The 201,756-nt window shown below is 57.1% G+C and carries 193 protein-coding genes, 1 tRNA gene, 1 other RNA gene, 2 pseudogenes and 1 other annotated feature; of the genes and pseudogenes, 93 read left to right on the top strand and 104 right to left on the bottom strand.

What is annotated here, in order from left to right; all coding sequences use genetic code 11:
• Nucleotides 1–109 precede the first annotated feature (109 nt).
• The 5 genes from entH to entC are packed head-to-tail and all read right to left on the bottom strand — an operon-like array spanning nucleotide 110 to nucleotide 4,942.
• Nucleotides 110–523 (bottom strand): proofreading thioesterase EntH, encoded by a 414-nt coding sequence (gene entH / locus EV102420_RS11810; protein WP_042391935.1) that lies wholly within the window; start codon nucleotides 521–523, stop codon nucleotides 110–112.
• Between the two features lie 2 nt (nucleotides 524–525).
• Complete coding sequence (entA, locus tag EV102420_RS11805; RefSeq protein ID WP_106403926.1) at nucleotides 526–1,272, bottom strand: 2,3-dihydro-2,3-dihydroxybenzoate dehydrogenase EntA; 747 nt, start codon at nucleotides 1,270–1,272, stop codon at nucleotides 526–528.
• Between the two features lie 8 nt (nucleotides 1,273–1,280).
• The gene (locus EV102420_RS11800) at nucleotides 1,281–2,132 is read right to left on the bottom strand and encodes an isochorismatase (RefSeq protein ID WP_042391931.1); all 852 of its coding nucleotides are present in this window, start codon (nucleotides 2,130–2,132) and stop codon (nucleotides 1,281–1,283) included.
• Between the two features lie 14 nt (nucleotides 2,133–2,146).
• Complete coding sequence (gene entE / locus EV102420_RS11795; RefSeq protein ID WP_042391929.1) at nucleotides 2,147–3,757, bottom strand: (2,3-dihydroxybenzoyl)adenylate synthase EntE; 1,611 nt, start codon at nucleotides 3,755–3,757, stop codon at nucleotides 2,147–2,149.
• A 9-nt stretch (nucleotides 3,758–3,766) separates the two neighbouring features.
• Nucleotides 3,767–4,942, bottom strand: a complete 1,176-nt coding sequence (gene entC, locus EV102420_RS11790; RefSeq protein WP_042391926.1) for an isochorismate synthase EntC — start codon at nucleotides 4,940–4,942, stop codon at nucleotides 3,767–3,769.
• Between the two features lie 185 nt (nucleotides 4,943–5,127).
• On the opposite strand from entC, the gene fepB reads away from it, so the two are divergent.
• Nucleotides 5,128–6,087, top strand: a complete 960-nt coding sequence (fepB, locus tag EV102420_RS11785; protein ID WP_255211679.1) for a Fe2+-enterobactin ABC transporter substrate-binding protein — start codon at nucleotides 5,128–5,130, stop codon at nucleotides 6,085–6,087.
• Here the strand turns inward: fepB and entS are convergent.
• Nucleotides 6,084–7,322, bottom strand: coding sequence for an enterobactin transporter EntS (entS, locus tag EV102420_RS11780; RefSeq protein WP_042391922.1), 1,239 nt, complete (start codon nucleotides 7,320–7,322; stop codon nucleotides 6,084–6,086). The two genes, fepB and entS, sit on opposite strands and share 4 nt — an antisense overlap.
• 112 nt (nucleotides 7,323–7,434) lie before the next feature.
• Here entS and fepD point away from each other — a divergent pair, with 112 nt between their 5' ends.
• Genes fepD through fepC form a run of 3 tightly spaced genes read left to right on the top strand, consistent with a single transcriptional unit; the run spans nucleotide 7,435 to nucleotide 10,228 of the window.
• On the top strand, nucleotides 7,435–8,442 hold the full coding sequence (gene fepD / locus EV102420_RS11775; RefSeq protein WP_042391920.1) for a Fe(3+)-siderophore ABC transporter permease: 1,008 nt from the start codon (nucleotides 7,435–7,437) through the stop codon (nucleotides 8,440–8,442).
• 56 nt (nucleotides 8,443–8,498) lie between these two features.
• On the top strand, nucleotides 8,499–9,431 hold the full coding sequence (gene fepG, locus EV102420_RS11770) for an iron-enterobactin ABC transporter permease (protein WP_370678340.1): 933 nt from the start codon (nucleotides 8,499–8,501) through the stop codon (nucleotides 9,429–9,431).
• Nucleotides 9,428–10,228 carry an iron-enterobactin ABC transporter ATP-binding protein gene (gene fepC / locus EV102420_RS11765; protein ID WP_042391915.1) on the top strand — a complete coding sequence of 267 codons (801 nt, stop codon included), beginning with the start codon at nucleotides 9,428–9,430 and terminating at the stop codon, nucleotides 10,226–10,228. Before fepG ends, fepC begins: the two co-directional genes overlap by 4 nt.
• Nucleotides 10,229–10,354: 126 nt before the next feature.
• Here fepC and wzz(fepE) read toward each other — a convergent pair whose 3' ends face one another.
• The 4 genes from wzz(fepE) to fes all read right to left on the bottom strand — a co-directional run bounded on the left by wzz(fepE) (nucleotide 10,355) and on the right by fes (nucleotide 16,981).
• The gene (gene wzz(fepE), locus EV102420_RS11760; protein ID WP_042391912.1) at nucleotides 10,355–11,494 is read right to left on the bottom strand and encodes an LPS O-antigen length regulator Wzz(fepE); all 1,140 of its coding nucleotides are present in this window, start codon (nucleotides 11,492–11,494) and stop codon (nucleotides 10,355–10,357) included.
• A 137-nt stretch (nucleotides 11,495–11,631) separates the two neighbouring features.
• The gene (entF, locus tag EV102420_RS11755) at nucleotides 11,632–15,519 is read right to left on the bottom strand and encodes an enterobactin non-ribosomal peptide synthetase EntF (RefSeq protein WP_042391910.1); all 3,888 of its coding nucleotides are present in this window, start codon (nucleotides 15,517–15,519) and stop codon (nucleotides 11,632–11,634) included.
• A 10-nt stretch (nucleotides 15,520–15,529) separates the two neighbouring features.
• Nucleotides 15,530–15,733: an MbtH family protein gene (locus EV102420_RS11750; protein WP_042391909.1), complete on the bottom strand. Its 204-nt coding sequence runs from the start codon at nucleotides 15,731–15,733 to the stop codon at nucleotides 15,530–15,532.
• Nucleotides 15,734–15,760: 27 nt separating this feature from the next.
• Nucleotides 15,761–16,981 carry an enterochelin esterase gene (fes, locus tag EV102420_RS11745; RefSeq protein WP_077776531.1) on the bottom strand — a complete coding sequence of 407 codons (1,221 nt, stop codon included), beginning with the start codon at nucleotides 16,979–16,981 and terminating at the stop codon, nucleotides 15,761–15,763.
• Nucleotides 16,982–17,183: 202 nt separating this feature from the next.
• Here fes and EV102420_RS11740 point away from each other — a divergent pair, with 202 nt between their 5' ends.
• The 3 genes from EV102420_RS11740 (at nucleotide 17,184) to EV102420_RS11730 (ending at nucleotide 21,089) form a co-directional block, all read left to right on the top strand.
• Nucleotides 17,184–19,406 carry a TonB-dependent siderophore receptor gene (locus tag EV102420_RS11740; RefSeq protein ID WP_042391905.1) on the top strand — a complete coding sequence of 741 codons (2,223 nt, stop codon included), beginning with the start codon at nucleotides 17,184–17,186 and terminating at the stop codon, nucleotides 19,404–19,406.
• 347 nt (nucleotides 19,407–19,753) lie between these two features.
• Nucleotides 19,754–20,638 (top strand): winged helix-turn-helix domain-containing protein, encoded by an 885-nt coding sequence (locus EV102420_RS20905; RefSeq protein WP_072015246.1) that lies wholly within the window; start codon nucleotides 19,754–19,756, stop codon nucleotides 20,636–20,638.
• A complete protein-coding gene (locus tag EV102420_RS11730; RefSeq protein WP_042391902.1) occupies nucleotides 20,616–21,089 on the top strand; it encodes a hypothetical protein in 474 nt (157 codons plus the stop codon). Before EV102420_RS20905 ends, EV102420_RS11730 begins: the two co-directional genes overlap by 23 nt.
• Here the strand turns inward: EV102420_RS11730 and EV102420_RS11725 are convergent.
• The 12 genes from EV102420_RS11725 to flgB form a co-directional block, all read right to left on the bottom strand.
• Entirely contained in the window at nucleotides 21,086–22,075 is a 990-nt protein-coding gene (locus EV102420_RS11725; protein ID WP_042391901.1) for a hypothetical protein, read from the bottom strand. The two genes, EV102420_RS11730 and EV102420_RS11725, sit on opposite strands and share 4 nt — an antisense overlap.
• 20 nt (nucleotides 22,076–22,095) lie before the next feature.
• Nucleotides 22,096–23,025, bottom strand: a complete 930-nt coding sequence (gene flgL, locus EV102420_RS11720; protein WP_042391899.1) for a flagellar hook-associated protein FlgL — start codon at nucleotides 23,023–23,025, stop codon at nucleotides 22,096–22,098.
• A gap of 21 nt (nucleotides 23,026–23,046) precedes the next feature.
• Complete coding sequence (flgK, locus tag EV102420_RS11715) at nucleotides 23,047–24,420, bottom strand: flagellar hook-associated protein FlgK (protein WP_042391962.1); 1,374 nt, start codon at nucleotides 24,418–24,420, stop codon at nucleotides 23,047–23,049.
• 74 nt (nucleotides 24,421–24,494) lie between these two features.
• On the bottom strand, nucleotides 24,495–24,803 hold the full coding sequence (locus EV102420_RS11710; RefSeq protein ID WP_042391897.1) for a rod-binding protein: 309 nt from the start codon (nucleotides 24,801–24,803) through the stop codon (nucleotides 24,495–24,497).
• Nucleotides 24,803–25,912 (bottom strand): flagellar basal body P-ring protein FlgI, encoded by a 1,110-nt coding sequence (locus EV102420_RS11705; RefSeq protein WP_042391895.1) that lies wholly within the window; start codon nucleotides 25,910–25,912, stop codon nucleotides 24,803–24,805. The genes EV102420_RS11710 and EV102420_RS11705 overlap by 1 nt, the downstream gene beginning before the upstream one ends.
• Nucleotides 25,913–25,925: 13 nt before the next feature.
• Nucleotides 25,926–26,591: a flagellar basal body L-ring protein FlgH gene (gene flgH, locus EV102420_RS11700; protein ID WP_042391960.1), complete on the bottom strand. Its 666-nt coding sequence runs from the start codon at nucleotides 26,589–26,591 to the stop codon at nucleotides 25,926–25,928.
• An 11-nt stretch (nucleotides 26,592–26,602) separates the two neighbouring features.
• Complete coding sequence (gene flgG / locus EV102420_RS11695) at nucleotides 26,603–27,388, bottom strand: flagellar basal-body rod protein FlgG (RefSeq protein WP_042391894.1); 786 nt, start codon at nucleotides 27,386–27,388, stop codon at nucleotides 26,603–26,605.
• Nucleotides 27,389–27,412: 24 nt separating this feature from the next.
• Nucleotides 27,413–28,150, bottom strand: a complete 738-nt coding sequence (locus tag EV102420_RS11690) for a flagellar basal body rod protein FlgF (protein WP_042391892.1) — start codon at nucleotides 28,148–28,150, stop codon at nucleotides 27,413–27,415.
• A 17-nt stretch (nucleotides 28,151–28,167) separates the two neighbouring features.
• Complete coding sequence (gene flgE, locus EV102420_RS11685) at nucleotides 28,168–29,361, bottom strand: flagellar hook protein FlgE (RefSeq protein ID WP_042391890.1); 1,194 nt, start codon at nucleotides 29,359–29,361, stop codon at nucleotides 28,168–28,170.
• Between the two features lie 23 nt (nucleotides 29,362–29,384).
• On the bottom strand, nucleotides 29,385–30,104 hold the full coding sequence (locus EV102420_RS11680) for a flagellar hook capping FlgD N-terminal domain-containing protein (RefSeq protein WP_042391887.1): 720 nt from the start codon (nucleotides 30,102–30,104) through the stop codon (nucleotides 29,385–29,387).
• The gene (gene flgC, locus EV102420_RS11675; protein WP_042391885.1) at nucleotides 30,101–30,532 is read right to left on the bottom strand and encodes a flagellar basal body rod protein FlgC; all 432 of its coding nucleotides are present in this window, start codon (nucleotides 30,530–30,532) and stop codon (nucleotides 30,101–30,103) included. The genes EV102420_RS11680 and flgC overlap by 4 nt, the downstream gene beginning before the upstream one ends.
• 2 nt (nucleotides 30,533–30,534) lie before the next feature.
• Nucleotides 30,535–30,882, bottom strand: coding sequence for a flagellar basal body rod protein FlgB (gene flgB, locus EV102420_RS11670; RefSeq protein WP_042391882.1), 348 nt, complete (start codon nucleotides 30,880–30,882; stop codon nucleotides 30,535–30,537).
• 89 nt (nucleotides 30,883–30,971) lie between these two features.
• Here flgB and flgA point away from each other — a divergent pair, with 89 nt between their 5' ends.
• The 4 genes from flgA to EV102420_RS11650 all read left to right on the top strand — a co-directional run bounded on the left by flgA (nucleotide 30,972) and on the right by EV102420_RS11650 (nucleotide 35,119).
• The gene (gene flgA / locus EV102420_RS11665) at nucleotides 30,972–31,724 is read left to right on the top strand and encodes a flagellar basal body P-ring formation chaperone FlgA (protein ID WP_042391880.1); all 753 of its coding nucleotides are present in this window, start codon (nucleotides 30,972–30,974) and stop codon (nucleotides 31,722–31,724) included.
• Between the two features lie 81 nt (nucleotides 31,725–31,805).
• Complete coding sequence (locus EV102420_RS11660) at nucleotides 31,806–32,105, top strand: flagellar biosynthesis anti-sigma factor FlgM (protein ID WP_042391878.1); 300 nt, start codon at nucleotides 31,806–31,808, stop codon at nucleotides 32,103–32,105.
• Nucleotides 32,105–32,533 (top strand): flagellar protein FlgN, encoded by a 429-nt coding sequence (gene flgN / locus EV102420_RS11655; protein WP_042391875.1) that lies wholly within the window; start codon nucleotides 32,105–32,107, stop codon nucleotides 32,531–32,533. Before EV102420_RS11660 ends, flgN begins: the two co-directional genes overlap by 1 nt.
• Before the next feature lie 75 nt (nucleotides 32,534–32,608).
• Nucleotides 32,609–35,119: a glycosyltransferase gene (locus EV102420_RS11650; protein WP_042391873.1), complete on the top strand. Its 2,511-nt coding sequence runs from the start codon at nucleotides 32,609–32,611 to the stop codon at nucleotides 35,117–35,119.
• On the opposite strand, the gene EV102420_RS11645 is transcribed toward EV102420_RS11650, so the two are convergent.
• The 8 genes from EV102420_RS11645 to EV102420_RS11610 are packed head-to-tail and all read right to left on the bottom strand — an operon-like array spanning nucleotide 35,116 to nucleotide 42,045.
• Nucleotides 35,116–35,529 carry an FAD synthase family protein gene (locus EV102420_RS11645; RefSeq protein WP_042391871.1) on the bottom strand — a complete coding sequence of 138 codons (414 nt, stop codon included), beginning with the start codon at nucleotides 35,527–35,529 and terminating at the stop codon, nucleotides 35,116–35,118. The two genes, EV102420_RS11650 and EV102420_RS11645, sit on opposite strands and share 4 nt — an antisense overlap.
• Before the next feature lie 4 nt (nucleotides 35,530–35,533).
• Nucleotides 35,534–35,977 (bottom strand): flagellar export protein FliJ, encoded by a 444-nt coding sequence (gene fliJ / locus EV102420_RS11640; protein ID WP_042391870.1) that lies wholly within the window; start codon nucleotides 35,975–35,977, stop codon nucleotides 35,534–35,536.
• The gene (fliI, locus tag EV102420_RS11635; RefSeq protein ID WP_042391868.1) at nucleotides 35,974–37,317 is read right to left on the bottom strand and encodes a flagellar protein export ATPase FliI; all 1,344 of its coding nucleotides are present in this window, start codon (nucleotides 37,315–37,317) and stop codon (nucleotides 35,974–35,976) included. Before fliI ends, fliJ begins: the two co-directional genes overlap by 4 nt.
• The gene (fliH, locus tag EV102420_RS11630) at nucleotides 37,295–38,002 is read right to left on the bottom strand and encodes a flagellar assembly protein FliH (RefSeq protein WP_042391866.1); all 708 of its coding nucleotides are present in this window, start codon (nucleotides 38,000–38,002) and stop codon (nucleotides 37,295–37,297) included. The genes fliI and fliH overlap by 23 nt, the downstream gene beginning before the upstream one ends.
• A gap of 13 nt (nucleotides 38,003–38,015) precedes the next feature.
• Complete coding sequence (locus EV102420_RS11625) at nucleotides 38,016–39,035, bottom strand: flagellar motor switch protein FliG (RefSeq protein WP_042391864.1); 1,020 nt, start codon at nucleotides 39,033–39,035, stop codon at nucleotides 38,016–38,018.
• Entirely contained in the window at nucleotides 39,013–40,665 is a 1,653-nt protein-coding gene (fliF, locus tag EV102420_RS11620) for a flagellar basal-body MS-ring/collar protein FliF (RefSeq protein ID WP_042391860.1), read from the bottom strand. Before fliF ends, EV102420_RS11625 begins: the two co-directional genes overlap by 23 nt.
• A 2-nt stretch (nucleotides 40,666–40,667) precedes the next feature.
• Nucleotides 40,668–41,021, bottom strand: a complete 354-nt coding sequence (gene fliE, locus EV102420_RS11615) for a flagellar hook-basal body complex protein FliE (protein WP_042391858.1) — start codon at nucleotides 41,019–41,021, stop codon at nucleotides 40,668–40,670.
• Nucleotides 41,022–41,055: 34 nt separating this feature from the next.
• A complete protein-coding gene (locus EV102420_RS11610; protein ID WP_042391855.1) occupies nucleotides 41,056–42,045 on the bottom strand; it encodes a sigma-54 interaction domain-containing protein in 990 nt (329 codons plus the stop codon).
• A 391-nt stretch (nucleotides 42,046–42,436) separates the two neighbouring features.
• On the opposite strand from EV102420_RS11610, the gene EV102420_RS11605 reads away from it, so the two are divergent.
• Genes EV102420_RS11605 through flhA form a run of 7 tightly spaced genes read left to right on the top strand, consistent with a single transcriptional unit; the run spans nucleotide 42,437 to nucleotide 48,674 of the window.
• Complete coding sequence (locus EV102420_RS11605) at nucleotides 42,437–43,297, top strand: FliM/FliN family flagellar motor switch protein (protein WP_042391853.1); 861 nt, start codon at nucleotides 42,437–42,439, stop codon at nucleotides 43,295–43,297.
• Nucleotides 43,290–43,646, top strand: a complete 357-nt coding sequence (locus tag EV102420_RS11600; protein WP_042391851.1) for a FliM/FliN family flagellar motor switch protein — start codon at nucleotides 43,290–43,292, stop codon at nucleotides 43,644–43,646. The genes EV102420_RS11605 and EV102420_RS11600 overlap by 8 nt, the downstream gene beginning before the upstream one ends.
• Complete coding sequence (gene fliP, locus EV102420_RS11595) at nucleotides 43,643–44,395, top strand: flagellar type III secretion system pore protein FliP (RefSeq protein WP_042391848.1); 753 nt, start codon at nucleotides 43,643–43,645, stop codon at nucleotides 44,393–44,395. Before EV102420_RS11600 ends, fliP begins: the two co-directional genes overlap by 4 nt.
• A gap of 16 nt (nucleotides 44,396–44,411) precedes the next feature.
• Nucleotides 44,412–44,684 (top strand): flagellar biosynthetic protein FliQ, encoded by a 273-nt coding sequence (locus tag EV102420_RS11590; RefSeq protein ID WP_042391845.1) that lies wholly within the window; start codon nucleotides 44,412–44,414, stop codon nucleotides 44,682–44,684.
• Nucleotide 44,685: 1 nt separating this feature from the next.
• Nucleotides 44,686–45,465 carry a flagellar biosynthetic protein FliR gene (gene fliR / locus EV102420_RS11585; protein WP_042391843.1) on the top strand — a complete coding sequence of 260 codons (780 nt, stop codon included), beginning with the start codon at nucleotides 44,686–44,688 and terminating at the stop codon, nucleotides 45,463–45,465.
• Nucleotides 45,458–46,597, top strand: coding sequence for a flagellar biosynthesis protein FlhB (flhB, locus tag EV102420_RS11580; protein ID WP_042391841.1), 1,140 nt, complete (start codon nucleotides 45,458–45,460; stop codon nucleotides 46,595–46,597). Before fliR ends, flhB begins: the two co-directional genes overlap by 8 nt.
• The gene (flhA, locus tag EV102420_RS11575) at nucleotides 46,581–48,674 is read left to right on the top strand and encodes a flagellar biosynthesis protein FlhA (protein WP_042391839.1); all 2,094 of its coding nucleotides are present in this window, start codon (nucleotides 46,581–46,583) and stop codon (nucleotides 48,672–48,674) included. The genes flhB and flhA overlap by 17 nt, the downstream gene beginning before the upstream one ends.
• On the opposite strand, the gene EV102420_RS11570 is transcribed toward flhA, so the two are convergent.
• The 10 genes from EV102420_RS11570 to EV102420_RS11525 form a co-directional block, all read right to left on the bottom strand.
• Entirely contained in the window at nucleotides 48,671–49,306 is a 636-nt protein-coding gene (locus EV102420_RS11570) for a C40 family peptidase (protein WP_042391958.1), read from the bottom strand. The two genes, flhA and EV102420_RS11570, sit on opposite strands and share 4 nt — an antisense overlap.
• A 37-nt stretch (nucleotides 49,307–49,343) precedes the next feature.
• On the bottom strand, nucleotides 49,344–50,315 hold the full coding sequence (gene lafU / locus EV102420_RS11565) for a putative lateral flagellar export/assembly protein LafU (RefSeq protein ID WP_042391837.1): 972 nt from the start codon (nucleotides 50,313–50,315) through the stop codon (nucleotides 49,344–49,346).
• A complete protein-coding gene (gene motA / locus EV102420_RS11560; RefSeq protein WP_042391836.1) occupies nucleotides 50,315–51,181 on the bottom strand; it encodes a flagellar motor stator protein MotA in 867 nt (288 codons plus the stop codon). The genes lafU and motA overlap by 1 nt, the downstream gene beginning before the upstream one ends.
• A 16-nt stretch (nucleotides 51,182–51,197) precedes the next feature.
• A complete protein-coding gene (locus tag EV102420_RS11555) occupies nucleotides 51,198–51,917 on the bottom strand; it encodes a FliA/WhiG family RNA polymerase sigma factor (protein ID WP_042391834.1) in 720 nt (239 codons plus the stop codon).
• Nucleotides 51,917–52,390: a flagellar basal body-associated FliL family protein gene (locus EV102420_RS11550; protein WP_042391831.1), complete on the bottom strand. Its 474-nt coding sequence runs from the start codon at nucleotides 52,388–52,390 to the stop codon at nucleotides 51,917–51,919. Before EV102420_RS11550 ends, EV102420_RS11555 begins: the two co-directional genes overlap by 1 nt.
• Before the next feature lie 6 nt (nucleotides 52,391–52,396).
• Nucleotides 52,397–53,458 (bottom strand): flagellar hook-length control protein FliK, encoded by a 1,062-nt coding sequence (locus tag EV102420_RS11545; RefSeq protein ID WP_052512360.1) that lies wholly within the window; start codon nucleotides 53,456–53,458, stop codon nucleotides 52,397–52,399.
• Nucleotides 53,455–53,772 (bottom strand): hypothetical protein, encoded by a 318-nt coding sequence (locus tag EV102420_RS11540; RefSeq protein WP_042391830.1) that lies wholly within the window; start codon nucleotides 53,770–53,772, stop codon nucleotides 53,455–53,457. Before EV102420_RS11540 ends, EV102420_RS11545 begins: the two co-directional genes overlap by 4 nt.
• Before the next feature lie 3 nt (nucleotides 53,773–53,775).
• A complete protein-coding gene (fliS, locus tag EV102420_RS11535; protein WP_042391829.1) occupies nucleotides 53,776–54,168 on the bottom strand; it encodes a flagellar export chaperone FliS in 393 nt (130 codons plus the stop codon).
• Nucleotides 54,169–54,196: 28 nt separating this feature from the next.
• Nucleotides 54,197–55,513 (bottom strand): flagellar filament capping protein FliD, encoded by a 1,317-nt coding sequence (gene fliD / locus EV102420_RS11530; RefSeq protein ID WP_042391828.1) that lies wholly within the window; start codon nucleotides 55,511–55,513, stop codon nucleotides 54,197–54,199.
• A 196-nt stretch (nucleotides 55,514–55,709) separates the two neighbouring features.
• Nucleotides 55,710–56,621, bottom strand: a complete 912-nt coding sequence (locus tag EV102420_RS11525; RefSeq protein ID WP_042391827.1) for a lateral flagellin LafA — start codon at nucleotides 56,619–56,621, stop codon at nucleotides 55,710–55,712.
• A 244-nt stretch (nucleotides 56,622–56,865) separates the two neighbouring features.
• Here EV102420_RS11525 and EV102420_RS11520 point away from each other — a divergent pair, with 244 nt between their 5' ends.
• The 7 genes from EV102420_RS11520 to EV102420_RS11490 all read left to right on the top strand — a co-directional run bounded on the left by EV102420_RS11520 (nucleotide 56,866) and on the right by EV102420_RS11490 (nucleotide 63,398).
• Nucleotides 56,866–58,434 carry an ABC transporter substrate-binding protein gene (locus EV102420_RS11520; protein ID WP_042391826.1) on the top strand — a complete coding sequence of 523 codons (1,569 nt, stop codon included), beginning with the start codon at nucleotides 56,866–56,868 and terminating at the stop codon, nucleotides 58,432–58,434.
• A 50-nt stretch (nucleotides 58,435–58,484) separates the two neighbouring features.
• A complete protein-coding gene (locus tag EV102420_RS11515) occupies nucleotides 58,485–59,498 on the top strand; it encodes an ABC transporter permease (protein WP_165570661.1) in 1,014 nt (337 codons plus the stop codon).
• A complete protein-coding gene (locus EV102420_RS11510; protein WP_042391823.1) occupies nucleotides 59,499–60,332 on the top strand; it encodes an ABC transporter permease in 834 nt (277 codons plus the stop codon). It abuts the gene before it with no gap.
• On the top strand, nucleotides 60,325–61,152 hold the full coding sequence (locus tag EV102420_RS11505) for an ABC transporter ATP-binding protein (protein ID WP_042391818.1): 828 nt from the start codon (nucleotides 60,325–60,327) through the stop codon (nucleotides 61,150–61,152). Before EV102420_RS11510 ends, EV102420_RS11505 begins: the two co-directional genes overlap by 8 nt.
• On the top strand, nucleotides 61,149–61,868 hold the full coding sequence (locus EV102420_RS11500; RefSeq protein ID WP_042391816.1) for an ABC transporter ATP-binding protein: 720 nt from the start codon (nucleotides 61,149–61,151) through the stop codon (nucleotides 61,866–61,868). Before EV102420_RS11505 ends, EV102420_RS11500 begins: the two co-directional genes overlap by 4 nt.
• Before the next feature lie 85 nt (nucleotides 61,869–61,953).
• Complete coding sequence (locus tag EV102420_RS11495) at nucleotides 61,954–63,072, top strand: YbdK family carboxylate-amine ligase (RefSeq protein WP_042391815.1); 1,119 nt, start codon at nucleotides 61,954–61,956, stop codon at nucleotides 63,070–63,072.
• 68 nt (nucleotides 63,073–63,140) lie between these two features.
• The gene (locus tag EV102420_RS11490) at nucleotides 63,141–63,398 is read left to right on the top strand and encodes a DUF1158 domain-containing protein (RefSeq protein ID WP_042391814.1); all 258 of its coding nucleotides are present in this window, start codon (nucleotides 63,141–63,143) and stop codon (nucleotides 63,396–63,398) included.
• A 26-nt stretch (nucleotides 63,399–63,424) separates the two neighbouring features.
• Here EV102420_RS11490 and EV102420_RS11485 read toward each other — a convergent pair whose 3' ends face one another.
• A complete protein-coding gene (locus EV102420_RS11485; RefSeq protein WP_042391810.1) occupies nucleotides 63,425–63,769 on the bottom strand; it encodes a RamA family antibiotic efflux transcriptional regulator in 345 nt (114 codons plus the stop codon).
• Between the two features lie 175 nt (nucleotides 63,770–63,944).
• Here EV102420_RS11485 and EV102420_RS11480 point away from each other — a divergent pair, with 175 nt between their 5' ends.
• Both EV102420_RS11480 and nfsB read left to right on the top strand, forming a co-directional pair.
• Complete coding sequence (locus tag EV102420_RS11480; protein WP_042391809.1) at nucleotides 63,945–64,532, top strand: TetR/AcrR family transcriptional regulator; 588 nt, start codon at nucleotides 63,945–63,947, stop codon at nucleotides 64,530–64,532.
• An 88-nt stretch (nucleotides 64,533–64,620) separates the two neighbouring features.
• Nucleotides 64,621–65,274 carry an oxygen-insensitive NAD(P)H nitroreductase gene (nfsB, locus tag EV102420_RS11475; RefSeq protein WP_042391806.1) on the top strand — a complete coding sequence of 218 codons (654 nt, stop codon included), beginning with the start codon at nucleotides 64,621–64,623 and terminating at the stop codon, nucleotides 65,272–65,274.
• Nucleotides 65,275–65,385: 111 nt separating this feature from the next.
• Here the strand turns inward: nfsB and EV102420_RS11470 are convergent, their stop codons facing one another.
• On the bottom strand, nucleotides 65,386–66,240 hold the full coding sequence (locus EV102420_RS11470; protein ID WP_106403923.1) for a helix-turn-helix transcriptional regulator: 855 nt from the start codon (nucleotides 66,238–66,240) through the stop codon (nucleotides 65,386–65,388).
• A 127-nt stretch (nucleotides 66,241–66,367) separates the two neighbouring features.
• Between EV102420_RS11470 and EV102420_RS11465 the strand changes: the two genes are divergently transcribed.
• Nucleotides 66,368–67,795: an MFS transporter gene (locus EV102420_RS11465; RefSeq protein WP_042391802.1), complete on the top strand. Its 1,428-nt coding sequence runs from the start codon at nucleotides 66,368–66,370 to the stop codon at nucleotides 67,793–67,795.
• Between the two features lie 2 nt (nucleotides 67,796–67,797).
• On the opposite strand, the gene EV102420_RS11460 is transcribed toward EV102420_RS11465, so the two are convergent.
• From EV102420_RS11460 to EV102420_RS11425, 8 genes are all read right to left on the bottom strand, one after another.
• The gene (locus tag EV102420_RS11460; RefSeq protein WP_042391800.1) at nucleotides 67,798–68,778 is read right to left on the bottom strand and encodes a LacI family DNA-binding transcriptional regulator; all 981 of its coding nucleotides are present in this window, start codon (nucleotides 68,776–68,778) and stop codon (nucleotides 67,798–67,800) included.
• Nucleotides 68,779–68,867: 89 nt separating this feature from the next.
• On the bottom strand, nucleotides 68,868–70,019 hold the full coding sequence (locus EV102420_RS11455; RefSeq protein WP_042391798.1) for a Gfo/Idh/MocA family protein: 1,152 nt from the start codon (nucleotides 70,017–70,019) through the stop codon (nucleotides 68,868–68,870).
• Nucleotides 70,016–71,080, bottom strand: coding sequence for a sugar phosphate isomerase/epimerase family protein (locus EV102420_RS11450; protein WP_042391795.1), 1,065 nt, complete (start codon nucleotides 71,078–71,080; stop codon nucleotides 70,016–70,018). The genes EV102420_RS11455 and EV102420_RS11450 overlap by 4 nt, the downstream gene beginning before the upstream one ends.
• Nucleotides 71,081–71,094: 14 nt before the next feature.
• Nucleotides 71,095–72,336, bottom strand: coding sequence for an MFS transporter (locus EV102420_RS11445; RefSeq protein WP_042391793.1), 1,242 nt, complete (start codon nucleotides 72,334–72,336; stop codon nucleotides 71,095–71,097).
• Between the two features lie 166 nt (nucleotides 72,337–72,502).
• Nucleotides 72,503–73,897 carry a phenylalanine transporter gene (gene pheP / locus EV102420_RS11440; protein WP_042391791.1) on the bottom strand — a complete coding sequence of 465 codons (1,395 nt, stop codon included), beginning with the start codon at nucleotides 73,895–73,897 and terminating at the stop codon, nucleotides 72,503–72,505.
• Nucleotides 73,898–74,105: 208 nt separating this feature from the next.
• Nucleotides 74,106–76,313, bottom strand: a complete 2,208-nt coding sequence (locus EV102420_RS11435) for a TonB-dependent receptor (RefSeq protein ID WP_042391788.1) — start codon at nucleotides 76,311–76,313, stop codon at nucleotides 74,106–74,108.
• 57 nt (nucleotides 76,314–76,370) lie between these two features.
• Entirely contained in the window at nucleotides 76,371–77,462 is a 1,092-nt protein-coding gene (locus EV102420_RS11430; RefSeq protein ID WP_042391785.1) for a YncE family protein, read from the bottom strand.
• Nucleotides 77,463–77,652: 190 nt separating this feature from the next.
• On the bottom strand, nucleotides 77,653–78,720 hold the full coding sequence (locus tag EV102420_RS11425) for a DUF1176 domain-containing protein (protein ID WP_042391781.1): 1,068 nt from the start codon (nucleotides 78,718–78,720) through the stop codon (nucleotides 77,653–77,655).
• Between the two features lie 421 nt (nucleotides 78,721–79,141).
• Here EV102420_RS11425 and EV102420_RS11420 point away from each other — a divergent pair, with 421 nt between their 5' ends.
• From EV102420_RS11420 to EV102420_RS11405, 4 genes are read left to right on the top strand one after another with little or no spacing between them, the layout of a single operon-like run.
• Entirely contained in the window at nucleotides 79,142–80,350 is a 1,209-nt protein-coding gene (locus EV102420_RS11420) for a SpoIIE family protein phosphatase (RefSeq protein ID WP_042391779.1), read from the top strand.
• 8 nt (nucleotides 80,351–80,358) lie between these two features.
• A complete protein-coding gene (locus tag EV102420_RS11415) occupies nucleotides 80,359–80,940 on the top strand; it encodes a SiaB family protein kinase (protein WP_208674013.1) in 582 nt (193 codons plus the stop codon).
• Nucleotides 80,933–81,349 (top strand): DUF1987 domain-containing protein, encoded by a 417-nt coding sequence (locus EV102420_RS11410; protein ID WP_042391775.1) that lies wholly within the window; start codon nucleotides 80,933–80,935, stop codon nucleotides 81,347–81,349. The genes EV102420_RS11415 and EV102420_RS11410 overlap by 8 nt, the downstream gene beginning before the upstream one ends.
• A complete protein-coding gene (locus EV102420_RS11405) occupies nucleotides 81,343–82,122 on the top strand; it encodes a GGDEF domain-containing protein (protein ID WP_042391772.1) in 780 nt (259 codons plus the stop codon). Before EV102420_RS11410 ends, EV102420_RS11405 begins: the two co-directional genes overlap by 7 nt.
• A gap of 47 nt (nucleotides 82,123–82,169) precedes the next feature.
• Here the strand turns inward: EV102420_RS11405 and EV102420_RS11400 are convergent, their stop codons facing one another.
• A complete protein-coding gene (locus EV102420_RS11400) occupies nucleotides 82,170–82,607 on the bottom strand; it encodes a hypothetical protein (protein ID WP_042391770.1) in 438 nt (145 codons plus the stop codon).
• Between the two features lie 256 nt (nucleotides 82,608–82,863).
• A complete protein-coding gene (locus EV102420_RS11395; RefSeq protein WP_042391768.1) occupies nucleotides 82,864–83,379 on the bottom strand; it encodes a cupin domain-containing protein in 516 nt (171 codons plus the stop codon).
• Between the two features lie 170 nt (nucleotides 83,380–83,549).
• Here EV102420_RS11395 and EV102420_RS11390 point away from each other — a divergent pair, with 170 nt between their 5' ends.
• The 9 genes from EV102420_RS11390 to EV102420_RS11350 all read left to right on the top strand — a co-directional run bounded on the left by EV102420_RS11390 (nucleotide 83,550) and on the right by EV102420_RS11350 (nucleotide 93,577).
• Nucleotides 83,550–84,659, top strand: coding sequence for an AI-2E family transporter (locus EV102420_RS11390; protein WP_042391766.1), 1,110 nt, complete (start codon nucleotides 83,550–83,552; stop codon nucleotides 84,657–84,659).
• Between the two features lie 123 nt (nucleotides 84,660–84,782).
• A complete protein-coding gene (locus EV102420_RS22350) occupies nucleotides 84,783–85,013 on the top strand; it encodes a hypothetical protein (RefSeq protein ID WP_131406012.1) in 231 nt (76 codons plus the stop codon).
• A 261-nt stretch (nucleotides 85,014–85,274) separates the two neighbouring features.
• Entirely contained in the window at nucleotides 85,275–85,820 is a 546-nt protein-coding gene (yehD, locus tag EV102420_RS11380; RefSeq protein WP_042391762.1) for a fimbrial protein YehD, read from the top strand.
• Nucleotides 85,821–85,870: 50 nt separating this feature from the next.
• Nucleotides 85,871–86,548 (top strand): fimbria/pilus periplasmic chaperone, encoded by a 678-nt coding sequence (locus tag EV102420_RS11375; protein WP_042391760.1) that lies wholly within the window; start codon nucleotides 85,871–85,873, stop codon nucleotides 86,546–86,548.
• Between the two features lie 17 nt (nucleotides 86,549–86,565).
• Nucleotides 86,566–89,052: a fimbrial biogenesis outer membrane usher protein gene (locus tag EV102420_RS11370; RefSeq protein WP_042391758.1), complete on the top strand. Its 2,487-nt coding sequence runs from the start codon at nucleotides 86,566–86,568 to the stop codon at nucleotides 89,050–89,052.
• Between the two features lie 11 nt (nucleotides 89,053–89,063).
• Nucleotides 89,064–90,068: a fimbrial protein gene (locus tag EV102420_RS11365; RefSeq protein ID WP_042391756.1), complete on the top strand. Its 1,005-nt coding sequence runs from the start codon at nucleotides 89,064–89,066 to the stop codon at nucleotides 90,066–90,068.
• A 69-nt stretch (nucleotides 90,069–90,137) separates the two neighbouring features.
• Nucleotides 90,138–91,178, top strand: a complete 1,041-nt coding sequence (locus tag EV102420_RS11360; RefSeq protein WP_042391754.1) for an NAD(P)H-quinone oxidoreductase — start codon at nucleotides 90,138–90,140, stop codon at nucleotides 91,176–91,178.
• 31 nt (nucleotides 91,179–91,209) lie between these two features.
• On the top strand, nucleotides 91,210–92,118 hold the full coding sequence (locus EV102420_RS11355; protein ID WP_042391753.1) for a LysR family transcriptional regulator: 909 nt from the start codon (nucleotides 91,210–91,212) through the stop codon (nucleotides 92,116–92,118).
• 97 nt (nucleotides 92,119–92,215) lie between these two features.
• Nucleotides 92,216–93,577, top strand: a complete 1,362-nt coding sequence (locus EV102420_RS11350) for an HdeD family acid-resistance protein (protein ID WP_042391751.1) — start codon at nucleotides 92,216–92,218, stop codon at nucleotides 93,575–93,577.
• 7 nt (nucleotides 93,578–93,584) lie between these two features.
• Here EV102420_RS11350 and EV102420_RS11345 read toward each other — a convergent pair whose 3' ends face one another.
• Complete coding sequence (locus EV102420_RS11345) at nucleotides 93,585–94,559, bottom strand: UV damage endonuclease UvsE (protein WP_042391749.1); 975 nt, start codon at nucleotides 94,557–94,559, stop codon at nucleotides 93,585–93,587.
• A gap of 112 nt (nucleotides 94,560–94,671) precedes the next feature.
• On the opposite strand from EV102420_RS11345, the gene EV102420_RS11340 reads away from it, so the two are divergent.
• Nucleotides 94,672–95,010 (top strand): hypothetical protein, encoded by a 339-nt coding sequence (locus EV102420_RS11340; RefSeq protein WP_042391746.1) that lies wholly within the window; start codon nucleotides 94,672–94,674, stop codon nucleotides 95,008–95,010.
• Here the strand turns inward: EV102420_RS11340 and EV102420_RS11335 are convergent.
• The gene (locus EV102420_RS11335; protein WP_042391744.1) at nucleotides 95,007–95,420 is read right to left on the bottom strand and encodes a bleomycin resistance protein; all 414 of its coding nucleotides are present in this window, start codon (nucleotides 95,418–95,420) and stop codon (nucleotides 95,007–95,009) included. The two genes, EV102420_RS11340 and EV102420_RS11335, sit on opposite strands and share 4 nt — an antisense overlap.
• 154 nt (nucleotides 95,421–95,574) lie before the next feature.
• Nucleotides 95,575–95,651, bottom strand: a tRNA-Arg gene (locus EV102420_RS11330).
• A gap of 227 nt (nucleotides 95,652–95,878) precedes the next feature.
• On the opposite strand from EV102420_RS11330, the gene folD reads away from it, so the two are divergent.
• The 4 genes from folD (at nucleotide 95,879) to malI (ending at nucleotide 99,775) form a co-directional block, all read left to right on the top strand.
• Nucleotides 95,879–96,745, top strand: coding sequence for a bifunctional methylenetetrahydrofolate dehydrogenase/methenyltetrahydrofolate cyclohydrolase FolD (gene folD / locus EV102420_RS11325; RefSeq protein WP_042391742.1), 867 nt, complete (start codon nucleotides 95,879–95,881; stop codon nucleotides 96,743–96,745).
• 1 nt (nucleotide 96,746) lies between these two features.
• Entirely contained in the window at nucleotides 96,747–96,959 is a 213-nt protein-coding gene (gene ybcJ, locus EV102420_RS11320) for a ribosome-associated protein YbcJ (RefSeq protein ID WP_042391741.1), read from the top strand.
• 210 nt (nucleotides 96,960–97,169) lie between these two features.
• Nucleotides 97,170–98,669 carry a PTS transporter subunit EIIC gene (locus EV102420_RS11315; protein ID WP_042391739.1) on the top strand — a complete coding sequence of 500 codons (1,500 nt, stop codon included), beginning with the start codon at nucleotides 97,170–97,172 and terminating at the stop codon, nucleotides 98,667–98,669.
• Between the two features lie 89 nt (nucleotides 98,670–98,758).
• A complete protein-coding gene (gene malI, locus EV102420_RS11310; protein ID WP_042391737.1) occupies nucleotides 98,759–99,775 on the top strand; it encodes a Mal regulon transcriptional regulator MalI in 1,017 nt (338 codons plus the stop codon).
• A 53-nt stretch (nucleotides 99,776–99,828) separates the two neighbouring features.
• Here malI and cysS read toward each other — a convergent pair whose 3' ends face one another.
• Nucleotides 99,829–101,214, bottom strand: a complete 1,386-nt coding sequence (gene cysS / locus EV102420_RS11305; protein WP_042391735.1) for a cysteine--tRNA ligase — start codon at nucleotides 101,212–101,214, stop codon at nucleotides 99,829–99,831.
• Between the two features lie 173 nt (nucleotides 101,215–101,387).
• Here cysS and ppiB point away from each other — a divergent pair, with 173 nt between their 5' ends.
• From ppiB to mnmH, 7 genes are all read left to right on the top strand, one after another.
• Complete coding sequence (gene ppiB / locus EV102420_RS11300) at nucleotides 101,388–101,882, top strand: peptidylprolyl isomerase B (RefSeq protein WP_042391734.1); 495 nt, start codon at nucleotides 101,388–101,390, stop codon at nucleotides 101,880–101,882.
• Nucleotides 101,883–101,884: 2 nt separating this feature from the next.
• Nucleotides 101,885–102,622, top strand: a complete 738-nt coding sequence (lpxH, locus tag EV102420_RS11295) for a UDP-2,3-diacylglucosamine diphosphatase (protein ID WP_042391732.1) — start codon at nucleotides 101,885–101,887, stop codon at nucleotides 102,620–102,622.
• A gap of 76 nt (nucleotides 102,623–102,698) precedes the next feature.
• A complete protein-coding gene (locus tag EV102420_RS11290) occupies nucleotides 102,699–103,535 on the top strand; it encodes a hypothetical protein (protein ID WP_042391729.1) in 837 nt (278 codons plus the stop codon).
• On the top strand, nucleotides 103,532–104,473 hold the full coding sequence (locus EV102420_RS11285; protein WP_042391728.1) for a DUF1848 domain-containing protein: 942 nt from the start codon (nucleotides 103,532–103,534) through the stop codon (nucleotides 104,471–104,473). The genes EV102420_RS11290 and EV102420_RS11285 overlap by 4 nt, the downstream gene beginning before the upstream one ends.
• A gap of 117 nt (nucleotides 104,474–104,590) precedes the next feature.
• Nucleotides 104,591–105,100, top strand: a complete 510-nt coding sequence (gene purE / locus EV102420_RS11280; protein ID WP_042391726.1) for a 5-(carboxyamino)imidazole ribonucleotide mutase — start codon at nucleotides 104,591–104,593, stop codon at nucleotides 105,098–105,100.
• Nucleotides 105,097–106,164 carry a 5-(carboxyamino)imidazole ribonucleotide synthase gene (gene purK / locus EV102420_RS11275; RefSeq protein ID WP_042391725.1) on the top strand — a complete coding sequence of 356 codons (1,068 nt, stop codon included), beginning with the start codon at nucleotides 105,097–105,099 and terminating at the stop codon, nucleotides 106,162–106,164. The genes purE and purK overlap by 4 nt, the downstream gene beginning before the upstream one ends.
• Before the next feature lie 158 nt (nucleotides 106,165–106,322).
• Nucleotides 106,323–107,396 carry a tRNA 2-selenouridine(34) synthase MnmH gene (gene mnmH / locus EV102420_RS11270; RefSeq protein WP_042391723.1) on the top strand — a complete coding sequence of 358 codons (1,074 nt, stop codon included), beginning with the start codon at nucleotides 106,323–106,325 and terminating at the stop codon, nucleotides 107,394–107,396.
• Here mnmH and EV102420_RS11265 read toward each other — a convergent pair whose 3' ends face one another.
• The 6 genes from EV102420_RS11265 to ybbA all read right to left on the bottom strand — a co-directional run bounded on the left by EV102420_RS11265 (nucleotide 107,397) and on the right by ybbA (nucleotide 114,487).
• Nucleotides 107,397–108,056: a methionine ABC transporter permease gene (locus EV102420_RS11265; RefSeq protein WP_042391721.1), complete on the bottom strand. Its 660-nt coding sequence runs from the start codon at nucleotides 108,054–108,056 to the stop codon at nucleotides 107,397–107,399.
• Entirely contained in the window at nucleotides 108,049–109,065 is a 1,017-nt protein-coding gene (sfbB, locus tag EV102420_RS11260) for a virulence-associated ABC transporter ATP-binding protein SfbB (RefSeq protein ID WP_042391719.1), read from the bottom strand. Before sfbB ends, EV102420_RS11265 begins: the two co-directional genes overlap by 8 nt.
• Nucleotides 109,058–109,879, bottom strand: a complete 822-nt coding sequence (locus tag EV102420_RS11255; RefSeq protein WP_042391717.1) for a MetQ/NlpA family ABC transporter substrate-binding protein — start codon at nucleotides 109,877–109,879, stop codon at nucleotides 109,058–109,060. The genes sfbB and EV102420_RS11255 overlap by 8 nt, the downstream gene beginning before the upstream one ends.
• Before the next feature lie 186 nt (nucleotides 109,880–110,065).
• The gene (locus EV102420_RS11250) at nucleotides 110,066–111,208 is read right to left on the bottom strand and encodes a porin (protein WP_042391715.1); all 1,143 of its coding nucleotides are present in this window, start codon (nucleotides 111,206–111,208) and stop codon (nucleotides 110,066–110,068) included.
• A gap of 181 nt (nucleotides 111,209–111,389) precedes the next feature.
• Nucleotides 111,390–113,804: a putative ABC transporter permease subunit YbbP gene (gene ybbP / locus EV102420_RS11245; RefSeq protein ID WP_042391713.1), complete on the bottom strand. Its 2,415-nt coding sequence runs from the start codon at nucleotides 113,802–113,804 to the stop codon at nucleotides 111,390–111,392.
• The gene (gene ybbA, locus EV102420_RS11240) at nucleotides 113,801–114,487 is read right to left on the bottom strand and encodes a putative ABC transporter ATP-binding protein YbbA (RefSeq protein ID WP_042391711.1); all 687 of its coding nucleotides are present in this window, start codon (nucleotides 114,485–114,487) and stop codon (nucleotides 113,801–113,803) included. Before ybbA ends, ybbP begins: the two co-directional genes overlap by 4 nt.
• On the opposite strand from ybbA, the gene tesA reads away from it, so the two are divergent.
• From tesA to EV102420_RS11215, 5 genes are read left to right on the top strand one after another with little or no spacing between them, the layout of a single operon-like run.
• Nucleotides 114,458–115,081: a multifunctional acyl-CoA thioesterase I/protease I/lysophospholipase L1 gene (tesA, locus tag EV102420_RS11235; RefSeq protein ID WP_042391707.1), complete on the top strand. Its 624-nt coding sequence runs from the start codon at nucleotides 114,458–114,460 to the stop codon at nucleotides 115,079–115,081. The genes ybbA and tesA overlap by 30 nt on opposite strands.
• Before the next feature lie 41 nt (nucleotides 115,082–115,122).
• Nucleotides 115,123–115,893: an SDR family oxidoreductase gene (locus EV102420_RS11230; protein WP_042391706.1), complete on the top strand. Its 771-nt coding sequence runs from the start codon at nucleotides 115,123–115,125 to the stop codon at nucleotides 115,891–115,893.
• A gap of 59 nt (nucleotides 115,894–115,952) precedes the next feature.
• Nucleotides 115,953–116,807 carry a thioredoxin family protein gene (locus EV102420_RS11225; protein ID WP_042391703.1) on the top strand — a complete coding sequence of 285 codons (855 nt, stop codon included), beginning with the start codon at nucleotides 115,953–115,955 and terminating at the stop codon, nucleotides 116,805–116,807.
• A gap of 30 nt (nucleotides 116,808–116,837) precedes the next feature.
• Nucleotides 116,838–117,755 (top strand): SPFH domain-containing protein, encoded by a 918-nt coding sequence (locus tag EV102420_RS11220; RefSeq protein WP_042391702.1) that lies wholly within the window; start codon nucleotides 116,838–116,840, stop codon nucleotides 117,753–117,755.
• Complete coding sequence (locus EV102420_RS11215) at nucleotides 117,752–118,204, top strand: NfeD family protein (RefSeq protein ID WP_042391700.1); 453 nt, start codon at nucleotides 117,752–117,754, stop codon at nucleotides 118,202–118,204. The genes EV102420_RS11220 and EV102420_RS11215 overlap by 4 nt, the downstream gene beginning before the upstream one ends.
• Here the strand turns inward: EV102420_RS11215 and cueR are convergent.
• The 3 genes from cueR to EV102420_RS11200 form a co-directional block, all read right to left on the bottom strand.
• The gene (gene cueR / locus EV102420_RS11210; protein WP_042391698.1) at nucleotides 118,201–118,617 is read right to left on the bottom strand and encodes a Cu(I)-responsive transcriptional regulator; all 417 of its coding nucleotides are present in this window, start codon (nucleotides 118,615–118,617) and stop codon (nucleotides 118,201–118,203) included. The genes EV102420_RS11215 and cueR overlap by 4 nt on opposite strands.
• Nucleotides 118,618–118,728: 111 nt before the next feature.
• Complete coding sequence (locus tag EV102420_RS11205) at nucleotides 118,729–119,460, bottom strand: ankyrin repeat domain-containing protein (protein WP_042391696.1); 732 nt, start codon at nucleotides 119,458–119,460, stop codon at nucleotides 118,729–118,731.
• Complete coding sequence (locus EV102420_RS11200) at nucleotides 119,457–120,956, bottom strand: Tle-like phospholipase domain-containing protein (protein ID WP_042391694.1); 1,500 nt, start codon at nucleotides 120,954–120,956, stop codon at nucleotides 119,457–119,459. The genes EV102420_RS11205 and EV102420_RS11200 overlap by 4 nt, the downstream gene beginning before the upstream one ends.
• 400 nt (nucleotides 120,957–121,356) lie before the next feature.
• Here EV102420_RS11200 and EV102420_RS20900 point away from each other — a divergent pair, with 400 nt between their 5' ends.
• The 5 genes from EV102420_RS20900 (at nucleotide 121,357) to ybaK (ending at nucleotide 126,267) form a co-directional block, all read left to right on the top strand.
• On the top strand, nucleotides 121,357–121,755 hold the full coding sequence (locus EV102420_RS20900; RefSeq protein ID WP_165570660.1) for a lysozyme inhibitor LprI family protein: 399 nt from the start codon (nucleotides 121,357–121,359) through the stop codon (nucleotides 121,753–121,755).
• A 14-nt stretch (nucleotides 121,756–121,769) separates the two neighbouring features.
• A complete protein-coding gene (locus tag EV102420_RS11190; RefSeq protein WP_042391692.1) occupies nucleotides 121,770–122,210 on the top strand; it encodes a lysozyme inhibitor LprI family protein in 441 nt (146 codons plus the stop codon).
• A gap of 130 nt (nucleotides 122,211–122,340) precedes the next feature.
• The gene (gene copA, locus EV102420_RS11185) at nucleotides 122,341–124,842 is read left to right on the top strand and encodes a copper-exporting P-type ATPase CopA (protein WP_042391690.1); all 2,502 of its coding nucleotides are present in this window, start codon (nucleotides 122,341–122,343) and stop codon (nucleotides 124,840–124,842) included.
• Nucleotides 124,843–124,898: 56 nt separating this feature from the next.
• Nucleotides 124,899–125,708, top strand: coding sequence for a TraB/GumN family protein (locus EV102420_RS11180; protein WP_042391689.1), 810 nt, complete (start codon nucleotides 124,899–124,901; stop codon nucleotides 125,706–125,708).
• Between the two features lie 79 nt (nucleotides 125,709–125,787).
• Nucleotides 125,788–126,267: a Cys-tRNA(Pro)/Cys-tRNA(Cys) deacylase YbaK gene (gene ybaK, locus EV102420_RS11175; protein ID WP_042391687.1), complete on the top strand. Its 480-nt coding sequence runs from the start codon at nucleotides 125,788–125,790 to the stop codon at nucleotides 126,265–126,267.
• Nucleotides 126,268–126,404: 137 nt separating this feature from the next.
• Here ybaK and ushA read toward each other — a convergent pair whose 3' ends face one another.
• Nucleotides 126,405–128,066: a bifunctional UDP-sugar hydrolase/5'-nucleotidase UshA gene (gene ushA / locus EV102420_RS11170; protein ID WP_042391685.1), complete on the bottom strand. Its 1,662-nt coding sequence runs from the start codon at nucleotides 128,064–128,066 to the stop codon at nucleotides 126,405–126,407.
• 176 nt (nucleotides 128,067–128,242) lie between these two features.
• Here ushA and EV102420_RS11165 point away from each other — a divergent pair, with 176 nt between their 5' ends.
• From EV102420_RS11165 to mmuM, 4 genes and pseudogenes are all read left to right on the top strand, one after another.
• Entirely contained in the window at nucleotides 128,243–129,463 is a 1,221-nt protein-coding gene (locus EV102420_RS11165; protein WP_042391683.1) for an MFS transporter, read from the top strand.
• A 231-nt stretch (nucleotides 129,464–129,694) separates the two neighbouring features.
• Nucleotides 129,695–131,371, top strand: a complete 1,677-nt coding sequence (ybaL, locus tag EV102420_RS11160) for a YbaL family putative K(+) efflux transporter (RefSeq protein ID WP_042391681.1) — start codon at nucleotides 129,695–129,697, stop codon at nucleotides 131,369–131,371.
• A gap of 106 nt (nucleotides 131,372–131,477) precedes the next feature.
• Nucleotides 131,478–132,864: pseudogene (mmuP, locus tag EV102420_RS11155) on the top strand (S-methylmethionine permease).
• Nucleotides 132,851–133,783, top strand: coding sequence for a homocysteine S-methyltransferase (gene mmuM, locus EV102420_RS11150; protein ID WP_042391679.1), 933 nt, complete (start codon nucleotides 132,851–132,853; stop codon nucleotides 133,781–133,783). The pseudogene mmuP and the gene mmuM overlap by 14 nt, the downstream one beginning before the upstream one ends.
• Before the next feature lie 16 nt (nucleotides 133,784–133,799).
• Here mmuM and EV102420_RS11145 read toward each other — a convergent pair whose 3' ends face one another.
• Complete coding sequence (locus EV102420_RS11145; protein ID WP_042391677.1) at nucleotides 133,800–134,279, bottom strand: winged helix-turn-helix transcriptional regulator; 480 nt, start codon at nucleotides 134,277–134,279, stop codon at nucleotides 133,800–133,802.
• A gap of 130 nt (nucleotides 134,280–134,409) precedes the next feature.
• Between EV102420_RS11145 and EV102420_RS11140 the strand changes: the two genes are divergently transcribed.
• The gene (locus EV102420_RS11140) at nucleotides 134,410–135,621 is read left to right on the top strand and encodes an MFS transporter (RefSeq protein ID WP_077776527.1); all 1,212 of its coding nucleotides are present in this window, start codon (nucleotides 134,410–134,412) and stop codon (nucleotides 135,619–135,621) included.
• A 330-nt stretch (nucleotides 135,622–135,951) separates the two neighbouring features.
• Entirely contained in the window at nucleotides 135,952–136,233 is a 282-nt protein-coding gene (locus tag EV102420_RS11135) for a biofilm development regulator YmgB/AriR family protein (RefSeq protein WP_042391676.1), read from the top strand.
• Between the two features lie 86 nt (nucleotides 136,234–136,319).
• On the opposite strand, the gene EV102420_RS11130 is transcribed toward EV102420_RS11135, so the two are convergent.
• From EV102420_RS11130 to EV102420_RS11065, 14 genes and pseudogenes are all read right to left on the bottom strand, one after another.
• Nucleotides 136,320–137,351 carry a methionine synthase gene (locus EV102420_RS11130; protein WP_042391674.1) on the bottom strand — a complete coding sequence of 344 codons (1,032 nt, stop codon included), beginning with the start codon at nucleotides 137,349–137,351 and terminating at the stop codon, nucleotides 136,320–136,322.
• 27 nt (nucleotides 137,352–137,378) lie between these two features.
• Nucleotides 137,379–138,362, bottom strand: coding sequence for a DUF1852 domain-containing protein (locus EV102420_RS11125; RefSeq protein ID WP_042391671.1), 984 nt, complete (start codon nucleotides 138,360–138,362; stop codon nucleotides 137,379–137,381).
• A 130-nt stretch (nucleotides 138,363–138,492) separates the two neighbouring features.
• Nucleotides 138,493–138,822 (bottom strand): multidrug/spermidine efflux SMR transporter subunit MdtI, encoded by a 330-nt coding sequence (gene mdtI, locus EV102420_RS11120; RefSeq protein ID WP_042391668.1) that lies wholly within the window; start codon nucleotides 138,820–138,822, stop codon nucleotides 138,493–138,495.
• Nucleotides 138,809–139,159: a multidrug/spermidine efflux SMR transporter subunit MdtJ gene (mdtJ, locus tag EV102420_RS11115; RefSeq protein WP_042391666.1), complete on the bottom strand. Its 351-nt coding sequence runs from the start codon at nucleotides 139,157–139,159 to the stop codon at nucleotides 138,809–138,811. The genes mdtI and mdtJ overlap by 14 nt, the downstream gene beginning before the upstream one ends.
• Before the next feature lie 386 nt (nucleotides 139,160–139,545).
• Nucleotides 139,546–140,850: an inosine/guanosine kinase gene (locus EV102420_RS11110; RefSeq protein WP_042391664.1), complete on the bottom strand. Its 1,305-nt coding sequence runs from the start codon at nucleotides 140,848–140,850 to the stop codon at nucleotides 139,546–139,548.
• Nucleotides 140,851–140,914: 64 nt separating this feature from the next.
• The gene (hemH, locus tag EV102420_RS11105) at nucleotides 140,915–141,877 is read right to left on the bottom strand and encodes a ferrochelatase (protein ID WP_042391663.1); all 963 of its coding nucleotides are present in this window, start codon (nucleotides 141,875–141,877) and stop codon (nucleotides 140,915–140,917) included.
• Between the two features lie 177 nt (nucleotides 141,878–142,054).
• A complete protein-coding gene (adk, locus tag EV102420_RS11100) occupies nucleotides 142,055–142,699 on the bottom strand; it encodes an adenylate kinase (RefSeq protein WP_042391662.1) in 645 nt (214 codons plus the stop codon).
• A gap of 200 nt (nucleotides 142,700–142,899) precedes the next feature.
• Nucleotides 142,900–144,774 (bottom strand): molecular chaperone HtpG, encoded by a 1,875-nt coding sequence (htpG, locus tag EV102420_RS11095; protein WP_042391661.1) that lies wholly within the window; start codon nucleotides 144,772–144,774, stop codon nucleotides 142,900–142,902.
• 97 nt (nucleotides 144,775–144,871) lie between these two features.
• A complete protein-coding gene (gene recR, locus EV102420_RS11090) occupies nucleotides 144,872–145,480 on the bottom strand; it encodes a recombination mediator RecR (RefSeq protein ID WP_042391660.1) in 609 nt (202 codons plus the stop codon).
• An 81-nt stretch (nucleotides 145,481–145,561) separates the two neighbouring features.
• Nucleotides 145,562–145,723, bottom strand: a pseudogene (locus EV102420_RS22500) (transcriptional regulator); the annotation flags it as partial.
• Between the two features lie 203 nt (nucleotides 145,724–145,926).
• The gene (locus tag EV102420_RS11080) at nucleotides 145,927–146,259 is read right to left on the bottom strand and encodes a YbaB/EbfC family nucleoid-associated protein (protein ID WP_042391656.1); all 333 of its coding nucleotides are present in this window, start codon (nucleotides 146,257–146,259) and stop codon (nucleotides 145,927–145,929) included.
• A 53-nt stretch (nucleotides 146,260–146,312) separates the two neighbouring features.
• Nucleotides 146,313–148,241 (bottom strand): DNA polymerase III subunit gamma/tau, encoded by a 1,929-nt coding sequence (gene dnaX / locus EV102420_RS11075; RefSeq protein ID WP_042391655.1) that lies wholly within the window; start codon nucleotides 148,239–148,241, stop codon nucleotides 146,313–146,315.
• Nucleotides 146,916–146,980: a sequence feature (DnaX frameshifting element), on the bottom strand. Its footprint overlaps the gene before it by 65 nt.
• A gap of 94 nt (nucleotides 148,242–148,335) precedes the next feature.
• Nucleotides 148,336–148,887, bottom strand: coding sequence for an adenine phosphoribosyltransferase (gene apt / locus EV102420_RS11070; RefSeq protein ID WP_042391654.1), 552 nt, complete (start codon nucleotides 148,885–148,887; stop codon nucleotides 148,336–148,338).
• 150 nt (nucleotides 148,888–149,037) lie between these two features.
• Entirely contained in the window at nucleotides 149,038–149,427 is a 390-nt protein-coding gene (locus EV102420_RS11065) for a DUF454 family protein (protein WP_042391653.1), read from the bottom strand.
• A 66-nt stretch (nucleotides 149,428–149,493) separates the two neighbouring features.
• On the opposite strand from EV102420_RS11065, the gene priC reads away from it, so the two are divergent.
• Together priC and rsmS are read left to right on the top strand one after the other, a co-directional pair.
• Entirely contained in the window at nucleotides 149,494–150,021 is a 528-nt protein-coding gene (gene priC, locus EV102420_RS11060; RefSeq protein WP_042391652.1) for a primosomal replication protein N'', read from the top strand.
• Between the two features lie 18 nt (nucleotides 150,022–150,039).
• Nucleotides 150,040–150,198 carry a pleiotropic regulatory protein RsmS gene (rsmS, locus tag EV102420_RS21385; protein ID WP_072015242.1) on the top strand — a complete coding sequence of 53 codons (159 nt, stop codon included), beginning with the start codon at nucleotides 150,040–150,042 and terminating at the stop codon, nucleotides 150,196–150,198.
• A 6-nt stretch (nucleotides 150,199–150,204) separates the two neighbouring features.
• Here the strand turns inward: rsmS and mscK are convergent, their stop codons facing one another.
• Nucleotides 150,205–153,555: a mechanosensitive channel MscK gene (mscK, locus tag EV102420_RS11055; protein WP_042391651.1), complete on the bottom strand. Its 3,351-nt coding sequence runs from the start codon at nucleotides 153,553–153,555 to the stop codon at nucleotides 150,205–150,207.
• 133 nt (nucleotides 153,556–153,688) lie between these two features.
• Nucleotides 153,689–154,342: a multidrug efflux transporter transcriptional repressor AcrR gene (gene acrR / locus EV102420_RS11050; protein WP_042391649.1), complete on the bottom strand. Its 654-nt coding sequence runs from the start codon at nucleotides 154,340–154,342 to the stop codon at nucleotides 153,689–153,691.
• 142 nt (nucleotides 154,343–154,484) lie between these two features.
• Here acrR and acrA point away from each other — a divergent pair, with 142 nt between their 5' ends.
• From acrA to pdeB, 11 genes are all read left to right on the top strand, one after another.
• Entirely contained in the window at nucleotides 154,485–155,690 is a 1,206-nt protein-coding gene (gene acrA / locus EV102420_RS11045; RefSeq protein ID WP_042391647.1) for a multidrug efflux RND transporter periplasmic adaptor subunit AcrA, read from the top strand.
• Between the two features lie 22 nt (nucleotides 155,691–155,712).
• Nucleotides 155,713–158,862 (top strand): multidrug efflux RND transporter permease subunit AcrB, encoded by a 3,150-nt coding sequence (gene acrB / locus EV102420_RS11040; RefSeq protein WP_042391646.1) that lies wholly within the window; start codon nucleotides 155,713–155,715, stop codon nucleotides 158,860–158,862.
• A gap of 435 nt (nucleotides 158,863–159,297) precedes the next feature.
• Entirely contained in the window at nucleotides 159,298–159,672 is a 375-nt protein-coding gene (gene tomB / locus EV102420_RS11035; RefSeq protein ID WP_042391644.1) for an Hha toxicity modulator TomB, read from the top strand.
• A gap of 27 nt (nucleotides 159,673–159,699) precedes the next feature.
• Nucleotides 159,700–159,918, top strand: a complete 219-nt coding sequence (gene hha / locus EV102420_RS11030; RefSeq protein WP_042391642.1) for a hemolysin expression-modulating protein Hha — start codon at nucleotides 159,700–159,702, stop codon at nucleotides 159,916–159,918.
• 181 nt (nucleotides 159,919–160,099) lie between these two features.
• Nucleotides 160,100–160,666: a maltose O-acetyltransferase gene (gene maa / locus EV102420_RS11025; RefSeq protein ID WP_042391641.1), complete on the top strand. Its 567-nt coding sequence runs from the start codon at nucleotides 160,100–160,102 to the stop codon at nucleotides 160,664–160,666.
• Nucleotides 160,667–160,768: 102 nt separating this feature from the next.
• On the top strand, nucleotides 160,769–161,263 hold the full coding sequence (locus tag EV102420_RS11020) for a YlaC family protein (RefSeq protein ID WP_042391639.1): 495 nt from the start codon (nucleotides 160,769–160,771) through the stop codon (nucleotides 161,261–161,263).
• Nucleotides 161,264–161,912: 649 nt separating this feature from the next.
• A complete protein-coding gene (locus EV102420_RS11015; RefSeq protein WP_042391637.1) occupies nucleotides 161,913–162,941 on the top strand; it encodes an isopenicillin N synthase family dioxygenase in 1,029 nt (342 codons plus the stop codon).
• A 35-nt stretch (nucleotides 162,942–162,976) separates the two neighbouring features.
• A complete protein-coding gene (locus EV102420_RS11010; protein ID WP_042391635.1) occupies nucleotides 162,977–163,783 on the top strand; it encodes a MetQ/NlpA family ABC transporter substrate-binding protein in 807 nt (268 codons plus the stop codon).
• The gene (locus tag EV102420_RS11005; RefSeq protein ID WP_077776525.1) at nucleotides 163,780–164,568 is read left to right on the top strand and encodes a methionine ABC transporter ATP-binding protein; all 789 of its coding nucleotides are present in this window, start codon (nucleotides 163,780–163,782) and stop codon (nucleotides 164,566–164,568) included. The genes EV102420_RS11010 and EV102420_RS11005 overlap by 4 nt, the downstream gene beginning before the upstream one ends.
• Entirely contained in the window at nucleotides 164,565–165,224 is a 660-nt protein-coding gene (locus tag EV102420_RS11000; protein ID WP_165570663.1) for a methionine ABC transporter permease, read from the top strand. The genes EV102420_RS11005 and EV102420_RS11000 overlap by 4 nt, the downstream gene beginning before the upstream one ends.
• Before the next feature lie 141 nt (nucleotides 165,225–165,365).
• A complete protein-coding gene (gene pdeB / locus EV102420_RS10995) occupies nucleotides 165,366–166,946 on the top strand; it encodes a cyclic di-3',5'-guanosine monophosphate phosphodiesterase PdeB (RefSeq protein WP_042391951.1) in 1,581 nt (526 codons plus the stop codon).
• Here pdeB and EV102420_RS10990 read toward each other — a convergent pair.
• From EV102420_RS10990 to yczE, 3 genes are all read right to left on the bottom strand, one after another.
• Complete coding sequence (locus EV102420_RS10990; RefSeq protein ID WP_042391631.1) at nucleotides 166,927–170,001, bottom strand: beta-galactosidase; 3,075 nt, start codon at nucleotides 169,999–170,001, stop codon at nucleotides 166,927–166,929. The two genes, pdeB and EV102420_RS10990, sit on opposite strands and share 20 nt — an antisense overlap.
• A gap of 118 nt (nucleotides 170,002–170,119) precedes the next feature.
• Nucleotides 170,120–171,103: a LacI family DNA-binding transcriptional regulator gene (locus EV102420_RS10985; protein WP_042391949.1), complete on the bottom strand. Its 984-nt coding sequence runs from the start codon at nucleotides 171,101–171,103 to the stop codon at nucleotides 170,120–170,122.
• A gap of 73 nt (nucleotides 171,104–171,176) precedes the next feature.
• Nucleotides 171,177–171,791 carry a membrane protein YczE gene (yczE, locus tag EV102420_RS21875; protein ID WP_042391629.1) on the bottom strand — a complete coding sequence of 205 codons (615 nt, stop codon included), beginning with the start codon at nucleotides 171,789–171,791 and terminating at the stop codon, nucleotides 171,177–171,179.
• An 87-nt stretch (nucleotides 171,792–171,878) separates the two neighbouring features.
• On the opposite strand from yczE, the gene yczR reads away from it, so the two are divergent.
• Nucleotides 171,879–173,306 (top strand): MocR-like transcription factor YczR, encoded by a 1,428-nt coding sequence (gene yczR / locus EV102420_RS10975; RefSeq protein WP_042391628.1) that lies wholly within the window; start codon nucleotides 171,879–171,881, stop codon nucleotides 173,304–173,306.
• Nucleotides 173,307–173,340: 34 nt separating this feature from the next.
• Here the strand turns inward: yczR and EV102420_RS10970 are convergent, their stop codons facing one another.
• The 3 genes from EV102420_RS10970 to ffs all read right to left on the bottom strand — a co-directional run bounded on the left by EV102420_RS10970 (nucleotide 173,341) and on the right by ffs (nucleotide 174,175).
• Nucleotides 173,341–173,553 (bottom strand): hypothetical protein, encoded by a 213-nt coding sequence (locus tag EV102420_RS10970; protein WP_042391626.1) that lies wholly within the window; start codon nucleotides 173,551–173,553, stop codon nucleotides 173,341–173,343.
• Complete coding sequence (locus EV102420_RS10965; protein ID WP_042391624.1) at nucleotides 173,550–173,798, bottom strand: hypothetical protein; 249 nt, start codon at nucleotides 173,796–173,798, stop codon at nucleotides 173,550–173,552. Before EV102420_RS10965 ends, EV102420_RS10970 begins: the two co-directional genes overlap by 4 nt.
• A 280-nt stretch (nucleotides 173,799–174,078) precedes the next feature.
• An RNA gene (gene ffs, locus EV102420_RS21365) (signal recognition particle sRNA small type) lies at nucleotides 174,079–174,175 on the bottom strand.
• Nucleotides 174,176–174,340: 165 nt separating this feature from the next.
• Between ffs and EV102420_RS10960 the strand changes: the two genes are divergently transcribed.
• The gene (locus tag EV102420_RS10960; protein ID WP_042391623.1) at nucleotides 174,341–174,652 is read left to right on the top strand and encodes an MGMT family protein; all 312 of its coding nucleotides are present in this window, start codon (nucleotides 174,341–174,343) and stop codon (nucleotides 174,650–174,652) included.
• A gap of 242 nt (nucleotides 174,653–174,894) precedes the next feature.
• Here EV102420_RS10960 and EV102420_RS10955 read toward each other — a convergent pair whose 3' ends face one another.
• The gene (locus EV102420_RS10955; RefSeq protein ID WP_042391620.1) at nucleotides 174,895–175,464 is read right to left on the bottom strand and encodes a YbaY family lipoprotein; all 570 of its coding nucleotides are present in this window, start codon (nucleotides 175,462–175,464) and stop codon (nucleotides 174,895–174,897) included.
• 222 nt (nucleotides 175,465–175,686) lie between these two features.
• Between EV102420_RS10955 and tesB the strand changes: the two genes are divergently transcribed.
• Nucleotides 175,687–176,550 carry an acyl-CoA thioesterase II gene (gene tesB / locus EV102420_RS10950; RefSeq protein ID WP_042391618.1) on the top strand — a complete coding sequence of 288 codons (864 nt, stop codon included), beginning with the start codon at nucleotides 175,687–175,689 and terminating at the stop codon, nucleotides 176,548–176,550.
• A gap of 49 nt (nucleotides 176,551–176,599) precedes the next feature.
• Here the strand turns inward: tesB and amtB are convergent, their stop codons facing one another.
• The 5 genes from amtB to EV102420_RS10925 form a co-directional block, all read right to left on the bottom strand.
• Complete coding sequence (gene amtB, locus EV102420_RS10945) at nucleotides 176,600–177,886, bottom strand: ammonium transporter AmtB (protein ID WP_042391615.1); 1,287 nt, start codon at nucleotides 177,884–177,886, stop codon at nucleotides 176,600–176,602.
• A gap of 31 nt (nucleotides 177,887–177,917) precedes the next feature.
• Entirely contained in the window at nucleotides 177,918–178,256 is a 339-nt protein-coding gene (gene glnK, locus EV102420_RS10940) for a P-II family nitrogen regulator (RefSeq protein ID WP_002891893.1), read from the bottom strand.
• Nucleotides 178,257–178,510: 254 nt separating this feature from the next.
• Nucleotides 178,511–180,289, bottom strand: a complete 1,779-nt coding sequence (locus EV102420_RS10935) for a SmdB family multidrug efflux ABC transporter permease/ATP-binding protein (protein ID WP_042391612.1) — start codon at nucleotides 180,287–180,289, stop codon at nucleotides 178,511–178,513.
• Nucleotides 180,282–182,045, bottom strand: coding sequence for a SmdA family multidrug ABC transporter permease/ATP-binding protein (locus EV102420_RS10930; RefSeq protein WP_042391611.1), 1,764 nt, complete (start codon nucleotides 182,043–182,045; stop codon nucleotides 180,282–180,284). Before EV102420_RS10930 ends, EV102420_RS10935 begins: the two co-directional genes overlap by 8 nt.
• 53 nt (nucleotides 182,046–182,098) lie before the next feature.
• The gene (locus tag EV102420_RS10925) at nucleotides 182,099–182,557 is read right to left on the bottom strand and encodes an Lrp/AsnC family transcriptional regulator (RefSeq protein WP_042391610.1); all 459 of its coding nucleotides are present in this window, start codon (nucleotides 182,555–182,557) and stop codon (nucleotides 182,099–182,101) included.
• A gap of 118 nt (nucleotides 182,558–182,675) precedes the next feature.
• Here EV102420_RS10925 and EV102420_RS10920 point away from each other — a divergent pair, with 118 nt between their 5' ends.
• Both EV102420_RS10920 and queC read left to right on the top strand, forming a co-directional pair.
• Nucleotides 182,676–183,722, top strand: a complete 1,047-nt coding sequence (locus tag EV102420_RS10920) for a PLP-dependent cysteine synthase family protein (RefSeq protein WP_042391608.1) — start codon at nucleotides 182,676–182,678, stop codon at nucleotides 183,720–183,722.
• Nucleotides 183,723–183,799: 77 nt separating this feature from the next.
• On the top strand, nucleotides 183,800–184,495 hold the full coding sequence (gene queC, locus EV102420_RS10915; protein ID WP_042391607.1) for a 7-cyano-7-deazaguanine synthase QueC: 696 nt from the start codon (nucleotides 183,800–183,802) through the stop codon (nucleotides 184,493–184,495).
• An 80-nt stretch (nucleotides 184,496–184,575) separates the two neighbouring features.
• Here the strand turns inward: queC and EV102420_RS10910 are convergent, their stop codons facing one another.
• The 9 genes from EV102420_RS10910 to bolA form a co-directional block, all read right to left on the bottom strand.
• A complete protein-coding gene (locus EV102420_RS10910; protein ID WP_042391606.1) occupies nucleotides 184,576–184,974 on the bottom strand; it encodes a YbgC/FadM family acyl-CoA thioesterase in 399 nt (132 codons plus the stop codon).
• Nucleotides 184,975–185,072: 98 nt separating this feature from the next.
• Nucleotides 185,073–185,456, bottom strand: coding sequence for a helix-hairpin-helix domain-containing protein (locus EV102420_RS10905; protein ID WP_042391605.1), 384 nt, complete (start codon nucleotides 185,454–185,456; stop codon nucleotides 185,073–185,075).
• A 150-nt stretch (nucleotides 185,457–185,606) separates the two neighbouring features.
• Nucleotides 185,607–187,481, bottom strand: a complete 1,875-nt coding sequence (gene ppiD / locus EV102420_RS10900; RefSeq protein WP_042391604.1) for a peptidylprolyl isomerase — start codon at nucleotides 187,479–187,481, stop codon at nucleotides 185,607–185,609.
• A 203-nt stretch (nucleotides 187,482–187,684) separates the two neighbouring features.
• Nucleotides 187,685–187,957, bottom strand: coding sequence for a nucleoid-associated protein HU-beta (hupB, locus tag EV102420_RS10895; RefSeq protein WP_042391603.1), 273 nt, complete (start codon nucleotides 187,955–187,957; stop codon nucleotides 187,685–187,687).
• A gap of 210 nt (nucleotides 187,958–188,167) precedes the next feature.
• Nucleotides 188,168–190,522 (bottom strand): endopeptidase La, encoded by a 2,355-nt coding sequence (gene lon, locus EV102420_RS10890; protein WP_042391602.1) that lies wholly within the window; start codon nucleotides 190,520–190,522, stop codon nucleotides 188,168–188,170.
• 185 nt (nucleotides 190,523–190,707) lie between these two features.
• Nucleotides 190,708–191,982 carry an ATP-dependent protease ATP-binding subunit ClpX gene (clpX, locus tag EV102420_RS10885; RefSeq protein ID WP_042391601.1) on the bottom strand — a complete coding sequence of 425 codons (1,275 nt, stop codon included), beginning with the start codon at nucleotides 191,980–191,982 and terminating at the stop codon, nucleotides 190,708–190,710.
• Nucleotides 191,983–192,107: 125 nt separating this feature from the next.
• Nucleotides 192,108–192,731 (bottom strand): ATP-dependent Clp endopeptidase proteolytic subunit ClpP, encoded by a 624-nt coding sequence (gene clpP, locus EV102420_RS10880; protein WP_042391600.1) that lies wholly within the window; start codon nucleotides 192,729–192,731, stop codon nucleotides 192,108–192,110.
• A 285-nt stretch (nucleotides 192,732–193,016) separates the two neighbouring features.
• Nucleotides 193,017–194,315, bottom strand: a complete 1,299-nt coding sequence (tig, locus tag EV102420_RS10875) for a trigger factor (protein WP_042391599.1) — start codon at nucleotides 194,313–194,315, stop codon at nucleotides 193,017–193,019.
• A 364-nt stretch (nucleotides 194,316–194,679) separates the two neighbouring features.
• Nucleotides 194,680–194,997 (bottom strand): transcriptional regulator BolA, encoded by a 318-nt coding sequence (gene bolA / locus EV102420_RS10870; RefSeq protein WP_042391598.1) that lies wholly within the window; start codon nucleotides 194,995–194,997, stop codon nucleotides 194,680–194,682.
• Nucleotides 194,998–195,301: 304 nt separating this feature from the next.
• Between bolA and EV102420_RS10865 the strand changes: the two genes are divergently transcribed.
• The 6 genes from EV102420_RS10865 (at nucleotide 195,302) to EV102420_RS10840 (ending at nucleotide 201,755) form a co-directional block, all read left to right on the top strand.
• Nucleotides 195,302–195,880 carry a lipoprotein gene (locus EV102420_RS10865; protein WP_042391597.1) on the top strand — a complete coding sequence of 193 codons (579 nt, stop codon included), beginning with the start codon at nucleotides 195,302–195,304 and terminating at the stop codon, nucleotides 195,878–195,880.
• A 43-nt stretch (nucleotides 195,881–195,923) separates the two neighbouring features.
• Nucleotides 195,924–197,402: a muropeptide MFS transporter AmpG gene (gene ampG, locus EV102420_RS10860; RefSeq protein ID WP_042391596.1), complete on the top strand. Its 1,479-nt coding sequence runs from the start codon at nucleotides 195,924–195,926 to the stop codon at nucleotides 197,400–197,402.
• Nucleotides 197,403–197,860: 458 nt separating this feature from the next.
• Entirely contained in the window at nucleotides 197,861–198,808 is a 948-nt protein-coding gene (cyoA, locus tag EV102420_RS10855; protein WP_042391595.1) for a cytochrome o ubiquinol oxidase subunit II, read from the top strand.
• A 19-nt stretch (nucleotides 198,809–198,827) separates the two neighbouring features.
• On the top strand, nucleotides 198,828–200,819 hold the full coding sequence (gene cyoB, locus EV102420_RS10850) for a cytochrome o ubiquinol oxidase subunit I (RefSeq protein ID WP_042391594.1): 1,992 nt from the start codon (nucleotides 198,828–198,830) through the stop codon (nucleotides 200,817–200,819).
• On the top strand, nucleotides 200,809–201,426 hold the full coding sequence (locus EV102420_RS10845; RefSeq protein ID WP_042391593.1) for a cytochrome o ubiquinol oxidase subunit III: 618 nt from the start codon (nucleotides 200,809–200,811) through the stop codon (nucleotides 201,424–201,426). The genes cyoB and EV102420_RS10845 overlap by 11 nt, the downstream gene beginning before the upstream one ends.
• Complete coding sequence (locus tag EV102420_RS10840) at nucleotides 201,426–201,755, top strand: cytochrome o ubiquinol oxidase subunit IV (RefSeq protein WP_042391592.1); 330 nt, start codon at nucleotides 201,426–201,428, stop codon at nucleotides 201,753–201,755. The genes EV102420_RS10845 and EV102420_RS10840 overlap by 1 nt, the downstream gene beginning before the upstream one ends.
• The last annotated feature ends 1 nt before the right edge of the window (nucleotide 201,756 follow it).

Raw genomic sequence — 201,756 nt, 5'->3', positions numbered from 1 at the left:
AAACCTGCACCGTGCCTGACGTAGGCCGGGCAAACGCAGTGCCGCCCGGCAATGCAGCATCAGCACAGTCACGCCCGGTGGCGCTACGCTTACCGGGCCTACACGAGGATTAGCCCAATACAGCCGTGCTGAGACGACAGGTGCAGCAGCGTCGGCCCTGCTCGTCAAATACCGCAATCTCCCAACTCTGGCTCTGGCGGCTGAGGTGCAGCGGCTGGCAGACGCCGTGCACTTTCCCCTGCGACACCGGGCGGTGGTGGGTGGCGTTCAGCTCGGTGCCGACCACGCACTGCCCGTCGCGGGTCATCAGATAGCCCGCCATCGAGCCGAGGGTTTCGGCCAGCGCCGCCGAAGCTCCGCCGTGCAGCAGACCAAACGGCTGATGGGTGCGGGCGTCAACGGGCATCTCCGCTTCCAGCAGGTCGTCGTCCAGCCGGGTATAGACAATTCCCAGATGGGCAACCAGGGTATTACTGCTGGTAGCGTTGAGTTCCTCAAGGGTGAGATGACGTTTCCAGATCATATTCAGGCTCCCAGCGTCGAGCCGCCGTCCACCACAATGTCCTGCAATGTGATGTGGCTGGCGAGATCGGAGGCGAGAAACAGAATGGTATTGGCGATCTCCTGCGGGCGGGCAATTTTGCCCAGCGGGATCCCCAGCTTGAACTGCTCGCCAAAGCCGCGAATGCGCTGCTGCTCGGCGTCCGGGCTGGTCCACAGCGTGCGCTGCATATCGGTGTCGGTGGAGCCCGGTGAGACGATGTTGCACCGCACACCGCTGGCGGACAGCTCCAGCCCCACGGTCAGGGCCAGGCTCTTCAGCGCCGCCTTCGAAGCTCCGTAGGCGCTCATGCCGATGCGCGGCGTATGGGCGGCATCGGAGGCGACGGTGACAATCGCCCCGCCCCGCTGGGTACGGAACTGGGCCATGGTCTGCTGGAAGAGGTTAAACGCGCCGCCGACGTTGACCGCCAGCGTCTGCTGCCAGTCGTCAAGCGACAGCTGGTCAGTTGTCCCCATGCGGAGGATCCCAGCCGCGTTCACCAGCACGTCAAGACGCGGGGTGATAGCCAGCAGACGCTGACATACCGCTGCCACCTGGTCAGCGTTGGCAATATCCAGCTCCTCACAGGCGAAGGGATAGTCGGCCTGGCTGAAGTCACGATCGAAGCCCGTAACCTGTGCCCCCGCCTCGACAAAGGCCAGCGCCGTCGCGTAGCCGATGCCCTTCCCTGCGCCGGTGACCCACACCGTCTTGCCGCTAAAATCCAGTCCGGCCACTATTTCACCTCGCGGGAGAGCAGCGCCCACCAGGCGTCGATGGTGGGATTTTTCGCCAGCATGACAAAATCGATGTCACCGTAGACCTTGCGCCAGCGCGCGGCCAGCGCCATCATCCGTACCGAATCGAGGCCGTAGTCAATCAGGTTCTCATCATCCATCGGCTCATCGGACTCGTCGAGCAGGGGCAGCACCACGGCACGCAGCGCCGACTTGCTGACCGGCACCGGAAGCAGATCCTCGGTCATCACTACCCGTCCAGAACGCCCGGCCACGTAGTTGAGGGCCATCAGATGCTCGTCGCGGCTAAAGTCTGCCAGCGCGTCGGCCACCATAAAGGGCTTGATGTCGCGCATAAAGGCGTCGGTGGCGGTGGTCATGCAGCCGATGTGGGCATAGACGCCGGTTATCAGAAGCTGGTTGCGCCCGCTCTCTTTCAGCATCTGCTCCAGCGGCGAGCGGTGGAAGGCGCTGTAACGCCACTTCACCAGCACGGTGTCGTCCTCGTCCGGGGCCAGGGCGGCAACCACCTGCTGCTCCTCCGGCTTGCGGGTCAGTCCCGGCCCCCACATGTCGTTCAGCAGGGCGCGATCTTCATCGCTCTGCTCTTTCGGCTGGGCGGTGTAGTAGACAGGAATGTTGTGCTGCTTGCAGAATGCGCGCAGGGCGGCGATGTTCGCCACCACCTGGGCCATCATCGGGCAGTTTTCGCCCCAGAAGTTGATGAAATAGTCCTGCATATCATGAATTAACAGCGCGGCGCGCTCAGGCTCAAAGGCCCAGCTGACTTTGTTCTGCGGGATCTCGGTGGCCGCAGGCAGCGCGTAGCCGGTTAATTTTGGGATTGCCATACTTCTCTCCTTTGTTACGCCTGTGACCGTTCGGCCAGCCGCAGGCGCAGCTCTCTCTTATCGACCTTACCGACCGGCGTTAACGGCAGTGCGTCCACGCACTCCACGCGATCGGGCAGTTTAAATTCGGCGACGCCCTGCTCACGCAGGAAGCGGCGGATCTCCACGGCGCGCACCGGCTGGGATACCACCAGATACGCACAGCTCTTCTCGCCGAGCAGGCTGTCTTCCATGCTCACCAGCGCGGCATGAATAATGGCCGGGTGGCGCAGAAGCAGGTTCTCGACCTCTTCGGCGGCGATCTTCTCGCCCCCACGGTTGATCTGATCCTTCTCGCGCCCCTGGACGGTGATGTAGCCCGCGTCGTCGATAGCGATCAGATCCCCGGAGCAGTAAAAACCGTTCTCGTCGAAGGCGCTGGCGTTGTGCTGCGGGCTATTGAAGTAGCCGCGGAAGGTGTAAGGCCCGCGCGTCATCAGGCGGCCCACCTCGCCGCGCGGGAGCGGATTGCCGTCGGCGTCCGCCACCCACACTTCGTCATCCGGGCTCATCGGGCAGCCCTGGGTATTGTTGATGCGCTCAAGGCTGTCATCGAGGCGGGTATAGTTCACCAGTCCCTCCGCCATGCCGAATACCTGCTGTAGCTGACAGCCTATCTCTGCTGGAATACGCGCGGCGAGGGTAGCGGAGAGCCGCGCCCCGCCGACCTGCAGCAGCGTGAGCGAGGCCAGCTGGGCGTTGCTGCCCCACTCGTGGATCGCCTGTAGCCAGAGGCTAACGGCGGGCGGCACCAGCGCGGTCACGTTGATTTGGTGCTTCTCAATCAGCGGGAAGCAGAGGGTGGCGCTGGGATCGGCGGCCAGCACCACGCAGCCTTCGGCCAGGAAGACGCCGAGCGCGCCGGGGGAGCTCAGCGGGTAGTTGTGCGCCGCTGGCAGGGCGCAGAGGTAGCGCGTCCTGTTATCGAAATGGCAGATCTCATTGCTGCGACGAATGCTGTAGTAGTAATCGTTATGGGTGCGCGGGATCAGCTTCGGCGTGCCGGTGCTGCCGCCGGAGAGCTGGAAGAACGCCACCTCATCGGCAGGCGTCGGCGCGTTTACGACGCGCTCGCTCGGACGGGCGATGGCCGCCTCAAGGGCATGCTCGCCGGGCTCGTTGCGCAGCAGCACCACCCGCAGCGAGTTATGCTCCTCGATGAAGCCGTTAAGAAAGCCATCGTCGCTAAACAGAGAATGATCGCGGTCGGCCACCAGCAGAGCCGGTTTGATCTGTGCCGCGTAGGCATTTAGCTCGCTGCGCTGATGGCTAAACAGGGCATTCACCGGCGCAACGCCGATTTTCAACAGGGCAAAGAAGGTGATGTAGAACTCCGCCACGTTGCCGAGCTGCACCAGTGCGGTTTCCCCGGCTCGCAGCCCCTTTGCCTGCAATGCGGCGGCCAGGTTATCCACCGCCTGGTTAAGCTGGCGATAGCTCAGCTCGCGTTCGCCGTCGATCACCGCCAGCGCATCGCTCTGCGCGTGGCGGGTCAAGATATCGCTCAGGGGCAGATCCTGCCAGTAGCCTTTCTCGCGGTAGCGCCGGGCAAATTCATCGGGCCAGCGGGTAAAAGGAATTGTCATGATTGCTCCTTAATGCAAACCAAATACGTTGAGCATGGTGGTGAGTTTTACGCCGGTTTCGCGCCATTCGGCCTCCGGCGACGAGGCTGGGACGATCCCGGCCCCGGCAAACAGGCGGACCTGGTTATCGTGCAGACGCGCGCAGCGGATGGTAACCACCCACTCGCCGTTGCCTTCAGCGTCGCACCAGCCGACGATGCCGCCGAACAGGTCGCGGTTAAACGGCTCCAGCTCGGCAATGAGATCTTTTGCCGCCTGGTGCGGGAAGCCGCTCAGCGCCGGGGTTGGGTGCAGCAGACAGGCCAGCGACAGAGCATTCTCTTCCGCCTGCGCCACCCCTTCGATAGGCGTCGCCAGATGCCAGAGGGTGGGCGTATTCACCAGCTGCGGTGAGTCCGGCAGCGTCAGAACACGGCTGCGCGGGGCGAGAACGGTTTTCATCGCCTGGGTCACCAGCTCATGCTCGTGGCGATCTTTCTCAGAGGCCAGCAGCTTGTTGCCCGCCTCGCGATCCAGCATGTCATCGGGCTGGCGACGGGCGGAGCCGGCCAGCGGCAGGGAACTAAAGTTTGCCCCCTCTTTACGCAGCAGCAGCTCCGGGCTGGCACCCAGCAGCACGTCGCCGTCGGGCAGCGGCACGTGGAAGTTAAAGCTGGCAGGGTTCTGGGCGATCAGCCGCTCCAGCAGCGCCCCGCCGTCTACGCGTTTGTCGGTGGTGATATCGATCAGGCGGGAAAGCACAACCTTATCAACCCGCGGCGTGGCGGTGAGCGCGGCGGCACGGGTCACCATATTGGTAAAGACCGGGTGCTCCGGGATAGACTTGCGGGTGACCACGCTGAGGGCCTCTCTCCCCTGGAAGTAGCGTGCGGAGTGCTGCTTCTCGGTACGGGAGAAACGCTCCCAGGCTCGGGGGATAAACAGCGCGGAGGGCTGAGTGGTATCAAACGGAATGGCTCCCACCACGATTGGCTTAGCGATCCCCTGCTTTTTGGCCTCGCTGAATGCCTGAGCCAGCCGCTGCTGGAATGCGCCGTTGAGATCGTCCCCGCCGTTAGCCGGTTCGCTGATGCGCATAACGCAGCCCGATGTGCTGAAGCTGCGGTACGGCGACATAAAGAAAAATTGGTCTGATGCCAGCGTGTTCACGGTAAGCTGAGTCTCCTCCGCCATTGACGTATCCATATCCTTCTCCGAAAACGATAAAGGTAGTAAGAATTATTATCATTTATATTTGGGTCGGTAAGCTAAGAGTTATCCCGAGCGATGTCAACCTCAGCGAACGCAGTTTTGTGCGGCTAAAAACTTGCATCCGGCGGCGCAATGATGAAAATGAGAAGCATTAGCCGCACAATAACAGGATGCACGCCGTGAAACTCCCCCCGCTTTCGCTTAAGTCCCTGCTGACCCTGGGTCTTTTTGTTTTAGGATTTTCTGTAGCCCATGCCGCCGACTGGCCGCGCCAGATTGCCGACAGCCGGGGCGTTCATACCCTCGATCATAAACCTCTGCGCATTGTCTCAACCAGCGTCACGCTCACCGGCTCGCTGCTGGCGATTGACGCCCCGGTGGTGGCCAGCGGCGCAACCGCGCCGAACAACCGCGTTGCCGACGAGAACGGCTTCCTGCGCCAGTGGGGCGGGATCGCGAAGCAGCGCAAGCTTGCCCGGCTCTATATTGGTGAGCCGAATGCGGAGGCGGTCGCCGCCCAGATGCCGGATCTGATCCTCATCAGCGCTACTGGAGGCGACTCGGCGCTGGCACTTTACGATCAGCTCTCTGCCATTGCCCCGACGCTGATCATTAACTACGACGATAAGAGCTGGCAGACGCTGCTCACCCAGCTCGGAGAGATCACCGGCCAGGAGCCGCAGGCCAAAGCCCGAATTAGCGATTTTAATCAGCAGCTGGCGAAGGTGAAGCAGCAGATGACCCTGACGCCGCAGCCGGTCAGCGCCCTGGTGTATAACCCGGCGGCGCACAGCGCCAACCTGTGGACCGCTGACTCGGCCCAGGGGCAGCTACTCTCACAGCTGGGCTTTACCCTGGCGACGCTGCCTGAAGGACTGCATGCCAGCCAGAGCCAGGGCAAGCGGCACGATATCGTCCAGCTGGGCGGGGAAAACCTTGCCGCCGGACTGAATGGCGAAGCGCTGTTCCTCTTCGCCGGTAACGAGAAAGACGCCGAGGCCATCTACGCCAACCCGCTGTTGAGTCATCTCAGCGCGGTGCAGAACAAACGCGTCTATGCCCTTGGCACCGAGACGTTTCGCCTCGACTACTACAGCGCCACCCTGCTGCTCAAGCGCTTCGCCACGCTGTTTAGTTAAGCGTCAACGGGTGGGCTGTGGTGGAAACGCCGCAGCTCACCGAGAAGCAGGATCAGCACCGCGCCCGTCACCGCCAGCACCGCTCCGCCAACGCTGGCCGAGGCGGCGGGCGTCATCGCCACGCTCATCCCACCCAGCAACGCTGCGCCAATCGCATCCCCGGTAACGTTCTGCGCCGTCCACAGGCCGTTGATCCTGCCCAGCATCGCCTCCGGCGTCTGGGTTTGCAGCAGCGTGTACTGAAGCAGGGAGCTAATGGCGCTCAGCCATCCCGCCAGGGCAAGGAACAACACGCCCAGCGGCCAGACCGGCATCAGGCTAAACAGGGCGATGGCGATAAAGGCCCCGAGGGTTGAGAAGAGAATAATTGCGCCAGGACGCGGACGCTGAACCAGGTTGCCGCTGGTGAGCGCCCCCACGGCGGCTCCGAGCGGCAGGGCCGCGTAGAGAATACCGATCTCGGCGGCTGACATCTGCCAGTGCATTGCCAGCGCCGGGTAGAGCACGCGAACGGCGCTGGCCATCGTCAGCAGGCCGCCCAGCAGGGCGATACCGCCGATCAGCGGGCTGCGCAGCAGGAAGCGAAACGCCGCCAGCAGCGACTTCAGGGGATGCTCGCGCGGCTGGGGCGGCGGAGGCAGCTGCGGCAGGCGCAGCAGGGTCAGGGTGGTGATAAAGGTTCCCGCCGCCGCCAGGGCGTAGTTCCACACCACGCCCCCGGAGGCAAGCAGCAGGCCGCCGAGCATCGGTGAGATAACCGATCCCAGCCGCACGGTGAGCATGGTGATCGCCCCGGCCTGCATCAGATTCTCTCGCCCCACCAGCGCCGGGGTGGCGGCCAGCAGCGCCGTGACGCCCAGCGCGCCGAAAAAGCCGTCCCACAGGCCGAGGAGATAGATCGCCAGCAGCGAGGGTTCAGGCAGCGCGGCGTTGAGGCAGAGGCCAATAAAGCCGATACCGCAGGTGCCGCGCGCCAGCAGGATCAGGCGCTTGCGCTCGTAGCGGTCCGCCAGCACGCCGCCAACCATCAGGCCAACAAACATCGCCCCGCCGGTCAGGGTGACTGCCAGCCCCACCCGCCAGCTGGAGTGGGTCAGGGCCTGGATCTGCACCGGCACGGCGACGCCGAGCAGCCCCAGCGATACAATCGAGATAAAACGGGCAATAAAAACAGCGCGAAACGCGGGATGGGTTCTCAGCAGGCTGACATTGATCAGCCAGGATTGTCGGGTCATAACAAAGCCTTAATGCGAACTTTTGATACCAGTTTTTAAGCCGCACATGCTAACATACCGCAATAAGATCGATAACGATAATTACTATCATTATCATGTCAGGGACGTTGTTATGTCGCATTCCGTTAATCCGGCGCGCCCGTGGGCCGTGGGCGGATTATTGCTACTGCTGCTGGTGGCAGGCGTGCTCAGCCTGCTGATCGGGGCCAAACCGCTGCCCCTCTCCGTTGTAATGGATGCCCTCTCCGGCACCTGCCAAAGCGCCGACTGCACGATTGTGCTTGATGCCCGCCTGCCGCGTACCCTGGCCGGGCTACTGGTCGGCGGCGCGCTGGGCCTCGCCGGGGCGCTGATGCAGACTCTGACCCGTAATCCCCTCGCCGATCCCGGCCTGCTCGGCGTTAACGCCGGGGCAAGCTTTGCTATCGTGCTCGGCGCGGCGCTGCTGGGCCTCTCCTCCCCTACCGAACAGCTGGCGCTGGCCTTCTGCGGCGCGCTGGCGGCCTCGCTGGTGGTAGCTTTTACCGGCAGCGCGGGCGGCGGGCAGCTGAGCCCGGTGCGCCTGACCCTGGCAGGCGTAGCGCTGGCAGCGGTGCTGGAGGGTCTCTCCAGCGGGATCTCGCTGCTTAACCCGGACGTCTATGACCAGCTGCGCTTCTGGCAGGCTGGCTCCCTCGACGTGCGCACCTTACAGACGCTGCGTATCGTCTTGGTTCCGGTGCTGATAGCGGGGGCGATTGCTCTCCTGCTGAGCCGGGCGCTTAACAGCCTGAGCCTAGGCAGCGATACCGCTACCGCCCTCGGCAGCAGGGTCGCCCGCACCCAGCTGCTAGGCCTGCTGGCCATTACCGTTCTGTGCGCCAGCGCTACCGCCGTCTCCGGCCCCATCGCCTTTATTGGTTTAATGATGCCGCATATGGCGCGCTGGCTGGTGGGGGCCGACCACCGCTGGTCCCTGCCGGTGACGCTGCTGGCCACCCCTGCCCTGCTGCTGTTTGCCGATATTATTGGCAGAGTGCTCGTGCCGGGTGAGCTGAGGGTGTCGGTGGTGAGCGCCTTTATCGGCGCACCGGTATTGATCTTTCTGGTGCGTCGCCACCGTCGGGGAGGTGCAATGTGATCGCCCCCTCCCGCCGTCTTATTGTTAGTGTTCTCCTGCTGGCCTGCGTCAGCGTGATGGTCGCCCTGTGGAGCCTGTGCAGCGGCACGGTACCCCTCTCTCCCGGCCAGGTGCTGGCCGCCTTTACCGGCGATGCGCCGCGCGGCATTGCGCTGGTGGTAAACGAGTGGCGTCTGCCTAGGGTGCTGATGGCGCTCCTCATCGGCGGGGCGCTGGGCGTCAGCGGAGCGATTTTCCAGTCGCTGATGCGGAACCCGCTGGGCAGTCCCGACGTGATGGGCTTTAACACCGGGGCCTGGAGCGGCGTGCTGGTGGCGATGGTGCTCTATGGCCAGGATCTCACGGCTATTGCCTTTGCGGCGATGGCCGGGGGGATCCTCACCTCGCTGGTGGTGTGGGCCCTGGCCTGGCGCAACGGGATTGAGACCTTTCGCCTGATCATTATCGGCATCGGCGTTCGCGCGATGCTGATCGCCTTCAATACCTGGCTGCTGATTAAAGCCTCGCTGGAGACCGCCCTCACCGCCGGGCTGTGGAACGCAGGCTCACTTAACGGCCTGACCTGGGCGAAAACCTGGCCCTCCGCGCCGATCCTGCTGCTGATGTTGTTCTGCGCCGCGCTGCTGGTACGGCGGATGCGGCTGCTGGAGATGGGCGATGACAGCGCCTGCGCACTGGGTGTCAGCGTCGAGCGCTCCCGGCTGATGCTGATGCTGGTGGCCGTGGTGCTGACCGCGGCGGCGACCGCCCTCGCTGGCCCGATCTCCTTTGTGGCGCTGGTTGCGCCGCATATTGCCCGGCGCATCAGCGGCACGGCGCGCTGGGGCCTGACCCAGGCGGCGCTCTGCGGCGCCCTGCTGCTGCTGGCCGCCGATCTCTGCGCCCAGCAGCTGTTTATTCCCTACCAGCTTCCGGTCGGCGTGGTCACCGTAAGCCTGGGCGGGATCTACCTTATCGTCCTGTTAATCAAGGAGTCCCGCAAAAGATGACCGATTTAACAGCCCGTTTGCGCGGCGACAGCTTAACGCTCGGCTACGGTAAAAAAGTGGTGGCGGAGGATCTCTCCGTGGTGATCCCCGACGGGCACTTTACCGCTATCATTGGCCCCAACGGCTGCGGTAAATCGACCCTGCTGCGTACCCTGAGCCGCCTGATGTCCCCCACCCAGGGGCATGTTTACCTTGATGGCGAACAGATCCAGCGCTTTAACAGCAAAGAGGTGGCGCGACGCATTGGCCTGCTGGCGCAGAACGCCACTACGCCAGGCGATATTACGGTGCAGGAGCTGGTCTCCCGGGGCCGCTATCCGCACCAGCCGCTCTTTACCCGCTGGCGGCAGGAGGACGATCGCGCCGTGCAGCGGGCAATGCAGGCCACCGGCGTCGCGGATCTCGCCTTACAGAGCGTGGATACCCTCTCCGGCGGACAGCGCCAGCGAGCGTGGATAGCGATGGTGCTGGCGCAGGAGACGGCGATTATGCTGCTGGATGAGCCGACGACCTGGCTGGATATTAGCTATCAGATTGACGTGCTGGAGCTGCTTAGCGAGCTGAATCGCGAGCAGGGCTACACCCTGGCGGCGGTGCTGCACGACCTGAACCAGGCCTGCCGCTATGCCACCCATCTGATTGCCCTGCGGGACGGAAAGATTGTGGCCGAGGGGGCACCGAAAGAGATTGTGACGGCAGAACTGATTGAGGCCGTCTACGGGTTACGCTGTATGATTATTGAGGATCCGGTGGCACATACGCCGCTGGTGGTGCCACTGGGGCGCACGGGGATATAAAACGTGTGTAGGCCCGGTAAGCGAAGCGCCACCGGGCGTGACTATGCTGATGCGGCAATGCCGGGCGGCTCTGCGTTTGCCCGGCCTACGGCGGGCACGGTGCGGTTATAGGCCTCCGCCGGGCACTTATGCCGACTCTAATACCATTTCAGGCGGTACCGGCGGCAGGTTACGCGCCAGCATCGCATTGCGCAGCAGAACAATACCGCAGGCAATAATGCCGCCCACTAATCCCATCAACACGGTAATAATCGCTTTGCCCTGACCATCTTTCTTCATTGGCAGCGACGGGGAGAGTTGATATTTGAACGGTGAGAAAGCAATATCTTTTACATTAAGTTTTTGCAATTGCTCAACATGATATTCACGATTACGCAAATCGGCGTTAAGATCGGCAATATCCTTCAGCGATTTTTCAATCCTCAGCTTTTCCTGAATACCATCCGCTCCCAGCGTAATAGAGAAGTCCGGATCGTCATTCACCACCTGACCATTGCTATATACCGGCTTTTTAATGCCCGCAGCGTTGGCCACTTCCAGGGAGTAATTCAGACGCTGGATCTTAATATCACGCTGGTTAGTCAGGCGAACGCGATCGAGATTCAGCTTCTCCTGCTCAAAGCGCGTTTTTAACGCCAGCGTATTGCGGATATTATCCGTGGTCTCGTTCACTACCTTCGCGGCGACATAATCGATATAGCCATCAAGGACTTCTTTCGCATCCTCAGCCGTTGAGGCAGAGAAGCTGAGCGTCCAGGAGGTAAAGGGCGCTTCAACGGCACTCTTTGGCGAAGCGTTATCAACCAACTTTAGTTTTTCAGTCAGACGAACAATCGCGCGCTGGAACTCTATCGAATCAGTATCCAGATCGGGATAGTGTGACTTAACATAGGGTGAGTTGCGGAAATACTCTTCCTGCAGCGACTGGGAGCTAAAATTCTTAATAAACTGGCCAAAAACATCAACTGGCGTAACCGGCACCTCTATATCCAGTACCTGCAACTCCATCAGCGTTTGCTGAAGCGAGCGCCACTGGGTCTGTTCAGCAGGGGTAATAATGGCTTCACTGGTCCATTTCTGCGGCAGCACGAAAGAAACAAGAAGACCAAGCAGAGCAAACGCTGCGGCTATGGCGATAATCTGTTTTTTTGCTTCCCATAACACGTCAAGAAGCGTGAGAAGATCAATTTCGTGAGCACGATGAGGACCAACTGGATAGGGGCGTAGCTGCACCTCATTATCCTGTTTAATATCTAACGATGACATGTATAAACTCTACCCTGATTTGCTACGAAAGCAGTATTTACAACCGATGCGCCTATAATAGTACTTTATAAGACTAATCTGAACCAAGATTTGACTTTGGCTATTACGCCCACCATATCTGGTAGGCGTAACGGTTGTTAATTAAGCAACTCTGACAATATTGGGCCAATCGAGATAAACGTCGTTGGTGAAATAATATCTACGTGGGCGCAGTCCTGACGATAGATATCCAGCGCAGTCACCCAGGGTGACCAGACCTGATGCGGATCCATCCCGGCTGGCAGCGTGCGTTCGGCAACAAACAGCGTTGCTTTACCCTTAAACCGCTGGCTACGGGCGGTGGTCAACAGGCGAACCGCATCGCCATAGTTGCCCTCGATAGCGTTAAACAGCTCCCCTGACGCCTGCCCCTGCTGGGCAGCAAGGAATGCTTCCCGCTCGCGATTAATCTCCGCCAGCACCTCTGGATCGAGGCCGTTGGCCTCTTTCTCTGCCCAGTTCTGCGTCTCCGGCGGCCACGTATCCAGCAGCCCAAGGAAAGCGACCGCTTCGCCACGCTGTTGTAGCCGAGCAGCGATGCCCTGCGCCAGCGTGCCGCCGAGGGAGTAACCAAACAGGTAGTAGGGGCCGTGCGGCTGCTGGGCCAGCAGCGTTTGCAGATGGGCGTCGCACACCTCATCCAGCGTGGCGGCGGTCGCCATCGGCCCGGCTGGGCGCGGCGACTGAATACCGACGATCGACCAGCGTGGGCTGAGATAGCGCGCCAGCACGCTGAACTGCCAGGCAAAGCCGGAGGCCGGATGGAAGCAGAACAGCGTCGGCCCGTGGCTTTCCCGCAGGGGCAGGATTGTCTGGTAGCCCAGGTTTTGCAGTTGCCCATCCTCAACATCCGCCGCCAGCAGCGCAGCCAGCTTCGCCACGCTGGAGGCCACCATCACCTGCCCCGGCGTCACCTGGCGTTCAAACGCCTGGCTAAGCCGTGCCGCCAGCCGCATCGCCAGCAGTGAGTGGCCGCCAAGGGCAAAGAAGTCAGCGCTGACGTCCTCTACTTCACAGGCCAGCAGCTCAGCAAACAGCGCGGCGATAATCAGCTCAACTTCGGTTTCCGGTGCGCGTCCGCCTGATGCTGCGGCAGGCGTCGGCAGCGGCAGCGCCTTGCGATCCAGCTTGCCGTTGGCGCTGAGCGGTAGCGCATCAAGCTGCACCAGCGCGGTAGGCACCATGTGGGGCGGCAGCTGCGCCTTCAGCTGTTCAATCAGAACGGCACTCTCCAGCGGCTGGCCCGAGGCCGACACCAGGTAACCCACCAGCTGGCGCGCATCGCCGCCGACCGCAGCCGCCTGGTTTAGCACGCAGGCGTGAGTAACCGCCTGGGCCACGTCCGGCAGCGCCTGCATAACAGCGTCGATCTCTCCCAGCTCGATACGCTGGCCGCGAATTTTAAGCTGATCGTCGCTGCGCCCCAGGTACTCTACCGCACCGTTCGCCAGCCAGCGTGCCACGTCGCCGGTACGGTACATCCGCTCGCCCGGCGCAAAAGGATCGGCAATAAAGCGGCTGGCGGTCAGGTCGGGTCGCCCCAAATAGCCCTGCGCCAGCTGGATGCCAGTGAGGTAGAGATCCCCCGCCACGCCCGGCGGTACAGGCTGCATCATACCGTCCAGAATGCGCAAACCGGTGTTCCAGACCGGATAGCCAATCGGCACGCTGGGCCCGCTGACTCCGGCCAACGCCTCGCCATAAGCCGGATACCAGCTGACGTCGACCGCCGCTTCCGTCGGGCCGTAGAGATTATGCAGCGGCGCGCCGGTTAAGCTCTCCCACTCACGGCAGAGATCCGTTGGCAGCGCTTCCCCGCTGCAAAAGACGTTGCGCAGCGTACGGCAGCTCTCCTGCGCCCTCTCCGGCGTCAGAGAAGCGACGAAAGCGGACAGCATCGAGGGAACAAAGTGGGTAGTGGTGACGCCGTAGCGGGCAAAAAAGACCTGCAACGCCAGCGGATCGCGGTGCGCATCCGGCTCGGCCATCACCAGCTTCGCCCCGGCAATAAAGGGCCAGAAAAACTCCCACACCGAGACGTCAAAGCTGCACGGCGTCTTTTGCGCTACCACGTCCTGCGCGCTCAGCGGATAGCTTGCCTGCATCCACAGCAGACGGTTGACGATGGCCGTTTGCCCCACCATCACCCCTTTCGGGCGGCCCGTCGAGCCGGAGGTAAAGATGATATAGGCGGTATGCTCTGGTTTTGAGCACGCCAGCGCGGGTGCGTTTGTTACCGGCAGCGGTGCGCTGTAGCAGAGATGGGCAAGCTGCGGGATCGCGCTAAACCGCGCCAGCTGATCTTCGGCGGTGATGAGTAGCCGCGGCTGGGCATCCTCCAGCATCATATGCAGGCGGTCATCCGGGTAACCGGTGTCCAGCGGCAACCAGGCAGCACCGGCCTCAACAATAGCGTGCAGGGCCAGGGTCAAGAAGACCGAACGCGGCAGCGCTACGGCGACGCAGTCCCCAGGCCGCACGCCACGCTGGCGAAGCTCATGGGCCAGGGCGAGAACCTGCTCGCGCATCTCACGGTAGCTGAACTGCCAGCGGGCATCCGCCAGCGCCGGGGCGTCCGGCGTTTTTTCGCTCTGGGCTGCCACAAGGGCGCTAAGGGTAGTAGCTGGCAGGCTAACCCCGGTATCGTTGATACGGTCAATCTTCTCCTGCTCCGCTGGCAGGATCAGCGCCGCCTCGCCGCAACGCAGGGCCGGATTATCGGCGAACTGGCGCAGCAGCGCGTCCAGCCTGGCGGCATGGGTGCTTAACTCAGCCTCGTCGTAGCGCTGGCGATTGGCAAGGATCTCCACATCAAGACCGCCCTTTTCGTCTGGAATGAGCGCGATCTCCAGGTCGTTAACCGGCCCGGTTGCCAGGGTATGGGTTGTTCCCGCCGTTCCGTCAATGTCCAGCTGGTAATCAAACATCTTTACGTTGAATACCGGGCCAAACAGGGCGCGTTCGCCCGTTACCTGTCCGCTGTCGCGTACGATCTGCTCGGCGTCATAGCGCTGATGGCGGCGCATCTTTTTCAGGCGCGCAGCAAGCTTCTGCGCCAGCGCGGCAAGGCTCTCCGCCGGGTCGACGTTCACCGCCAGCGGCAGGACGTTGAGCACCGGGCCGGTAGCACAGAGCGCAGCGGAGCCCATCCGGCGCATAAAGATAAACCCGGCGGCATAATCCATGCGTCCGCACAGGCGGGCCAGCCAGAGGGAGACCAGCGCGAGAGCAAGATCCGCTGGCTGGCAGCTGCCGTTCTGTGCCGCAAGGCGGGAAAACGCCTGAGCGTCGAGGGTGAGCTTCAGGCGAACAATGTCAGCGGTTGCGGCGCGTCCCGGCAGCGGGCTGGCAGAGAGCGATACCGGCGGCGGCAGGCTCTGGCTTACCTCGCGCCAGTAAGCCGCGTCCCGGCTATAGGCCTCGCTGTCGCGGTAGCGCTGATACTCCTCGACCACCTCGGCGAAAGGGGTAAAAGGCGATGCGGGGGTGGGTTCGCCGCGTCGCCACGCGGTATAGATAGCGGCAATATGGCGGGTAATCGCCGGGAAGCTGAAGCCATCCACCAGCAGGTGGTGATAGCGCTGATACCAGTACCAGCAGCGTTCACCAAGGCGCAGCAGCGCATGATGAACCAGCGGTTGCCCGCCATCGACGCGCAGATTCTGGGCCAGATCGCCCTGCATCACGGCCAGCGCCGCCGCATGGGGATCGGCGCTGTCACGCAGATCGTGGACGGCAGGCGGCATCAGCGGCATAGACTCATCGATCCACTGGAATACCTCCCCGCCATCCTCGACAAAGCGGCTACGCAGGGTATCGGCGTGGCTCATGCCGGTGACAATGGCCTCTCCGAGCAAGGCCTCATTCAGTTCGCCGTCATCAATGACCACATAGTGGGCCACGCTCCAGGCGTTAGGTAATGTAGAGAGCGTTTCCGCCATCCAGATCCCGGTCTGGGCTGCGACCAGCGGCAGACGTTTCGACATAGGGTGCTCCTTAACGCGCATGGTATGCAGGGGTGATATTCTGCCACTGCTCTGACAGCCAGGCGTGACACACTGACGGCGGCTGCGGGTCGGCAACCACGTTCCAGCCCTGCGGCAGGGCGCACTGCTGCGGCCACAGGCTGTAGCACCGCTGCGCATTTTGCAGAATGTAAAACTGACCCTCTGGATCGTCGAAGGGATTACTGAACTCCATACCACACTCCTGTCGTGGAAAAATGCTTTACGGCGCAGCCTGAAGCAGCGGCTGCCAGAGCGTCATGAGCCCTGCGGTTAGCCCGCCGCGCCAGCACAGCGCGTCGTGTCCGCCGTCGGTGGGACGCCAGAAGAGCGCCGCTGTCGTCGGCTGTAAAAGAGAGTAGAGCGTCTGGTTAACGCGGAAAATGAGCGGTTCACGGGTTCCCGCTTCCAGCACGATGCGCAGATCCTGCGGCTGAAGTGTGCCGGCTTTTAGCTGCTCGATCACCACGCCATCCTGCTGCGCGCCGCGGTGCGGCCACCAGTAGGAGCCAGACTGGCTCAGCACGCAGCCGAAGCGCTCCGGCCAGTTTAGCCCGGCATAGAGCGCCGCCAGACCGCCAAAGCTCTGCCCGGCCACCACCGTGCGCGACGCCTCGTCGCTGAACGGGGCCAGAGCCTTAACCTGCGGGAGCAGCTCGTCCTGTAACGCCTGCCAGAACACCGGGTTGCAGGGCAGCTCGCGGCTGCGCTGGGTGGTATCGATCGCATCTACCAGCACGTACACCGCGGGCGGCAGCTTGCCTTCCCGGGTCAGGGCGGCAAGGGCGGGCCAGACGGGCATGCTCTCGGCCCAGAACTGACCGTCCAGCAGCACCGCCAGCGGACGCTCGGTGACGTTCTCCTCACCGGTGATGTAGATCCAGACCCGACGTTTGTTACCCAGCTGGCGGCTGCGCCAGGGGATGCAGATCGGGGACGTATAAGGGGTATCCTGCGGCGCGTGCCAGCCCGGCTGCTCTGGCGCATCGGGCATCTCAAGGGCCGACACCGGATGACCGCGCCCACCCCGCCACGACAGCGGATTGAGCGGATCGGCAACGGCATGCGCCAGCAGCCTGCGCCAGCCTTCGCGCAGGGCGATGCGATCCGGAACCTCGGTGCTGAACGCCGACTCGGCAAAATCCTGTGTATTTTCAGAGGGGATGAGGCAGTAGCTGCCGCGCCACTGCGCGTTTAGCGTGGTCTGCCAAAACCAGACGTCAGTACCGGGAATACGGCTTAGGGACTGCGGTCTGGCGTTTTGATGATGATCGGTAACGCCGGTGATGTAGATCCACACATGCTGGGTAGCAGAAGTGGCTTCCGACCCCGCCGGATCGCGCCACCAGAAGGTGACCTGACATCGGTCATTACCCTCGCGGAACCACTCAGGCCCCTGTTTTGACTCCCACCAGGCATCGCTGCCCGTCGCTCGCATCGTCACCCTAATTAACCCCGTACTTATTGCGGCATTTTTTCAAATGTAAGAAAATTTATTGATAATATTATTGATAACTATTTGCATTTGCAATAGCGTATTGGCGCGCTGTGGGAAGCGCGTCTTTCACATAATCATGCCATTAACCGCGTGCGTGCAGGGAACCAGGACGCGTCAGCGGTATTCTGGCGACAAAACGGATAACACAATGAATAACAAGATTACGTCCCTGGCCTTATTGGTCAATCTGGGCATTTACGGGGTAGTGCTACCGCTTCATGCAGAGGAGCCCCCTGCCGGGGATGACACTATCGTGGTCACCGCCGCCGAGCAGAATCTTCAGGCTCCCGGCGTCTCCACCATCACCGCCGATGAGATCCGCAAAAATCCGCCTGCCCGTGACGTCGCTGAAATTATTCGTACCATGCCAGGGGTTAACCTCACCGGTAACTCCACCAGCGGCCAGCGCGGCAACAGCCGTCAAATCGATATTCGCGGCATGGGCCCGGAAAACACGCTGATCCTGATCGACGGCAAGCCGGTCACCAGCCGCAACTCGGTGCGTCTGGGCTGGCGCGGCGAGCGTGATACCCGAGGCGATACCGGCTGGGTACCGCCGGAGATGATCGAGCGTATCGAAGTGATCCGTGGCCCGGCGGCGGCACGCTACGGCAACGGCGCGGCGGGCGGCGTGGTCAATATCATCACCAAGCAGTCGAAAAATGAGTGGCACGGGGCGTGGGATACCTACCTTAATGCGCCGGAGCACAAGTCCGAAGGGTCAACCAAGCGCACCAACTTTAACCTGACCGGCCCGCTGGGGGGTGATTTCAGCTTCCGCCTCTACGGCAACCTGGAAAAAACCCAGGCCGACGCCTGGGATATCAATAAAGGCCATGAATCCTTACGCACCGGCAGCTACGCTGGCACCATGCCCGCCGGGCGCGAAGGGGTGGAAAACAAAGATGTGAACGGTCAGCTGCGCTGGGATTTTGCCCCCATGAACTCGCTGGAGCTGGAGGCGGGCTACAGCCGTCAGGGCAACCTCTACGCGGGCGATACCCAGAACACCAACACCAACGCGCTGGTGAAAAAGAATTACGGTAAAGAGACCAACCGTCTCTATCGTCAAAATTACGCTCTGACCTGGAACGGCGGTTGGGATAACGGCGTCACCACTACCACCTACGCGCAGTACGAGCATACCCGCAACACGCGCAATAACGAAGGTCTGGCCGGCGGCACGGAGGGGATCTTCTCCGACGAGAACTTCTCCAATATCGATCTTGCCGACGTGCTGCTGCATAGCGAAGTCAACCTGCCGCTGGATCTGCTGGTCAACCAGACCCTGACCCTGGGCACCGAGTGGAATCAGCAGCGCATGAAGGATCTGGCATCCAACACCCAGTCGCTGACCGAAGGCGGTACCATTGCCGGGGTTAATCCTTCCAACCGCAGCCCCTACTCCCAGGCGGAGATCTTCTCGCTGTTTGCGGAAAACAATATGGAGCTGACCGACAGCACCATGCTGACGCCGGGCCTGCGTTTCGATCATCACACCATTGTGGGCGATAACTGGAGCCCGTCTCTGAACCTCTCCCAGGGGCTGGCGGACGACATTACGCTGAAAATGGGTATCGCCCGCGCCTATAAGGCCCCGAGCCTGTATCAAACCAACCCGAACTACATCCTCTACAGCCGTGGCCAGGGCTGCTACGCCAGCGCCGGTGCCTGTTACCTGATGGGCAATGACGATCTGAAAGCGGAAACCAGCATCAATAAAGAGGTAGGTCTGGAATTCAAACGCGACGGCTGGCTGGCTGGCGTGACCTGGTTCCGCAACGACTACCGGGATAAGATTGAAGCGGGCTACTCGCCGATTGGTAAAGCATCTAAAGCCACGACGGACGTGTATCAGTGGGAAAACGTGCCTAAAGCGGTAGTAGAAGGCCTGGAGGGGACGCTGAACGTGCCGGTGACCGACACGGTAAACTGGACCAACAACCTGACCTACATGCTGCAAAGCAAAAATAAAACCACCGGTGACCGTCTCTCTATCATTCCGGAGTACACGCTGAACTCAACGCTGAGCTGGCAGATCCGTCAGGACCTCTCCGTGCAGTCGACCTTCACCTGGTACGGCAAGCAGCAGCCGAAGATCTACAACTACAAAGGCAACCGCGCCACGGGCAGCGAAACTGATGAGGTTAGCCCATACAGCATCGTTGGCCTGAGCGGCACCTGGGATGCGACTAAAAACGTCAGCCTGACGGCGGGCGTGGATAACGTCTTCGACAAACGTCAATGGCGCGAGGGCAACGCCCAAACCACCGGCAACGATACGACGAAGTCTTACATGTACGGTGCAGGCGCAGCAACGTATAACGAGCCGGGTCGCACCTGGTTTATGAGCGTAAATACGCATTTCTAATCATTAGCAGTACAGCATAGCGCACCTCCTCTTAGCAGGAGGTGCACGCGCTTGCCTTTTCTATTATCCTGATCCCTAATCGAGAAATGATAATTTACAATTTAAGAAAATTCTTAGATTGATCCATTATTGCACCTTCGCTACATTGCCCTCTTTTATCCTATTTATACAGATCACGTTTTGACGCTTTAAAAAATAATTATTTATTAAACGCTGGTATTATTAGCATAATTTAAACAGGAAACACCCTTGTTAAATTTTGTTATAGAAATGATAAAAAAATAATTAACCGCAGCAAGGCTTAAGCAATGCTAATCTTTTTCTTTACCATCATTAAACTTTAAACTATGCAAATGCTCATAAATAAGTGGCGGCTTGACCCATCGCTGAATGCGCTGGTTCATACCGAAACAGGAGAAGTTCAGCGCCTGGGTGAATTCCATTACATTCTGCTGGAAACGTTGATTAACCACGCGGGGGAAGTATTATCACGCAATTTTCTTATCAATGCGGTTTGGAAAAATCGGGTAGTCGGTAATAACAGCCTGCCGACGGCGATCTACGCCTTACGGGCCGCGCTGGGCGATGATGGCCGCTTACAAGAGATCATCAAAACGGTGCCCAAAAAAGGCTATGTTTTTAATAAAGATTTTATTACTTACCCTAACGAGCCGTTGCTCACTGAAAGGCCCGATGAGAAGGATAACCAGGCACCGTCCCCAGGATTACCTCATGCGCCGCCCTTACGACGCCGACTGGCGACTCTCCGCTTAAAGAAAATTATCATTATCTCTGTTGCCCTTATCGCCTTGATATATTTATTAATAAAATATCATCCCCAGCTTGCACAGGGCAAAGAGGCCGCCCCGTCTTTATCTGATGAAAGCAAATTAACGTTAAAAAATGAAACCAGTAAGGACTACTCACGAATCAGCATCTATCACCTGCATGCGGGCAACGATCCGGGCCATACTGCACAGTTGGCAAAGTATATGCCAGACGCCCTGCGCGCGATTAACGATAAGTTACAGACGCAGAGAATGAACGCCGTTTTTTATTACAGTGAATCGGTTGCCAAACTGTCGATAAGTTTATTAATTCAGGATAACTGCCATAACCAATATCAATTGATGCTAGGAATAACGAATTGGCAGTCCGGCATGAATAATTTGAATTCCGTTGTTTATCAAACTGCTGAGAAAACCATTAATGAAATACCAGTATGTCAGTGAGCTTTTTTACCGTTTAATATTCACCATACCAATAATTAGCCTGTCGCTCTCCGCATCGGCTGCTATTGTGCAAACCGACATGGTTTTTTATGATTTAGCCACGGCAAGCCAGCGTAGCTATACCCTTCACATGCTCCCTGCGGCAGATGGCGCAAAAGTTACGTTGGCTCGTAAAGACACGGGCTACTCTCTATCAACGCTGGTTGCAAGCTGCTTTAATTCTCAGCCGCTCGCCAACCAGCAGGGGTATCTATCGCTAAAAGGGCAAGAGATCCATCATGCCGATCCGGCTCTCTTACCGATTATCAACTTTACCCGGGATAATCGGCTGCGCGTTTCAATGGCCCCTTTGGCGAACGCGCAATCGGTTCTGTTGGATAGGGACAGCCTTACCGTGCTCGTCGTGGATCCTACTATGATGACGCTGGGTTCGGCGGGCTGCCAGCGCTAGCTAAGCAGGTTTTGCACCGTCAGCGCTGGAAGCGTAGCCTGACCGTTTATGGCCTGAACCAGCGTCTCGTAGTGGTGGCAGGCCCATGCAAGAGTCTGCCCCAGCGCGGCTGAGGCAGACTCTGCACTTTGCGCTTCGGGAAAACGCGCCATCACATCCATACGCTGGCGCGCCTTTTCCTGCGCTGACGCCAGCTGCTGGCGCTGCTCCCCTACCTGGTGGAGTACGCTCTGCACCATGCTCTGAAGCCCGTCACGCTGCCCGCTTTCCAACGCGGTGCCTAACGCATCGCAGGGTGACGGGCTAGCATGAAATGCCGGCCGCATGACATGGTCCCCTTTTGCATCAGCAAGGGTAAACGAGCGCTGCAGCTGCGGCCAGTTCGCTTCATCTGTCGTAAATGTCCATCGTCCTTCACTGTAGCGCGGCATCACTCCCGTACGCTGTAGGGCATTTTTGATCTGCATGACGGGATTAAGTGCCTCAGCTGGATTATCCAGCGATACGGCTGCCAGACGCCGACCTTGCCCCACTTCAGCGCTGAACATGAGCGATACCGGCTCGCCGTTATTCGCAAGCAGCGCGGCCAGCTCTGGGGCATGAAACGTCACCTGCGCCTCTCCCTGCAGCACCGGCAGCAGCTGCCTGTCCACCCGACCCGCAGAGCGCTGCGCCCGGTTAGCCAGCAGATCGGCAAGCGTTGCGCTGCTTTCCCCACGTTGCCCACCAGCAGAGTTAGCATGCCGCTGATTCAGGAGTGATTTTTCTAGCTGCGAGAGATAGCTGTCGGCCTGCTGGAGGACGGTAAGCTGATCGTTAAGCTGAACGCTGTAGCGCTGGGGCCGGAGGGCAATCAGCGGCGAGGCGGGGTACTCTTCCCGCTCGGCGCGTTTGGGGGGCGACGCTACCCGAGCAGGGTCACTTATCTGCGTCGGTACGAGCGCATTGCTGGAGGATCGCGTCGTTGTCTGTAAACCAACCTGCATGGTCATTCCACTAAATCGTATTAAATTGCATTAAACAGCGAGAGATCGCTGACTTTGGCGTAGGTTTTCATCGTCGCTTCCATTGCCATCTGTAAACCGGTAAAGGTCACTGTTGCCGGGCCATAGTCCAGATCGCCAAGCTGGCCGATCAGCTCGCTATTGGTATCCGCCACGCTGGTCTGCGCATCGCTTAACATCGTCAGGGTATTCTGCCGCTCGCCAAGGCTGGCAATGGCGCTATTAAGCGATTTCGATGCCGCGTCGAGGGTGTCGATGGCATGAGTGATATCGCTCTGCACCTGCGGATCGGCCGGATCGAGCGTGGGATCCTGGAGTTCTGCTGCCAGATCGCCGAGGGTATTAAACACCGTCAGATCGGCACCAAACATATCGCTGGCAGTCACGTTGGTCTCCATCTCAACGCCGCTGGCAACGGTGGCCGTGCGGTGCTCGCTGTTGCCGTTATAGACATATTCATCCGGCTCGCCGTCACCGTCGGTATCATCGTAGCTCACGGGTGGGGTATCACTTTTCGTGCCGCCAAAGAGATAGTGCCCCTGCCCATCCTGATAGTTTAGGGAGGCCATCATCGACTGCGTCAGGGAAGCAATCTCCTGACCCAGGTTGGCCAGCGACTCTGGCGTGGTGGTGCCGTTCGCCGCCTGAAGCAGATCGTCACGAATGGCCAGCATGCTGTTGTTGATGCCGTCAAGGAGGCTCTCCTGCTGGCTGAGAGTGCCCGACACCGCATTGATATTGCTCTGGTACTGCGCAATAGCAGCCTGCTGGCTATTAAGCTGATTAATCCGGGTGGCGGCAATGGGATCGTCCGAGGGCAGGATCACCCGCTGACCGGTCGCCATCTGGGTAATCACGTGCTCCAGCCTGCCGGAAAGCTCGGTAAAGCTGCTCGTCATCGAAGTATAAGATTGTTGAGTACTTACGCGCATAGAAGATGATTTCCCGCTGGATTAAAACATCTCCAGCACGGAGTCGAAAATCTCCGCACCGGTTGAGATGACCTTTAAATTGGCCTGATAGATCTGGGTATAGGTGATCAGGTTGACCGCCTCCTCGTCCATGCTGACGCCGCTCACGCTGCTCCGCTGGTTCTGCGCTTCGCTGTAAACGTTACCCGCCGACTCGGCCTCGGTCTGGTTCTGGCGGCTGTAGATACCAATATTGCTAATGAGGCTGGTACAGGCGCTGCCGACGGTCACCGTGCCCAGGTTTGCAATCGTCAGCGGCTCGCTGGCGATATTAATCAGCGCCTGTAAATTGTCGCTGTTGCCGGACGCATCCGGATCGCTGGAAAAAGCCAGCTGGTCGGCGGTGATATCTGGGTTGACCGCCAGCGGGCCGTCCGGGCTATCCGCATCGTAGATAAAGAGCGGCGCACCCGGGTTGCCGTTGAGGTCATAGCCCGCCGCCAGCTGGTCGTTAACCGCCGTCGTAAACTGCTGAGCAATGCTGTTAATGGTGTCGGTGAGCGGATCGAGCACGTTGTGCTGATAGTCAAACAGCGCCCCCAGCGATCCGCCGGTCTCCATTGTCATGCCATAGGTTGTTCCGGCAAAGGTTAGCGTCAGGCTTTGGCTACCGTCGTCACCGCTCTCCAGCTGAATGGTAGAGCTCTCCTGACCGCTAACCAACGGCTGGCCGTTTTGCAGCGTGATGTTGTAGTTGCCTCTGTCGTCAATGTTGACCTGGATGTCCATCATGCCGCTGAGCTGCTCGACCATCTGGTCACGGGCGTCGTACAGCGCCGAGGCGTTATCACCGTTGGCCTCGGCCTCGGCGATTTGTTGGTTATAGCCTGCAATACCGGCGGTGAGGGTGTTGATCTGCGAAATAGCCGCCTGCTCCTGGCTGGCGATCTCGCTGCTCTGGGAATCAATGTAGCTGCTGGTATTATTGAAGCGCAGCGCCAGCGCGTTCGCTTCGCTCAGGACCTGCTCGCGCAGGGCGGGATCGTCCGGCATGGTAGAGGCCGCATTCAGCGCCGCGAAAAAGTTATCAAACCCGGCGCTCAGGCTGCTGTTGTCATCGCTGAGTACCGTCTCCAGCTGCGTCAGGTACTGCTGCTGGGTGGTGTAATAGCCATAGTCGCTGGCAGCAAACCACACCTGGTTGACCAGGTACTGATTCGATACCCGGCAGATGCTGTCAACCTGCACGCCGTTGCCTGCGCTGTTAAGCGACCCAGGGCTGGCCCCAATGGCGCTGGTCTGGGCGACCTGACGCGTATAGCCAGGCGTCATAGCATTGGCCGTATTCTGCGCGGTCACGTTGAGCTGCACCTGGGCCGCCGATGCGCCGCTGTAGCCAATAGTGATCATATCCATATCGTTAATACTCTCTGCCGAGTTGTCTGGAACCATAAAGCGGCACGGTGGGCCGCTTTCTTAAACTGACGCCGCTAATCATGCTGTGCCGACAACTGTTTCACGATCAGCTCCGCAATCCCCATGCCCTGCTGCCTCGCCAGGGTGTCACTGAGGGTGTCATCATATAAGCCCTGCATCATCCGTCCGGCATCGCTGTTAAGGGGGTTATCTTTGGAATCCAACAGCGCATCCACCTTACGCATCTCCTTAAGCATCTGGCGCATAAAGATGGCCTCAAACTGCTGGGCAGCCTGCCGGAGGTGGTTCTCACGCACGGCGGCGGGCACGCTGCTATCGTCAGCGCTCTGCTGAACGGACGTTAAGGCGTTAAGCACATCCATTAGATCACCTCCAGGTCGGCATCCAGCGCCCCGGCTTCGTGCAGCGCCTGCAGGATTGACATCACGTCATCTGGCGAAGCACCCAGGTTGTTCAATACGTTCACCAGCGTCTTCAGACTAGTGGACTCCGGCAGCGTCACCATCTGCGCGCGTGGGGTTTTGACGTCGATATTGCTTTGCGGCGTCACTGCCGTACGGCCCCCGGCCAGGGCATTAGGCTGGCTGACGCTGCTGCTTTCGGTAATCGAGACCGTCAGGCTGCCGTGGGATACCGCTGCGGCGTGCACCTTTACCCCCTCCCCCATCACCACCGTACCGGTGCGGGCGTTAAACACCACGCGGGCACGCACGCGCTCCGGCGTAATCTGCACATCCTGTAGCTGGGACATAAAGGCCACGCGTGCCCCGGGGCTGGTGGGAGCGGTTACCTCCACGCTGGTCGCGCTCTTTGCCGTCGCCAGCCCGCCGCCAAAGGTGCCGTTGATGGCGTTGGCGATGCTGTTGGCATCCTTGAAGCCGGGGCGCTTCAGGTTGAGCATCACCGTGTTGCCCATGTCAAAATCGCTGGGGATCTCCCGCTCCACCGAGGCTCCGTTAGGGATCAGCCCGGCGGTAGGGGTATTCACCGTCACGCTGGAGCCGCTGGCCCCGCTGGCGCTCATGCCGCCAACCACCACGCTGCCTTGCGCCAGGGCATAGATCTCCCCGTCCGCGCCGTGCAGCTGGGTCAGCAGCAGCGTGCCGCCGCGCAGGCTCTTTGCATCCCCGATTGAGGAGACCGTAACGTCGATGGTCTGCCCACGCGCATACATCGGCGGCAGCGTGGCGCTCACCGCCACGGCGGCAACGTTTTTCACCTTGGGATCGATCTTGCTCGGCAGCTGTACGCCAAACTGCCGCAGCATGTTAGTGATGGTCTGATTAGTGAATTTGACCTGATTTTTATCGCCGGTGCCGTCGAGGCCCACCACCAGGCTATAGCCAATCAGCTGGTTACCGCGCACCCCCTGAATATCCACCAGCGATGACAGCGGCTGTGCCCGCCCTGGCTGCGAACAGATCAGCAGCAAAAGCGTGACGATAAGGGCGCATCCTGAAAAAAAGCGCATAACAACTCCAGAGTTAAAGCGGGAACAGCGGATGGTTAAAGAGCCGGGTCAGCCAGCCCGCCGCATTGGCATCGCTGAGTGCGCCGCGACCGGCATAGGAGATACGAGCGTTGCCAATGCGCTGGGAGGAGACCGAATTGTCATTGCTGATGTCATCGGCACGCACCAGCCCGCTGAGGCGCAGATACTCATCTCCCTGATTAAGGGTGAGCCACTTCTCGCCGCGGATCTCCATTACACCGTTGGGCAGCACCTGATGAACAGAGACGGTGATTGACCCGTGCAGGCTGTTCTGCTGCTGGGAGCTGGCGTTGCCGTCAAAATCCCGTGAAGCCTCGGCGGAGCTGGCCAGCTTGTCTTTGGTTTTGCCAAACAGCGTGGGAACGCCCACGTCGAGGCTGCTCTCCTTGCCGAAGTTGGTTTTGGCCTGCTTGCTGGACTGGGTCGACTCTTCGAGGATCACCGTCAAAATGTCTCCCACCCGGTAAGCACGCCGATCGGCAGTTAATGACCAGCTGTAGCCGGTCTCAAACACGCCCCCGGCCCGCCCCTCCGGCGTTGGCTGGGCTTCCATCTTCGGCGGGGCATAGGCCTGATCGTCCTTTTTGACCAGCAGCGCCGGGGATTCACACCCCGCCAGCCAGGGCACCAGCGCCATTAACCACAGATATCGTTTCACGCGCGTTCTCATTACAGATTCTGATTGACGTACTGCAGCATCTCATCGGCGGCAGAGACCATTTTGGCGTTCATCTCGTAGGCGCGCTGCACGGTGATCATCGCCACCATCTCGTTGACGATGTCGACGTTGGAGCCTTCCAGCGCCCCGCCTTTCAGCGTGCCTAACGCATCCTCGCCCGGTGTCCCCTCCGTGGGCTGGCCGCTGGCCGCCGTTTCGAGATAGAGGTTATCCCCCTCGGCCAGCAGGCCCGCTGGATTGGTAAAGTTGACCAGCGTGATCTGCCCCAGCTCGGTGGGATCGCTGTCGCCCGGCATGGTGGCCATCACCGTCCCGTCCTCACCGACGGTAATATTGGTGGCGTTAGCGGGAACGTCGATCTCAGGCTGCAGCGGCAGCCCCTGAGCGTTGGTCAACACGCCGTCGGCGTTCACCTGCAAATTGCCGTCGCGAGTGTAGGCGATGTCGCCGTTGGCCTTCTGCACCTGAAAGAACCCCTGCCCCATGATGGCGACGTTGAGTGGGTTATCGGTGGTTTCGATATTGCCTTCGGTAAAGGTCTTCTGCGTTCCTACAATGCGCACGCCGCTGCCGTACTGAATGCCCGTGGGCGCGATGTTGTTTTGATCCAACATTGCGCCGGGCGCGCGTTGATTTTGGTAGAAGAGATCCTGGAACATCACCCGGTCACGCTTGAAGCCGTTGGTGTTGACGTTGGCGATGTTGTTGGCAATGGCGCTCATCTCAGCATCTTCCGCCGAGAGGCCGGTCTTACTGATCCATAGTGCTGCGTTCATAAAAATTATTCCTGGAAACGGCGATTAAGCACCACGCAGCAGGCGGTTGCCCGCCTCGCTCAGCGTCTGTGCTGCCTTCATCATTTTGATTTGGGCTTCGAATTGGCGATTCAGCGAAATGGAGGCCAGCATCTCAGAGACCGCCGTGACGTTGCTGCCCTCCAGATAGCCCCCGCTGACGTTGACGTTCTCATCCGTCTGAGCGCGGCTGCCGTCTGCCGTGACGATCATCCCCTGGGCGTTTTTAGCCAGATTTTCCGGCGGGATGGTCACCAGCTTCAGGCGATCGATATCCATGGTGGCGGTGACATCGCCGTCGTCCGGCGTAATTGACAGCGTGCCGTCGCGGCCAAAAGAGGCGATGGCGTTGGGTGGCAGCACGATAGGACCGTTATCTCCCAGCACCGGATAGCCATTAATGGTCAGTTGACCCGCCTCGTTCTGCACCATATTGCCGTTGCGGGTGTAGACCTCGCTGCCGTCGCGGCCCTGCACCGCGATGTAGCCCTCACCCTGAATGGCCACGTCCAGCGGCCGGCCGGTTTTTTCGGCGGCCGCGGTACTGGCGTCAACGCCGCTGGCACGCTGCTGTGCCATAAAACGGGTAGCAAAACCCTCGCCCTGAACCGCATCGTCCTGCGATAGCGCCATGTCGGCGCGAAAGCCGGTGGTGTTGACGTTCGCCAGGTTGTTGGCCGCGATTTGCTGCGCCATCAGGGCATGGCTGGCCCCGCTGAGGGCGGTAAAAAGTAAACGATCCACTGTTGTACCCTTCTCCGTTACATCGCCTGGAACAGCGCCTGGTCCAGCTCGCTGCTGGCCGAGATCACTTTGGTATTGGCCTGGTAGTTACGCTGCGCGGTCATCAGATCCACCAGCTCACTGGTGATATCAACGTTGGAGCTTTCCAGCATCCCCGTAGAGAGCGCGCCGAACGTACCGCTGCCGGGTGCACCAACCAGCGGCGTGCCGGACTCGCCGGTCTCCATCCATGCGGTGCCGCTCACGGCCTGCAGGCCGTTCTCGTCAGGAAACGTGGCCAACACCACCTGCCCCTGCAGCATCCGTTCGCCGTTGCTGTAGGTCGCATACACCTTGCCGTCCCCGTCCACCTGAACGCCGTTTTGCTCTGCGGAGGCGTAGCCGTCGGCAACGTTAGTGGTGACCGAAAAGTCGGAGCCATACTGGGTACAGGCGGCGTAGTCGAAGGTCATCTCGATGGGGGCGGCGCCCGGCGCGCTAAAGGTCATGGGCACCGCCGCGTCAGGGGTCACCAGCTTACCCTGCTCATCAAAGGTGAGCGCTGTTGAACCCGGCTGCGTCGTGCCGTCAAAGGTGTAGTGCACCTCCCAGCTGTTATCCGCCGTTTTGGTAAAGTACTGGTTGACCGTATGCTCATTACCCAGCGAGTCATACACCGTGGTGGTATAGGTGCTGTTATACGAGGCGGCGTTAGTGGGTTCGAACGGAACCGCGTTGGTATCAATGGTCACATCCGCAGCGTTAAAATTAGCGCTAAAGGTGAGCGAGGTCGTGGCCTGCGCCGGCAGCGATCCGGTATTGATTTGCAGATCCGTCACCGTACCGGTTTGCAGCGCGCCGTTCGCATCCACCGGATAGCCCTGCAGATAGTCTCCGGAGGCGTTGACGATGTAGCCCTCCTTATCCGTGTTAAACGATCCGGCTCGGGTATAGGTGACGTTGCCCGCGCTGTCACGAAGCATGAAGAAGCCGTCGTCGTTAATGGCCATATCCAGCGCGTTCCCGGTTGAGACCATGGAGCCACCGCGTGAGATGCTCTGGGCGGTTCCGTCCACGCTGACCCCCATCGCCTGGGTACCCGCATACATGGCCGAGAAGTCGGTCGTCATGGACTTGTAGCCCACCGTCCCGGCGTTGGCGATGTTATTACTGATGCCATCCAGCTGTTCATTCACCGCGTTCAGGCCGCTGGCTGCAATGCTGTAACTCATAACTTACTGTTCCTTTATCATTATTAAACGACGTTCTGCGCAGGCGTATCGTCCGGTACGCCAAACTGGCTGATCATGGTGAAGGGAACTTCCCCAACCCCGCTGACGTTGAGCAACGGCGTGCCGCCATCCAGCGGAATACGCACGTCGGTGACGACACCCGCCACCTCAACCGGCACCTCCTCTTCGCCGGTGTCAGTGACCACCGACACGGAGTAGTCCCCGGGTGGTATGCCGTAGTCTGCGGGATCGATGCTAAAGCTCACCGACCCCGGTCCAAACGAACTCCCCGTCAACGGAATGTCGTAATCATTACCGGCCGCGTCGGTGATATGGATATCGACCTGGGTACAGGCATCGTCCAGGTCGATGCGGCCCTGAATAGCGCCATCGTCAATCTCAAGGGTGGTGGTCTGAACCATGATCGGATCGCCCACCATCTTGCCCAACGCCATCACCTGAAGATTGCTCATTAGAATGGCGTTGGTGTTCATCTCCGTCGCCACCTCTTCCGCCATCGCCACCTGCGCCATCGAGGAGAGCTGAGTCACGTACTCGGTGGGATCGGTAGGATCGGTGGGATCCTGGTTCTGGATCTCCGCCACCAGCAGCGTCAGGAAGGTGTCGGCCATTGACGTTGAGGTCGTTGTGGTGGTGGTGGTTGGTGTCGTTGCGGCTGTAGATACGCTGCTGCTTGTCTCTGTACCCGCATAAGATGCATTCAGCGATACGGCGGAACTCATAGACCTTCTCCCAGCTTAAGCAGGCTCTGCTGCATGCTCTTCACGTTGTTCAACACATCCACCCCGGTCTCAAAGTTTTGCGAAGCCGACATCATGTCGGCCATCTGCTCGACCACGTTGACATCCGGATACCAGACATAACCGTCCCGATCGGCCAGCGGATGATGCGGCTCATAGCGGCGCACGGCGCTACCGCTTGCCACCACGTCCTGCACGCGCACGCTGGCCCCGGTCAGGTCGTGATGCCCGGCCTGCGTCAGGCTGTTGTGGTAGACCGCAGCAAATACCGGGCTGCGTGCCCGGTAGGTTGCCGCCTCGCTCTGGGCCGGGGAGTCCGCGTTGGCCAGGTTACTGGCAACGGTATTGAGCCGTACCGTCTGGGCGGTCATCGCCGAACCGGAGATCTGATAGATGTCAGAAAATGACATGGTTATTTCCCTTCGATAGCCGTTTTCAGGCCGCTGATAGCCATATTTAAAAAGGTCAGGCTGCTCTGGTAATCGAGGCTGTTTTCCGAAAACCGCGCCTGTTCACTGTTGAGCTCTACCGTGTTGCCATCCTGTGTCGGCTGCATGGGCAGGCGATACATCACCTGCGTGGTGGGCAACCCGTTGCTACTTTTTGCCCGTTGCATCTCTCTGGCAAAATCAATATCTTTAGCCTTGAAGTTTGGCGTATCGACATTTGCCAGATTGGCGGTAAGCAGCTCGGTCCTCGCAAGACGTAGCTTCACCGCTTCAGGGTGTACACCCAGTGCTTTCTGAAAACTGATCCCCATAGTGCGTCGCACTCCTTTCATATAACTCACGCGCGTGCCAGTTAGGCAAATATCATGCCAACTTTTAAGTTATTGAAAGGTATATAATTATGTTAGTGCACTCTGCTAAGCGGAAAGTCTGCTTCCGCTTCCTGGTCAGCCTGCTGCTGGCTGCGCCTCCGCTCGTCACCGCTCATCCGCCCCAGAACTCCGCTCGGCAACAGATCAACGCGAAGGTGGTTGAGGAGGCCGGAAAAGCGATTGCGGCGCTGGCACAGCGCACTGGCTGGCGCGACTACCGCTACACCCTCAACGTGTTTATGCCCAGCAACGTCGCTGCTCTTCCCGCGTGTAGCCAGCCGCTGCGCCTGAGCAGCGCACCGCTCCAGCAGAAAAATCTTGCCCGGCAAAATTACCGTGTGGCATGCGGAAGCGGCGCGTCGTGGCAGGCTGTGGTCACCGTCAAGGCCGATCTCTACCTGCCGATAGCAATGGCAGCCAGAGAGATTGAACGTGGGGAGACGCTTACCCCCGATGCGCTGGTTATGAAGAAGTTCAACATCAGTAATCTGCGCGGGGAGCCGTTACTGAGCCGTGAGGAGGCAACAGGATTGACGGCAAAGCGGAACCTGCGTGCGTGGAAACCGATCCTGCGCACGCAGCTGCAGCAGCCGCTGCTGGTGAAGCGTGGCCAGGCGGTGACGATTTCGTCCGAGACCGATGATATTCGCGCCCAAACCGCCGGCGTCGCGCTGAAGGAGGGTCATCTGCACGAGAGCATTAAGGTACAAAATAGCAGCAGCGAACGGGTGATTGATGCCATCGTCACCGGTGCTGGGCGGGTGAGCGTTGAAGCACAATAATTTTTTACAGCCGCTTAAGTTTTGGCTTTCCGCTGTCGCTTTTAACGCGTAACCGTTGAAATGTCCTCTAATGAGAAACCTATGGCTATCACTACTCCTGGAGTATTACCCGGACAGCTCGCCTCCCATGATGCGGCGGCGCGCTTGCCATCTCAGCCGGAGGTGGCAAAAGCGGATCCAGCCCCCTCACCCTGCGCCGACGATGTTACCCAGCAGGGGGTGCAGGCGGCGCAGCGTAGCCTGGCTGATGAAACGCCCCCTGACGTTGATATCGAAAAGGTAAGCCAGATGCAGACGCTGCTGGCATCCCCGCAGTTTTCCATTGACGCCGATGCGCTGGCCTCATCGATGCTGGACTACTTCCAGACCCGGGGGGCGTAGTGAGCAAAAAACTTGAGCAGGTCAAGCTGCTGCTACGCGGGATCCGCACCGATAGCGAGCGCTACCGGCAGCTGCATAACCTGTTGAAAAGGCAGCGTTTATGTATGATCCGTCGCGCCAGCGATGCGCTGATTACCGTCAACGCCGACATCGATCGTCTTTACCCGCTGCTGAGCAGCAGTGGCCGTCTTCGCCGCGAGACGCTGCTCTCGCTTGGCGTCACGGCCGATGGCGTGGGTGTGCAGCAGGTCTTTAGCTGGCTGCCGCCAGTGCAGAAAGCGGCGGCCCGCCAGGCGTGGCAGCAACTGACGACGAGCGTCACGGAGTGCAAACGCTACAACGAGAAAAACGGTGAGCTGCTGACCCGCCAGCATGCATTTGTACAGGCGTTTTTGGGCCTCGAATCCCATTTTATCTATCACCCCTAATCCGCATTTCCGCAGCGGAAAAAAAGCTTCCGCTGCTTTTTCCGCGGGCTACCAGATAAGAGATTGTCCTGCTCCATGACGACGCATTACGAACCGGAAAAACCCTTTGTTAGCGTGGTGACACCCACCTGGCAGCGTGCCGCCTTTTTGCCGTGGCTGATCTATATGTTTCGCTATCAGGATTACCCGGCAGCGCGGCGGGAGCTGATCGTGCTGGATGATTCGCCAACCAGCAGCCTGGCGATCGTTAATGCGCTGACCGATAACCAGCCGGCGCGCTACAACATTCGCTATATTCACCATCCCGAACGGCTACCGTTAGGTAAAAAGCGCAATATGCTCAACGCGCTGGCGAAGGGTGAGTATATCGTCTGCATGGACGATGATGACTACTATCCCGCCGATAAGCTTACCTACACCATCGGGATGATGCAGCGGCACGGGGCGCTGATCTCCGGTTCCGACCAGATCCCCGTCTGGTATAGCCATATAAACCGGGTGTTTAAAACCCGCGCTTTCGGCAAACAGCATATCCTTAACGGCACCTTCTGCTATCACCGTAACTATCTGAAAAAACACCGCTACGACGATGCCTGCCAGCTTGGTGAAGAGCAGGCGTTCACCAATAACTTCAGCGTGAAGCCGCTGCAGCTGCCCGGCGAGCGCACTATTCTTTGCGTCTCCCACAGCGATAACACCTTTGATAAAGACTTCGTGCTCGGCAGCTGTGAACCCACCGCCCTCTCTTTGACCGATATCGTGCGCGATCCCACTCTGCTCGCCTGGTATCAGCGCCTGCATAACAGCACCGACCGGCAGCCCATTCAGTGGCAGCACGTGGAAAAAGTGCTGGTCATCAACCTCGACAGACGCGCCGACAGGTGGCAGCAGATGCAGGAGACGCTCCGCCAGCTGGGGGTGCCGGAAGAGCGCGTTATTCGGGTAAGCGGCTGCGAGCATGAGAACGGCGCGCTGGGCCGCACGCTCTCCCATCTTCAGGCGCTGACGCTGGCCCAGCAGCAGGGCTGGCGCAACTGTCTGGTGCTGGAGGATGACGCCCTGCTGCTCACTCAGGCGAAGCACGTTTCCGCGCTGAACCGGCTGCTCGCCGCGCTAGATCATCTTCCCTGGGAAGTGGTGCTCCTCGGTGCGCGGGTCACCACCGGCCAGCCACTGAAGAGCCTGCCGGGGCTAATCCACGCCGTCGATTGTGAAAAAGCGTGTGCCTATCTGGTCAATGCGGGCAGCTATCCGGCCCTGATCCAACAGATGCAGAGCGATCCAGCTAGCCTGCTAGAGTCGCGCTGGCGCTTGATGCAAAAGCAGGGGAAATGGCTCGCCTTCTACCCGTGCATTAGCTATCAGCGTCCAGGCTTCAGCGATATTGAGCAGCTGGAGACCGACCACATCCGCTTCTATTTCAACAAAATGATCGTGAGCCATACGCAAGAGCGGCGGCGGCAGGCACAGCAGCCGGTGGCTAACCAGTTCGCTAATACAGTAGGGTTCTATCTTGAGACCGCTTTTCACTACCAGCTCTATCAGCCAATACTGCACTGGCTGCTGGAGGCGGGCTACCGCTGCGATCTGTTAATTAGCGACGCCGTACCGAAAGCGCTGCTGAGGGAGATGAGCCAGCTGCTGGCAGACATCAACGATCCCAGGCTGAGCGGCTCACGTCTCAGCGAGGCGCAAAACCGTAAGCAGCGCTACGGCTGTTTAGTGAGTCCCTACTATACGCCCGCGCTCAACGGCCTGGGTCGGGTTCAGATCCGCGCCATGTACGGGCTGGCAAAAACCTCGTGGAACCATGCCTGGTGGAATACTTTTTATCACCATATTCTCTGCTACAGCCACTACAGCCAGCAGGCGCTGAATATCAACGGCAACGCGACGATAGTAGGCAATCCACGTTTTGATAAGTGGCATCGCCAGCAGGTGGATCTTGCATCGCTGGCAACGCTTAAGCTGGATACGAAAAAACCAACGCTGCTCTATGCCCCAACCTTTGGCGATCTCAGCTCGATTCCCCGCTGGGCCGCGTCGCTGTCGCGACTCAGTCGGGAGTACAACCTGATTATCAAGCTGCACCACGGTACACAGCATCGTCCGGAAGAGGCCGCCATGCTAGCCGAAGTCCGGCGTCATTTTAAAATGTGCGTCACCCGTCACGATATGTCGCTACCGCTGCTGCATCAGGCCGACTACGTCCTGACCGACAACAGCGGGTTTATCTTCGATGCGATTCACGCCGGTAAACGGACGATCCTGCTCGATTGGGAAGGCATGTCGGTGCTGCTGGAGAACAACAGGACCTTCAGCAATCCCTCCAGCCCGGAGCAGCAGCTACGCGGCACGCTTCCGGTGGTGCGGGATATGGCGCAGCTACGCCACTGCCTGGCGGCGGATTACGACTGGCAGCCCATAGAGGAGGAGATGAACAGGGTGCGTCATCACTACTGCGATGCGTTTCAGGATGGCTTTGCCGGTAAACGGGCGGCGGAGCTGATTATGCGAGCGCTGGACAACCCGGCGGACGCCGAGTCGAATACGCTGTTGCATAGCTTACAGAGCAAGCTGTTTTAAGCCAGGTCGGGCAGCGCATTCTGCCCGGCAATAGTTTCGATAAGGGCGGTGGTGGAGACCGAAGGCGTGCGGGGAAAGTAGACCACTCGACATAGCGACGAGAGATGATCAAATCGGCCCTGCCAGTCATCGCCCATCACCAGAATATCCGCGCCATAGCGCGCGATATACTCCGCCTTTAGCGCCAGCGACTCTTCCAGAAAAACCGAATCCACGCACCTAAGGTTTTGAATGATTTTCATGCGGTCCGCTTGCGAATTGAGCGGAAGACGACCTTTTTTAACGGCGTTGAGTTTATCCGAGGAGATGCCCACAACCAGGCGATCGCCAAGGCTGCGGGCGCGATTGAGAATATTTAGATGGCCCACGTGGAAAAGGTCAAACGTGCCAAAGGTGATCACCGTTGTCATTACTCTACTCCTCCAGACGCTGGGTTCGCAGCCAGCGTTGAGACGCAACGTCATCTACCGTTTTTTGCTCGCGGCTGGCCTGCTCGCTGGCGAACGTCTCCCGCCGGGTATCGAGGGTCAGCGCCACAATCTTCTCCTGACAGGCGGCCTGCATCAGGTTTTTTTGTATCTGCTGCGTTTTCATCTCCGCTAACGCTTTCTCCTGCTCCTGCCACTTCACGACGCGCAGCAGGCTGCCTTTATAGCCCGCAATATTGCTCAGCGTCTGGGCGCAAAAATGGGGTAGCTCTTCGGTGCGGGTCTTCTGCACCAGCTGCCCCAGGGCTTTGATATTGTTCTCGTACCGGGTAGCGACCTGCCGCTGCCGGGCCAGCGCCACCGTTGTGCTTTTTACCGCGCTATCGCGTAGGCGCTGAAGCTGAACAAGGGTGTGGATGGTCTGCTTCATGGTTTACCTTTTGTGGCCTGCGGAGAGGGAAACAGCGCAGCGAGTTGCGTCTGTACCTGCGCCAGCTCAGCGGGTTCATCAACCTGCTGGCGTAGAAAACGCTCAATGGCCGGAAAGCATTTCACGGCTTTATCAACCTGCGGATCGGCGCCCTCGACGTAGCCGCCGAGCGGGATAAGCGGTCTGATCTCCATATAGGCAGCGTAGTGCCGCTTGAGCTGGCTCACGGCCTGCTGATGCCAGCCAGGGATGATGTGCGTCATACAGCGGCTGATGGATTGACCAATATCAATGGCCGGATAGTGTCCGGCCTCGGCAAGCCTGCGGGTCAGGACAATATGACCGTCCAGCACCGCCCGCGCACAGTCCACGATAGGATCCTGCTGATCGTCGCCCTCGGCCAGCACGGTGTAGATGGCGGTCATGGATCCGCTGCTGTCGCTGTTGCCCGCGCTCTCTACCAGCCGGGGGATCATGCCAAACGCCGAGGGGGGATAGCCTTTGGTAGCTGGCGGCTCGCCCAACGACAGGGCGATTTCGCGCTGGGCCATGGCGTAGCGGGTTAACGAATCCACCAGCAACAGCACGTCGAAACCCTGGTCACGAAACCAGGCGGCAAGCGTATGGCATAGCTCGGTCGCCTTCAGGCGCATCAGCGGCGACTCATCCGCCGGTGCAACGACGACGACGGACTTTGCCAGGCCTTCATGGCCCAACGACCGATCGATAAACTCTTTGACCTCACGGCCCCGTTCACCAATCAGCCCCACCACCACCACCTGCGCGCGGGTCTGGCGGGTGATCATTCCAAGCAAGACGCTCTTGCCTACCCCGCTGCCCGCCATCAGGCCGACCCGCTGGCCCTTGCCGATGGTCAGCACGCCGTTGATCGCCTTCACGCCCACATCCAGCGGTTCGTCGACGGGACGACGGGTCAACGGATTTACCGATGGCGCAACGGAAGGTAGCACCTGCGTGCCACCCAGCCTGCCTTTGCCATCAATCGGCTCACCCAATCCGTTAACCACCCGGCCCAGCCAGCTTTCGCCTATCAGCAGGTGGCGAGCTTTCTCCTGCGGAAAGACGCGCGCACCGGCCATCAGCCCTGCTGGCTGTTTAAACGGCATCAAATAGGTCACCTCGCGGTTGAAGCCTACCGCCTGAGCATCAATAAAGCCGCACTCCGCGCTTTCGATGCGGCAGAGCTGACCCGTTGCCAGCTGGCAACCCACGCTTTCCAGTAACACACCGTTCATCCGCACCAGTCTGCCCGCCACGCGGGCAAATGCGATCGACTCAATGGAGCGCAGCGCATCGTCAAAGGGGAGTGGATTGTTCATCTGTCTCATCCGGGGCCAGCGTCTCTTTGAGAACCGTCATGCACTGCTCCAGACGGTGCTCGCAGCCAATATCCAGCTCGGACGCCTCGGTCACGATCCGGCACTCACCGGTAGAGAGATCCGCCGAGGCCACCAGCCCCCATGCAGCCACCTTCTCCGGGGCCACGCTCTGAATGCGGTTAAACTCTTCTACGCTCAGGCACACCTTGAGTGGATCCGGTACGCTGGGCAGAGCGGCAATTGCCTCCTCCACCAGCGCCAGCAGTTGGGTAGGCTGCAATGCCAGCTCGCAGCGGATCACTTGACGGGTCACTTTCTCTACCAGCTGAAGTAGATCTTCACGCTGCTTGCGCTGCACGTGGGCAAAATAGTCGTTGAGCCTGTCGGCGATGGCCTCCAGCGGCTGCGCGGCCTGAGTGAACTGCACCTGCCCAGCCTGCTGCCCGGCCAGACTGCCCTCGGCATAGCCTTGCCGGTAGCCCTCCGCCTGGCCTTTGGCCTGCCCCTCCTGAAAGCCGGTCTCCTGCCCTTCGCTGATGCCCTCCGCGAATCCTTTCTGCAGGCCCTGCTGGTAGCCATCCATAAGCTGGCGCTGAAAATCGGCGCTCCCTGCGTTTTTGTCCGTCAGCGCGGCGTGCCTCGGTGGAAAACGGTGTACCCGGTAGCGGCCTCGTAGTGTCTGCATCGCGTTTTCTCCCCTACTCCGCCGTCTGCTCGGCGAAAAGCTGAAGCTGGATCTCACCCGCCTCCTCCAGCTCTCGAGCGACGGCCATGATTTCACGGCGGACCTGCTCAATGCGGCTTATGGGAACCGGTCCGAGGCGCGCGGTGATGGTTTCCAGCTGCTGCGCTTGACGTTTCGGCATCACCGCAAAAATGGCTCGCCGCAGCGGCGGCTCGGTGCCCTTCAATGCCACGGCCCACTCCTCCATCGGGATCTCGTCGAGCAGGCGGCGACGCACCTCTTCGCTCTGGCGACTCAGAATAAAGAAGTCGTACATCTCATCCTGAAGCTGGTCCAGCACGCTGGCATCCAGCTCGCGCAGCCGATCGAGGATCTGCTGCTGGTTGCCCTGAAAGCGGTTAACGATATCCGCCGCCTGCTTAATGCCTTTCACTTTCGAACCGTGTTCGGAGAGTACCGACAGGCCTCGCTCAATCAGGCGATCCAGCTCGTCAACCACGTCACGGTTCACGTCGTTAAGCCTGGCAATACGGTAGAGAATTTCATCCTGCACGGCATCGTTCATATAGGTCAGCACCGTGGCGGCGATCTCCGGGGTTAAAAAAGCCAGGAAAACGGCCTGCAGCTGCAGATGCTCCTCGGCGATCAGCGCCGCCAGCTGACGGGGATCGACCCACTGCAGTCGCGCCATGCGTGAGCGGATCTCATCGCCATAGATGCCGTTGATGACGCTGCTGGCAATCTCCCCGCCAAGCGCCTTATTGAGGATCCCCTGCAGCATCACGCGCGATGCGCCGTTGATCCCGCTCTGCTCACGAAACTCGTCAAAGAAGTTGTTGATCACCTTTCTCGCCTGGCTGGTTTTCACTCCGGAGAGGCGTGCCATATATTCACTCAGGCGCACGACCTCTTCACGGCTTAGCTTTTGCATCACCGTTGCCGCCGCCTCTTCGCCAAGACACAGCAGCAGGATGGCCGCCTGCTCAAGATAGCTGGCGCTGCCTGGACTCTTATTTACTGTCAATTCGCTCATTGCTGGTAATCCACTGTCTGATCACGTCGGCGACGCGATCGGTATCGCTAATCGCCAGTTTTTTAAGGAACTCCAGCTTGGTTTCAAGACCAGAGCTCTGGGCAGGTAGCGCATCATCGCCAGAGAACGAGGGTAGCTCTATGCCCCTGCGCTCCTCATCATCCAGCGTCGCGGGAAGTGAGGATTCACTACGTTCCGCGGCACCTGCCATTGCTGCGTGTGCTTTACGCGTGGCGATAAGGTGTTTGACGAGCGGACGTACGACGAGCAGCAGAACCAGCAGCAGGAGCAGGCCGATACCGCCGAGGCGGCACCACGCCAGAATGTCATCGTTCTGCCACCACTTCACCGGCGGCGGCACGATCTTCTCTTCCGGCACAAATTGCATCAGCGAAAGTGACAGCTTGTCGCCTCGGCGCTCATCAATACCGGCGGCGTTGTTCAGCATGGCCGTCACCTGTGCCGTCTGCTCTGCTTTCCACGCCTTAACAGCGGTGGCGTCCTGATTCAGCACGACGGCAACGTTCAGACGTTTCAGCTCAAAGCCTGGGTGTTGAATATGCTCAACGGTCCGGTCATAGCTGTAGTCCCGCTGGCTCTCCGTACGCGCAGAGAGCGTATCGGGCGTCTTCTGCGCCCCGGCCTCAGGGGCCTGCGCAGGCGTAGCCTCCGGTGGCCGGTTGCTGAGCGAGCCGGGAATGCCGACCGCCAGACGCTCACTGCTTTTATCCTCTGTGCTTTGCTCCCGGTTAACCTTGGGCGTATCGCCAAGCCGCTCACGTGTCTCCTCAACGAGGCTAAGATCCAGCTCAGGCATGACGCTAATGCGAAAATTGTCTTTCCCCACCAGCGTGGTCAGCACGTTGGCCAGGCTGGCACGGGTCTTATTCTGAATGTCGCTGAGTAGCACATTCGCTTTATGGGTCCCGGCCAGAGGGTTGGTACCATCCACCACCCCTTCCGAAAGCAGATTTCCCGCCTGGTCAACGATGCTGACCTGGGCAGGCGGCAGCCCCGGCACGCTGCCGCTCACCAGATGGATAATGGCATTAACCTGCTCCCGGCTTAATTGGCTGCCATAGTGCAGACGCACCATCACCGAGGCGCTGTTTTGCGGTTTGTCGCTAACCACAAACGCGCTCTCTTCCTCGAGCGCCAGATGCACCCGCGCCGTTTCAACGGCGTCCAGCGACATGATGCTCTGCGCCATTTCGCCCTCCAGGCTGCGCTTGTAGCGAATGTTTTGCACAAACTGGCTGCTGCCGAGCACCTCGTCTTTATCCATCAGCTCATAGCCTGCCGGGCTTATCGCCTGGACGCCTTTTGCCGCCAGCGTCATACGAATGCCGGAGAGCTGCGCCTGCGGAACCAGAATCTGTCCGCTGCTGGGGTCAATACGGTAGGCGATCTTTTCACCGTCCAGCACGGTGATAACCTGTGAAATGGGCAGATCCTCCTGCGAGCCGAACAGCGCGGTATAGCCGCCGTTGCTGTGCCACAGGCTGCCGACAATAGCGGCGGTAAGCAGTAGCGCACCGCCCGCCAGCGCAAACCATTTTCGGTTTCCCGGCAGCAGGGAAGAGAGCGCAGCAAACGCCGCGTTCGCAGAGGCAAACAGTTTCTTTTTCATCGTTATATGGACATGTTCATCAGATCGTTAACGCCGCTCGCCACTTTATTTCTGACCTGAACAAGCGCCGAAAACGACAGGGACGCCTGCTGGCTGGCCAACATGGCCCCCACCAGATCGTCACTCTGCCCGCTGCTGACCGCGTTCTGCTGGGCGCTGGCGGCCTGCTGCAGGCTATCTACACGGTCGAGCGCATCACGCATCACCTGGTGAAAGCTCACACCAGAGGGATGCTCGCCCTCCGTCGCACGGCTGCTAATAGTTTGCGCGGAAAGCGGTGACGCAGCGGCAAGGCGGCTCATTCCGCTCATCTCCTGCTGCATGAGGAACAGGGAAGAATTACCAATGGTTTTCATGGCGTACTCATTATCTAAAAAGGATCTTATAAAATCAGAAGCTTATCTCTATGCCATGCTTGCGCATTGAGGCGAGCCGATAGCGTAGCGCGCGCGGTGTAATACCTAAGCAGTCGGCAATTTGTGTGCGGTTGCCCTGGTATTTGCGCATCAGATCGGCAATATAGTGATACTGCGCGACGCGCCCATGGCGCTGTAAATCGTCCCGGCTGGCGCTGCCAGGCTGTCGCAGGCTGGATGCCGTGGGACAGTCCACGCTTTCTATACTCGGTGCAAAGGGGAGTCCCAGCGCGCTGGCCTGGATAACGCCGTCCTGGTTTAAAATCATGCCGCGCTGCATGACGTTTTCGAGCTGGCGCACGTTGCCGGGCCAGGGATATTTCATTAGCGCTGCCTTTGCGGTTTCCGACAGGCTGATATTTTTGCCGATCGTGTGGGCATATTTTTTTATAAAGGACTCCGCCAGCGGCAAAATATCCTCAGGCCGCTCGCGTAAAGCCGGCACGGTAATAGGCACAACGGAAACGCGATAGAAAAGATCCTCGCGAAAACGCCCTGCGGCTACCTCTGCCTCAAGGTTTTTATTGGTGCTGGCGATCAGGCGGAAATTGAGTTTAATGGCTCGGTGGCTACCAAGGCGCTCGACCTGACGCTCCTGCAATACGCGAAGCAGCTTTGCCTGCAGTGCCAGCGTCATATCACCAATTTCATCCAGCAGCAGCGTGCCATTATTTGCCATCTCAAACTTTCCTGCCACGGCGTTCACCGCCCCGGTAAAGGCGCCTTTTTCATAGCCAAAAAGCGTTGATTCCAGCATCGACTCTGGAATGGCGGCACAGTTGATACCGATAAAGGGTGCAGCGCTATTGTCGCCAAACGCCATCGCGTGAATATATTGAGCGACGCACTCTTTTCCTGCGCCTGTTTCACCCAGGATCAGTACGGGGATATTAAAGCGGGCAACGCGCCTGGCTAAGGAAAATGTTTTAATGCTGGCAGGCGCCTGAGCAATAAAGGTCGGCATGGGTTTCTCGCATTTACGTATGTCACTGCATGCGAATCTATCACGTCACTTAAGTTTATTTGCTAATAAATGAATTAAAAACAATTAACGCATAATAATCATAATGTTATGTTAGATGTTAGCGAACATCAAAAAACTATTAAAAACATCTAAATTTAAAATAAACATTTAATAATAATTATCCACAAAACATCTATTGTATGATGCAACCATCTTCGCTTAAATAACGGCGCCTTTACTTTGCGCTAAGGATTATGCCACCACGTAAATGGATAGCGGCAATCTTAGCGCATCACTTAAATAGAAATGACTTTTTTTTGCCTGACTTAACGCTTTAGACAGCAAAGCGGCTTGCCCGGTCATTCGGTATTCACGACAGAGAACATGTCCCATGTTGAAGTACAGCCAAACCGCTGGAATAGCTTATCTTGATAGCCACCGCCTTGGCCGCCCATACCATCGCTTACCAAGCCTGTTTACGAGCAAATTTGACATTCTGGAAGCACGCGTGGGCAACTACTTTCTGAAAAAGCACCGCTCGAGCTTGTCATTAAAAAAAATAGCGTGTACGGCTGATATTAAAAATAAAAATGCTGACCTGCTGGTATCGGATAGAGGTCATTTGGCTTTTGATATAGATCGCCCGCTTCTGTTAACCATTCTCAATAATTTTTACGGCCTTGAAAGCAACGAAAATGCGCATAGCCACGCCGGACGGTTGCCAACAAAAACCGAAGCACGTCTTCGCACCCGGCTGGCGCTGGATCTCTGCCATATTCTTTTTCATCAGGAGACGTGGGGATTACCGCTACGCGTAAAAACAGATAACAGCACCATTATTAGCCAGTGGGCTTATCAAATTACCTTTACGCTGGGCGACGATGCAGACAGTAGCTTTTACATCTTGTTGGACAACGCCCATACCGACTGTTTTCTGAATATGCTGCGCCAGAGAGATCGGCCTCAGACCGACGCCAGCGACCTTGACCGTAAAAAAAGAGACCGCGCCGTCGTAGCCAAACTGATCGAGACGCTACCCCTGAGCCTGAATGTCAAAATCGCCGGGTTAAATATGGACGTTGCGTCGCTGACCGCCATCCGACCCGGAGATATTTTCCCGCTTACGTTACCCGAGACCTTCCCGGTCTTTATCGGGCAATCGCCGCTGTTTCACGCGCTGATTGTTGAAGAGAACGACAGACTCTATCTGTCTGATATTACGCCTACTGTTTCTGAGACGTCTTATGAATAATCATACCGATCCCCTTGACCAGGGCTTTGAATTAGCCAGTGCGAGTGACGCCCCGGCTGACTCCGCACCCACCCAGAACGCGCCAGCGTTAGCTGCCTCAATGGCGCTGCTCAAACGCATTCCCGTCACGCTAACGCTGGAGGTCTCCTCGGTTGAGGTGATGCTTGCCGATCTGCTGAATATTGACGACGACACGGTCATTGAACTCAATAAGCTCGCGGGAGAGCCGCTGGATATTAAGGTAAACAATATCCTGCTGGGTAAGGCCGAAGTGGTGGTGGTCAATGAAAAATATGGTCTGCGGGTCATTGAGTTTAACACCCGCGACATTAACGAACTGACATCATGACACGTCTGCTCTGCCTGCTAGCCGCAAGCACGCTGCTGCTCGTCTCCCCTGCCGTTCTGGCGCAGGGGGGCGATATCTCGCTGTTCCACGTCGTCAACCACGGCGATACGCAGGAGTACAGCGTCAAGATCCAGATCCTCATTCTCATGACGCTGGTGGGCCTGCTGCCTACCCTGCTCCTGATGATGACCTGCTTCACGCGATTTATCATCGTGCTCTCGCTGCTGCGTCAAGCGCTGGGGCTCCAGCAGACGCCGCCAAACCGTATTCTTATCGGCATTGCGCTGACATTAACCCTGCTGGTGATGCGCCCCATCTGGCTGACTATCTATGAGCGTGCGGTTGTGCCCTTTGAGCAGGATGAGATAACGCTACCCCAGGCGCTGGAGACCGCCAGCGTGCCGCTTAAGCGCTTTATGCTGGCGCAAACCAGTAAAAAGGCGATGGCGCAGATCATGACTATTGCTAACGCTAAGGGCGACGCGGCGCAGCAGGATCTGTTAATCGTTGTACCGGCCTATATGCTCAGCGAGCTGAAAACCGCGTTTCAGATCGGCTTTATGATCTACATCCCTTTTCTGGTGATCGATCTGATTGTTGCCAGCGTACTGATGGCGATGGGGATGATGATGCTTTCACCGCTGATCGTCTCTCTGCCGTTCAAGCTCATGGTTTTCGTGCTGATTGACGGCTGGTCGCTCACCGTTGGCACGCTGACGGACAGCATTCGCGGGCTGGGGCTAGGATAATGAGCGAGGTACCGTCATGCTGACCGTCGATACCGCCGCCGATCTCGTCGCCAGCGGCATTAAGATCGTAATTATGCTGGTCTCGGTGCTGGTGGTTCCCAGCCTGTTAGTGGGCCTGTGCGTCAGTATCTTCCAGGCCGTGACCCAGATTAACGAACAGACGCTTAGCTTCCTGCCACGGCTTATCGTTACGCTGATCGTGCTCGCCGTCTGTGGGAAGTGGATGATCGTACAGCTTAGCGATCTCTGTACGCATCTCTTCGCCCAGGCCGCGTTGATGGTGGGCTAAGATGAGCCAGCTTGACGTCATTCAGTTCAGCCACCTGGCGCTGGGGCTATGGTATCCCTTCGTTCGCATCATGGCTTTTCTCCAGTATGGGCCGATTTTTGACAGCAAAGCCTTTAGCGTGCGCATCCGTATTATCATCGCCCTGGCGCTGGCCGTTGTTCTAACCCCGCTGGTCAATCCGCCCGTGCCCGAGGGGCTGCTGAACCTGCACACGATTATTCTTACCGTCGAGCAGATCCTCTGGGGCGTGCTGTTTGGTCTGATGATGCAGTTTATCTACCTGACGCTGCAGCTCGCCGGGCAGATCCTCTCCTTCAATATGGGCATGAGCATGGCGGTGATGAACGATCCCAACAGCGGCGCGTCAACCACCGTGCTGGCAGAATTTATCTACATCTATGCCGCGATCCTCTTCTTCGCGATGGATGGGCATCTGCTGCTGGTCAGCATTCTCTACAAAGGGTTTATCTACTGGCCGCCCGGCAGCGCGCTGCTGCCGCAAACGCTGCGCAGCGTCTCCCTTGCGCTGGGTTGGGTATTCTCCTCTGCGATGCTGCTGGCGTTGCCCGCAACCTTTATCATGCTGATCGTTCAGGGCGGATTTGGCCTGCTTAACCGTATCTCTCCGGCGTTGAATCTCTATTCGCTGGGCTTTCCCATCGCCATGCTGGCCGGGCTTATCTGCTTTGCCGCCCTGCTCTCCGCGTTGCCGGACCACTATTTACAGCTGGTTAATCGGGTTCTGGCGGAGTTTGATGCCCTGCGGAGGACGCATGGCTGACGCGGCAAGTGAAGAGAAGACCGAGAAGCCCTCGGCGCAGAAGCGGCGTAAGGCGCGGCAAGAGGGCCAGATCCCTCGTTCAAAGGATATGGGGCTTGCCGCCAGCCTGTTGGCCGCCTTTATCGTGGTCAGCAGCAGCTTTCACTGGTATCGCGACTTTGTTCAGGAAGCCTTTCTGACCGTACATCAGTACGGGCAGCACATCGGCGATCCGGATATTCTTGGTCAGTTTCTTCAACACAATTTGCTGATACTGCTTAAATTTATTCTCACGCTGACGCCCATGCCGTTGGCAGCGTTGATCGCCTCGCTGATCCCCGGCGGCTGGATCTTCTCGTTAAAAAAGATCTTTCCCGATCTCAGTAAAATCAGCCCGCTAAAAGGCATAGGGCGCCTCTTCTCCAGCGAGCAGATTATCGACGTCGGCAAGATGATAGTAAAAAGTGTGCTGGTTCTGCTGCTGCTTGCGGTCAGCCTTCACCGTCACTTTGCTGCTTTTCTCGATCTACAAAACCGCTACTTTGCGCCTGCGGTTAGCGAGGGGCTGTCGCTCTATCATGACGTCATGCTGAACGTCGTGATGCTGTTTATCCTGTTTGCCCTTTTCGATGTCCCACTGGCTAAGCATATGTTTACCAAAGGATTGAAAATGACCAAGCAGGAGGTAAAGGACGAGTACAAAAACCAGGAGGGTAGCCCGGAGATCAAAGCCAGAGTGCGTCGCCTGCAACGGCAGATGGCGCTGGGACAGATCCGCCGCGTGGTCCCCAAAGCCGACGTGGTGATTGCCAACCCCACCCATTTCGCGGTGGCGTTGCAGTACGACCAGGCGCGGGCAGCAGCGCCCTTTGTGGTGGCCAAAGGCACCGATGAGGTGGCGCGTTACATTCGCGAGGTGGCTCAGGAGCATCATATTGAAGTGGTGGAGTTTCCCAAACTGGCTCGTGCGGTCTACTACACCACCCAGGTTAACCAGCAGATCCCTTATCAACTTTTTCGCGCAATCGCCCACGTTCTGACCTACGTCCTGCAGCTTAAATCCTGGCGGGCAGGCAGCCAGATGCGGCCCGCGCTTAACCGTCATATTTCCATTCCGAACGAGGTCCTGAAGCAGGATGCAGAAACAGATTAAATACGTGATGACGGCGCTGAGCCGCAGCCGGCCCGGCGTTCCGTTACTTCTCCTGGCCATTCTGGCAATGGTGATCCTGCCGCTGCCGCCGATGCTGCTGGACGCCCTGTTTACCTTCAACATCGTGCTGGCGGTGCTGGTGCTGCTGGTCAGCGTTTCGACCAAAAGACCGCTGGACTTCAGCCTGTTCCCGACGGTGCTGCTGATTACCACCCTGATGCGTCTGACCCTTAACGTTGCCTCTACCCGCGTAGTGCTGCTGTACGGCCACGAGGGGATCGGCGCGGCAGGGAAAGTGATCGAGTCCTTTGGCCAGGTAGTCATCGGCGGTAACTTTGTGGTTGGGTTCGTGGTGTTTATTATCCTGATGATCATCAACTTTATCGTGGTGACTAAGGGTGCAGAGCGAATCTCTGAGGTATCGGCGCGCTTTACGCTGGACGCCATGCCGGGTAAGCAGATGGCGATTGATGCCGATCTCAACGCCGGGCTGATTAACCAGACCCAGGCGCAGGCCCGGCGTAAAGAGGTAACCAGCGAGGCGGATTTCTATGGCGCGATGGACGGTGCCTCAAAGTTCGTGCGCGGTGACGCCATTGCCGGGATGCTGATCCTGGCCATCAACTTGATTGGCGGCGTCTGCATCGGCATTTTTAAATACGACCTTAGCGCCGAGGCGGCTTTCCAGCAGTATGTGCTGATGACCATCGGCGACGGGCTAGTGGCGCAGATCCCCTCCCTGCTGTTGTCCACCGCAGCGGCGATCATCGTAACCCGCGTCAGCGACAGCGGGGATATCTCCAGCGCCGTTAAAGCGCAGCTGCTGGCCTCGCCGTCGACGATCTACACCGCCAGCGGCGTGATGTTCGTGCTGGCCATCGTGCCGGGAATGCCGCATCTCCCTTTCCTGCTCTTCTCCGCCCTGCTCGGCTTTACCGGCTGGCGGCAGAGCAAACGGCCACAGGCGGCGCAAACGGATGAGAAGAGCCTTGCCACGCTGAGCAAGGCGCTGACGGAAACCCCCGAGCAGCAGGTAAGCTGGGAGACGATCCCGCTGATTGAGCCGGTTAGCCTGAGCCTTGGCTACCGTCTGGTCTCCCTGCTGGATAAAGCCAACGGCAGCCCGCTGACCCAGCGCATACGCGGCCTCCGGCAGGCGATCTCCGAGAGCAACGGCCTGCTGTTACCGGAGATCCGTATCCGCGAGAACTTTCGCCTGAAGCCGACCCAGTACGCCATCTATATCAACGGCATTAAGGCCGATAGCGGCGATATTCCCGCAGACAGGCTGATGGCGTTGCCCTCGGCGGAAACCTACGGTGAAATTGACGGTACGCCGGGCGTCGATCCGGCTTACGGGATGCCCGTCACCTGGATCACCGCTGCGCAAAAAACCAAAGCGCTCAATTTGGGCTATCAGGTTATCGACTCGGCGAGCATTATCGCCACCCATCTCAACAAAGTGGTCACCCGCTTTATTCCCGACCTGTTTAACTATGATGACGTAACCCAGTTGCACAACCGGCTTGCCTCGCTGGCCCCTAAGCTGGCGGAGGATTTAGCCAGTGCGCTGAACTACAGTCAGGCGCTAAAGGTCTACCGGGCGCTGCTTACCGAGCGTGTCTCACTGCGTGATATTGTGACCATTGCCACCGTGCTGGTGGCCAGCAGCGCGGTGACCAAGGATCCGATTTTGCTGGTGTCGGATGTACGCCTCGCCCTGCGCCGCAGCATTACCCACGGGCTGGTGCGCAATGAGGAGCTGGCGGTCTATACGCTGAATAACGAGCTAGAGAATTTGCTGATTGGGGTCGTTAACCAGGCGCAGCAGAGCGGGAAAGTCATGCTCGACAGCGTGCCGCTCGATCCCAATATGCTGAGCCAGTTCCAGCAAAATATGCCTCAGGTGCATGAGCAGATGAAGGCAGCGGGCAGAGAGCCGGTGCTATTGGTTGCTCCGCAGCTGCGTCCGCTGCTGGCCCGCTATGCGCGGCTGTTTGCCAGCGGCCTGCAGGTACTCTCCTATAACGAAGTGCCGGACGAGCTGGAGATAAAAATTCTTGGTACGCTTAGCTAACCCGGCATGCGTACGGTGCTGTTCAGCAGGATGCGCTTCCCACCTAAGAAGCGCGCCTGCCAGAACGCATCGGACAGGTCGCTGATGCGGATCTGCTCGCCGGTGCGGGGCGATTCGATAAAGCGGTTGTTGCCGAGATAGACGCCAACATGATCGGCTTTATCACGAGAGTGAATGCCAAAAAAGAGCAGATCGCCGCGTCTGAGATCGTTATCCGCGACGTCTAGCGCCTGCCGGTAGTGATACATCTCATTGGCGGTCCGCGGTAGCTTCGCCGCCAGCAACGGGTTAAAGGCGTAGAAGATCAGTCCACTGCAATCAAAGCCCTCCTCCGGCGTTTCGCCTCCCCAGACATAAGGTTTGCCAAGCTGCGCCTGTAAGCGGCGTATCGCTTTTTCAACGACGGGCTGAAGATGCATGTCGCCTGCCAGGAGTGGCATGGCGAACCACTCGGGGTGATGTTGCAAAAGAGCCCGGTTCTGCGCCCGCAAAGCGGCTTTCGCCGCGCTGTTGCCGCGGATCACTGGCGTAGGAGAAAGCGGTTTCGCCTTGACCTTCGCCAGCAGCAGACGATTGTGCATTCGCTGGCGAGGCGTCGATTTTGCCGCTGCGTCAGACGGAAACAACGCCATGACGAGGGCGGTAATGAGTAGTCCAACACGCAGCGGCTTAGCGAGGCACATGCTCTGCCTGTGTTGAAGGGGCGTGCTCCAGCTTGCTGGCCAGCGGCTTAACAATCTTCTCGCCCTGCGCGCCGAAAAATTGATAGAGCGTGTCGGCCGCCGTATGGGTTAAGACCATGATCTCAATCCGTCGGTTGTTTGCGCCCTCTGGGTTCTGGGCATCCAGTAGCATACGGTCGGCCATCGCACTGACCTGCATCACTTTATCTTTCGGCATGCCGGCCTGCTCCATGACGCGGCGGGCTGAAAGAGCACGATCTCCGGAGAGGTTCCAGTTGTTGTATCCGGCACTTTTATAGCCCAGTGCGTCAGTGTGGCCGGTGATAATCAGCTTGTTATCCAGAGAGTTGAAGATGGGCGTCAGCTCGGTCAGCAGCGATCGGAAGAACGGCATAATAGTGGCGCTGCCGCGCTCAAACATGCTGCGCTTCTGATTATCCTTAATTAATATTCGCAGCCCCTGGGGAACGATCTCCATCTCAAGATTGCTCTCCATATGGGCCTTCAGGGCAATCTCGTTGATGCTGTTCGCCAGCTCACCCAGCTCCCGCGCCGATTTTTGTCTCATGCGCATTGCCGCACTGCTGGCCTCCTGCGTCTTCTTTAGATCCGCTTCGGCGCGGCGCGCCAGCCGCTCTTTGCTCACGGCCTGCGCCTGCTCATGGCTGCGCCCATCGGCAGAGCCCGCCATCTTTTTCGGAAGATGGCTCAGCGGGGCCATTATTCCACCGCCGAAGAAAATAGACTGTCCGTGCAGCGCGGCCACGATCTCCTCCCGGTCGGACTGGCTGACGCTGTTGACAATCCACAGGGTCATAAACAGCGCCATCATCGCAAGAGTGAAGTCGGCAAAGGCCACTTTCCAGGCACCGCCGTGGTGCCCGGCATGGCTCTTTTTGATCTGCCGACGAATAATGGTGGTCTTCTTGCCCCGATCGCGCCGGTTTGCGGTCGCCATTATTCCTCTTCCTCCAGCATGGCGTTGACCCAGGCATCAAGGTTGGCAAAGGTCGGCTTCGAGGCCAGATGCAGCAGCTTGCGGCCCGCATCCACGGCTAACAGCGTTGGCTTGCCTCCGGCCTGGGCCACCAGCACGGTGCGGACGCACTCCAGCAGAGAGTGCTCGGCTCGCGCCTGCTGCTCCATTGCATTGGCCAGCGGATCCATAAAGCAGTAACAAATGAAGACGCCCAGAAAGGTCCCCACCAGCGCAGCAGCCACTTTCAGGCCAATCAGCGCAATTGAGCCATCAATGGACTGCATGGTAATAATGATCCCCAGCACCGCCGCACAGATACCAAACCCGGGCATCGCCTCCGCCGTACGCTGCAGCGAGCGTGAGGGGGTAAGCAGCTCCTCCTCAATGGTCTCCAGCTCCTGATCGAGGATCCCCTCCAGCTCATGGGCGTCGATTTTGCCCATCGCCATCAGGCGAAAGTTATCGGCAATAAACATCACCAGCCGCTTCTGTTTAAGTACCAGCGGGAATTTCTGGAATATGGTGCTCTCTTCCGGCTGCTCAATATGCTGATCGAGCATGCGTAACCCGCCGGTTTGTACCATTTCGAGCAGCTCATACAGGCACATTAAAAGCTGACGCTGAAATTCAGCTCCGAGCTTTTTCTTGCTGATTACACCTTTGATCTGATGGGCTATTTCCCGCAGCACGTGCAACGGGTTGGCAATAATCATTGACCCAATGCCTGCGCCGATAATGATCATAATTTCCGCAGGTTGCCAAATAGCCACCAGCTGGCCACCCTCAACAAAATAGCCACCAAAAACGCAGCCCAATATAATTATCAATCCTAATATTTTTTGCATGAATATCTCGAAACGTTTAGTGGCTGAAAAAATAGGTGCGTAGCTTTTCCGCTATCTTTTTATTGAGCTGACAAATTCTGGCTTCGGTGAGTCCCAGCACCAGGGCAATCTCTTTTAGATTCATATCCTGCTGATAATATAAATAGAGGATCTGCTGCTCTTTCGCTGACAGCGTCTGCAACGCCCGGCTCAGCATATGTTGCGTCACGATCTGATCTTCCAACCTGCGTCCTAGCAGCGGCAATTCGCCGGGCCGATCGCTCAGCAGCGCGTCGAGGCTCTCCAACGTATCGGCACCCTCCAATGCAAGGTACTGCTGATACTCGGCGGCACTCACGCCATCAGCCTCCAGTTCGCCAGGCTCTGGCTCGCGGCCCAGCACTTTACGCCGCTCCCGGATAAGATCTTTGATCTGGTAAAACTTTTGCCGGAGCTGACGCGGACGCCAGTCAAGGCGTCTCAGCGCGTCCAGCACCGCGCCCCGAATGCGCTGCACCGCATAGCCGCCGAACCCCTCGTCAGGCTTGCCGTAGCGGCGCAGGGCGTCAAGCAGACCGATGAGCGCCACCTGCTGCATATCCTCTCTCTCCATCACGCAGCTGCACTGCGGCGCAAGCTGTTTTACCACCTTGCGCACCAGCGGCAGATAGGCCTGCAGGTAGTGGCTCTCCTGAGCAGGCGTTAAGGGAGAGAGCGTCTGAAACGCCTGCATCTCATAGGGTGCTGACGTCAGCATCACTGGAAAACCATTTTGCTGATTAATATATCGCTGTAAGGGCCTGGCGTAGCCCTGCTTTTCAGTTCACGATGTAACGCGGTATTAAGCAGCGTTTTTATTTCATTGATTTTTAAGGCGCGGACTTTTTCATATTCCCTATCCGCCAACGTCGTTAAAATAATGCTCTGATAAAGCGGTTCGTCGGCCTGGATCTTTTTAGACGCCTCCTCGCTCTCCGCCACCATCGTCAGCGCCAGTAGCATATAGTGATCTTCGCCCTGAGCATCGCTGAGCGTAATGACGGATTCCTTTAATGAAACAAAGATATCGTTAGCGTGCTTGTTCTTATTTTCCGGGGCGCTCTTTTTTAAAGAGAGTTTGGCAGCGGATCCTGAAGGCTGCATAGCGTTAATAACAAACCATGCTGCACCGCCGCCAATAAGAATAGAGAGCACTACACCAACAAGGCCGGTAATGACTATTTTTTTCATCTGTTATCACACTTTAATTAATAGATTTTCGCTCTTCTGTAAACCGCTCTCATCGGTATCCAGCTCGATGGCAGAGCGTATTGTCGTGGCGTTTTGCCGCTCCTCGCGCTGCCGCCGCGAATCGGATTGCGACTGTCCGTCCGGGGAGACCTGTACCTCTACCTGCATGAAGTTCTGCTGGGTGAGCTGAACCCGCAGCGCATCACCGCACTGTTGCAGGGTACGGCAGACGTCCGCCTGGGACGCGCCGATATGCACCGTTAATTTGCCTGCATCCAGCTGAATAGCGATCTCCAGTTTGCCCAGCGAGGGCGGATCGAGGCGAATGGTGGAGATCTGCTGCTGCTGACTAAGTTGAAAATGGATGTTCTCTTTCAGCATATGGACCAGCGCCTCGCCCCACTGCGCGGCGCGGGTATCAACGCTCACGACCTGCTCCGGCTGTATCCTGCTGGCCACAAGGCGGGTATCGTCTTGGATAAAGGTGGTATGTGCCGCGAGCGATGCGGGCTCTGGCCACTCGTGAACCATTTTTTCATTCACCGCATGACGTAACGCACCGGCACGCTCCGGTCGCGGGGCCTCTGGCTGAACGCCTAACGAGGCGACCGCAGGAAGATTTTCCGTCGCCAAACGGGCCTGCTCTGCCAGCTGTTTCGGCGTAGCGGTAGCGTGCTGCGCTGGCAGCGTGTCTGGCGTTATCGGCGTCTGCATCTGCATTGACGACACCGTCTGGGCTATCTGCACTGGCAGGGTTATCTGCTCCGGCAGTGCCGCCTGCCCTCTTTTTTCCGCTATGGCGGGACGTTCAGGCATCAGCAGCACGGCCATCAACGCCTCCAGCGGCTGAGCCTCCGTTTCATCCTGCACGGCACGTTTAGCCTGCTTTTCAGCGGGTGCACGCTCTCCCGCCCCTTCGGCCAGAGTTTGCAGGTGCTCTAACAGGGCATTTTGTACGGTTTCCGGCAGCGTGAAGGTATGCGTCTGCGGGTTGTCCGCCTGCGGCTGAACGGAGGCGGATGCAAGCCGCTGCGTCAGGGCGTTGGTCAGTAAGTTCAGCATATTCATGGCTGCTCCGACAGGATATTCGCCAGCGAGTAGGCCAGCGCCCCTTCGCGCTGCTGGCGGTGTTTCTCCATGCGCGCCTTCAGCAGCGCTGCCCGCTCGGTTCGCCGGGCGATGATCTCGCCAAACGCCTGACGCAGCCGAGCCTTGAGCGCCGTCAGCTCCTCCTCCGGCGGCTGGCTGGCGCAGTAGGCGTTAAACAGCGCCATCAGGCGGGTATGTAGCGCAGGCATCCTGCGCCAGCGCTGCTTATTCAAGGCTTCATCCATGGCATTCAGCAGCGCATCCATCTGCTCATTTACGGTTTGCGTTTCCATTGTTTAACCCAGCTTTTTCGCCAGCCCCTGCCAGCCCTCATGCAGATTGGTCAAAATCAGCACCACCTCGTCTATTTTTTGCGTATTGAGTTCACTGCTGGCTTCATACAGGCGATAGACACAGTGGTCATAGAGCCGTGCCAGATTCAGCACCAGTTCACCGCCGCTCTCAAACTCCAGCGAGCTGGTCAGCGCGTTAAGAATGTCGATGCATTTATTGATGCTTTTGGCCTTGCGGTCGTAGCGTTTATGCGTGATATGGCTTTTGGCGCGCTCCAGCTCCTCCAGCAGACCGGTATAGAGCACCAGCACGAGCTCCAATGGCGACGCCGAGGCCGTGCGGGAGGCCAGATCGATATCTTTATAGTGGCCATAGCCGTTATCAGAAGCGTACATAGCGTGAATTCCTCTGTTTCTGTGTCGCTCAGGCAAACGCCGCCATGCTTACCTGCATCGAGTAGATTTCAACCATCGTCGAGGTGTACTCCTGCAAATAGCGCTCGTAGGAGGCGTTATAGGTCTCTTTTACCTGATCAACCTCGCGGGTGAGTTTGTCCTGCTCCTCGGTAAGCGCGTCCTGCCGCTGAGTGATAACGCCGCTGTTATCATCCAGATAGGTCTCCATCACGCTATCGAGCTGAGCGGTCATGCTGTCGTCGCCGACAAACAGCGAGGTCAGGCCCGCCGGGTTCTCCGCCATGGCTGCGCTAAACTGCTCGGAGTCGATTTGCAGATGACCGTCTGCGTCAAGCGCGATGCCGTAGTCGAGCATCGAGCCACCGTTATAGGTGGCATGAGTAATGCTCTGGATCTGACGCTCCAGCGAGGAGATCCCCGCATCGCCAGCAAAGGGGCCCGCTGGCTGGCCGTTGCTGCCAAAGGTGGTTAATGAATCGAGGGTATCCACCAGCGTGTTGTAGGCATCGACAAACGTCTGCACCTTCTCCTGCGTTGCCGTCACGTCGTTTGCCACGGTGAAGGTGATGGGGCCATCCGCCTCTGAAGTTTCAGCAAAGGTGATCGAGACGCCAGGGATGAGGTCGGTATAGTTGTTGGAGCCGCTGGTGATCTGCACCCCATCTTCCGGCGAGCTGCCGAGATAAATGACCGAGTCCTGTGCGACAGAGAGATCCTTCTGCGCGCTAAGATCCGTGGCAAAGGCCGAGCTGGGATCGATGCCGCTGGTCGAGACCGTAAACGCATGGTCTTGCCCGGTCTCATCGGCGGTGAGCATCAGGGTTGTCGACTCGCCGGTGTTCACCAGCGTGGCGGTGATGCCTGGGTTATCTTCCGCGCCGTTAATGGCGTTGCACAGTTCGCTGACCGACACGCTGCCGTCGGCGTCGCCGTCTGCCTGGGCGAGATCGATATCCATCTCGCTGTCGCCCATCGTAATGGTAAAGGTGCCGCTACTGGGGATATCGCCGTCGGCGATATTGAAAGTGCTCTGCTGGGCGGTCGCCAGCTGCTGAACATAAAAGGTGTAGGTGCCCGCCTGCGCCTCGGAATTGGCGGTGGCGGTGGCAGCGTCATTGTTTGCCTTAACCGTATTGACCACCGCCCCGCTGGTCTCACTGTTTAACGCATCTACCGCCGACTGAAAGGACGTCAGGGCGCTCTCCAGCGTCGACAGCGCAGCGCTTTCGGTATCCAGATCGGTTTGCTGGCGCTCCAGCTGGCTTGCTCGAGTAGAGACGTCCATCAGGGCAAATTGTTTCGCCATTACTTGCGGGTTTATCATCGTCGCTCCATTCAGTTATCAATACCCATAGCAATAACAGTGCCAAAATTTATTATTTATAATTCAATATGTTAAAAAACGCGGGGAGGAAGTGCAGCTTCCGCAGACAGGGAAAGTCTCTTTCCCCCAGAGTGGTCCTAGCAGAAAAAACAGCCATACCGCACAGACGCGGTATGGCGGAGTACAACCTGGTCGCTTATTGCAGCAGGCTGGAGACCATCCCGGACATGCTGTTGGACTGCTTCAGCATGGTGATGCCGGTCTGCATCAGCACCTGCTGTTTGGACATGTTTGACGCTTCCGTGGCGTAATCGGTATCCATGATGTTGCCAATGGCGACTTCGGTGTTGTCCTGCATGCTTTGCAGGTTGGTCGCCGTACTGCTCAGGCGGTTCATGGTCGCACCCAGGGTAGACTGAATGCTGCCGACTTCATCCATGACGCCCTGCACCGCGCTAATGGTCGCGTTTGCTGAATCCAGGGTCATCAGTTCGGTGCCAGCCGTGCCGCTGGCAGATGCACCGCCCGCACCGTCAGTACCGTAGTCGGTGCTAAACGCTGCGCTCAGGCTGCCCAGATCCGTTGCCAGCTGGCTGACCTGAGAGGAGATATTGATAGTGATCTGATCGGTAGACTGGGATCCCACCTGGAAGGTGACCCCGGACGCGCTGGTGAACAGGCCGTTCTCAGATTTATTAAACAGGTTGGTGCCGCCGTTGGTGGTGTTCTGCAGCATGTCGGACATCTCCTGTCCCAGCTCGTCGAACTCGGACTGCATGGCCGTACGGTCGTCATCGCTGTAGGTTCCGTTCGATGCCTGAGTTGCGAGTTCGTCCATGCGGCCCAGAATATCGGTCATTTCGTCAAACATGCCGTCGGCGGTTTGCAGCATGGCGGTGGCATCGGCAATGTTACGCTGGGCCATGGCCATGCCATCAGACTGGGTCTGCATACGGTTAGCAATCTGTTTACCCGCCGCGTCGTCCGCAGACGAGTTGATACGCGTCCCGGTTGCCAGGCGCTCCATGGACTGGCTGAGTGAGGCGTTGCTTTTGTTGATGGCGTTAACTGCCGCCATCGAGGCGGCGTTGGTATTGATAGATAACATGGTTCTGCTCCTTGAATAAGTGAATATCAGCTGAGGTACAGAACTAAAGCGACGCAGGTTGGAAAAAATTAAGCAGGCGGTGAAAATTATTTTTTTGGCAGGGCAAGAGACCTTTTTAACCTGCGGCTATAGATTATGCATTTATCGCATAAGCTAAGTTGAATTAAGACTTTCGGCAAAACGCTAACCGCCGCTAACGTAGCGGGATAACACCTTTCGTGACATTACTTTACAGGGATTGCCGATGACCAAAAAATTGCTGCCGTTATGGGTGCTGGCCGCGCTGTCTGCCACCAGCTATGCCGCCACACCGCCTGATACCCTCGTGGTGGCCCAGGGCCTGGACGATATTGTGAGTCTTGACCCCGCCGAGGCAAACGAACTCTCCAGCATCCAGACGGTGCCTAGCCTCTATCAGCGGCTGGTCCAGCCCGATCGCGACAACCCTGAAAAGGTCAATCCTGTGCTGGCGGAGAGCTGGAAAGCCGATCCGGCAGCCAAAACCCTCACCGTCACCCTGAAGCACGATGCTAAATTTGCCTCTGGCAACCCGCTGCGCCCGGAAGATGTGATCTTCTCCTATAAGCGCGCGGTGACGATGAACAAATCTCCGGCGTTTATCCTCAACGTGCTCGGCTGGCAGCCGGATAATATCGACAGCCAGCTGAAGAAAGTCGATGACCACACCCTTGAGCTGCACTGGACGGCTGACGTTAGCCCGGCGGTGGCGCTGAATATTCTCTCAACCCCTATCGCCTCTATCGTTGATGAAAAGCTGGTGGCTGCCAACGTGAAAGGCGATGACTTCGGCAACGCCTGGCTGAAGCTGCACTCTGCCGGCAGCGGCGCGTTTAAGATGCGCGTTTATCAGCCGCACCAGGCCATCGTGCTGGATGCCAACCCCTCCTCTCCCGGCGGCGCACCGAAGCTTAAAAACATCATCATCAAAAACGTGCCGGATCCGGCCTCCCGCCGCCTGCTGATCCAGCAGGGCGACGCCGACGTGGCGCGCGACCTCGGGGCGGATCAGATCGCCGCTCTGCAGGGGAAAAAAGGCGTTGAGGTGCTGAGCATCCCTTCTGCCGAGCAGAACTACCTGGTGTTCAACGCCGGGAACAGCGCTAACCCACTGCTCAACAATCCAGCATTCTGGGAAGCCGCCCGCTGGCTGGTGGATTACGAGGGCATCACCCGCGATCTGCTGAAAGGCCAGTACTTCATCCACCAGAGCTTCCTGCCGGTGGGCCTGCCGGGGGCACTGGAAGATAATCCGTTCAAATTCGATCCGGAAAAAGCCAAGGCCATTCTGGCAAAAGCCGGTATCAAAGATGCGCACTTCACGCTGGACGTGGAGAACAAACCGCCGTTTATCACCCTTGCCCAGTCGATGCAGGCCAGCTTTGCCCAGGGCGGCGTGAAGGTGGATCTGCTTCCGGCGGCGGGTAGCCAGGTTTATGCCCGCGTGCGTGCCAAACAGCATCAGGCGGCGATTCGCCTGTGGATCCCGGACTACTTCGACGCCCACTCTAACGCCAGCGCCTTTGTCTACAACGACGGCAAAGCCAGCACGGTTGCGGGCCTGAACGGCTGGCAGATCCCTGAGCTCAGCCAGCAGACGCTGGCGGCGGTGGCCGAGCCGGACGCCGCTAAGCGTCTGGCTCTGTATAAGAAAATGCAGGAGACCCTCCAGCACAACTCCCCGTATATCTTTGTCGATCAGGGTAAAACGCAGATTGTGGTGCGCGACAACGTAAAAGGCTACCAGCAGGGGCTGAATGCGGATATGGTCTGGTATGACCGCGTAACCAAATAACCTTCAAGGTATTAACGTCTGTGTTTTTACAAAACAGCGCAGAGCGGCGTTTGTCGCGCCCTCTGCTTACCCTCTTGCAGGGACTCTTTACCCTCGCCCTCACGATCCTCGGCCTGCTGCTGGTCACCTTCGCCCTGTCGGCGCTGTCGCCGGTTGACCGGGTGCTGCAGATCGTAGGGGATCACGCCAGCCAGTCAACCTACGATCAGGTGCGCCACCAGCTCGGGCTGGATCGGCCTCTGCCGGTACAGTTTTGGCACTACGTGGTCAATCTGGCCCATGGCGATCTCGGCGTCGCCAGCGCCACCGGTCAGCCGGTCCTTCAGGATCTGCTCTCGGCGTTTCCCGCTACCCTGGAGCTGGCTACCCTCGCCCTGATCCTCGGCGCGCTGCTGGGCGTCATCGCTGGGGTGCTGTGCGCCCGCTATGCCGGTACGCCGTGGGATCTGCTGGTACGTACCTTTACCCTGCTGGGAAATTCGGTGCCTATCTTCTGGCTTGGCCTGCTGATGCTGGCCCTGTTCTATGCGAAGCTGCAATGGAGCGCCGGGCCCGGCAGGCTGGATGATATCTACCAGTATACCGTGACGCCGCAGACCGGCTTTGTGCTGATCGATACCTGGCTCTCGGGCGATCCGCAGGCGTTTAAAAACGCCCTGAGTCACCTGGTGCTGCCGGTACTGCTGCTGGCCTACTACTCCCTCGCCAGCATTACCCGGCTGACCCGCTCCGCCTGCCTGAGCGAGATGAACAAAGAGTATATTTTGCTGGCGCGGGCAAAGGGCGCGGGGGAGATGACTATCCTGCTGCGCCACGTGCTGCCCAACATTCGCGGGACGCTGCTGACGGTGATCGCCCTGGCCTACACCAGCATGCTGGAAGGGGCGGTGCTGACGGAGACCGTCTTCTCATGGCCGGGGATCGGGCGCTATCTTACTACCGCGCTGTTCGCGGGAGACACTACGGCGATCATGGGGGGCACCCTGCTGATTGGCGTGAGTTTTGTGGTCATCAATAACCTCACCGACCTGCTGGTACGCGTGACCGATCCGAGGGTGCGCTAAATGCCGGCTTCTCTTTTTCTACAGCGGTTACGTCGCTCCCCCGCCGCGTTTAGCGGGCTGCTGATGGTGGTGGCTCTACTGCTGATCGCACTGTTTGCGCCCTGGCTCGCGCCGCTCGACCCCAACTGGCAGGACGCCGCGGCGCGCCTGCAGGCACCCACCGGCGCGCACTGGCTTGGCACGGACAGCTATGGCCGCGACCTGCTCTCCCGGCTGATCTACGGTACGCGCCCGGCGCTCGGCCTGGTGGCACTGGTCACCGTCATCACTCTGCCTGCCGGGCTGCTGATGGGCATTCTCAGCGGCTACTACGGCGGCTGGCTGGAGCGGGTGCTAATGCGGTTTACCGACGTGGTGATGTCGATGCCGCGCCTGATCCTCGCCTTCGCCTTTGTCGCCATGCTGGGGCCGGGACTGGTCAACGGCGCACTGGCGCTGGCCCTCACCACCTGGCCCGCCTATGCCCGCCAGGCGCGGAGCGAGATCCAGCGCCTGCGCCACAGCGACTACCTGGCGGCAGCGGAGATGATGGGCATTCGCGGCTGGCGGCTGCTGTTGGGCCATATTCTCCCCCTGTGCCTGCCCTCGGCGATTGTACGTCTGGCGCTAGACCTGGCGGGCATTATTCTGGCCGCTGCCGGGCTGGGCTTTCTCGGTCTCGGGGCGAGGCCGCCAATGGCGGAGTGGGGAGCGATGATTGCTGATGGCATGCAGGTCATTTTTGACCAGTGGTGGATTGCCGCCGCTCCCGGCAGCATTATCCTTCTCGCCAGCCTGGCGTTTAACCTGCTGGGCGACGGCCTGCGCGATGTACTGGAGCCACACCATGACTGATACTGCGATTGCCGTCGAGGCACTCAATATTGACTACCCCGGTGCGCGGGTGGTGAACAATCTCAGCTTCCGGCTGGGCAACGAGCGCCTGGCGCTGGTGGGCGAGTCCGGCTCTGGCAAATCGATGACCGCCCGCGCCTTGATGGGGCTGGTGCGCAAGCCGGGTGTCGTTAGCGCGGCTCAGTTGGACGTGCTGGGCCACGATGCGCTGACCCTCAACAGCCGGGGCTGGCAGCGGCTGCGCGGCAGGGATATCGCCATGGTGTTGCAGGATCCGCGCTACGCCCTGAACCCGGTGAAAAGCATTTACGCCCAGCTGGAAGAGGCGCTCACCCTGCACCAGCGGGTTGGACGTCGGGAGCGCGCAGAGCGCATTCACGATGTGGTTGCCGCCGTGGGGCTACAGGATACGGTGCTGACCCGCTATCCCGGTGAGCTGTCCGGCGGAATGGGACAGCGGGTGATGATTGCCATTGCGCTGATCAACAATCCCCGCGTGCTGATTGCCGATGAACCGACCTCGGCGCTGGATGCCCGCCTGCGCAACCAGATCCTTGAGCTGCTGGTCGCCCAGTGCGAGCAGCGCAGCATGGCCATGCTGCTGATTAGCCACGACCTTCCGCTGGTGGCCCAGCACTGCCATCGGGTGCTGGTGATGTATCAGGGGGAAAAGGTCGATGAGATGCCCGCCCATGCCCTGCCGCAGGCGACGCATCCCTACACCCAGACGCTCTGGACCTGCCGTCCAAACGCCACGACCTGGGGCCAGATGCTGCCGGTGCTGGATCGTAGCCAGTCGTATCAGGGGGGTGCCGCGTGAGTATCATTGATATCAATCACCTCCGCGTAAGCTTTGGCAGCAAAACCGCCGTCGCCGCCGCCAGCTTTCACGTGGCGGCCGGAGAGACCTTCAGCCTGATTGGCGAGTCCGGCTGCGGCAAGTCGACCATTCTGCGCGTGCTGGCGGGCCTGCAACGTGACTGGCAGGGTAGCGTCAGCCTGCTTGGCAACGCCATTACGCCAGGCATGCGCTATCAGGGCGCGCTGCGCCGCAACGTGCAGATGGTGTTTCAGGATCCCTACGCCTCGCTGCACCCGAACCACACGATATGGCGCACGCTGTGCGAGCCGCTAAAGATCCATGGTGAAACGCAGATAGCAGAGCAGGTTACAGAGGCGTTGGAGCAGGTTGGCCTCTCCGCCGATGCCGGAAAACGTTACCCGCACCAGCTCTCCGGCGGTCAACGCCAGCGCGTCGCCATTGCCCGGGCGCTGCTGCTGCGCCCGCAGATCCTGCTGCTGGATGAACCCACCTCGGCGCTGGATATGTCGGTCCAGGCGGAGATCCTTAACCTGCTAAACCGGTTGAAGCAAGACCATCAGATGACCTACCTGCTGGTCAGCCATGATGCGGATGTGATCGCCCACATGTCGGATCGTGCGGCGTTTATGGCCGACGGCGTGATACAGCATTTTTACGATCGGGCCGCGCTGGCGCGAGGTGAACACAGTGCGTCAACCGCGTTAATTGTGTGATTATTAATCGGTTACCCCGCTGCCGCCTCGGTCGGGGCTAAACTCGCTCTATACTGATTAAAAACAGACAACAGCGAGTTTACCTATGCCCCTACCCGACTTTCATCGTTCTGACGCCTTTACCCTGGGGATTGAGCTGGAGCTGCAGGTGGTTAACCCGCCGGGATACGACCTTAGCCAGGACTCCTCCACGCTGATTGATGCCGTTAAGGCTGAAGTCAAAGGGGGCGAGGTGAAGCACGACATCACCGAAAGCATGCTGGAGATCGCCACCGGCGTGTGCGGAGATATCCACCAGGCCGCCGGGCAGTTCTCGGCCATGCAGCAGATTATCCTGCGCGCCGCCAGCGAACACCATCTGCAAATTTGCGGCGGCGGCACGCACCCGTTCCAGACCTGGCAGCGCCAGGAAGTATGCGACGACGAACGCTACGCGCGCACGCTGGAGATGTTTGGCTATCTGGTGCAGCAGGCGACGGTGTTCGGCCAGCACGTTCACGTGGGCTGCCCGAGCGGGGACGACGCTATCTATCTGATGCACGGCCTGTCGCGCTTCGTGCCCCACTTTATCGCCCTTGGCGCGGCCTCGCCCTACATTCAAGGCACCGACACCCGCTTCGCCTCGTCGCGGCTCAACATCTTCTCCGCGTTTCCGGATAACGGTCACGCGCCCTGGATCAGCAACTGGTCGGAATTCGAGGGGCTGTTCCGCCGCCTGAGCTACACCAGCATGATCGACAGCATTAAGGATCTGCACTGGGACATTCGCCCCAGCCCGCACTTTGGCACGGTTGAGGTGCGGGTGATGGATACCCCGCTGACGCTTGGCCACGCGGTGAACATTGCCGGGTTTATTCAGGCGATTTCCCACTGGCTGCTGGCCGAGCGGCCGTTCAAGATGCAGGAGCGTGACTATCTGCTCTACAAGTTCAACCGCTTCCAGGCCTGCCGCTACGGCTTTGCCGGGGTGCTGACCGACGTGCATACCGGCGAGCAGATCACCATCGGCGAAGATATTCAGCGGGTGATGGATAAAATTGCCCCCTATGCCGACAAGCTCAACGGCAGCAGCGCCCTGGAAGAGCTGGCGAACTTCGTGCGGCGTGGCAAGAGCGAGGACCAGCTGATGCGCGACTTCGTGGCTGACGGCGGCTCGCTAATTGGGCTGGTGCAGAAGCACGCGGAGATCTGGGCGGCGCACTAGCGCCGGTCTGGTTGCGCCGGGGTGGCAAATGGCTGACAATATCGTTTTAACTGACGATTAACATCACCATGACGCACCCGCTTGAATCCCTGATGACGGCCGCCGGTATTTTACTGCTGGCCTTCCTCTCCTGCCTGCTGCTGCCCGCCCCTTCGCCGGGCGGCGCGCTGACGCAGCAGCTCATCGCCACCTTTCATCTGGTGGATGCCAACCAGCTCTACACCCTGCTGTTTTGCGTCTGGTTTCTACTGCTCGGGATCGTCGAGTACTACGTGCTGCGCTTTATCTGGCGGCGCTGGTTCTCAATAAACCACGCCTCCCGGTAAGTCGCGCAGGCCAGGCTAACGGTGGCTTAATGCCGCGTCTGGCCGTGATTCTCTTTTCGGTAGGCTCCCGGCGGCTGGTTAAAGGTGCGGGTAAAAATGCGCGTGAAGGTCTGCTGGGAATCAAAACCATACTTAACGCAGATATCAAACACCTTCTGATCGGTATCACGCAGCTCCTGGGCGGCCAGCCGCAGCTTGCGCTCGCGGATATAGCGTCCCAGGCTCTCGCCTTTATATTGCATAAACAGCCTTTGCAGATGCCATTTGGAGTAGCCCGCATGGCGCGCAATGTCATCAATGCGCAGCGGCTGGTGCAAATTGTCGTCGATCCAATCGACAATCGTATCGATAACCTGAGCGGAAATGTTCATACCGGGGTCCTCTCTGCTCTTTAACACGCTGAAGCTTGATTATGAGTGAGTAAGCACTCATTATAGAAAGAGGCAGAAAGTCGTCAAGATGATTTTCGATCTTTGACACAGGCCGTTGCGGAGCGGCAGATCTCATGTTTCAATCAGGGTTTAACAGCGTGTGAGGTAAAGTGTAGTGGCTCGTCCGAAGAGTGAAGATAAAAAACAGGCGTTACTGGAAGCGGCAACCGAGGCATTTGCCCAGTCAGGGATCACCGCCTCTACCGCCCTGATAGCCCGTAACGCGGGCGTCGCGGAAGGCACGCTGTTTCGCTACTTCGCCACCAAAGATGACCTGCTTAATGCGGTTTATCTCGCGCTGAAAACCGACCTCTGCCACGCCATGCTCGACGGCCTCGATCGCTCCCTCAGCGAAGCCAAGGCGCTGACCCGCTATATCTGGAACAGCTATATCGACTGGGGCATTCTGCATCCGGTGGGCCATCGCGCAATCCGTCAGCTGGCGGTGTCAGGCAAGATTACCTGCGCCACCCAGCAAAATGTGGATGAGCTCTTCCCGGATCTCCACACCCTTTGCCGTCGCTCGGTGCTGCCCATTTTTCTTACTGAGGCCTTCCACGCCTTTGGCGATGCCCTGTTCCTCTCTCTTGCCGAAACCACCATTGAGTTCGCCAGCCGCGAGCCGGAGAAGGCGGACGATTTCAAAGCCCACGGTTTCGAAGCGATGTGGCGCGCCCTGGCGGACAGCGGCAGCAGCAGCTAAAGCGCACGATTTTCACTTATTTTTTCTTCGCTGAATCTGTACGCTACAGCGCAGCCCAACTTATCGCAAAAATTTATCAGGAGCATTTATGGATATCGTTTCCATCGCCTTGCAGCGCTACTCAACCAAGGCTTTTGACGCCAGCAAAAAACTGACCGCCGACGAGGCCGAAAAGATCAAAACGCTGCTGCGCTATAGCCCGTCGAGCACCAACTCGCAGCCGTGGCACTTCATCGTTGCCAGCACCGAAGAGGGCAAAGCGCGAGTAGCAAAATCCGCAGCGGGCGGCTACGTGTTCAACGAGCGCAAAATGCTGGATGCCTCTCACGTTGTGGTGTTCTGCGCAAAAATCGCCATGGACGACGCCTGGCTGGAGAAGGTTGTGGATCAGGAGGACGCCGACGGTCGCTTCGCCACCCCGGAAGCAAAAGCCGCTAACCACAAGGGCCGCACCTTCTTTGCCGACCTGCACCGTAAGGATCGCCAGGATGATCATGAGTGGATGGCGCGTCAGGTCTACCTGAACGTGGGTAACTTCCTGCTGGGCGTTGGCGCTATGGGCCTCGACGCGGTGCCGATCGAAGGCTTTGACGCCGACGTGCTGGATGCCGAGTTTGGCCTGAAAGAGAAAGGCTTCACCAGCCTGGTGGTCGTTCCGGTCGGCCACCACAGCGTGGAAGACTTCAACAAGTCCCTGCCGAAATCCCGCCTGCCGGAAGAGACCGTAATCACTGAGATCTAATCAGATTTCAGTCTACTACCCGGCGGCGCTGCGCTTGCACGGGCCTACAGTTTTGCATTTTTTGTAGGCTGGGCAAGCGCAGCGCCGCCCGGCATAAATAAAAACGTCACGTTACAACCTTGCCAGCACCTGCTCGCCCGCTTCATCGATCGGTAAATAGACCAGCAGACGCGAACCGTTACGCGGCGCAGAGTACCAGTACATCTGCTGAAGCTGGAAGTCGCCTAAATCAGGATGATGGAAGGTTTTAATCTGGTTCTCGACGCCGCGCACCTCATAGCGCTGATGCCAGAGCGCCTCGAACTCCTCGGAGGCAGCGAAAAAGCGCGCCAGCTTGTTCTCCCACGCCGCTTCACCCCGATGTTCCGCCATCGCCGCGCGGAAATAGGAGACAAAGGTCGGCAGCACGTCCCGGTTTGCCAGGCGGCTACGCCAGCCCGGATGGGTCAGATAGAGATAGATACAGTTGCGATCGTCTTCCGGTAAGGTGGCAAAATCAACGCCCATCAGCCGACAAAAGGCGTCGTTCCACGCCACAATATCGAAATTGGGTTTTTGAATGCTGGCTGGCTGCGGCAGCAGGCTGTCCAGCATCCGCCGCGTGCCGGGGCTGATCCCCTCGCACGGCGTCAGATTTGCCGACTCTACCGGTGGCAGGCCTGCCAGCAGGAACAGATGCCGCGTCTCCAGCGGGCTGCACTGAAGGGCATCGGCCACCGCCTGCATTACCACGGCCGACGGATTAACCTCCCTGCCCTGCTCAAGCCAGGTGTACCAGGTCACGCCAACGTCCGCCAGCATGGCTACCTCCTCCCGGCGCAGGCCCGGCGTGCGCCGCCGCCCGCTGCGCGGAAGCCCCAGCCGCTGTGGATCTAAGCTCTCCCGTCGCGCCCGCAGAAAAGCGCCCAGCTGTTTACGGCGATCGTCCTGGCGTATCTGGGCAACGTCCAGCTCGCTGTGGCTCATCAGGCTCATGGTCTCTCCAGCATATCGTCAGCATGGTAGTGCCAGTACCAGTATAATCAGGAACTGGTACCCGTTTATTCAATCAGCGATGCTACGTCCATTCGCTGAATGACGCAATGGAGCTACCATGAAAACGTCAACTGTTTCACCCGGCCGCGCGGGGCTCGTCCTGCTGCTAACCGGCCAGATGCTGCCCCTGATCGACACCTCGATCACCAACGTCGCCCTCGACTCCATCACCGCATCGCTGCACGCCAGCGCCACCCAGCTGGAGCTTATCGTCGCCCTGTACGGCGTGGCCTTTGCCGTCTGTCTGGCGATGGGCAGCAAGCTGGGCGATAACTACGGTCGTCGCCGTCTGTTTATGTGGGGCGTGGCGGTGTTTAGCTTCGCCTCTCTGCTGTGCGGCATGGCAAACTCGATTACCGCCCTGCTGGCGGCCCGTACACTACAGGGGGCAGGGGCGGCGCTGGTCGTCCCGCAGATCCTCGCGACCCTGCACGTTACCCTGAATGGCACGGCCCACGCCCGGGCGATTAGCCTCTACGGCGGCATCGGCGGCATCGCATTTATCGTCGGGCAGATGTGCGGCGGCTGGCTGGTGTCGGCAGATATCGCCGGGCTAGGCTGGCGTAACGCCTTTTTCATCAACGTGCCAATTGGCCTGCTGGTGCTGGCGTTGAGCCGTCGCTACGTGCCGGAGACCCGTCGCGAAGAACATTCGCCCATCGACTGGCAGGGCACGTTTATCCTCGCCCTGATCCTCTGCTGCCTGCTGTTTCCCATGGCGCTGGGGCCAGAGCTGCACTGGCCGTGGTCGATGCAGCTGATGCTGCTGGCGACGCTTCCGCTGCTGGTGTGGATGCGGGCGAGCGCGCTGGGCAAGCAACGGCGCGGCGAACATCCGCTGTTGCCGCCGCGCCTTTTGCAGCTCGCCAGCATTCGCTTTGGTATGGTGATCGCCCTGCTGTTCTTTAGCGCATGGTCCGGCTTTATGTTCTGCATGGCGCTGACCATGCAGTCCGGCTTGGGAATGGCACCCTGGCAGTCGGGTAACAGCTTTATTGCTCTCGGCGTGGCTTACTTCCTCTCGGCGATGTACGCCCCGAGGCTGATTGCGCGCCACAGCATGGGACGGATCCTGCTCTCTGGCCTGGCGGTACAGATCGGCGGCCTGCTGCTGCTGATGGAAACCTTCCACTACTACGGGCAGGCCACCACGGCCCTGACGCTGGTGCCGTCTACGGCGCTGATTGGCTACGGCCAGGCGCTGATCGTTAACTGCTTCTACCGGGTGGGGATGCGTGATATCACCGCTAACGATGCCGGAGCGGGCAGCGCCCTGCTTAGCACCCTGCAGCAGGCGACGCTGGGCCTTGGTCCGGCGGTATTTGGCTCGCTGCTGTTAGTGCTGGTGCGTCACCATCATGGCAGCTATCCCGAGGCAATAATGGGTTTTCTCGGCGTGGAGGCGGTGATGATGCTGCTGCTGGCGACGATTGCCGTTGGCCTGCGCCACCATCTGAACCGCAGCCCGGCTATTGCAACGTCATAACCTTAGGCGCTGGCGCGTTCGATAAAGCGCCAGTCCATCATCACTCTCTCTGCTGGGGTATCGGGGTTGTCGATTTTGTTGAGCAGCAGAGACACGGCCTTACGGCCAATCTGCAGAGAGGGTTGCGCCACGGTGCTAAGCTGAGGTGAGACCATCTCGGCCAGCGGCGTGCCGTCAAAGCCCACCACGGCGATGTCATCCGGCATCGTCAGTCCCGCCTGGGCTATCGCCAGCAGCGCGCCAGCCGCCAGGGTATCGGAGACGGCAAATACCGCATCCGGGCGCTCATCGGCACGTAGCAGCGTCTCCATCGCCGTTCTGCCTGCATCAAAGCTCAGCTCGCTGGCGTACTCTACCGCCCTCCAGCCGTGGCCGTTTTGCTCCAGCACGCTGTTATAGCCCCGCTCGCGCAGGCGGGCATATTTATAGCTCAGATCGTGATTGATCAGGGCAATGCGCTGGCGGCCGCGGTTAATCAGGTGCTGGATCACGTACTGAGAGGCGTCAATATCGTTAATCCCGACGCAGGAGACGCTTCCCTCATCGGCATACTCGGCGCACTGAACCCAGGGTGCCTGGCCAATCATGGTCGTCAGTTCAGGCAGCTTGGAGAAGGCATCCATGGTGATGATCCCATCGACGATTTTCCCTGACAGCAGGGTCAGCGCCGAGCGGGAGCGCGCCATGTCCGAACCGGTATTGCACAGCAGAATGCGGTAGCCGTTCTTCTCCGCCTCCTCTTCAATGCCCTTGACCACCTCGGCGCAGAACGGGTTAGCGATATTCGACACCAGCACGAGGATCATATAGCTCCGGGCGGTGCGGAGCTGGCGGGCCAGCAGGTTAGGCTGGTAGTTGCTCTCTTCAATCGCCGCCAGCACACGCTCGCGGTTGTGTGGCTTAACGGACCCGCTGTGGTTGATGACCCGGGAGACCGTCGCTACCGACACTCCTGCAAGGCGAGCGATTTTTTGAATTGACATAACGACGACACATCCTGCGATTAGCGCTTTAGATAGCAGGCTACCATAAAACCGTTGCCCGGCGAACCGGCAGTGCGCCGGGCTGCGGTTTAACGGGCCACCCGCACCCAGCGCTGCTGTTGATGGCTTTTTATAATGGCATCAATGATAAACATCACGTCTGCACCATCATAGAAAGAGGCAAACGGACAGGCGCTGGCCTCCGGCATCGTCCCGCACCGCACCGCCTGGTAGAAGTTAGCCATCATGTTCTTAAAGGCGTCGGGCCAGCCCTCAATGTGCCCACCGGGAAAGTGCGCGCTGCCAGCGACATCGGGCGTCATCAGGCCCGGATCGTCGGTGAGGATCTCATTGGGGCGCTGACGATGGCCAATCCACAGCTGCTGGGGGATCTCCTGATCCCAGCCCAGCGAGCAGGCGCTGCCGTTGACCTCAAAGCTGAGACGATTTTTGCGGCCCGCGCTGACCTGAGAAACGCTGAAGCAGCCTTTGCTGCCGTCGGCGAAGCGCACCAGCACCGAGCCGCCGTCTTCGGTGGTGACCGGACGATCCTCGTACTGCGCCTCGTCTCCGCCCGCGCTGAAGGTCGCCCCGCCGTCCAGCCGCGCCTTGCGGGTCGGCCAGACGATCGCCAAGTCGGCCATCACCTCAACAATTCTCTGCCCGGTGACAAACTGCAACGTATCACACCAGTGCGAGCCAATATCGGCCACCGCCCGCGACGCGCCGCCCAGTGCGGCATCCACCCGCCAGTTGTAGTCCGTCTCCAGCAGCATCCAGTCCTGAAGGTAGCTGCCGTAAACCGAGAACAGCCGCCCGAGCCTGCCATGGCGTTGCAGGCTCGCAGCCTGCTGAACCATGGCAAACTGGCGATAGACAAAGCTCACCCCGTGCACCACGCCCGCCTGCTCCGCCAGCGCCACCAGCTCCGTAGCCTCTTTCGGGGTCATACAGAGCGGCTTCTCCGAGAAAACGTGCTTACCGGCGCGTAAAATTTGTCGGTTAATGTCGGCATGAAGATGGTTGGGGGTGCAGTTATGCACCACATCAATCCCCGGATGAGCCAGCATGGCGTCGATGTCGCCAAAGGCAAAAGGCACGTTGAGCGCAGCGGCCTTCTGCTGCGCCGACTCCAGAGCGTGGTCGCAGAGGGCCACCACCTGCACGTCCCCGAGGCGGCGCAGGGCTTCAATGTGCGCCGGGCCAATGAAGCCGCTGCCGACAATGCCTACGCCAATCATAATGCATCTCCTAGTCCCAGCATCGCCCGCACACTGGCCCGGTCGCTGCTGCCCGCCGCGAAATCATCAAACGCCCGTTCTGCCACTGGAATAATATGGCGGCGGATAAACTCGCAGCCCTCCCGCGCCCCGGCGTCGCCCTGCTTCAGGCAGCACTCCCACTCCAGCACCGCCCAGCCGTCGTAGCCGTACTGCGTCAGCTTGCTAAAGATCGCCCCGAAGTCTATCTGCCCGTCCCCCGGCGAGCGGAAGCGCCCGGCGCGATCCACCCATGGCTGATAGCCGCCGTAGACGCCGCTGCGCCCGTTGATGCGGAACTCCGCATCCTTAACATGGAAGGCTTTGATGCGCGAATGATAGATATCGATAAAGGCCAGGTAGTCTATCTGCTGGAGTAGAAGATGGCTGGGATCGTAGAGAATATTGCAGCGTGGATGGTTATCTACGGCGGCCAGGAAGCGCTCGAAGGTGACGCCATCGTGGAGATCTTCGCCCGGATGGATCTCAAAGCAGAGATCGACCCCGTAGCGATCGAATCGATCCAGAATGGGCTGCCAGCGGCGAGCCAGCTCGGCAAAGGCTTCATCGAGCAGCAACGCATTGTGCGGCGGCCACGGGTAGAAGTAGGGCCACGCCAGCGCCCCGGAGAAGGTGGCGTGGGCGCGCAGGCCCAGCCTTTGTGAGGCCACCGCGGCCTGAGTCAGTTTTTCCACTGCCCACGCCTGACGCGCGGTGGGATTGCCTCGCAGATGCTCGGGGGCAAAGTTATCGAAGGCGGCGTCGTAGGCCGGATGCACGGCCACCAGCTGGCCCTCAAGATGCGTTGACAGCTCGCTGATCGTCAGCCCGTAGGTTGCTAACGTGCCCACGATCTCATCGCAGTAGGTCTGGCTCAGCGCGGCCAGCTCCAGGTCGAAAATATGCCGATGGTTACAGGGAATTTGCAGCGCCTTGTAGCCCAATCGCGCTGCCCACTCCGCCAATCCCTCCAGGGTATTAAAGGGTGCCTCTTCTCCGATAAACTGCGACAGAAAAATCCCCGGTCCCTGAACTGTTTTCATACTACCCTCCACAATTAAGCTCGCTCGTTGTCGTCATATTTGAATGTAAAAAGGAAAACCAGCGCGATAACGGCAGCGGCGACGGCCGGGATCCACCAGAAGGTGACCCACGCCTGGGGTACAGCCTGCCCGGCGACCAGCCGGTTATAGAGCGCACCGGAGATCTGCGAGCCGAGCAGCATCCCGATACCGTAGGTGAACATGACGATCATACTTTGCGCCTGGCCTTTCACTTTTTCCCCGGCCACGCGATCGGTATAGATAAAGCCTACGACAAAGAAGAAGTCATAGCAGACCCCGTGCAGCAAAATACCGAGATAGAGCAGAAAACGCGTCTCCTCGCTCACGCCGAGGGCGAAAAAGGCGTAGCGTACGAACCAGGCGCACATACCGATGAGCAGCATGTACTTCACGCCGAGGCGGCGGAACAGCAGCGGGATCACCAGCATAAAGACGATCTCAGACATCTGACCGAAGGACATCGCGGTGCTGACGTCCCCTACCCCGGCGTCCGCCAGGTACGAGGCGGTGTAGGCGTAGTAGGTGCCGAGCGGCACGGAGATGAGCATGGCGCAGAGCGAGAAGACAAAGAAGTGGCGTGTTTTTAACAGGGCAAAGGCATCGGCGCAGAAGAGATCGCGTACCGCCACCGGCAGCCCTTTGGCGGGCGCAGGGGTATGCGGCAGCGTCAGGCTATAGAGCGCCAGCAGCACCGAACAGGCCGCCGCCACCATAAAGATATTGACGCTTGCCGCGATGCCGGTGACGCCGATAAACACCCCTGCCACGATCCAGCCGATGGTGCCAAACACGCGCACCACCGGGAAGGTTTTATCGACGTTTGCCAGGCTATGGAAGGCGATGTTATTGGTGAGCGCCAGGGTGGGCATATAGCAGAGCGTATAGCCAAACAGCAGGCCAATCAGCAGCGCACCGTTCTGGGCGATCAGCGCTTGGGGAACAAACCAGAGAATGGCTGCCCCGGCGAGGTGCATCACCGCCATCACCTTCTGCGAGGCGAAGAAGCGATCCACCAGCATCCCCAGCACAAAAGGCGAGAGGATCGAGGCGATCGGCCCGGCTGAAAAGGCGTCGCCAATCAGCAGAGCCATGTTGTGCTGGGTCATGACGAGGCCCAGCGTGACGGACCAGCTTCCCCAGATAAAGAACTGGAGGAACATCATCAGGGACAATCTTGGCACAAGCAGGCGATGGTGCACCTGCCCTTTTGCGCTACTTTCGCTTGTTGACACCATTTTATCGCCTCACCTGTCAAAAGTAATCGATTACAAAACGTGAACAGTAGAAAAGTAATCGATTACAAAATGGTTTGCCTGCGGGTTAGATAAGATCTGGGAGAGAGGTCACGATAAATAATACACAGGACGTAGCCCGGCAAGCAGAGCGCCGCCGGGCAGAGGATTAGCGAGCCTTGCGGCGCAGCAGTTTGAAGGCGATAAAGAGGAAAACGATCCACACCGGCAGCAGGATGGCGGACATTCGCATGCTGTCGATGGTGCACATCAGCCCCAGAATCAGCACTAAAAAGGCGATACAGATATAGTTGCTTGCCGGATAAAGCAGCGCTTTAAACTGCGTAACCCGACCCTGACGGCGCATCGCCGCGCGGAACTTGAGATGGGCGAGGCAGATCATGATCCAGTTCAACAGCAGCGTCGCGACCACCAGGGCCATCAGCAGGCCAAAGGCCTCTTTCGGCAGCAGGTAGTTGATGACGATCACCAGCGAGGTGATGGCCGCAGAGAGAAACAGCGAGTTTACCGGCACGCCGCGGGCGTTAACCCGGGTTAAAAACGCCGGGGCATTGCCCTGCACCGACAAGCCAAACAGCATTCGGCTGTTGGAGTAGACGCCGCTGTTAAAGACCGAGAGGGAAGCCACCAGAATGATAAAGTTCAGCGCCGAGGCAACGATGTTGCTGTCCAGCTCGTGGAAAATCATCACAAACGGGCTGCTGTCAGCCTTCACATTTACCCACGGGTAGAGCGCCAGCAGCACCACCAGCGAGCCGATGTAGAACAGCAGAATACGGTAGACCACCTGATTGACCGCTTTCGGGATGGTCTTCTGGGGATCGCGCGCCTCAGCGGCGGTAATGCCGATCAGCTCCAGGCCGCCGAAAGAGAACATGATCACCGCGAGGGACATAATCAGTCCGTGCCAGCCGGTGGCAAGGAAGCCGCCGTGCTGCCAGAGGTTGTCGACGCTGGCGTGTTCCCCACCGTGGCCGGAGAAGAGCAGCCACAGGCCAAAGCCGATCATAGCGATAATCGCCAGCACCTTGATCAGGGCAAACCAGAACTCCATCTCACCGTAGAGGCGGACGTTGACCAGGTTAGCGGCGTTGATGATGATAAAGAACGCGGCGGCCCAGATCCATGTCGGCACGTCCGGCAGCCAGTACTGCATATAGATACCGGCAGCAGTCAGCTCGGCCATGCCGACCAGCACGAACATGACCCAGTAGTTCCAGCCGGAGAGGAAGCCCGCGAAGGGACCCCAGTATTTCCAGGCAAAGTGGGAGAACGAACCAGAGACCGGCTCCTCGACCACCATCTCACCCAGCTGGCGCATAATTAGAAAAGCGATAATTCCGGCGATGCCGTAGCCCAGCAGCACCGCTGGCCCAGCCATTTGAATTGCCGGCCCGATGCCCAGAAACAGCCCGGTGCCGATAGCGCCGCCCAGCGCGATAAGTTGAATATGACGGTTTTGCAAACCCCGTTGCAGCGTCGGCCCAGTTCCCGACGCGCCATCTGCCTGTTGCTGGCCAGATGTAATTGACGCGTTTTTCACGCCCTACCCCTGTATCTTTTTAAGAAAGGGGCATCTTTTAACACTTAGCGTTACCGGTAGCAAGCAGACGAAAAGGCTGGCGTTGCCGCCAGCCCTCGCGTCATCAGCAGAGTAACGCCCGGTGGCGCTTCGCTTACGCGGGCCTACAAACCCACACCGTTTCCAGGGTAGGCCTGGCAAGCGCAGCGCCGCCCGGCATTTAAAAAGACTAGAAGTCGTAGCTCATGGAGACCTTGAGGGTACGCGGATCGCCCCGGAAGATGTAGGTGCCGAGATCCTCGACGCCGGACCAGTACTTCTCATTGGTCACGTTATCCACGCCCACGCGCCACACCATCTCGTTAGCATCCTGGTTCAGCTGCATCCGGTAGCGGACGCCCAGATCCAGCGTGGTGTAGTCATCCAGCTTTTTGGTATTGGCGGCGTTGGCATACTGCGAGCCGGAGTGGTTCACGCGCGCCGTGGCCGTCAGGCCCTCTACCGGTTTGATATCGTACTCTGCGCCAAACACCATAAAGACGCCAGGCACACCGATAGCATCCTTGCCGTCGTTGATCCCGTTCTGCGTTTTGGTCATCTCGGCGTCGACCCAGGTGGCGCTGCCGTTAAGGCGCAGGCCGAGCATCGGCTCACCAAAGACATTCAGCTCTACGCCGCGGTTACGCTGCTCGCCGTCAAGCTTGTAGGGGCCGCCCGTACCGTACTGAATGGCAGAGGGCTTTTTGATCTCAAACAGCGCCAGGGTGCCACCGATGCGACCATAGTCAATCTTGACTCCCACCTCATTCTGCTTCGAGTGGGCAATGCCCGTGCTCTGGCCGAAGTTAGAGGCGTCTCTCGGCGCCACGCTGCCCGGCTGTAACGCTTCGGTATGGTTAGCGTAGAGCGACAGCTCGTCCCACGGCTTATAGACCACGCCGTAGGTCGGCATCCAGCGACTCTCTTCATAGCGCGAGCCGCTATCCTCCGCCCCGGTGGCGTTGTTGTAGTTGCGCACCACTACCTTCTGGTTGCGGGCACCGACCGTGAAGAGCAGGCTGTCATCCAGTACGCCCAGGGTATCGCTCAGCAGCCAGCCCTGGGTACGGCTCCGGCTGGTAGTGCGCGGATCGCCATAGTTACCGCCAAAGCTGCTATTGGCTGGCATCGCTACATCGCTCGGGTGGTAGATGTTGACGATCGGGTTAGAGGCGGCAGAAGACATCCGCCAAGCCGTTCTGTCGCGCTTAATCAGCGCCGAGTAGCCGACGTTGATTTTATGCGAGACAAAGCCGGTATCGACGTCACCGCGCAGGCCCAGCATGCCGCTGTTAGCATCGATATAGCGGTTGGTATCCAGACGGCTTGCCGTGGCGTCGCCGTTGGCGTTGATCAGCTTCGGCGTGCTGTAGGTGCCTATTTCATGAGCCTGCTGCGCGCCCGTGGCTGCATAGGCGGTCCAGGCGTCGGTCAGGTCATACTCGGCACGAGCCACACCGAACTGGTTATCGATGTCGTTGTAGCTCCACTTCTGGCTGTAGTTCTTGCTGGGATCCGGCACGTCGGGAATGAAATTGACGCCCGTAATATTGACGCCCATGCCGCTGCCGTGGAAGGTCTTTTTCTGATAGCCCGCATCCAGCGAGGTGCGAAGACGATCGCCCCGGTAGTCGAGGCCAATCGAGGCTAGGGTAGTACGTCGACGATCGTGATCCAGCGGGGCTTCGCCCTCGCGATGCAGCAGGTTAATACGGGTGCCAAACTGGTTGTTATCCCCGAAGCGACGGCCCAGATCCAGCGAGCCGCCAACCATCGCCTGGCTGGTGTAGTCAACACCCACGCGGGTCGTGGGCGTATCTTCCGCATGCTTAGGTTCAAGGTTGATCATTCCACCCACGCCGCTGCCCGCCGCACCGTTCAGCAGACCGTTGGCCCCTTTAAAGATCTCGACACGCTCGATCATCTGAGTATCCACCACCTGACGCGGCACCACACCCGGCAGGCCGCTCATGGTCATGTCGTCCCCGTCGAGCTTGAAGCCACGAATGCGATAGGTTTCGGCAGAGTTGCCGTAGCCCTGCACCGGCTGGACACCCGCGTCGTTGCGCACCACGTCAGCAATGGTTTTGGCCTGTAGATCCTGCACCGCTTTTGCGGTGTAGCCGATGACGTTAAAGGGAACGTCCATCGCCTTCTGCTCGCCAAGCATCCCCAAACGACCGCCGTGCGCGACCTGTCCGTCCAGATAGGCCGGAACCGGCACGTCGCCGCCGGGGGTAAACTCGCTGGCCGGCGTCGCCTGCACCACTAACGTCTCTTCCTGATTGGGTTTACTGGTGTCAGCGGCCGCTGCCTGCGCCGAATGGGCTACCGCGCCGATAGCCAGCGCAAGTAAGGACTTGCGCAATGTGAGAGCATTCGTTTTTATGTTTCGCATCATTAACTCATACAAGAGCGTGGGTTAAAAAAATGGCCCGTTGCCGGGCCGATTGCATTACCGATCCAACGCGATGCGGACAACGCTATCCGGACCGTTGGTAGAGTGATCTTTATTGAAGGCCTGCTTAACGGTGACATAGAGCGTCTGGCCGTCGGCGGAGACCAGCAGGCTGTTCGGGTTCGGCGGCAGATCCCACGACTGCTTCACCGCGTAGGTAGTGCCGTCGAGGCTCAGAAGCTTGCCGGACTCACGCTGGCTGATGTAGATCTCGTTGCGTTTCGGATTGAACTTCACCGCCAGGGAGTCGCCGACGTCGAGCTGCTTGATCACCTTGCCGGTGTGGATATCCAGCACCAGCGTGGTTTTTGCCTTCGAGTTATCGGTCACGAACAGGCGGCCGGTGGCGCTGTCTTCTGCGAAGTTAAGCAGCAGGGCCTCTTTTTCCCCCAGCGGCTTCCAGCGTTTTTCCACGCGGTTGTTGCGCGGGTTGATCACCAGGATTTCACCGCCGCCGTTGGCAGCATAGATGCGCTGGGTCTGCTCGGAGTAGTGCAGGCCGGTCATCCATTTACCGGTGTTTTTGATGCGGGTTTTCAGCTTCATGGTCTTCGCGTCCACGACCCAGATCAGGGCCGGATCGGCCACCGCGCCGATGTAGAGCAGACCGTTGTGCAGCAGCACCTGACGTGCGCCGTACGGGAAGCCCTCTTTATTGCGCTCCGGGAAGATCGCCCGCGCCAGCACCTTGCCGTCGGTGGTGCTGATGGCGCTGATGCCCGCATCCAGCGAGTTGGTGACGTAAAGGGTTTTACCGTCTGGGGCGATATCCATGCCGAAGTTTTTCAGATCGGTATGGGTCGATCCGATCGTCTTTAAGGTTTTAGGATCGAGCTTGTAGACTACCCCGCCCTGCACGTCTTTGAACCCTTCCGCGCTGGCCACGTATAGCGCATCGCCCGCTGGGCTTAATGCCAGCTCATAGATGCCCTCCGCCAGATCGCGCTTCACGACGTTACTCTGCTGCGCAGCCGCTGCCTGCGGTTTTTGCGCCTCGGCGGCCGGTTTTGCGCTGGCGGACGGGGTGGTATTGCAGCCGCTCAGCACCATTGCCACGCAGAGCGCCAGGGCAGAGGTTTTCATTTTCATCAGAAGCATCCTTAACCGTTCAATTCATTCATCAGGGAGGTAGCGCGCAGGCCAATGGACCTATCCAAACGCTAAAGAGAATGAGAACTATACTCATTATGAGTATGCAATCAAGAATAATTACCTTGAAAAAGCGATAACCTGCCAGCGCGGCACGCTGGCAGGCAGGAAAGATAATGAAGGGAGGCTTTTACTGTTTGGTTACAAGGAGTGGCATTCGGCAGGGAGCGAAATCCGTATAGCCTGCACAGTGGCCCCGGTAGTCCTCGTAGGCATCGACAAATTGGCTACCGTCCCATAAAAATTGACTCTTTGTCTCACTCACGCCAGCGGAGTTACCCAGGAAGACACCCTCTATCATGCCATCGTGATAGGTGTCGTTGCTGTTATCTACCCACTGAATAATTTTTTTCATGTCCGGTGAGACGATATACCAGAGATTCCCCGCGTTATATGCTCCTTTCCAGCAGGCTGCATAAATCAAAGTACGATCTGTGTCCAGCCGTGCTGCGAACCACTGTGCCTGCGCAATATCCTCGGAACAGTCGCTCCCCTTCCCTTTCACTATGCTCGGCAGTAGCTGTTTCTTGAAGGTGTTAAGCTGGTCGGCGCTAAGTTTTTGTCCTTCGGTATCAAGGACAGGACTCTTTTTGAGTACCGGTATGGCTTGCGGCAGAGGTACCTTGCTTTCATCCCGGTCGCCTTTGCTGAGTATGGCTCCCTGCGTGCCGACTCGCCCCTGAAGTTCATCCATTTTTAGCAGAACAGCGTTTGAACCCGCAGATGAAAATGTATACGTGTCAACGCTATCCCTGAAGGTGATTTTTCCTTTGTTGGATAGTGCCGCCATAAAGGCACCGTATTGGCTTTCGTTCATCTTCCAGCTAACGTCCTCGCCTTTTTCGAGGGGGCCAAGAGACGTTTTATTGATGATAATTTCTGGTGCTGACTTCTGTTTAGACTTCGTCGAGGGGTCATTGTTGGTTAACAGGACCCAGTTTTCCACCTTTGTTGCCGGGCCAGCCTGGCGGCCGAGCATCACCATGGCGACGTTTTCATTATTCATGGCATTTTCTGTGTAGCCCGCGGCACGGCAGCTCAGGGTATTGTCACAGCCCAGCTCCCAATCACCATGAGAGAAAAAGACATTTTCCTGGCTGCTTTTTGCTATCGATTGAGTCGACACCAGTGCGGATATAGCGATCGCCAAAAACAGAGAAAAACGCTTCATGCTGTTTAAAATCTCATCCTGCTTCATTTCACATCCTTTCATTAAAACGGCGAGGCGGTAAGGTAAACAGGAACAGAGTATATAGAGCCCCGTACCCTATAGGTAGGGGCGCTTTTATAGCGTCAGCGCCAACGTGAATAGGGGCAAAAGCGACCCCAGTAAAGATGGGGTTGCAAGTTAAGATGATAAAGATTATCTTTCTCATCACTGAATAGTTGAGTAAATAACTCGGGTATTCAGTACGACATTGCTCACATTGCTTCCAGTATTTACTGCCCGCCCTGCGCGGGCTTTTTTTTGCCTGCGAAGGGGCGTGAGTTATGGCTACAGTTTGCCTTTAAGCTCGATAAAATAGCGTTGTAACCGTAGGCAAGTGATTGAAATAAAAGCGTCATATTACGGACTTATTCTAGGATAAATCTTACTTACTGGAACAACGCCGGTCATTATGGAAATACCTCTCTCCTCGCGCCAGTTAAACGCAGGCATGTTGCGCATCGCAGTACCGCACGTGACGCCCGACTCCAATAATCAGCAGGTAATGGCTCTCTTTAGCGAACACAAAACGCTGATCGGCTTGCCGGTGCTGGAAAACAGCCGCCCGCTCGGCATGATCAACCGGCACATTTTTCTCTCCCAGATGAGCCGCCCCTTCTTTCACGAACTCTACGATCAAAAGAGCTGCATCGCTTTTATGGATAAGACGCCGCTGATCGTCGAAGCCAGCGCCGGGCTGGAGTATCTCGCCGAGCGGGTCATCGAAACCGGCGATAAGGCGGTGACCGAAGGCTTCATCCTGACCGATGAGGGGCACTATCTGGGGATTGGCCTGGGCATCGATCTGATTAAAACGGTCTCCGACCTGCAGGCCAAGCAGCATTTTCAGATCATGCAGAGCATCGAGTATGCGCGGGTGATCCAGGAGTCGATGCTGAGCCGCTCCCGGCAGGGCATTGAAGAGAGTCTTAAAGAGTGGTGCCTCTACTGGCAGCCGCGGGACTGCGTGGGTGGCGACATCTATGCTTTTCAACGCGACGAGAACGGCTGGCTGGTGGTGATTGCCGACTGCACCGGACACGGCGTGCCCGGCGCGTTTATGACCTTTATTTTCGCCTCTGCGCTGGAAAAGGCGCTTTCTCTGGCCCCGGCGAATGAGCCGGAGCGCCTGCTGGCGATCGTCAATCGTCACATCAAGCAGACCCTGAGCCAGCTGCATCCCAGCGCCGACCTGAACCAGTCAAATGATGGCTGCGATGCCATCGCCGTTTATGCCGACAGCGTTAACGCGCAGCTGATCTGGGCTAACGCCCGGATGCACGCGTTTATGCTGGGCACGGAGGATGAAGAGGTCAGCATGCTTGAGTCCGACAGAAAAGGCCTCGGCTATACCGATACGCCTGCCGACCAGCAGTGGCGTCGCTATCAGCGCCCGTTACAGGCTGGCGATCAGGTGATGGTGGTGACCGACGGCGTAACGGATCAGATTGGTGGCGAGCGCAGCATTATGTTTGGTAAGAAACGTATTCAGTCCCTGTTGTTACAAAACCGTACCCTGCCGATGAGCGCCCTCTCTGGCGCGCTGCTGGAGGGCCTTCAGGCCTGGCAGGGCAAGGAAGCATCGCGTGATGACATGACATGGTTTGGTTTTCGCTGGTGAAAAACAATATGAAATTAAGTGACCTGCAGGTCAAAGACGCGGTTCTGCTGCCGTTGATTACTTTACAAAGACAGAGCGCGGTGGAGCTGTTTTACACCGGCTATTTTTCGCAACAGCATATTGTGGCGATGGGTGACGTGGTGCGAGCATGGCTGGATAAGCACGAGTCTTCCCTGCCGCTGCGCCGTCGACTCTTCTCCGTCTTTATTGAGATGGGTCAGAACATCGTGCGTTACTCTAGCGACGAGCGCTACATCGGTACAGATAAAGAGGAGCTGCGCTTTGGCTCACTCTGTCTCCACACCGATCACGCTAACTACTATCTCGAAACCGCTAATCTGGTGGGATATGAAGCGTCCTCTCTGTTGCAAAACAACCTCGACGTGCTGCGCACGATGACCCAGGCCGAAATCAAACAGGCCTGGAAACAGAACTTACGTAGCGAAGCACCCGCGACCAGTAAAGGGGCTAACATTGGCCTGTTGACCATGGCGCGAGATACCAGCGAACCGCTGGAGTACCGCATTCATCCTCTGGCGGCGAGTTCGCTCTCCGCATTCCACCTAAAGGCCACCTTTTGCCATGACTGATACCACACTGCCCACCGTGATTGTGCTTGCAGCAACCTCTGCCACGCCGGAAGTGAATTTTGATTTTGCGGCGCATCGTCTGGTGCTTAAAGGTGAAGCCTACCCGGAAAACGCCGCCGCCTTCTTCCGCCCGCTGTTGCAGGCCGTTGAGAGCTGGCTAGAGGAGATCCCTGCCGAATCGGCTCCGCTACAGCTGCACGTTGCGCTGAGCTACTTCAATAGCTCCAGCACCAAGCTGCTGTTCGAGTTCTTTGAGTCCCTGAACGGCTTTGCAAAACGCGGCAAAGCCTGCGAGCTACACTGGTATTACGATGCAGATGACGATATTTCCGAAGAGTTTGGCCAGGAAGTTAGTCTTGATTTCCCGGCGCTTGCCGTCTTTTTAACGCCGGACCTTAACGCATGTTAGATATCAACGAGCTATTCCAGGAAGAGTACGCCGTTCTGGAAGACGCCCGGGTTGCCGCCGCCGATGCGCGGCTGCCCGCCGAAGAGTGCCGCGAAAAGCTGTGGACGGTGGCAAAGCACTATCAGCGGCTCATCCGCCAGTCTTACCGTCTGATCTCCCGCAGCGATCGTGCCGAACGCGAACTTACGCGCATGAACGATGAGCTACAAAAGTTGGCCGCTCGCCTTGAATATGAAGCGACCCACGATCCGCTCACCGCCGTTTATAACCGCAGCGCGATCATTAACCATATCAACCACGCCCTGACACAGGGCAACGTGGCGCTGGTCCTGCTGGATATCGATCACTTCAAGCGCATTAACGATGAGTATGGTCACCCAATGGGTGATAAGGTCATTTGCTCTCTGGTGTCGCGCATACGTCATGCCCTTCCCGCACAGGCCTCTATTGGTCGCGTAGGTGGCGAAGAGTTTACTATTCTGTTGCCCCATGCCCGCCTTGAAGAGGCGATAATTATTGCGCGTTATATTCATGCGTCGCTAAGTGCCTCCCCGCTGGACTGTCTGCCCCAGCAATATGTTACGGCCAGCTTTGGGGTAAGCCTTGGCGTGCGCCACAGCGATTTTGAAGCCCTCTATAGCGCAGCCGACGTCGCGCTCTATACCGCAAAAAAACGCGGCCGTAACCAGGTTGCTTTACATGAGTCACTATTTCGTCCGGAAGTTAAACCAGCCGCTCTTCCGTCATTAAATGAAAGCCTGCGCGCGGGATAACCCCGCAGGCAAGATATATTATATTTTAAAATCGAAGAGAGCTTTACTCAGCAGGTAATATCTCGGCGGTTACGATAAACTAATTTTATTGGGCGAATAATCGCAAAGTCTCGCGAAATAAACTCATTGGTCGTGAGATAACGCTCCTCATCATTCTCGTCAGCCAGTCGCCACAGGGCAGTGAGCGCGTCATAGCCAAGCACCTTCTCTCCGTTGGGGGTTTCTACCCGGTATTCACCAGACTGCAGATAGCCGGAGGAGAACTGTAAATGCTTGCCAGGCTCGCCCTTAATAAGATGTTCAATTTTTCTGAACCCAACAGGCACTAAATGGAAGCTATAAAAGGGTAACCTATTAATTTTCAAGTTAGAAAAAGTTGATATAACTTCATTCTCTCTTGTTAATACTACCTCTTTAAGAGTAACTGTTGATGAAGGTAAAAGTTCCGGGAACAGGCATTCCACTTTGAAATAGATTATTTGCATACATGCCTCTGGCTATCATCTATTGTTATGAAAAATTATATATCATTAACTTTTATAGCGGATCTCTTAGCAAACAGCATTACTTTCAGAATATATCGAGTCTAAGTGGGTAATAATTACACAGATTTACGTTTGTAAAGGGTTAATTATTAATTAAGCAGATAAATTTTGTGATTTTATCAGCAAAAACAACTCCTCATCTTTTCCGGCATTTTTCAAAGAGTGAAATTAGTTATTACGATTATGTTAGCGCTGCTTAAATGTTTAACCAGTTCTTAATAAGCGGCCCTTTTTCACCGTATACCGGATCGCAATGTGGAAAAGGCGCATTGGCAATAGCCGCCAGCATTTCTGGGGTGGGCGCCCCGCGACACAGATCAAACTGTTGATCCGGCGGGTAAGCGCCTACCACGGTGAAATCGTCGCTGCTATGAAGATTGCAGTGGCCCGTCCCCGCAGGCAGCAGCACAATGTCGCCGCCGCGCACAGTCACCTCCTTCCCTTCCGGGCCGCCGAGCATAAGCCGGGCCTCGCCGCGCGCAATGGCCAGCACCTCATGCGCATTGCTGTGGTAGTGGTGGTAAGGATAAATGCCATCTACCCACTGTGCGGGCCAGCCATTTTTTTCAAACAGCTGCTGCGCCGTTTCAACGCCATTTTCGTCAGGGGTAAAAACCCGGCGGTAAATAAGCACAGGTAAATACGGGTTATTCGGCACCCAGCCATTTGCGGCCAATAGCAGAACTGAGGTTGAATCGTTTACGTCCGGCATAGTCTCTCTTCCAGAAAAAGAGGAGGGTTATTTTAGCGTAGCCACTTCTGTTATCCCCTGCCAGAAATGCGTCTTCCCTGCCTAACGGTCTCTATTACGGAGCTGAAAATGGTAATCTATCCAGTACCTTCTATATTTCGAGAAGTGCATCACATACCGGAGAAGTAGATATGAGATTTAAGGGATTAACGAAAGGCTTTTTCATCCTGATATTGCTGGTCGTTACGCTGGCGTTTTTTAACATCATGACCCCCTACTACTCGGCCATTTTATGGGCAGCGATACTGGCGGTCATCTTTCAACCACTCAAAAACCGACTACGGGACAGGATCGCCGGGCGCAACGGGATTGCCTCCCTGCTGACGGTGCTGATTATCTGTCTTATCGTCTTTACGCCATTAGCGATCATTCTCTCGTCGCTGGCGTTTGAGGCCAACACGGTTTATACCAAGCTCCAGGACAACAATACCCAGTTCCCGGTTGTGGTTGCCGATCTTATCGCCCATCTTCCCAGCTGGGCCCAGCAGTTCCTGGCCGATCACGACCTGAATAACGCCACGCAGATCCAGCACCAGCTGTCGCAGGTAGCATTAAAAAGCGGACAGTATCTTGCTGGCAGCGCGTTCCTGATCAGTAAGAGCACCTTCAGCTTTACCATTAACTTTGGCGTTATGCTCTACCTGCTCTTTTTCCTGCTGAAAGATGGGCCGTATATTGTCAACCAGGCGCTGGAGTCGCTGCCCCTGTCACGCTATGTAAAACATCATCTATTTGCTAAGTTTGCCGCCGTCTCCCGCGCCACGGTAAAGGGTACGGTAGTGATTGGCGTGATACAGGGCATACTGGGCGGCATCGGCTTCTGGATTGCTGGCATTGACGGCAGTGTACTGTGGGGGGCGCTCATGGCTTTCCTGTCGCTGGTTCCTGCGGTGGGCTCGGCGATTATCTGGGTGCCTGCGGCCATCTTCCTTTTTGCCACCAGTCAGATCTGGCAGGGCTTTTTTATTGTCGGCTTCTTTGTGATTATCGTCGGACTGGTGGATAACCTGCTGCGCCCGGTGCTGGTGGGTAAAGACACCAAAATGCCCGACTACCTGGTGCTCATCTCCACTCTTGGCGGTCTGGAGATCTACGGCATTAACGGCTTTGTGATTGGGCCGCTGATTGCCGCGCTGTTCCTGGCCTGCTGGAACCTGCTATCCGGGAAAGACCATCAGGGCAACGCCGACGAGCTGGACGATGAGTTTATCGAGGAGGGGCGACAGCCGCCTGAATCTTAACTACTCCCTGCGGCCAGGCAGTGCCTGGCCGCAACAAATTTTGCCAGCTTTAAGCATAAATTGACCTGGAACAAAAAACGCTCTATTTTGGAATTCCCTGCCTTTTGATGTGGTTCCACATGTATGAAAATAGCTCTGACTTTCGTTGCCTCTGCATTGCTGGCGTGTGCGGTTAATGCCCAAGCTTCAGATACCGCTACGCTCTCTATTTCGGGTATGGTTCTCCCGTCTGCCTTTACCATGAATACCGTTAAGCCTGATGGCCAGCCTGCCGTACAGCGCGGCGTCTCCACTCAGGTTGTCTCCCTGCCCGACGATGAAAATCGAAAAGTGATTGTCACCTCTTGGGATTGATTCCTTTTCTCATACTAAAAATCCCTGCGGGTTGTGCCTCTACAGCCCGTTTTTATTTTAGCCTCGGTTAATTACAGTTATTTATTACATGAATGAATGACTCCTCTATAATATAATCACGCCAAATATAATAAGCCCCGTAAATTGCTTTACATCAATAAAAACGCTTATGAACATTGCTGATGTTAATTCCCTGTGCAATTCTTGTTTTGTCAAATGAAGTCATGTTTATTTATGTTTCAATCAAAAAGGAATATTGAAATGAAAAAGTCGTTTATTACTGCTGCTGTATTAGCTGTTTCTTGTGCTGCCCCTGCCGCTTTTGCTGCGGATACGGATATGGGCACGCTTACCATTAATGGCGTCATTAAAGGCACCACATGCCATTTTGTTGCAAATGCTCAATCTGCGCAGATCCAAATGCATCAAATCGGACTTGATGTTGTAGAAGGGCTCACCAAAGGCAAAGCTTATAATGGCTATAAAAATGAAACCACTACGCCTTTTACTGTAAAATGCAGCAATCCTCTTGAGATTCCCAAACTTAGATTCCGCTCTAATGAGTTTGAAGGCACCGGCGTAGCCGGCGTGACTAAAAACACCGGCACGGCAAAAGGCGTTGGCTATGCGCTATTAATTAACGACCAGCGCATTAACATCGACGGAAAAACTCCAATTGCCCTTACAGCAAATGACAAAGGCACTTATACTTTTGACATCGCAGCACAATATGCCCGAGCTCCCGGTGAGACAGTTAGTGGCGGTACCGTAAATTCAGTGGTTACCTTTACTGTAATAGCAGATTAATTACAATTCCGGCAGAATACTGCCGGTTTTTTTCTTGCGGAGACAGGAAAATGAAAAGGATTTTAGCGGCCCTGCTAGCCCTTACGGCGCTTCCTGCCTGGAGCGGCGTCTATATCTATGGGACACGAGTTATCTACCCGGCGGCGCAGAAAGAGGTCACCGTTCAGCTCATGAACCAAGGCGAGCGTAGCGCTTTAGTACAGGCCTGGATTGACGATGGTGATACGCAGACACCACCGGAAAAACTTCAGGTTCCTTTTCTGCTAACCCCCCCGGTTGTAAAAGTCAAAGGCAATACCGGGCAGCAATTAAAGATCAAGTTTATCAAAGCGAATTTACCCCAAGATCGTGAGTCGCTCTACTATCTTAATGTGCTGGACATTCCTCCTAATGACGCTAGCGGCGCTGAAACAAACCAGTTAAAGTTCGCTCTACAAAACAGAATCAAACTTATTTTCCGACCAACCAGCGTGGCGGGAATAAATAAAGAGACGTTTTCTAAGATACATATCACGCGTGCTAGCAACGGCCTCACCGTTGAGAATACCTCTGCAAACTGGCTGACAATTCCTGAAATTAAAAGCACGGTAAAAGCCAACAAAGATACGCTGTTACTGGCCCCGCATGCCAACGTGAATTTACCTGGCGCACCAGCGGCTAACCAGTACGCTGTCACGCTTATTGACGATTACGGAAACTATTTACTCGAAAATATTAAAAGTAATTAATTGTCAGGGATGTCGCTATGTATAAAATTAACCTCATCACGATGGGGATAGTCTCCTCTTTGCTTTTGCATATTCTTTCTGCACATGCCGAAACCTTTGATACCCATTTTCTCCATGGGGGATTAAAAGGCACCAAAACGTCTGACCTGGCGCTGGACGGCGATAAGCCCATGTCCGGGGCATACGATTTGGATATTTACCTCAATAATGAATGGCGCGGGCGCTACAGCCTGGTGGTAACGGAAGATCCGGCAAAAACCTGTTTACCTGTTTTCCAAATTCAGCAGATAGGTATCAAAACGGACGCGTTTAAAAATTTAAAGTCAGACGATTGCCTTGTACTCAACGAAGCCGTACAGGGCGGCAGCGTTGACTATGATATCAGCCAGCTTGCACTCAAGCTCACCGTTCCTCAGGCCTGGGTTAGTGCCCATGAGCGCGGCTATATGCCCCCGGAGACATGGGATAGGGGTATTAATGCACTGTATACCTCCTACTATGCCAGCCAATACTATAGCGACTACAGACAAAACGGCACCAGTAAGAACAGCTATGCCAACTTTAACAGCGGCCTGAACCTGCTGGGCTACCAGCTACACTCCAGCACCAACTACACCAAATCCGACGACAATCGTGGCAAATGGAAAAGCAATACGCTCTATCTGGAGCGCGGCATTCCTGAATTGATGAGCACCGCACGTGCAGGGGATATGTATACCGACGGTGAACTGTTTGATTCCGTGCGCTTTAAGGGTGTCCGGCTATGGCGTGATATGCAGATGCTACCCAACTCCAAACAGAATTTCACTCCAGTGGTGAGAGGGATTGCTCAGAGTAATGCCCTGGTCACCATCGAGCAGAACGGCTTTGTGGTCTACCAGAGCGACGTGCCGCCTGGCCCGTTTGCTATTGACGATCTTCAGCTGGCCGGTGGTGGCGCTGACCTGGACGTTACCGTAAAAGAGGCAGATGGCAGTACGACACACTATCTAGTGCCCTACTCCAGCGTACCCAAGATGCTCCAGCCAGGCGTGGTAAAATATGATATTGCTGCCGGACGCAGCCACATTGAGGGAGCCAGTAACCAGGCAGACTTTATGCAGGGAAGCTGGCAGTATGGCGTTAATAACCTGATTACCCTTTATACCGGCACGATGCTAGCGGATGACTATAATGCCTTCCTGCTGGGTAGCGGCTGGAATACCCCTTTAGGCGCTTTCTCACTGGACGTTACGCGCTCCCACAGCAGCCAGGATGATGGCGCAACCTATGACGGACAGAGTTATCAGGTAACCTGGAGTAAATATCTGTCGCCAACCGGCACCCAGCTATCAATGGCCGCTTGGCGCTACTCGTCGAAAGACTACCGCACCTTTAACGACCATGTCTGGGCGAACAGTAAAAATAGCTACCACCGTGACGAAAACGATTTTTACGATATCGCCGACTACTATCAGAACGACTTTGGCCGTAAAAACAGCGTCTCGCTGGCGATCAACCAGGCGCTGCCCGCAGGCTGGGGCTCGCTCTCCGGTAGCGCTCTGTGGCGTGACTACTGGCAGCGAGGCGGAACACGCAACGATCTCCAACTCAGTTACTCCAACAACTGGTCGCGTGTGACCTATACGCTCTCTGCCAGCCAGTCTTACGATGAGGACGATCGGGAAGATAAACGCTTCAATATTTACTTCTCCATTCCGTTCTCCTGGGGCGACGACATTGCTACGCCTCGGCGCGACCTGTATATCTCTAACAGCACTACCTTTGATGATGATGGCTACCAGCAGAACAACACTAATATTAACGGCATTGTGGGCGACAAAGATCAGTTTAACTATGGCGTTAACCTGAGCCACCAGCGGCAGGATAATGAAACCGCAGCCGGGGCAAACCTCACCTGGCACGCACCTTTTGCTACCCTGGATGGCAGCTATAGCCAGTCCAACCGCTACAACCAGGCCAGCGGCAGCATTCACGGCGGCGTAGTTGCATGGGGCGGCGGCATTAACCTGACGAATTCCCTGAGTGACACTTTTGCCATTATTGATGCCCCCGGAATGGAAGGCATTTCCGTACAGGGTAATAAATACAACACTACGAGCAGACAAGGTAAAGCGATCTATAGCAACCTGACCCCCTATCGCGAAAATACGCTTCTGCTCGATACGACCCATGCCGATAGCGACGTTGCGTTAAACGGTAACCGTAAAGCGGTAGTGCCGTATCGCGGGGCAGTCGTACTGGCTAAGTTTGATACCGACGAACGTAAACCCTGGTTCTTCAGAGCTAAACGCCCGGATGGCACGCCTCTGACCTTCGGTCATGAAGTAGAGGATGAGACAGGTCATAACGTAGGCGTGGTCGCGCAGGGCAGCCAGCTATTTATTCGTACCAATAACGTTCCCCAGCGGGTTCGCGTGGCGACGGACAAACAACAGGGCCTATCCTGTACTATTACGTTCGGCAAGACAATCGACGAAAGCAAAATATATATCTGCCGCTAAAAGGAATGATTATGCGTATTTTACTGGCACTCATAACAGTTTTTTCTGTTTTTCAGGCTCAAGCCTATTGTTTAATAAAAGGAGTTGACATTCAGAGTGATTTCACCGCTAAGGAGATTCCTATTGATCTAAACGCAGGAGATCAAGAAATCACACAACCTATTAGCCTCCCGAGCAATAGCATTAACACCTTTATTTGCGAAGACACATCTCCGCAACTTAATAAATTTACTTTAATAGCTGGACAAGGCAATGCCGAATACTATTTAATTGAACAGGAAAAACACAAGCTATATGTTAAAATCTCTCTGGAACAAGACTCTTCTTTTGATTCCGGCATATTCCCCCCCGAGAAAACCATTGATCACCATGCGAACGAACTAAACAATCTTAAATATAAATTAAAGTACAGCGTACAAAGCAACTATACTGGCAACCTTGCTGGAACTATTACTGCAAACACGTCAAAAAAATTAAATAATTACATTATGATAAAGCCAGCTGAATGTGCCGCCAATCAATGTAGCATAGGCTCTAATATCAATCAAAAATATACTTACTATGTTACGATAAGACCGACATTCACCCCAACCACCTGTACATTTAAAAACCAAACCATTACTGTTGCAAGCATTAGCTATCAAGATATTGACACCAACAGTTTTGTTGTACCGAACCCGCAGCCTTCATTGCAATGTAGTAGCTCAACCGGCGTGGCCACCAGTAATATTACTTATCGATTCCAATCGATCACCCCTCCCTCACATGGAGTTTTAGTGAATGAGCTTGGAATAAACTCGGGAAGTGCAGGAGAGGTTGGCTTTGAATTAAAAAATAAGGATAAAGCTATCACTTTTGCCCCTGACCAAAAATTTACCATAGCTGACTTTGGTAATGTTGTGGAAAACAATAAAATCATTCCACTCGATTTGAAGGTCCGCTATGCACGTTATGGTGATCATGTTGTTACTGGCAACGTACAAAGCAAGGTCAAAGTCGTGGTCGATTACGATTAAGAGCAAGCGATAACAAACTCACCTGTGGTTCTTGAACCATAATGAGGTAAAAGACCACAGGAGAAAACGATGTCCGAACAAGCCTATACCCTCCCTGACACCATGACCGCGATTGACATTACCCAGCCCGGCGGCCCGGAAGTTCTGCAGGCGACAACGCGCCCTGTCCCCCGGCCGCAGGCAAATGAGGTGCTGATCCGCACCGTTGCCGCAGGGGTGAACGGTCCCGACGTGTTGCAGCGTAAGGGGCAGTATGCGCCACCGCCGGGAGCGTCTGATATCCCAGGCTTAGAGGTATCGGGTATGGTGGTTGCCGTGGGCGCTGAGGTGCAGAACTTTGTGCCGGGGGATCGCGTTGCAGCCCTGATCACCGGCGGCGGCTATGCCGAATACTGTACCGCCCATGAGAGCAACACCCTGCCGCTGCCGTCCGGACTGAACTTTGTCGAAGCGGCAGCGCTGCCGGAAACCTTTATGACGGTCTGGCTGAATATGTTCCAGCGCGGCCAGTTTAAAGCGGGCGACATCATCCTGATCCACGGCGGCGCGTCCGGCATTGGCACCACGGCGACCATGCTGGCGAAGGCCTTTGGCGCAGCCAAAATCATCACTACCGTGGGTTCCGCCGAGCACCGCCAGGCCAGCCTGAAGCTGGGCGCAGACGTCGCCGTACTCTACAAAGAGGAAGACTTTGTAGAGATTGTCAAAGAGGTGACTGACGGGCATGGCGCCGACATTATCCTCGACATCATTGCGGGTGACTACGTCGCGCGCAACTATGAGGCCGCGGCGATGCACGGGCGCATCGTGCAAATTAGCGTGCTTGCAGGCCCGGCGAAAGAGCTAAACCTGTTCCCGATGCTCACCAAGCAGCTGATGCATATCGGCTCTACCCTGCGCTCGCGCTCGCCTGCTGCCAAGGCGGAGATCATTGAAGCGCTTAACGACAACGTCTGGCCGCTGATCGAGGCTGGAAAGCTGAAACCGCAGATCTACAAAACCTTCCCGCTTACGCAGGCTGCTGATGCCCATCGGCTGCTGGACGAAGGGACGCACATCGGCAAAGTGGTGTTAATTGCAGATGAGGATGAAGCAAAGGACCGTATATAATCAGCCGTAATATGACAAACGGGGATTATAGATGGATCAGCTGGTGGCGATACGGGCCTTTGCCCGGGTAGTAGAGGCAGGTAACTTCACCCGAGCGGCAGACTCGCTGGAGATGCCCAATGCTACGGTCAGCAAGCTGATTCAAGACCTGGAGGCGCACCTTGGCGTGCGCCTACTCCAGCGCACCACCCGGCGCGTGACGGTCACCCCCGAGGGACGAGACTACTATGAAAAGAGCGCCCGCATTCTGCGCGATCTGGAAGATATTGACACCTCCTTTAGCGCTGCCCATGGTAAGCCCCATGGCCTGCTGCGTATCGACATCGGCGGGTCTACCGCCCGCGACGTACTCATCCCTATCCTTCCCGAGTTTATGACCCGCTATCCGGATATCCGCATCGATCTGGGCGTATCCGATCGCACGGTGGATCTTATCAGCGATAACGTGGACTGCGTGATCCGCGGTGGCCCGCTGGAGAGTTCATCCCTCATTGCACGCCATATTGGCTCGGCAACGCTGATCACCTGCGCGACGCCAGCATATTTGAAGACCTTCGGCACCCCCGCCTACCCGGACGAACTCAAAAACGGCCATCGGCTGGTAAGCTATCTTTCGCCGCAAAACGGCAGAGCCTTCCCTTTTCGTTTTGAGCATAACGGCGAGAAAACGGACATTAAGGTCGATCATCGTATCGGCGTTAACGAGAGTAACGCGCATCTGGCGGCAGGCCTGGCGGGGCTGGGCGTTATCCAGACCTTCAGCTATTCAATAGCGGAAGCGCTGCACAATGGTACGCTAGTGGAGATCCTCAACGCGTGGCGGCCAGCGCCCTACCCTTTTCACGTGGTCTATCCGCAGAGCCGTCACGTCACGCATCGGCTGCGGGTGTTTATCGACTGGCTATTAGAGCGCTTTCCGCAGCGGGTAGCAGGAGCGTGATGTCGCCTCCAGCGATGATTACAAAATAGACAATTCATTGCGCACGCTGTCGGCGGCCAGGTTATAAATAGGGAAAGTTTATTGCGGATACGCGCCTATGATGCGGCTAACCCTGATCCTGCTTGGCATTGATTTTTTGCGATCGCACTGGCGCGGACTGCGTCGTTTTGGCTGGGTGACGCTGGTCGCGGGCGTGGTGTTGTTTATCGACGCCCTGGACGGCGCGCTGTTCTTTCCCATTGAGATTTTTGCTTCGCTGCTGCTGTTTGAAGGCGTCGCGACGCTGATGGTGGCCCACAGCGGCATGGGAGGCCAACGCATCCTGCGCTACGTTAAGGGCGCGGCGTTCTCTCTTGCTGCGGTGCTGGTCCTCGCCGGGAACCACGATGGTAACTTCCTGCTGTCCATGATCTTCGGCCTGCTCTTCCTGTTTGACGGCGCGCTACAGATCGCCTCTGCGGTGGTCGTCCGCTATCAACGCTGGCGGCCTGCGCTGTGGGGCGGGATCGTTGAGATCGTGCTGGCCCTGTTTTTCTTCCAGCCGTGGCCCTCTAACTATGCCGGCACCGTCCCCTACTGTCTTGGCCTGGTGCTGGCCTTTGCCGGCTGGAACCTGTTTATCCTCGCAAACCGCGTTAAGCGGGCAGCGATTAACCCTGGCCTGAAAGGCGAAGAGTTTATGCAGGAGACGGAGATGCCACCTCCCGCCGTGGTGGAGTGGAGTGGCCCGCCGGAGGACGATGAGAAAGCGTTGACCGTCCACGTCTGGACGCCGGTGGGCTCCGCCGCGAGCGAGGCCGTTCCACGCCCGGTCATCAGCCGCTATATCGCCGCCGTGGATCGCAACGGCGTCATCTCTACCGGTCATGCCGCGCTGGAATCTCCCGGCGGCATCTACATCAGCCTCTATCCTGCCGTACAGATTGATCGCTCGCCGGACGCCTTTGCCCGCACTCTGCGCGCCACGCCTGAGAACGACGTGCCGGGGCAGTTTCAGCCGGACTATGCCACGGAGTCCGTACAGTGGTGTCCCTCGACCCGCAAGGTGCGCATCCGCAACTACAGCGAGGCGCGGCTGGCAGCGTTCTGGGAGAGCTATCGCAAAGATGAGTCCTACAATCTGACGCACCGAAACTGCTCCAGCACCGTGGCCCGGGCGCTGGAAGCTGCGCTGGAGGGCTCGGTCGGCAGGCTGTGGCACTCTCGCGGATTCTGGATGGCGATGGGTAAGCTCATGTCTACCCCAGAACTGTGGGTAGCGCTCCAGCTGCGCAAGCGCGCGGAGACGATGGCGTGGACGCCAGGGCTGGTGCTGGACTATGCCCGGGCCCTGAGCATGCTCGCCGACCCGCGTCCTACCGGCTGGTTCAATACCCTGGGCCGCGCGCTAAAAAGGATGTTCCATCGCCGGGTTGCCTGGGAGAGAGGCGAAAGCGGCGAAGGGATGGAGAGGGAGTAGCGGAGCCCTACTCAGAACATGACGTTACCCCTGACAGCGCATATTCATAGAGCCTGTCGCGGGCGAGGTTTTTCATCTTCACCTCACACATGATGTCAAAATCCGCAAACGACAGCGCCCAATCATTTAGCGTTGGATTGAAGAAGAAGTCAGAGTGCGCCCTGAGCTTGGTTTTTGGCACGCCCAGGCTGCTCTGCTCCGGGAATCCCTGTTCGGGGATAATCCCCTCCTGCGAGATGGAGTAGTGCATCACCGGCCTGACATCCCGCCACGACGCCTTTACCTGTTCAATGCGTGAGTCACTGGGCTGGATAAACTCCGCCTCTTTCACCCAGTGATGGTGAATATCCACCACGATCGGGCAGAGATCTTTCGCCTGCAGCACATCGTCCAGCGAGCAGGAGATCTCGTCGTTCTCGACGGTCAGCATGCGCCGGGCTTCCGGACTGAGCCTGCCGAACGCGCTTTTAAACCCGGCAAAGCCCGCTTTGCCATTCATATGAATGTTGATTTTGAAATCCTGGAAGGTTTTGCCATAGCCCATCAGCGTGGCGCAGAGCGTATGGTACTCCACATCTTCCAGCGCTCGCTCCACCACCAGCACATTATCCGAGGCGAGAACCGAGTACTGACCAGGATGAAATGAGAGGCGGATGTCATTCGCGCGGGCAAACTCACCGCATTTAGTAAACAGCGGATAGAGCTCCGGCAGAAACTCTTTATACAGCGCCGTGGCCTCGGGCACAGTATAGAGCGGCAGCAGGTCGCTGCCGATGCGCATCATCCGCAGCGCGGGTGGCAGCTGCGCCAACTCTTGAAAGAGCAGATAGAGGTTGGTCAGGTTAGTCGCTGACAGCGTGTAGATTAGCGTTGATCGCGCTTCGCTCTCCAGACTCAAAAATCGCGTACGGGTGGTGGCTTTAAAGGGGAAACGCTGCTTTAAATCCGGGTCCAGAAACTTACAAGCGAAGCCTAATTTCATGTGTCCTCCACAAGATATCCTTGTGTGAGTGTAGCAGTGATTATCGTAGCCCTTCTGTTTAAGCGGAGACGCTATACTATCGACTCAATTTTTTACGGCTGCCGTTACTGATATGAAAAAAGTTAAACCCCGCACTGTTATTGTTCTCGTTGCCGTCGTTGCGCTGCTAGCCTGGTGGCTGGTTCCGCACTATAGCGATGAGGATAAGGCCTACTACGCCTCCGTGCTTTGCACCGTGAAGAGCAGCTCACCCACGGCTGGACTGACCGAGATGGAGCAGATGATTGAGGGAGGCAATTCGGATTATGCGTTGAAGAAAACCCATTTCTCTTCATCGCTGGGCGAAGCCGTGCTTCACGCCTGGGATCAGCTTAGCGCTGCCGAGAAGCAGAGCGCGATGGATACGCCGAAAAGCTGTTCAGACCTGCTGCTGGCCAGGATGAACGGCTAGTCGAGGTACTGGCTGAAGCGCAGAAGATAGCCGTCAGGATCCTGAACCAGAAACTCCCGCTGGCACGCCTCCCCCTCGCCCGTACTGTAGACGTTGTCGCGAAGGGGGCGGTATAGCGCAACGCTATTAGCCTCCAGGCGGGAGAGGATCGGAGCGACATCGTCCACTTCGATTTGAAAATTCACCCCGCGCCCAAGCGGCCGCACGAGTTCCGCCGTATTCCAGCCGCCGTCGTGGTACTGCTCCAGCATTAGCTGCGCCTCGCCCATGCACACATAGGCAAACTCCGGATCGTGACGTCTGATCATGACGGAAAAGCCGAGAACCTCGACGTAAAAATGCAGCGAGGCGGGAAAATCCGTTACGGTCAGTTCGGGAACCATGCGGTTCCAGTAGCTTTGGTCGGTCATTGTCAGCCCTTGAAAAGCAAATAAGCCCACCTTGCACCTAATAACTTCAGCGAGTCTACCCAAAATAGGTGTGGCTTTTAGTAACAATGACTCAAAGATGACACAGAAAGAGAGGTAGTTCGAACTAAAAAATTCGTAACTTATTGAATACTAATGGCACGCCCTACAGGATTCGAACCTGTGACCTACGGCTTAGAAGGCCGTTGCTCTATCCAGCTGAGCTAAGGGCGCATTGCGCGAGATGTCCCACCTAAACGATGGAAACGCCTGGGATTATACGGTCAACGCCCGATGAGTCAATGGCTTTGGCGTCAGATGCTGGTGAAATGAGCATCGAGCCGCACTTTACGTCCCCTCGCCGTGCGAATAATGCAAACGTTAACTGACAGCGCGGCGCGCTTCTGACACACTATACACAATCCCCTCTACTTCAATTTACAGATGGAATCTTCTCTCTGATGGTAGCAAAGATTATTGATGGTAAAACGATTGCGCAGCAGGTGCGCTCTGAGGTTGCGGAAAAAGTGAAGGCCCGCGTTGCGGCAGGATTTCGCGCACCTGGGCTGGCCGTTGTGCTGGTGGGTAGCAACCCTGCATCGCAGATCTACGTTGGTAGCAAACGCAAAGCCTGTGAAGAGGTGGGCTTTATCTCCCGCTCTTACGATCTGCCGGAAACCACCAGCGAAGCCGAACTGCTGACCCTGATCGACACGCTTAACGCCGACGGTGAGATTGACGGCATTCTGGTTCAGCTGCCGCTGCCGGCGGGTATCGATAACGTGAAGGTGCTGGAACGTATATCGCCGGATAAAGACGTTGACGGTTTCCACCCCTATAACGTAGGCCGCCTGTGCCAGCGTGCGCCGCGTCTGCGCCCCTGTACGCCGCGTGGCATCGTGACCCTGCTGGAACGCTACAACATCGATACCTACGGCCTGAACGCCGTGGTGATTGGCGCATCCAATATCGTCGGCCGCCCGATGAGCATGGAGCTGCTGCTGGCAGGCTGCACCACCACTGTTACCCACCGCTTCACCAAAAACCTGCGCCAGCATGTTGAGAACGCCGATCTGCTGATCGTCGCCGTGGGCAAACCGGGCTTTATTCCTGGGGAGTGGATCAAAGAGGGTGCGATCGTCATTGACGTGGGCATCAACCGTCTTGAGAGCGGCAAAGTGGTCGGCGACGTGGTGTATGAAGACGCCGCCTCGCGTGCCGCCTATATCACCCCCGTTCCGGGCGGCGTAGGCCCGATGACCGTCGCAACGCTGATTCAGAATACGTTGCAGGCGTGCGAAGAGTATCACGACGTAAAGGAAGCATAAGATGGCAACATTCTCTTTAGGTAAACATCCGCACGTTGAGCTGTGCGATCTGCTGAAGCTGGAAGGCTGGAGTGAAAGCGGCGCGCAGGCGAAGAATTTTATTGCCGATGGCCTGGTCAGCGTCGATGGCGCGGTAGAAACCCGCAAGCGCTGCAAGATCGTAGCAGGACAAACGGTCACGTTTAACGGTCAAAGTATCACTGTAACTGATTAATCCCGCCTTAATGGCCCTTAACTCATAAGGGCCATTGCTCGATCCACGTCAAAGAATAACAAATTCGTCTGACTTCCCAGCAGATTTCTGTTGCGGCCCGCCATGGCTTAAATCACGATAAGTAAAACGTTCTACTAAAACGTTCTACTTACAATTCTACTAACAACAATTACGCCATCACCAGGGTTTCTATAATTGGGGGAAAACCGCATGAGTCTGCTGTCGGGGTTCGTAAAATCGCTCTCGAAGTTATCAATGATTGGCCGCGCATTGATGCTGCCAATTTCGCTGTTGCCCGCCGCAGGTCTGCTGCTGGCGTTTGGCGATAAGTTTCACCTGCCGCTGATGATGAACGCCGGTGGGGTTATCTTTGATAACCTACCGCTGCTGTTTGCCATCGGCTCTGCGGTAGGCCTGGCGTCGGAGTCCGGCATTGCCGCGCTTTCGGCGGCGGTCTCGGTGTTTATCACTAACATGACCATCGGCACGGTGCTGTCGATTACCCCAGAGATGGCCTCCCAGGGTGGGAAGTATGCCATGGTGGTCGGCATCCCGACGTTGCAGATGGGCGTCTTTGGCGGCCTGATCTGCGGCATCCTCGCCGCGTGGTGCTATAACCGCTTCCACACCATGCAGCTGCCGGAATTCCTCGGCTTCTTCTCCGGTAAACGCTTTGTGGCGATTGCTACCGCGTTCCTGTCGTTCCTGCTCGGCCTGCTGCTGCCCTACGTCTGGCAGCATATCCAGGCGGGTATCGATGCACTCTCGGTAGTCGTAAACGGCGATAACCAGGCCGCGTCGACCTTTATCTTCGGACTGGTGGAACGTGCGCTGATCCCGCTCGGCCTGCACCACATCTGGTATCCGTCATTCTGGTACTCGTTTGGCGACTACACCACCCAGGCGGGCCAGGTTATTCACGGCGATCAGACCATCTGGTTCAAAATGCTGGAAGAAGGGGCTAAATCGTTCAGCAGCGATACCTACCAGAATGCCGGTAAGTTCATGCAGGGCGAGTTCCCGCTGATGCTGTTTGCGCTGCCGGCGGCCTGTCTGGCGATGTATCATGAGGCGCATACCCGTAACAAAAAGATCGCTTCCGGTATTCTCTTCTCCGCCGCGCTGACCTGCTTCCTGACCGGGATCACCGAGCCGGTTGAGTTTACCTTTATCTTCGTTGCGCCGGTGCTCTACGTCTTTAACGCCATCATGGCCGGGCTGTCGTATATGTGCATGTATCTGCTCCATGCGCACATTGCGAAATCCTTCTCGGCGGGCCTGATCGACTATATCTCGTTCGGTATTCTACCGTCGTTTAACGGCTACCAGACCAACTTCCTGAACGCGATTATCGTCGGCATCCCGATGGGGCTGATCTACTACTTCACCTTCCGCTTTGTGATCCGCCGCTTCGATGTGAAAACGCCGGGCCGTACCGAAGTGACCGCTAACGTTAACGATAAAACCGATGACGAACTGGCAACCGAGATCGTGGCCCTGCTGGGCGGCGCGCAGAATATTAGCTCAGTAGGCTCGTGCATCACCCGCCTGCGCCTTGAAGTCGCGAAGAGTGAGCTGGTGGACAAAGATGGCCTGAACGGCGTCGGTGCACGCGGCGTGGTATTCGTTGGCGATAACGGTATTCAGGTGATTTTCGGCGCACGTGCGCAGTTTATTGCCCAGACCATGTCGGGCATGATCGGCAAGTAACCTGACGCTGTTAAGGTGATAAGGTCTCCTGTATCGTACAGGAGACTTTTCATCGTTGACTGCATAGCCGTTAAGTTCAGGGAGTGGATTTGAAGAAGGTTAGCATTATTGATGTCGCGAAGCTGGCGGGGGTCTCCGTCTCCACCGTTTCGCTGGTGCTTCGCCAAAAAGGAAAAATATCGACCGCCACAATTGAAAAGGTGCAGCAGGCGATCGACACCCTCGGCTACGTCCACAACGTGGCGGCGGCCAATCTTCGGGCCAATACCTCTAATCTGATTGGCCTGATCCTGCGTGACTTTAGCGACAGCTTCTCGGTGAAGGTGATGGCCAGCACCGTACTGGAGCTGGAGAAGCAGGGCTACATGGTCTTTCTCAGCCAGCCTCTCAACGATAGCGACAGCCTTGAACGCTGCCTGCTCTCGTTTAAGCAGCAGGGTGTGGCTGGCGTGATCTACCTCGCCTCCGATGCCACCACCTCTCGCCTGCCTACGCCGATCCGCACCTGCCCTCTGCCACTGGTTGTGGTATCGCAATCCCTGCTGGAGGAGGAGTGCAACCTAGTGATGCGCGATAACCGCCAGGCCGCCAGCCTCGCTACCCGTTACCTGATCGAGCGCGGCCACCGCAGCATTGCCTACATCGGCGGCGCGGAGAACAGCCTGATCCGCCAGCAGCGGCTGGCCGGGTTTCGCAGCGCGCTGACCCAGTACGGGTTAGTCACTCGGGAAGAGTCGACCCCGGCCTGCATGGAGGGGACCCACGCGGCGAGCCACGCGACCCGGCAGCTGCTGGAGAAGAACAACACCATCACCGCCCTGCTCTGCCACTCGCCAGATGCAATGATCGGCTCGCTCTCCGGGATTCACCATGTAGGACGTACGGTAGGGAAAGATGTGTTTCTGACGCAGCAGGTGGCGCTGATAGGTTTCGAAGATATGCTGCATGTGAACTTAACGTCGCCCTCGTTTACCTACGTATCGTCGGCAAGCGAGGAGACCGGACGCCAGGCGGCGTCGCTGATGATCCGCAAAATCAAAGAGCCGGATCTGCTGACCCAGCGCATCACCCTCTCGGGACAGCTGGTGACGCGCGAGTCAGCTTAATGGGAAATCGCCGGGCGGCACTGCGTTTGCCCGGCCTACAAAACACGTACGTTTTACTTACGACGCCAGGTGGTTCCCTGCGGGCCATCTTCCAGCACGATCCCCATCTCATTCAGACGGTCACGCGCCGCATCCGCCGCTGCCCAATCCTTCGCTTTACGGGCGTCCAGACGCTGCTGGATCAGGGCTTCAATCTCTGCAACTTCACCGTCGTCCGCCTGCGCACCGCTCTGCAGGAAAGCTTCTGGCTCCTGCTCCAGCAGGCCGAGCACGGCAGCCAGCTTACGCAGATGGGATGCCATGGCGTTCGCCGCCTGCATGTCTTCACCTTTCAGACGGTTAACGTCGCGGGCCATGTCGAACAGCACCGAGTAGGCTTCCGGGGTGTTGAAGTCGTCGTCCATCGCCTCAACAAAGCGCGCTTCAAAGGCGTCGCCGCCCGCTGCGGCAACGGATTTGTCAGTGCCGCGCAGCGCGGTGTAGAGACGCTCCAGCGCCGAACGCGCCTGCTTGAGGTTCTCTTCACTATAGTTGAGCTGGCTGCGGTAGTGACCGGACATCAGGAAGTAACGGATGGTCTCCGCATCGTAATACTTCAGCACGTCACGCACGGTAAAGAAGTTGCCCAGCGATTTCGACATCTTCTCGCGGTCAACCATCACCATGCCGGAGTGCATCCAGTAGTTCACGTACTCGCCGTCGTGCGCGCAGGTGGACTGGGCGATTTCGTTTTCATGGTGGGGGAACATCAGATCCGATCCGCCGCCGTGAATGTCGAAATGGTGACCCAGCTGCTTGCAGTTCATCGCCGAGCACTCAATGTGCCAGCCCGGACGCCCTTCGCCCCACGGTGACGACCAGCTCGGCTCGCCCGGCTTGGACATCTTCCACAGTACGAAATCCATCGGGTTGCGTTTGATCTCGGCGACTTCAACGCGAGCTCCGGCCTGCAGCTGCTCCAGATCCTGGCGCGACAGCTTGCCGTAGTTGGGATCGGTGGGCACGGAGAACATCACGTCGCCGTTGTCGGCCACGTAGGCATGGCCACGTTCGATCAGGCGTTCAGTGATCTCGATGATTTCGTGAATATGGTGGGTAGCGCGCGGCTCGCTGTCGGGACGCAGGATGTTCAGGGCGTCGAAATCAGCGTGCATCTCGCCAATCATGCGATCCACCAGCGCGACAAAGCTCTCGCCGTTTTCGTTAGCGCGTTTGATGATCTTGTCGTCGATATCGGTGATGTTACGCACGTACTTCAGCTCATAGCCGAGGAAACGCAGGTAGCGCGCGACCACGTCAAAGGAGACGAAGGTCCGGCCATGACCGATGTGACAGAGATCGTAAACGGTGATACCACACACGTACATGCCAACCTTCCCGGCATGAATAGGTTTAAATTCCTCTTTTTGGCGCGTCAGGGTGTTATAAATTTTTAGCATCAAAGATTCCGTTGAGACGTGTGTGGAGAATGAAGTGGGTATGATACCCATAATTGATAACCGAAGCAGCACCCTTTGCAAGGTGATCGAACCTTGCGGTTATGCTATAACAGGCGACTATACGTGACCCACAGCTGGGTCGATGCTCTACACTACCGGAACAGGATGCAAAAATGGTTACTTTCCACACTAATCACGGCGATATCGTAATCAAAACGTTTGATGACAAAGCGCCTGAAACTGTTAAGAACTTCCTGGACTACTGCCGCGAAGGTTTCTACAACAACACCATTTTCCACCGTGTTATCAATGGCTTTATGATCCAGGGCGGCGGCTTTGAGCCGGGCATGAATCAGAAAGCAACCAAAGACGCGATCAAAAACGAAGCGAACAACGGCCTGAAAAACACCCGTGGCACGCTGGCGATGGCCCGTACCCAGGCACCGCACTCTGCTACTGCACAGTTCTTCATCAACGTGGCAGACAACGACTTCCTGAACTTCAGCGGTGAAAACATGCAGGGCTGGGGCTACTGCGTATTCGCCGAAGTGGTTGAAGGCATGGACGTGGTCGACAAAATCAAAGCGGTCTCTACCGGTCGCAGCGGCATGCACCAGGACGTTCCTAAAGAAGACGTGATCATCGAAAACGTGACCGTCAGCGAGTAATCGTGGCGACGCTTTTCATCGCAGATCTCCATCTGTGTACAGAAGAACCGGCGATCACCGCCGGTTTTCTGCGTTTTCTGGCCGGTACGGCGCGTGACGCCGACGCCCTCTACATTCTTGGCGATCTGTTTGAAGCCTGGATTGGCGACGACGATCCCAACCCGCTCCACCGCCAGGTTGCCGCCGCGCTAAAAACAGTGAGCGACAGCGGCGTCCCCTGCTACTTTATCCACGGCAACCGTGACTTCCTGCTGGGCAAGCGCTTCGCTCGCGAGAGCGGCATGACGCTGCTGCCGGAAGAGGTGGTGCTCGACCTCTACGGTCGCCGGGTGCTGATTATGCACGGCGATACCCTGTGCACCGACGACGCGGGCTACCAGGCGTTTCGTGCCAAGGTCCACCAACCCTGGCTACAAAAGCTGTTTCTTGCCCTGCCGCTGTTTATCCGCCATAAGGTGGCCGCAAAGATGCGCTCCGACAGCAAAGCGGCCAACAGCAGCAAATCGCTCACCATTATGGATGTGAACCAGCAGGCAGTGAGCCATGCACTGGAATGTCATAAGGTACAGTGGCTTATCCATGGTCATACCCACCGCCCGGCGGTGCACGAGCTGACCGTCAACGGCGAACCGGCTTTTCGCTGCGTGCTGGGGGCCTGGCATAGCGAAGGCTCGATGATATATGTTGATCATGGCAAAGTAGAACTCAATTTCTTTCCATTCAATGAAGAAAATAACTAAAAATAGTGATTTGGATCAGTAATTAATCTCTAGGCTATGTTTACTCTGCGATCATTAAATGTGTCTGGAGTAAAATATGAACATCAACAGAGATTTCATACATCATTTTGTCCTGAGCTTTCATGACAGCATTATGAGAGATGGGAAATTATGTAAATTTTCTGATACTCTTCCTGAAAATGGCAGTTATGATAATATCACTTATCAGAAGATTTATGCTCTGAGATTCATTCCCGCTTATTATTTTGAATACTGCATACTTGCGGAGGAGTTAAAAAATCGATTATTGCCTAATGGTCCTTATGATATAAATGTAGCATCATTTGGCTGTGGATTATCTCCTGATTATTATGCGCTTAGTCACAACATGGACCACATTACCTTTCATTATACTGGTTATGATGTATGCGCATGGGAAAGCAGAGCATTATTACCCGCACACGCTGACAACATCACATTTAATAACGCCTCGATAGATGATATCAGTCAACACGAGCTTAATCAGTATGACGTGTTTGTCTTCCCCAAATCGCTTGGCGATATTGCTGCAAACGCGAATTTAGACGCATTCGCCGAAAAAATCGCACAAACATCTAAAGAGAGAATTTTCTTTTTAAACTCGTTTATAAGCACCGAACACAGAAGAAACGATCACCATATTAATATTTTTGGAAGTATCGACAGCGCATTAACTCGTATGGGTTTTGAATGTTCGGACGACAGAACTGAAACCTATTATAATTATCAAGGAGAGAATCGTTCCCACGGACTTAAACGAATCAATCAAAATTTTCATTACCCCGACATCCTACCTATTTGTAGAGATGATTGTGAAGAAGCATGTAATGCAAATAAAAGTCCTGTATTTACAAATATGTTTATGAATTATCAGATTTTGGAATATACGCGATGATTATCAGCGCCAGTCGTAGAACGGATATTCCGGCTTTTTATAGCGAATGGTTTATGAACCGTATTCGAGCTGGTTTTTTACTGACCAGAAATCCTTTTAACTATAATCAAATTTCACGCGTCTCACTACTGCCTGAAGATGTCGATGCGATTGTTTTCTGGACGCGCAATCCGACAAAGCTGCTACTTCACATAGATGAGCTAATGCAGTTAGGGTATCGTTTTTATTTCCAGTTTACGATCACTGGCTACCCACGTGCCCTGGACCCCAAAACGCTAAACCCGCACAAGGCGCTAGATGTATTCAAACGGCTAGCAGAGAAGATAGGCAAAGATAAAGTCATCTGGCGCTACGATCCCATACTGTTCTCGAATCTACTCCCCTTTAAGGAGCATATTCGCCTCTTCAGCAAGCTTGCGCGTGAGTTAGAAGGCCATACAGAGCGGGTGGTTATTAGCTTTGCTGATTTTTATCAGAAGACTGAAAAAAACTTAAAAACCGTCGACTCACTCATCTATAGCGATATTACACAAAACCAGGATCTCTGCATGCTGATGGCGGAAAAGTTAGCAGCTATTGCCTACCAGCATGGACTATCGATATTTAGCTGTGCGGAAAATATTGAGCTGGCACAGAAAGGCGTTCAGCATGGCAAATGTATTGATGAAGCCTTAATTAACTCTCTATTTGGATTACAGCTGGCTGGCAGCAAGGATCAAGGTCAACGTGAAGCCTGCGGCTGCGTAAAAAGCATCGATATCGGAGTTTATAATACCTGTCTACATGGCTGTAAGTACTGTTATGCTACGTTCAATAGCGCTCAAGCTAACAAAAACTTTAAGGAACACGATCCGCAAAGCCCTTTCCTGATAGGCAGTTCTGAAAACGTCGATCCACGTCTTTTAGAGCCGATGATCTTCCAGCAGAATTTATTTTAATTCTTCTGACAATCGCGCATGGCAAGCAGACGCAACCGTTTTCCTTGCCTGATTTCCATGCTATTCTCTGTGCCCTGTTACGCGCTATGCCGCACATCCACAGGAGTTTTTAGACGCATGTCTTCGAGCAATAATCCGGTACGTATCGCCATCGTGATGGGGTCCAAAAGTGACTGGGCAACCATGCAGTTCGCCGCTGAAGTCCTCGACATCCTGCACGTTCCCCACCATGTTGAAGTCGTTTCCGCCCATCGCACCCCGGATAAACTGTTTAGCTTCGCCGAAGGCGCAGAGCAGAATGGCTATCAGGTGATTATTGCCGGTGCTGGCGGCGCGGCGCATCTGCCGGGCATGATCGCAGCCAAAACCCTGGTGCCGGTGCTGGGCGTACCGGTGCAGAGCGCGGCGCTCAGCGGCGTCGATAGCCTCTACTCTATCGTTCAGATGCCGCGCGGTATTCCCGTCGGCACGCTGGCGATTGGTAAAGCCGGTGCCGCCAACGCGGCGCTGCTGGCTGCGCAGATCCTTGCGACCCACGACCGCGATCTGCATCAGCGCCTGGCAGAGTGGCGTAAAGCCCAGACCGACGAGGTGCTGGATAACCCGGATCCGCGAGGTGCGGCATGAAGCAGGTATGCGTCCTCGGTAACGGCCAGCTAGGCCGAATGCTGCGTCAGGCTGGTGAGCCGCTGGGCATCGCCGTCTGGCCGGTGGGGCTGGACGACGAGCCGGAAGCCGTCCCCTTTGCGCAGAGCGTAATTACCGCCGAGATTGAGCGCTGGCCGGAAACGGCATTGACCCATGAGCTGGCGCGTCATCCGGCATTTGTTAATCGCGACGTCTTTCCAATTATTGCCGACCGTTTAACTCAGAAGCAGCTCTTTGACCGTCTCTCGCTGGCGACCGCGCCGTGGCAGCTGCTGGCCAGCGCCGACGAGTGGCCTAAGGTGTTTGACTCCCTGGGTGAGCTGGCGATTGTTAAGCGCCGGGTGGGCGGCTACGACGGCCGCGGCCAGTGGCGTCTGCGCGCCGGTGAAACCGAGACGCTGCCAGCGGAGTGCTACGGGGAGTGCATCGTTGAGCAGGGCATCAACTTTAGCGGCGAAGTATCGCTGGTTGGCGCACGCGGCCACGACGGCAGCACCGTGTTCTATCCTCTGACCCATAACCTGCATCAGGACGGGATCCTGCGCACCAGCGTGGCTTTCCCGCTGGCCGACGCAGAGCAGCAGACGCAGGCCGAAGCGATGCTGGGCGCGATCATGGCAGAGCTGGGCTACGTTGGCGTGATGGCGATGGAGTGCTTTGTGACCCCTGGCGGCCTGCTGATTAACGAGCTGGCTCCGCGCGTGCACAACAGCGGCCACTGGACGCAAAACGGCGCGTCGATCAGCCAGTTTGAACTGCACCTGCGCGCGATTACCGACCTGCCGCTGCCGAAGCCGGTGGTCAATGCCCCGTCGGTGATGATCAACCTGATTGGCAGCGATCTCAACTACGACTGGCTGAAGCTGCCGCTGGTGCATCTGCACTGGTATGACAAAGAGGTGCGCGCTGGCCGTAAGGTGGGGCACCTGAACCTCAACGACAGCGATACCGACCGCCTGAGCGCAACCCTGGAAGCGATCGTCCCACTATTACCGCCGGAGTATGCCAGCGGTATCGCATGGGCGTGCGCGAAGCTCGGTTAAGCGTTTCCGCATTTTTTGTCATGTACACCGGGTAAGCGCACGTGCAACCCGGTCGTACCGCTCCCCGTATCATTTTTTTCTCCCACCGCACAAATGGACGCGTAAAATAGCGCAATCTGACGTACAACGTTGCTCTTTGATGTGCAGAAGGAAGTCCCATGAGCGAAGGCATGGATTATTGCGCGATCCTCACCGCTGATACCCCCCTGCTGGATGTACGCGCCCCGGTTGAATTTGCCCAAGGCGCAATGCCGTCGGCAATTAATCTCCCGTTGATGAACGATGAAGAGCGTACGGCAGTCGGCACCTGCTATAAGCACCAGGGCCCTGAGGCCGCGTTAACGCTCGGGCATCAACTGGTGTCTGGCATTACGCGCGAACAGCGCATTCAATCATGGCGCCATGCCTGCCTGCGTCATCCCGACGGCTATCTGTGCTGCGCACGTGGCGGCCAGCGTTCGCATATCACACAACAGTGGCTGCGCGAGGCAGGTATTGACTATCCGTTAATTCCCGGCGGCTATAAGGCCCTGCGTCAGGCGGCAATACTCGCCACGGAGCAGCGCGTCCAGCGTCCGCTGATCCTGATCGGCGGCTGCACCGGCAGCGGTAAAACCGATCTGGTGCGCCAGCATCCTGACGGCATCGATCTGGAAGATCTGGCTCGCCATCGTGGATCGTCATTTGGCCGCACGCTGCAACCACAGCGTTCGCAGGCAAGCTTTGAAAATGCGCTGGCGGTAGAACTGCTTAAACGCGACGCGACGCGCCTGGTGCTGGAAGATGAAGGCCGGACGATCGGCGGCAACCATTTGCCGGGCTGCCTGTATGAACGCATGGTAGAGTCGCCTATCGCAGTGGTGGACGATCCGTTTGACCTGCGCGTGGCGCGTCTGCATAACGAGTACTTTGTGCGTATGCAGCACGATTTTACCGCAGCACACGGCGAGGAGGCGGGCTGGCAGAACTATGCCGAATACCTGCACCATGGGCTGTTCGCCATCCGTCGCCGTCTGGGATTACAGCGTTTTGCCGAACTCAGCGCACACCTTGACAGTGCCCTGGCGATCCAGCAGCAGCGCGGCGATACCGGCGACCATGATGCCTGGCTGGTGCCGTTACTGAAGGAGTATTACGATCCGATGTACCGCTATCAGTTAGACAAGAAAGCCGCGAAGATTGTCTTTCGCGGCTCGTGGCAGGAGGTCAACGGCTGGTTGCAAAACGCCTAGTCAGCGGCGGCCTCGCTTGTCGGCTCGTGCGGCCAGCCAGTCCCCCAGCATCTGCACCACCTGCACCAAAATAATCAGCGCCACCACGGTGACCACCATTACCTGCGTCTCATAGCGGTAGTAGCCGTAGCGGATCGCCAGATCCCCTACCCCACCGCCGCCGACGATCCCCGCCATCGCCGAGTAGCCGATCAGGCTCACCAGAGTAATGGTCAGGCCGCGCAGCAGGCCCGCGCTGGCCTCCGGCAACAGCACGGTGCAGATGATACGCAGCGGGCTAGCACCAAAAGCTTCGGCGGCCTCGATAATTCCCTTATCCACCTCGCGCAAGGCGCTGTCTACCAGCCGGGCATAGAAGGCAATGGCGGCAACCGAGAGCGGCACCGAGGCCGCAATCGGCCCGATGGTGTTGCCAAGCAGGAACTGCGTGAGCGGCAGGAGCAGCACCAGCAGGATCACAAAAGGCACGGAGCGGATAATGTTCACCAGCACGGAGCTGATGAGATACACCGCGCGGTTCTGCCAGAAGAGATGCCGATCGGTCACAAAGATCAGAAAGCCGAGCGGCAGACCGCCGACGATAGCCAGCACCGTTGAGATGCTCAGCATCTGGAAGGTTTCGCCAAAGGCCAGGCTCAGATCGGCCAGTAAATCATCCACGAAGCACCTCCACCTGGGCTGTACGCTGACGGATATGGTCGACGGCGGCCTCGACCGCGGTCGGATTATCGGCGGCGGTTAAGCGAACCACCAGGATCCCCAGCGCCCGCTCGCCAAGATACTCAATTTTGCCATGCAGAATATTCACCGCCACGCCAAACATCACCGCCACCTCAGAGAGCACCGGCTGCTCGGCTGAATCGCCGATGAACAGAATTTTCACCAGCTGCCCCGGCAGATCCTGCTGCAGCCGTTCTGGCAGAGTCAGATTCAAGGTGTGCGAAACCAGCTGCTGGGTAAACGGATGCTGCGGGTGGGCGAAGATATCAAATACCTCGCCCAGCTCAACCACCTTGCCTGCGGACATCACCGCCACCCGGTCGCAGATCGATTTGATCACGTTCATCTCATGGGTGATCAGCACGATGGTGATCCCCAGCCGGGCATTGATCTCTTTCAGCAGGGCGAGGATCGTCGCAGAGGTCTCCAGATCCAGCGCCGAGGTCGGCTCGTCGCAGAGCAGCACGTCAGGATGATTGGCAATCGCGCGGGCGATCCCCACCCGCTGCTTCTGCCCGCCGCTCAGCTGCGCCGGAAAGCGGCCTGCTTTATCGGCAAGGCCTACCAGCTCCAGGATCTCTTTAACCCGAGGCGCAATCTCACCGCTGGCCCACCCCGCCGCCTTCAGGCTGAACGCGACGTTCTGCGCCACGGTGCGGGTGTGCATCAGATTAAAGTGCTGGAAGATCATACCGATGCGCTGGCGTGCCTTGCGCAGCGTGACGCCTTCTAGCGTGGAGATCGCCACGCCGTTGATCTTCACCTCGCCCTGGCTGGGGCGCTGGAGGGCATTCAGGGTGCGCAGCAGGGTACTTTTCCCTGCGCCGCTGGTGCCAACGATGCCAAAAATCTCCCCTGCCGTGATATGCAGGCTGACATCGTCCACCGCCCGGGTCGTGGGCCCCTTGCCTGCGGCAAAATCGACGCAGACGTTATTTAGCTCAATCATGCATCCACTCTGGCTTCTGGAAGGCGTTGAAGATGTTCTTCGGATCGTCAATCACCGCCCGGTAGGCCGGAGACTGCACCGCAGCCACGATGTCTTTGGCGAACGGCTTATCGGCATCTTCGCTACGCACCGCGATAACGTTTTTCAGGTTCTCGTCCAGCTGCTCCTGCTTAAGGGCAGAGGAGAGCTTCAGGCCAGCGGCAATGGCAAAGTTACCGTTTACCAGCGCGGCGCTGGCGCTATCCAACGTACGCGGCAGCTGGGCCGCTTCCAGCGGTTTAAACACCAGCCCTTTCGGGTTGCTGGCGATATCGCGCTCGGAGGCTTTGGTCGGGTCGATATTCTCTTTGATGGTGATCAGCTGCATCGCCTGAAGGAAACGCAGGCCGCGCGCCAGGTTAGTGGGATCGTTGGATAGGGTGACGATATCGCCCTTCTTCAGCTGATCGACGCTAATAACCTTATGGGAGTAGAGGCCCATGCCCGCCGTGGGAACGACAATCAGCTTCGTGAGCTTCAGCCCTTTATCGGCCGCGAACTTGTCTAAGTAGAGCGAGTGCTGGAACAGGTTGGCATCGATGCTGCCGTTAGAGAGCGCCATGTTCGGCTGAACGTAGTCGCTAAACTCGCGCACCACGACCTTATAGCCCTTCTCCTTCAGCGAAGGGGCAATGGCCTGTTTGACCATATCGCCGTAGGGACCCGGCGCGACGCCGAAGGTGATGGTTTGCGGATCGCTGGCGTGGGCAAACGGTAGACCACAGGCTAAAAGCAGTGCAGCAACGCTGGCACGAAAGCTGAGACGACGTCCCATAGATTCTCCCAAAGTGTATTGTGTTTGCTGTATGACGCGCCGGACTAAGCGGCGCGCTTTTTTGACAATTTATGCATAACGCAGAGCGTTAAGATGGCATAAACCCGGCCCGGCGGTAATTGAAAAAATTTCATATAGATAGCAGTGCCCCGGCAAACGCACGCGCCGCCGGGGACAGGACGCTTATTAGAAGTCGTAGCGCAGACGCACCAGGTTCATATCGCCCAGATTGTCAGTGCTAGAGGTAAAGACGTGCTCGTAATCAACGCGGAAGCCGTAATCCAGCTGGAAGGTGACGCCAACGCCGTTATCGGTGCGCAGGTAGTCGCGGCCATTCAGGTACTCAATACGATCGCCCATCACGTAGGGCTGCACGGATTTAAGCGCATACTGACCCACCGGGATTTTGTAACCGGCGAAGTACTCAATCCCCCACGCATCACCGGCGAAGTAGTGGTCGATAGAGACTTTTTTGGTAGTCATAAAGTTCTGATACCAGCCGCCACCCACGGAGATTGTCCAGCGATCCGGCGACCAGCTTAGCGCCGTACCGACAATGTTTTGATCCCAGGTTTTGCTGTCGCTGTTATGCGGATTGTAGATTTTTGCCCGCGTGTAGTTCCATGCCGTCCCCCAGGTAAGATCGGAGGTCAGACGGTAGTCGAGACCCAGCGAGCCGCCGCCGGTACGCTCATAGCGCAGGCCGTTCATCGGGTTATAGTTGTCTTTAAACAGATAAGAGGCGTAGATATCAGCATCGCCTACGGTCTTCTTATACTTCAGCATCTTGCGTGAACGGTAGGAGCCATCATAATCGCCATTGATACCGTTGCCCGGTGCCTGGCCAATCATGTCGTAATCCCAGATATCGGTTTTGGCCCCGATCACGTCGTAGTAGACGCTGTTCTGCTGGCCAAAGGTCAGCACGCCCCAGGTTTTACTTTTAAAGCCGGTATAGAGCATGCGGCGGCTGGTATCATCTGCTCCTTTGGCGTAGTGGTTATCCCAGTCAAATACCGCCGGAATATTCACACCCACTTCGTAATAGTTGGTCCAGTTGATATCATCAAACAGGTAGTAATCCGCTGCGAAACGGAAACGCGTGCCGCCGTCAAAGCCGTTGCGTTTGTAAGAGCCTTTATCGCCATCGCCGGTCATATTGTTGAACTGGGGACGAATACTGCCGCCAACGGCAAAGTTGAGGCGGCTCAGCGCGTCACCTGCGGCTGGGTCCTGCTTTAAAAGTGTAATCTCTGCCTGAGTAGTAAAAGAGGTGACTGCCACTGCTGCGCCGATCGTGATTGCCAGCGCTTTTATTTTTATAGCCATGAGACTATTTCCTTGATGAATAGACAGCTAACTATTTAGCAAGCAAATAATATCGTTTATTAAGGTGGGGGTGTTGCGGCTTTTTTGCGGTTTTGTGCTGTCAAAACATCGAGTTGGTGAATAATCATCGAGGGGAAAAATTGCGCACCGAGATAATTCCCGGCGCGCATTAGAGGTTAAATTACCCAGCAAACTGGCGGAACAGCGCTTTGCCCTTTAATAACCGGGTGCCCAGCCAGCCGCCGCAGATCGAGAGCAGCAGCGCGCCACAGAGCGGCAGCGTCAGCCACAGCCGCCAGTCGGGCTGCCACGGGAAATCAAATACCCGCGTCTGCAATACCGCCAGCGCCGTCTCCGCGCCGATGGCCGCCACCAGCCCGGCGACAAAGCCCAGCAGCGCGAACTCGCACCACAGGGTCGTGCGCAGCAGACGTTTACCTGCCCCCAGCGTACGGTAGACCACCAGCTCCTGATGCCGCTGGCGCATGCCAACCTGCACCTGAGCCAGCAGCAGCAGAATGCCGCAGAGCGTCACCAGCACTACCATCACCTCCAGCGCGCGGCTCACCTGCCCCAGCACCTGGCCGACCTGCTTTAAGATCGCCCCGATATCCAGCAGGCTCACCGTAGGAAACGCCCGATTAAGCTGGGTCAGCATGCCGTTGCCGTTCTCCCAGCGGAAGCTGGTCAGCCAGCTCTGGGGCTGGTTATCCAGCGCGCCGGGCGGGAAGATGAAGAAGAAGTTCGGCCGCAGGCTCTCCCAATCCACCTTACGCAGGCTCGTCACCCTGGCCGTGAAGTCCTGGGTATCGCCCATAAAGGTAACGCTATCGCCAAGACGGATCTTAAGCCGCTCCGCCAGCCCCTCCTCCATTGACACTTCTCCCGCCTTGGGCGGCCAGCTGCCCGCGGTGAGTGGATTGTGATCCGGCCGGTTCGCCTGCCAGGTGAGGTTCAGCTCCCGGTTCAGCGCCTCTTCCTTATTGCCCTCGGTGGTCTGGCCGTTAATCTGGGTCAGGCGCGCCCGCACGATGGGGTAGAACGACTCCGGAACGATCTGATGCTCGTCAAGAAACGTCTTCAGCGGCATCACCTGCTCGGAAGCGATATTGATCAGGAAGTAGTTGGGACTCTCGGCAGGAAGCTGCTGCTGCCAGCGATCGAGCAGATCGCCACGCAGCACCAGCAGCATCGCCAGCAGCATGAATGAAAGCGAGAACGCCGAGAGCTGGCTCAGGGTCGACCACGGCTGACGTAGCAGTCGGTTGACCGCCAGCCGCAGCGCCAGCGACTTCAGGGTCAGCCGCTTGAGGACGTTAAGCAGCATCCAGCCCACCAGCCCACAGAGCAGAGCCAGCACCACCGCGCCCGCTAATACGGCCCACAGCAGCATGCTGCCGCCCATCAGCCAGGCCAGCAGCGCGATAGCCACAGCAGCAACAATGGGCAGATAGAGCTTAAGCGGCCAGACGTTAGCCACCGCATCACGGCGCAGGACGCGGATCGGCGCGGTGGCCAGCAGCAGACGATAGGGCCGCAGCCCCACCAGCAGGGAGATCACCAGCATCGCTCCCGTCGCCCACAGCCATGGCCAGAGGCTGGCAGGCGGCAGCGCAGCGGGCAGCACCGGCTTGAGGAGGATCATCAGCACCTGCTCAAACAGCAGGCCGATAGCGCCCCCGGTGACAGTGGCAAGGGCCAGCACCAGCAGCCACTGGCCGACGATCAGCCTTTGCAGCTGGGCGCGCCCTGCCCCCAGCGTTTTTAAGATTGCGACCAGATCGTAGCGGCTACGGCAGTAGTGGTTCATCGCCACCGCCACGGCGGCAATCGCCAGCAGCAGAGTCAGCAGGGCCGACAGTAGCAAGAACTGCTGCGAGCGCTCCAGCGATTTCCCCTGCGCGCCCTCGTCCTGCTCCAGGCCATACCAGCGCTGCTCCGGCTTAAGCTGCGGCAGGAGCCACTTTTCATACTCTTCAAGCTGCTGCGGCGTGCCGCCAAACTTGATGCGCCACATCACGCGGCTACCGGGCTGGACCGCGTCGGTCGCCTCTACGTCGGCAATGTTCATCATCAGGCGGGGCGCCATCTGGAAGGGGTTAAACCCGGCGTCCGGCTCCTGCACCACTTCGCCCGCAATCCGCAGGCGGGCGTCGCCAACATCGATATAGTCGCCGGTTTTCAACTCCAGCAGCGCCATCAGGCGCGGGGCGAGCAGCACCGTTCCCGCCTGCGGCTTGAGGCCCGGCGGATTGGTTTGCAGCTCGCCGTACATGGGATAGATAGCATCCACGGCCTTGACGTTAGCCAGCTGCGGCGTATCGCCAGCAAAGGTCATGGTGGCGAAGGTAAGCTGCTCCCCCACCTTCAGACCGCGCTTGCGCGCCTCCTCCAGCCACGCCGGGGGGATCTCGCGGGAGCTGCGCAGCGCCCGGTCGCCCGCCATAAAGTCGCGGCTCTGCTGACTTAGCCCTTTCTCCATGCGATCGCTGATGTTGCCCAGCGCCAGCACGCAGGCCACGGCCAGGCTGAGGGCCAGCCAGACGATCAGCAGCGACGGCGAACGCCATTCGCGCCAGAACCAGCGGGCAATCATGCTTCCTCCCGCAGTTCGCCGTTGACCAGCCGCAGGCGACGGTCGCAGCGGGCCGCCAGCTGCGGATCGTGCGTGACCAGGATCAGCGTGGTGCCATACTGCTGGTTCATCGAGAAGAGCAGATCGGCGATCTTATCTCCGGTCTGCCGGTCAAGGTTGCCGGTGGGCTCATCGGCAAACAGCACGCCGGGGCGGCCATTGAAGGCGCGGGCCAGGGCTACGCGCTGCTGCTCGCCGCCGGAGAGCTGGGCGGGAAGATGATCCAGTCGCTTGCCAAGTCCGAGCTCGGTCAGCAGCGCTTTGGCGTTCTCCCGGCTCTGGCGACCGTTCTCACCGCGCAGCAGCGCCGGAAGCTCGACGTTCTCCAGTGCGTTTAGGGTGGGGATCAGCATAAAGGACTGGAAGACAAAGCCGACGTTTTGCGCCCGCAGCGCCGCCCGTGCCTCTTCATCCATACTGTGCAGCGGCTGGCCCAGCAGGTTGACCTCGCCGCTGCTGCCGTCGTCCAGCCCGGCGAGGATCGCCAGCAGGGTGGACTTGCCGGATCCCGACTCGCCGATCAGGGCAATCGTCTGCGCCGGTTTGACAACTAGCTCAACTCCGGTGAGGATGGAAAGCTCATGTTCCCCCTGACCGACGGACTTCTTAAGATAATGAACTTCAACAATGTTTTCCGCTGGCATTTGCCCTTCCTGTTTATGCTTCTGTTTACCTTCCGTGCCGCAGCCGCTGACACGCTGTTGGTTCTCGGTGACAGCCTGAGCGCCGGATACCGCATGGCGGCCAATTCGGCCTGGCCTGCGCTGCTTAACGCTAAGTGGCAGCAGACGCCGTCGGTGGTTAATGCCAGTATAAGCGGCGATACCTCGCAGCAGGGGCTTTCTCGTCTGCCCGCGCTGCTGAAGCAGCACCAGCCGCGCTGGGTGCTGGTGGAGCTTGGGGGCAACGACGGCCTGCGGGGCTTTGCACCCCAGCAGACAGAGCAGACCCTGCGTAAAATTTTGCAGACCATTAAGGACGCTAACGCGCAGCCGCTGCTGATGCAGATCCGCCTGCCGCCCAACTTTGGTCGTCGCTATACGGAGACCTTTAGCGCCATCTACCCTGCGCTGGCGAAAGAGTTCAACGTGCCGCTGCTCCCCTTCTTTATGGAGGAGGTCTACCTCAAGCCGCAGTGGATGCAGGACGATGGCATTCACCCAAATCTGGATGCCCAGCCGTTTATCGCCGACTGGATGGCCACGCGCCTCGCACCTTTAGTTAACCATGACAGTTAACCATGACTCATAAATAATCGGGGACGCCTACGGGTAAAGTTATGCAAAAATCGGTCTTAATAACAGGATGTTCCAGCGGAATCGGTCTGGAAGCAGCGGTAGAGCTCAAGCGCCAGGGTTTTCATGTCCTCGCCGCCTGCCGCAAACCGGATGACGTCTCACGCATGAACGGGATGGGCTTTACCGGCATCCTGCTGGATCTCGACTCACCGGAGAGCGTCGATCGCGCCGCCGATGAGATTATCGCGCGGACCGACAACCGCCTGTACGGTATTTTTAACAACGCGGGCTACGGCGTCTACGGCCCGCTGGCTACCATCAGCCGCGAACAGATGGAGCAGCAGTTCTCCGCCAACTTCTTTGGCGCGCATCAGCTGACCATGCGCCTGCTGCCAGCAATGATCCCTCACGGCGAGGGGCGGATTGTGATGACCTCCTCAGTAATGGGGCTGATCTCAACGGCCGGACGCGGAGCCTATGCGGCGAGTAAATATGCCCTTGAGGCGTGGTCAGATGCCCTGCGCATGGAGCTGCGCCACAGCGGTATTCAGGTGAGCCTGATCGAGCCTGGCCCAATCCGCACGCGCTTTACCAAAAACGTCAACCAGACCCAGCAGGATAACCCGGTAGAAAATCCTGGCATTGCTGCACGGTTTACCCTCGGCCCGGAGGCGGTGGTGGCAAAAGTGCGCCATGCTTTTGAGAGCAAGCGTCCAAAGCTGCGCTATCCGGTGACGCTGGTCACCCATGCCGTCTGCTGGTTGAAACGCCTACTGCCGGGGCGGGCGATGGATAAAATTTTGCGCGGATGAGTTGAAGGCCCCGCCTCTCAACCCCATGTAAAGATAAACGTGAAAACAGAGAATTAGCTATGTCCGTACAGAATATTGTCACTATTACCGAAGCGAACCTCCAACAGACGCTAGAGCAGTCGGTCAACATTCCGGTGCTTTTCTACTTCTGGTCCGATCGTAGCCAGCACTGCCAGCAGTTGACCCCGGTGCTGGAGTCTCTGGCCGCGCAGTATAGCGGACAGTTTATTCTGGCGAAGGTAGACTGCGACGCCGAGCAGATGGTGGCCTCGCAGTTTGGCCTGCGGGCGATCCCAACCGTCTATCTGTTCCAGAACGGCCAGCCGGTGGACGGCTTCCAGGGCCCACAGCCGGAAGAGGCGATCCGCGCCCTGCTGGAGAAGGTCCTGCCCCGCCCCGAGGAGCTGAAAGCCCAGCAGGCGATGGCCCTGGCTCAGGAAGGCAACTATGCCGAGGCGCTGCCGCTGGCGAAAGAGGCCTGGCAGCTCTCAAACCAGAACGGCGAGTTCGGTCTGCTGCTGGCCGAGACGCTGATCGTTCTTAACCGCGCCGACGAAGCGGAAGCGGTGCTGAAAACCATTCCGCTACAGGATCAGGATACCCGCTATCAGGGCCTGGTGGCGCAGATCGAGCTGCTGAAAAAAGCCGCTGACACCCCGGAGATCCAGCTCCTGCAGCAGCAGGTTGAGCAGTCGCCGGAGAATGCCGAGCTGGCAACGCAGCTGGCGTTGCAGCTGCATCAGGTTGGGCGTAACGAAGAGGCGCTGGAGCTGCTGTTTAGCCACCTGCGTAAGGATCTCTCCGCCGCCAACGGCGAAGCGCGCAAGATGCTGCAGGAGATCCTCGCCGCGCTGGGCACCGGAGACGCGCTGGCGACCTCCTATCGCCGCAAGCTCTATTCACTGCTTTATTGATTGACCGCTATTGCGGCAGGGAGGGTGTAAATGCTTATCGTGATCCCGGTACTTATTTTCGTCGCGCTGGTGATTGTCGGCGCGGGCGTGAAGATTGTGCCGCAGGGCTATCAATGGACTGTGGAACGCTTCGGGCGTTATACCAAATCGTTACAGCCGGGCCTGAGCCTGGTTGTGCCGTTTATGGATCGGATTGGCCGCAAAATCAATATGATGGAGCAGGTGTTGGATATCCCTTCTCAGGAGGTGATCTCCAAGGATAACGCCAACGTCACCATCGATGCGGTGTGCTTTATCCAGGTGATCGACGCCCCGAAGGCGGCCTACGAGGTAAGCAACCTTGAGCTGGCCATCATCAATCTGACGATGACCAACATCCGTACCGTTTTAGGGTCGATGGAGCTGGACGAGATGCTCTCCCAGCGCGATAACATCAACACCCGCCTGCTGCATATCGTTGATGAGGCGACCAATCCCTGGGGGATCAAGGTGACGCGTATTGAGATCCGCGACGTGCGCCCGCCCGCTGAGCTTATCTCCTCCATGAACGCCCAGATGAAGGCCGAGCGAACCAAGCGCGCCTACATTCTGGAAGCAGAGGGGATCCGCCAGGCGCAGATCGTCAAAGCCGAAGGGGAGAAGCAGTCGAAGATCCTCAAGGCCGAGGGTGAGCGCCAGTCAGCGTTTTTGCAGGCCGAAGCGCGAGAACGTTCGGCAGAGGCAGAAGCCCGTGCCACCCAGATGGTCTCCGAGGCGATTGCCGCCGGGGATATTCAGGCGGTGAACTACTTTGTCGCGCAGAAATATACCGAAGCGCTACAGCATATCGGCTCATCTGCTAACAGTAAGGTGGTACTGATGCCGCTGGAGGCCAGCAGCCTGATGGGCTCTATCGCTGGGATCGCCGAGCTGGTGAAAGAGAGCGCCAGCGAACGGAAAAGCGTATGATCGACAGCCTGCTTCAGCACCCTCACCTCCTCTGGCTTAGCCTTGGCGGCCTGCTGCTGGCAGCCGAGATGCTGGGTGGAAATGGCTATCTGCTGTGGAGCGGCGTGGCAGCGGTGGTGACGGGCTTGCTGGTCTGGCTGCTGCCGTTCGGCTGGGAGTGGCAGGGCGCGCTGTTTGCCCTGCTCACCCTGCTGGCAGCGTGGCTGTGGTGGCGCTGGTTGGCCCGCCGCGTGCGCGAGCAGAAGCCTGCCGACGCGGCGCTTAACCAGCGTGGTGTCCAACTGGTGGGCAAACACTTTACCCTCGACACGGCTCTGGTCAACGGCCGCGGCCATATGCGCGTCGGCGACAGCACCTGGCCGGTGAGCGCCGACGACGATCTGCCTGCCGGTACGCCTGTCGAAGTAGTGGCGGTCGAGGGCATTACCCTGCGCATCAGAGCGCGTTAGCTCTCTTTAGCTGAATGACGATGGCAGCAGCCGGAGAGGTTATCGATAATCGGACAGTCGGCACCGTCGTCGCCCGGACAGGCGTTCGCTAAATCCAGCAACTGGTCGCGCATCGCCTGTAGCTCGACGATGTGGCGCTCAATCTCTGCCACCTTTTGCAAGGTATAGGCTTTCACATCGGCGCTGTGCCGGGCCGGATCGTTAAACAGGGTGACCAGCTCACCGCACTCCTCCAGATTAAACCCCACCTGCCGCGCCTGGCGCAGCAGGGTCAACTCATCCAGATGCTGCTGCGTGTAGCTGCGATAGCCGTTCTCGCTGCGCAGCGGCGGCGTCACCAGCCCCTTCTCTTCATAGAAGCGGATCGCCTTGCTGGTTAAGCCTGTCTTTTTTGCTACATCGCTTATGTTCATGGTTCCCCCTGACCTTCCCCTTAATAGAAGGTTACGTTCCTCAACGCTATTCATTCTCTGCTCAGTCGTCAACCTGTTTACAGAGGCATAGCATTTTTTAATATCCTTGGTTTACAAATTATCGCGAACCGCAATTAACCTTTTTATATATTCGTTATTTTGATCTTTTTGAAAGATTTCCTTGTTGAGTAAAAAAGTAAAGTTTTCGTTGAATGAATCCTTTAGCTGTGGATTGGCTCCTTTTTTTAACAAAAGCTCAATATGTTCGATTTTGCTTGCGTATAATGCATTGATTAATAATGTACGATCCATTGCACTTTTTGCGTTTACATCCGCTCCGTAGTCAAGCATAACGTTTAACGTTGCAGTGTTTTTCGCCTTTAAGGTTTCAAAAACTATTGGCTTATTGAAGGTCTTATCTTTAGCGTTTGGCGATAATCCGCCATCCAGCATTGCTTTAATCCAAGCTCCATTATCCCCCTGTAAGACAAACTCCGCAGGGCTACTACCACCCTCAGTTCGTGGTTGTAAAGGGTCTGCACCAGCTTTAACCAGATCTGTTATTATTTTTAGCCTGTCCGGCGTTGATTTATCCTTAGTTGAGTTCAGCACGGACCAGAAAAGTAATGTCATTTCCTCTTTCGCAGGTTGATTTAACTCTTCTTTACTGAGGGATGAAAGCTTCTCCTTTAGCTTTGCCTCATCGCCTTCATAAATCATCTGTGCCAATTCCAACTGGCGGCCGCCAAAAAAGTCCTGCGGTTCATATGGCATGTTTTTTTTACACCCCTGCATGATTAAAATGGTAAGTACTAACGCCAGTGTCCTTATCAGCTTATTCATATACGGCTCCTGATAGTGGCGATATCATTATCTTTTTCATCTTCGATAAGCTTTATTGTCTGGTCAATACCGTGCTTATCAAGAAGAGACCCTGTACCTCCGGAAAGAATGTGTTGCGCTCCAACTGCATCTGGTGCAGCTAGCGAACCCCATTCTTTTAAAGTAAAGGGCAAGGCTGCTCCCCAAGGTTTTTGCAAAGATTCAGGAAGCGCATTTTTTATAAGGTCATAATCTTCTTCGTTATGCACTTCTTGTAAAGACGTCAATAACTCGCCGTCAATCCTATAAGCCTTTATATTATTGGCACTACCCAAGATTTTACCACCATACTTTTCTACTGTTCCCGAATTTAGTCCAGCAGCATTGAATGTCCATGCAGATTGCCCACTTGCCATAGAAGCAGCCGAGGCCATTCCTCCTCCTAAAGAATGTCCTGATATATCAGTGTGTCCCCTGATTGCCTTACCTATATCGATAGCTTTTTTGTAATATTCAGACTCCATCCCTATTGCTTGCTCGATATTATTAGCCCAGTCTTTTATATTTTTTATTCCAGACACATCCCACTTTAAAAAAGCTTTCTTTGCGGCACTCATGAGTCCCTCTGGAAACTCTGGTGCTCTTGAACCCCTGAAGACAACGGTCGGGTTCATATCTTTACCAAAAACACTGCTTTCAGGTTCATACACTCTTGCCAAAAAATCAGGTGACTTATTGTTATCGTAGAGCATTTCACGGCTCAAACCAATTTTATTAAGTGCTCCTTCATCATTGCTGATGTCTTTCCATCCCTCTGGCACCCCCGGGGTATCCCGTAGTGGGTTTATGTTTTTATATACATTTTCTGCAAGCTTTGCCTTTTCAACGGCCTCGTTATTCTCAGCCAGTCTGTCTGACGCAAGCCTGGCATCAGGATAGATACTTCTCTGTCCAGTCCCTATTAGATATTGCCGTTCTTGCCAGCGCTGCGCTTTAGTCATAGGCTCCGCTATTTTGCGATGAGTTATCTTCCTATATTCTGTACGTATGTCAGTTTTAATCACTGGTTTTGACTTGGTCACCTGCGCCGGAAAGACTGAAGGCCGCGCCCGGCGGCCGCCCCAAAATCTCACCATTTCCTCATAGCGACGTATTATTTTATCAAGCGGGTAGTGCGATTTTGGTATATCTTGCATTCTCAGATGACCTTCTGTGTCGACGTAAAATGGCCCTATCGTTGCGAATATGCCAGGCCGAGTATCGACCGCCACAATTTCTCCTCTCTGTAGGCCACTTTGTACCTTCCCACGTAGATCCGAGCTTATCCCATTGTGCGTAACTCCGGCCTCATGACGTATCTTATCTGCTCCACGTAATCCAGTGAAGAGTGACAAAATATCCTTTTCTGGTATGTAGGAAAGTTCATGACAGGCGATGGCAGGATCTTCTATGCGGGGAAATTCGTCAGGCGAAAGTAAATCCTCAGCAATATAAAATAGCTTGAAACTAGAAAACATACCGACCCTTTTTTAAATGTCTATAGGCGTCATTATCGCACATCAATGGAAACAAACAATCCTCGTTCTCGTTACGGTAAGCTGTACTAGTGGCGATTAAAATAGTTCAACTATTCATAGCCTCCCCTAACATTCCCATTAATGGAAGGTTTATGTTCCTCCACGCTATTCATTTCCTGCTCGGGCGCCAAACTGTTTTAGGGTGTCCGAAAAATAGATGCAGTGTAATAGATCGCAAGCCAGCTTGACTTAAGTCAAGGTGAGTGAAATCAAGAGGCATAGGCTCATACATTATGAAAAACACAGAGATAACAAAAGCGATATAGGTGAGATGCAAAAACGAAAACTTATAATTTTTCCCGCCCTCTTATTCATTCTACCAATAAGTTACGGGGAAGCATTGGCCAAAGACATCACTCATAACGATTTACTCTCAAACCAGGGCGTGGAGAAATGCGCAGCCAAACCTGATCAAGAGAGCTATGACTGTTCTGATAAATTGATACAAAACTCAGATAACCATTTAAAGGACAGTTTTAGAAAGAAGCTTAAGGAAATTGAATCAGCTAATTATTCGCAATGGTGGATGGGCAGTGAAGAACAGCGCAAAACCATGAGCGCAAACTTTGCTAACAGCCAGAAAGCATGGGAGCAGTACAAATTAACCTACTGTAAGTCAGCAGCAGCCCCCTATGAAAACACGCAGGGATACGGTGATACCCTATCAAGCTGCTTTATAAATATGAACCAAAAAAGGATCGCTGAGATAGATATGATCTCTGTTGATTCGTCCAGGTGAAACAGAGGCACATAATGAAAAAATATATTGCTCTGTTTATACTGCTACTTCTCATACCCCAGATTTCCGTTTCCCAAAGCATAATTGATAACCATGAGGTAGACCTCTGCACTCAAAAATTTAATGACGAAAATAGTGAGTGCCTGGGTGACATTTCTGAAAAGTCAGAGGAAAAACTGAGGGAGGCATATAGTGCGAAGCTTAAGGAGTTAAAGAGCTTCGACTATAACCAATGGTGGATGGGCACCAGAGAGCAAAAAGATAACATGCTTAATCTCTTCAAGAAAAACCAGCAAAACTGGCTCACCTGGCGAGATGATTATTGCGGATTAGCCACTACTGCAACCCAAAACACCCATGGTTTTGCTAACGCCATTACCGCCTGTACGATAAACCTAAACAACCAAAGGATGAATGAAATCAGGATGATTATTCCCAGCCCCGCAGAGAAATAGCCGTTTCCTCGCAGCCTGCATGCACTATCGCGCCCTTTTACTTGACCTTCCCCTTAATGGAAGGTTTAAGCTTATAGACAGTTAGCCAACACACCGGCTCAGTCAATCCTACCAACACAGGAGTATGATGATGTCCCACACAATTGAACTGGCGCTGGAGGGTCTCTCCTGCGGCCACTGCGTCAAACGGGTGAAAGAGAGTCTTGAACAGCGGCCCGACGTTGAGCGCGCCGAGGTGACCATTGAACGAGCGGAAGTTATTGGCAGCGCCGATGCAGATGCACTGATCGATACCGTTAAACAGGCCGGGTACGGGGCGACGCTTAGCCACCCAAAGGCTGATCCGCTGGCAGAGTCATCACCTCCGTCGGAAGCACTGACAGCGGCCGAACCTGAGCTTCCGGCAGCGGATGATACTGACGACAGCCAGCAGCTGTTGTTGAGTGGCATGAGCTGCGCCAGCTGTGTTACCCGAGTACAGAAAGCCTTGCAGGCGGTACCCGGCGTAACCCAGGCACGGGTCAATCTGGCGGAGCGCTCTGCGCTGGTAATGGGCAGCGCTTCCGCCGCTGAATTAGTAAGCGCGGTGGAGAACGCGGGCTACGGCGCGGAGGCGATCGACGATGACGCCACCCGCCGCGAACGCCAGCAGGAGACCGCCGTTGCTACCATGAAACGCTTCCGCTGGCAGGCGATTGTTGCCCTGCTGGTGGGTATCCCGGTGATGGTTTGGGGTATGGCAGGTGACAATATGATGGTCACCGACGCCAACCGCAGCCTCTGGCTGGTTATCGGCCTGATCACCCTTGCGGTGATGGTCTTTGCCGGGGGCCACTTCTACCGCAGCGCTTGGAAAAGCCTGCTCAACCGTACCGCGACCATGGACACCCTGGTGGCGCTGGGAACCGGGGCGGCCTGGCTCTACTCCATGAGCGTTAACCTCTGGCCGGCGTGGTTCCCGATGGAGGCGCGCCATCTCTACTATGAAGCCAGCGCGATGATTATCGGCCTGATCAACCTTGGCCATATGCTGGAGGCTCGCGCCCGCCAGCGTTCATCGAAAGCGCTGGAGCGCCTGCTCGATCTCACCCCGCCTACCGCCAGAGTGGTGACTGACGCCGGGGAGGAGACCGTGCCCCTTGCCGAGGTTCATCCGGGCATGACGCTGCGCCTAACCACCGGCGATCGCGTTCCGGTGGACGGAGAGATTATCCAGGGCGAAGCCTGGCTTGATGAGGCGATGCTGACTGGCGAACCTGTCCCACAGCAGAAACAGCGTGACGATACGATCCATGCCGGGACGGTGGTCTCCGACGGCAGCGTGCTGTTTCGTGCCAGCCGCACCGGCAGCCACACCACCCTCTCGCGGATCGTCCGCCTGGTGCGTCAGGCCCAGAGCAGCAAGCCGGAAATCGGACAGCTGGCGGACAGGATCTCTGCGGTCTTCGTGCCGGTTGTGGTCGCCATCGCGCTGATTAGCGGCGCGATCTGGTACGTTTTTGGTCCTGCGCCGCAGATTGTCTATACCCTGGTGATCGCCACCACGGTGCTGATTATCGCCTGCCCCTGTGCGCTCGGACTGGCGACGCCAATGTCGATTATTTCCGGGGTTGGCCGCGCCGCCGAGTTCGGCGTGCTGGTACGCGATGCCGATGCGCTGCAACGTGCCAGCCAGCTCGATACGCTGGTGTTTGATAAGACCGGCACCCTTACCGAGGGTCGCCCGCAGGTGGTCACGGTCACAACCTACAGCGATCTCTCCAGCCAGCAGGCGCTGCGCCTGGCTGCCGCGTTGGAGCAGGGTTCGAGCCATCCGCTGGCCCGCGCCATTATCGACAAGGCCGGTACGGAGCCTCTGGCTGAGGTGATTAACTTTCGTACCCTGCGCGGGCTGGGCCTGAGCGGTGAGAGCGACGGTCGACGCCTGCTGCTGGGCAACCAGGCCTTACTGAATGAACAGGGTATTGATACCGCCGCGCTGGAGAGCGATATCGCTACCCAGGCGGCCACGGGTGCGACGCCGGTGCTGCTGGCGGTTGACGGCAAGGTGGCAGCGCTGTTTGCCATTCGCGATCCGCTGCGTGAGGATAGCGTGGCGGCGTTGCAACGACTGCATCAGGCGGGCTATCGCCTGGTGATGCTCACCGGTGACAACGCCGTGACCGCCAACGCTATCGCCAAAGAGGCCGGTATTGATGAGGTGATTGCCGGGGTGCTGCCCGATGGCAAAGCCGCGGCAATTCAGGCGCTGCAACGCCAGGGCCGTCAGGTCGCGATGGTGGGCGATGGTATCAACGACGCCCCGGCGCTGGCCCAGGCCGAAGTGGGTATCGCCATGGGCGGCGGCAGCGACGTAGCGATTGAGACCGCGGCCATCACCCTGATGCGCCACAGCCTGATGGGCGTGGCCGATGCGCTGGCCATCTCCCGCGCTACGCTGCGCAACATGAAGCAGAACCTGGTGGGGGCGTTTATCTACAACTCGCTGGGCATCCCGATTGCCGCCGGGATCCTCTGGCCGCTGACCGGAACGCTGCTGAACCCAGTGGTAGCCGGTGCGGCGATGGCGCTCTCCTCCATTACGGTGGTCAGCAACGCCAACCGCCTGCTGCGCTTTACCCCAAAAGAGTAGCGATTTGCACCTTCTCCCGGCTCGCGCTAGCATGAACTTTTCAGCCGGGAGAGCCTATGGGCCTGTTTAGCCGTTTAAAAATGCTGTTGGGCGCGCTGTATACCCGCACCTATTCGTGGCCCGCGCTGGACGTCACTCTGCCGGGCGGGCGCTACCTGCACCTTGTCGGCAGCATTCATATGGGCACTCGCGATATGTCTCCCCTGCCGGAGGGGCTGCTGCGCAAGCTCAAACAGGCCGACGCCCTGATCGTTGAGGCCGATGTCTCGGTGAGCGGTTCACCCTTCTCTGAGCTTCCCCCGCGCCCGCCGCTGGTCGAGCGGCTCGATCCTGCCCAGCTGGCCGATCTATCCCGCGTGCTGAACGAGCTGTCTCTGCCGCTGGAGACCTTTGACCAGCAGCCGGCCTGGAAAATCGCTCTGGTGTTGCAGGCAACCCAGGCCCAGCGACTCGGCCTGCGCCCCGACTACGGTATTGACTACCAGATGCTACAGGCCGCCCACGACAGGCAGATGCGGGTGATTGAGCTGGAAGGCACCGCGGATCAGGTGAACCTGCTCTGTCAGCTGCCGGAGGATGGTAAAGCGCTGCTGCTGGATACCCTTACCCACTGGCACACCAACGCCAGGCTGCTGCAGGTGATGTTGAGCTGGTGGCTCAATAGTCCACCTGCCGAAGCATCACAGTCGCTCCCCTCTACCTTTAGCCAGCCGCTCTACGACGTGCTGATGCACCAGCGTAACCAGGCCTGGTGTAAACGGCTGCTGGCGCTGCCGCCGGGCCACTATGTCGTCGCAGCCGGTGCGCTGCACCTCTACGGCGAAGGAAATTTGCCAACCCTGCTGCGGCAGAAAATTAACGCCTGAACGGCAAGATGGTACTATTTTTGCGAACGTCGTCAGGCGTATGCTGAAAGCTCGATCATCCGTAGTAAGAAGGATTTTTATGACTCCCGCCGTAAAGTTACTCGAAAAGAATAAGATCCCTTTTCAGCTGCATAGCTACGATCACGATCCCAATGAAACTAACTTTGGTGACGAGGTGGTGCGTAAGCTTGGCCTGAACGCCGACCAGGTCTACAAGACGCTGCTGGTGGCGGTAAACGGTGATATGAAGCAGCTGGCGGTCGCGGTAACGCCGGTAGCAGGTCAGCTGGATCTGAAGAAGGTAGCGAAAGCGCTAGGTGCGAAGAAGGTTGATATGGCCGATCCCGCCGTGGCCCAGCGCACCACCGGCTATCTGGTGGGCGGTATCAGTCCGCTGGGGCAGAAAAAGCGCCTGCCGACGCTTATCGACGCTCCCGCTCAGGAGTACGCGACGATCTACATCTCCGGCGGCAGACGCGGGCTGGATATTGAGCTGGCGGCAGGCGATCTGGCGAAGATGCTGGATGCAAAATTCGCCGATATCGCCCGCCGAGATTAAACAGCCTGCCCAACCCCGTAGGCCGGATAAGACGCGCTAGCGTCGCCGTCCTTCAACAGCTTACAAACGCCTGATGGCGGCTAACGCCTTATCAGGCCTACAGAGTGCACACCCAGGCATTTGTGCCGTAATTAACCTTACTGCCAGTTCACCTCGCCCTGCGGCTCAAGGGTGGCGGCATCCAGCGGTGAATTCTGCTGGATGTACTGCTTCAGCACCTCGGCGTCGATAAAGCCGGTATTCACGTAGCCGGGTTTATCGTCCAGACGCGGATAGCCGTCGCCGCCGGTGGCGTTAAAGCTGAGCGTTGCCATACGGTAGGTTTTAGCGGGATCGACCGGTTCGCCGTTGATCTTCAGATCGTTAAGCTTGCCGTTCGCCATCGTGAAGCTGACGTGGCTAAACTGGGGATAGGCGCCGGAGTTAGGCTTCATCTGCGCGACGGCGGTGAGATAGTCCACCACCTCTTTCCCGGTCATGTCGATATAGACCACGACGTTGCCAAACGGCTGCACCTTCAGCACGTCTTTATAGGTGATATCTCCTGCCGCAATGCTGTCGCGGATCCCACCTCCGCTCATCACCGCAAAGCTCGCCCCGGTACGCGCCATCTGGGCGGCGAGGATCAGGTGCCCAAGATTGGTCTGTACAAAGCGCACCTTGCTGCGATCGCCCTCAAGGGGCGCGTTTACAGAGCCGATTTTCACCGCCAGCTGCGCCTTGCCTTTGTTCTGGAACGGCGTCAGCAGAGAGAGCATCTGGGCATTTTCAGGAATTTCCGGCGCAAAGAGCACGCGCTCGCTGTCACCGTTGTCGTAGACAATCTTTTTCTTCAGGTTGATAGGAATCAGCTGATAGTGCACCAGCTTCATCTCTCCGTTGCGGAACTCAAAGTCGGCACGGCCAACGTACTTACCCCACTCGTGAGCCTGCACGATCCAGATACCGTTCTGGCGGTCCGGTGCGCAGGGCGTGCCCGGCACGTAGTCCACCTGCTTTTTATTCTCCGCCGCCATGCAGACCGGGTTTTGCGAGTGACCACCCACGATCATCGCCAGCGATCCCGCAGGCAGGCTGCGTGCCATCTCGACGTCGCCCGGCGCGTTGGAGCCATGCTCGCCGTTGTCGTAGTGGCCCATATGGGTCGTGGCGATCAGGACGTCCGGGCGCTCTTTTTCATCAAGGTTATTCAGCTCCTGAATCACCAGCTTCGCCTCGTCGGCGGGCTTGCGGAACTCAATGTCGGTGAAGAACTCTGGATTGCCAATTTTGGCGGTGTCGTCGGTGGTCAGGCCAATCACGCCGATTTTCAGATCCTGACGCTTGAAGATAGCCCACGGCTTAAAGAGGCGCTCGCCGGTGCTCTTCTGGTAGATATTGGCCGACAGGAAGGGAAACTTAGCCCACTTCTCCTGCTGGCGCAGCACCTCCAGCGGATTATCAAACTCGTGGTTGCCCACCGCCATCGCGTCATAGCCAATAAGGTTCATGCCGCGAAAGTCCGGCTCGGCGTCCAGCAGATCGGACTCCGGCACGCCGGTGTTGATATCGCCGCCGGAGAGCACCAGCACGCTGCCCCCTTCGGCAGCCACCTCTTTGCGGACGCTATCCACCAGTGTCTTCTGCGCCGCCAGACCATACTCCCGGTCGTCGCTGCGCCAGAAGTGGCCGTGGTGATCGTTGGTATGCAGAATAGTAATTTTATAGGTTTTATCTTTTTCGTAGGCCTGGGCAGGCAGACTGTTCAGCCCCCACGCGGCGAGAAGTGCCAGCGCAACGCCCTGCTTTAACATATTCATTTCTCTCTCCCTGATGACATAACACACGCAAAAGTAGCGCGGGGACAGAGAATAAACAAATAGGATTTTATGTCTGCGACTTCCCTCAAAGAGTCGTCACGGGTATCTTAGGCTGCTAATAATCAGGAAGCATTAAGAACTCCTGCACTCCAATTAAAGACAAAAAGTGACATTTTATGGCAACGAACCAACCCGCCGACGCGCTTCCGGGCGCTAACGCGTCGCCAGCGCAGGGGCGCACGGCATTTGGCATTCTCGGGGCGATCAGCCTCTCGCATCTGCTTAACGATATGCTGCAATCGCTGATCCTCGCGCTCTATCCCCTGTTGCAGGCAGACTTCTCGCTGAGCTTTGTGCAGATCGGCATGATCACCCTCACCTTCCAGCTGGCCTCCTCTGTGTTCCAGCCCGTGGTGGGCTACTACACGGATAAGCATCCGATGCCGTGGTCGCTGCCCATCGGCATGTGCTTTACCCTTTGCGGCCTGGTGCTGCTGGCGATGGCGGGCAGCTTTGAGATGGTGCTGCTGGCGGCAGCGCTGGTGGGCACCGGATCCTCCGTATTCCACCCGGAGTCCTCCCGCGTGGCGCGTATGGCCTCCGGTGGCCGACATGGTCTGGCCCAGTCCATTTTCCAGGTGGGCGGCAACTTTGGTAGCGCACTCGGGCCGCTGCTGGCGGCGCTGATCATCGCTCCCTACGGCAAGGGTAACGTGGGCTGGTTTGTGCTGGCCGCGCTGCTGGCTATCGTCGTGCTGTCCCAGGTCAGCCGCTGGTACGCTGCCCAACATCGGGTCAACAAAGGACGAAAAGCGGTTATTGAGCGCAGCCCGCTGCCGCGTAACAAGGTTATCCTGGCGGTAAGCATCCTGCTGATGCTGATTTTCTCGAAATACTTCTATATGGCGAGCATCAGCAGCTATTACACGTTTTATCTAATGCAAAAATTCGGCTTATCGGTACAAAACGCCCAGTTTCACCTGTTTGCGTTTCTGCTGGCCGTAGCGGCAGGCACCGTGATTGGCGGCCCTGTTGGGGATAAGATTGGCCGTAAATACGTTATTTGGGGCTCTATCCTCGGCGTTGCCCCATTTACGCTGATTTTACCCTATGCATCCCTCTATTGGACCGGCGTTTTAACCGCGATTATTGGTTTTATCCTCGCTTCCGCCTTCTCGGCCATTCTGGTCTATGCCCAGGAGCTGCTGCCGGGCCGTATTGGCATGGTTTCTGGGCTGTTTTTCGGCTTTGCGTTTGGCATGGGCGGGCTTGGCGCAGCAGTGCTGGGGCTGGTCGCCGACCATACCAGTATTTTTGTAGTCTACAAAATCTGTGCTTTTCTACCACTTTTAGGGATGTTAACCATATTCCTACCTGATAACCGTCATAAAGCCTGATTCTACGGCGGCCAAAGGCAAACTTTGGCCGCCTGCGTTGCCCATGCCATAACACCTGCAAGTCCATCACTGCGCTAATCCCCTTCCAATCGCTTTTTTTGTGCCAGAGCGTGCTTTTCCTCAATATTCAACAATTATTCATAAACATAATGATTAAAATTGTCATAGACTGTAACTCGGGCTTCTGGTTTTTTGACCAGAAATGGATCCACTACCGCGAAAGGAGACGGAATGCATCACGCCACACCGCTTATCACCACCATTGTGGGCGGCCTTGTGCTCGCTTTTATCCTCGGCATGATTGCCAACAAACTGCGTATTTCTCCGCTGGTGGGTTATCTGTTAGCGGGCGTGCTCGCCGGTCCTTTTACACCTGGCTTCGTGGCCGATACCAAGCTGGCACCTGAGCTGGCCGAGCTGGGGGTGATCCTGCTGATGTTTGGCGTAGGCCTCCATTTTTCACTGAAGGATTTGATGGCGGTAAAGTCCATCGCCATTCCCGGCGCTATCGCACAGATTGCTGTGGCGACGCTGCTGGGTATGGCGCTCTCCGCCATGATGGACTGGCCATTAATGACCGGTATCGTCTTTGGGCTCTGTCTCTCCACCGCCAGTACCGTTGTGCTGCTGCGCGCGCTTGAGGAGCGGCAGCTTATCGACAGTCAACGCGGCCAGATCGCCATTGGCTGGCTGATCGTAGAAGATCTGGTCATGGTATTAACCCTGGTGCTGCTTCCTGCCGTGGCCGGCATGCTTGAAAAGGGTAACGTCGGGCTGGCAACGCTGTCGCTGGATATGGGCATTACGATCGGCAAGGTGATCGCCTTTATCGCCATCATGATGCTGGTCGGCCGTCGCATTGTGCCGTGGATCCTGGCCCGCAGCGCGGCCACCGGCTCCCGGGAGCTGTTTACTCTCGCGGTATTGGCTCTGGCGTTGGGCATCGCCTTTGGTGCGGTCGAGCTGTTTGACGTCTCCTTTGCCCTCGGTGCCTTCTTTGCCGGTATGGTGCTGAACGAATCCGAACTGAGCCACCGTGCCGCGCACGATACCCTGCCCCTGCGCGACGCCTTTGCGGTTCTCTTCTTTGTCTCCGTTGGGATGCTGTTCGATCCGAAAATCCTGATCGAGGAGCCGCTGGCCGTTGCCGGTACGCTGGCGATCATCATCTTTGGTAAATCTATCGCCGCCTTCTTCCTGGTGCGCATGTTTGGTCACTCGCCGCGTACCGCGCTTACCATCGCCGCCAGCCTGGCGCAGATTGGTGAGTTCGCCTTTATCCTGGCAGGTCTGGGCATGGCGCTGGATCTCCTGCCGCAGACCGGACAGAACCTGGTGCTGGCCGGGGCGATCCTCTCAATTATGCTCAACCCGATCCTCTTCACCCTGCTGGAGAAGTATCTCGACAAGACCGAAACCCTTGATGAGCAGACGCTGGAAGAGGCCACCGAAGAGGAGAAGCAGATCCCGGTGGATATCTGCAATCACGCCCTGCTGGTAGGGTTTGGTCGCGTAGGCAGCCTGCTGGGTGAGAAGCTGATGGCGCAGGGTATTCCGCTGGTGGTGATCGAAACCTCACGTACCCGGGTAGATGAGCTGCGCGAGCGCGGTATTCGTGCGGTACTGGGCAACGCGGCTAACGAAGAGATCATGAACCTGGCGCACCTCGACTGCGCCCGCTGGCTGCTGCTGACCATTCCTAACGGCTACGAGGCCGGTGAAGTGGTGGCGACCGCCCGGCAGAAGTGCCCGAACATCGAGATTATCGCCCGTGCCCACTATGACGATGAGGTGGACTACATCACCGAGCGCGGCGCGAATCAGGTAGTGATGGGCGAACGTGAGATCGCCAACACCATGCTGACGCTGATTGAGAAGCGCCCGGTGGAAGAGGCCGTCACCGGATAAACCGTCGCCCCGGCGGGTCATGCACTGCTGCTGGCATTTTGTTAACAATCAGGATATAAAGACCCTTCAAGCGGACATTTAGACATCTATACGTTTAGAAGGTGATATGCACACGCAGCAAGAGAATGGGCAGCTTAAGCGCACCATGAAAACCCGCCATTTGATTATGCTTTCATTGGGTGGCGTGATTGGCACAGGGTTATTTTTTAATACGGGATACATCATCTCGACGACAGGCGCAGCGGGAACGCTGCTGGCCTACCTGATTGGGGCGCTGGTCGTCTGGCTGGTGATGCAGTGCCTTGGCGAGCTTTCCGTGGCGATGCCGGTAACCGGTGCTTTTCATGTCTACGCGGCGCGCTATATTGGCCCAGCAACGGGATATACCGTGGCATGGCTCTACTGGCTCACCTGGACAGTTGCGTTGGGATCCAGCTTTACCGCCGCCGGGTTCTGTATGCAGTACTGGTTCCCACATATTCCCGTCTGGATATGGAGCGCCCTGTTTTGCGTAGTGATTTTTTTGCTTAACGCGATTTCAACGCGCTTTTTTGCCGAAGGTGAGTTCTGGTTTTCACTCATTAAAGTCGCAACCATTATCGTTTTCATTATCTTAGGCTGCGGGGCGATTTTCGGTTTTATCACTATGAAGGATGGCTCGCCTTCGCCGGGGCTGACCAACCTCACCAGCGGGGGCTGGTTTCCCCATGGCGGCTTGCCCATTCTGATGACGATGGTCGCGGTCAATTTTGCCTTCTCGGGTACTGAGCTTATCGGTATCGCGGCAGGCGAAACGGAAAATCCACACCATGCGATCCCGGTAGCGATCCGCGCTACCATCGCCCGACTGATCATCTTTTTTATCGGGACCGTTTTTGTCCTGGCGGCGCTTATTCCGATGCAGGTGGCAGGCGTCGAGAAGAGCCCGTTTGTACTGGTCTTTGAAAAAATTGGCCTTCCCTATGCGGCGGATATTTTTAACTTCGTCATCCTTACCGCTATTCTCTCCGCCGCGAATTCCGGACTCTATGCCTCGGGCCGCATGCTGTGGTCGCTCTCTAATGAAAAAACGTTGCCGGGGTGTTTTGCCCGCGTCAATAAGAACGGCGTGCCGCTGGTCGCGCTGACTGTCTCTATGCTGGGTGGCCTGCTGGCACTGCTGTCCAGCGTTATCGCGCCTGACACCGTATTCGTTGCCCTCAGCGCCATTTCTGGGTTTGCCGTTGTGGCCGTATGGCTCAGTATCTGCGCATCACACTTTATCTTTCGTCGTCGGCATTTACAGTCGGGCAAGCCGCTGCACGATCTAAAATACCGAGCACCCTGGTATCCGCTTGTGCCTGTGCTGGGATTCGTGCTCTGTCGGTCTGGCGTTCGATCCAGACCAGCGCATCGCGCTTTATTGTGGTCTGCCTTTTGTTGCCCTTTGCTACGGCACCTATTTTCTCACTCATAAAACCAACTCAAAGGAGGCTGACTATGCCGCAGATTAATCCCCTTACCGCGCTGCTTAAAAGCCATCCCTTTGTTGTCCTCGATGGCGCTCTGGCCACCGAGCTGGAAGCGCGCGGATGCAACCTTGCCGATAATCTCTGGTCTGCCAAAGTATTAATGGAAAACCCGCAGCTCATTCGCGACGTACATCTGGATTACTTCCGCGCGGGCGCTCAGGTAGCGATTACCGCCAGCTATCAGGCCACGCCTGCTGGCTTTGCGGCTCGCGGGCTAACCGAGTCGCAATCGAGATCGCTTATTGCGCACAGCGCGGCGCTGGCGCAGGAGGCGCGTGAAATTTACCAGGCGGAAAACGCCAGCGCGGGCCCGCTGCTTGTGGCTGGCTCTGTCGGGCCTTACGGTGCGTATCTGGCCGATGGTTCTGAGTATCGCGGTGACTACGTGCGTAGCGCCGAGGAATTTCAGGCGTTTCATCGTCCACGAATTGAAGCGTTGCTGAATGCAGGCGCAGATCTGCTGGCCTGTGAAACCTTACCCTCGTTTGCAGAGATAGAGGCACTGGCAGACCTGCTGTTGGATTACCCGCAGGCGCAGGCGTGGTTCTCATTTACCCTACGTGACGAGAGCCACCTGAGTGACGGCACGCCTCTCGCCCAGGTCGTGGACGCGCTGGCAAACTATTCGCAAATCGTTGCGCTGGGGATTAACTGTATTGCGCTGGAGAAAACGACCGCAGCATTAACCCATCTGCACAGCCTGACTGCGCTACCGCTGGTTGTCTATCCTAACTCCGGTGAAACCTACGACGCGACCACAAAAGAGTGGCATGCTCACGGCGATTCATGCGCATCCCTGGTGGGGTATTTGCCGCAGTGGTTAGAGGCTGGCGCGAGACTCATTGGCGGATGCTGTCGGACTAGCCCAAAGGATATCGCAGCGCTGAGTGAGCGCCGCTGACAGACCTCCACCCAAACTACTCGGTCTTATTCTGATAGCCACTGCCGCCTGCCATCACGTGCTGACGATGGCAGTCGACTGGCTCCAGCTTTTTCCCGTCGGATGAACACACTTCCAGCGGCTGAATGGGCTGTCCAGTGGCGTTATCCAGTAAGACAGAGTGCGCCTCACCGTCGTCAAACAGATAGCGCTCCCCCCACTGCCGCATCGCGACCACAATAGGAAAAATAGAGCGCCCCTTTTCGGTGAGAACATACTCATTGTATGCGCTGCCGTCTGAGGCCGGGCAGATCTCAAACACGCCGATATCCACCAGCTGTTTCAGGCGAGACGCGAGAATGTTTTTAGCCAGTCCCAGATTCTTTTGAAACTCGCTGAACCTGCGCACGTCGTCAAACGCTTCCCTGATAATCATCAGACACCAGCGTTCACCAATTGACTCCAACGTTCTGGCAACCGGACATTCACTGGTTCGAAGGGATTCCTGTTTTGCCATATGCTCTCTCTCAGCTTGCCTGTTAACAGACGCCAGTATAAGGGCACCCTAAATCGGTTGCAAAAAAAAACCACCAGTGCTATTTCTACGCGCATGTAGTTTTAAAAAGAAACCAGAATGCGAGAGCGAAATGGAATGTAACGCAGAGTTGAATTCTGATGCGGCGCTGGCAGCGCCTGGTGTTGATACCCCAGTGCTGAAACCCTGGATAATATTTTTATTCTCCCTGACCTGTGCACTGGCGGTGGCGAATGTCTATTCTGCTCAGCCTTTGCTTGAGTCCATCGCCCTCAGCCTACAGGTTCCTGCTGGGATGATCGGCAGCGTGGTGACCGTGACCCAGGTAGGCTATGCCGCCGGATTGATTTTCCTGGTTCCACTCGGCGATCGCGTTAAGCGAAAAACGTTGGTCGTCACGCTGCTATTACTTTCAATGCTGGCTTTGATTGTGGCGGGGTTATCACCCAATTTTGTCACCCTGCTGTGCGCGGTGCTTTTTATTGGCCTGATGGCGGTGGTGGTGCAGCTTGTGGTTGCCTGGGCCGCAATACTGGCTGCCCCCCAGCGACGCGGTAAGGTCGTGGGTACGGTGACGAGCGGCATTGTTTTGGGGATCCTACTGGCTCGCTTTATCTCTGGCAGCATCGCCGATATTGCTGGCTGGCGGGCCGTTTACCTTACCGCTGCCTTTTTAATGTTGCTCATCGCATGCATCGTGGCGAAAGGGGTGCCCGCTACGCCGCCCCAGCCGAACGCCCCCTCTTATCTCTCTCTGCTGGCGTCTGCTTTCCGCCTGTTTATGACTGAGCCGCAATTGAGAAAGGGTGGCGTTTTTGCACTGCTTATCTTTACTGCCTTCAGCATGCTGTGGACCACCATGGTCTTGCCGCTCAGCGCCCTATCACTGTCTCATACCCATATAGGCATGTTTGGTTTGGCGGGTGTTGCAGGTGCACTGGCGGCGGCGAAAGCAGGGGCATGGGCAGATCGGGGCTGGGGAAAACGCGCGACCGGGTCAGCCCTGGCATTGCTGGCACTCTCATGGCTTCCCATCGCGTATACCGAAACATCACTGGCGTGGCTCGTCGTGGGTATCATCATGCTGGACTTTGCCGTGCAAACCGTTCACGTAATAAGCCAGAGCACCCTTATCGCTGCCCGTCCAGAGGCCGCGAGTCGGTTGGTGGGTGCGTATATGTGTTTTTACTCGATAGGCAGTGCAACAGGAGCGATTGTTGCCACCCAGCTTTACGCCTGCTTTGGATGGCAGGCGGTTTGTTTAGCTGGCGCATCCGTCAGCGCCTGCGCTTTTCTCATCTGGCTGGGATTCGACAAATCATGAAACCACGTCTCGGCAGCCGTGTTCTTAAACAACATGTAAAGATTTCACTTAAAGCATAGAAAGGTGTTAAGGTAGGGGCGTCTGGTGATCGTCCAGGCCATATCCTCTAGCAGGTTTGTTGCCCTCGAATCGATGCGGGTGCACCTCATCCCCAATGAGCTGATTAAGCAGCTTTCACATGTTTCCATCTAGTCTAATGCGGCGCGCTCGATAGCGCTTGTGTGCGATGGTTCGCAAGGATTTCTCACAGCATTGGCACGACAGATATCAAATTTAAGTCGCGTTATTCGAGGATGAATAGCCCGCTAGTCAATGCAGTTAAGGCACATAATGAATAAGATAACCTCTGATAACATCAAAGGTACAACCACTTGCCAAATATTTGTTGAAGCGGCTCACGGCAGCTCAGCGATTGTTTTGCAACCCGAATATGCCAGCCCGGAAGAAGCGATCGGATCGATCTCAACAGAGTTGCTTAAGTCTGGTAAGAGCCTGACCTTTAAAGAGATCCAGCTGATGCTGATTGTCAGAATGAAGCTATCGTCGGGAGAGTTTCAGCAGGCAATTTTACGCGAGGCGTTGCTGCTGGTTACGAACAAAGCGGTATGCTGATCGTGGCCGCGCCGATCAGACCAACCTTTACCAGGCATAGTTAATTTACAATTAACTATGCCTTCTTCACGCCTGTTTTAACTACCTTATTTAGCCAGCAACTCTCTACGCACAATCTCAGCGCCTGCGCTTAACGCATTGAGCTTGCCTCTTGCGACGCGACGAGACAACGGCGTCATACCGCAGTTGGTGCAGGGATAGAGCTTGTCGGCGTCAACAAACTGAAGCGCCTTGCGCAGCGTATCGGCGACCTGCTCCGGTGTCTCAATGGTATTGGTTGCCACATCAATCGCCCCAATCATCACTTTTTTGCCGCGAATAAGCTCAATGAGCTCCATCGGCACGTGAGAGTTTTGACACTCCAGGGAGACAATATCGATGTTAGATTTTTGCAGCTTGGGGAAGATCTCTTCATATTGACGCCACTCGGAGCCCAGCGTTTTTTTCCAGTCGGTATTGGCTTTGATGCCGTAGCCATAGCAGATATGCACGGCGGTTTCGCACTGCAGCCCTTCAATGGCCCTCTCTAAAGCAGCAATGCCCCAGTCATTGACCTCATCAAAAAAGACGTTAAACGCGGGCTCATCAAACTGGATAATATCCACCCCGGCCGCTTCCAGCTCTTTGGCTTCCTGATTAAGAATTTTGGCGAACTCCCAGGCCAGCTTTTCACGGCTTTTGTAGTGGCCGTCATAGAGCGTATCGATCATTGTCATCGGCCCCGGCAAGGCCCATTTAATCGGCCGATCGGTCTGCTGACGTAAGAATTTAGCATCCTCAACGAATACCGGCTTTTGGCGACTTACCTCACCCACCACGGACGGTACGCTGGCATCATAGCGATTACGGATCTTAACGATCTCGCGTTTCTCAAAATCAACGCCGCTAAGGTGCTCGATAAACGTCGTGACAAAGTGCTGGCGGGTTTGCTCGCCGTCGCTGACGATATCAATCCCCGCCTGCTCTTGCTCTTGTAGCCCCAACCGCAGCGCATCCTGCTTGCCCTCAATCAGCTCGTCACCCTCTAATTTCCAGGGGGACCACAGGGTCTCAGGTTGTGCGAGCCAGGCCGGTTTGGGCAAGCTGCCCGCGGTAGAAGTGGGTAATAATTTTTTCATAGCAGGTGACCTTATATTTATCGTTAATCAAAGAACGGAGTGAGCAGACCATTGCTCTAGCAGGCTTTGGTAAGGTTTGATGAAGTGCTCTTCGGTAAACCGTCCCTGCTCAATCGCTAACCTGCTGCGTTCTTCTCGATCGTAAACAATTTGCGTAAGCGAATAGTCCCGGTAGTTCAGGCTGGGCTGATAGACATTTCCTGCCGCTGAGTTAGCGTTATAGATCTCCGGCCGGTAAATCTTCTGGAATGTCTCCATCGTGCTGATGGTGCTGATAAGCTCCAGATCGCTGTAGTCACGCAGCAGATCGCCTGCAAAATAGAACGCCAGCGGCGCAACACTACCCTGTGGCATAAAAAAGCGCACCTGCAGCCCCATTTTGGCAAAATAGCGATCGGTTAGGGAGGCGCTGTCCTGCTGATACTCAATGCCCAGTACGGGATGCTGATTGCCCGTCCGCTGATAGACGTTTTTACTCGATACGCTTAAGCAGATAACTGGCGCTTTGGTAAATTTCTCTTTGTAGCAATCTGATTCAACAAACCGCTTAAATATATTGCCGTGCAGGTCGCCAAAGTTATCCGGCGTGCTAAATCCCGCACCGTTTTTGTTATGCTCGGACAGCAGGACGCTAAAATCATAGTCACGAACGTAAGACGAGAAATTATTGCCTACGATCCCTTCAAAGCGCGCATCCGTTTTACGATCGACTATCGTGGTTTTCAACACTTCAATTACCGGAAAAGCATTGCGCTTGCCTGCAACCGCAATATTCATTTCGACAGAGATGATGTCCAGCTCAACGGCGTAGCGATCGCTTGTGGGATTGTCCCAATGTGCCAGGGCGTTGAATCGATTGTCGATCATCGTTAAGGCATTGCGCAAATTATCCTGGCGTTTCTCACCTCTCGCTAAATTAGCAAAGTTAGTAGTGATACGCGTGCTCTCCGAGGGATTATAATTCTCGTCGAAGCGAAGGCTCTTCACGTTAAATGTAATCGCATTATTCATCGTAGTCTGTATGATCTATTGTTAATAACATGATCACTTTATGCCTGAGTCACTGCGGGAGTAAAAGTGATTTAATTTCATTCAACATGAAGAACTTTCACGATCGCCATGCGAGCCTGCGCATTTTTCATCAGGCAAGCTTGATGAGCACCACGCCTGCGGTTAGCAAGACTACACCCAGCCAGCCAGTTCGGTTCAGCCGTTGACCGAACAGTACCCAACCTGCTGCCACGGTAGCGACCAGGCCAAAACTGCCCCATAGCGCATAAGCGACGGAGAGATCGATACCCTTTACCGCCTGCGATAGGGCACTAAACGCGGCCAGCACGGCAACAAGAGACACTACACCGTGCAGAGGCCGACGAAAGCCATTGGAGTATTTAAGGGCGATGTTGGCAACGATCTCTAAACCAATCGCCAACGCCAGCCAGGCAATATGCACCATATTAAACGTAGTCATGCTGCTGCTCCTTGCGTGCCAGCGTGCCGGATTTGATCAGCGCAACGCCTGTTACCAGAGTGAGTAAGCCTACGACTTTCATCGCCGATAAGGTTTCATCGAACAGCATCACGCTAAACAGCGTAATTAATAAAATACCCAGGCCCTCCCAGATGGCATAGGCGACACCCAGGGCAATGCGTTTTACGGCAAACGACAGGAAAATATACGACAGGGCGATCATCACCAGCATAAAAATAAATCCTGCCTTGTCATCGTTGACGCTGGCCCATTTCATCGACAGCGTGCCGATTATTTCAGCCACAATGGCCAAGGCTAATAAAATCCAATAGCGCATGATTTCTCTCCTTAATGAGAAACAGATATCCGCCACGCAAAAATAAGCGTGTTAGCAGAGTAAGATTAAATTTTGAGTAAAAGGAGAGAGCGGAACTATAGCGCAGAGCGCCAGTGCTGGTCGCAGATCGAACAGTGGGATTCGGTGTGAAGGCAGGAGCGAATAATCATTATGGGTGCGAACATCTTGTTCATAATTTTACAACTTATCCACGTTGTTGCTTTTCCTCAGTGTGGATGAAAAATTGTCCTCGGTAGTTAAACACGGCCTTACTCTGGCATAATCCCACTCTGTTTATCGGGATTTTTTCATTTCTTTACGCAGCCACTCAATAAGACCCGTGCCTTTAACAGAGAAATTCAAGCCCGCCGCTGGCGGGCTCGCTATTAACGCTCCCAGTAGGACTCTTCCAGGCTATCCTCCCGCTCCGGCAGGCCTCGCGTCAGACGCGGCGAATGCTGGTTCAGTACCTGGTAGCTAACGCGGTTAGCATACTTACATACCTGAGCCAGCGATGAGTAGGTCAGCCAGGTGTAGTTATGCTTACTGGAGTTGGGCACGTTGCTGCGGTGGAAATTATTGGCAGTGATATCGTGCAGCAGCGCGGCCAGTGCGCCATCGCCCGCGCCGTTGGTGTTCATGATCTTCTCCGGCCCGCCCATGTACGGGGCAATATGGGAGAAGATACGCAGCGGCTGTTCACAGTCCTGGTGACGCATCGCCCGGCTAAACTCGTACTGGTTAAACTCGGCGATGGCTCCCGGCAACAGCGGATGCTGGGTTTTACGCTTCGCCGACTCCTCGGTAAAGCCTGCCATGTACAGCCCGACCGGACCGGCGGTGCAGAGCACCAGGTCAACCCAGTCCAGCGCCTTATCGCAGGCCAGCAGCGGGTCGCTCAGCCCGGTCAGCGCCTCGGCCTCCTCCTCGTTCATCGCGAGGATCGAGACGTTTTCCTTGAGGAAGTCGCGCCACCACTCGGGGTTATCGGCAATCACGTACTTGGTGCCAAGGGTCAGCACCACCGGTACGTTGTGCTTTTTGGCGTACTCCACCGCCTTCATGGTCGCCTCACGCATCGGCTCGCCTGGCTTGCAGCGCACCAGATAAGAGGAGAGCACCAGCGCGGAGGCGCCGGCAATCACCGACTCGGGAATACTCTCCGGGCGTAGCTGGTTCATATAGCCAGGGCTAATAGCAAAGGTGCGCTCCCCCGCCTCACCCACCAGCGTAAAGCAGCGGCCAATCGGCCCGTCAACGCCCTGCAGATAGTTAAGGTCGGTACGGCTGGAGGTATTACAGAGGTAGCGGTAGGCGTAGCCGCCGATTTCGACGTTGCTGCACATTACGCCCAGCAGCACCGAGCGGTCATCCGCCAGCACGGAGTAGTTGTGCATGGTGTTGCCGATAGTGCCGCCAGCAAACTGGTGGGTGATGAGGTTGTCGCGAACCAACTCTTTGTAGAGCGCATCGGCGGCCTCGTCGCTGATGATCAGCGAGTGCCCGACGCTGAGGGCATAGCGCTCGATAAACGCATCGTCCACTTTGGCTTCAATATCCACCAGCGTCTGATCGATACCGACCACCCATGAGGCATTGGCATCGCTCTCCGGTTGGCTCTGTTGCAGAAGCGGATCGCGGGCGTTAACAGGAAAATAGTGTTTGGATTTGCGTTTACCGGGAAATTTCATGCACGTTTGCTACGAATGACCAATTGGGCCGGGAATGGTAGCACACTCCCGGCACCGCGCGCGATTAGCGGTAAGGAGCCGTCAGGTCCAGCATCATGTCGATATGATCGGCAGAATCATTAAGCGCAGGAATATATTCATATTTCTCCCCGCCCGCTTCGAGGAAAAATTCCCGGTTCTGCACCGCAATCTCCTCCAGCGTCTCCAGACAGTCAGAGGAGAAGCCCGGACAGATGACCTGAATATGCTTCACCCCTTTCTCGCCGAGCATCTTCAGCGTTTCGTCGGTATAGGGGGTCAGCCACGGCTCGCGGCCAAAGCGCGACTGGAAGGTCATCATCACCTTCTCCGGCGGCACGCCGAGGGCCGAAACCAGCTCGCGGGTGGTATCGCGGCAGCGCTGGGGATAGACGTCGCCCTCTTCCGCATAGCGCTGGGGAATGCCGTGATAGGAGAGCAGGAGCAGATCCGGCTCGCCGTGGCGGGCAAAGGAGGCACGCACGCTGTTAGCCAGCGCGTCAATGTACGACCGGTTGTCGGCATAGTCGCGGATCAATGAGATACCAGGAATGCTGCGCTTACGTTGCAGAATACGCCCCAACTCGTCCCAGACCGCGGCCACGGTTGAGCAGGAGTACTGCGGATAGAGCGGCAGAACCACAATGTGCTCTACGTCCTGAGAGATCAGCTCATCTACCGCGCTCTCCAGCGAGGGTGAGCCGTAGCTCATCCCCAGCGCCACCGGCACGTCAGCCAGTCGGGCAGCCAACGCCCGCTGCTGGCGACGGCTGTAGACCATCAGCGGCGAGCCCTCCTCCATCCACACGGATTGATAGAGCTTCGCCACGCGCGGAGAACGAATCGGCAGGATCACGCCGCGCAGCAGCGGCCACCACAGCAGGCGCGGCGTATCCACTACGCGTCGATCGCTTAAAAACTGGCGAAGATAGCGTTTGACCGCTGCGGGGGTGGGAGCATCGGGTGTGCCCAGATTCGCCAGCAGGATGCCGGTTTTCGCGTGACTCATTCGCGCCTCGTATTCATTTAAGCCTAAGAAAGTTAACTGAGAGAATTGTAACTGAAACGGGCGTAAACGAAACCCATTGCTGCGAAAGGGAAAAGCTTGGGGAGAGATGGGGAAGAACATCCCCGGCGCAGGCACCGGGGAAAGCAGGCTTAACCGAGGGCTCTTAGCCGAGAGACCTTAACCAAGAATGGTTTCCAGCTCGGCGCGAACGGCGCTAACGGCTTGGGTGCCATCAACCTTCGCGTACTTGGTATGGCCAGCTTCGGCTTCTTTCTGGTAGTAGCCGATCAGCGGCGCGGTCAGCTGATGGTACTCCACCAGGCGCTTACGCACGGTCTCTTCCTGATCGTCTTTACGGGTGCTCAGCTCTTCGCCGGTCACGTCGTCTTTACCTTCCACCTTCGGCGGATTGTATTTGATGTGGTAGACGCGGCCAGAGGCAGCGTGAACGCGACGGCCTACGATACGATCGACGATCAGATCGTCCGGCACATCGAACTCCAGCACGTAATCAACGTTGATACCGGCTTCCTTCATTGCGTCAGCCTGAGGAATAGTGCGCGGGAAACCGTCCAGCAGGAAGCCGTTACGGCAATCTTCCTGGGCGATACGCTCTTTTACCAGCGCGATAACCAGCTCGTCAGTCACCAGCTTGCCAGCATCCATGATGTCTTTAGCCTGTTTGCCCAGCTCGCTGCCGGATTTAACCGCGGCGCGAAGCATGTCACCGGTGGAGATCTGCGGAATACCGTATTTCTCCATGATGAACTGAGCCTGAGTGCCTTTACCTGCGCCCGGAGCGCCGAGCAAAATGATACGCATTGCGTAATTCCTCTACGTTTTGAATTTTTATACCCAGATAATTGATGACAGGTATACAACGTTGTTTGAAGCGAAAACCATACCACTAAAGTCAGTATCACCACAAGGAAGCGAGGCTTATGCAGGCGGGTTCGGCGGGAAGTTGAGCAGCTGAATCGTTCCCCCTTGCCAGGGGCAAGAGGGAACGGTGTATAGAGCGATTAAGAAACCAGCAGCTGGTTCATGCGGCGGATAAACTGGTTCGGATCTTCCAGCGTGCCGCGCTCGGCAAACAGGGCCTGATCCAGCAGCAGTTCAATCCATGCCTTGAACTGGGCTTCGTCCTGAATATCGGCGGTGCGCTTCACCAGAACGTGGTCCGGGTTAAGTTCGAAGATGTACTTCACATCCGGCACGGCCTGGCCCGCAGCGGCAAACAGCTTCGCCATCTGGGTGCTCATCTCGTCGTTGTCGGTCGTGACGATCGCCGGCGTATCGGTCAGGCGATGAGTAAAGCGTACCTCTTTCACGCGGTCACCCAGCAGGGTTTTCACACGCTCAACGAACGGCTCCAGGGCTTTCTCGGCCTCTTTCGCGCTTTCGTCTACCTCGTCGTTCAGCTTATCCAGCGACTCATCGGCTTTTGCCACCGACTGGAAGGACTTGCCGTCGAACTCGGTGAGGTAGCTCATCATCCACTCGTCGATGCGATCGGAGAGCAGCAGCACTTCGATGCCTTTCTTACGCAGCAGCTCCAGGTGCGGGCTGCTCTTCGCAGCGGCGTAGCTGTCAGCAGTGATATAGTAGATCTTCTCCTGGCCCTCTTTCATGCGGGAGACGTAGTCCGCCAGCGCCACCGTCTGCTCGGCAGAGTCGGTATGGGTAGAGGCAAAGCGCAGCAGTTTGGCAATCGCCTCCTGGTTTGCGCTATCTTCCGCTGGCCCCTCTTTCAACACCAGGCCGAACTGTTTCCAGAAGCCCTGATATTTCTCGGCATCATCTTTTGCCAGCTTCTCAAGCATCTGCAGCGCACGTTTGGTCAGGGCGCTACGCAGGTTGCGAGTAACGGAGCTGTCCTGCAGAATTTCACGGGAGACGTTCAGCGGCAGATCGTTGGAGTCAATCAGGCCACGCACAAAGCGCAGGTAGTTCGGCATGAACTGCTCGGCCTCGTCCATGATGAAGACGCGCTGTACGTAGAGCTTCAGGCCGTGCTTGTGATCGCGGTTCCACATATCCCACGGTGCCTGGGCCGGAATATAGAGCAGGCTGGTGTACTCCTGCTTGCCCTCTACGCGGTTGTGGCTCCAGGCCAGCGGATCGGTAAAGTCGTGGGCAATATGCTTGTAGAACTCTTTGTATTCGTCGTCGCTGATGTCGGACTTGCTGCGCGTCCAGAGCGCCTGGGCCTTGTTGATCTTCTCCCAGCTGATGACGGTTTCGCCATCCTGCTCGTCGTGCTTCTCGATCTCTACCGGCAGCGCGATATGGTCGGAGTATTTGCTGATGATCGAGCGTACGCGCCAGTCGTTGAGGAAGTCATCTTCGCCTTCACGCAGGTGCAGGGTAATTTCGGTCCCGCGATCCTCTTTGGTGATATCGGCAACGGTGTAGTCGCCCTCGCCTGCGGACTCCCAGAACACGCCGTTCTCTGCGCTGTCGCCCGCCGCACGGGTGCGCACGGTGACTTTATCGGCAACGATAAACGCCGAGTAGAAGCCCACGCCGAACTGGCCGATCAGCTGGCTATCTTTTGCCTGGTCGGAGCCCATCGACTGGAGAAATGCTTTGGTGCCGGACTTAGCAATCGTACCCAGATGGTCAATCACTTCGTCGCGGTTCATACCAATACCGTTGTCGGCAATGGTCAGAGTACGCTTCTCTTTATCAAAGGAGACGCGCACGCGTAGCTCACCGTCACCCTCGTACAACTCGGGTTTTGACAACGCACGGAAACGCAGCTTGTCTGCCGCATCCGAGGCGTTAGAGATAAGCTCACGCAGGAAGATCTCTTTGTTGGAGTAGAGAGAATGGATCATCAGATGCAGAAGCTGTTTTACTTCTGACTGGAAGCCGCGTGTTTCTTGTCCTTTCATCGAAAAAATACCTCAACAATGCCATTTGGTGTTGAGGGGAAAATGGGGATAAGACAACAGGATTTCAAGCGGGGGCAGAAAAATGCCCCCGTTTTTTTTACGAAATGCGGATCTTATGGCGTCCCGCCAGCGAGTGGGAGAGCGTGGTACCGTCGACCATCTCCAGCTCGCCGCCTACCGGCACACCGTGGGCGATGCGGCTGGCGTCAACGCCATACTGCCCGCACAGCTCGGCGATGTAGTTGGCGGTCGCCTCCCCTTCCACCGTGGGATTGGTGGCGAGGATCACCTCTTTCAGTTGCTCACGCTCCAGGCGCTGCTCCAGCCGATCGAGGCCGATATCGTTCGGGCCGATGCCGTCGAGCGGCGACAGGTGCCCCATCAGCACGAAGTAGCGGCCAGAGAACTGCCCGGTCTGCTCAATGGCGTAGATGTCCGCCGGACTCTCTACCACGCAAATCTGACCGTTCTCCTGGCGACGCGGGTTCGAGCAGATGTTACACACCTCCTGCTCGGTGAAGGTACGGCAGTCGGCGCAGTGACCAATCTCCGACATTGCCCGCGTCAGGGCCTGGGCAAGGCGCATCCCGCCGCTGCGATCGCGCTGCAGAAGCGTAAAGGCCATGCGCTGTGCCGATTTCGGGCCAACGCCCGGCAGGCAGCGCAGGGCTTCCATAAGCTGCGTCAGCAGCGGACTGGTCTGCATTAGAACGGCCCCTTACAAAATTTAAAATTAAACATATCAACCACTTAAATTAAGATAATTCAAAGACATGAATTAGATGTTTAAAGGATAATGCTTTTTTTCATACTCTTCTATGAGCAGACATATAGCCTCAAAAAAATCGCCTTCAGGTGCGTTTATGGAAGGTTCCTGATCAAACATCGGGGCAACAACACTTAAAGCTGCCTCATAATCCTGCTCGGTTTCGATTAATTTAATTTGCATAATGCTTACCGCGTCGATCGCATCATATTTATCAGGCTGTTTATAAAGATAACGCAGGGGAATGGGTAGAGTTGATGAAAGTAGTTAAAACGAGCTAATTTTGATTCACTTATAATGCGCTACGCTCACTCTCAAGATCTGCCTTTCTGACAGGATCTTTTTGAGATCGCGTAGCGCTGATAATAGCTAACTGCGCAAAGCCATTAGAACGGCATCTTAAAGCCCGGCGGCAGCTGCATACCGGAGGAGACGCCTGCCATCTTCTCTTTCTGAGTCTCTTCGATACGGCGCGCCGCATCGTTGAAGGCCGCTGCAACGAGATCTTCCAGCATATCTTTGTCGTCTTCCAGCAGGCTTGGGTCGATCTCCACGCGACGGCAGTTGTGCGCGCCGTTGATGGTGACCTTCACCAGACCCGCACCGGATTCACCGGTGACTTCCAGCTTCGCAATCTCTTCCTGCATCTGCTGCATCTTTTCTTGCATCTGCTGGGCCTGTTTCATCAGGTTACCCAGACCGCCTTTACCACCAAACATAGGCTTCTCTCTTCATTCACGTTAAAAATGACAACCGTAAGTCAAACTTACGATCAAATAGGGCGAATGCTCTCTTCATCCAGATCCGCATCGAAAAACCGTTGCAGGGTCTGAATGTTGCTATCCGCAATAATCGACTCGCGCGCCTGCGCAAGCATCTCTTCGTAAATCGCCTGACGCCACTCCAGCGGAGTGCGCATCGCGGGATTATCATCTTCAATGATAGACACTTCAACCGCTGAACCGTACAGGGTGTTAAGTGCCTCACCTAAAACTTTTAGCGTACCGGGGGAGTTCAGATGCCGCTGGGTAGTCCGCAGGTGCAGGCAGATTCGGCTCCCCTCCTGCTCTTTCCACGCGTTAAGCGCCACCTGTTCAACCAGTTTAGGCAGGCTGAGCCGACTGACCTCTGCCGCCCACGGATCGCGGGTGATGGCCTCTTCGGCAAGCTTTTGCGCCAGCTCCGGCGTCCGCTCATGCTCAAGGGCTTTCTTCAGCGCCTTCGGCGTGGCGACCACCTCTTTTACCTCTTCGGTAACCAGGGTGGTCTTCCAGCGGTAGGCCTCTTTTTTTACCGGCGCTTGCTCCTGGGCGGCGGCGGCCGGGCGCGTCTGGATGCGCTCGGTGACCGATGCCAGCCGCTCAAGCGCAGCGTTATTCACCGGCCGCGTGCGGGTTGCCGCTGCCGGTTCACTCTTTTTTGCTTTGGTCGCTCCCTGAGCACGCTGCAGCTGACTGCGGGCGGCTAGCACCTGGCTGGTGGTGTCCGACAGCGGCGCATCGCTACGCGGCGCAGCAGGCGGCGGCGATGGCGGCACCTGATCCGGCGTCAGCACTGCCGTCGGGGCAACGGGAGAGAAGTCCTGGGCTGGCACGCTCGGCTCCGGCAGCGGCATACGCGGATGGAACGCCAGCGCCCGCAGCAGGGTCATCTCTATGCCCATCCGCCGGTCCGGCGCAAACGGCAGCTCTTTGCGACCAATCAGCATTGTCTGGTAGTAGAGCTGGACGTCGCCCGGCGGCACGGTGCGCGCCAGCTCGCGCAGGCGCTGCTCAATAGCCGCCATATCGCTGCCGAGCGCGGAGGGCGAGAGCTGTACCATCGCGATGCGGTGCAGCAGGGTCTGCATCTCAACAAGCAGCGCCTCCCACTCCACGCCGCGTGCGGCAGCCTCGTTAACCAGCGCCATCACCCGTTCGCCGTTGGCCTCCACCAGCGCCTCAATCAGCGACAGCGCCTGGTCGTCATCCAGCGTGCCAAGCATCTGGCTCACCGCCTGGGCAGTGAGCTGGCCGTCGCCGCTGGCAATCGCCTGATCGGTCAGGCTAAGGGCGTCGCGCAGGCTGCCGTCGGCGGCCCGAGCCAGCAGCTGTAAGGCGCGCGGTTCGTGGTGGATCTTCTCTTCGTCGAGAATATGCTCAAGCTGCTGGCGGATCTGATCTACATCCAGCGCCTTAAGATGAAACTGCAGGCAGCGGGAGAGGATGGTTACCGGCAGCTTCTGCGGATCGGTGGTCGCCAGCAGGAACTTGACGTGCGCCGGTGGCTCTTCAAGGGTCTTCAGCAGGGCGTTAAAGCTGTGCCGCGACAGCATATGCACTTCGTCTATCAAGTAGACTTTGAAGCGGCCACGGGCTGGCGCGTACTGGACGTTATCCAGCAGATCGCGGGTATCTTCAACTTTGGTACGCGAGGCGGCGTCGATCTCAATCAGATCGACAAAGCGCCCCTGCTCGATTTCACGGCAGTTGTCGCACACGCCGCAGGGCGTTGCGGTAATGCCGGTCTCGCAGTTCAGCCCCTTCGCCAGCAAACGGGCAATAGAGGTCTTTCCGACGCCACGGGTGCCGGAAAAGAGATACGCATGATGAATGCGTCCTAACGATAAGCCGTTCGCCAGTGCAGTCAGCACATGCTCCTGACCGACGACGTCAGCAAAAGTTTGTGGTCGCCACTTACGGGCTAAGACCTGATAACTCATGGGCAGGCTCTGGAACGCTGGAAGGTGGATATACGAGGGGCAATGCTATCACAGCCTCGCCCTAACAGCGAGACTGTGTACTGACGGATGGCAATCAGTGGCCGGGGAACGGCACCAGGCTGTAACAGGTGATCCCCTGCTTCGCCAGACGCTCTTCGCCACCAATATCAAACAGATTGATAATAAAGGCAGCGTCGGTCACGTCACCACCCAGACGGCGGATCAGCTTCACGGTGGCTTCAATGGTGCCGCCGGTCGCCAGCAGATCGTCCACCACCAGCACTTTATCGCCCGGCTTGATGGCATCAACGTGGATCTCTAACTGGTCGGTGCCATACTCCAGCTCATAGCTTTCGGCGATGGTTTCACGCGGCAGCTTGCGCGGCTTACGCACCGGCACAAAGCCAACGCCCAGCGCCAGGGCGACCGGGGCGCCAAACAGGAAGCCACGGGCTTCGGTACCCACCACTTTGGTAATGCCTGCGTCTTTGAAACGCGCGACCAGCAGTTCAATGCTGAGAGCATACGCTTTCGGATCTTCCAGCAAACTGGTGACATCCCGGAACAGGATCCCCGGTTTCGGATAGTCCTGAATGCTTTTAATGCTGTCTTTTAAATACTCAAGCTGCTGCGCAGTTGCTGTCATGGATTTTTTGCCTGCTAGAAACGGTCATACTCACTGCACGCGTTGCAGGTTAATGTAACTATTGTTTAACATTTAACCAAACGTGCCCGTGCTCGAAAACGGTCGAATGTACTGGCAGAACGGGACAAATGCAATAAGCTTGAGTGCGCTTTACTGCTTTTGTTGCTTTTCATCAACCGCCTTATCAACGACCGGGATTCGCCACATAAATATCAGCAGGCAGGCGAGGATCGCCAGCAGCAGAAAACGGACCCACATCAGCTTAACCAGCCAGAGTGAAATCGCGAACGTCAGGAGGATAATGACGATGGCGCGGGGTTTGGCGCCGGGGGGCATTGCACGGTACTGCTGCCAGTGGCGAAGATAGCCGCCAAACCAGGAGCGATAGAGCAGCCAGGCGTGAAAACGAGGAGAGGATCGGGCAAAGCACCAGGCGGCTAACAGAATAAAGGGCGTGGTGGGCAACACCGGCAGCACGACGCCGAGCGTGCCGAGCGCAACCGCCAGCCAGCCGATGATAATTAACAGAGTACGTTGCATAATAGGATCGTTATCGGGCTTTTTGGCTAATGTAGCATAGCCCTGATGAATACAGGGGAGAGATTGTTGAAAACGGCTTTGCTTTTAGATTCACTGGAAAAACAGCTCGCTTCCCTGCGTGAGCGGGCTGCACCACTGGCGCACCACGCGACCGTCAGCGCACGCTTCGATCGCCATCTGTTTCAAACCCGCAGCACGTTAATGCGCGCCTGCCTGGACGAGGTTGACCATAATCTCGCCGCGCTGCGCCACGCGGTGGATGCCGGACAGCTGCCGCAGGTGGCGTGGCTGGCGGAACATCTCTCGTCACAGCTCGCCGCCCTTACCCGGGAAACGGCCACCTGGTCGCTACGGGAGTGGGACAGCGCCTCACCGGGGGTGACCAAATGGCAGCGCAAGCGGCTACAGCATCAGCAGTACGAGCGCCGCCTGCAGGAGATGAAACGGGCCCGCGAGCTGCTGCTCGCCAGAGCTACCGGTTTTGAAGAGCAGCAAACGCTACAGCGCGACGTCGTGGCGCTCGAAGGCAGGCTGGCACGCTGTCGCAGCGCGCTGGCGCGGATTGAGAACGTACTGGCCCGGTTAACACGCTAGGGAGTAACAGGAGTGAATATGTCGCTGGAAAATGCGCCGGAAGAGGTCAAGCTGGCGGTGGATCTGATTATGCTGCTGGAAGAGCACGCCATTGCGCCGGAAACCGTGCTGAAAGCGCTGGAGATAGTAAAGCGGGACTTTGAGAAAAAAGTCCCGCTGCAGGATACGCGTTCTTAAACCCCGTCAGGCGATAGCAGGCGCGCTATTGTCGTCGTTCAGGTCGCGTTTTACCTCGGTCAGCTCTTCACCTTTCGCATTGCGCAGGTGCACTTCCAGCTGATTGAACGCAATGTTGATGCCGTTCTCGCGGCACAGCCGATCGATGGTACGGTTCAGTTCATCCACGGTGTAGCTGCGATCCCGCAGCTCACGTACGTAGAGGCGCAGCTCGTGATCCAGCGTGCTCGGGCCAAAGGTCGTAAAGAAGACCGCCGGTTCCGGATCGTGCATCACCTTCGGATGATCCATCGCCGCCTTCAGCAGCACCGCCTTCACCTTATCGAGATCGGAGCCGTAGGCTACCCCAAGACGCACCACCACGCGGGTAATGGTATCGGAGAGCGACCAGTTGATCAGGCGCTCGGTCACAAAGGCTTTGTTCGGAATGATCACCTCTTTGCGGTCAAAGTCGGTGATGGTGGTGGCACGGATACGGATCTTGTTAACCGTCCCGGAGAAGGTGCCGATGGTCACCGTATCGCCGATGCGCACCGGGCGCTCAAACAGGATAATAATACCGGCGACAAAGTTACCGAATATCTCCTGTAAGCCAAAACCAAGACCAACCGACAGCGCCGCCGCCAGCCACTGGAGTTTGTCCCACGATACGCCCAGCGAGCCGAATACCGTCATCGCACCGGCAGCGATAATCACGTAGTTAAGAATAGTGGTGATGGCGTAAGAGGCCCCCTGGCGCATCTTCAGGCGCGAAAGCACCAGCACCTCCAACAGCCCCGGCAGGTTGCGGATCAGCGCCCAGGCCACCATCGCCGCAATAAGCGCAAACAGCAGGCTGCCCATGGTGACGCTTTTCACCACGTTGGCCCCCGCCTCCGTGCCGTTGTAGTGCCAGAGCGTAATGCTGTCGAGATAGGCGAACACGGTGATCAGATCGGACCAAATTGCCCAGAAGACGAGGCCAAATAGCGCCACCATCACCAGCATGGTAATACGCAGCGTCTGCTGGTTGACCTGCTCAAGGGCGATGGTCGGCTCCTCCTGCGGCTCCGCACCCTCGGCCCCCTCCTTCACCAGGTTCTGCCGACGGGCCAGCGCACGACGGTAGGCGATACGGCGAGCCGCCACGCTAAGCCCGCGCAGCACCGTCTGGTAGAGCAGGTTCCAGACAATCACCAGGTAGACGGTCTCAATCCAGCGGCCAGAGAGGCGCAGCGTGGTGTAGAAGTAGCCGGTGGCCGTCAGCACCATCAGCGCCACCGGCACAATAGAGAGTACCGTCACGGTCAGCAGGCGCAGGGCGTGGGACTCCTTATCACGCCAGCTGTCGCGGCACATCGGCCACACCAGAGCGCTGATCACTAGCAGGTTCAGGAAGATCACAATCTGCCCGGTGACGTCGTCCATCAGATGCAGCGGCGACAGCTCGGAGACCACCGACCAGAAATGCAGCGGCAGCAGAGCCAGGCTGACGCGGACGATCTGCCGACGCCAGTGGCTGGTCAACTGCGGCGGCATGCCGAAGTGGGTTACCGCCACGCCGTCTTTCTCCAGCACCTTCCAGCACACGCCGAACACCAGCCAGAAAAGCGCCAGCTTTTTACTGAAGGCCCACAGCAGCTCGCTAATATTGAGCTGCATGGTGAGCAGGATCAGCCCCGCCGCCAGGATCAGTAGACAGACCGGCAGAGCGCGGATCAGGTCGATGAGGATCGCCTTTGGCGTGTGCCCCTGACTGTCGTTACGCAGCTGGCCTACTTCGTCCGCCAGGCGAGCCTGGTACTGCTTCAGCCAGCCTAGACGCCAGCGGATCAGGCCCGCAATCAGCAGCAGCGGCAGCCCGGCCAGAAACGCAATGGCGACCGCAGGCCAGGCTTTCTCCCAGTTCACGGTGATTTTCATGGTGCGGAACTGCTCTTTAACCGCCTGTGGGAAGGCCTTGATCCACTCCCAGTCCATCGGTTTGTTGCTGTTCACCCAGAAGATCTGCTGGGTCAGCACCTCTTGCAAGCTCGTTGACACGCTCATCAGCTGTTGCTGGTTAACCTGCAGGTTGATGGCCATCATCAGCTGGTTGCCGAGCTGCTTATTGAGCTGGTCGAGCAGCTCACGGCGCATATCGACGACCTGTAGCAGCGCATCATGCACCTCGTCGTTTACCTCGCTGGCGTGCCCCTCCTCCAGTTTGCCGACGAAGGCGTCGCTCTGGAACAGGGCATCGCGTTGCTGGTTAATCTCAAACTGCTCAAGACGCAGGTCGGCGATGCGGTTGGTCATATCCGCCAGCTCGTCGGCGGAGGGCAGCGTCTGCTGCTGCTGGTAGAGAATGCGCGACAGCAGCAGGCTCCCTTTCAGCACCGAGATCTGCTCTTTGATATTGCGCTCGGACTGCAGGGCGCGATCGAGCCAGTTTTTAACTTTGATATTCTGCTGAACCAGCGCGTTACCGTTTTCCGTGGCGTCGATAAGCCGCTGGCTGAGCTGGTGGTTGAGCTCCAGCTCCTGCTTCACCAGCGGGTTGGCCTGGATACGCGCGGTTTCGTCCGGCGTGACGGCCTCCTGGGCGGTTTTTTCCGTCAGCGTCAGGCGCTTGCTGTTGACCGCCTCCTGCAGGAGCTGGAGCTGATGCTCCAGGCGGTTGCTGTTGGCCGTGACATAGTCACGCTGCTTTTGCAGGGTATCCTGCAGGGTGGTGTTGCCCTCAAGGCTTTTACGCTGCTGGTCAATCTCGGCATTCAGCAGCGCCTGCTGGGCCAGCAGCAGCGTCTGCTGAGTCGGCCGCAGCGCGCCCTCCCCTGCCCCGGTACCGTTCAGGCGGTTACGGATCTGCTGAAGCTGCTGCGAGGCGGCGTACATGGCGTTCTGCACCCGCTCCGGCTGGGTTTGCAGCGCCACCAGCTGGCTGTTGTAGGTCGCCAGATCGTTCTGCGCGGTCTGGAGATTGTCCAGCAGCTGCGAGACCCGCGACTCCAGCTGGCGCAGCGAGAGCGTCGCCAGGATTTTACGCGTTTCGTCATCGTTGTCTTTATCGCTGAGCGCGTTAAGCCCCTCCGTCGCCTCGCGCATCTTATCCGGTGCCTGGGCGACCTTCTGGCGAAGCTGAGTGGTCTCCTGCTTGACCCGCTCGATCTTGTCGAGGGTATCGAGGGTTTGCGTCAGATCGTCAATGACGAGCTTGTCCTGTGGCGTATGGTCTTTTTGCTTATTTAGCGCATCAAGCTGGCTTTGCACCTCTGCACGGGTAGGCAGATCGTTACTGGCACGGGCGTACGACGCCGTCGTAAACAGGCTTACGATAAGCACCAGCACCATGGCAAAAGCGGAGAGCGGATTTTGCGAGCGTATGGAGTGCAGCATAATTTTTAGATGAATGGTTTCTTTACGGGAAAGCGGGCCGGGACTGACCACGCGCAGAGAATATCACGCCCGTCTGGGACAACATAGCAATGCGCATAGCCTCCAGGATATTTCCTGGCGTTATGCAGGAAAATCAGGCGTTGAGCAGGCCTGGCGTTGCCCGCATGGTTGGACAGAGCTGGAACATCTCTAGCAGGATAGTGACGTAGTCACGCGCCTCTTTTTTAAGATCAAACGTTTGTGGTGAGAAGAGCCAGTTTTCCATAATGCCGGAGATGTAGCTGCGCATCAAAATGGCGGCCCGACGGGTGAGCAAATTAGCAGGCAACATTTTCGCTTGAATACAGTGGCTGAGGGTCTGTTCAATACGATCGTAACTTTCGAGGCATAAATTACGCTGAGCCTGTTGCACTATGGCCATTTCGCCGACAAACTCACACTTGTGGAAAATGATCTCCATCATTAACCGGCGACGCTCTTCGACAACGGTTGCTTCAAGGATATAGACCAGTAGTTCGCGCAAAACTGAGAGTGGATCGTCAGGGAATTTTGCCTGATACTCAAGCTCGAGATCGCCAATACTGGACTCTGACAGCTCCCAAATTTCACCAAATAAATCTGACTTATTTTTGAAGTGCCAATAGATTGCGCCACGCGTGACACCCGCAGCCTGCGCAATGTCTGCCAGAGACGTCTTGGAGACGCCGTGCGTTGAAAACAGCCGCATGGCGACATCTAAAATATGCTGACGCGTCTCCAGAGCCTGTTGTTTGGTTTTTCGTGCCATATGTTGGTGATTTTATGGGAGTCAGATTTACATACATTTATGAATGTATGTACCATAGCATGACGATAATATAAACGCAGCAATGGGTTTGTGGGCGTTTGATCCACTGATCAATTTGAAATCGGACACTCGAGGTTTACCTATGAACAAAAACAGAGGATTTACCCCTCTGGCGGCCGTTCTGATGCTTTCGGGCAGCTTAGCGCTAACAGGATGTGATGATAAACCGGCTCAACAAGGTGCACAGCAAGCGCCAGAAGTGGGCATTGTGACACTCAAATCCGCACCTCTGCAGATGACCACTGAACTGCCAGGCCGCACCAGCGCGTATCGCGTGGCTGAAGTCAGACCGCAGGTTAGCGGCATCATTTTGAAACGTAACTTCACCGAGGGCAGCGACGTTGAAGCGGGTGTCTCGCTTTATCAAATCGATCCAGCCACCTACCAGGCTTCCTATGAGAGCGCAAAAGGCGATTTAGCGCGCGCCCAGGCTGCGGCAAATATTGCCCAGGTTACCCTTAAGCGCTACCAGAGCCTGATTGGTACTAAATACATCAGTCAGCAAGATTTCGATAACGCCCAGGCTGAAGCGCAGCAGGCTAACGCCTCGGTCGTGGCCGCCAAAGCCGCCGTCGAAACCGCGCGTATCAACCTGGCCTATACCAAAGTGACCTCCCCTATCAGCGGCCGCATTGGTAAGTCGTCGGTAACCGAAGGCGCGCTGGTGCAGACCGGCCAGACTAATGCGCTGGCGACCGTGCAGCAGCTCGATCCGATCTATGTGGACGTGACCCAGTCCAGCAACGATTACCTGCGCCTGAAGCAGGAGCTGGAGAAAGGCACCCTGAAGCAGGAGAACGGTAAAGCGAAAGTTGAGCTGCTCACCAACGACGGCGCGACCTTCCCGCAGACCGGTACCCTGGAGTTCTCTGACGTCACCGTGGATCAAACCACTGGCTCTATCACCCTCCGCGCTATCGTCCCTAACCCGGATCAAACTCTGCTGCCGGGCATGTTCGTTCGCGCCCGTCTGGAAGAGGGTCTGAACCCGAACGCGCTGCTGGTTCCTCAGCAGGGTATCACCCGCACGCCGCGCGGTGAGGCGTCGGCCATGGTCGTAGGCGAAGGCGATAAGGTTGAAGTCCGCCAGGTGCAGACCTCGCAGGCGATTGGCGATAAGTGGCTGGTCACCGGCGGTCTGAAAGATGGCGATCGCGTGATCGTCACCGGCCTGCAGAAAGTTCGGCCGGGCGCGCAGGTAAAAGTGCAAGAAGTAAATAGCGATCAGGCTTCTGACAAGAAAGAGCAAGCTGCAGCTGGCGCCCAGTCAGAACAAACGAAGTCTTAACTTAAACAGGAGCCGTTAAGACATGTCTAAGTTTTTTATCGATCGCCCCATCTTCGCATGGGTTATCGCGATCATTATCATGCTGGCGGGGGCGCTTTCGATCCTCAACTTGCCGGTAGCGCAATATCCTTCGATTGCGCCACCGGCGGTGACGGTCTCAGCAAACTACCCAGGCGCAGATGCGAAAACGGTGCAGGATACCGTGACGCAGGTTATCGAACAGAACATGAACGGTATCGATGGCCTGCTTTACATGTCCTCCACCAGCGACTCGTCTGGCTCGGTGCAGATCACCCTGACCTTTAACTCCGGTACCGATGCGGACATCGCGCAGGTTCAGGTGCAGAACAAACTGCAGCTGGCCATGCCGCTGCTGCCGCAGGAAGTACAGCAACAGGGCGTCAGCGTTGAGAAGTCATCCAGCAGCTTCCTGATGGTGCTGGGGATGATCAACACCGATGGCTCGATGACCCAGGAAGATATCGCTGACTACGTGGGCGCAACGGTGAAAGATCCGGTTAGCCGTACCGCGGGCGTCGGTGACGTACAGCTGTTTGGTGCCCAGTATGCGATGCGTATCTGGATGGATCCGAACAAGCTGAACAACTTCCAGCTCACGCCGGTTGACGTAATCAATGCTATTAAGGCGCAGAACGCCCAGGTAGCCGCAGGTCAGCTTGGCGGCACGCCGCCGGTGAAAGGGCAGCAGCTGAACGCCTCAATCATCGCTCAGACCCGACTCACCTCCACGGAAGAGTTTGGTAAGATCCTGCTGAAGGTAAACCCGGATGGCTCCCAGGTTCGCCTGCGTGACGTGGCAGAGATTGAGCTGGGCGGTGAGAACTACGACGTTATCGCTAAGTACAACGGTCAGCCCGCCTCTGGTCTGGGGATCAAACTGGCAACCGGTGCTAACGCGCTGGATACCGCGAATGCCGTACGTGCGACCATTGAGTCCCTGAAGCCGACCTTCCCGGCAGGCCTGAAGGTGGTCTACCCGTACGACACCACGCCGTTCGTTAAAATCTCCATTAACGAAGTGGTGAAAACGCTGGTCGAAGCGATTGTGCTGGTGTTCCTGGTGATGTACCTGTTCCTGCAAAACTTCCGTGCAACGCTGATCCCTACGATTGCCGTTCCGGTGGTATTGCTGGGTACCTTCGCCATCCTTGCCGCCTTCGGCTACTCGATAAACACCCTGACCATGTTTGGTATGGTGCTGGCTATCGGCCTGCTGGTTGATGACGCCATCGTGGTGGTAGAGAACGTCGAACGTGTTATGGCTGAAGAGGGGCTGTCTCCTAAAGAGGCCACGCGGAAATCGATGGGGCAGATTCAGGGCGCACTGGTGGGTATTGCCCTTGTGCTGTCAGCGGTATTTATCCCGATGGCCTTCTTCGGCGGCTCTACCGGTGCAATCTATCGTCAGTTCTCGATTACTATCGTTTCGGCGATGGTGCTGTCGGTTATTGTCGCGCTGATCCTGACGCCAGCCCTCTGTGCCACCATGCTGAAGCCCATCGCCAAAGGCGACCACGGCGAAGGCAAAAAAGGCTTCTTCGGCTGGTTTAACCGCATGTTTGATAAGAGCACGCACCACTACACCGACAGCGTAGGCAATATTCTGCGCAGCACCGGTCGTTATCTGCTGCTCTATATCATCATCGTGGCGGGCATGGCGTTCCTGTTTGTCCGTCTGCCAAGCTCGTTCCTGCCAGATGAAGATCAGGGTGTGTTCTTAACCATGGCACAGCTGCCAGCAGGCGCCACCCAAGAGCGTACGCAGAAGGTGCTCGATGAGGTCACCGACTACTACCTGAAAGACGAAAAAGCGAACGTGAACTCTGTGTTTAGCGTTAACGGCTTCGGCTTCTCGGGTCGCGGTCAGAACACCGGTATCGCGTTCGTCTCGCTGAAAAACTGGGAAGAGCGTGCGGGGGCAGAGAACAAGGTTCCGGCCATTGCAGGCCGCGCCAGCGCACGTTTCTCACAGATTAAAGATGCGATGGTCTTCGCCTTTAACCTGCCGGCGATTGTTGAGCTGGGTACGGCAACCGGCTTCGACTTCCAGCTGATTGATCAGGGCAACCTCGGTCATGACAAGCTGATGCAGGCGCGTAACCAGCTGCTCGGCGAGGTAGCCAAGCACCCTGATCTGCTGGTGGGCGTACGTCCTAACGGCCTGGAAGATACGCCGCAGTTCAAGATCGATATCGATCAGGAGAAAGCGCAGGCGCTGGGCGTTTCCATTAGCGATATTAATACAACGCTGGGGACCGCCTGGGGTGGCAGCTACGTTAACGACTTCATCGACCGTGGTCGCGTGAAGAAGGTCTACGTTATGTCACAGGCTAAATACCGTATGCTGCCAAGCGATATCAATAACTGGTACGTGCGCGGTAGCGATGGTCAGATGGTTCCGTTCGCGGCCTTCTCCACGTCGCACTGGGAGTATGGTTCACCGCGTCTGGAGCGCTATAACGGTCTGCCGTCAATGGAGATCCTCGGTGAAGCGGGTCCCGGTAAGAGTACCGGTGAAGCGATGGATATGATGGAGCAGCTGGCGGGCACGCTGCCTGCGGGCGTGGGCTACGACTGGACGGGTATGTCCTACCAGGAGCGCCTCTCGGGTAACCAGGCCCCTGCCCTGTACGCTATCTCGCTGATCGTGGTCTTCCTCTGTCTGGCAGCGCTGTACGAGAGCTGGTCAATTCCGTTCTCGGTCATGCTGGTTGTTCCGCTCGGGGTTATCGGTGCACTGCTGGCGGCAACGTTCCGCGGGCTGGGCAACGACGTTTACTTCCAGGTGGGCCTGCTGACCACCATCGGCCTGTCGGCGAAGAACGCGATATTGATCGTTGAGTTCGCCAAGGATCTGATGGAGAAAGAGGGTAAAGGATTGATCGAGGCGACGCTTGAGGCAGTACGTATGCGTCTGCGTCCTATCCTGATGACCTCGCTGGCGTTTATCCTCGGTGTTATGCCGCTGGTTATCAGCACCGGGGCAGGCTCTGGCGCACAGAACGCCGTAGGTACTGGCGTAATGGGCGGGATGGTGACCGCAACCGTACTGGCCGTCTTCTTTGTTCCGGTGTTCTTCGTGGTGGTTCGCCGCCGCTTTAGCCGCAAATCTGAAGACGTGGAGCACAGCCATCCGGTTGAGCATCACTAATCCGCTCTGAAACCTGGAGTTTGTGAATCAAAGGCCGCGCAAGCGGCCTTTTTCATTATTCCCCTGAAAATCATCATGAAGGCTTATTGTTTATTGCGTTAATTTCTGTAACAAATATAAGTCGCATAATTCTTAAGGCTTAAGGGATTATCTTAAGAAGTGAAGATATTCTTAATTAATAGTATAAGCGCCTTAACGTAAGACTATTCTTAGTGGATAACATACAGGCAGGCATGGTTCAACCCTTTCGCCTGGTGAAAAACGAAAGCAAAAGATGATAATTGTAATTTTTCGTAATCGCTCCAGGAAATCTTTTTCAGAGTGACTTATAGTTAAATTGAGGCGTAAGAGCAGCTTACACGCCGACCTCAAGGAGGTATCCATCCCGAAACGGTGTTCCATGTGAAAAAAAAGCCACTTAGAAGGGGATACGTTATGGACGAATACTCGCCAAAAAGGCATGATGTCGCGCAGCTAAAATTTCTTTGCGAAACGTTGTACCATGATTGCCTGTCTAACCTTGAAGAGAGTCATCACGGCTGGGTTAACGACCCGACGTCAGCAATCAATTTGCAGCTAAACGAGCTGATTGAGCATATTGCGACCTTCGCACTTAATTATAAAATTAAGTATAATGAAGATAATAAACTGATCGCCCAGATCGACGAATACCTGGACGACACGTTCATGCTGTTCAGTAGCTATGGCATTAGCACAGAAGACTTGCAGAAATGGCGCAAATCCGGCAATCGCCTGTTTCGCTGTTTCGTTAATGTGAGCAAGGCTAACCCTGTTAGTCTGTCCTGTTAAAACTATTACAAATACATAGGTGAATTTATGTCTGATAAACCATTAACCAAAGTAGATTATTTGATGCGCCTGAGGCGCTGTCAGACAATTGACACGCTTGAACGCGTGATTGAGAAAAATAAATACGAACTGTCTGACAACGAGCTAACGGTCTTTTATTCCGCTGCCGATCATCGCCTGGCTGAACTGACCATGAATAAACTGTATGACAAAATCCCCTCCTCCGTGTGGAAGTTTGTTCGTTAGTCTGCGCACCGTGTCATAGCCATTTCTCGCCGCCTTTATCAGACGTGTTTTGATGGGTTTGAGCGCCGGGCTTTTGTCTTATAAAGTAATGTGATCTCAATCACATACTAAACTCAGCGCGATACTCTTTCAGGCTATCTCCATCCAGGATGTTCCTGTTACGTTTAACAGTGAGATAGCCATGAGTACAGAAAAGCAGAAAATGATTGCCGGACAACTCTACCGATCTGGCGATGAAACATTACGGGCAGATCGCCTGCGTGCCAGGGAGCTGCTGCACCAGTACAACCACTCCGGCCCTACCGAAAAGAGCGAACGGCGCGGCCTGCTTGCCGAGCTGCTCGGTAAAAGCGGCAATGCCTATATCGAGCCGAACTTCCGCTGCGACTACGGCTACAACATTTTTCTCGGCAACGATTTTTACGCCAACTTTGACTGCGTGATGCTGGACGTCTGCCCTATCCATATTGGCGATAACTGTATGTTCGCCCCAGGGGTGCATATCTACACCGCCACCCATCCGCTTGATGCAACCGAACGTAACAGCGGATTAGAGTTCGGCGCGCCCGTGACCATTGGTCATAACGTCTGGGTCGGCGGTCGGGCCGTGATAAATCCGGGCGTGACCATTGGCAACAACGTGGTTATCGGCTCCGGCAGCGTGGTGATCCGCGATATCCCTGACGACGTGGTAGTGGCGGGAAACCCCGCACGGATTATTAAAAAGCTGCCAACGGCTTCGGCGTAACTGTTATGCTTTTTTGTTGTCTGGCTGTTACTTTTTTTTATCGGCGGGGATCGTAAAATAGGCTGTTTCACCTGCGTTTTGTCCGATCCCCAAAGGTAAAAAATGACAGAAATAGAGCGACTGCTTACCCAAACGATCAATGAGCTAAATATTCGCGAGAAGCGTGACAATCGGCCACGCTTCAGCATTAGCTTTATCCGCAACCATCCCTGGCTGTTTATCGGCATGTATGTTGGCTGGTTTGCTACCCTGGCGGTGATGCTCCAGTCCGAAACCTTAGCAGGCTCCGTCTGGCTGCTGGTGGTGCTTTTCGCCCTGCTGAACGGCTTCTTCTTTTTCGACGTCTACCCGCGCTACCGTTATGAGGATATCGACGTGCTCGATTTCCGCGTCTGCTATAACGGCGAGTGGTACAACACGCGCAATGTGCCGCCAGAGCTGATCGACGCCATTATGCAATCGCCTAAGGTAGATGCTGCGCAAAAGAGCCAGCTCCAGCAGATGGTGCAGAAAAAAGGCGAGCTTTCGTTTTACGACGTCTACTCCCTGACGAAGCCGAAAACCGGGCCGCACGCTCAGCCGCAGGTCGCTTCTTGAGCCAGTTGACATATCCAAAAAAAGTATTAGATTTAAGTTAACAGCGTTGCTTAGTGAGGTCGCTGTTAGGTAGTAAGAAGTAGATAGTAAGATGTAAGTAATGAATGCGATAAAGGCCACGAAGTATTGTTGTATGGGAGAGTCGGCGTAGCGTAAATCAGTTGCAAGCCTACCCGATGACGCTTTAAGGCCACGTAGTCAGTTTCTACAATCGCAGGGTGTGAACGAAATCGCGATGATGTAAGGCTCCGTTGTATGTTGTATGGGTTGTGAATTAAAACGTCATGTTTTGAATCGCAATGGAAGTAAGGCCACGCATCAAATAGTTGATATCGCGAAGGGTGTGTACTTGAGTACCGAGGTGAAGAACCTTAAACGTGTACATTTAAAGCAGTATCATAAGTAGTATCATGTAGTTAAGTTCCTTAATGTTAAACGCAATATCAGTAGTACCCTAAGAGCCCTGGCTTCTCAAGTCAGGGCTCTTATCATTTTGGCCCGCCGCAAGCCCGCTCCCCCGCTACATCTGCCTTATGCTTTTTTCGCAAAAGCACGTGATCCTGCTCGGTCATAAATTAGAAAAGAAGGTTATTGGTTGAAAATAGGGCGTTAGGGCACTCTGCCAGAAAGCCACTATGAGGAGCCAGCCATGACCGCTACCCGCCTGCCCATTCTTGACCTGTCGCACTTTTCCAATCCCGACCAGCGTCCCGCCTTTCTGGAGCAGCTGCGTAATGCTGCACGAGATATCGGTTTCTTTTATCTGGTGAATCATGGCGTGGACGACGCCCTACAGCATGCCGTCCAGCAGGAGGCCCGCCGCTTCTTTGCCCTTTCCGATGCGGAGAAGCAGCAGGTCGCCATGATCCACTCGCCCCATTTTCGCGGCTATAACCGTGCGGCCTCGGAGCTAACCCGCGGCCAGCCGGACTGGCGCGAACAGTTTGATATAGGCGCTGAGCGTCCAGCGCTGAACGTGGCCGGGGACGATCCTCGCTGGCGACGTCTGCAGGGACCGAACCTGTGGCCAGAGGCGCAGCCGACGCTGAAGCCTGCCCTGCTCGCCTGGCAAAAAGCGATGACCCGCATGGCCCTCAGCCTGCTGCGCGCCTTCGCCCAGGCGCTAAACCTGCCAGCCGACGCCTTTGATGCGCTGTACGGCGATAAACCCAACGAGCATATCAAGCTGATCCGCTACCCCGGCCAGCCGGCCACGGAGAGCCAGCAGGGCGTCGGCGCACACAAGGACTCGGGTTTCCTCAGCTTCCTGCTCCAGGATGAGCAGAGAGGGTTGCAGGTTGAGGTCGCTCCGGGCCGCTGGCTGGATGCCGCCCCGCTGGCCGGAAGCTTTGTAGTGAACATTGGTGAGCTGCTGGAGCTGGCCACCAACGGCTATCTGCGCGCCACGGTACATCGGGTCGTCTCTCCCGCAGCTGGCCAGGAGCGGCTGTCGATCGCTTTCTTCCTCGGCGCACAGCTGGATGCGGTTGTACCGGTCTATGCCCTGCCCGAGCAGCTGGCCCAGGAGGCGCAGGGGCCAGAGAGCGACCCGCTCAATCCGCTGCTGCGCGACGTGGGTTGGAACTACCTCAAAGGACGACTGCGATCCCATCCGGACGTAGCCGAGCGTTACTACCGGGACGTGCTGCGCGAGCGCAGTGAGCAACTGATTGCCTGATTAAACCCACTGACATAACGATAAGGATAAAAATCATGAAACCTGCAGCATTTAAACTGGCCGGGCTGGCGCTCTCTCTGTCTCTGGCATGGGGTTCTGCCCATGCGGAAGCGTTACGCATCGCTGCCGACGCCGTGCCACACGCGGAAATCCTGAACTACATTAAAACCTTTGATCCAAAGCTGGACATCAAGGTAGTGGAGTTGACCAGCGGCGTTAATGCCAACGAGCTGCTGGCTAACGGCGACGTTGACGCTAACTACTTCCAGCACGTTCCGTATCTCAAAGATCAGGAGAAAGCGCTGGGCAAAACCTTTGCCGTCGCGGCGACGGTGCACATTGAACCGCTGGGCATCTACTCGCGCAAATATAAAGATCTCAAGTCGATTCCAGACAACGCCACGGTGGCCGTGCCGAACAACACCACCAACCTGAGCCGCTCCCTGTTCCTGCTGCAAAGCCAGGGGCTGATTAAGCTCAACGCGAAGTTCACCGATCCGGCCACCACCCTCGCCACGCCGAAGGACATTGCCGAGAATCCAAAACACATCAAAATTCTTGAGATTGAGTCCCCGCAGATCCCGCGCTCGCTGGACGACGTCGATCTGGCGGTCATTAACGGCAACTATGCGCTGGAGGCGGGCCTGACGCCAGCTAAAGATGCGCTGGGGCTGGAGAGCGCCGAGCATAATCCCTACGCCAATATTCTGGTGACCAACCCGGCGCTGGCTAACGATCCACGCATTAAGGAGCTGGCGAAGGATCTGACCTCGCCGCAGGTGGCCGAATTTATCCGTAAAAACTACAACGGCTCGGTTATTCCGGTCGCGCCGCAGTCATGATTGTGATTGAAGGGCTGAGTAAAACCTATGCCGGAGCAGGCCGACCGGCGCTGAACGACATCTCGTTAACCGTTCCCGAAGGGGCCATTTACGGCATTCTCGGGCGCAGCGGTGCGGGTAAAAGCACGCTGATCCGCTGCCTGAATCTGCTGGAGCGGCCAACCCATGGCCGTATCCTGGTCAACGGGCGCGACATTACCGGTTTCGATAAAGCCGCCCTGCGCGCGCACCGTCTGCAAACCGGCATGATTTTTCAGCACTTCAATCTGCTGCACGCTCGCAGCGTGGCGGACAACGTTGCCGTGCCGCTGGAGATCGCCGGCGTAGCCAAAGCGCAGCGCCGGGTACGAGTCGATGAGCTGCTGCACCTGGTAGGGCTGAGCGATAAGGCGCAGGCCTTCCCTTCGCAGCTCTCCGGCGGGCAGAAGCAGCGCGTCGGTATCGCCCGGGCGCTGGCGGCGCGTCCGCAGGTGCTGCTCTGCGACGAAGCCACCAGCGCGCTGGATCCCGAGACCACGCAGTCGGTGCTGAGCCTGCTGGCGGATATCAACCGTCAGCTTGGCCTGACCATTGTGCTGATCACCCACCAGCTGGAGGTGGTAAAAAGCCTCTGCGATCATGCGGCGCTGCTGGAGAACGGCGAGCTGATTGAAAGCGGAAAGATTGCCGATCTGCTGGTCACACCGTGGTCGCGCCTGCGCCAGGCGCTGCTGCCCGATCCGCAGGCGGAACGTCTGTTTTTACAACGGCACGGCTTAAACGGGAGGCCGCTATGCGTAGCATGAGCTGGGAGGAACTCTGGCCGATGCTGCTAAACGGCACGCTGGAGACCGTCTACATGGTGGCGCTGGCCGCCTTTTTCACCGTGCTGATTGGCCTGCCCATCGGCGTTTTACTCTATATTTCACGGGCGAGCGGCCTGCTGCCGATGCCTAAAATCAATGCCGTGCTGGGGACGATAATTAATATTGGCCGCTCGCTGCCGTTTATCGTGCTGCTGATTGCCCTGATCCCCTTTACCCGGCTGCTGATTGGCACCACCCTGGGCAGCACCGCCGCCGTGGTGCCAATCACTATCGGCGCGTTTCCCTTCTTTGCCAGGCTGACGGAAAACGCGCTGGACGAGGTGGACTATGGCCGTATCGAGGCCATTTTGTCGATGGGGGGCGGCGTCTGGCACGTCATCGCCAAAGCGCTGCTGCCGGAGGCGCTGCCAACCCTGCTGGCGGGGATCACCCTCACCATCGTCATGCTGATTGGCTTCTCGTCGATGGCGGGCGTCATTGGCGGCGGCGGGCTGGGAGATCTCGCGATTCGCTACGGCTATCAGCGCTTCAATGACCAGGTGATGGTGGGTACGGTCGTCGTACTGGTGGTGCTGGTGCAGGGGGTACAGATGACCGGCGATCGCCTGGTACGTCGTCTGGCGCACCGCCGCTAAGCCTACGCTTTTATTATTAAACATTGTCCTTTAGCAAATTTTGGCGGGAATTAGCAGAGGATCGCCGCAGATAATGGTATAACCATGCCCTATTCCTGCTGCTGATCTTTTTCGCCATATATCAAAAAGGAATGTTTGATGATGACAAGCCGACGGCTAGTAAACATAGTCACCTTTCTGCTGCTCCTTGCAATGCTTATCCCACTCGGGCTGAGCATCTGGCTGGCGCATCGCCAGGCGCAGAAAACGGTTATACAAGAGGTGGACGACTATGCCAACTGGGTTGTGATACGTACCCAAAAAGTGGTTCAGCAAGCCAAATTAGCCCTTAATGATATCGATCAGTTTACGGGCACGCCCTGTAGCCCTGAGCATCTAATGGCCATGCGCAGAGTGGCGTTCTCTAACCACTATGTGCAGGAGATAATCTACGTAAACGATCGGCAACCTCTCTGCTCGTCGCTGGAAAGCAACAGCCAGGAAGGCAGGCTACCGTCGCCAGAGAGGATCACCCCGGACGGCTATCGGGCCTGGCTCACGTCCCAGAACGACATTGGCATAAAGCGTATTATGGCCGCGCTGGGCAGCAAGCACCATGTGGTGATGCTCGATCCTCTGTCGTTTATCGACGTCCTGACGTTTGGCGCCTCACCTATTAAGGTGTCGCTGGTGAGCATGACCACCAACCGACTGATTGCCAGCAGCGGCGGGTTCAATCCCGCTGTCTGGCAACAGGCGCAGCAGAGCACGCTGACTCATTTCCAGCAGAAGGGAACCCTATACGACGTACGCCGCTTTCCCGAGCTCGGGCTAGCCATTATTACCGCCGCCTCTCTCGCCCCGCTGCAAAAAAATCTGTACCGACAGTTGCTCATTTGGCTGCCGATTGGGGTACTGATGAGCCTGGCGATCGCGTTTCTTTTGTTACGCGTGCTGCGCCGCATGCAATCGCCCCATGCCCGGATGCGGGATGCCATTAAAGCCCGCGACATCGTGGTCTACTATCAGCCGATTATCGCTCTGGACAGTGGAAAAGTAGTCGGGGCCGAGGCGCTGGCCCGCTGGCCGCAGGCTGATGGCCGCTTTCTCACCCCAGATATTTTTATTCCGCTGGCGGAGCAGTCGGGCCTGATGCCGCAGCTCACGCAGCTGATTATTGAGACGGTATTTAGCGATCTGGGACCGTGGCTACAGCGCCATCCGGATCTACACGTTTCGATCAATCTCGATCCCGACGATCTGGTCTCGAAGAGCCTGCCTGGGCTACTCAGCACGCTGCTGGCCCGCTGGCAGCTCAGCGCCTCGCAGATTGCGCTTGAGATCACCGAGCGTGGCTTTGCCGATCCTAAGGTGAGTTCGCCGGCCATTTCCGAGCTTCGCCGCGCCGGGCACGCCATCTATATTGATGACTTCGGCACCGGCTACTCCAGCCTAAGCTATTTGCAACATCTGGAGGTCGACATCCTGAAGATCGACAAATCCTTCGTTGATGCGCTGGAGTACAAAAACGTCACGCCGCACATCATCGAGATGGCAAAAGCGCTGGGGCTGGCGATGGTCGCGGAGGGGGTTGAGACCAAAGGCCAGCTGGAATGGCTGCGCAATCACGGGGTGCAGTTTGTTCAGGGGTGGTTCTACAGCAAGGCGCTGCCGAAGGAGGCGTTTATGGCATGGGCCGAAGAGAACCTCCGGCCCGGTAAGGCTACGCCTGACGCCAGCTGAAGGCGTAGCGCACGCGCTCTTCAGCGAGGATAAACTCTGGCGACACGCTCGGACTCCACGAGTCGTCGCCGCCTACGCCCATATGAAACGCGTCGAGGTTAAGCCAGCAGCCCTCCTCTTCGCACAGCAGATGGTGATGGGTTGTTTCATAAAGCTGACGCTGACCGTAGCGGCTCAGGGAGAAGTGGAAGCGCCCGTTAAGCCGATGCGCGCCGTAATCCAGCTGACGGGTATCGCAGCGCAGGCCGTTATCGCTGGGAAAAATATAGGGCGTATGCAGCGCGCTCAGCGGCAGCGTCCAGCGTCCCTGGCTCGCCGCCAGCTTGCGGTCGGGGTAGTTCTCATGCGGCCCCAGGCCCAGCCAGCTGACGGACTCCTCCACCGCAGCCAGCTGGCAGCTGAGGCCTATTCTTGCAGGCGGCGGGGCGTCGGTAGCAATCTGCACCTCAACCTCGCCGTGCAGCACGCCATGAGTGTCAATGCGCCAGCGCTTATCGCTGATAAACAGCACCTTATCCTCATGGGACCAGGCGTGCCGGGTAGTAATGACCACCTCTCCGGCGCTCTCCTGTGCCGCGCAGTGCAGCAGACGCGGCGTCATGGCATACATACCTGCCGCCTTCCAGCGTTCAACCCAGGCGTTGGGATCGATCCGCGTCACCTCGCTAATGCCAATATCGTTATCAAGCGGCGCGCGGGTGAACTGATCCCGAACCGGCGTCAGCAGCGTCGACGTCTCGCCGCACCACCACTGCTCCAGATCGCCGCTTTGGCGCGAGAAGTGCCAGCGCCGATCCTGCCAGCTGACGCTATAAGCCTCGTCGCTGGTTGCCAGCGTCGCGCCTGGGCCTGCCTCCTCCTGCGAAGGAATAACCAGCGGCGCAGGCAGCCGCCACTGATCCCACGCGCAGCGGTGGTTATCCGGCGACCATGCGGTAGCCCGCGGCTGATAAACCTCAACGTTAAGCCATATCTCTCCCGTTACAGCCGACAGCGCAGGCGCATCAATCTCCAGACGCTGCACGCCCTGAGGCAGGATCGCTAGCGACTGCTCGCCCTCGGCAAGCACTTCGCCGTCGCGGGCAATGTGCCAGCGCAGCACCTCGTTATCCGTCTGGCGGAAGAGGTACTCGCTGTGGATCTCAACCACCAGCGGCGCGGAGCTAATCAGGCGGAACTGGAAAAACTGCTGTGCGCGCTGGGCCTCATAGAGGGCCGGATGCGGAGTACGATCCGGGAAGACCAGTCCGTTCATGCAGAACTGGCGATCGTTCGGGGTATCGCCAAAATCGCCGCCGTAGGCCCAGAAGGCGTTACCGTTTTCATCCCGCTTCGTTAGCGCCTGGTCGACCCAGTCCCAGACAAAGCCGCCCTGCAGACGAGGATTGTCACGAAACGCCTGCCAGTATTTGGCAAAGCCACCGAAGCTGTTACCCATCGCATGGGCGTACTCGCAGAGGATCAGCGGGCGCGTCTCGTCCGGCAGGGCGATCCACTTCTTAATCGACCACTTTGGCACCGCGGGGAAAGGCTGGTCCATATCGACGCGGGCATACATCGGGCAGATGATATCAGTGGCGGCCGTGTTCGCCCCGCCGCCCTCGTACTGCACCGGACGCGTCGGATCGCTGGACTTCACCCAGCGGTAGAGCGCGTCATGGCTCGCACCGTGGCCGGACTCGTTCCCCAGCGACCAGATAATAATGGAGGGATGGTTGCGGTCGCGCTGCACCATGCGGGTGACACGCTCGCTCATGGCAGGAAACCACTGCGGATCGTCCGCCAGGCGGCTCATCGGCACCATGCCGTGGGTTTCAATATTGGCTTCGTCGACCACGTAGAGTCCGTAGCGATCGCACAGCCGATACCAGAGGGGATGGTTCGGATAGTGGGAGCAGCGCACGGCGTTAAAGTTATGCTGCTTCATTAGCTCGATATCCCGGCGCATGGTGGCCTCGTCCACTGCCTGGCCGTTTTCCGGGTGATGCTCGTGACGGTTAACCCCGCGGATCAGCAGCGCCTTGCCGTTGACCTTCAGCTGACCGTGGCTAATCTCCACCTTGCGGATGCCCACGTCGCAGGCTTCGACCTCCAGCAGACGGCCCTCGGCATCCAGCAGCGCGACGGTGAGTCGGTAGAGATGCGGCGTTTCTGCGCTCCAGAGCTCCGGCTTATCAACAGCGAGATCGACGCTTAGCCGCTCGGCCCATGCCCCGCGCTCATCTACAATCGCGCTGCCGGGACGCTGCTCTGCGCAGGCGATCTGCTCCCCGCCGCGCCACAGGGCAACGGCCACCCGGCAGTCGGCGAGCTCCCCGGCAAGCTGCACGGTGGTGCTTATCCGGGCATGGTTAAACTCGGCGTTAAGCGTAGTCTCGACCCGGAAGTCGCTGATGTGGGTGGCAGGCTTATGCAGCAGCACTACGTCGCGGAAGATACCGCTCATGCGCCACATATCCTGATCCTCCAGATAGCTGCCGTCACTCCAGCGCAGCACCATCACCGCCAGCCGGTTTGCACCGGGCCGCAGCACCGCGCTGAGATCGAACTCTGCGGGCAAGCGGCTATCCTGCGAGTAGCCAATCCACTTCCCGTTGCACCAGAGATAGAAGGCCGAGTTGACCCCTTCAAAAATAACCCGCGTCTGGCCGCTCGCCAGCCATGCCGCATCCACGTCAAACGTCAGCGAGTAGCAGCCGGTAGGGTTCTCCGCAGGGACATACGGCGGCGTGACCGGGATCGGGTAGGTGACGTTGGTGTAGATCGGCGTATCAAAACCCTGCATCTGCCAGTTAGAGGGAACCGGCATCGCAACGGCAGCCTCGCAGTCCTCCTCTATCCATGACGCTGGCACCGCTTCCGGGGCGGAGTAGAAGCTAAACTGCCACTCGCCGTTGAGCAGCCGCCACGAGGGCGAGCCGCTGTCATGGCGCGCCTCGTCAGCGTCACGCCAGCTGCGCAGAGGGACGTGCATCGGCAGGCGATTCCAGTGAGTCACAACCGGGTTTTCCCAGTCGCGGCGGGCAAGCAGGGTGTTCAGGGCAGCAGCGGACATGTCGACCTCATGATTTTTGCGAAGCGCTCACAATTTTCTGTACGATGCCCTGACAAGGGAGAAAGGTAAAGGAGCGCCATCGCTATAAGCGGGAGCGATCACAAAAGCGAAAGGGTTTTTAGGCCGAGCTGCGAATGACCAGCGTCACCGGCAGCAGCGTCTGGCTTAACTCATCCGTGGGAGGCTGAAGCAGCCAGTCAACGCTGCGCTCTCCTGCCTCTTTAAACGCCTGACGTATCGTGGTCAGCGGCGGCGTATACCACGCGCTGTCAGCGGTATCGTCATAGCCGATAACCGCGATCTGTCCGGGCACGGCGAAGCCCTTTTCCGCACAGGCGCGCAGGACGCCAAGCGCCATCTGATCGTTCGCCACCAGAATGGCTTCGGGCAGCGGTTGGGAGGCCAGCAGCCGCTGCGCTTGTTCATACCCTGAGGCCGCGCTCCAGTCGCCGTGCGCACTGGCTGCTGGCGTAACCTGTGCGTTTTCCAGCGTCTCCAGCCAGCCCGCAAGGCGCGCCCGGGCTGACACCGAGCCCGGCGGCCCGGCGAGCAGGGCAATAACGCGATGGCCCAGGGCCAACACGTGCTCTGCCCCCAGCCTTGCCCCTTCAGCGGCATCAAAGACCAGGCTATTCACCTGCGCTGTCGGGCTGACGTCGAGAAACAGCGTTGGCGTCGGACACGCCAGCGCCGCCAGCTCTTCGGCCTGGTCGTCCTCCAGCGGCAGGTTGATCAGCAGCCCGGTGACCCGCTGAGCCAGTAGCTCTTGCAACGCCAGCAGGCAGGCCGCCTGGGTCGCCTGTTCCGGCATGGCGATAATAACCCCCGCCCCGGCCTGTGCGGCGCGATTTTTCACCGCCGAGGCGATCTGGGACGGCGCATGGAGAGCCAGATCGCTGGTGAGCAGCCCGAGGGTGCGGCTACGTTTGCCCGCCAGCTGCTGCGCGCCCCGGTTAGGAACGTAGTTCAGCTCGCGCATGGCAAACAGCACCTTCTCGCGGGTACGTGTTGAGACGTGCTCCGCCTGGTTAATGACGCGGGAGACGGTCTGGTAGGAGACGCCCGCGAAACGGGCGACATCGTAAAGCGTAATGGATTTCATGGCGTTGCCTGGCAGCCAGCGTGCCACCAGTGTAACCCAAACCGTTCACCGTTGCTGTGAGCGCTTCGCGGGTTTACAACGCGCTCTCCTGCGGCTGAGTGACGGGCGCAATCGGGGAGGGCTGGCGAAACCACGGCAGGCAGAGCTGGATCAGCGGGCCAATTGCCAGGGCGTAGAGCACCGTTCCGACGCCAAAGGTGCCGCCCATTGCGCAGCCCAGCAGCAGGACGCTCACCTCAATGGCGGTACGTACCACGCGCACCGACCAGCCGGTGCGGGCGTTGATACCGGTCATCAGGCCGTCGCGCGGGCCCGCACCGAATCCAGCACCGATATACATGCCCGTTGCCAGCGCGTTGACCACCACGGCGGCAGCCAGCAGCAGGCTGCGGGCCAGCAGCGACTCCAGAGGAGGCATCAGGGCCAGCGCGGCGTCCGCCGCTAATCCAATCATCACCACGTTACTGATGGTGCCCAAGCCCGGACGCTGACGCAGGGGGATCCACAGCAGCAGCACCAGCGCGCCGACGGCAATCATCACCACGCCAATATTGAGCGAAAGGAGCTTCGCTACGCCAAGATGAAATACGTTCCACGGATCGGCCCCGAGATCCGCCCGAACAAACATGGCGGTAGAGACGCCGTAGAGCGTCAGGCCGATATAGAGTTGCAGGAGTCGCCGCAGCATAGTTCACCTCGTTCAATCAAAGAGAGTGACATCCTCTCTCTTAGTGGCATTATCATTAATGACCAGTTTTGAAAAAGTGGACTGCCTATGTCATCACGTCGATTTGGAAGCCAGTCGCTGGTACGCCTGCTAGGCCAGTGGCAACATACCCCGTCGCGCACGCCGCTCTGGCAGCAGCTTGCCCAGGCACTGCGGATGCTGATCCTTGACGGTCGCCTGGCGCTGGAGACTCGCCTGCCGGGCGAGCGCGAGCTGGCTGCCGCCCTCGGCATCAGCCGCACTACCGTAGCCAGCGCGCTGGCTCAGCTGCGGGACGAGGGCTTTCTCCTGAGCCGCCAGGGCAGCGGCTCCGTCGTGATGCTGCCTGAAAGCAGCCGCACGGTGCCGACCCGTACCCACTCCGGCAGCGCGCTAGATCTCTCCACCGCCTCGCTGGGGGCCAGCCCGGAGATCCATCAGGCGTATCAGCAGGCGCTGACCGCGATGCCGCAGCACTTCGGCTCTACCGGCTACGATCAGCAGGGATTGCTGACGTTACGCGAAGCCATTGCTGCCCGCTACGCGGCGCGCGGCCTGCCGACCCGGCCTGATGAAGTGATGATTGTTAACGGGGCGCTCAGCGGTTTTGCGCTGATCCTGCGTCTGCTGACCGGACCAGGGGATCGGGTGGTGGTGGATCACCCTACCTACCCGCTGGCGATAGCGGCGATTGAAGGGGCATCCTGCCGGCCGGTTGGCGTCGCACTGCCTATGCAGGGCTGGGATAGTGACGGGCTGGCAGCGACCATCGGCCAGACCTCGCCGAGGCTCGCCTACCTGATGCCGGACTTTCATAATCCCACCGGCCGCTGTATGGATGCCGCAACCCGGCAAACCGTGGCGGAGATTGCGGCCCGCACGCGCACCACGCTAGTGGTGGACGAAACCATGACCGATCTTTGGTATGACGCCCCTCCCCCGCCCCCGCTGGCTGCTTTTAGCCCGGATGGGTCGGTAATTTCGCTCGGCTCTGCCGCCAAGAGCTTTTGGGGTGGTCTGCGGCTGGGCTGGATCCGAGCCCCGGCCCGCACTATCGCCTCACTGGTACAGATGCGTGACACGATCGATCTGGGTACCCCGGTGCTGGAGCAGCTCGCCGCCCGCTGGCTGATTGAGAACGGGGAAACCTTTTTGCCCGCTTATCGATGCATGCTGGCCACACGCCGCGACGACTGTCTGCGCCTGATGCAGGCATTTTTTCCAGAGTGGCAGACGCAGATCCCGCAGGGCGGACTTTCATTTTGGGTGGAGCTGCCGGAAGCGCTGGCGACGCGATTTGCCACCGGCGCGGAGAGCGTGGGTATTCATTTGGGAGGAGGAACGCGCTTTGGTCTGGCGGGCGCATTTGAACGTTATTTACGGATGCCGTTTACCCAGCCGGAAGCGATCCTGCAGGAGGCATTTATGGCCTTACAGCCAATATGGTCTCCGCTAATTAACCAGCCGCAGATTATACGGCAACGGAAATATATTTAATGTGACAGCGATCGGTTTACCGATCGCAATATCATTACTGCCGGGGAATAGGAAAACCTTTCAGGGCAATAATAAAACGCTCGCCCTGTTTTTTTATTTTTGCGCCGGCATCACACCACTCTGATGCTATACGAAAAAACTCATCGGTCCCGACATTCCAGTTCAGACGAACCTGTTTAACGTAGCCTGAGCGCAGCTGCTCGCAGGCTTCAGCATAGTTGCTGGCGGTTGACTGTAGGGGTTTCATTTTTTCTTCTTCAGCAGTTTACGTAACGCCTTGATCTCTTTCACACTCAGGGCCGATGCGTTCTCTTCTTCCGTATGCTGGCTATCGATATCTTCCTCGGAGACGTCGCCCTCGTTTGATTCAAGCGCGAGCAGGAGTAGCTTTTCGGTTGCCGTGCTAAGGTTCTCATTATTCGCCTCTGCATACTGGCGAAGTTTCTCTTTTACTGCTTCGTCAATTTTAACGTTTAACACTGCGCTGACCATGAGTATCCCTTTCGGTATAAATGAGACGAGTAATTAATACACCAGCTTTTACCGTTGATCCAGAAATAGTTTTCTTAAAACATCGTCGATCACATTACTGTAATAATACTGTGGCAGGAATATATGACAAAAAAATGACACTGACATTTCAGTTTAATGACAAATCGATGTCAGGCAATACGACAGAGGCGTGATCTTCCGCGGAGAGCAGAGAATCGTTTAACGAATGCGATGTTTATTAGAAGCGAATAGCGTAGCAAACCGCAGAAATGGGTGGGGGCCCTGCCAGCTACATCCCGGCACACACGTCATCTGCTCTGGCTGCTTCCTTCCGGATCTGACCTGGTAAACAGAGTAGCGTTGCGGGAGAACCAACAGGGCCCCCATTGAGAGCGTTGTTAACCAACGCGCGGTCGCATTATCACTGTATGGCCCGGCAATTGCAAGCCGCGGCCTGCTGGATGCTGGTTTATTGCGCAACCGCCTCTTCACAGGCTCGCATGCGCTGATTATGCTGGTAAGAGACTCTTCAGGAAACCGTTATGGCAGACAACGACTCTTTTCCCCAGCGGGTATGGCAAATCGTTGCCGCGATACCGGCTGGCTCGGTGACCACCTACGGCGAAGTAGCACGGCTGGCGGGTTCACCCCGTGCGGCGCGCCAGGTAGGCGGCGTACTCAGACGCCTGCCAGAGGGCAGCACGCTGCCGTGGCATCGGGTGGTGAATCGTCAGGGGCAGATCTCCCTCACCGGGCCGGATTTACAGCGCCAGCGTCAGGCCCTGCTCGCCGATGGCGTTCAGGTGACAGGCAGCGGACAGATAGATTTAACGCGGTATCGTTGGGTCTGGTAAAAAAAGCTGCCCGGCTGCGCTTCGCTTGCACGAGCCTACATCCCGCACCGTGCTCACTGTAGGCCGGGCAAGCGTTAGCGCCGCCCGGCGTTGCAGCTCAGGCACCGTCACGCCCGGTGGCGCTTCGCTTACCGGGCCTACATCACGCATCGTGCCAACGCCGCCCGGCATAGTCAGCAGGCAAAAAAATACCGGTCAGCGTTAACTGACCGGTACTGTTTTCCCGAGACGCGCTTTGAGCGTTACAGCTGCGTCGGTGCAGGGGTTGCCGAAGAGGGGCTAACCTGCGTTGGCGAGGTAGACGGTACGGTGGTTGCCGCCCCGCCGCCCTGCTGCATCGGCAGCGCCGTCTGCTGGACTGGTACCAGGTTCAGGTCGATACGGGTACCGCCCTGGTTAACGGCTGGCTTAATCCCATCAGTAATAAACACCAGCTTATTATCAACCGTGATCGCTGCGCTCAGCAGAATACGGGCGTCTGGCTGCACCAGCGCCGGGTCAAACGGCAGTTCATAGCTGAACGGAGCCTGTTTACCTTCGGTACGAACGGCACGCTGGGCGATCACTTTAGACGGCACATCAGCCTGTGACGCGTCGGCCAGGGTAACGGTCAGTACCGCATCCGGCGGCAGAGCCACCTTCTGACGGATCCAAATCGTACCAGAGACGTTAGGCTGCTTAATCACAGACTGCGTTGAAGCAATAGAGGCATTCGGGTTTGGGGCGGGCGTCTGGATATCTGCGCTTTTATCGGCACAGGCAGCCAGAGAAACGGCAACCGCTAAACCACTTAACATGTGCACGAGTTTCATTGAGTTCTCCTTATCTTCAATGCACCAGCAGGTATGACGCCCGCCAGAATTAGTGGTTAACACTTAAATCGTATCGAACGCCAGTAAGTGTGGCACACATCACTGATTTTTGCCTGGAAACGGCCATGTATTCAGATTTTTGCACCCATCGGACCACTTGCATTTCTGGGTTATACTCTGCCTGTATCCGCCCCGGTCGCTTTTATTTTATTGAGGACACCTATGAGTCAAGCGCTGAATAATCTGCTGACGTTGCTTAATCTGGAAAAAATTGAAGAGGGTCTGTTTCGCGGTCAAAGCGAGGATTTAGGCCTGCGTCAGGTCTTTGGCGGCCAGGTTGTCGGCCAGGCACTCTATGCCGCAAAAGAGACCGTTCCGACGGATCGTCTTGTTCACTCATTCCACAGCTACTTTTTACGCCCGGGCGATAGCCAGAAGCCGATTATCTATGACGTCGAAGTGCTGCGCGACGGCAATAGCTTTAGCGCCCGCCGGGTCGCCGCCATCCAGAACGGTAAGCCCATTTTTTATATGACGGCGTCGTTCCAGGCTCCCGAGCCGGGCTACGAGCATCAGAAAACGATGCCTGCCGCCCCTGCCCCGGATAACCTGCCGTCGGAGACGGACATTGCCCGCTCGCTGGCGCATCTTCTGCCGCCACAGGTAAAAGAGAAGTTTCTCTGCGAGAAGCCGCTGGAGATCCGCCCGGTTGAGTTCCATAACCCATTGAAAGGCCATGTGGCGGAACCGGCCCGCCAGGTATGGATCCGCGCTAACGGTACGATGCCGGCGGATTTCCGCACGCATCAGTATCTGCTGGGCTACGCCTCCGACTTTAACTTCCTGCCGGTGGCGCTCCAGCCGCACGGCGTTGGTTTTTTGGAGCGAGGCATGCAGGTTGCTACGATCGATCACTCAATGTGGTTCCACCGCCCGTTCGATATGAACGAGTGGCTGCTCTATAGCGTAGAGAGTACCTCCGCCTCCAGCGCACGCGGGTTTGTACGCGGTGAGTTCTATACTCAGGATGGCGTGCTGGTCGCATCCAGCGTGCAGGAAGGGGTCATGCGTAACCGCAATGAGTAAATAAAAAAACCTCCCGCAGGCGGGAGGTTTTTTTGAGGATGACAGTCGATTAGGCGTTGTACGCGTTCTCGCCGTGGCTGTTCACATCCAGGCCTTCGCGCTCCTGCTCTTCCGGTACGCGCAGGCCAACAATCATGTCCGCCAGCTTGTAGCCGATGAAGGCCACGACGCCTGACCAGACGATGGTGATGCCGATACTTTCCAGCTGCACCAGCACCTGATGCCCCATGGTCACGCCTTCGGCATAGCCAACGCCGCCCAGAGAAGGTGAAGCAAACACGCCGGTCAGGATACAGCCCACGATGCCGCAGACGCCGTGCACACCGAACACATCGCACGGGTCGTCAACGCGCAGCCAGCGTTTCAGCATGGTCACGCCCCACAGACCGGCCAGGCCTGCCACGATACCGACAATCAGCGAGCCACCCACACCGATGTAGCCACAGGCTGGCGTCACGGCCACCAGGCCCGCAATCGCACCGGAGCATGCGCCCAGCAGCGACGGCTTACCGCGGGTTGCCCACTCGCCGAAGACCCAGGCAAGGATAGCGGCGGCGGTAGCTACCACGGTGTTGACGAACGCCAGAGCAGCGATTTCGTTGGCGGCCCCGGCAGAGCCGGCGTTAAAGCCGAACCAGCCAACGTAAAGGATCGCCGTCCCGATAAAGACCATCGGCAGGTTGTGCGGTTTAAACGCCTCTTTGCCGAAGCCAACGCGTTTACCAATCAGGTATGCACCCACCAGGCCCGCAATCGCGGCGTTGATGTGAACCACGGTGCCGCCAGCGAAGTCCAGCGCACCGTGGGAAGCCAGCAGGCCGCCACCCCAGACCATGTGTGCAATCGGCACGTAGGAGAGGGTCATCCACACCACCACGAAGATCAGCACCGCGGAGAAGCGAATACGCTCGGCCAGCGCGCCGACGATCAGGCCGACGGTGATGCAGGCGAAGGAGCCCTGGAACGCAACGTGGATATACTGGTAGAAGCTGCCCATTACGGCGGTCAGCTCGATGTTTTTCAGCATCGCCCAGCTGAAGTCGCCGAAGAAGTTGTTGCCCGTGCCGAACGCCAAGGAGTAGCCGTAGACCACCCACAGCACGCACACCAGCGCAAAGGTTACGGTGACCTGGGTCAGCATCGACAGCACGTTTTTGCCACGGATCAGGCCACCGTAGAACAGCGCGATGCCGGGAATGGTCATAAACAGCACCAGCGCGGTGCAGATCATCATAAAGGCGTTATCGGCTTTGTCGGCCACGGCCGGAGCCGCCATCGCCAGACCCGGTAACGCTGCCAGTGCGGCCATCGCCGTTTTTAAGGTTAATTTTTTCATTTTTCCCATCCCAATCACTGTGTGTCTGACGTTACAGTGCCGCTTCGTCGGCTTCGCCGGTACGAATGCGGATAACGCGTTGCAGTTCGGCAACGAAAATTTTGCCGTCGCCAATTTTTCCGGTGTAGGCCGCTTTGCTAATGACATCAATCACTTCATCAAGCTGATCGTCAGCAATGGCTACGTCAATCTTTACCTTCGGCAGGAAGTTAACGCTGTATTCAGCCCCGCGGTAGAGTTCAGCATGGCCCTTCTGACGACCAAAGCCTTTCACTTCGGTAACGGTCAGCCCCTGAATACCAATAGACGACAGCGCTTCACGGACGTCCTCAAGTTTAAATGGCTTAATGACCACGGTAACCAGCTTCATAAATCCCCCTCAGTCGAAAATCGGTAATGGCCGCAGCTAACACGAGGAAAGTATTGCAAGCGGTGTGCCAGAATTAGAAAAAGGGAAAAATTCAGCGGCTTAAGGCGTGCGGGAAGGAGCAACGGTTATACAGAAAAGGGTGACAGGGATTCAGATTGTTCCTGGGAAAGAAAAACGCACCATGGTAGTGCATGGTGCGCGCGGTTTTTGCACCAACAGGCGATCCTGTTAGTAGCCTGCCTGATTATGGTGCATCAGGCTATAAGCGACTCTTCTTGCGCACTGGCGGCAAGCTCTTCGCCCGCCAGCTGCAGCTGATACATCTGCCAGTAGCGCCCTTCGGCGGCCAGCAATGCTTGATGGTTGCCACGCTCCACCGCCTGCCCGCGATGCAGAACCAGAATAGTATCCGCTTCCACAATAGTAGAGAGGCGGTGGGCTATCACCACCAGCGTCGTATGCTGACGTACCGCCGCCAGCGCCTGCTGAATCGCCTGCTCGGTGCCGGAGTCGATGTTCGCCGTTGCCTCGTCAAGGATCAGGATCTGCGGCGTGGCAACCAGCACGCGGGCTAGCGCTAGCAGCTGCTTCTGTCCTACCGACAGATTATTCCCCTGCTCCCCCAGGCTCGTGTGGATGCCATCGGGCATGCCGCGTGCCAGCTCTGCCAGCTGAACGGTCTCCAGCGCCTGCCACACCTGCGCTTCGCTGATGTCGCGCCCGAGGGTGACGTTAGCAAAGAAGGAGTCCGCGAGCACCACCGGATCCTGCTGAACCATGGCTACGCCCTGGCGCAGCACGTCGTGGCTGAGGGTTGAGAGCGGTCGACCGTCAAGGCGGATCTCCCCTTTCGTCAGCGGATAGTAGCCCATCAGCAGGCTCGCGAGGGTGCTCTTGCCGCTACCGGTATGGCCCACCAGCGCAATAAAGCTGCGCGGCGGCACGGAGAGGTCGATGTCCTGCAATACGAGGTTATCGTCGCGGTAGGCGAACGACAGATTTTCAATGTCGATTGCCCCGCTGGTCAACGGACGCTCATCGTCACCGTAGGTCTGGCGCGGACGATCCATCAGCTCAAACACGCGTTCACCCGCCACCACCGCCTGCTGCATGATCGACTGCTGGGTGGTCAGCTCAATCAGCGGTTCGTTAAGGCGGCCAAGGTAGCTGATAAAGGCGTAGAGCACCCCGACCTCAATGGTACCCACCGAGGTGAAACCAAACAGCATCAGCAGACCGCAAAGCACCAGCGCCGAAAAGAGGCTCAGCAGCGGACGCAGCAGAAAACCGTCGAGGCGCAGCGTCTGCATGCGCGCCGTATAGTGAGAGCGGCTAGCCTCGCCCATCCGCTCGCCGAAGCGCGCCTGCTGGCGAAACTGCTGGATCACGTTCATGCCGTTGATCACTTCGTTAAAGCCGTCGTTGATATCCGCCAGGTAGGTGCGAACGCGACGTACGATGGGCGTGCTGTAGCGCTGGTAGAGTGCCATGACGCAGAGTACCGCCGGGAAGATAGCCAGCGCCACCAGCGCCATCCGCCAGTCGAGGCTGAACATCGCGACCAGCATTGCTCCCACCAGCGCCGCACTGCGCAGTACCGTGGAGACCACCATTACGTAGAGATCGCGGATCACTTCCGTGTCGTTGGTAACGCGGGAGATAAGCTGCCCTACCGGCTGGGTGTCAAAGGCATTCAGCGGCTGACGCAGGGCGGCGTCCATCACATCGGTACGCAGCTGCTGTACCACGCCGACGGCAGCCTCGTTAAACAGCAGCGACTGGGCATAGTGCAGCCCGGCGGCTAAAAGCTGAAGGCCAATATAGGCCACCGCCAGCCCTATCAGCAGGCCGAGCGGCAGATAGCTTTTCGCCACCATGTTATCGATAAAATAGCTGATCAGCGCCGGGCCAGCGACCTCAGCCGCCGCGGCTACCCACAGCATAACGACCGCTCTGGTGAGCGGTTTTTTCCACGGCTTACCGTAGGCTAACAGGCGTTTTAGCGTTGGCCAAAGCTGTCCAAAACTACGCATCAGCACTCTCCTTCTCTTCGTCATCCAGCGCGGCTTCCAGCTGCTGGTAACGGTGCATATCGCGATACCAGCCCGGCTGATGGGCTAAGGTCTCGTGCTGCCCGCGCTGAACAATGTGCCCATGCTGCATCACCAGGATCTCACTCGCTTCTGCGAGAGCCGAGAGCCGGTGTGCGCTAATAATTACCGTCCGCCCTTCGCCCCACTGGCGGAGGTTATGCAGGATCTGGTGCTCGGTACGGCCATCCACCGCCGACAACGCATCGTCGAGGATCAGGATTTCGGCGTTGAGCAGCAGCGCCCGGGCAATGGAGATACGCTGCTTCTGCCCACCGGAGAGCATTACCCCGCGCTCGCCCACTTCGGTATCATACCCCTGCGGCAGACGCAGGATATCCTCGTGGACGCTTGCCAGCCGGGCAACGTGCTCAATCTCCTGCTGCGTCGCGCCGGGGTGGCCGAGGGCAATGTTATTGCCTACGGTGTCCGAGAACAGGAACGGCGTCTGATTGACCACCGCCAGCCGCCCGCGCCATGCGTCCAACTTCAGATTCGGCAGAGGCCGATCGTGAAAGCGGATCTCCCCCTGTGTGACATCAAAGTGACGCTGGATCAGCGACAGCAGCGTACTTTTCCCTGCCCCGGTCGGCCCGCAGATACCCAGCATCTGTCCGGGCATCAGCGTAAAGCTGACGTTTTCCAGGGTGGGATGCGCTGCCTGCGGATAGCGAAACTCGCGGATCGCCACGTTCAGGTTGCCACGCCCTTCCGGCAGCGTCTCGCTACCGTCATCCACCACCGGCGCTTCCGCCAGCATGTCACGGATGCGGCTGTAGGCAGCGCTGCCGCGCTCGACGATGTTAAACATCCACGCGAGGGCCAGCATCGGCCAGATCATCAGCCCCAGGTACATGGTAAAGCTGGTGAGTTCACCCAGCGTCAGGCCGCCGTTGACTACCATCCAGCTACCGCCGCCTATCGCCAGCAGGTTTGCCATGCCGATGGCGATATAGATAGTGGGATCGAAACGGGCATCAACCCGCGCGACCTTCATGTTTTTCCTGCCGGTATCGGCGGCATCTTCGGCAAACAGCCCGGACTGACGATCCTCAAGGCCAAAGGCTTTGATCATGCGGATGCTGGTTAGGCTCTCCTGGGTACGGTCGTTAAGGGAAGAGAACGCCGCCTGCGCCAGCTTGAATCGATTATGCAGCTGATCGCCGTAGCGTTTGATCACCAGCGCCATGATCGGCATAGGCAGCAGCGCCAGCAGGGTAAGCTGCCAGCTGATCTGGGTAGACATGACGATCAGCACCACGCAGCCCATCACCAGCGAATCCACCAGGGTCAGCACCCCCTCCCCTGCGGCAAAGACCACGCGGTCGACGTCGTTCGTCGCGCGGGCCATGAGGTCACCGGTGCGGTGGCGCAGGTAAAACTCCGGGTGCTGGCGGCTGAGCTGGCGGTAGAAGTCTTCTCGTAACTCGACGGCTAGCTGGTAAGACGCGCCAAACAGCAGCACGCGCCAGACGTAGCGCAGCAGGTAGATGACAATGGCCACCAGCACCAGCAAGCCCACCCACATCATCACATCCTGCGGGTGATAGCGGCCCTGAGTTACGCCGTCGACCACGTATCCCACGACTTTAGGTGGGATCAGCTGCAGAAGAGCAATAATGATAAGCAGGGCTACGGCACCGAGATAGCGTCGCCACTCCCGGCGAAAGTACCAGCCTAGTTGAGCAAATAATCGCACGCGGTTATATCCTGAAGGTCTTTATTCGGCCCCTGACGCCGGGGCCAGAAGCGTTATTCAATGGGTAACTCTGTCGTATATTTTATCTGTTCCATCGCAAAACTCGATGTCACATCGGACAAGCCTGGCACGCTATTCACCAGACGTTTATAAAAATCGTCGTAGCGCTTCATATCAGCGACCTGAACGCGCATTAAGTAGTCATATTCGCCAGCCATGCGCCAAAAGCCCAGCACCTCCGGCATGGCGGAGACCACGCTGACAAATTGATGATACCACTCACTACAGTGCTGCTGGGTTTTGATCAGCACAAAGGCCGTGAGGCCGAGGCCCAGCTTTTCGGCATCCAGCAGCGCCACGCGCGCCAGCAGGATCCCTTCATCCTCCAGCCGCTTGAGCCGTTTCCAGCAGGGGGTCGTTGTCAGATTAACGGCATCGGCTAACGCCTGCAAAGAGAGGGTGCTGTCTCGTTGCAGCAGAGTAAGCAGCTTTTTATCAATTTTATCTAGCATTAGCGGCCTCCTGGAGAAATATTTTCTCTCCTGATTCTATTTCAAAGACGGAATGGCAACAATTTTTTAGGCGCTTTCCGTTAAGCTAGGCACAAATTGACAAACAGGATCGCCCCGGATGAACAATGCCTGGACCAAATACGCTATCAGTGAAATTAATGCCGATGCCCAGCGCTCGGCGGATACGCATCTGATTCGCCTTCCCCTGCCCGCCTTTCCGGGGATCTTTATCTACCTGAAGGATGAGAGCACCCACCCAACCGGCAGCCTGAAGCACCGTCTGGCGCGCTCGCTGTTCCTCTACGGGCTGTGCAACGGCTGGATCCAGGAAGGCACGCCGATTATCGAAGCGTCTTCCGGCTCGACGGCGGTATCGGAGGCCTGGTTTGCCCGGCTGCTGGGACTGCCCTTTATTGCAGTAATGCCCGCCTGCACCGCAAAGCGTAAAATCGAGCAGATCGCGTTTTACGGCGGCCGCTGTCACTTCGTCGAGAGCGCCTGCGAGATCTATGCTGCCTCCGAGACGCTGGCGCAGGAGCTCCACGGTCACTATATGGATCAGTTTACCTACGCCGAGCGCGCCACCGACTGGCGCGGCAACAACAACATCGCCGACAGCATCTACCGCCAGATGCGTCATGAGCCGCACCCGATCCCAACGCATATCGTGATGAGCGCCGGAACCGGCGGCACATCGGCAACCATCGGGCGCTATATTCGCTACCAGGGATACGATACCCGGCTCACGGTGGTCGATCCGCAAAACTCCGTTTTTCTTGACTACTGGCAGCAGCGGGATGTAAGCCTGCGCAGCCCGGTCGGGAGTAAAATCGAGGGTATTGGCCGCCCGCGCGTGGAGCCGTCGTTTATTCCGGACGTGGTGGACGAGATGCTACGCGTCCCGGACGCCGCTAGCGTCGCAACTGCCCACTGGTTAGAGAGCCAGCTGGGCCGCAAGGTTGGGGCTTCCACCGGCACCAACATGTGGGGGGCGTTGCAGCTTGCCGCCCGAATGCGTGACGAGGGGCGTACCGGCTCGATTGTTACCCTGCTGTGCGACAGCGGCGAGCGCTATCTCGATACCTACTACAACCCGGAGTGGGTCAAAGCCACTATTGGCGATACCGCGCCCTGGACCGCAGAGATTGCCCGTCTGCTGCGATAGCAAATGGCTACTGGTGGTGCCCGCCGCCAGGCGCTACCATAGCGGCTTTATTGCTAGTGAAACTGTCAGGAAAATCTATGAAACGTGCCGTTGTCGTCTTTAGCGGAGGCCAGGACTCCACCACCTGTCTGGTACAGGCGCTGCATCACTATGATGAAGTCCACTGTGTCACCTTCGATTACGGCCAGCGCCACCGCGCCGAGATTGACGTTGCGCGTGAGCTGGCGCTGAAGCTGGGCGCACGCGCGCACAAGGTGCTGGACGTCACCCTGCTTAACGAGCTGGCGGTCAGCAGCCTGACGCGTGACAGCATCCCGGTGCCGGACTACGAGCCGGACGCCAGTGGTATTCCCAATACCTTCGTGCCGGGCCGTAACATTCTGTTTTTAACCCTTACGGCTATCTACGCCTATCAGGTGCAGGCCGAAGCGGTGATCACCGGCGTCTGTGAGACCGACTTCTCCGGTTACCCGGACTGCCGCGACGAGTTTGTGAAGGCGCTCAACCATGCGGTCAGCCTCGGCATGGCAAAAGATATCCGCTTCGAGACGCCGCTGATGTGGCTCGATAAAGCAGAAACCTGGGCGCTGGCCGACTACTGGCAGAAGCTGGAGCTGGTCCGCGAGGAGACCCTGACCTGCTACAACGGCATCAAGGGCGACGGCTGCGGCCAGTGTGCCGCCTGTAACCTGCGCGCCAACGGCCTCAATCACTATCTGGCAGAGAAGCCAGCGGTGATGGCGACGATGAAGCGGAAGACCGGGTTGGAGTAAGTTTGCATAACGCCGGGTGGCGGCTTCGCCTTACCCGGCCTACACAGCTACCGCACCCTGCTCACCGCCGGGCGTAACCGTTACTCCATCATCATCTCCAGCTTCTCCCGCAGCTCCCCTTCCAGCGCCAGCGATTTTTTAGTGCGCAGATCGATGCAGACGAAGGTGATCAGCGCATCGGCCACCACCTCCCCCTCTGGCGACAGCGTCACTACCTGGCTGAGCACGCCGCTTTTGCCGTTGAGCTGCTGTATGCTGCTGGTGATGGTTAACAGATCGCCCAGCACCGCCGGACGGCGATAGTTGATGTTGATATTGACCACGATAAACGCAATGTTGTTCGCCATCATCCAGCGGAAGCCTTCACTGCTTTCCAGCCCCTCCCAGCGCGCCTCCTCTAAAAACTCCAGGTAACGGGCGTTGTTTACATGCTGGTACACATCGATATGGTAACCACGAACTTTAATTTCAGTCTGCATAGCGCAATAGCCTTTTTTCTTATGTTATGTAGGGTCAAAGGTCATAACTGGTATGACCTCTTTAGCATGGCAAAAAATGGCTACGACGCAAGCAAAACTTACAGGGTTAAACGATCCAGGTTACGCTCCACCAGCGAGGCCCCCATTCCCGGCACCTGCTGTAAATCTTCCAGCGTCTTAAAGGGACCATATTCGTCACGGTAGCTGACAATCGCCTGCGCTTTCTTCAGCCCCACGCCGTTCATCGCCTGTGCCAGCGCCTCTGCCGACGCCGTATTGATGCTGACCCGGGTGGGCTCCTCATCGCCTTTCACCGCCTGCGGTGCTTTTGCCTTAGCCTCAGGCCCAGCAGCGGCGGATTTACCCTGCACCGTCTGCGCCTGCGGGGATTTCACCGGCGCGTCAGCGGCAAGCGCTTGCTGGCTCAGGGCGGCACAGGTCAATGTCAGGGTCATCACTGCTATTTTGATTCCACGTTTCATGCTGCTTTCTCCTTGTGTGTTGACAGCCCCTGCACGATAAACAGAGCGGGAACGCGAGACAAACGGCAGATTGCAGAAATGGAAAAGGCCGCGAAAGCGGCCTTTGATTGTTGCAGGGCGTTGCAAAAGTCTGCGAGACGCCCAGAAGAATTACTGCTGCGGATCGATGATGTCGCCCGTTTTGATTTTGGCTTCTTTACGCAGGTTGCTCATCAGCGCTTCGAAAGAGATCTGGGCATTGTTCTCAGTAATCCCCTCAACCATGGCTTTTTTCTGCGCGTCCGGCAGGGTGCCCGCTTTCACTTCGTCCAGCGCCAGCAGCACCACGTTGCCCTGCATATCGTTGGCAACGCCGTAGACCGGCTTATCCTTCGCCGGCAGGGCCAGCGTAAAGGCCGCCTGGCTCAGTGGATCCTGACCGATACGTGACAGCGCTTTAGGCTCGCCAAAGCTCAGGCCTGCGGCTTTTAACGCCTCGTCGCCTTTACCCGCTTTCAGGTCAGCCAGCAGCTTGTCGGCATTCAGCTTCGCCTGCTGTACAGCTTTATTGTGCTTCACGATATCGCTTACCTGGGCTTTCACTTCCTCCAGCGGCTTCACGGCTTCGGCTTTATGCTCGCTCACACGCAGCACAAATGCCCGATCGCCATCGACCGTAATAATGTCGGAGTTATTACCCGGCGTACCGTTCTCACCCACCAGCGCGCCGCCGAAGATAGCGTCAGACACCGGCTTGAAGTTCAGCTCTTGCGGCAGGTTGTCGCGGCCAAACCAGCCGGTCTCAACCGCTTTCACGCCTGCCGCCTGCTCTGCACCCGCCAGCGACTCATTGTCGTTGCTCGCGGCATCGCTCACTTTCTGCTGCAGGGCATAGTAGGCATCAAGTCCTTTCTCCTGCTTCACCTTCGCCGCCAGCTCGTCACGCACGTCGTTAAACGGCTTAACCTGAGCAGGCTGAACGTCGTCAAGACGCACGATCAGGAAACCAACGGAGGATTTAATCACGCCGGAGAGCTGGCCTTTCTCTTTCAGACCGGCCTTTTTCAGCTCATCTGGGGTGGTGGAGTCTTCCAGCCAGCCCATATCGCCGCCGTTGCGGGCAGAGATGATGTCCGCCGACTTCTCTTTGGCGAGGGTGGCAAAATCAGCACCTTTGCTTAACTGATCCAGCACCGCTTTCGCCTCGTCTTCGGTTTTGGTCTGGATCACGCTGTAACGATTACGCTGCGGCTGGGTAAACTGATCCTGATGCTGATCGTAGTAGGCCTGGATCTCTTCATCACTGGCGTTCTGCTGCATGCTGGCAGCATCCAGCTTGATGTAGCTGACGCGGAACTGCTCCGGTGCGATAAAGCTGTTTTTGTTCTGCTCGTAGTAGCTGGCGATCTCCTGATCGGAGGCGGTCTGCTGCTGTGCCAGGGTGTTAACGTCGATGGTTGCAGTGCGCACCATGCGCTGCTGCGCAACCAGCGCGGCCAGCTCGTCGGTTTCACCTTTCAGCATAAAGTCAGTGCCGGCAATGGCGTTGATCAGCTGCTGGGAGGTGAGCTGGTTACGCAGGGCCTGAGCATACTGATCGGCGGTCATCCCCATCTGATTGACCAGCGCGTTATAGCGTGCGTTGTCGAACTTACCGTTGTTCTGGAAAGCCTGGGTTGAGAAGATGGCTTTCTTCACCTGCTCGTCGCTGACGCCGAGGCCCAGATGCTGGGCATACTGGTCCAGCAGCGCTTCATCAATCAGGCGGCTCAGCACCTGCTGACGCATGCTCTTCATATAGGCTTCATTGCTGGCCAGCTCGGAGAACCGCTCGCCGTGCTTCTGCTGCAAGCGGTTACGTTCTGCCGCTACGGCATTTTCGAACTGGCTGCGGCCGATCTCCTGGCCATTAACTTTTGCGGCATAATTATTGTTACCGCCAATCAGGTAGTTACCAACGCCAGTCAGAATGAATGACACGATAATCAAACCCAGAATGATCTTGAGCACGACGTGGTTGGCCGCCGCGCGTAAATTGTCCATCATGGTGTAACAACACTCCGCTGTAGGTGACTGTCTGTCTCACGCAGCGCCAACAGTCCAGGGCCGCTGCGCGTAAAGCCGTATTGTGACAAGAAACCGGGGCCGTTGTCAGCCCGCAGGTCCGATTAATTCCGGCATCGCAAATAAAAAAGGCACATCTGGTGATGCGCCCTTGTACTTTGTCACAATCCTGAGAGGGATCGCTATCAGTTTACCGCGTCTTTCAGCGCTTTACCTGCGCGGAAACCCGGAACTTTAGCGGCAGCGATGGTGATCTCTTTGCCAGTTTGCGGGTTGCGACCAGTACGGGCAGCACGCTCTTTAACCGCAAAAGTACCAAAACCTACCAGTGCAACTTCGTCCCCGGCTTGCAGAGATTCAGTAACAGAAGCAATTAAAGCATCTAACGCACGTCCAGCCGCAGCTTTAGAGATATCAGCCCCTGCAGCAATTTTGTCTATCAGTTGAGATTTATTCACTCTTCTCTTCCTCTCTTTATAATTTATATCGCACCTTAATCCATCGAAGTGCGACCGCGCAGCAGTTATATCAGGCCTGTCATGCCCTTACAACACCCGTTGTTGATGATACAGCAAACCAGCCATCTAAATTAGCTATACAAAAAAAGGCTGGCAAGCCCGAAATGCGCTGCCAGCCTTGTTTTTATTGACGCTCTTTGCGCGAGGTCACTATTTTGCGCTAACGACCTGCATGCCTGACGGCTCATTTTGCAGCGCCAGAGTCAGCACTTCCTCAATACGTTTCACCGGGTGAATGTCGAGATCGGCAATCACGTTCTCCGGGATCTCTTCGAGGTCACGCTTGTTCTCGTACGGGATCAGCACGGTCTTGATACCGCCGCGGTGCGCTGCCAGCAGCTTCTCTTTCAGGCCGCCAATCGGCAGAACCTGACCGCGCAGGGTGATCTCACCGGTCATCGCCACGTCGGCGCGAACCGGGTTACCGGTCAGACAGGAGACCAGCGCCGTACACATGGCAATACCGGCGCTCGGGCCATCTTTCGGCGTCGCCCCTTCCGGAACGTGAACGTGGATATCGCGTTTTTCGTAGAAGTCGCCGTTAATGCCCAGCTTCTCTGCACGCGCGCGTACCACGGTCAATGCCGCCTGAATGGACTCCTGCATCACCTCACCCAGCGAGCCGGTGTAGGTCAGCTTGCCTTTACCCGGCACGCAGGCGGTTTCGATGGTCAGCAGATCGCCGCCCACTTCCGTCCACGCCAGACCGGTCACCTGACCCACGCGGTTTTCATCATCCGCACGACCGTAGTCGAAGCGCTGAACGCCCAGGTACTCGTTGAGGTTGTCCCCGTTGATGGTGATCTGCTTCAGCGACGGATCGAGCAGCAGCTGTTTCACCGCCTTACGGCACAGCTTGGAGATTTCACGCTCCAGGCTACGGACACCTGCTTCACGGGTGTAGTAACGAATAATGCCGACAATGGCGCTATCCTCTACCGTAATCTCGCCTTTTTTCAGGGCGTTACGCTCAATCTGCTTCGGCAGCAGGTGGCGTTTGGCAATGTTCAGCTTCTCATCTTCGGTGTAGCCCGACAGACGGATCACTTCCATACGGTCCAGCAGCGGCGCAGGGATGTTCATCGAGTTTGACGTCGCAACGAACATCACGTCGCTGAGATCGTAGTCGACCTCAAGATAGTGATCGCTGAAGGCCACGTTCTGCTCGGGATCCAGCACTTCCAGCAGCGCCGAAGCCGGGTCGCCACGCATGTCCGACGACATCTTGTCGATCTCATCCAGCAGGAAGAGCGGGTTTTTCACCCCAACCTTGGCCATCTTCTGGATCAGCTTGCCCGGCATAGAGCCGATATAGGTCCGGCGGTGACCACGAATTTCCGCTTCGTCACGCACGCCGCCCAGCGCCATACGGATGTATTTACGTCCGGTGGCTTTGGCAATGGACTGCCCCAGAGAGGTTTTACCTACCCCCGGCGGTCCCACCAGGCAGAGGATCGGCCCCTTCAGCTTGTTCACCCGGCTCTGAACCGCAAGGTACTCAAGGATGCGATCTTTCACGCGTTCCAGACCGTAGTGATCGGTATCCAGAATCTCCTGCGCCTGACGCAGATCTTTTTTGACCTTACTGCGAGCGTTCCACGGCACCTGGATCATCCACTCGATGTAGCCACGCACCACGGTTGCTTCTGCCGACATCGGAGACATCATCTTCAGCTTCTGCAGCTCGGCTTCCGCTTTCTCTTTTGCCTCTTTCGGCATCTTCGCCGCGTCGATCTTACGCTTCAGCGCTTCGTTTTCGTCCGGCGCATCGTCCATCTCGCCCAACTCTTTCTGGATGGCCTTCATCTGCTCATTCAGATAGTACTCGCGCTGGGATTTCTCCATCTGCTTCTTAACGCGGTTACGGATGCGCTTCTCAACCTGCAACAGGTCGATCTCTGACTCCATCATCGCCATCAGATACTCCAGACGTTCATTGACGTCGGACATCTCCAGCACGGACTGCTTATCCGCCAGCTTCAGCGGCATATGGGCAGCGATGGTGTCAGCCAGACGTGCCGGATCGTCGATGCTATTGAGCGACGTCAGCACTTCCGGTGGAATTTTTTTGTTGAGCTTGATGTAGCCTTCAAACTGGCCAATCGCGGTGCGAACCAGCACCTCCTGCTCACGCTCGTCAATAGCCGGCGATTCCAGGTATTCGGCTTTCGCGGAGAAGTAGTCGCCGTCGTCAGACAGGGCGCTGATGCGCGCACGCTGCAGGCCTTCGACCAGTACTTTTACCGTACCGTCCGGCAGCTTCAGCATCTGCAGAATAGAGGCCACGGTCCCGACGGTGAACAGATCGTTAACACCCGGCTCATCCGTGGACGCCTCTTTCTGCGCCACCAGCATGATCTTTTTATCCTGGTCCATGGCCGCTTCGAGACAACGAATCGATTTTTCCCGCCCTACGAATAAGGGGATGACCATGTGCGGATAAACCACCACATCGCGCAGCGGCAATACGGGGATTTCAATGCGTTCAGAACGCTCAGAAGTCATAGAGCTCTCTCTTAAGTTTAATGTCCGCCTGGTAACCCGGCCGCAGGTCTGTGCGTCATGCGACCGTTAACATGTAAATCAGTATATGGGGATGTTTCCCTTACATTCAACGTCGGGAGTACGGAAAAATAAAAGGGGAGATAAAATCCCCCCTTTTTGGTTAACCGCTTGTATGGATAGGCTAATTATTCGCCAGAAGCCTGCTGCGCTTCCGGTTTACCATAAATCAGCAGGGGTTTGGTTTGACCCGCGATAACCGCTTCGTCAATCACCACTTTTTCCACATCTTCCATGGAAGGCAGATCGTACATGGTATCCAGCAGGGCCGCTTCTACGATAGAGCGCAGGCCACGCGCGCCGGTTTTACGGGCGTTGGCTTTCTTCGCAATGGCGTCCAGCGCTTCGTCGCGGAACTCGAGATCGACACCTTCCAGATTAAACAGCGCCTGGTACTGCTTGGTCAGGGCGTTTTTCGGCTCTTTCAGGATCTGGATCAGCGCTTCTTCGCTCAGCTCGTTGAGCGTCGCTACCACCGGCAGACGGCCAATAAACTCAGGGATCAGACCAAATTTGATCAGATCTTCTGGTTCTACCTGCGCCAGCAGTTCGCCCTCTTTCGCCTTCTCGGACTTGCCTTTCACCGTTGCGCCAAAACCGATACCGGAGCCGGTTTCCACACGATGGGAGATCACCTTATCCAGGCCAGCAAAGGCCCCGCCGCAGATAAAGAGGATTTTTGAGGTATCAACCTGTAAAAACTCCTGCTGCGGATGCTTACGCCCGCCCTGCGGCGGTACGGCAGCCACGGTCCCTTCGATCAGCTTCAGCAGCGCCTGCTGAACGCCTTCACCCGAGACGTCACGGGTGATCGACGGGTTATCGGACTTACGGGAAATCTTATCGATTTCGTCAATGTAGACGATGCCGCGCTGCGCTTTCTGTACGTCATAGTCGCACTTCTGCAGCAGTTTCTGGATGATGTTTTCCACATCCTCGCCCACGTAGCCCGCTTCGGTCAGCGTGGTAGCATCGGCCATGGTAAAGGGTACATCAAGCAGACGCGCCAGCGTTTCGGCCAGCAGCGTTTTACCGGAGCCAGTAGGCCCGATCAGCAGGATGTTACTTTTACCCAGCTCAACGCCGTTGCTGCTATCACCGTTACGCAGACGTTTGTAGTGGTTGTAAACCGCGACGGCCAGCACTTTCTTGGCCTGCTCCTGACCGATAACATAGTCGTCCAGGTGATGGCGAATTTCATGCGGCGTCGGCAGCGCACTGCGCTCACGATGCGGCGCAACTTCTTTAATCTCTTCGCGAATGATGTCGTTACACAGATCGACACACTCGTCGCAGATATACACGGACGGCCCGGCAATCAGCTTACGCACTTCATGCTGGCTTTTGCCGCAAAAAGAGCAGTACAACAGTTTGCCCGAACCATCTTTGCGTTTATCTGTCATGAGTCAAAACCTCTTTTCTGTTTTTTGTGCCGCACACGACGACGCAAATGCCACTCCAGGCGCAAGACGCGATACAGCGTCGTGCCGCTCTCAATGATTATAGCGGTACTCGTCAGGCCTGGGCATTAATTACGATGGGTCAAGATTGAGTCAACCAGCCCGTACTCAACCGCTTCAGCGGCGGAGAGGAAGCGGTCACGCTCGGTATCGCGCTCAATCTGCTCTAATGATTGACCCGTGTGGTGTGCCATAAGTTCATTCATGCGCCCCTTCACTTTCAAAATTTCACGCGCATGGATCTCGATATCCGTTGCCTGGCCCTGATAGCCACCCAGCGGTTGGTGGATCATGACGCGTGAGTTTGGCAGACAGAAGCGCTTGCCTTTAGCCCCTGCGGTCAGCAGGAATGCGCCCATGGACGCCGCCTGACCCATACAGATGGTGCTAACGTCAGGCTTGATAAACTGCATGGTGTCATAGATTGACATCCCGGCGGTGATCACCCCGCCTGGGGAATTAATATACAGGTAAATATCTTTTTCCGGGTTTTCTGCTTCCAGAAACAGCATCTGCGCCACGATCAGGTTTGCCATATGGTCTTCGACCTGGCCAGTCATGAAAATGACGCGCTCTTTAAGAAGACGAGAGTAGATATCGAATGAGCGCTCACCGCGTGAAGTCTGCTCAATAACCATTGGCACCAGCGCCATATGGGGTGCAAAGTTATCTCGTTCGCCGCTGTATGACATGTCCGTCTCCTGGATAAATATGAATAAACCTGCTGTCCCGATTCTACTTGACTCTGACTGGTCTGACTACGACCACCTTGGACGGATCTGCAGCAAGCGTTAATCTTGATAGTCTCCCTGTTATGGGGATGGCATCATCTTAATTCAAGCATAACAATCTTTTGGCGTAACGCTAACACTGAAACGTGCTTTTAGCACTCTTCCGATAGCCGCCGAATGTTAAAAAAAAACCCGCCACCAGCAGGTGACGGGCTTTCGTTTCCGCAGTAAAGCGGGAAACGTGACTTACGCTTGCTGGTTCATCAGCTCGTTGAAGGAAGTGGCTTTTTCAGACACTTTCGCTTTCGCCAGAACGGCTTCAACAGCCTGCTCTTCCAGCGCAACGTTGCGCATGTTGTCCATCAGCTCTTTGTTCTTGCTGTAGAACTCAACCACTTCTTTCGGATCTTCGTAAGCGGACGCCATCTCTTCGATCAGCTCGTTCACACGGGCTTCGTCTGCTTTCAGCTCGTGGGTACGGATCACTTCGCCCAGCAGCAGACCAACAACAACGCGGCGTTTCGCCTGCTCTTCGAACAGCTCACGCGGCAGTTCCAGAGCCTGTTTCTCGTTGCCACCGAAGCGCTGAGCAGCCTGACGGCGCAGCACGTCGATTTCGCTGTCGATCAGGGCAGCCGGCACGTCGATTTCGTTGGCTTTTACCAGACCGTCGATGGCCTGGGTTTTAACACGGTTACGTACCGCGCCTTTCAGCTCGCGATCCATGTTTTTACGCACTTCAGCGCGCAGGCCGTCGATGGAGCCATCTTCAACGCCGAAACGTTTGATGAACTCTTCGGTCAGCTCCGGCAGCTCGCGCTCTTCAACCTTTTTCAGGTTGATGACGAACTTAGCTGCTTTACCTTTCAGGTTTTCAGCGTGGTAATCTTCCGGGAAGGTCACGTCAATGGTGAACTCTTCGCCTGCTTTGTGACCTTTGATACCGTCTTCGAAGCCCGGGATCATGCGGCCCTGGCCCATGGCCAGCACGAAGTCAGTGGCTTTACCGCCTTCGAACTCTTCGCCGTCAACGGAACCGGTGAAGTCTACGGTCACGCGATCTTCTGCCTCAACCGCGCCGTCTTTGTCTTTCCAGGTCGCCTGCTGCTTGCGCAGGGTGTCCAGCATGCCGTCAACGTCAGCATCGGTCACTTCAACGATCGGTTTTTCAACTTCGATGCCTTCCAGACCGGTCAGCTCAACCTGCGGGTAAACTTCGAACTCTACGGAGTAGGTGAAGTCTTCACCCAGTTTGTACTCGCCCGGTACGTAGGTCGGTGCGCCGGCCGGGTTAATTTTTTCCTGAATGATCGCATCAATGAAGTTGCGGCTCATCAGCTCGCCCAGCACGTCCTGGCGTACGGATGCGCCATAACGCTGAGCAACAACGGTCATCGGTACTTTGCCTTTACGGAAGCCGTCAATGCGTACTTTTTTCGCTACGTTGACCAGCTCGCTTTTTACAGCGGTCTCGATGCTGTCAGCAGCGATAGTGATCGTTACACGGCGGCCAAGGCCCTGAGTGGTCTCAACTGAAACTTGCATCTTGTTACCTCAAAAAATCAGAGTGCTCGGTCAACTCTATCCGCAGACCACGTCAGGTGGCTGCGTAGAACCGGGATGCTCTCTTGAATCAGATACACATTCCCTGTCACCAGAATCATCCCGAAGGCGTTCAAAAAATAGGACGCAGCATTATAGCGGCATCACTTTTGTGAGTCGAGAACGGTTATTGCACGCTGTTGCGGCCTTTTTCACAATTCACGGCTAATTTTTGTCTGAGTTTTGGCCTTATCGAACAAAACTCAGACAAAATAAAACGGCCCGCAGGCCGTTTTCACATATTCTGTACGCAACATACTGGAAAAGTTCGCGCTGTTGCAAACCTCATTTATTACGCACTCAGTTATTACGCAATCGTACCCGCACCTCGACAGGGCGGTGACGCGAAGAGGGTATCCTGTAGACCTTCCCACTCTTTGAGGGTGTAGGTATGCAGGGCCAGCGCGTGTACCGTCGTGGCAAGCTCGGAGGTTAACGTACTGTAAATCATTCGATGGCGGTTAAGAAAACGTTCGCCTGCAAAGCGATCGCTTACCAGCACCACCTTGAAATGGCTTTCAGAACCGGCCGGAACATTGTGACGGTAGCTTTCATCAACAACTTCGAGGAACGCGGGTTCAAACGTTGCCCTTAATTTTGATTCTATTTGTTCGCGTATCATCATGAAAAGACTCCTCAGACAGCGTTCAGATGTAACCCATCCCTTTAAATATTAGCCGCTTTTACCGCTTCCATAACAAGAAAACAACAAATATTTAGCGTTCGTCTCGTTTTATCATTCAAAGGCATGAACCCACCGGAGAAATTCTCATTCAGGCCGCTTTTATGGGCGGCTAAACAGGATTTGTGAGCACAAAATGCACAAGGCGATGAATTTACATGCATTGCCGGGTTGCCCCGGCCGTTGGCAATGTTATGATGACGCGAATTACCCCTTTATAAGCTTAAGATTCACAGAGATCTCTTATATGTTAAAAAAAGTGCTTTTCCCGCTGGTCGCGCTGTTTATGCTGGCTGGCTGTGCTACGCCCCCTACGACTATTGATGTCTCCCCCAAAATTACCCTGCCGCAGCAGGATCCAAGCCTGATGGGCGTGACCGTGAGCATCAACGGTGCCGATCAGCGTCAGGATCAGGCGCTGGCAAAAGTGACCCGCGACAACCAGCTGGTGACCCTGACCGCCTCCCGCGACCTGCGTTTCCTGCTGCAGGAAGTGCTGGAGAAACAGATGACCGCTCGCGGCTACATGATTGGCCCGAACGGCGCGGTGAATCTGCAGATCATCGTGAGCCAGCTCTACGCTGACGTCTCCCAGGGCAACGTGCGCTACAACATCGCCACCAAAGCCGATATCGCGATCATCGCTACTGCCCCGAACGGCAACAAGATGACCAAAAACTACCGTGCGAACTACTCGGTTGAAGGTGCACTGCAGGCGTCGAATAAAAACATCGCCGACAGCGTGAACAGCGTGCTGACCGATACCATCGCTGACATGTCTCAGGACACCAGCATCCACGATTTCATCAAGCAGAACGCGCGTTAATTCTGCCCGCTGACCCGGTTCGCGCCGGGTCAGCCCATCTCCTATGTCCAATCGCTACCTACGCATCTTTCAGCAGCCTAAGTCAGCCATCCTACTGATCCTGGGTTTTGCCTCAGGCCTTCCCCTTGCCCTGACCTCCGGCACGCTTCAGGCGTGGATGACCGTCGAAAACATTGACCTGAAGACCATCGGCTTCTTTTCGCTGGTGGGCCAGGCCTACGTGTTTAAGTTTTTATGGTCGCCGGTAATGGACCGCTATACGCCGCCGTTCTTTGGCCGTCGTCGCGGCTGGCTGCTGACTACCCAGATCCTGCTGCTGATCGCTATTGCAGGGATGGGCTTCCTTGAGCCCACCTCGCAGCTGCGCTGGATGGCGGGGCTGGCGGTTATCATCGCCTTCTGCTCCGCCTCGCAGGATATTGTGTTCGATGCCTGGAAGACGGACGTGCTGCCTGCCGAAGAGCGTGGCGCAGGGGCAGCCATCAGCGTGCTGGGCTACCGCCTCGGCATGCTGGTCTCTGGTGGGCTGGCGCTGTGGCTGGCGGACCGCTGGCTTGGCTGGCAGGGAATGTACTGGCTGATGGCGGCGCTGATGCTGCCCTGCATTATTGCTACCCTGCTGGCTCCCGAGCCGGATGATGCCGTGCCGGTACCGAAATCGCTGGAGCAGGCCGTAGTTGCCCCGCTGCGTGACTTCTTCGGGCGTAACAACGCCTGGCTGATCCTACTACTTATCGTCCTTTATAAGCTGGGTGACGCTTTCGCCATGAGCCTGACCACCACCTTTCTGATCCGCGGTGTGGGGTTTGACGCAGGTGACGTCGGCGTGGTGAATAAGACGCTCGGGCTGATCGCAACCATTCTCGGGGCGCTGTACGGCGGCGTGCTGATGCAGCGCCTGACGCTGTTCCGCGCCCTGCTGATCTTTGGCATCCTGCAGGGAGCCTCAAACGCGGGCTACTGGCTGCTGTCGGTAACGGATAAGCATCTCTACAGTATGGCGGCGGCGGTATTCTTTGAGAACCTGTGCGGCGGGATGGGGACGGCCGCGTTTGTTGCCCTGCTGATGACCCTGTGCAACAAGTCGTTTTCCGCCACCCAGTTCGCCTTGCTCTCTGCTCTCTCGGCCATCGGGCGCGTTTACGTTGGCCCTATCGCCGGCTGGTTTGTCGAGAGCTGGGGCTGGTCGACGTTTTATCTCTTCTCGGTGATCGCCGCCGTGCCGGGGCTGCTCCTGCTGCTGGTATGTAAAGAGACGCTGGCCTATACCCAGCGCACCGACGGCTTTCTTCCCCGCACCCGCTATGCCGGTGCCTACCAGCTGGCGCTCCGCACGCTGGCCGTGGGCTGCGTGCTGCTGGCGGTTTGGCTGGGGGTCATTGCGCTTAACGCCCTCGGTGTGACCTCATGGGCTTTCGCCGGGCTGCTGTTAGAGATCGGCGCACTGCTGGCCGTAGGCGGCATTCTCTACGGCGGGCTGCTGGACTACCTCTCCCTGCGCAAAACCGCGCAGGAAAAATAACCCGTTAGTTACTACAGGTAATAATCGCGCAAAATAATTAAAATATTTAATTTCAGCATATATTTGTTTAATTCTGGCTTCATCTCTCTTTTTGTTTAATTATTTTGTGCGGTATACATTTACGACTACGCTTTAATGATTCAGCATGGTTATCAAATTAAGCTTCGTGCAATGTTTGATAATTGCTGAATTAATGTTAACTAAATGTTCACAAAATGGATTGGTTATACCATTTCTCCTGGTCTATAAGTATTAGGCCCGGTTTTGGTTATAACCTTGGGGCCGAACGCGGCGATTGCGAGATTTTACAGATTGTTGCCTTCTGTGTGACATACGCGGCAGAACCCAGTAACACCCTACTGACAGCGCGCCACGCATGTTTACAGTAATGTAACCTTCCCGTAAAATGCCCGCACACTTTAAGCGCCACCAGACCCCCGTGGAATTGAGGTCGTTAAATGAGACTCAGGAAATACAATAAAATTTTGGGAATGTTGTCATTAATCACAGGCGCGGCGTTACTGAGCGGCTGTGATTCTGCACTTCTCGATCCCAAAGGACAGATTGGACTGGAACAACGTTCATTGATACTGACGGCGCTTGGCCTGATGTTGATTGTCGTTATCCCCGCCATCGTGATGGCTATCGGTTTTGCCTGGAAGTACCGGGCGTCGAACAAGGAAGCCAAATACAGCCCCAACTGGTCGCACTCGAACAAAGTTGAAGCTGTGGTTTGGACGATTCCCATCCTTATCATCATTTTCCTTGCGGTACTGACATGGAAAACCACGCATGCGCTCGAACCCAGCCGTCCGCTGGTGCACGATGCGAAGCCGGTGACCATCGAAGTCATTGCAATGGACTGGAAGTGGTTCTTTATTTACCCGGAGCAGGGCATCGCAACGGTCAATGAGATTGCGTTCCCGGCGAATACGCCTGTGGAATTCAAAATCACATCGAACTCGGTGATGAACTCCTTCTTCATTCCGCGACTGGGTAGCCAGATCTACGCGATGGCCGGGATGCAGACCAAGCTGCACCTGATCGCCAACGAAGCCGGCACCTACGATGGTATTTCTGCTAACTACAGTGGTGCTGGTTTCTCCGGCATGAAGTTCAAAGCCATCGCAACACCGGATGCCGCGACCTTCAACCAGTGGGTAGCGCAAGCGAAGCAGTCGCCGAAAGTCATGAATGACATGGACGCGTACAACAAGCTGGCAGCACCTAGCGAATACAATAAAGTCGAATACTTCTCCAGTGTTAAACCTAACCTGTTTGTTGATGTGATTAACAAATTTATGGGACCTGGGAAGAGCATGGACGTGACTCAGGCTGAAGGCGAACAGAACTCGCACAAAGGCATGGAAGGCATGAACATGAATCACGCGGAAACCTCTCACTAAGGGGCCGAGGAATAATACGATGTTCGGAAAACTTACACTGGATGCAGTGCCGTACCATGAACCGATTATCATGGTTACGGTGGCAGCAATTCTCGTCGGGGGACTGGCGTTAGTTGCAGCACTCACTTATTTCGGTAAGTGGTCATATCTGTGGCACGAGTGGCTCACCTCCGTGGACCACAAACGTCTGGGGATTATGTATATCCTCGTTGCTATCGTGATGCTGGTGCGTGGCTTTGCCGACGCCATCATGATGCGTACCCAGCAGCTGCTGGTCTCGTCAGGCGAAGCCGGGTTCCTGCCACCGCACCACTACGATCAGATCTTTACCGCCCACGGCGTTATCATGATCTTCTTCGTGGCGATGCCGTTCGTGGTAGGCCTGATGAACCTGGTGGTGCCGCTGCAAATCGGCGCCCGTGACGTTGCCTTCCCATTCCTGAACAACCTGAGCTTCTGGTTCACCGTTGTCGGCGTGGTGCTGGTTAACATCTCGCTGGGCGTGGGCGAATTTGCTCAGACCGGCTGGGTCGCTTATCCACCGCTCTCGGGCATTGAGTACAGCCCCGGCGTAGGCGTTGACTACTGGATCTGGAGTCTTCAGCTCTCCGGTATTGGTACAACCCTGACCGGTATTAACTTCTTTGTGACCATTCTGCGCATGCGTGCCCCTGGCATGACCATGTTCAAAATGCCGGTATTTACCTGGGCGTCACTCTGTACTAACGTGCTGATTATCGTCTCGTTCCCTATCCTGACGGTAACCATCGCGCTGCTGACGCTTGACCGTTATCTGGGCACCCATTTCTTTACCAACGATATGGGCGGCAACATGATGATGTACATCAACCTGATTTGGGCCTGGGGCCATCCGGAAGTGTACATTCTCGTTCTGCCAGTGTTCGGTGTGTTCTCAGAAGTTGTGGCAACGTTCTCTAAAAAGCGTCTGTTTGGCTACACCTCCCTGGTATGGGCGACCATCGCGATTACCGTTCTGTCGTTTATCGTATGGCTGCACCACTTCTTTACCATGGGCAGCGGCGCGAACGTTAACGCCTTCTTCGGTATCACCACGATGATTATCGCCATCCCGACCGGGGTGAAGATCTTCAACTGGCTGTTTACCATGTACCAGGGCCGTATCGTGTTCCACTCAGCAATGCTGTGGAGTATCGGCTTTATCATCACCTTCTCTATCGGTGGGATGACCGGGGTACTGCTGGCGGTGCCGGGCGCGGACTTTGTTCTGCACAACAGCCTGTTCCTGATTGCGCACTTCCATAACGTTATCATCGGTGGTGTGGTATTCGGTTGCTTCGCGGGCCTGACCTACTGGTGGCCGAAAGCCTTTGGTTACACCATGAACGAGACCTGGGGCAAACGCGCCTTCTGGTTCTGGATCATCGGCTTCTTCGTAACCTTTATGCCGCTGTATGCCATGGGCTTCATGGGTATGACGCGTCGTGTGAGCCAGAACATCGATCCGATGTTCCAGCCGCTGATGATTGTGGCTGAGATCGGTGCGCTGCTGATTGCGCTCGGTATCTTCTCCATCATCATGCAGATCTACACCTCCGTGCGCGATCGTGACCTGAACCGCGACCTGACGGGTGATCCGTGGGGCGCTCGTACGCTGGAGTGGTCAACGTCTTCTCCGCCGCCGTTCTATAACTTTGCCGTTGTGCCGCACATTCATGAGCGTGATGCATTCTGGGAAATGAAAGACAAAGGCGAAGCGTACATCCAGCCGACGCACTATGAAGAGATTCATATGCCGAAAAACAGCGGCGCAGGTGTAATTATCTCTGCTTTCAGCCTTATCTTCGGCTTTGCCATGATCTGGCATATCTGGTGGATGGCGATCCTCGGCTTTGCCGGCATGATCGTGACCTGGATTGTGAAAAGCTTCGATGAGGACGTGGATTACTACGTACCGGTTGCCACCGTTGAAAAACTGGAAAACCAGCACTTCGACGAAATTAGCAAGGCAGGACTGAAAAATGTCAACTGAGACTCTAACTCACGCTAACGCTCATGCCCACGAGCATGAGCACCACCACGATACAGGGTCGAACAAAGTGTTCGGCTTCTGGATCTACCTGATGAGCGACTGCATTCTCTTTGCATGTCTGTTTGCTACCTATGCCGTTCTGGTGAACGGCACTGCAGGTGGTCCGAGCGGGAAGGATATTTTCGAACTGCCGTTTGTGCTGGTTGAAACTGCCCTGCTGCTGTTCAGCTCCATCACCTACGGCATGGCGATTATCGCCATGAACAACGGTCGTCAAAGCCAGGTTATCTCCTGGCTGGCGCTGACCTTCCTGTTCGGTGCGGGCTTTATCGGGATGGAGCTCTATGAGTTCCACCACCTGATTGCTGAGGGCTTCGGTCCGGATCGCAGCGGCTTCCTGTCAGGCTTCTTTGCCCTGGTCGGTACCCACGGTCTGCACGTGACTTCTGGTCTGGTGTGGATGGCGATTCTGATGTTCCAGGTTACCCGTCGCGGGCTGACCAGCACTAACCGCACCCGTCTGATGTGCCTGAGCATGTTCTGGCACTTCCTGGACGTGGTCTGGATCTGTGTGTTCTCTGTAGTTTACCTGATGGGGGCGATGTAATGAGTCATTCTACCGATCATAGCGGCGCCTCTCACGGCAGCGTAAAAACCTACATGACAGGATTTATCCTGTCGATCATCCTGACGGCTATTCCGTTCTGGATGGTGATGACCGGCTCCGCCTCGCACGCCACTATTCTTGGTGTCGTGCTGGTGACGGCGGTGGTACAGATTCTGGTTCACCTGGTGTGCTTCCTGCACATGAACACCTCTTCTGAAGAGCGTTGGAACCTGGTGGCCTTTGTCTTTACCGTGCTGATCATCGCCATTCTGGTGGTAGGCTCAATCTGGATTATGTGGAACCTGAATTACAACATGATGGTTCACTAAG

The sequence above is a fragment of the Pseudescherichia vulneris NBRC 102420 genome (assembly GCF_000759795.1).
Lineage (GTDB): Bacteria > Pseudomonadota > Gammaproteobacteria > Enterobacterales > Enterobacteriaceae > Pseudescherichia > Pseudescherichia vulneris.
This window is presented reverse-complemented; position numbering and strand designations above follow the sequence as displayed.

Coding starts and splice junctions, on each gene's coding strand:
- lafU (WP_042391837.1), bottom strand. CDS start 50,315: ATGGCGACCGCAAACCGGCGCGATCGGGGCAAGAAGACCACCATTATT.
- EV102420_RS10865 (WP_042391597.1), top strand. CDS start 195,302: ATGTTAAAAAAAGTGCTTTTCCCGCTGGTCGCGCTGTTTATGCTGGCT.
- rsmS (WP_072015242.1), top strand. CDS start 150,040: ATGTCGCTGGAAAATGCGCCGGAAGAGGTCAAGCTGGCGGTGGATCTG.
- EV102420_RS11225 (WP_042391703.1), top strand. CDS start 115,953: ATGTCCGTACAGAATATTGTCACTATTACCGAAGCGAACCTCCAACAG.
- EV102420_RS11625 (WP_042391864.1), bottom strand. CDS start 39,035: ATGAGCGAATTGACAGTAAATAAGAGTCCAGGCAGCGCCAGCTATCTT.
- EV102420_RS11390 (WP_042391766.1), top strand. CDS start 83,550: ATGAGATTTAAGGGATTAACGAAAGGCTTTTTCATCCTGATATTGCTG.
- EV102420_RS11650 (WP_042391873.1), top strand. CDS start 32,609: ATGACGACGCATTACGAACCGGAAAAACCCTTTGTTAGCGTGGTGACA.
- EV102420_RS10840 (WP_042391592.1), top strand. CDS start 201,426: ATGAGTCATTCTACCGATCATAGCGGCGCCTCTCACGGCAGCGTAAAA.
- EV102420_RS11460 (WP_042391800.1), bottom strand. CDS start 68,778: ATGTCAATTCAAAAAATCGCTCGCCTTGCAGGAGTGTCGGTAGCGACG.
- flhA (WP_042391839.1), top strand. CDS start 46,581: ATGCAGAAACAGATTAAATACGTGATGACGGCGCTGAGCCGCAGCCGG.
- flgB (WP_042391882.1), bottom strand. CDS start 30,882: ATGGGGATCAGTTTTCAGAAAGCACTGGGTGTACACCCTGAAGCGGTG.
- EV102420_RS11110 (WP_042391664.1), bottom strand. CDS start 140,850: ATGAAATTTCCCGGTAAACGCAAATCCAAACACTATTTTCCTGTTAAC.
- EV102420_RS11415 (WP_208674013.1), top strand. CDS start 80,359: ATGAAATTAAGTGACCTGCAGGTCAAAGACGCGGTTCTGCTGCCGTTG.
- EV102420_RS11355 (WP_042391753.1), top strand. CDS start 91,210: ATGGATCAGCTGGTGGCGATACGGGCCTTTGCCCGGGTAGTAGAGGCA.
- EV102420_RS11065 (WP_042391653.1), bottom strand. CDS start 149,427: ATGCAACGTACTCTGTTAATTATCATCGGCTGGCTGGCGGTTGCGCTC.
- EV102420_RS11660 (WP_042391878.1), top strand. CDS start 31,806: ATGGCTATCACTACTCCTGGAGTATTACCCGGACAGCTCGCCTCCCAT.
- EV102420_RS11285 (WP_042391728.1), top strand. CDS start 103,532: ATGATTATCAGCGCCAGTCGTAGAACGGATATTCCGGCTTTTTATAGC.
- hemH (WP_042391663.1), bottom strand. CDS start 141,877: ATGAGTCACGCGAAAACCGGCATCCTGCTGGCGAATCTGGGCACACCC.
- EV102420_RS11680 (WP_042391887.1), bottom strand. CDS start 30,104: ATGAGTTCCGCCGTATCGCTGAATGCATCTTATGCGGGTACAGAGACA.
- EV102420_RS11525 (WP_042391827.1), bottom strand. CDS start 56,621: ATGTTATCTATCAATACCAACGCCGCCTCGATGGCGGCAGTTAACGCC.
- EV102420_RS11605 (WP_042391853.1), top strand. CDS start 42,437: ATGTTGAAGTACAGCCAAACCGCTGGAATAGCTTATCTTGATAGCCAC.
- EV102420_RS11255 (WP_042391717.1), bottom strand. CDS start 109,879: ATGGGACGTCGTCTCAGCTTTCGTGCCAGCGTTGCTGCACTGCTTTTA.
- cysS (WP_042391735.1), bottom strand. CDS start 101,214: ATGCTAAAAATTTATAACACCCTGACGCGCCAAAAAGAGGAATTTAAA.
- EV102420_RS11455 (WP_042391798.1), bottom strand. CDS start 70,019: ATGATTGGCGTAGGCATTGTCGGCAGCGGCTTCATTGGCCCGGCGCAC.
- copA (WP_042391690.1), top strand. CDS start 122,341: ATGTCCCACACAATTGAACTGGCGCTGGAGGGTCTCTCCTGCGGCCAC.
- glnK (WP_002891893.1), bottom strand. CDS start 178,256: ATGAAGCTGGTTACCGTGGTCATTAAGCCATTTAAACTTGAGGACGTC.
- recR (WP_042391660.1), bottom strand. CDS start 145,480: ATGCAGACCAGTCCGCTGCTGACGCAGCTTATGGAAGCCCTGCGCTGC.
- htpG (WP_042391661.1), bottom strand. CDS start 144,774: ATGAAAGGACAAGAAACACGCGGCTTCCAGTCAGAAGTAAAACAGCTT.
- EV102420_RS10960 (WP_042391623.1), top strand. CDS start 174,341: ATGGCAGACAACGACTCTTTTCCCCAGCGGGTATGGCAAATCGTTGCC.
- hha (WP_042391642.1), top strand. CDS start 159,700: ATGTCTGATAAACCATTAACCAAAGTAGATTATTTGATGCGCCTGAGG.
- fepD (WP_042391920.1), top strand. CDS start 7,435: ATGTCGCATTCCGTTAATCCGGCGCGCCCGTGGGCCGTGGGCGGATTA.
- EV102420_RS11145 (WP_042391677.1), bottom strand. CDS start 134,279: ATGGCAAAACAGGAATCCCTTCGAACCAGTGAATGTCCGGTTGCCAGA.
- EV102420_RS11705 (WP_042391895.1), bottom strand. CDS start 25,912: ATGCGCTTTTTTTCAGGATGCGCCCTTATCGTCACGCTTTTGCTGCTG.
- apt (WP_042391654.1), bottom strand. CDS start 148,887: ATGACAGCAACTGCGCAGCAGCTTGAGTATTTAAAAGACAGCATTAAA.
- EV102420_RS11490 (WP_042391814.1), top strand. CDS start 63,141: ATGACGCACCCGCTTGAATCCCTGATGACGGCCGCCGGTATTTTACTG.
- dnaX (WP_042391655.1), bottom strand. CDS start 148,241: ATGAGTTATCAGGTCTTAGCCCGTAAGTGGCGACCACAAACTTTTGCT.
- EV102420_RS11485 (WP_042391810.1), bottom strand. CDS start 63,769: ATGAACATTTCCGCTCAGGTTATCGATACGATTGTCGATTGGATCGAC.
- EV102420_RS11190 (WP_042391692.1), top strand. CDS start 121,770: ATGAAAAAATATATTGCTCTGTTTATACTGCTACTTCTCATACCCCAG.
- ppiD (WP_042391604.1), bottom strand. CDS start 187,481: ATGATGGACAATTTACGCGCGGCGGCCAACCACGTCGTGCTCAAGATC.
- EV102420_RS10985 (WP_042391949.1), bottom strand. CDS start 171,103: ATGAAATCCATTACGCTTTACGATGTCGCCCGTTTCGCGGGCGTCTCC.
- EV102420_RS11405 (WP_042391772.1), top strand. CDS start 81,343: ATGTTAGATATCAACGAGCTATTCCAGGAAGAGTACGCCGTTCTGGAA.
- EV102420_RS11425 (WP_042391781.1), bottom strand. CDS start 78,720: ATGAAGCAGGATGAGATTTTAAACAGCATGAAGCGTTTTTCTCTGTTT.
- ampG (WP_042391596.1), top strand. CDS start 195,924: ATGTCCAATCGCTACCTACGCATCTTTCAGCAGCCTAAGTCAGCCATC.
- fliD (WP_042391828.1), bottom strand. CDS start 55,513: ATGATAAACCCGCAAGTAATGGCGAAACAATTTGCCCTGATGGACGTC.
- EV102420_RS20905 (WP_072015246.1), top strand. CDS start 19,754: ATGCAAATGCTCATAAATAAGTGGCGGCTTGACCCATCGCTGAATGCG.
- lon (WP_042391602.1), bottom strand. CDS start 190,522: ATGACTTCTGAGCGTTCTGAACGCATTGAAATCCCCGTATTGCCGCTG.
- fepG (WP_370678340.1), top strand. CDS start 8,499: ATGGTCGCCCTGTGGAGCCTGTGCAGCGGCACGGTACCCCTCTCTCCC.
- EV102420_RS11570 (WP_042391958.1), bottom strand. CDS start 49,306: ATGGCGTTGTTTCCGTCTGACGCAGCGGCAAAATCGACGCCTCGCCAG.
- mmuM (WP_042391679.1), top strand. CDS start 132,851: ATGCCGCAGATTAATCCCCTTACCGCGCTGCTTAAAAGCCATCCCTTT.
- EV102420_RS11345 (WP_042391749.1), bottom strand. CDS start 94,559: ATGAAATTAGGCTTCGCTTGTAAGTTTCTGGACCCGGATTTAAAGCAG.
- EV102420_RS11465 (WP_042391802.1), top strand. CDS start 66,368: ATGAAAACGTCAACTGTTTCACCCGGCCGCGCGGGGCTCGTCCTGCTG.
- fliE (WP_042391858.1), bottom strand. CDS start 41,021: ATGAAAACCATTGGTAATTCTTCCCTGTTCCTCATGCAGCAGGAGATG.
- mdtJ (WP_042391666.1), bottom strand. CDS start 139,159: ATGCGCTATTGGATTTTATTAGCCTTGGCCATTGTGGCTGAAATAATC.
- mdtI (WP_042391668.1), bottom strand. CDS start 138,822: ATGACTACGTTTAATATGGTGCATATTGCCTGGCTGGCGTTGGCGATT.
- EV102420_RS11505 (WP_042391818.1), top strand. CDS start 60,325: ATGACTGATACTGCGATTGCCGTCGAGGCACTCAATATTGACTACCCC.
- EV102420_RS11590 (WP_042391845.1), top strand. CDS start 44,412: ATGCTGACCGTCGATACCGCCGCCGATCTCGTCGCCAGCGGCATTAAG.
- EV102420_RS11205 (WP_042391696.1), bottom strand. CDS start 119,460: ATGAATAAGCTGATAAGGACACTGGCGTTAGTACTTACCATTTTAATC.
- EV102420_RS10920 (WP_042391608.1), top strand. CDS start 182,676: ATGAACAATGCCTGGACCAAATACGCTATCAGTGAAATTAATGCCGAT.
- EV102420_RS11395 (WP_042391768.1), bottom strand. CDS start 83,379: ATGCCGGACGTAAACGATTCAACCTCAGTTCTGCTATTGGCCGCAAAT.
- EV102420_RS11135 (WP_042391676.1), top strand. CDS start 135,952: ATGAATAAGATAACCTCTGATAACATCAAAGGTACAACCACTTGCCAA.
- flgL (WP_042391899.1), bottom strand. CDS start 23,025: ATGCGCGTAAGTACTCAACAATCTTATACTTCGATGACGAGCAGCTTT.
- fepC (WP_042391915.1), top strand. CDS start 9,428: ATGACCGATTTAACAGCCCGTTTGCGCGGCGACAGCTTAACGCTCGGC.
- EV102420_RS11445 (WP_042391793.1), bottom strand. CDS start 72,336: ATGGTGTCAACAAGCGAAAGTAGCGCAAAAGGGCAGGTGCACCATCGC.
- motA (WP_042391836.1), bottom strand. CDS start 51,181: ATGCAAAAAATATTAGGATTGATAATTATATTGGGCTGCGTTTTTGGT.
- EV102420_RS11215 (WP_042391700.1), top strand. CDS start 117,752: ATGATCGACAGCCTGCTTCAGCACCCTCACCTCCTCTGGCTTAGCCTT.
- queC (WP_042391607.1), top strand. CDS start 183,800: ATGAAACGTGCCGTTGTCGTCTTTAGCGGAGGCCAGGACTCCACCACC.
- acrA (WP_042391647.1), top strand. CDS start 154,485: ATGAACAAAAACAGAGGATTTACCCCTCTGGCGGCCGTTCTGATGCTT.
- cueR (WP_042391698.1), bottom strand. CDS start 118,617: ATGAACATAAGCGATGTAGCAAAAAAGACAGGCTTAACCAGCAAGGCG.
- EV102420_RS11600 (WP_042391851.1), top strand. CDS start 43,290: ATGAATAATCATACCGATCCCCTTGACCAGGGCTTTGAATTAGCCAGT.
- EV102420_RS11375 (WP_042391760.1), top strand. CDS start 85,871: ATGAAAAGGATTTTAGCGGCCCTGCTAGCCCTTACGGCGCTTCCTGCC.
- EV102420_RS11005 (WP_077776525.1), top strand. CDS start 163,780: ATGATTGTGATTGAAGGGCTGAGTAAAACCTATGCCGGAGCAGGCCGA.
- EV102420_RS11010 (WP_042391635.1), top strand. CDS start 162,977: ATGAAACCTGCAGCATTTAAACTGGCCGGGCTGGCGCTCTCTCTGTCT.
- fliF (WP_042391860.1), bottom strand. CDS start 40,665: ATGAAAAAGAAACTGTTTGCCTCTGCGAACGCGGCGTTTGCTGCGCTC.
- EV102420_RS11645 (WP_042391871.1), bottom strand. CDS start 35,529: ATGACAACGGTGATCACCTTTGGCACGTTTGACCTTTTCCACGTGGGC.
- clpP (WP_042391600.1), bottom strand. CDS start 192,731: ATGTCATACAGCGGCGAACGAGATAACTTTGCACCCCATATGGCGCTG.
- EV102420_RS11335 (WP_042391744.1), bottom strand. CDS start 95,420: ATGACCGACCAAAGCTACTGGAACCGCATGGTTCCCGAACTGACCGTA.
- acrR (WP_042391649.1), bottom strand. CDS start 154,342: ATGGCACGAAAAACCAAACAACAGGCTCTGGAGACGCGTCAGCATATT.
- EV102420_RS11510 (WP_042391823.1), top strand. CDS start 59,499: ATGCCGGCTTCTCTTTTTCTACAGCGGTTACGTCGCTCCCCCGCCGCG.
- entE (WP_042391929.1), bottom strand. CDS start 3,757: ATGACAATTCCTTTTACCCGCTGGCCCGATGAATTTGCCCGGCGCTAC.
- acrB (WP_042391646.1), top strand. CDS start 155,713: ATGTCTAAGTTTTTTATCGATCGCCCCATCTTCGCATGGGTTATCGCG.
- folD (WP_042391742.1), top strand. CDS start 95,879: ATGGTAGCAAAGATTATTGATGGTAAAACGATTGCGCAGCAGGTGCGC.
- EV102420_RS11470 (WP_106403923.1), bottom strand. CDS start 66,240: ATGAGCCACAGCGAGCTGGACGTTGCCCAGATACGCCAGGACGATCGC.
- EV102420_RS10845 (WP_042391593.1), top strand. CDS start 200,809: ATGTCAACTGAGACTCTAACTCACGCTAACGCTCATGCCCACGAGCAT.
- yczR (WP_042391628.1), top strand. CDS start 171,879: ATGTCATCACGTCGATTTGGAAGCCAGTCGCTGGTACGCCTGCTAGGC.
- ushA (WP_042391685.1), bottom strand. CDS start 128,066: ATGAATATGTTAAAGCAGGGCGTTGCGCTGGCACTTCTCGCCGCGTGG.
- EV102420_RS11130 (WP_042391674.1), bottom strand. CDS start 137,351: ATGAAAAAATTATTACCCACTTCTACCGCGGGCAGCTTGCCCAAACCG.
- EV102420_RS11740 (WP_042391905.1), top strand. CDS start 17,184: ATGAATAACAAGATTACGTCCCTGGCCTTATTGGTCAATCTGGGCATT.
- EV102420_RS11610 (WP_042391855.1), bottom strand. CDS start 42,045: ATGCCGACCTTTATTGCTCAGGCGCCTGCCAGCATTAAAACATTTTCC.
- EV102420_RS11550 (WP_042391831.1), bottom strand. CDS start 52,390: ATGAAAAAAATAGTCATTACCGGCCTTGTTGGTGTAGTGCTCTCTATT.
- tomB (WP_042391644.1), top strand. CDS start 159,298: ATGGACGAATACTCGCCAAAAAGGCATGATGTCGCGCAGCTAAAATTT.
- EV102420_RS10990 (WP_042391631.1), bottom strand. CDS start 170,001: ATGTCCGCTGCTGCCCTGAACACCCTGCTTGCCCGCCGCGACTGGGAA.
- purK (WP_042391725.1), top strand. CDS start 105,097: ATGAAGCAGGTATGCGTCCTCGGTAACGGCCAGCTAGGCCGAATGCTG.
- ybaK (WP_042391687.1), top strand. CDS start 125,788: ATGACTCCCGCCGTAAAGTTACTCGAAAAGAATAAGATCCCTTTTCAG.
- EV102420_RS11410 (WP_042391775.1), top strand. CDS start 80,933: ATGACTGATACCACACTGCCCACCGTGATTGTGCTTGCAGCAACCTCT.
- entF (WP_042391910.1), bottom strand. CDS start 15,519: ATGTCGAAACGTCTGCCGCTGGTCGCAGCCCAGACCGGGATCTGGATG.
- mscK (WP_042391651.1), bottom strand. CDS start 153,555: ATGCTGCACTCCATACGCTCGCAAAATCCGCTCTCCGCTTTTGCCATG.
- flgG (WP_042391894.1), bottom strand. CDS start 27,388: ATGAACGCAGCACTATGGATCAGTAAGACCGGCCTCTCGGCGGAAGAT.
- EV102420_RS11020 (WP_042391639.1), top strand. CDS start 160,769: ATGACAGAAATAGAGCGACTGCTTACCCAAACGATCAATGAGCTAAAT.
- EV102420_RS10905 (WP_042391605.1), bottom strand. CDS start 185,456: ATGAAACGTGGAATCAAAATAGCAGTGATGACCCTGACATTGACCTGT.
- yehD (WP_042391762.1), top strand. CDS start 85,275: ATGAAAAAGTCGTTTATTACTGCTGCTGTATTAGCTGTTTCTTGTGCT.
- EV102420_RS11290 (WP_042391729.1), top strand. CDS start 102,699: ATGAACATCAACAGAGATTTCATACATCATTTTGTCCTGAGCTTTCAT.
- fliI (WP_042391868.1), bottom strand. CDS start 37,317: ATGAACAATCCACTCCCCTTTGACGATGCGCTGCGCTCCATTGAGTCG.
- EV102420_RS11730 (WP_042391902.1), top strand. CDS start 20,616: ATGAAATACCAGTATGTCAGTGAGCTTTTTTACCGTTTAATATTCACC.
- flgA (WP_042391880.1), top strand. CDS start 30,972: ATGTTAGTGCACTCTGCTAAGCGGAAAGTCTGCTTCCGCTTCCTGGTC.
- EV102420_RS11370 (WP_042391758.1), top strand. CDS start 86,566: ATGTATAAAATTAACCTCATCACGATGGGGATAGTCTCCTCTTTGCTT.
- EV102420_RS11750 (WP_042391909.1), bottom strand. CDS start 15,733: ATGGAGTTCAGTAATCCCTTCGACGATCCAGAGGGTCAGTTTTACATT.
- EV102420_RS11200 (WP_042391694.1), bottom strand. CDS start 120,956: ATGTTTTCTAGTTTCAAGCTATTTTATATTGCTGAGGATTTACTTTCG.
- purE (WP_042391726.1), top strand. CDS start 104,591: ATGTCTTCGAGCAATAATCCGGTACGTATCGCCATCGTGATGGGGTCC.
- adk (WP_042391662.1), bottom strand. CDS start 142,699: ATGCGTATCATTTTGCTCGGCGCTCCGGGCGCAGGTAAAGGCACTCAG.
- mnmH (WP_042391723.1), top strand. CDS start 106,323: ATGAGCGAAGGCATGGATTATTGCGCGATCCTCACCGCTGATACCCCC.
- EV102420_RS11230 (WP_042391706.1), top strand. CDS start 115,123: ATGCAAAAATCGGTCTTAATAACAGGATGTTCCAGCGGAATCGGTCTG.
- EV102420_RS10935 (WP_042391612.1), bottom strand. CDS start 180,289: ATGCGTAGTTTTGGACAGCTTTGGCCAACGCTAAAACGCCTGTTAGCC.
- EV102420_RS11710 (WP_042391897.1), bottom strand. CDS start 24,803: ATGGATGTGCTTAACGCCTTAACGTCCGTTCAGCAGAGCGCTGACGAT.
- EV102420_RS11450 (WP_042391795.1), bottom strand. CDS start 71,080: ATGAAAACAGTTCAGGGACCGGGGATTTTTCTGTCGCAGTTTATCGGA.
- EV102420_RS10910 (WP_042391606.1), bottom strand. CDS start 184,974: ATGCAGACTGAAATTAAAGTTCGTGGTTACCATATCGATGTGTACCAG.
- flgE (WP_042391890.1), bottom strand. CDS start 29,361: ATGAGTTACAGCATTGCAGCCAGCGGCCTGAACGCGGTGAATGAACAG.
- tig (WP_042391599.1), bottom strand. CDS start 194,315: ATGCAAGTTTCAGTTGAGACCACTCAGGGCCTTGGCCGCCGTGTAACG.
- yczE (WP_042391629.1), bottom strand. CDS start 171,791: ATGCTGCGGCGACTCCTGCAACTCTATATCGGCCTGACGCTCTACGGC.
- EV102420_RS11430 (WP_042391785.1), bottom strand. CDS start 77,462: ATGAAAATGAAAACCTCTGCCCTGGCGCTCTGCGTGGCAATGGTGCTG.
- EV102420_RS11555 (WP_042391834.1), bottom strand. CDS start 51,917: ATGCTGACGTCAGCACCCTATGAGATGCAGGCGTTTCAGACGCTCTCT.
- fliS (WP_042391829.1), bottom strand. CDS start 54,168: ATGTACGCTTCTGATAACGGCTATGGCCACTATAAAGATATCGATCTG.
- amtB (WP_042391615.1), bottom strand. CDS start 177,886: ATGAAAAAATTAACCTTAAAAACGGCGATGGCCGCACTGGCAGCGTTA.
- EV102420_RS11250 (WP_042391715.1), bottom strand. CDS start 111,208: ATGGCTATAAAAATAAAAGCGCTGGCAATCACGATCGGCGCAGCAGTG.
- EV102420_RS11165 (WP_042391683.1), top strand. CDS start 128,243: ATGGCAACGAACCAACCCGCCGACGCGCTTCCGGGCGCTAACGCGTCG.
- EV102420_RS11800 (WP_042391931.1), bottom strand. CDS start 2,132: ATGGCAATCCCAAAATTAACCGGCTACGCGCTGCCTGCGGCCACCGAG.
- EV102420_RS11125 (WP_042391671.1), bottom strand. CDS start 138,362: ATGAATAATGCGATTACATTTAACGTGAAGAGCCTTCGCTTCGACGAG.
- EV102420_RS10955 (WP_042391620.1), bottom strand. CDS start 175,464: ATGAAACTCGTGCACATGTTAAGTGGTTTAGCGGTTGCCGTTTCTCTG.
- EV102420_RS11180 (WP_042391689.1), top strand. CDS start 124,899: ATGGGCCTGTTTAGCCGTTTAAAAATGCTGTTGGGCGCGCTGTATACC.
- fliP (WP_042391848.1), top strand. CDS start 43,643: ATGACACGTCTGCTCTGCCTGCTAGCCGCAAGCACGCTGCTGCTCGTC.
- clpX (WP_042391601.1), bottom strand. CDS start 191,982: ATGACAGATAAACGCAAAGATGGTTCGGGCAAACTGTTGTACTGCTCT.
- ybaL (WP_042391681.1), top strand. CDS start 129,695: ATGCATCACGCCACACCGCTTATCACCACCATTGTGGGCGGCCTTGTG.
- EV102420_RS11520 (WP_042391826.1), top strand. CDS start 56,866: ATGACCAAAAAATTGCTGCCGTTATGGGTGCTGGCCGCGCTGTCTGCC.
- maa (WP_042391641.1), top strand. CDS start 160,100: ATGAGTACAGAAAAGCAGAAAATGATTGCCGGACAACTCTACCGATCT.
- EV102420_RS11365 (WP_042391756.1), top strand. CDS start 89,064: ATGCGTATTTTACTGGCACTCATAACAGTTTTTTCTGTTTTTCAGGCT.
- EV102420_RS11360 (WP_042391754.1), top strand. CDS start 90,138: ATGTCCGAACAAGCCTATACCCTCCCTGACACCATGACCGCGATTGAC.
- EV102420_RS11000 (WP_165570663.1), top strand. CDS start 164,565: ATGAGCTGGGAGGAACTCTGGCCGATGCTGCTAAACGGCACGCTGGAG.
- EV102420_RS11140 (WP_077776527.1), top strand. CDS start 134,410: ATGGAATGTAACGCAGAGTTGAATTCTGATGCGGCGCTGGCAGCGCCT.
- flhB (WP_042391841.1), top strand. CDS start 45,458: ATGGCTGACGCGGCAAGTGAAGAGAAGACCGAGAAGCCCTCGGCGCAG.
- EV102420_RS11350 (WP_042391751.1), top strand. CDS start 92,216: ATGATGCGGCTAACCCTGATCCTGCTTGGCATTGATTTTTTGCGATCG.
- EV102420_RS11420 (WP_042391779.1), top strand. CDS start 79,142: ATGGAAATACCTCTCTCCTCGCGCCAGTTAAACGCAGGCATGTTGCGC.
- EV102420_RS10965 (WP_042391624.1), bottom strand. CDS start 173,798: ATGGTCAGCGCAGTGTTAAACGTTAAAATTGACGAAGCAGTAAAAGAG.
- flgK (WP_042391962.1), bottom strand. CDS start 24,420: ATGGATATGATCACTATTGGCTACAGCGGCGCATCGGCGGCCCAGGTG.
- entH (WP_042391935.1), bottom strand. CDS start 523: ATGATCTGGAAACGTCATCTCACCCTTGAGGAACTCAACGCTACCAGC.
- EV102420_RS11545 (WP_052512360.1), bottom strand. CDS start 53,458: ATGAATATGCTGAACTTACTGACCAACGCCCTGACGCAGCGGCTTGCA.
- cyoB (WP_042391594.1), top strand. CDS start 198,828: ATGTTCGGAAAACTTACACTGGATGCAGTGCCGTACCATGAACCGATT.
- EV102420_RS11435 (WP_042391788.1), bottom strand. CDS start 76,313: ATGCGAAACATAAAAACGAATGCTCTCACATTGCGCAAGTCCTTACTT.
- cyoA (WP_042391595.1), top strand. CDS start 197,861: ATGAGACTCAGGAAATACAATAAAATTTTGGGAATGTTGTCATTAATC.
- ybbP (WP_042391713.1), bottom strand. CDS start 113,804: ATGATTGCCCGCTGGTTCTGGCGCGAATGGCGTTCGCCGTCGCTGCTG.
- entC (WP_042391926.1), bottom strand. CDS start 4,942: ATGGATACGTCAATGGCGGAGGAGACTCAGCTTACCGTGAACACGCTG.
- flgC (WP_042391885.1), bottom strand. CDS start 30,532: ATGTCATTTTCTGACATCTATCAGATCTCCGGTTCGGCGATGACCGCC.
- pdeB (WP_042391951.1), top strand. CDS start 165,366: ATGACAAGCCGACGGCTAGTAAACATAGTCACCTTTCTGCTGCTCCTT.
- EV102420_RS11315 (WP_042391739.1), top strand. CDS start 97,170: ATGAGTCTGCTGTCGGGGTTCGTAAAATCGCTCTCGAAGTTATCAATG.
- fliR (WP_042391843.1), top strand. CDS start 44,686: ATGAGCCAGCTTGACGTCATTCAGTTCAGCCACCTGGCGCTGGGGCTA.
- EV102420_RS11495 (WP_042391815.1), top strand. CDS start 61,954: ATGCCCCTACCCGACTTTCATCGTTCTGACGCCTTTACCCTGGGGATT.
- EV102420_RS11340 (WP_042391746.1), top strand. CDS start 94,672: ATGAAAAAAGTTAAACCCCGCACTGTTATTGTTCTCGTTGCCGTCGTT.
- tesA (WP_042391707.1), top strand. CDS start 114,458: ATGAACTTCAACAATGTTTTCCGCTGGCATTTGCCCTTCCTGTTTATG.
- ppiB (WP_042391734.1), top strand. CDS start 101,388: ATGGTTACTTTCCACACTAATCACGGCGATATCGTAATCAAAACGTTT.
- fliJ (WP_042391870.1), bottom strand. CDS start 35,977: ATGAAGCAGACCATCCACACCCTTGTTCAGCTTCAGCGCCTACGCGAT.
- fliH (WP_042391866.1), bottom strand. CDS start 38,002: ATGCAGACACTACGAGGCCGCTACCGGGTACACCGTTTTCCACCGAGG.
- EV102420_RS10970 (WP_042391626.1), bottom strand. CDS start 173,553: ATGAAACCCCTACAGTCAACCGCCAGCAACTATGCTGAAGCCTGCGAG.
- bolA (WP_042391598.1), bottom strand. CDS start 194,997: ATGATGATACGCGAACAAATAGAATCAAAATTAAGGGCAACGTTTGAA.
- EV102420_RS10925 (WP_042391610.1), bottom strand. CDS start 182,557: ATGCTAGATAAAATTGATAAAAAGCTGCTTACTCTGCTGCAACGAGAC.
- EV102420_RS22350 (WP_131406012.1), top strand. CDS start 84,783: ATGAAAATAGCTCTGACTTTCGTTGCCTCTGCATTGCTGGCGTGTGCG.
- sfbB (WP_042391719.1), bottom strand. CDS start 109,065: ATGATTGAGCTAAATAACGTCTGCGTCGATTTTGCCGCAGGCAAGGGG.
- tesB (WP_042391618.1), top strand. CDS start 175,687: ATGAGTCAAGCGCTGAATAATCTGCTGACGTTGCTTAATCTGGAAAAA.
- EV102420_RS11220 (WP_042391702.1), top strand. CDS start 116,838: ATGCTTATCGTGATCCCGGTACTTATTTTCGTCGCGCTGGTGATTGTC.
- EV102420_RS11540 (WP_042391830.1), bottom strand. CDS start 53,772: ATGGAAACGCAAACCGTAAATGAGCAGATGGATGCGCTGCTGAATGCC.
- EV102420_RS11400 (WP_042391770.1), bottom strand. CDS start 82,607: ATGCAAATAATCTATTTCAAAGTGGAATGCCTGTTCCCGGAACTTTTA.
- nfsB (WP_042391806.1), top strand. CDS start 64,621: ATGGATATCGTTTCCATCGCCTTGCAGCGCTACTCAACCAAGGCTTTT.
- EV102420_RS11725 (WP_042391901.1), bottom strand. CDS start 22,075: ATGCAGGTTGGTTTACAGACAACGACGCGATCCTCCAGCAATGCGCTC.
- entS (WP_042391922.1), bottom strand. CDS start 7,322: ATGACCCGACAATCCTGGCTGATCAATGTCAGCCTGCTGAGAACCCAT.
- EV102420_RS11015 (WP_042391637.1), top strand. CDS start 161,913: ATGACCGCTACCCGCCTGCCCATTCTTGACCTGTCGCACTTTTCCAAT.
- EV102420_RS11080 (WP_042391656.1), bottom strand. CDS start 146,259: ATGTTTGGTGGTAAAGGCGGTCTGGGTAACCTGATGAAACAGGCCCAG.
- ybbA (WP_042391711.1), bottom strand. CDS start 114,487: ATGCCAGCGGAAAACATTGTTGAAGTTCATTATCTTAAGAAGTCCGTC.
- ybcJ (WP_042391741.1), top strand. CDS start 96,747: ATGGCAACATTCTCTTTAGGTAAACATCCGCACGTTGAGCTGTGCGAT.